We start from the raw sequence: 230,686 nt of genomic DNA, 5'->3' as shown, positions 1-230,686 counted from the left end.
GTGTCCGATGACAACCTGGATCTCCTGCGCTTCCGGCGGCTGCTCGCCGAGGCGACCGCCGCGCGGCAGAACGGGGATCAACGGACCGCGGCCGAACTGTCCGCCGGAGCGCTCGCGCAGTGGCAGGGCACGCCGCTGATGGATGTGCCGATGCTGGCCGGGCATCCCAAGGTCCTCGCCCTGATCGAGGAGCGGCGGGCCGCCCTGGGCCGCTACGGCGAACTCATGATCATGCTGGGCGCGGTGTCCGAGGCGCTGCCGGCGCTGGAGGAGGCCGCGGCGGCCCAGCCGCTGGACGAGGCCGGCCAGGCCCGGCTGATCCGCGCCTACGCGGCGGCCGGCCGCCGGGCCAAGGCGTTCGCGACGTTCCATGACACACGCCGCCTGCTCGCCGACGAACTGGGCGTCGATCCGGGCCCGGAGCTGTCCGCCGCGCACGCGTCCCTGCTGCGGGATCCCGACGAGGCCGTCGCGGCGCCGCGGATCAACATCACAAACCCCCTTCCGGTACGGCCGGCGCCCGCCCAGCTACCGGCGGACGTGCCGGGGTTCACCGGCCGCGCCGACGAACTCGCCGCACTGGACCGGCTGCTCACGGCCGGCGATCAGACCATCGTCACGGTGTCCGGCATGGCGGGCGTGGGCAAGACGGCGCTGGCGGTGCGATGGGCGCACCGGGCCCGATCCCGGTTCCCGGACGGCCAGCTGCACGTGAATCTGCGCGGCTACGACTCCGAACAGCCGATGACGCCCGAGGACGCGCTCGCCGGGTTCCTCCGGGCCCTGGGCATGGCCGGGAACGACATCCCGGCAGGACGGGACGAGCGGGCCGCCGCCTACCGGAGCCTGCTCGACGGCCGCCGCGTGCTCGTCGTGCTGGACAACGCGGTGTCGGTCGACCAGGTGTGGCCGCTGCTGCCCGGCACGACATCCTGCACGGTCGTGGTGACCAGCCGGGACATGCTGCCGGGACTGGTCGCCCGGCACGGCGCGGGCCGGCTCGTCGTGCCGCTGCTGCCCGCCGGGGAGGCGCTGACCCTGATCACCCGGCTGATCGGCGACCGGGTGCGCGACGATCCCGCGGCCGCGGCCGACCTGATCGAACGGTGTGCGCAGCTGCCGCTGGCGTTGCGGGTCGCCGCCGAACTCGCGATCGGGCGGCCCGGGGCGCCGTTGCGGGGACTGGTGACCGAACTCGCCGACGAGAGCCGCCGCCTGGAACTGCTGAACGCCGGCGGCGACCCGCAGACCGGGGTCCGTGCCGTGTTCTCCTGGTCCTACCGGCAGCTCGCACCGGCCGCGGCGCGCGCCTTCCGGCTGCTCGGCCTGGTTCCCGGCCCGGACGTGGCGGGCTACGCGGTCGCCGCGCTGCTGGGCACCGGCGTCGCCGAGGCCGGTGACGTGCTGGAGGTGCTGGCCCGGGCGCACCTGGTCCACCACGTGACGGCCGACCGCTACAGCCAGCATGACCTGCTCCGGGCGTACGCGATCGATCTCGGTCTGGAAGGGGGTGAGGGTGACCGGGCACTGGAGCGGCTCGCCGACGCCACCCTGTTCACCGCGACCGAGGCGATGGACACGCTCTATCCGGCGGAGCGGCACCGGCGGGTCCGCGCCGTCCGGCCGCGGTCGCCGATCCCGCCGGTCGGCGACGGCGCGGGCGCCCAGGCCTGGCTGGACCGGGAACGCGACAACCTGGTGGCGCTGGTCGCGCACGCGGCCGTCCACAACCGGCCCGCGCACGCCGTCGGTCTCACCCTCACGCTGCTGCGTTACCTGGAGAGCGGCGGCCACTACCCGGAGGCGGTTGTCATGCACGAGCACGCGGTGCGGGCGGCCCGGCTGACCGGGGACGCCGCCGCCGAGGCGCAACTGCTGACCAACCTCGCGGTCATGGACGTGCAGCAGGGGCACTACGAACGGGCGGACACCGTGCTGCGGCGCGCGGTCGAGCTGGCCCGGGCGTGCGGCGACCACGCCGTCCAGGCGCGGGCGCTCGGCAATCTCGGCCACGTCGACCAGTGGCAGGGACGCTACGACGAGGCGGCCGAGTCCCTGCGCAAGGCGCTGGAGCTGTGCCGGCTCACCGGTGACCGGGCGGCCGAGGCGCGGGCGCTCGGCAACCTGGGCCAGGTCCTGCGGCGGCAGGGCCTCGACGAGCAGGCGGCGGCGTACCTGAGCGAGTCGGTCCGGATCTGCCGTGACATCGGCGATCCGGTCGGCGAGGGGTACGCCCTGGTCAGCCTCGGCGACATCGCCGCCCGGCAGCGCGACAGCCGGCGCGCGGTCCGCTCCCACCGCGAGGCGCTGGACATCTTCCGGCGCACCAACGAACGCGCCGGCACCGCACTGGCGCTCGACGGGCTGGGCGCGGTCACCCACGACGTCGTCTTCCTGCGCGAGGCGCTGGAGATCTTCCAGCAGCTCGGCGAACGCGCCGGCGAGGCCCGGGTCACCAACAGCCTCGGCGAGGCGCTCACCACCACCGGCCGGCCGGCGGACGGCCGGGAACGGCATCTGGCGGCGCTCACCCTGGCGACCGGCACCGGCGACCGGTACGAGTCGGCGCGGGCGCACGCCGGTCTGGCCCGGGCGGCCGAGATGCTCGGCGACCCGGACACCGCCGAGCGGCACCGCAACCAGGCGTGGACCGGTTACACCGAGATCGGCGCCCCGGAGGCCGAGGACATCCGCCGCCTCATCGACCGCTGACTGTCCGGAGGTCCATTCCGCGTCCAGTCCGGGTCCATTCCGCATTCCTAACTTTCGATGCGCAAGCCGCTCGATGGAATCGGAGAGGAACGCTCATGAGGGCACGGATGAAGAAGTGGGCCGCGTCGGCGGCGGTTCTGGTGATCGCGACCACCACGCTGGTGGCGGCGCGGCCGGGCAGTGGTTCGGCCGCCGCCACCCCCGGCCTCCAGGCCTACGGCATCGCTCAGAACGGCACCCGGATGCTGGCTTTCAAGACCGACACCCCGGAACAGAACGACTGGGTACGCCGTATCACCGGCCTGGTCGGCGACACGTCCGTGATCGGGATCGACTTCCGGGTCCAGGACAACACCCTGTACGCCGTCGGCAACCAGGGCGGGATCTACACCATCGGCATCCCGAGCACGATCGCGACGAAGGTGTCCCAGTTGACGGAGACGCTGTACGGCACCAGGTTCGGCGTCGACTTCAACCCGGCCGCCGACCGGCTGCGCGTGATCAGCGACAACGGTCAGAACCTGCGGCACAACCTCGGCGACCACACCACCACCGCGGACACCACTCTGACCACCCCGCCGGCGACCGGCCCGGCCAAGGGGGTCACCGCGGCGGCGTACACGAACAACGACCTGGACGCCACGACCAACACCACGCTGTTCGACATCAACACGACGTCCGACCAGGTCGTCATCCAGTCCCCGGCGAACCAGGGTTTCCTGGTCGCCACCGGCAACCTGGGCGTCAACGCCGCGCCGGACGCCGGCTTCGACATCTACAGCGACCTGAGCGGCGGCAAGACGGTGTCGTCGACGGCGTTCGCCGTGCTCACTCCGGCGAGCGGCTACCAGACGCTGTACACGGTGGATCTGCTCACCGGGGCGGCCGCCGTGGTCGGCGAGTTCCCGCTGGACGTGTCCGACATCGCGGTGGCACTCGACACCACCTACTGATCACCTGAGCCGTCGCGCCGGTGGTGGGCCATGCGCCCACCACCGGCGCTGAGCCCCGCGAGGTAGAGGCGGGACAACTCGGTCAGCATCCGGCGCGGCTCGATCGACTGCTCCTCGGCGAGACGGTCACCCATTCCGTAGACCCGTTGGGCGAGACCCAGGTAGGCGTTGGTCAGCGTGGAAGCGGTCAGCTCCGGTGACGAGGTCAGGGTCAGGGTGCCGTCCCGGCCGCCGATATGGAGGATCTCCACGAACGGCGCGAGCAGATCGCGGATGGCGGCCCGGAACTGTGCGCCGAGATCGCTGTCGTCGTCGCCCGCCGGTCCGGCGTCGAACACGCGGGTGAAGCGGACCTCGTCGGCGGCGTCGTCGATGACCTGCTCGACGTCGGCGAGCGCGGCCCGGAGACGGTCGGCGCCGGTGCCCTCCCAGCCGGCGCTCAGGTCGTGCAGCAGGCGCGCCCATCGTTGGAGGATCTCCACCTCGACGGCGAGGGCGACCTGCTCCCGGGTGGCGAAGTACCGGTAGACGGTGCGCCGGGTGACGTCGCACCGATCGGCGATGTCGTCGATCGTGACGTGGTCGACGCCCCGGTCCAGGAAGAGCTCGTAGGCGGCGGCGATCAGCGCCGCGCGCCTTCTTTCCCGTACGCCCATCGCTCAGGCGCCCGCGGACTGTACTTCGAGCTCACGCACCAGTTCGGCGTGCCGGCGCTCGTCCAGCCGGTACCAGATCAGCGGGATCGCGGCGAGGGCTCCGATCACGCCGGGGACGATCGTCATCGTGGCGTGCAGGCCGTCGAGTGCGGCGGCGCTCTGCCGGGCTCCGGCCACGTACCCGAAGGCGGCCAGCAGCGCGAGCCCCAGCGAGGCGCCCAGCGCCGAGGCGACCTTGGTCTTGAAGATGTTGCTGGAGAAGACCAGCCCCTCGGTACGGCGGCCGGTCCGCCAGTGGCCGTACTCCACGGTGTCGGCGAGCATCGACAGCAGGGTGATGTTCGTGACGCCGTAGCCGATCCCGGTGAGCGCGATCCACCCCAGGATCGGTACGAGCGACTGGTAACCGGTGAGCCACGAGCCCACCGACGTGACCGTCGTGACGGCGAGCCCGGCCAGGGCCGCCCCGCGTTTGCCCCAGAGCCGTGCGGCGAGCGGGCTCAGCAGCGAACCGGTGATCGTGGTGATCGCGAAGACGCCGACGAACAGCGGCACCAGGGCCTCGGCGTCGAAGTTGTACCGCAGGTAGTAGGCCGGGATGATGCTGCGGACGGTGAAGGCGACCTCGGTCATCAGCATGGCGACCAGCAGCAGTTGCAGTGGCCGGTTGCGCGCGAACAGGCGCAGCATCTCCCCCGCCGCGTACCGCGGTGACGGCACGTAGTCGTCGCGCTCACGCACCCGGGCGAAGGTGATCCAGGTCAGCGCGACAGCGATCAGCGCGTAGAGGACGGCGACGTTGCGCCACCCCTGGACCGCGACGAGCGGCAACGTCACGATGTTCACGCCGATGAAGCCCACGCTGGCCAGGGTGCGGGGAACCATCACCAGCGACGTGCGCTCCCGGGCGTCCAGGGTCAGCGCGGCCGACATCGACCAGTACGGCACGTCCATCGCCGAGAACGCGATCCCCCAGAGCAGGTACGTCACGTACGCCAGCGCGAGCGTCGTGGAGGAGTCCAGCCGCGGCACCGAGAACGCGATCACCGTGAGCAGCGCCAGGGCCGGCGGCGCGAACAGCAGGTACGGCCGGAACCGGCCCCACCGCGACGTCGTGCGGTCCACGAGCATCCCCATGACCGGGTCGAACAGCGCGTCGACCACCCGCACGACGAGGAACAGCAGTGACGCGGAGGCGGCGGCGATGCCGAGCACGTCGGTGTAGAAGAGCGCGAGATAGGTCGCGACGAAGCCGTAGAGGATGTTGTTGCCCAGGCTTCCCCAGCCGTAGGCCAGCTTGCTCTGCCAGCTCAATGTCACGATCGCCTCCCTGACGCCGTCGCGCAGCGGGCAGAAAAATAACACACGTGTGACATTTTTGAGGGCTGAGAGCCCCCGCGACCTAGGATCAGGCCATGGAGTCCGCCGCCGAACTGTTCGCGTCCGCGCGGGTGGCCCGGCTCGCCACGGCCGGCGCCGACGGTGTCCCCCACCTGGTCCCGATCGTCTTCGCGGTCACCGGCGACCTCATCCACACCGCGGTCGACGCCAAACCCAAACGCACCCGCCACCTGCGCCGGCTCGCCGACATCGCGGCGAACCCGCGCGTGTGCGTGCTCGCCGACCACTACGACGACGACTGGTCGGCCCTGTGGTGGGTGCGCGCCGACGGCACCGCCCGCATCCTCGACTCCTGTCCCGCCGGCCTGGCCGCGCTGACCGCCCGCTATCCTCAGTACCGCGACACCCCACCGCCCGGCCCGTTCCTGGAGATCACCGTCACCCGCTGGTCAGCCTGGCGCCCCTGACCGGAACACGGACCTCGACCAGAGAGGTTCTCCGGCCGTCGTGGTCAGCCGCGAACCCACATCACGGCGCGGGTCTCGGTGCTGCCACCGGCTCGCAAGCCCAGAAGCCGCTGTCCTGTGCGTTCTCGGACAGCCGTGGTTCAGTGCGGGGCGTCGCCCGGGCTCACGCCGTAGACCAGGCGCAGGATCGCGTCGGTGAGGGTGTCGAGCAGGTCGTCCTCGTCGAAGGCGCCGGGGTTGGCGTAGACGTCGGCGAACATCGCGCTGCGCAGGTGCACCGCCATCCTGGCGAGCAGGTCGGGTGGGCCGCCGACGGTCAGGCCGGCGCGGGCGTCGCGCTCGATGCGCTTGCTGAACATCGTGCAGCCCTGGTCGACCAGCCGGTCGCGAACCTGCGCCACGTCGGGCCCTGGGTCGGGGGCGATGAACGCCTCACTCAGCCAGCGTCCGTCGATCTTCCACCGGTCCAGCCCGGCGGCCAGGCCCCGGCGCAGCGCGCCGCGGTCGAGCCCGTCGGAGTCGAGCCACTCGGCGATCTCCAGGTTGGCCTCGGCGATCCCCTGGTCGACGACCGCGGCGAGCAGCGCCTGCTTGGACTCGAAGTAGAAGTAGAACCCGGAGCGGGTGATGCCGGCCGCCCCGGCCAGCTCGTCGATCGTGACCTGGCTGATCGCCTTGTCCCGGAAGACCGCTCGGGCGGCGTCGACCAGGGCCCGCTCTCGCTGGTCGCCCTTCGTGGGGCCACGGCGGCTCTTGATGGCTGGCACGGCGACCACTCTACAGCCCATCAAATGTAATTGACGCTGCATCTCTAGTTTTTGACACGGCGTTGAAAATCCTTGCCGACGGGTCTACGTTCGGTCCATGCCCACACCAACGCGCCTGGCCCTGCCCGTCGCCTGCTACGTCGTACTCCTCGTCGCCGCTCTGCAGACCCTGGTCGTCCCGGTCGTCGCCAACATCCGAGCCGACCTGGGCGTCTCGACCAGCGCCGCCAGCTGGGTGGTCACCGCCAACCTGCTCGCCGCGGCGGTGCTCACCCCGATGCTCGGCCGGCTCGGCGACCTCTACGGCCGCCGCCCGGTGATGCTCGGGGTGCTGACCGTGGTGCTGCTCGGCTCGGTGCTCGCCGCCACCACCTCCAGCCTTCCCCTGCTGCTCGCCGGCCGGGTCGCCCAGGCGGCCAGCTTCGGGCTCTTCCCCCTCGCCATCGGCATGCTCCGGGAGGAGCTGCCGCCGCACCGCCTGACCGGCGCCATGGCCCTGGTCAGCGGGATGCTCTCGGTCGGCGCCGGGTTCGGCCTGGTCGTCACTGGACTGCTGATGCGCCACGGCGGCGACTACCACCAGCTGTTCTGGCTGGCCACCGTGATGACCGCGATCGGCCTCGCCGGGGCGTGGCTGCTGCCCCACCGCCCGGGCGCCGCCACCGGCACCCTCGACTGGGCGGGCGCCGCCCTGCTCGGGCTCGGCCTGGTGCTGCTGCTCCTGCCGCTGGAGGAGGGCAACGGCTGGGGCTGGGGCTCCGCCCGGGTGCTCGGCCTGCTGACCGCCGCCGTCGTGGTGCTGACCGCGTTCGTGCTGTTCGAGCGACGGGTCACCCACCCGCTGGTCAGCACGCGGATGCTCAGCCACCGCCCGATCGTGGTGGCCAACGCGGCCGGCCTGTTCTTCGGCTTCTCGATGTTCGCCGTCTTCCTGGCCGTCTCCGCGCTGGTCCAGACCCCGCCCGCGGTCGCCGGCTACGGCTTCGGCGCCTCCGTGCTCGCCGCCAGCCTCGTCTACCTGCTGCCCGGCACGGCCAGCGGCGTCATCACCGCACCGCTCGGCGGCCGGCTGGTCGCCCGCTTCGGCGCCAAGGCGACGCTGGTGATCGCGGCTGCGCTGGCCGGCGCCGGCTTCGCCATGCTCACGGTGCTGCACTCGGCCGCCTGGCAGGTCGTCCTCGGAGCGCTCGTCGTCAACACCGCGGTCACCTTCGGGTACGCCGCCCTGCCCGCGCTGCTGATCGCCCACGTCGAACCCGCCGAGACCGGCATCGCCAACAGCGTGAACTCGATCGCCCGCTCGGTCGGCATGTCACTGGGCACCGCGTTCGTGGTCACCATGATGACCCGCAACCCGGTCCCCGGCCCGCTGCCGCTGCCCCGCGAAGCACAATTCGTGACCGTCTTCGCGGTCGGCGCCGTCCTCGCCGTGATCGCCGCCGCCACCGTCGGCTGGCTCCTGCCCCGCACGGGACAACCACACCTCACCACGCCCGAAGTGGAGGCCGACGACGTCCTCGGCGCCCCGGCCCCTCGCTGATCCCGCCGGCCCCGGTCAGGATCCGGCGAGGTGATCCGTGATCGGGGCCTCCTTGTCCGTGGCGAGTTGCCGAAGGTACTCGATTGCGGCGCCGTGGTGCCCGCCCTCGGCCTGTGCCCACAGTTCGTCGATGCCGACGAGGTCGCCGGCGTAGGCACGCAGCCGTGCGTCGAACGCCGTCCAGTCGGCGGTGAAATACAGCGCCACGAGATCGGCTTCCGTGGTCGCACCCAGCTGGATGAGGTCGTCGACGAATTCGACCTCGAAGTCGTAGCGGCCGGACCGGTCGAAATCCGTACCGACGGCCTTTCGGGTCAGGTACTCGACGATCCCTTCGCTGAGGAAGTTCGTGGCCCGCTGGTCGAAGCCCGCGGCGCCGGCGGTGTGCAGGGCCTCGTGAACCTCGGTGCCGACGCCCTGCGCACCCGGTCGCAGCCAGATGGCGAACCGGTCGCCTACCCGGTCGGTGAACCCGTTGACCAGTTGGGCCGTCACGGCTGCGACCTGCGGCCGGTTCCGGAACTGCGGTGACCGGGACAGGTACCGAACGCATGCGGACTCGAACGCGGCGGACGTCTCCGCGACTTTCAGGTCCACCATCGCCGGATCGCCGAGGTGCCGGGCGACAACCGCCACCCGGGAAAGGATCTTGAACGCGTCGACGGCACTCATCAGCTCGAGACTCCGGCGAGACTCGAGCCGGGTGTCGCGCTCCTCGATCTCGGCCTCGGAGCGCTCGAAGGTGATATCGGAGAGCGAGAAGTCGGCGTACGCAACGACGACACGGTGACCGCCGTCCGTGCTGACGGTGAACGAGCTCGGACCGCCCTCGACCACGGTGACCTTCTGGTCGAGAGCCAGGCCGGAAGGGCAGTTGTCCGTCCAGCTCATCCGCACTTTCCGTTCCGCCCAGCCGTTCGCCGCTTCGGAAAGGACGTCGAGTTCGTTCTGCCGGTCGATCGCGATGATGCGCTTCCTGGCGTACGCGGCCCGTACATCGGTCAGCGACTCGTGCGGGACCTTGCCGACCCGGTAGACGTTCGGCGAGAAGATGATCCGGACCATCGCGTAGTACCTGTCGCGGAACGAGTCGTCGACCTCGACCAGGCATCCGGAATCGACGAACACCTCGTCCGCTCCGGACGGCGGCTCCGCGATCTCGACACCACGCTGGTCGGCGACCTTCATTTCCGTCAACAGGACACTGTCGACGGCGAATCCTCGCTGGAATGTCATGACTCCCATCCTCGGCCCACTACGCTGCGCGCCGGAAGCACCACAACGGGTTGACGTGGTGTCGGTTGCCCGATAGGTCGCCGCGCGCCGCGAGGCCCCTCTTGTTAACAGACATTCTCGGCATCGAACACCTCCCTACATCGACCACCCTCCTTTGACGACCATCCCTTTCCATCCCCTCCTATCAGGAAGTATGCCGACTTTCGGGTACGCCGAAAACGCGTCTCAACCATCGACTGAGGTCGCAGCCTTCCCAATAAGTTATTGCTGATTTACAGTGCCATGAAGCACCGCGACGCCGCCCACAAGTCCGGCCGCGGGCCGTTGCGCCCCACGCTCCTCCGGTACCGCCCGACCGGCAGCAGACCGGTCCGGCGGTGCGCCGCCATGGGCTCCCGCCGCACGCCGAACACGGCGACGTCTCCGCCGGCCCCTGCCCGACGGCCCGTTCACCGGCACGTCGCCGGGCCGGACATCGCTTCGAAATGAGAGAGCCATGCACAGACATCGGGTTGTCCTCCGTACCCTGGCCCTGTTCGCGGTCGCCCTGCTGCCCGCCGCCGGCTGCGGCAACGCCGCGGCCCCGGCCGGCCCGGCCGCCACCTCCACCCTGACCAGGCCACCGATCCGGGTGGGCTTCCTCAATCCGTCCGGCGGACCGGTCCCCCAGCCCGGCGCCGACACCGGAGCCCAGGCGGCGCTGTCCTATCTCAACGGCGAGTTCGGCGGCATCCACGGCCATCCGATCGAACTCGTGTCGTGCGACACCGACACCACCCCGGAACGGGCCCAGTCCTGCGCCAACACGTTCGTCGAGAAGAAGGTGGTGGCCGTCATGGACGGCTACAACCTGTCCTCCAGCGCGGCCCTGCCCGCGCTCACCGCGGCACAGATCCCGCTCGTCGGCATGATCCCGTTCGACTCGGTGACCGGCGCCAAGGCCGAGAACCGGGTGTTCTTCGCCGCGCCGCAGGCATCCTTCCTGGTCGGGGCCCTCCAGGCGTTCCAGAGCGCGGGCAAGAAGTCGGTCACGCTGGCGCTCGTCGACACCCCGTCGTCGCACCAGACCATCGACAAACTGCTGCCGGTGCTGGCCCAGACACTCGGCATCGACGCCAAGGGCATCTACTACTCCCCCACCAACCCGAACTTCACCGCGGTGGCCTCCGCGATCGCCCAGGACAACCCGGACGTGGGCGGGCTCGTCGCGGCGCCGAGCGAGGCGGTCTGCACCGCGCTGGTCAAGGCACTGCGGCAACTGCGCTACCAGGGCACGATCTTCACCGCCGCGTGCACCGACTACATCAAGGGGGCCCCGGAACAGGCGGCCGGCGGCGCGCTCTACTCGTCGAACTGGCTGCCCGCCGCCTCGCCATACGCGCCGCCGCAGGTGCAGAGCGACCTCGCGCTCGCCCAGCGGTACATCGCGGCCGTTCCCGACGGCACCCCCGGCTACTACGCGTTCGGCGAGTTCTCGCTCTTCGTCACCTTCGCGAAGGCCATGTCGACCGCGACCGAGACCGACCTGACCGGCCCGGGAGTGCTCAAGACCCTCAAGGCGCTCAAGGCCTTCCCCAGCTTCCTCGGCCCCGACCTCACCTGCGGCAGCCCCACCTCACCAAACTGCACCACGCAGATGCTGCTGTTCGGCGTGCAGTCCGACGGCTCCGTCAAACCCGTCACCGACACCTGGATCACACCGGTCCCCCAGGTTCTGGCCGCCATTCCCGGAGCGGTGTAGAGGGCCCCGGACCATGGATCAGGTCCTGCTGTTCATCACGCTCGGCTTCGCCGGCGGAGCGGTGTACGCCGTGATCGCCGCGTCCATCGTCTCCCTGCACGCCGCCACCGGAGTCCTCAACTTCGCCCAGGGATCACTGGCCCTGTGGGGCGTGTGGGTGGTGGCCGAACTGCGCGACAGCGCAACACTGGTGCTGCCGGTCGGCTCCGTCGTGCTCGGACCACAGCCACTGCCGGCATGGCCCGCCGTCGCCCTCGGCGTGCTGAGCGTGACCGGGCTGGCGTTCGCCGCACACCTGCTGGTGTTCCGGCCGCTGCGCACCGCGCCGCCACTGGCGCAGGTGGTCGCGTCGGTCGGCCTGATGCTGGCGATCGCCTCGCTCGTGCCACTGCGGTTCTCCACCGACGGGGTACTCGCCCCGCCGCTGCTCACCGAGCGGACCCTGTCGGTGGCCGGCACGGTGATCAACGTCAGCGATCTGATCCTGCTGGCCACGGTCCTGACAGTGGCCGTGGCGCTGTCGGCCTACTTCCGGTTCACCCGGTGGGGAGTGGCGACCCGGGCCGGCGCGGAGGACGAACTCGCCGCCCGGCTCACCGGCCTGTCCCCGGACCGGCTGGCCGGCGCCATGTGGCTGCTGACCGGAGCGGCGACATCGCTGGTGGCCGTCCTCGCCGCGCCGACGCTCGGCCTCGACCCGATCGGCTACATGTTCTACGTCCTGCCCGGCCTGGCCGCCGCCCTGCTGGCCCGCCTCACCTCGATCATGGTGGCCTGCGTGGCCGGGGTGGCCATCGGCGTCCTCCAGTCGATCCTCCTGCTGCTGAGCACCTCCGACGGCTGGCCGGTCTGGGCCCAGGCCGGCCTCGGCGACGCCGTGCCGTTCGTCATCGTGGTCGTCGCGCTGGTCGTGCTGGGCCGCGGCATCCCGGCCCGGGGCGCGCTCGGCACGGTCCGGATGCCGGCCGTCACGCTGCCCGGCCGGCCGTGGCGGGCGGCCGCGCCGCTGGTGGCGGCCGCCACCCTCGCCATCGGCCTGACCTCGGGCAGCTGGCGGTTCGGCGTCGTCACCTCGATCATCATGGCCCTCATCGCCCTGTCCCTGGTGGTCCTCACCGGCTACCTGGGACAGATCTCGCTCGCCTCGATGGCCTTCGCCGGCACCGGCGGCTTCGTCCTGTCCCGCGCCACGATGGCCTGGAACGTGCCGTTCCCGCTGTCGGTGCTGCTCTCGGCCGGTGTCGCGACGCTGGTCGGCGTGCTCGTCGGCCTGCCCGCACTGCGAGTCCGCGGCGCACAACTGGCGGTGGTGACCCTGGCCGGCGCGGTCGCCGTACAGCAGGCCGCCTTCGCCAACCCGGCACTGACCCCCTTCGAGGGCAACCTCATCAACGGGCCCACCCTGTTCGGCTGGGACCTCGCGGTACGCGACGGCACCGACCTGACCACGTCGGCGTTCGCCGCGACCGTCGTCATCACCGTCGGCGTGCTCGCCATGGCCGTGGTACGCCTGCTGGCCGGCTCCACCGGTCAGTCGTTCCTGGCGGTCCGCTCCAACGAACGCGCCGCGGCCGGCGTCGGCATCGACGTGGCCCGGGTCAAACTCGCCGGATTCGCGCTGTCGGCCTTCCTCGCCGGCGTCGGCGGATGCCTCATCGGCTACAGCCGCTCCCAGCTGTCGGTCGAATCATTCAACGTCATCGTCGGGCTCAGCGTCCTGTGCATGGCGTACGTCGGCGGCATCACCCGGGTCAGCGGCGCGCTCATCGCCGGACTGATCGCCCCGCTCGGGGTCCTCTACACACTGCTCAACACGACGCTCGGCCTCGGCCACTACTACACGCTGATCGCGGCCTGCGCCCTGGTCCTGACCGCCGTGCTCAACCCCGTCGGCATCGCCGGGGGAACCAGCGGACTGGTGCACCGCCGTACCCCTCGAAAGGTCGTCCTGTGAACCCACCACTGCTGGCCACCGAAGGGCTGACCGTCCACTACGGCGGCGTCCGGGCCAACACCGACATCGACCTGCACACCGGGGCGGGAGAGGTGGTCGGGCTGATCGGCCCCAACGGCGCCGGCAAGACCACCTTCGTCGACGCCGTCACCGGTTTCACCCCGTCCCGCGGCACGGTCAGCGTGGCCGGACGGCGCGTCGACCGGCTCGCCCCGCATCAGCGCCGGCGCGCCGGCCTGGCCCGGACCTGGCAGGCCGGCGAGCTGTTCACCGATCTGACGGTCCGGCAGAACGTCGCCGTCGCGGGCGGCCGGGGACCGCTGCGCAACCTCTGCAACGACCTGATCGGCCGCTCCGAACCCGGCGACGACGTCGACGCCGTACTGGAGACGTTCGGTTTGCTGCCGGTCGCCGACCGCTGGCCGGGCGAGCTGAGCCTCGGCCGGCAGAAGATCGTCGGAGTGGCCCGGGCCCTGGCCGGAGCGACCCGCGTGATCCTGCTCGACGAGCCGGCCGCCGGGCTCGACACCGACGAGAGCGCCGAATTCGGCACACACGTCCGGGCGGTCGCCGCAACGGGCCGGGCGGTGCTGCTCATCGACCACGACATGACGCTGGTGGCCGCGATCTGCGACCGGGTGTACGTGCTGGACTACGGGACGGTCATCGCGGCCGGGACGCCCGGCGAGGTCCTCGCCGATCCCGCGGTGCGGACCGCGTACCTCGGATCGGAACTCGTGCCTTGACTTCCTCCCCCTCCTGTAAGGAAGGGGGATTCCCTTCGGCCTTACGGCCGATCCGGCTTACGCCGGGCACCTCGCGGTGGGAGTTTCCTGCTTCACAGCCGATCGCGGAAGGGAGGACCCTTGCCGTCTGACATCAGCTCCACAGGCATTGCCGGAGGGTTCTCCGGCTACGGCTCGTCCAGCCGCAAGAATGTTCTTGGCCGCGTTGATGTCCCGATCGTGTCGGGTGCGGCAGGCCGGACACGTCCAATGGCGTGTCCCGAGGTCCAGCTCGGGCAGCAGGTGCCCACAGCAGGAGCAGGTCTTCGAACTGGGATACCAGCGGTCGATGACAATCAGACGCCGGCCGGCGCGGACGGCCTTGTATGCCAGCAGGCTGCGGAACTCGGCCCAGCCGACATCGGAGATGACCCGGGCCAGCCGCCGGTTACGGACCATGTTCGCCACGGCGAGGTCCTCGATCACGATGGTGTCAGCTTGTTCGATCAGTGTGGTGCTGGTCTGGTGCAGGAAGTCGCGGCGAGCGTTACGGACCTTGCGATGCGCGACCGCCACCCTGACCTTGGCTTTGCGTCGGTTGCCCGACCCGCGCTGCTTGCGGGCCATCCGCCGCTGGTAGCGGGCCAGGTTACGGGCCTTGCGTTCGAGATGGCGGGGGTTAGCGATCCGGTCGCCGTCGGAGGTCACCGCGAAGTCTTTGAGGCCGAGGTCGATACCGATTTGATGGCCGGTGGCGGGCAGCGGGTCCGGCTGGTCGACGTCTACAGCGAAGGTCGCATACCAGCGGCCGTCCGGTTCCCGGGAGACGATCACCATAGTCGGGTCCAAGGTGGCCAGGTTGACGTCCGGCCAGGACCAGGCCACCGCCAAAGGGCCGTCGGTTTTCGCGACGTGCAACGCGCCGTTCTTGATCCGGAACGCGGAGCGGGTGTAGTGCGCGGACTGTTTGCCGGTGCGGGATTTGAACCGGGGGTAGCGGGCGCGTTGGGCGAAGAAGTGACCGAACGCGGTGTGCTGGTGCCGCAGGGTCTGCTGCAACGGCACGCTGGAGACCTCGGCCAGGAAGGCGAGGTCGTCGGTCTTCTTCCAGGCGGTCAGCGCCGCGTCGGTCTGCTGATACGACGTCCTCTCGCCGTGCTGGAAGAACGCGGCGTGCCGTGCGGCGAGGGTCTTGTTCCAGACCAGGCGTACACACCCGAAGGTGCGGTTGAACACCGCAGCCTGGTCGGGGGTCGGGTATGCCCGACATTTGTACGCCGTACGCATGTTCGAAACCCTACACAAAGGATAGTCATGGGTAAAGTCCCGGTGGTCCCGCTTCCGGACTACGTCCTCAGACCGTCCCGGCTACGCCGGGCCACTCCTGACGGAGCCGCCATTCCTCCCCGCCCTGAAGGACGGGGCATCCTGGCGGTATCCCGGTGACCGAGATGCTGCGGCTGGACGCCGTCACCGCCGGCTATGCCGGCATCCCCGCCGTGCGCGACATCGGCCTGAGCGTCGCCTCCGGTGAGATCGTGGCGATGCTCGGCCCCAACGGCGCCGGCAAGACCACCACGTTACGGACCGCGGCCGGCATTCTCACGCCGATGACCGGTACGGTCGCCGCGTTCGGCCGGCCGCTGCGCAGACGGCTGGAGCAGAACGCGCGCGCCGGCCTGGTCCTGGTGCCCGACACGAGGGGCGTGTTCCACAGCCTGACGGTCCGCGAGAACCTGACCCTCGCCCGGCGGCGCCGCGGCGACAGCCTGGACGACGTCCTCGACCTGTTCCCCGCACTGCGTGAGCTGATGGGACGCCGGTGCGGCCAGCTGTCCGGCGGCGAACAGCAGATGCTCGCCATCGCCAAGGCGCTCGTGCACCGGCCGCGGGTGCTGCTGATCGACGAGATGAGCATGGGCCTGGCGCCGGTCGCGGTCCAGGCCCTGCTGCCCAGCATCCGGGCGCTGGCCGACCGGTTCGCCGTCGGCGTCCTGCTCGTGGAGCAGCACATCGATCTCGCCCTGTCGATCGCCGACCGCGCCGTCGTCCTGCACCACGGCCGCATCGTGCTGACCGGCCCGGCGGCCGAACTGCGCGCCGACCGCAACGCCGTCGCCGAGGCCTACTTCGGCGCCTCCTCCACACACGACAGCAGCCCGCCTGACAGCGGCCAGTCCGGCGTCGCTCAGTTCGAGGTGCAGGCGACCCCGCCGGGCTGTACCGGAAGTTCCTGAGCCAAACGCGCGGCGAGCCGGTGCAGCACCCGGGCAGCGAGCAACCGCAGACGGCCGGGCGGCTGGTACCGCACCGTGGGACTGCACGGCAGCGCCGAACGCATGAGCCGCGTGTTCGCACCCTTGACCAGCGGAATCATGGGGAGTTCCTGCATCAGAAGTCCTCTCTTCACCAGGTGAGCCGAACCAAAACTACTTGCACACGCGCCGTATTGCAATCGCTGTATACCCGCTCCAGCGGTGTAGTGTGGCGGCATGGCCGCTCCGGAACAGGGCATGGACGACGCCGTCGGGTGCGCGCAGAGCTGGCGCGCGCTCGCCGGGCTGCACGACCGGATCGAGCAACGGCTCGAGCGCGCTCTGCAGGCCGCACACCGGCTCAGCGTCGTGGAGTATTCGGTCCTCGAACTGCTGTCACGCCAGGAGCGCTGGCACATGCGGATGCAGCAGCTCGCCGCCGCGGTCGTGCTCAGTCAGAGCGCCACCACACGGCTGGTCGCCCGGCTGGAGGAGCAGGGCCTGCTGAGCCGCTACCTGTGCGAGAACGACCGCAGGGGGATCTTCACCGAGGTGACGGAGGCCGGCCTCAAACTGCTGGCGGAAGCCCGCCCGATCCACGATCAGGAACTGCGCCAGGCGATGCACGACGCCGAGCGGCTGCCCGAGTTCACCGGGCTGGTCCGGGCCCTGCGCAGCCAGACCGTGTAGACAGCCGCGTGCGGCCGGGACCGGCGGCAGACACCGGTGGCGGCGACCGGCGGGGCCTGCCCGGCCCCCGATCCGAGCCCGGCGGGCGCGGCACCCATATAGCTGAAGACGGTGCTGGGGCCGCTTCACCCCGTACCGATGAGTCGGGGTTTGGTCTGGAATAGGGTTCAGGCATGGAACGTGATCCGTCTGAGTCCGAAGAGGGTTTCGCCGGACTGGGGTTGCGGGCGGAACTGCTCCGTGCGTTGACCAATCTGGGCTATGAGGAACCGACACCGATCCAGCAGGGGGCGATCCCGCCGTTGATCGCCGGGGACGACCTGGTCGGGCAGGCCGCGACCGGCACGGGTAAGACCGCCGCCTTCGCGCTGCCGCTGTTGCAGGGGCTGGTGCCCGCCGGGCGGGACGCCGGGCCGTCGGCGCTGGTGCTGGTGCCGACCCGGGAGCTGGCTGAGCAGGTGTCGCAGGCGGTCCACCGGTACGGCCGTGACCTGGGTGTCCGGGTGTTGCCGGTGTACGGCGGACAGCCCATCGGCCGCCAGTTGCAGGTGCTGAACCGTGGGGTGGACGTGGTCGTCGGCACGCCGGGGCGGGTGCTGGACCACATCGAGCGGGGGACGCTGAAGCTGGGCGACATCCGGACCGTCGTGCTGGACGAGGCCGACGAGATGCTCGACATGGGGTTCGCCGAGGACATCGAGGCGATCCTGGCCGAGACGCCGGAGTCCCGCCAGACGGTGTTGTTCTCCGCGACGATGCCGCCCCGCATCGACGGGATCGCCCGCCGTCATCTGCGGAATCCGACGCGGATCACGATGGGCCGCAAGGCGGTCGAGCCCGGTGAGCTGCCGCTGGTCCGGCAGAGCGCCTATGTCGTGGCGCGGGCGCACCGGGCGGCCGCGCTGGGACGGATCCTGGATGTGGAGACGCCGACGGCGGCGATCGTCTTCTGCCGGACCCGGGAGGAGGTCGACCAGGTCACCGAGACGCTGAACGGGCGCGGCTACCGGGCGGAGGCGCTGCACGGCGGCATGAGCCAGGACCAGCGGGACCGGGTGATGGGCCGGCTGCGTGGCGGCAGCACCGAGTTGCTGGTGGCGACGGATGTGGCGGCGCGCGGGCTGGACGTGGAACAGCTGACCCACGTGATCAACTTCAACGTGCCGGTGGCGCCTGAGGCCTATGTGCACCGGATCGGCCGGGTGGGGCGCGCCGGGCGGGAGGGTTGCGCGATCACCTTCGCGGAGCCGCGTGAGCAGCGGATGCTCAAGGCGATCGAGCGGCTCACCGGGCAGCGGATCACTCTGGAGAAACTCCCGACGGTCACCGATCTGCGGGCGCGGCGGCTGGAGGTGACGCGTACGGCGTTGCAGGCCAGCCTGGAGACCGACGACCTGGAGCGGTTCCGGGTGGTGCTGGATTCACTGACCGACGAGTTCGACGTCGAGAACATCGCGCTGGCCGCGGTGAAGCTGCTGCACGAGGCGGCGGGCGGCGACCGTGACGAGGACGAGATCCCGACGCCGTCGCTGCCGCCGGAGGGTCGTAAGGCGCCGGCCCGCGACAACCGGGCGCCCGGCGGAAAGGTGGCCCGGTTGTTCTTCGGGGTCGGCCGCCGGGCGGGGGTTCGTCCGCAGGATCTGGTCGGGGCGATCGCCGGTGAGGCCGGGCTGAATTCCCGGGACATCGGCGCGATTCAGATCACCGACCGGTTCTCGCTGGTGGAGGTGCCGGAGCAGACCGCGGACCGGGTGATCGCGGCGATGCAGCGGGCCACCATCCGGGGCCGGCGCCCGACGGTCCGCCGGGAGCGGTTCGCCCGCTGAAATCAGGTGGCCGGCGCCTGCCATGGTGGCGGGGTGGCCAACGAGCACGAGATCGAGCGCTGGAACGGCGAGACGGCCCGGCGGTGGCTGGCCGAACGGGCCCGGCACGCCGCCGTCCGGGAGCGGCTGATCCCGCGTCTGCTGGACGCGGCGGCCGTCGCGCCCGGCGACCGGGTCCTGGACGTGGGTTGCGGCTGCGGCGACACGGCGCGGGCGCTGGCCGGGTCGGCCGGTCCGGACGGCACGGTGGTCGGCCTGGACGTGTCCGAACCGCTGCTGGCGGTGGCCCGCCGCGAGGTCGCCGGGGTTCGTTTCGTGCGTGGCGACGCGCAGGTCCATCCGCTGCCACCGGCCGGTTTCGACGTCGTCGTCAGCAGTTTCGGTGTGCTGTTCTTCGACGACCCGGTGGCGGCCTTCGGCAACCTCCGGGCCGCTTTGCGGCCGGGCGGCCGCCTGGCCTTCCTGAGCTGGCAGGATCCCCTGGCGAACGAGGTCTTCGCGATCCCGTTGCGGGTCTTTCAGGGGTACGGGTACGAGCTCGCCGACGTGGGCGGCGACCCGTTGTCCGACCCGGAGCGGATCGCCGCGATTCTCACCGGTGCGGGCTTCGGTGCGGTGCGGGTGCGGCCGGTCGATGAGCCGGCGCGGCTGGGTGCCGATGCGGCCGACGTGCTGGCGTACGCGACCGGCACCACCCAGGTTCGTGAGCTGCTCGCCGGTGACGACCGGGCCGGGCGGATCCGCGCCGCGATGGAGCGGGAGTTCGCCGCCCGGCAGCGTGCCGGCGGGGTGTGGGTGCGGGCCGCCGCGTACCTGGTCACGGCCACGGCGGCCGGCTGAGGGTCAGTCGAGGGTGCGGTCGTGGTTCAGTGACGTCCGGGCGGTCTCGCGGGCGGCCAGGACCGCCACGATGGTGAGCACCGACGCGATCGTCATGTAGACGGCCACGGCCGTGGTGTTCGGCTGGTCGACGTCGCCGAGCAGTTTGAGCGCGATGATCGGTGCGAGGGCGCCGGCCAGGATCGAGGCGAGCTGGTAGCCGACGGACGCGCCGGTGTAGCGGACCGAGGTGCCGAACAGTTCGGAGAAGAAGGCGGCCTGCGGGGCGTACATGAGGGTGTGCAGGAGGAGGCCGACCACGACGGCGATCGCGATCTTCCCGGAGTCGCGGCTGCCGATCAGGCCGAAGAAGACGTACATCCAGACGGCGAGGCCGACGGCGCCGATCAGGTAGAGGGGGCGGCGGCCGACCCGGTCGGAGAGGGCGCCGACCAGGGGGATGACGAAGAACTGCACACCCGAGCCGATGAGCAGGGCGGAAAGGATCATGCTCTTGTCGGCGGCGCTTCCGGCGTACGTCGTCAGGTAGGTGATGGAGATGACGGTGACCAGGTAGTAGCCGATGTTCTCGGCCAGCCGCATGCCCATCGCGATGAGGACCTCGCGCGGGTAGCGGCGGATCACTTCGAGCAGCGGCTGGTGGGTCCGGTCGCCGAGCTTCGCCTGTGCCTGCTTGAAGACCGGGGACTCCTCGACGCTGAGCCGCACCCACAGGCCGACCAGCACGAGGACCGCGCTGAGCAGGAACGGGATGCGCCAGCCCCACGCCTTGAACGCCTCGTCCGACTGGACCAGGGCGAGCACCCACAGGATGCCGGTGGCGAGCAGGTTTCCGAGGGCGACGCCGGCCTGCGGCCAGGAGGACCAGAATCCGCGGCGGGCGTCGTCGCCGTGTTCGGCGGCCATCAGCACGGCGCCGCCCCATTCGCCGCCTACGGCGAAACCCTGCGCGAGACGGCATGCGAGCAGCAGGATCGGGGCGGCGACACCGATCGAGGCGTACGTCGGCAGCAGGCCGATCGCCACGGTCGCCAGTCCCATCACGAACAGTGAGACGACGAGCATCTTCTTGCGGCCGACCCGGTCGCCGAAGTGGCCGAAGACGATGCCGCCGAGGGGCCGGGCGACGAAGCCGAGCGCGTAGGTGCCGAAGGACAGCAGGGTGCCGGTGACCGGGTCGGACGACGGGAAGAACAGGGCGCCGAAGACGAGGGCGGCCGCCGAGCCGTAGAGGAAGAAGTCGTACCACTCGACGGCGGTGCCGACCAGGGATGCGAAGACGACCTTGACGATGGGGGCACGGTCGGTTCCGGCCCGCGCCGCTGCGGTGGTGGGCATGGGGTGGTCCTTTCTCCAGCGGGGTATCGCCGACCGTAGGTCTTCCGGGGTCGGTAACCCATGGATCGGATCCACATATTGAGGTGCGTGCCGGTGTGGTCAGTCCACCGGCTCGAGTGGGCCGCGCAGCCGGTGCAGCCGTAGGGCCAGTTGCAGGTCGAGGACGCGGCGGGGTTCGTCCCAGTTCTCGCCGAGCAGTTGGGCGACCCGTTCCAGGCGCTGGGTGACCGTGTTGACGTGCACGTGCAGGGTTTCGGCGGCCCGGCCGAGGGCGCCGCCGGCGTCGAACCAGGCCTCCAGGGTGCGGATCAGGGCGGTGCCCCGGCGGGCGTCGTAGTCGATCACCGGTCCGGCGAGGGCGGTCACGAAGCCGGTGACGTCGCGGCGGTCGCCGAGCAGCAGGCCGACGTAGCCGAGTTCGGCGGTGCCCGCTCCGGCGCCGGCGCGGCCGAGGGTGACCAGCGCGCTCAGGCAGCGGCCGGCCTCCCGGTAGGCGGGGGCGACGGCGGCGGCGCCGCGGGACGGTCCGGCGCCGCCTGCCGTGACCGCGTGGCCGAGGGCCCGGCCGAGTTCGCGGGCGACCTGCCGGGCGATGTCCGCCGGGTCGTCGCCGGGTAGCAGTAGCGCCACCCGGTCGTCGCGGGTGAGGGCGAGCCCGTGCCGGGCGGCGGCGAAGGTCCGGGCCCAGGAGGTGGCGCGCTGGCCGGGGCCGTCTCCGGTGCCGTCGCCAGCGGCCACCAGGACGAAGGGTGCGTCCAGGTCGAGGCCGAGCCGGGCGGCGCGGGAGCGGGCGGCGGCCGGGTCGCGGACCGGGCGGCTGATCAGGTCGTCGAGCAGGTCGCCGCGGACCTGTGCCTCGGCGTCGGCGACGGTGCGCCGGAAGAGCAGCAGCAGGGCGGTCACCTGGGCGGCGCGTTCCAGGATGCGCTGGTCCATCTCGGACAGCGTTCGGTCGGGCCGGAAGACGAGGGCGCCGAGATTGTCGGCGCCGGCGACGACCGCCGCGATGATCAGCTCGCCGCGGCGCACGCTGCGTCCCTCGCCGCGGGAGGCGGCCACGGCCTCGCCCACCGTGGCGTCGCCGGGCCCGTCCAGGGTGGCGCAGCCGGGGCTGGTGGCGGTGGCCAGCGGCCGGCCTTCGGCGTCGATCACGAGCAGTGCTCCGTGCAGGACGTCGACCAGGTCGGCGGCGACGTCGCCGACCCCGCCGCCGCGCAGCACGACCGAGGTCATCCGCTCGTGTGCGGCGGCGGCCCGTTCCACCGACTCGCTGTGTGCCTGGATGACGGCGTTGGCGGCGGACAGTTCGGCCAGGGCGGTCTGTGTCTCGCTGAGCAGGCGGGCGGTGTCGAGCGCGACCGCGGCGTGCGCGGCCAGGGAGAGCAGCAGCGCGACCTCCTCGCGGGCGAACGGCCGTTCGGTGCGGTTGGCGGCCAGCAGCACGCCGATCACGGTCGATCCGAGCCGCATCGGTACGCCGAGGATCGCGACCAGGCCCTCCTCGCCGACTCCCTGATCGATCTCGGTCGTGTGCTGGAAACGTTCGTCGGTGGCGTAGTTGGCGGTGGCGTACGGGGTTCCGGTCAGCGCCACGAGCCCGCCGAGACCGTAGCCGTGCGGCAGCCGCAGTCGTTGAAAGCTGGCCGCCACCGAGCCGTCGGTGACCCGCATGTACGTGTCCCCGCGTTCCGGGTCGTTGAGGGTCATGTAGGACACGTCGACGTTGAGCAGTGTCCGGGCCCGGTGCACGATGGCCCGCAGCACGGCGTCGACGTCGCGCAGGCCGGCCAGGTCCCCGGCCGTCTCGTAGAGGGCGGACAGTTCCTCCTCGCGCCGCCGGCGGCGTTCCAGCAGCGCCCGTACCCGTAGGGCCATGGTCTTGGCCTGTTCGAGGTCGGCGAGTTCGGCCGCGGACAACCCGGCGGTGCGGGCGGCGACCAGCGGCCGTTCGAACTCGACGACCGCGGCCTCACGCGCGAGCAGATCGAGGTATTCCCATCCGTGCGGCATGGGCGACACCTTAGAGGCAGCCGGCCGATCCCGGTATGTGCTGCGGCTACATGCAGTGATGGGACCTGGTGGAGGCGGCCTACATAACCGGCAACCGTCTCGTATTTGGCCTTTCTTATTTGGATCTCCACGAGTAGAACGGGTGCCACGGTTTCGGCACACCAAGTGCAAATTGTTGATCTTGACGCGCCACGACGCCAGGAGACATATCGATGCCCGCACCAACCCGCTCTCGCTCCCGCCACTGGCGGTGGCTGCTGATAGTTCCGACGGCCGCGCCACTGCTCACCCCATATGCCAACCGCATCGAGCCCCGAGTGGCCGGTGTCCCGTTCTTCTTCTGGTACCAGTTCGCCTGCGCCCTGCTCGCCATGGTGGTCATCACCTTCGTCCACCTGGTCACCCGCGAGGACGACCATGAGTGACCGGACCATCGAGGTCGGCGTCTTCGTCGCCCTGATGGCCGTCGTCGTGCTGGCCGGCTTCGGCGCGGCCCGCTGGCGCGCCCCGGACAACCCGCACACCCTCGAGGAGTGGGGCGTCGGTGGCCGCGCGTTCGGCAACTGGACCATCTGGTTCCTGCTCGGCGGCAGCATGTACAGCGCGTACACGTTCATCGCCGTGCCGGCGCTCACCTACGGCGTCGGCGCGATCGGCTACTTCGCCGTCCCGTTCGCCGTCATCACCACCCCGTTCACCTTCATCTTCACGACGAAGGCCTGGTCGGTGGCCCGGCGGCACGGCTTTCTCACCCACAGCGAGTTCGCCACCGCCCGGTTCGGCTCGCCCGGCCTCGGCGCGCTGGTCGCGGTCACCGGCATTCTCGCCACCATCCCGTACGTCGCCGTACAGCTGGTGTCGTTGCAAGCGGTGCTGCGCACGGTCGGGTTCGGCGGGGAGTGGCCGCTGCTGGCCGCCGTGACCGTGGTGTCGATCTGCACGTTCCGGTCCGGGCTGCGCGCCCCGGCGCTGCTGTCCATCGTCAAGGACGTGCTGCTCGCCTGGATGCTGCTGACCGCCGTGCTGATGGTCGCCATGTACGGCGGCTGGGACAGCGCCTTCGACGGCGCCGCCACCCGGTTCGCGGCCACCCCGAACCCGGCCGACGGGCTGCTGCTGCCGGACACCGGCCACCTCGGGTTCCTCACCCTGATCATCGGCTCGGTGCTGGCGATCTTCGCGTACCCGCACGCGCTGCTCGGCATGCTGGCGGCCAAGGACCGGGCGACGATCCGCCGCAACGCCGCGGCCCTGCCGGTCTACTGCATGGCTCTGGGGATCATGGCGATGCTCGGGTTCTTCGCCCTGTCCCGCGGCGTCCGGCCGGCCGACGGCGATCTGAACACCGTGGTGCCGCAGATGATCCACGAGTTCTTCCCGCCCTGGTCGGCGGGGATCGCGTACGCCGCCCTGAGCGTCGCCGCCCTGATCCCGGCGTCCGTCATGTCGATCGCCGCGGCGACCACCTTCACCCGCAGCCTCTACCGCCCCTACCTGCGCCCGAACGCTTCCCAGGAGACCGAGGCGAAGGTCAGCCGGTGGGTGTCGCTGATCGTCAAGTTCGGTGCGGCCGCCCTGATCCTCGCCGTCGACCCGACCTTCTCGGTGGACCTGCAACTGATCGGCGGCGTCGTCATCCTCCAGACCATCCCGACCGTGTTCCTCGGGCTGATGACCCACTGGTTCCACCGCGCCGCCCTGATCAGCGGCCTGGTTACCGGGCTGGCCGTCGGCGTCGTGATGCTCTACCTGACCCCGAGGCTCGACGGCACCGGCCGGACCGTGGCGGAACACTTCGGCGGCTCCAGCTGGTCACTGGGTGACGGCCGCAGCATCTACATCGGCATCGTGGCGCTGGTGGTGAACCTGGCGGTCACCGTCGTGGTCACGCTGGTCCTGCGGGCCGCCAAGGTGCCGCCCGGCGTCGACCAGACCCGGCCGGACGACTACCTGGCCGACGCCGGCGACCCGTACCTCCAGCGCCTCGACCAACTGATCGACGGCCTGCCGCGGGCCGACGAGCACCCGGGGCGGCAGCGGGAGGGCGTCAGGTAGGCCGGCGGTGAGCAGGGTGTCCATCTGTACGCGACGGCCGAGCCGCTTGCGGCGGACGATCGCGAACTCCCACACGAACGCCCCGAGCGGCACGACGACGCTGAGGATGGCGACGGCTGACTGGAAATCCAGGGACACGAACGGTCAGGCTCGCAGGCCGGGGTGGTGATCGGCCAGGCCTTTCACCACCCCGGCGGCCCGAATTCACCCGCCGTCCACATTCGACCGGTGATCAGGGCTTGAGGACCACCTTGATGCAGCCGTCCTGCTTCTTCTTGAAGATCTCGTACGCGTGCGGCGCCTCCTCCAGCGGCAGCCGGTGGGTGACCAGATCGTCCACACCCAACGGATCCTCGTCACCGGTGAGCAGCGGCATCAGGTCGTCGACCCAGCGCTTCACGTGCGCCTGTCCCATCCGCAGCGTGACGCCCTTGTCGAACAGGTCCAGCATCGGGATCGGGTCGGCGTTGCCGCCGTACACGCCGATGATCGAGACGGTTCCGGCCCGGCGTACCGCCTCGAAGGCCGTCGTGAGCGCCGCCATTCGGTCGATGCCGGCCTTCTCGACCGCCTTGCGGGCCAGCGGATCGGGCAGCATCCCGGCCGCTTTCACGGCGGCCGCCTGGATCGGGGAGCCGTGCGCCTCCATGCCGACCGCCTCGATCACGCTGTCCGCGCCGCGGCCGCGCGTCAGCTCGCGCACCGCTTCGGCCACGTCGGTGTCGCCGGTGTCGAGGGCCTCGACGCCGTGCCTACGGGCCATCGCGAGCCGCTCCGGCACGTTGTCGGAGGCGATCACCCGCTCGGCCCCGAGGTGCCGGGCGATGCGGGCGCTCATCTGGCCGATCGGGCCGAGGCCGGTGACCAGAACCGTGTCGCCCGGGCGGATGTCGGCGTACTTGGCCGCCTGCCACGAGGTGGTCAGCACGTCGGAAAGGAACAGGAAACGCTCGTCGGGATGGCCGTCGGGGACCTTGATCGGGCCGAACTGGGCCTGCGGGACACGCAGGTACTCGGCCTGGCCGCCGGGCACCTGGCCGTACAGGCGGGTGTAGCCGAACAGGGCGGCGCCCTTGCCCTGGCCGGTGACCTGGGTGGTCTCGCACTGGGCGTACCAGCCGCGGGTGCACATCCAGCAGTGCCCGCAGGAGATGTTGAACGGGACGACCACGCGGTCGCCCGGCCTGATGTGGGTGACGTCGGCGCCGACCGCCTCGACGACGCCCATCGGCTCGTGCCCGAGGATGTCGCCCTTGTCGATGTACATGCCGAGCACGTCGTACAGGTGCAGGTCGGAGCCGCAGATGGCGGTCGAGGTGATGCGCACGACGGCGTCGGTCGGTTCCTGGATCCGGGGATCGGGCACCGTCTCCACCGAGACCCTGCCGGTGCCCTGCCATGTCAAAGCTCGCATGGTCGATGCATGCCCGCTCACATCGCGATCAACCACGTTCGAGGTCGGCGTCCGCCGTCCCCTCCAGCATCGCGAAGGCCGGCGTCACGATGCTGTCGCGGCCGGGGGTGGCGTCGGTCAGCGCCGCGAAGGCGGTACGCCGGGGCGGACAGAACCCGGCGAGGGCGGTGAAGCCCGGAGTCCCGCCGGAATGCCAGCGCAGGTCGCCGTCGCGTTCCCAGCCGATCCCGGCGGTGGTGGCCAGGCGCACGGCGGCCGCCAGCGGCGAGCCGTCCGGATCCAGCCACGCGGTCAGGTAACGGCCCAGGTCGGCGACCGTGCTGCGCAGGGCGCCGGCGGGCGCCAGGCCGGGAATGCGCAGCGGCGGCCGGACCCGCCCGCGCACGCTGTGCCCGGTGGCGTCCCGCTCCGGGCACTGTTCGCAGCCGGTGTCGGCCATCCCCAACGGAACGGTGACGCGGGCCGCGATCAGGTCCGCCCAGCCGGTGCCGGCCGCCCGGGACAGGGCTTCGCCGAGCAGCCCGATGCCGAACGTCGAGTATCCGGTCCGGCCGCCCGGCGCGTGGCGGATCCGGCACCGGCCGGCCGCTCTCAGCAGCAGCCTCCCGGGATAGCGGGCGTACGGGGCGGACAGCAGGGTGGGCAGCGCGCGCAGGTAGAGGTCGCGGGGCACTCGGGGAAGGCCGGAGGTGTGCGCGGCCAGCTGGCGCAGGGTCACCTCGGGACCGTGCGGTCCGGGTAGGCGGGCCGGTGGCGGCAGGTAGCGGTTCACCGGGTCGTCGAGGGTCACCAGGCCGGCGGCGGCCAGGTCGCAGAGCAGCAGCACGGTCAGGGTCTTGGTGATCGATCCGATCTCGTACCGGATGTGCACGTGTCCCGTACCCCGATGGGTGAAGGAAGCCCGACCGTCGCGGACGGTGACCGTGCTGAGCGCGGTGGCCCCGGCCGGGAGGCCGATCATGCGACGACGGCCGGCGCGTGCAGGCGGCGGGACAGGCCGAGAGTGCCGGCGACCGCGGCGACCACCGTCGGGTGGTGGTCGTGCAGGAAGGCCTCGCCGGGCTCGTCCGGGCCGGGCACGGCGTCGCGTGGCAGACGACCGTCGGGGCGCTGCACCTCGGCCAGCCCGTTCCAGGCCTCCGGTGGGCACACCGGCGCGGGCAGGCAGGCGTCGACGATCAGCAGCTCGCCGACCAGGTCCCACTCGGCGATCTCGGTCCACACGTCGAGCCACACCGGCAGCCAGAGTTCCAGGTAGCCGACCATCTCCGGGGTGAGGCCGCCGGGGTCCGCGCCCCAGTCGGTGAGATGGAAGACCGTGTGAGTCATGGAGTAGACGGTTGCGGTGTCGACGAGCCATGGCGCGGTGGCCGTACCCAGCCAGGTTCGCGCCGCGAGTGCCGTCATGTCGGCGGACGGCTCCAGGCCGATGGCCCGGGCGGCGTTCGCCACCGCGAGGCGCCGGTTCGGCAGCAGTTCCCTCGTGTGCTCGGGTCGTGTCCGCCGTAGATACCGCAGCAGTTCCTCGAGGGCCGGATGCCGTAGACCGGCCCGGGCGAAATGGGCGTAGATCTCCAGCGGGTCGATGGATGCCGGGTTCCCGGCCTGGCGGGCGTAGAGCACGTCGCCGCGGCCGAGTTCCCACCAGGCGTGCTCGAGCAGACCGTGGGCGGCCTGCTGCTGGCCCGCTCCGGCCACCCCTTCACGCAGGATGATCGCCGCGGCCAGCGCCGTCTCGCCGAGGGACTTGTACGTCTCGTCGTCGTCCGGATCCAGGCGCAGATGGTGGATTCCGCCGCTCAGCCAGCTGGTGGCAGACTCCGCCAGCCGGTGGGCGGCCACGGTGGCGGTCATCGCAGCATCCGATCGCAAACGGCCACGTCGAGGGCGGTCCGGGCATCGGTGCCGCCCAGCAACCGGAGGTGGTCGAGCAGGAGGCCGGTGTCCAGCGGCACGCGTACGCCGTACCACTGAAGGAGGACCAGCCAGCGGGTGAGCGCGGCCGCGGTCGGATGATCGCGCCGAATCGTCGCTCGCGCCGCCCCTCGGGCGATGTCCGCGGGCTGGCGCCGGACCGCGTCGTGCAGCGGACCGTCGAGTGTCGGCGTGGCCAGGGCGGAGAGCGCCACGAGCGCACCGGCGAAGGTCTTCCAGGAGTCGCCCGCGTGAAACGGCAGGCCGGCCGGAATCCGGTGGGCGACGCCCGCGGCGCGGTGCATCGCCCACTCCTGCCAGTCGGTCACCGGATCCGGGCCCGGCTGCGCGAACGTGCCGACGGCCTCGGCGAGGATCGCGCGGTCGTCCGGGCCCGGCAGCGTGGCGCCGGCCATGGTGTCGGCGCCGAGTATGCGGATCGCGGCGAGCGCGCGGGAACGGGACGGGCACACGGCCACGAACTTTGCGGGCGAACCCGTGTCGTGGCCGGATGCGAGTCCGTCCACGACACGGGTCGCCAACTCGTTGACCGCCTGCTCGTAGCCGGCGGTCAGCGGGCCCTCTTCGGCCGCGGCGCCGACAACAGGACGATCATCGTTTGCTCGACGTTCATCGTCGGGCCGGTCGGGGCGCCGCTCACCGGAGCCTCGGGCCGCCGCGACAGCTCGGTCACCGCCACCCGATCGACGGTCTCGTTCGCCCTGGTCAGGGTGTGGGTGCTCATCGTGCACTCCTTTCGAGGAGGTTCAACTCCGCGAATCACCCTATTAGATCAATCAGCTCAAGCCGCCGTAAATCTATTCATATCGTGCCCGACTCCAGCGGACTCGCGCCCATCGCAGCCGGTGGCGATCAGGTAGAGGGCCGCCATGTATGTCGCCATCACCAGCACGCCGTGGCCCGGCGGCTCGAACCCGGCCACGCCGAGGCCGATCAGCGCGTCCGAGACCAGGAAGCAGGCGCCACCGGCGGCGACCCGCCGGGAGACCCCTGCCGCTGCCGCCGCCATCGCGGTCAGCGCCAGGCTGTAGATCATCACCGGTACGCGCAGAGCGCCCAGCCTGCTCCACAACAGAACGTTCGCGCCCGCCCAGACCACCCCGTACCCGATCATCGCCGCGACCGGTGGCCGCGACCGGCGCAGAAACGCCACGATCAGAGTGATCTGCGTACCGAGGAAGAACAGCATTCCGATCAGGAACGCGGTCTGCCCCGGGATGAGCAGCGCGATGTCCCCGGCGGTGGCGAAGACCAGCGCCGGCGTGATCGGGCCCGGCCTGCGCAGGTGCGCGATGAGAAGCGGCGCCAGCAGCGGTTTCGCCACCCATTGCAGGGCGGTGACGTCCGCCGCGACCGCGACGAGTTCAACCGCCGCCGCGACGGCGAACAGGGTGAGCGGCAGGTCCAGGCGCCGCGCCGTCATCGTGCTCATGCCGCCGGCTGCCAGCCCGGGCGGCCGAACAGGAACCCGGCTCGGTGGCGCCAGCTCGTCGCGGCCCGCACGTCCCGCCAGATCGCCGCGTACTCATGGGTGGCGACCCTGAGCGGGTTGAACGTCTGGAGGTTGGTCGTCAGGCCGTAGCTGACCCGCTCCCCCTCCGGCTCGAAACTGCGGAACAGCCGGTCCCAGACGATCAGGATGCCGCCGTAGTTGCGGTCCAGGTAGGGGTCGTTGTTGCCGTGGTGCACCCGGTGGTGCGACGGGGTGTTGAAGAACCACTCGATCGGCCGGGGCAGCCGCTCGATCCGCTCGGTGTGCAGGAAGAACTGGTAGGCCAGGCTGATCGACTGCTGAAGGAAGATCATCCAGGGCGGGAATCCGAGGGCCGCCAGCCCCAGCCAGAACGGCAGCGAGGTCATCGGCGTCCAGCTCTGCCGCAGCGCCGTGGAGAAGTTGAAGTACTGGCTGGAATGGTGCACCACGTGCCCGGCCCAGAGCAGCCGCACCTCGTGGTGCAGCCGGTGGAACCAGTAGTAGGCGAAGTCGTCGGCGAAGAACAGCAGCACCCACACCCACCAGTCGTGCGGGTCCAGTTTGAACGGGCTGAGCACGTAGAGCCCGGCGAACAGCACCGCGGTGAACAGCTTCCACGGCACGCCGACGATCTGGCTGCCCACGCCCATGGACAGGCTGGTGGCGGTGTCACGGGCCTCGTAGCCGCGTTCCTCGTCGTCCGGCAGGAACCGGTACGACAGGACCTCCATGACTATCAGTAACAGGAACGCCGGAACGGCGTAGAGGACGGCGGGAATCATTCCGGGGCTTGTCCAATCTGTGGGGAGCCGGGGCGGCCTTCGGTGGTCACCGCCCCGACCAGAACAGGGGTCATCGCCGCGTCTCCGCCAAGGCGGTCACACGGTCTCGTCTTCGTTTCCGCACGGCGTTCACGGACGCCGCAGCCGTTCCTCCGCGGGTGGGCGCCGCCTCGCCTCGGGTGGCCTGTCGGCTTCGTCGTGGGCGCGACCGGCGCCGCCTGTCGTCAGCCGCGTTCGGAAGTGGTCTCACCGGCTTCGTCGTGGGCGGCGGTCGCGCCGATCGCGGTCAGCGCGAGCAGCTCACGGGCCGTGCGCTGCGCGCCGGCCGCGTCGCCCCGGGCGATCTGACCGGACAACCTACGGTGGGCGGCCACGTCCAGGAGCTCAGCGGTACGCCGGGGAGCGGGCACATGACCGACCGCGAGCGCCCCGGCGGTGAGGCTGTTGAAGGCGAGCAGGTAGGCGATGTTCCCGGAGCCCTCGATGATCCGCCGCCACAGCGCCAGGTCGGCCTCTCCCATCCTGGCCAGATCGGGGATCGCCGCCGCATACCGGTCGACGGCTTCGGTGATCGCCGCCCGCGCCCCGGGTTCGGCACGCTCGGCGCACAGCCGGGCGGCGTCGGCGCCGATGCAGGCACGCATCTCCAGAACATCCCGTTCGAGGGTGGCGACAGGCAGCACGTCCTCGGCGCCGGCGAGCGCCATCGTCAGGTCGAGACCCGCGGTGGCCCGCCAGTCCAGCACCCGGGTCGCCCCGCCCTGACTCACCTGCACCAGCCCGAGCTGCTGCAACCGCCGCAGTGCCTCGCGGACCGCATGCCGGTTGACCTCGAACGTCGCGGACAGCTCACGCTCACTGGGCAGTGCCTCGTCGGCGGCGTAGCGACCGCTGACGATGGCGTCACGCAGCCGCCCGAACACCTGATCCGACACGGACTGCCGGGAGATCGGCTCGAACGTCATGCCGGGAAGTGTGCCCGCCCTCACACCAACCCGTCAACTGGTTGGACCAGTTGACCTCCCCGGCCATGGTCCGGCGCTCGAAACGCGGTCAACCGCTTCGTGCGACGGTCCCGGCGAAGGCCCGCATCGGGGCCGACCAGCCGTTCGGATCGGCCCAGCAGAAGTCGTGCGCGCCGGGCAGCTCGACGTAGCCGCCGGGCGTTCATGCTGATGAACCCATGGTGGACGCTGCGCACCGGCAGCGTCCCGTACTGGGCGCTGTTCCCGGTGCGGCCGTCGCTCGACCGGCTGCACCGCTATCTGGACGGCGCGGACACGTACGATTTCATGCGCCTGGGCCTTTCCTGCCACGGCGTCGAGTCGCCGGGCTCGGTCAGCGCCGCCGAATGGCGCGATCTGCTGGGCCGCGCCAGCGTGAAAGGCGCATTCGCCGGAGTCTCGCCACGCCGCTATCCGGCCGGCCCCGGCACGTCCTTCGAGTTCCCGCGCGCTGCGGCCATCCCGCAACGGCATCTGCTTCCCGAGCCACTCAGCCTGGGTGAGGTCGAAGCCTACGTCGGCGGTCAGTGCTTCCACTGATGTGCGGGGACGGTAGCGGGCCGAACATCGTCGGTAAAGACCACCGGAGGTGACCGACGATGTACGCACGAATCCAGACCACCGCGGCCCGGCCCGACAACGCCGACAAGCTCGCCCGCGAGCTGGTCGAAATGATCTCCGGGCATCCGGGGTACGCGGGCCTGATCCTGCTCGAGGGCACGCTGATCACGCTGTGGACCAACCGGGAGGACACCGAACTGGCCTCGGAACGCTCGCGGGCCGGTCGCGGGCCACGCCCGGTGACGATCCAGACCGACGACATCTATCAGATCGAGGACGACCGGATCGGTACGGCGGCGGGCCGGACGGCCACCGCCGCATGGGTCGGCTACTTCGACGGGCCGTTGAACGCGGTCCGGCTCGCCGCCATCCGCCGCGCCGGCGCGGAACGGATCCGCCCGGCGCTGCAGAGCCTTCCCGGCCTGGTCCGGACGCTGACCCTGTGGCATCCCGGCGACACGAAGTTCGCCGTCGTCCACCTGGCCACCTCGGCGGACTCGCTGCGGGAGATCGGCGACGCGATCATGTCGACGCGGCTGCTCGACGGCGAGGACCCAGCGTTGCTGCCCGGTCCGGACCGGATGGCGACGAGCCCGGTGGTCGCCTACGAAACCGTGTGACGTGAACCGTCGGCGGTCCGGCGGTGTTCACCCCTGCGAAGACGACGCCCGGAAAAGTTGTCGTATCCCACGGCTACCTTGAGGGTCTACCGGTCGAAGTGTCGCGCGAAGGAGGAGAGCACCATGACTGCCGATTTGACCGCCGCCCGTGCGGAGGCACTGTTCACCACCGCTCTGGCCACCGGAAGCCGACCGGCCTACGAGATCGTCGACGAGGCGATCCGCGTCACGGTGCGCGCACACGGTGGCGTCCGCGGTTGCGCAGCCGACATGGCCGCCGAGTATGGCGACCACCCCGAGCTGGCCGTCCCCCGGATGCTGTGGGCGCTGAGCGTCGTCGAGTTGCTGTACCCGGCACGCCGGCCACGCCCACAGCATCGCTGGGCCCTCGTCGCCTGAGGGGTCGGGTCTCATGAGGCTCGGTGGACAGTCCCACTGCCGAGCCTTGCCCCAAGTGGCCGCTCCACCCCTTGGTCGGCAAACCGATCCTGACTGCCGGCCTCCCAGAGCAACTGTCCGGACGCTGATCTTGTCCAGCTGGTCGTCAGTGCTGTCTCAGCGCCGTTGAGACAGCACTCAGCGCCAGCCAGGTGGCTTCGGCTGGTCGTGAGCGCTGTCTCGCCCGCTTTGAAACAGCACCCACAACCAGCCGGGCAAGATCGACCACGGTGCCCAGACACTTGAGAACGGACACGCCTCGTTCGGATCCGGCCGGGCGATCTCGGTGGCGACGGCACTCGGATGCCGTACTCCTGAATGGGTTTCAGGCGACGCGGCGGCGGAGGTGGACGGGCAGGGCGACCAGCGACGTGGCCATGCCCGCGGCCGCGATGGCGGTGGCGGGTGAGGTCAGCTCGGCGAGCGCGCCGAAGACCAGCGGGCCTACGCCTTGCAGGGCCATCAGACCGGTGGAGAGCAGGGCGAACAGCTGGCCGAGACGATCAGCGGGAGCCGCTTCCAGGAACTCGCGTTGCAAGCCGAGGCCGTAGGCGAAGCCGGTTCCGGCGAATACCAGGACCACGGTGACCAGTGGAAGCGGCAGCGGTGCCAGCAGGGTGATCAGTGGGGCGCCGAGCAGGATGATCAGCGGGGCGGAGAGACGTTCGCGCACGCTCGGGCGCAGCAGCCGGCCGACGGCGAAGTTGCCGAGGAGCATGCCGACCGCGGGGGCCGCCATCAGGATCGCGCCGGCGCCGGGAGCGAAGCCGCGCCGGGCGGCGTAGGCGACGAGCAGAGCCTCGGAGCCGGCGACGAACGCGGACGGCAGCCATTGGGCGAGCAGCAGGCGCCGGATGGTGCGGTCGGTGAGCATGGAGATCGCGCCGGTCCAGCTGTCGCGGACCGCTCCCCCGGTCTTCGAAACGGCGCCGCGGTGGTCGGCGTGCAGTCCGCCGCGGGCGGCGTGCAGTCCGCCGCGGGCGGCGGGCAGTCCGATGCGGGCGGCGGGCAGTCCGATGCGGACGGCGGCCGCGGCGAGCAGGTGGCAGACGGCGGCGACGAGCAGGGCCGGGCGGGCACCGAGCGTCGCTACCGCGACGCCGCCGCCGGCCAGGCCGAGAAGCTGTGCGGCGGACGAGGACATGCTGGTCAACGAGCGGCCCAGGACGTACGCGTCGCCGGTGAGACGCTCGGCGATGACCTTCGACGCGGCGCCGGAGAAGACCGGGGTGAAGCAGGCGACCGCGGCCACGAGCAGCAGGTTGACCACGACCGGCAGGTCGGCCAGGCACAGGGTCGCCGCCAGCGCGGCCTCCACGGCGTAACCCGCGACGATCAGGGGACGGGCCGGGAGCCGGTCGGTGAGCGAGCCGAGCAACAGGCCGCCCGCGAACTGCGGCAGGAACCCGGCACCGAAGGCGAGCGCACTGAGCAGCGGGGAGCCGGTACTCGTGTAGACCAGGACCGACAGCGCGAAGATCTGAAGGGAGTTCGCGCTGATGGCGAGGGTGCGGGCGACGAAAAGCGTGCGGAACGTGGGTTCCGCGAACACCTCTCGATAGGTGGCCGGGCGATCGGTGACGGTCATGCCGTGAGCTTGCGGCCCGGGCACTGCGGCGAACCAATGTTTCGTCGTGTGGCGTAAGGTCGTGGGGTGTTGCGGTTCGTCGTCGGCACCGAGGACCTGTTGCGGACACGGTTCGCACTGTCGCCGGTGTTCGATCTGATCAACCTGATCCGCGCGGTGGCCGGTCCACACGGACGGGGTGTTCCAGCGTCGTGGCTGGCCCGGTTGCGCCCCCGGTTCGAGCCGTTGAAGGCCGATCCGGTGCTCGACGCGATTCACGCGTTGCACCTGGACACGTCGGGGGCGACCTTCATCTGTCCCCCACCGCAGCGGATCGGGCAGACCATCGAGGACGACCTGGCGGCGTTGCGAGCCGCCCCGCCCCCGCTCGTGCGGGAGGAGATCGACTACTACCTGGCACGGTCATCGTCGTCGGCGGCCGCCCGTGAGGTGCTGACCGCGCCAGACGTCCTGGACCGGCTGGCCGTCTTCCTGGCCGCCGCCTGGTCCGTCCTGCTCGCCCAGGACTGGCCGAAATTGCGCCTTCTCTGCGAACGAGACGTCGTCCACCGATCCGGCGAACTGAGCCGCGCCGGCTGGGAGGCGGCCCTGTCCGGCCTCCACCCGAAGCTGCGCTGGCAGGACGGCGGAATCGACCTGATCGGCCGGCGCGGCCACGCCACGGTGCTGGACGGTGCGGGCCTGTTGCTGGTGCCGTCGGTGTTCATCTGGCCGGAATTCGCCGTCTTCGCCGACGAGCCGTGGCCGAAGGCCATCGTCTATCCGGTACGTGGTGTGGCGACCCTGCTCGAACAGGGGCCGCCCGAGGCGCCGGAACATTTGGCCGCACTGATCGGACGCTCCCGCGCCCTGATCCTGATGATGCTGGCCGATCCCGCGAGCACGAGTCAGCTGGCCCGCGCCCTGGGAATGGCGGTCGGTGCGGTGGGCGATCATCTCGGCGTACTCCTCCGGTCCGGTGTGGTGGAGAGGGCCAGGGCTGGCCGATCCGTGCTCTACCGACGAACTCCCCTGGGCGACGCCCTGGTGGGGTGACATCGCGCCCCACCAGGGCAAACAGGCACGCTGCGGTGTCCGCTGGCACAGCCTCCCAGCCAAGGTCACCGCCCCAAGACCAGAGCCTTGCGAGCCCGCCGCTGACACCGGCTCCCCCAGCCGACATCACCGCCTGCCCGGGCACAGGACAGACGACGGAGCCGCCTCCCAGCCAACATCACCGCCTACCCGGCCGCCGGGCAGGCGGCGGGCCCGCCGCTGGCACCGGGTCTCACCGGTGTTCAAGGGCCAGGTGGGGTAGGCGGCGGGCCAGCGGGCTCGGGAGCCACCAGGCGCGGGGGCCGAACAGGTGCATGAGGGCGGGGAGGAGGAGGCAGCGGATGATCACGGCGTCGACCAGGACGGCCACTGCCAGGCCCAGGCCGAACTGCTGGAGCATGCGGTCGGGGGACATGAGGAAGGCGCCGAAGACGACGATCATGATGGCGGCCGCGGCGGTCACCACCCGGCCGGTGGTGGCCAGGCCTTCCCGGACCGCACCGGCGGCGTCGCGGGTGCGCTCCCACTCCTCGTGCATGCGGGCCAGCAGGAACACCTCGTAATCCATGGAGAGGCCGAAGATGATCGCGAAGATCATGACCGGGACATACGCCTCGATCGGGCCGGGCTGGACACCGAAGGCGCCCTCCTGGAACACGAGGATGATGACGCCGAGCGCGGCACTGACGCTGAGCAGGTTGAGCACGGCGGCCTTGAGCGGGATCAGCAGTGACCGGAACACCAGCAGCAGGAGCAGCGCGGAGAGGCCCACCACCACGGCCACGAACAGGGGCAGCCGGGCGGCGACAGCGTCGGAGAAGTCGATGACGGCAGCGGTGGGGCCGCCGACCAGGACGGTCACCCCACTGTCCCGTGCGACCGCCGGGAGCACGTCGTCGCGCAGTGTGCCGACCAGCTCGCCGGTGGCCTCATCCTGTGGAGCGGACGCCGGGTAGGCGATCACCGTGGCCACGTCACCGCCCGGTGCGGGAATCGGTGGCAGGGTGGCCGCGATCCCGGGCGTGGTGGTCACCGCACGCTGGACCGCTTGTGCCGCGGCTTCGGCCGGCTGACCGGCGGCGTCGACCACGATCACGAGCGGGCCGTTGAAGCCGGGACCGAACCCGTCGGCGAGCAGCTCATACGCCTTGGTGCTGGTCTTGCTCGCGGCGTCGCTGCCCGCGTCGGCGAAGCCGAGCCGCATGTCCAGCACAGGCGCGGACAGCACCAGCAGAACGCCCAGCGTGACGATCGCGATCGGCCAGGGGCGGCGGCCGACGGCGTCGCTCCACCTCCGCCAGATCCGCCCTTCCGGCCGACGCCGTTTACGCAGCGTGCGCTCCAGCCGTGCACCGAAGAGGCCGAGCAGGGCCGGCAGCAGGGTCAGCGCGGCCAGCATCGTGACCAGCACGGTGACGGCCAGGGCGACGGCGACGCCCTGGAGCGCGCCGATCCCGAGCGACACGAGGCCGAGCAGGGCGATGATCACCGTGGTGCCGGCGAAGAAGACGGTTCGCCCGGCCGTGTCGAGGGCGGTGCGCACCGCGGTCTCCCGGTCCGCTCCGGCGGTCAGCTCACCGCGGAAGCGGGAGAAGACCAGCAGCGCGTAGTCGATGCCGACGCCGAGGCCGACCAGGATCAGCAGCGGTGCCGTGAAGTCGGCGACCGTGGCCAGATGGGAGGCGAGGGTGACCAGGCCGATCGCCGAACCCACGGCGAAAACCGCGATCACGATCGGGAGGCTGGCGGCCAGCAACGAGCCGAACAGGAACACCAGGATGATCAGCGCGGCCAGCATGCCGGCACCCTCGGCGGCGCCGCCCTCGGCCTCCTCGGCGGCGCGGGCCGCTTCCCCGCCCACCTCGACGGTGAGGCCGGGGACCCGCGCCGCGTCGATGATCTTCCGGGTGTCCTCGGCCGGCATCGCCTCGGCCGTGACGTCGAGGGCGACCGTCGCATAGGTGATCGTGCCGTCCGCGGAGACCGCCTCCGGCTTCGCCGCGTCGGCGACGTGCGGCAGGCTCCGGATCCGGGCCAGCATGTCCTCGACGGCGGCCCGGGTGGCTGGCCGCTCCACTCCCGCCGGGTCCTGGACGACGATCTCGAGGGTGGCGCCGGCGCGGGTCGGCGCCCGGTCGGCCAGCACGTCCTGCGCCTGCTGCGATTGCGCCCCGGGCAGGCTGAAGTCGTTGTGGTAGTCGTCGCCGGCGATGCCCGCGCCGGCCGTGACGCCGGCCAGGACCAGCACCCAGAGCAACAGCGCCGGCCAGCGATGCCGATAGGACCATCCGGCCAGCCGTTCGAAGACGCTGGCTCTGCGCACCGATACCGAAGTCATGCGGCAGACGGTAGGGGCGGTGAACGCTCGGCCGAATCGCTCCGGAGAGGGCATGGTTCGTACCCCTCGAGGGGTACACCGGGTGCCCCTCGGGAAGGATCCGCCGGGCGGTTGGGCGGTCGTACGCTGGTCGCGTGACGATGAGGCGGTGGTTGGTCGACAGCACGGTGGCGTTGTTCGCCGCCGTGTTCACGCTGGTGATGCTCCAGCAGGGCGGTCTCGGCGCCCAGGAGGGCGTCTACCGGCAGCTGGACGTGCTCGGGGTGGTGCTGGCCCTCGCGTCGACGCTGCCCTTGATCTTCGCTCGCCGGGTCCCGGCCACGGTCTACGCGATCACCACGGTGGCCTCGCTGTGCCTGCTCGCCCTCGACTATCCGCTGGACGTTCCGCCGGGCGCGCTGATCGCGACCTATGCGATGGCCGAGAGGTTCGGTGGCGCGTCCCGCGGCCCCAGATATGCGGCGTGGGCAGCGGTCTTGTTGTTCCCCGCGCTGTCGATCGCCCTGATGGCCGTCAACCACCAGGCGCGGTCCATGCTGTCGATCGCTCCCGGTTTCGCGGCGTGGATCACGATGGTTCTGCTGGTGTGGGTCGCCGGTGACCGCAACCGGCTGCGGCAGGAGCGGATCGCCGAGTTGGAGGAGCACGCGCGGCTGCGTGAGCTGGACATCGCAGCGCAGCGGCGGCTGGCCGCGGCGCAGGAACGCACCCGGATCGCCCGGGAGTTGCACGACTCGGCCGGGCACGCGATCAACGTGATCCTGGTGCAGGCGGGTGCGGCGCGGCTGCTGCACGAGCGCGATCCGCAGCGGTCACGGCAGGCCATCGAAACCATCGAAGAGGTCGCGCAGAGCACCATCGCCGACATCGACCGGCTGGTCCGGGCGTTGCGGGAGGAGTCGGGGCCGGCCGATCCCGCGCCCGCCGACACGGCCGCGCTGGAGCAACTGGTGGATCGGCACCGGGCCGGTGGTTTGCAGGTGTCGACCACGTTCGACGGGGCGCCACGGGGCCTGCCGAGCGGGGTGGCCTGGGCGGCCTACCGGATTCTGCAGGAGGCGCTGACGAACGCGGCCCGGCACGGATCCGGGACCGCCGATGTTCGGATGGCCTACGGGAGTTCGGAGGTGGAGATCGAGGTGAGTAACCCGGTCGGCTCGGTCTCACAGCCAGGCGGCGGGATGGGCATCGTCGGCATGCGCGAGCGGGTCGCCCTGCTGGACGGCACCCTGGAGGCGGACACGACCGGACCGAACCTGTTCCGGCTGCACGCCCGACTTCCGATCGCGGCCACGGAGGCCGCTGTATAGGGCGAAAGTGGTGGTGCAGCCCGCTCAGAGTGGGTGCGGGGGTTTCGTGACGGGACGGGGGTGCAAGGGTGAGCGAGGTCCTTCGGGTGCTCGTCGTTGACGACGATGACCTGATGCGGGCCGGGCTGCGGGCCGTTCTCTCCAGCGACGACCGGATCGCGGTGGTCGGTGAGGCCGCCGACGGGCGGGAGGCGGTGACGCGGGCCCGGGCGCTCCTGCCCGACGTGGTGCTGATGGACGTGCGGATGCCGCACCAGGACGGGATAGCGGCCACCCGGGATCTGAGTTCGGTCGCACCCGAGGTTCGGGTGCTGATCCTCACCACGTTCGAGGACGATGACTACGTGTTCGGGGCGCTCAATGCGGGAGCGTCCGGGTTCCTGCTCAAGCGGACGCGGCCGGAGCAGCTGATCGAAGCCATTCACACGGTCGCGGCCGGGGAGTCGCTGCTGTCGCCGTCGGTGACGCGAACGGTCATCGACCGGATGACGACGGCCACTCCGCCGGATCCGGAGACAACGCGACGGCTGCGGGTGCTGACCGCCCGGGAGCGGGATGTGTTGACGCTGGTGGCGCGGGGTCTGTCGAATGCGGAGATCGCGACGGAGCTGTTCGTCGAGGAGTCGACGGTGAAGACCCATATGAAGCGGATCCTGCCCAAACTGAAGCTCCGCGACCGGGTGCAGGCGGTGATCCTCGCCTACGAGACCGGTATGGTCCGTCCCGGGGAGAACGCTCGATGAGGTGGGATCACACTGCGACTGTTGACGTTGAACACACTGTTCAAAGGGGATGTCCGGCCGCGGCTGCGGGTGCTCGGCGAGATCCTTGAAGAGTCCCGGTACGACGTCGTCTGCCTGCAGGAGGTCATGTACCGGCATCTGATCCCTCGGTATCCACATCGGGTCTCGGCCGGAACGGTCCTGCTCAAGGGTGGCCTGGTGGTGCTGTCCCGGTGGCCGGTGACGCGGTCACGGTTCGTCCGGTTCCCGTTGACGGCGCCGGCCCGGCCCGAGTATCTGATGCGCAAGGGCGCCCTGGTGGTGACCGTCGATACCGACGACGGCGAAGTGGTCGTGATCAACACCCATCTCTCGGCCAACCGGGACGACGACTGGTCGGCGGAGAACCGGTACACGGGTATCGCGCGGACGGAACTCGGGGTGCTGGCCCGGCAGGTCGCAGCGGTCGGCCCGGCGGCGCCGGTGGTGGTGACCGGTGACCTCAACGTGCCGCGTGACTCCGTCGTGCTGCGGGAGTTCCTGAACGGGACCGGGCTCCAGGATGTGCTGGCCGGTGACACCCGGCCGACCTATCGTCCGACGCCCGGGTGGCCGAACCCGCCCGCCTTCGACCACATCCTGGTACGCCCGCCGATGACCGGCAGCGCCCACCTCGTCTTTCAGGACGAGGTCACTCTCGCCGACGGACGGCGCGCCCACCTCTCCGACCACTACGGGGTGGAGGCCGACCTCATCCTGAGCCCGGCCGGCTGAACCCGCCGATCGGTCTCCGGCACCAGTGGAGCGTCGCCGCGGACCGGCGGGTGCCCGCCGACAGGTTCGGGTGCCGGTTCGATGGGGCCGAGCGGGCGACCTCGCGCACCGTGGCGGTTATGCGGACAGGGTCATGGACACAACACTCATACCCTTTACTATTCTCAGACATGATAACGATGTCAAAAATGAGAACGGTCTAGGAATGTGACCGGGATGACCACGGCGGGGCTGCTGCTGCACCCGGTCCGGTTGCGGATCGTGCAGGCCTTCCTCGGCGATCGCGCCCTCACCACGCTGCGGCTGCGCGAGCTGCTCCCCGACGTGGCGACGGCAACCCTCTATCGGCAGGTGGCCACCCTGGCTGAGGCCGGGGTCCTGGAGGTGGCCGAGGAGCGCCGGGTGCGCGGCGCGGCCGAGCGCACCTACCGGCTACACACCGGAAACGCGGTCGTCGACGCTGGGGCGGCCGCTCAACTGACCGTCGAACAGCACCGGGCCGCGTTCGCCGTGTTCGCCGCCGGCCTGCTCGCCGACTACGACCGCTGCCTCGCACGCGGCGACATCGACCTCGGCCGCGATCTGGTCGGCTACCGGCAGGCGGCGCTGCACCTCACCGACGACGAACTCGGCGAGCTGATGACCGAACTGGCCGGGGTGTTCGCCCGGCGCATGGCACTGCCACCCGAGGGCCGCACCCGCCGGCTGCTGACCACCATCCTGATGCCGGCGGATTAACCGCTCCGCGTGCCGAGGTGGGCCAGGAAGGTCCGGACGGCGCCGGCCGGCGGTGTTCGTGGCCCGTTCCAGATCGCGCGCAGCTCGCGGCGCAGATCGAGGTCGACGACCACGACATGGTGCAGCCGATCGCCGCGCAGGTCGTCGGCGACGGCCAGCCGGCTCAGGACGGCGGGACCGGCACCGGCGAGGACGGCGGCGCGCACCGACGCGGTGGTGGACAGTTCGAGCGCCGGTTTCGGCTGGCGGGTGCCGGCGCCCAGGCGGCTCCGGAGCGCGGTCGCCAGGAATTCGCGGGTCCCGGAGCCCGCCTCGCGGGTGACCAGGGGTGTGTCGTTGAGTTCCTCGGCGGTGACCCCGGAGCTCCGGCGTGCCCAGCGGTGATCGGGCAGGACGACGAGGACCAGCTCGTCGTGGGCGACGACACGACTGCGCAACCCGCGCGGCGTGCCGGATCCCTCGATGAAGCCGAGGTCGGCGTCCCCGGCCCGGATCTGATCGACGACGGTGTCGCTGTTGGTGGCCTGGAGCACCACCTCGATCGGCTCCTTCCCCTGATGACGGGCCTGCGCTCGCATCGTGACCAGCCAGGCCGGAAGCAGCTGCTCGGCGATGGTCAGGCTGGCCGCGATCCGCATCCGGCCCTGGGCGTCGGCGCGCAGCGACGCGATCCCGGTGTCGACCTCGTGAGCGGCCTGGAGAAGGCGGTCGGCCCAGCCGGCCAGCACGGTGCCGGCCGGGGTGAGGACGGCGCCGCGAGTGGTGCGCACGGCGAGGCGGATCCCGGTGCGGGCCTCCAGCCCGGCCAGACGAGCGGAAACGGCCTGCTGGGTAAGGCCGAGTTCACGTCCGGCGGCGCTCAGGCTCCCGGTGCGCGCGATCGCGAGCAGCAGCTCCAGTGATGAGAGATCCGGCATCCGCGCGCTCAAGGCCACAAGCCGGAATCGTACACAGCCACAAATCAGGCTTGTGACCTCACAAGGTTGTGGCAGCTACCGGCCGGTCCACCGGACCGGAATCGTGATTCCCATGAACACGACACTGGCGAATCTGACTCCGAACTGGTTTGCCTCGGTCATGGGAACCGGCATCGTGTCCACCGCCGCGCTCTCGCTGCCCCTCCGGTCCGCCGGACTGCGGATGTTCGCCACCGGTGTGTGGGCGCTCGCGGCGCTTCTGCTGATCGCGCTGACCGCGGCGACGGGGGCGCATTGGCGCCGTCATCCGCGGACTGCCCGGGGCCACCACCTCGACCCGGTCATGGCGCACTTCTACGGCGCCCCACCGATGGCGCTGATGACGGTCGGAGCGGGAACGCTACTGGCCGGCCCGGAGGTGATCGGGCCGCAGGCGGCCGTCGCGGTCGACTGGGCGCTGTGGTCCGCCGGGACGCTCGCCGGCCTGTTCACCGCGGTCGCGATCCCGTACCTGCAGTTCACCCGGCACGAGAACGTGGATCCGCGCAGCGCGTTCGGCGGCTGGCTGATGGCGATCGTGCCCCCGATGGTGTCGGCATCGACGGGCGCGATGCTCGTGCCGCACACGCCGGCGGGTCAGCCTCGCCTGACCATGATGCTGGTCTGCTACGCGATGTTCGGGATCAGCCTGCTCGCCTCACTGGTGGTCATCAGCATGATCTGGGCCCGGCTGGTTCATCACGAGATCGGGCGGCCCGGATGGTGCCGACCCTGTGGATCGTTCTCGGCCCGCTCGGCCAGTCGATCACCGCCGCGAACCTGCTCGGCGGTGTGGCCTCCACCGCTCTGCCCGCCCCGTACGCGGATGCGATGGCGTCGTTCGCGGTGCTGTACGGCGTACCGGTCTGGGGTTTCACGCTGCTGTGGGCGGCCCTGGCCGCGGCCGTCACGATCCGCACCGCCCGCCGCCACCTGCCCTTCTCGCTGACCTGGTGGTCGTTCACCTTCCCGGTCGGCACGGTGGTCACCGGTACGTCAGGACTGGCCCTGCACACCGGCGCCACCCTGTTCCGGGTCAGCGCCGTCGCCCTCTACGCCGCCCTGGTGGTCGCCTGGGCCGTGGTCGCGGCACGCACTGCCCGTGGAAGCATCCGCGGCACCCTGTTCGCCCCGGCACCGCGGCCACTGCCCGCCGGCGTGTGAACACGTGACGTCCGGTTCGGGACTTAGGACCCGGGGAAACGGGCGGACCGGTTCTCGGTGGGCCCGCGCCGCCGGCCGAAAGGGCTGACATGCAGCGTCCGACGGAGGTGCGGGAATGACGGCCCACAACGAGCCGGCTGTCGCGGGTGTCCGGGCGTCGTTGCTGCGCACGGCCGGCTTCGCGTCGGCGTTCCTGCTGGTGGAGGTCTTGAGCCGGGCGCCGTTCACCCACACCGACCTGTACGAGCTGTGGCCGTCGGTGGGCGTCGTGGTGATGTGGTTCGTCGCGCAGCTTCGGTCGCCGGTGCGGTGGGTCGACCCGGTGGTGCTGGTGGCGGTGACCGTGGGCGTCAACCTGGCCGCCGGCCAGACCGTGGCGGTCGCCGCGGTGTGCGCCCTGGTCGCACCGTTCCAGGTCGGCGTGTACTTGTGGTTGTCGGTCCGCGGGTGCTCGCAGCATCCCGGTGTGCCGGGCCGTCCCCGGCTGCGCCGCCCCGCGGACCTGTGGCCGAAACTGGCCGCCGCCGCCGGTGCCGCCACCGCCGGTGCGGTGGTCGGCTTCCCGGGCCTGTGGGCGGCCACCGGCACATTCTGGTGGAGCCAGGCCATGACCATGCTGATCAGTACGGCTGTCGGCATGGTGATCTGCGAGGCATTGGCCCAGCACGTCGCGGCGGTGCTGGCCGACCTGCGGGCCCGGCACGGAACGTTGTCGGCAGCGTGGCGGCAGGCGCTGCGCGAGGTGCCGGGCACCCGCGTCGGCGAGTACCTGGCCGTGATCGGATGCTCGGCGGCCGCCTACAGCGTCATGTTCTCCCTTCCCGGCGTCTCCATGGTGTTCCCGCTGCTCGCCCTGACCGTATGGGCCGCCGTCCGGCTGTGCACCACCTACGTCCTGGCATTCAGCGCGGCCGTCACCCTCGCCGCGGGCGTGGCCACGCTGTACCGGTCGGGGCCGTTCGTGACGCTCGGCTCCGCCCACACCGAGGTGCTGGTCGCGCACGTGTTCGCCGCGACATCCGCCCTCATCGGCCTGACCCTGGCTCTGATCCGCGACGAACGCGCCACGCTGACCCTCGAACTGACCGCCGAGAAGGAACAGGCATCCCGGCAGGCAGGGCTGATGAACGCGATCATCGACTCCATGTCCGACGGCATGGGCGTCCACGACCGCGACGGCCAACTGATCATGCACAATCCCGCCCTGGTGACCCTCCTGGGCCGGGTCCGCTCAACTGGGACACAAGACCCCGTCGCCTTTTACGGGCTCCATCACATCAACGGCACCCCGATACCCGAACACGACCTGCCCTGGCGCCGGGTCGCCGCGGACAGGCAGACCCACGTCCTGGACATGCTCGTGCGCAACCCGGACCTACCGCATGACCGGATCCTGCGCTGCACCGCCGCCCCCGTGATCCACCCGGACGGCTACATGCACCGCACGGTCGTACTGATTCACGACGTCACCGCCGAAACCCGCCACCGCGACGCATTGGCCAGCTTCGCCGGGGTGGTCGCCCACGACCTGCTCAACCCGCTGACCACCATCGAGGGCTGGACCGAGGCGGCCGACGACGCCCTGGAGGACGTCCCCGAGCACCCCTGCGTGGCCGCCGCCCACGGCGGCCTGGTCCGGGTCAAACGCGCCGCGGCCCGCATGCGCGGACTGGTCAACGACCTGCTCGCCTACACCACCACCCGCGACGCTGCCCTCACCCCGGCCGTCATCGACCTGAACCGGATGGTCACCGACGTCGCCGGCGCGCGCATCGACACCGCCGTCGCCGCCGGCACGCCCGTGCCCACCTTCACCGCCGGTGACCTGCACCCGATGCACGCCGACCCGGTACTGGTGCGGCAGCTGCTGGACAACCTCGTCAGCAACGCCGTCAAGTACACCGCCGCCGACGTGACCCCGCACATCACGATCTCCAGTTCCCGGATGGACGACACCGTCGCGGTCACCATCACCGACAACGGCATCGGCATCCCGGCCGGCCAGCACGACGCCGTCTTCGACACCTTCCACCGCGCCCACCGCGGCCAGGCCTACTCCGGCACCGGCCTCGGCCTGTCCATCTGCAAACGCACGGTCGAGCGCCACGGCGGCACCATCACCGCCAGCGACAACCCCGGCGGCGGCACCCGGTTCACCTTCACCCTGCCCGCCGTGGCTGAAGCCCTGCCCGCCGTGGCCTGAACCGGCTGATCCCCTACGGCAGGTCGGTGGCGCCGGACAGCGGGGCGGTCATCGCTGCGCCGGCCGGTGGAGACGGTGAAACCGCGGTGAAACCGCCGTGATCCGGGCCGCGCGCATGGTCCCCACCATGACTGACATCCCGGCGATCGAGGTGACCGGCCTGCGCCGTTCCTACGGCGATCAGGTGGTGCTCGACGCCATCGACCTGCACGTTCCCGAAGGGTCCGTGTTCTCGCTGCTCGGCCCGAACGGGGCCGGAAAGACCACCATGGTGCGGATTCTCGCCACCCTGATCCGCGCGGACGCGGGCGTGGCCCGGATCTGTGGGCACGACGTGGCCCGCGAGCCCGGCCGGGTGCGGGCCGTGATCGGCATGACCGGCCAGTTCTCGGCGCTCGACGACTATCTCACCGGCGAGGAGAACCTGCTGCTGATGGCCGGGCTGAACCATCTGCCCAGGAGCGAGCGCCGGCGGCGTACCGAAGAACTGCTGGACCGATTCGGGCTGGCCGAGGCGGCGCGGAAGCCTGCGGTGACCTATTCGGGTGGCATGCGGCGCCGCCTGGATCTGGCCATGGGGCTGATGGGCCGCCCGAAAGTGATCTTCCTGGACGAGCCGACGACCGGACTGGACCCGCGCAGCCGCAGGGACATGTGGCAGATCGTTCGCGAGCTGACCGGTCAGGGCGTGACGATCTTCCTCACCACGCAGTACCTGGAGGAGGCGGACCAGCTCGCCGATCGGATCGCACTGCTCGACCACGGGCGGCTGGTCGCCGAGGGCACCCCGGCCGAGCTCAAACGGCTGGTGCCGGGCGGGCATGTGGAACTCCGGTTCGCCGATCATCGAGCGTTGGCCGAGGCCGCCGCGGCCCTGGAGATGGAGTCCGGCGAGGAACTGGTGCTGCGGGTGCCGGGCGGCAACAGGACAAGAACGCTCAGGGAGCTGCTGGGCCGGCTCGACGCGGCGGCGGTCGAGGTGGAGACGCTGAGCGTGCACACGCCCGACCTGGATGACGTTTTCCTGGCGGTGACACGATGAGCGACTCCCTGATCATGCTGCGCCGCCAGTTCCGGCACATGGCACGGGACCTTTCGACGACGCTGCTGCTGCTCGCCGTACCGATCATCTTCCTGTTGCTGTTCGTCTATGTGCTCGGCGGGACGCTCGGCGACGGGCTGGGCGGCGAGGGTGGCCGGCAGGCGTACGTCAACTACGTCGTCCCCGGCATCCTGCTGATCACCGTGGCCAGCGCCGTCCAGGGCACCTCGATCGCGGTGGCGATCGACATGACCAGCGGCATCATGGACCGTTTCCGGACCATGGCGATCGCCCGGACGTCGGTGCTGACCGGCCATGTGCTGGGCAGTGTGCTCCAGATCCTGTGCCAGCTCCTGATCATTCTCGCGGTGGCGGTGCTCGTCGGTTTCCGGCCGGACGCGACCGTGACCGAGTGGCTGGCCACGGCGGCCCTGCTCACCGCCACGGCGTTCGCGCTGGTGTGGCTGGCCGTCGGGATGGGCCTGTCGGCGAAGTCGGTGAATGGGGCGAGCAACCTGCCGATGCCGTTGACCCTGCTCCCGTTCTTCGGCAGCGGGTTCGTGCCAACCGAGTCGATGCCGGCCGGGCTGAGCTGGTTCGCCGAACATCAGCCGTTCACGCCGATCATGGAGACGCTGCGCGGGCTGCTGCTCGGCACGCCGATCGGGAACAGCGGAGCGGTCGCGGTCGGCTGGTGCGGGGCGATCGCGGTGGCCGGTTACGTGTGGGCGAGGCGCAACTACGGTCGCGAGCGCAGCGCCTGAACCGCTGCCGCCCGTAGGAGTGAGCCGTCCAGGTGGGCGTAGGAGGAGACGGCCTCCTCGTACGCCCGCTGGTCGGCCTTCCCGGCGTCGGCCCGGGCGGCGGCCGTGGACATGGTCGGCTGGAAGTTGTGCAGTGTCCGGAACCGTTCGGCCAACGCGATCATCCGGGCCGCGCCGGTGGCCCGATCCGGGTGGGTGAGGTCGGCGGTGGCCACGGCCAGCAGCAGGGTTCCGCAGATCGTCTGCTCGACCAGGTACGGCGGCGGGTTGTCCAGCGGGTGGGTGAGCAGGTCGTGCAGCCGGGCGGGCAGGGCCGCCGCGACGTCGGCGACCAGGTCGAGCCGTCCGTGCCGGGCGTGCGCGATGACCGTCACCGACCGCGCCTCCATCACCCACGGGTCGATGACGCCGTAGGCCTCGTCGGCGTCACGCAACTGGTCGGCGACCCGCCGCCACAGCCGCAGCCCGCCGTCCACATCACCGCGGGCGAACGCCAACTCGGCACGGACGCCCAGGTCGTAGCCGATCGAGGAGGACTCCAGCTCCTCGGCGTACGCGATCGCGGCCACCCCCTCCAGCCAGCGTTCGGCCTCGTCGGCGTCCCCGATCTGGAGGTTCGCGAGCACCAGCCAGGTACGAGCTCCGGCCACCGTGGACTGCGCCCCGAGCCGTTCCATCACCGGCAGCGCCGCGAGCAGATGGTCCCGGGCGGCGGCGCCCTGTTCGAGGTGCAGGCAGAGTTCGGCGACCCGGCAGTGGTTGACCGACCGCAGCCACGGCAGGTCCGGTGCGGAGAAGCGGCCGAGCGCCTGCCGGGCGGCCGCCAGCGCCCCGTCGAGGTCGCCGGTGGCCTCCCGGTGGTAGCTGATCAGGATGCTCGCGGCGCCGGCGAGCAGCGGCTCGGGGCTCTCGCACAGCCGTTGGAGCCCGGCCGGGTCGCGGACCGCCGCGATCACCCGGTCGACCGCCGCTAGCACGGTGTCCGGGGCGGCCGGCCCGAGCCGGCGCAACGCGACGACGGCGCGGACCGGCCGGGCTCCCTCGGTGCCGAACGTGGCGGCCAGCGCCAGCACCAGGGCGCCCCGGGTGACCTCGGCGAACTCCGGTTCCGGCCGGTAGTGCGACAGCGCCCAGGAGGTCTGCCGGGTCAGGACGGTGAGCCGCGGATAGTCGGAGTCGAGCAGCCAGCGGCCGCCGAGGACCGCGGTGACCGCCGCGATGGTGGGCCGGTCGTCCCGGTCGACGGCGAGACGCAGGGCGTGCTGGAGATTCTCCTGCTCCGCCTTGATCGCGACGGCGGGGGCGTACGGCTCCGGCCCGAACAGGGGCGCGTGGTGAGCGAGCCCGAACTCCCGCGCCCAGTCCAGGAACGCACCGGTCGGATCGGCCCCCGGCCGGGCGGCGCTGAACTCGCGGATCGTCTCCAGCATCCGCATCCGCGTCCCGGACGGGGTGTCGTCCACGGTGAGCAGCGAATGGTCGACGAGGTGTTCGAGCAGCATGAGCGGGTCGCCGCCGAGGATCCGTTCGGCGGCCGCGACGGTGAATCCGCCGGGGAACACCGACAGCGCCCGCATCGCCTCCCGCCCCGCCGGATCGAGCAGATTCCAGCTCCAGTCGACGACGGCGTGCAGCGTGTGGTGGCGGGCCGGGGCGTCCCGGGCGCCGCCGCGCAGCAGCCCGAACCGGTCGCCGAGCCGCCCGGCCAGGTCGCTCACCGACATGATCCGCACCCGGGCGGCGGCGAGCTCCACGGCGAGCGGCAGCCCGTCCAGATGCCGGCACACCCGTTCCACCTCGCCGGCCGGCAGGTCGACGCCGGGCCGCTGCGCCCGCGCACGCTGCTCGAACAGGGCCACGCTGGCCGGCAGGCCGAGCTCCGGCAGCCGGTAGACCGTCTCCGACGACAGCCCGAGCGGGGTACGCCCGGTGGTGAGCACCCGCACGTCGGCGTTCGACGCCACCAGGTCACCGACCACGCCGGCGACGTCGGCGACCACGTGCTCGCAGTTGTCCAGCACCAGCAGGTGTGCTCCGGCGGCGGCCGCCACCTCGCCGGCGACCTGGCCGGGACCGATGGCGGCGAGCGGAACCACGGTCACGGTGGGCATCTCGGCGCGCCGGGCCACCGCGTTGGCGAGACGCGTCTTGCCGAGTCCGCCCGGCCCGACGATCGAGACGACCCGGGAGGTACGCAGCAGCGCCTCCACCGCGGCGACGTCCTCGTCCCGGCCGAGCAGCGGATTCGGCTCGTGGGCGACACCGTGCCGCACGGTCGGGGTGAGTCCTTGCAGCAGCCGCCGGTGCTCGGCCCGCACCGCCGCTCCCGGATCGGCGCCGAGCTCGTCCCGCAGCGCCCGCCGGTAGGTGTCGTAGCGGGCCAGCGCGGTCGCCGGCCCGGCCGTCGCCGCCTCACAGCGCAGCAGCTCGACCAGGATCTCCTCGTCGCGGGGCCGTTCCACGGCCAGTTCCGCGAGCGGTCCGGCGGCCTCGGCGTGCCGGTCCAGCCTCGCCAGGGCGAGCGCGCGGGCCCGGGTCAGGGCGCGATGCGCGGTCCGTCGTTCGGCCCGCAGCGCGGCGAGCCGGCTGTCGTCCTCCGGCTCCCCCGGCACGGTCCCCTGCCACAGCGCCAGTCCGGCGTCGGCGTGGGCGAGCGCGGCGGAATGGTCACCGTCGCGGGCACACCGGGCCGCCGCGGCGGCACGGATCAGCACGGCGGAGCTGTCCAGCTGGTCGTCGGCCAGCGCCAGGCGATAACCCGTCGGGGTACGCACGACGACGTCCCCGCCGAGCTGCGACCGTGCCCGGGACACCAGGATCTGCAACGCTTTCGGGGGATTCTCCGGCTGCTCGTCCGGCCACAGTGCCTCGATCAGCCGGCCGGTGCCGCAGCCGGTCCGCAGGTCCCCGGCGAGCAGGGCGAGCAGGTCCCGCAGGCGGGCGCCGGTGATCTCCCGGCCACGGTGGGCCACCCGGGTCAGCAGGACGAGGTCGGGTGTCACCGGGTCAGCGTATCGCCGCCCTCGGAGCCGCCTCCGGCGTACGATCACCGGGTTTTATCCTGATCGCCGACCACTCTCGCACGTCGCACCGGAGCCACGAGCATGAGTAACGCCAGGAGGGCGCGCGCCGAGCAGGTGGAGACGACCCGCGCGCGGATCCTGGCGACGGCGGAGCGGCTCTTCGCCGAGCACGGTGTCTTCACCGTGTCCAGCCGGCAGATCAGCGAGGCGGCCGGGCAGGGCAACAACGCGGCCGTCGGCTACCACTTCGGTGGCAAGAACGAGCTGGTCCGGGCGATCGTGCGGCGGCACGCGACGCCGACGGAGCGGATCCGGGAGCGGCTGCTGGCCGAGCACGGCGGCAGCGACCGGTTGCGCGACTGGGTGACCTGTGTGGTCCGGCCGATCACCGACCATCTCGCCACGCTGGGCGATCCGAGTTGGTACGCCCGGTTCGCGGCCCAGCTGATGACCGAACCGAACCTGCGGCAGCTGGCGGCGGCCGAGGTGGGTGCGGCGCCGACGCTGCACGCGGTCCTGGACGGCCTGCACGAGAGGCTGCCGCACCTGACCCCCGAGGTGTGGCAGGAGCGCGACGACATGGCGCACACCCTGATCATGCACTTCTGCGCGCAGCGGGAACGGGCCATGCCGCCCGGTGTGGACTCACGTTCCGTATGGGCGGCGACCGCGACGAGTTTGATCGACGCCCTCGAAGGGCTCTACGGGGCCCCGTGTCAGAACATTCAGGACCGCATTTAACGCGACAGGCGGCCCCGCTTCACCATCTACATCAGTCAGTTGCTTTAAATTGATCGCCTGGCTGTGCCGCACCGGAAGCTCCCCCGCGAAAGGTCCCACGCATGTCCCCCTCCAACATCCCCGCTACACCCCACCGGTTCACCCCCGAGGAACTCACCGCTCTGCGCGCCAGATATCGCGCCGAGCGGGACCGCCGCATACGGCCGGACGGGGCCACCCAGTACCAGCGGGCGGCCGGCGAGTTCGGCGACTACGCCAAGGATCCGTACACGCCGTTCGCGGAACGGGAGCCGAAGACCGACCGGGTCGAGGCGCTGGTGATCGGCGGCGGGTTCGGCGGCCTGCTCACCGGCGCGAGGCTGCGGCAGGCCGGCGTCCAGCAGCTCCGGATGATCGACGAGGGCGGCGACTTCGGCGGCACCTGGTACTGGAACCGCTACCCGGGCGTCCACTGTGACATCGAGGCGACCGTCTACATGCCGCTGTTGGAGGAGGTCGGCCACGTCCCGGAGTGGCGTTACGCCCCCGGTGAGGAGATCCGCCGGCACTGCGTCGCCATCGCCAAGCGGTTCGACCTGTACGACGACACCATGTTCCACACCCGCGTCACGTCGCTGACCTGGGACGACGCCGCCAACGAGTGGCAGGTCACCACCGACCGCGGTGACGAGTTCCGGGCCCGTTACGTGGCGATCTCGTCGGGCACCATGACCCAGCCGAAGCTGCCCGGCATCCCCGGCATCCAGGACTTCCAGGGCCGCACGTTCCACACCAGCCGGTGGGACTACGACTACACCGGCGACGACCTGTCGAAGCTGGCCGGCCTCCGCGTCGCCGTGGTCGGCACCGGCGCCACCGCCATCCAGGTCGTCCCGCACCTGGCCGAGTCGGCCCAGCAGCTGTACGTCTTCCAGCGCACCCCGTCCACCGTGGACTTCCGCGGCAACCGGCCCACCGACCCGGCGTGGGCCGCGTCGCTGCGGCCCGGATGGCAGCAGGAGCGGATGGACAACTTCCTGACCATCGTGACCGGCGGCCACGTCGACCAGGACCTGATCGGCGACCGCTGGACGGCGACCGCCAAGCTCCAGCGGCAGATGCTGACCGGCACGCTCGACCCGACCATCTCAGCGGAGGAGCGCGAGTACCTCGACGAGATCGCCGACTTCCGGACGATGGACGAGATCCGCGCCCGGGTCGACGAGGTGGTCGAGGACCCGGCCGTCGCCGAGATCCTCAAGCCCTGGTACCGGTACATGTGCAAGCGGCCCACGTTCAGCGACTTCTACCTGCCGGCGTTCAACCGGCCCAACGTGACCCTGGTCGACACGGCCGACCACGGCGGCATCACCCGGATGACCGAGAACTCCGTCGTCGTCGGCGACCAGGAGTACGAGGTGGACTGCGTCATCTTCGCCACCGGCTTCGAGGTCGGCATCTCCGGCGTGGTGTCCGGGACGCTGCCGGTCACCGGCCGGGGCGGGATGCCGCTGCTCGGGCACTGGCGCAACGGGCCGCGTACGCTGCACGGCTTCTACAGCCACGGCTTCCCGAACCTGTTCCACATGGGCGCGCTGCAGAACGCGGCGGCGGTCAACTTCGTCCACGTGCTCCAGGAGCAGGCCATCCACATCGGCGCGGTGGTCGCCGAGGCCACCAAGCGCGGCGCGATCCGGGTGGAGCCGACCGCGGAGGCGGAGGAGGGCTGGGTGCGGACCATCTTCGAGACCGCCCCGAACAACTTCAACTTCCAGGCCGAGTGCACGCCCGGCTACTACAACGGCGAGGGCAACCCGCGGCCGGTGAACTTCTCCTACGGTCCCGGCCCGGTCGTCTTCCACGAACTGCTGCGCACCTGGCGCACCGAGGGCATGGACGACGTCCTGGTCACGAACTGAGTTTGCGCAGCACCACGAGGAACGTCTCACGCTCGGGCGGCGTCAGCCGCCCGAGCGTGTTCTCTTGTGCAGTGCCCCGCCAACCTGCGGATTAACGCTGAACCAACGCTCACCCAACGTGCCGCTGGCAAGGTTCCGGCCAGCCAAGCATGTAGGGGTGAACGGGAATGACTACACGAGAGACCGGGCCGTCGTGGCGGTTCCGGATCCTGGGCCGCGTCACCGCGGCACACTGCCGTGAGGTCGTGCACTGCGGCGGCCCGAAACAGCGGGCGCTGCTGGCGATCCTTCTGCTGAACGCCAACCGGCCGGTGCCGATGACCCGGCTGACCGACCTCATCTGGTGGGAGGCGGGACCGAAGTCGGCGACCGCCAACGTCCGGACCTACGTCGCGGGCCTGCGCCAGGCACTCGGCGGCGACCGGATCCTCGCCCGACCGGCGGCGTACGAGATCATGGTACGGCCCGGCGAGTTCGATGCGCAGGACTTCGCCGACCTGGCAGCCCGGGGCCGTGCCGCGCTCGCTGCCGGTGAGCTCGGCACCGGCACGGACACGCTCGGCCGGGCGCTGGGGCTGTGGCGCGGCCGAGCCGGCGAGGACGTGCCCCGGGCCTTCGCCCTGGACAACCTGCTGACAGCCCTCGACGAGGAGCGCCTAGCCGTCTTCGAGGATTGGATAGCGGCGCTGATCGCCGGCGGTCGCGCGGCGTCGGCCGTGCCCGAGCTGGGCCGTTTCCTGTCCGAGCACCCGTTCCGGGAGCGGGCCTGGCGGCATTTGATGCTGGCCCGCTACCGGTGCGGTGACGCGGCCGGGGCGGTCGCCACGTTCCAGCGGGCCCGGTCGGTCCTGCTCGACGAGCTGGGCCTGGAACCCGGCGCCGAGATGGTGGACCTGCACCGGGCGATCCTGCGGCGCGATCCGCTGGTGACGGCGAGCGCCGCGTGACGCCGTACGTCGCCCTGGCCTGTCTGATCGCGGCCGGCCTAACCTTCGCCGTGTCGGCATGGAGCAAGGCCCGTGGCCGCGCGACCCGGGCCGCGGCGGCTGACCTCGTCCGTACCGTAACCGGGCTCTCCGGCAACCGGGCGCGGGCGGCCGCGGCGGCATTGATCGCCACCGAGGCGGCCGTGCCGATGATGCTCGCCGTTCCGGCGTTCCGGCCGGCCGGGATCTGGCTCACGGTCGGGCTGTCCGCCGCCCTGCTCGGCGGAGTGCTGCTGCTCGCCGGCCGGGACGTGCCGTGCGCCTGCTTCGGCGAGCCGTCGTCACGGCTGTCCGGGGTGCATGCGGTTCGGAACGCCGTGCTGCTCACGGTGGCAATCGGCGCGGCCTGCGCCACGCCATCCGCGGCGGACACACCGGCGGGTCTGGCCGCCGCCTGCGCCGGCACCGTCCTCTGTCTCTTCGTCATCCGATTCGAGGCCCTGCACCGGGCCTTCCGCTAGAAGGAGAAATCCATGCTGACCCAGGTTCTGCTGTTCGCCGGCACGCTGCTGCTGGCCCTCAACCTCGTGCTCACCTACGGCGCGCTGCGCCGACTGCGGGAGCACGACCGGCTTCTGAACCCGGAGCAGGGCGCGGCGATGAACGGCGTCGGGGAGACCGTCGCCGAGTTCACCGCGACCACCACCGACGGGCCGGCCCTGACCCGGTCCGGACTCGGCTCTGGCACGCTCGCCGGGTTCTTCACCCCCGGATGTGAGCCGTGCCGCGAGAAGCTCCCGGAGTTCGTCCGCGTCGCCGCCGTCCACTCCGCCGGCCGCGACGGCGTGCTGGCCGTCGTGGTGGGTGACCCGGAGTCGGCGGCCGCCGACGTGCGCCTGCTGGAGCCGGTCGCCCGGGTGGTGGTGGCGTCCCGCGGCGACGAGATCCTGACGGCGTTCGGTGTCCAGGCCTTCCCGTCGATCTGCACTCTCGGCGACCACAGCCGGATCGTCGCTCTCGGCCTGGCCGCGTCCGAGCCGACCCTGACCGGTGGCTCCCGGTGACAGCCGGCAACGTCCGGCCCGACCTGGACATCCCGGTGCGGGCGGCGGTGCGGGCGGCGGTCGCCTTCGCCGCCCGCACCACCCCCGCCCGGCTGCTGGCGCAAATCGTGCTGTCGGCTGTAGCCGGGCTCACCCCGATGGTCACCGCGCTGGCCGGCAAGCATCTGTTCGACCAGCTCGCCGCCGGCCGGAACGCGGCGGCGCTGACGGCCGGCGCCGTCCTGGCCGGGGCCATGCTGGTAGCCGCCTGTCTCCCGGCGGGGCAGCGCTATCTGGGCCGGGAGATGGAACGGCGGTTGAGCCTGCGCGCGTCCGACGAGCTGTACCGGGCCGTCACGTCGACGGTCGGGATCGCCCGGCTGGAGAACCCGGCGTTCCACGACCGGGTGCGGCTGGCCCGCCAGTCCGGCGGCGACACCCCGGCCGTCGTCACCGACGCGCTGATAGCAGTGGCCCGCTGTCTGATCACCATGTTCGGGCTGCTGACCGCGCTAGCCGCCCTCAGCCCGCTGCTCGCCGGCGCGTTGCTGGCCGTCTGCGTGCCGGTAGTGGTGTGCCACCTGGCGCTGTCCCGGCGGCGGGCGGCCGCGATGTGGACGGTGAGTCCGGCCGAACGGCGAGAGGTGTTCTTCAGCGGACTTCTGGTGGACCTTCAGGCGGCCAAGGAGATTCGACTGTTCGGGCTCGGCGGCTTCCTGCGCGGCCGGATCCTGGCCGGTCGCCGCTCCGCCGACCGGCAGTACCGGCGAATCGACCGGGGCGAACTCGGCGTGCAGATCCTGGCGTCGGCCCTGAGCGCGGGCGCGGCCGCCGCGGCCACCCTCTGGACGGTACAGTCGGTGGCGGCCGGAGGGCTCACCATCGGTGACGTCTCGCTGCTGCTGGTCTCGGTCAGTGGGCTGACCATGGTCGGCGGTGAGCTGGCGACCGCGCTGGCGCTGGCCAACCGGCACGCCCTTGTCTACCGGCACTACCTGGCCGTGGTCCGGGAGCCGGTCGATGTCCCCGAGGTGCGGGCACCGGCCGTGGCGGTGCCCGGCGCCGGGATCGAGCTGCGCGACGTCTGGTTCCGTTACACCGAGACCGGCCCGTGGATTCTGCGGGGAGTCGACCTGAACATCCCAGTCGGCCGGGCGACGGCCCTGGTCGGCGCGAACGGCGCGGGCAAGAGCACACTGGTGAAGCTCCTGTGCCGGTTCTACGACCCGACCCGCGGGTCGATCACCTGGGACGGTGTGGACCTACGCGCGATACCGCCCGCGGACCTGCGCGACCGGATCACCGCGGTCTTCCAGGACTACATGGAGTACGACCTGTCGGCGGGCGAGAACATCGGGATCGGCGACATCGGCTCGATCGGCGACACAGACCGGATTCGGACGGCCGCCGAAAACGCCGGTATCGGTGACACGGTCACCGGTCTGCCGGACAGCTACGACACGATCCTGAGCCGAGTGTTCGCCGCCGAACCGGGCAGCAACGGGGCTCAGCTCTCCGGCGGCCAGTGGCAGCGGCTCGCGGTGGCGCGCGGGATGTTCCGCGGCGACCGGGAGCTGATGATCCTCGACGAGCCGAGTTCCGGTCTGGACCCGGCGGCCGAACACGACCTGCACGAGCGGCTGCGCGGGCTGCGCCGGGGCCGGACCAGCCTGCTGATCTCGCACCGGCTCGGCGCGGTCCGCGACGCCGACCACATCGTCGTTCTGGCCGGCGGGCGGGTGGCCGAGCAGGGCGACCACGAGAGTCTGCTGGCCGCCGGCGGCCGGTACGCATCGCTCTTCCAGCTACAGGCCGGGCCGTATGCGACCGCCGGCTTGGGAGACGCCCCATGACCACGATCCTCGTCCTGGCGGCCGCGCTGAGCGTCCTGGCCCCGGCCGTCCTGCTCCGGCGCGGCCTGGCGGTCATCACCGTCACCGGTCACAGCATGAAGCCGGCCCTGTCCGATGGCGACCGGGTGCTGGTCCGCCGGGCCGGGCGGTCGCGGGTCCGGCCCGATGACCTGATCGTGCTGGAGATGCCCGGCGACGCCGGGGCCTGGCCGCGACCGCCACTCGGCACCGCCGCCCTCGATGACCGGTACCTGCTGGTCAAACGGGTGGTGGCGCTGGCCGGTGAGCCGACGCCGCCGGAGTCGGTGCCGGAACCGGCGCCCCGGGTGCCGTCCGGCGCGCTGGTAGTCGTCGGCGACAACCGGCGGTACAGCCTGGACTCGCGGCAGCTCGGCTACCTGCCCTACGACCGGGTGGTCGGTGTGGTGGTGCGGCGGTTCGCCGCGCGCGGCTGAGCGTTCAGCAGGGCCTCCAGGGCCTTGATCTCGGTGGTGTTGCCAATCCTGCGAAACAGGTCGCGGGCTTCCCGCCAGGCGGCGTGGGCGGCCTCGGGCCGGCCGTCGACTTCCTCGACGGCGCCGAGCGCCTTCCACGCCACCGCCACCGCGTGTCGGGCCCCGAGCTGGTCCATCCGGTCGCGCCCGTCGGCCAGCAGTTCGCGGGCCCGGTCCAGCTCGCCCGCCTCGGCGTCGATCTCGCCGAGCGCGATCAGCGCCTGTGCCTCGGTGAAGGCCAGCCCGACCGTACGGCTGGCCCGCAGCGCTTCCTCGGCTGCCGCCCGGGCGCCCACGAGGTCACCGCGGCGGTGCCGCACCGTCGCGAGCAGGTTGAGGATACTCGCGATGTCACCATTGATACGCTCCGCCGGGGCCACGTCCAGAGCCCGCCGCAAGTGGTGTTCGGCCGCCGGGAGGTCGGCCCGTTCCCGGTGCACGATGCCGACCGCGATCAGCAGCCAGATCCGCAGGCGCGTGTAGCCGCCGTCGTCGGCCAGCCGCAGGCCCTCCTCGAGCAGCGGCAGCGCGGTGTCCATGTCGCCTTTCATCCGGTGCGTCCAGCCCACCTGGTGCAGGAGGTTCGCCTGGTCGAACGGGTCGCCGGTGGCCCGGGCGATTCGCAGACCCTCCGTGCCCAGCGCCAAGGCCTCGTCCATCTCACCGAGCCGCGAATGGGCCGCGGACATGAGGAACAGCGCGTCCACCTCGCCGCGCGGTGCCCCGGACCGCCGGAACAGCGTCAGCGCCGTACCGGCTTCCTCGATGCCGCGCCGCCAGCCACCGGCGGGGCCGAACACCTCCAGATGGGCGAGATTGCGGCGCATCACGGCCTCGCCGAGGATGTCACCGGCCGCGACCGCCGCCGCCAGGCCGAGCCGGTGCGTCTCCCGCCAGTCCAGGAACAGGCCGCGGGTCTGCAGCCCGATCAGGCTTCCGGCCGGAATCTGCCAGGACAGGACGCCGGCCGGTGTGCCGGGCATCGAGGAAGCGGCCCAGATCAGCATGCCGCGCTCGGCGTCGTACCAGGCCGCCGGGTCGGGCAGCAGTTCCTCGATCCACCGGTCGGCCCCCGGCGCGGCCCCGATGATCGCGGATACCGCGGCCGTGATCCGCATCGGCGTCCGGCGGTCCGCCTCGATCGCCAGATCGGCCAGCGCCCGCCAGGTTCGCAGCAGCGCGGCATCGATCTCCGCCCGAGACTCCACTGCCTCGGCCTGTTCCCGGGCGTAGAGCCGGACCAGGTCGTGCAGCCGGTACCGCGGATGGCGGCCCGGCCCGGAGCCGGGCACCATCACCATTTGCGCGTCGACGAGCCGGTCAAGCAGCCGCTCACCGTCGGCGAGCGGGGCCGCGAGCAGCGTCCCGGCGACCCACGCGTTGAAGTCGGGACTGCCCAGTAGACCGAGCCGGCGGAACAGGCGCGCCGCGTCGCCGGGCAGGGCCTGGTAGCTGAGCTGCAGCGACCCGCGCACCGCCAGGTCACCGACCGCCAACTCATCCAGACGGCGCTGCTCGTCCCGCAACTCCTGGGCAAGGCGTTCGAGGGTCCAGTGCGGACGGCCGAAAACCCGGGCCCCGGCGATCCGGATCGCCAGCGGCAGCCGGCCGCACAGCGCCACGACCTCGGCGGCGGCCTCGGTCTCCCGGCCGTCGGTGCCGGCGACCGAGTGCAGCAACGCGGCGCCCTCGACCGGCGCCAGCAACCCCAGATCGGTCCATCGGACACCGTCGAGGACCGGCAGCCGGGCGCGGGAGGTAATCAGCGCGGCACAACCCGCGCCGGCCGGCAGCAGCGGCCGGACCTGCGCCTCGTTCGCCGCGTTGTCGAGCACGACCAGGACCCGCCGATCGGCCAGCTGGCTGCGGAACAGGGCTGCCCGGTCGTCGGTCTCCTTCGGGACGACGCTCGCCGCGATACCCAGAGCCTGGAGGAAGAAGCCGAGCACCCGGCCCGGGTCGGCCGGCTCCGGCTCGCAGCCGCGCAGATCCACGAACAGCTGACCGTCCGGGAACGCGGCGGCCACCCGCCGGCCCACCTTCACCGCCAGGGCGGTCTTGCCGATGCCGCCCATCCCCGCCAGACCCTGCAACGCCGGCCCGTCACCGGTGGTCCGCAGACCGGCGGACAGCCGGGCGACCTCTTCGTGCCGTGCGGTGAAATGTGCCGTTGCCGCGGGCAGCTGGGCGGGAGCGATGTGGCTCGCCACCCGTGTCCGGGTGTCGTCCAGTTCAGTGAGCAGGCTCGCGTGCAGCTCGCGCAGCCGGGCGTCGGGATCCGCGCCCAGCTCGTCGGCCAGCAGCCGGCGGGTGCGATCGAAGAGGCGCAGCGCCTCGGCGGCTCGCCCGCTGCCGGCCAGCGCCGTCATGGCCTGCGCCACCATCCGTTCCCGCAGCGGATGCTCGCGGGCCATCGCCTCCACGTCCGCGCAGACCTCACGGGCGAGGCCCAGGTCGATCTCCAATTCGAACAGGTCCTCGTATGCCGTGAGGCGCCGGTCCTCCATCTGTGCGGCGACCGCCCGGACCGGCTCACCGGAGTCGTCGTCCTGGAAGGCCGCGCCCCGCCACAGGCCGAGGGCCCGGCGCAGCGTGTGGCGTGCGGCGTCGAGGTCCCGGGCCGCGGCCAGCCTGCCGGCCCGGTCCACCAGGCTCGTGAACTCGTGTGCGTCGAACTCGCCGGGCGCCACGTGCAGTACGTATCCACCGGTCTCTCGGTCGATCCGGTCCGCGCCGATCGCCTTGCGCACGTGGTGGATCAACACCCGTAACGCCGCGGTCTCCCGCTGGCCGGCGCTCTCCCCCCACAGCGCGGTCGCGAGTGTGTCCGGCGAGACCGCCTGGTTGGCGCGGGCGAGCAGGACATGCAGGATCGCCCGTTGCTGCAGCGGGGCCACGACGACCGGCTGTCCCGCCGAGGTGGTGATCGAAAGCGGACCCAGCACCCCGAAGCGCACATCTTCTCCACAGGCCGGACGACAAGGGGGTCCACCGTACCTCGTTACAACAAGTTCAAGATCACGGCGTACGGCGACGGGCGCCTGTGCAGAACTTCGACGGTTCTCTGTATCTCGCATCCCTAACGTCATCGGTGTCAGAACGACCGAGACACCGGAGGACAGAGAGATGAAGACAATCGGCAAGTTCGCGGACCGCCTGCTGGGCGTGGTCGTTCCCCAGTCGAGCGCCGCCGCGGCGTGTGCCCCCGACAACGAGTGCTGGATGTGGAATCAGCCCGGCACGTGCAGGTGCATGCGGACCTTCATGTACAACGGCACCTGCCGCACCGAGATCTACTACACCCGCGGCTGCTACTGACATCAGCGGGTAACGGCGCGGACCTCCGGCACGGAGTTCCGCGCCGTCCCGGCTGGGATAGGGGACAACCCATGCGGCCACGTCTGAAGGACATCCTGTGGGAGCGGGACGACGCCGACCTGCGCCTGGTCTACGACCGGCGGTTCCAGTTGCTGATCACCGACCCGGACGGCGCCGCCGAACGACTGCTGCTCCTGCTCACCGAGGGTTGCCGCACGGTCGGGGAACTGTCCACGGCACTGGCCGTGCCGGTCGCCGACGTGCGGGCGGCGCTCACCACGCTGGACCGGCACGGCATGCTCCAGGACGGCGACCGGCTCGGCCGTTTCGCCCCGGGCACCGTCGAACGCCACCACAGCAACCTGGCCTACTTCGAATCGTTCGCCACGCTCGCCACCAGCAACGAAGACCTGCAAGAGCGCCTGTTCGACTCGCACGTGCTGGTACTCGGCACCGGCGGGCTGAACTCCAACGTCATCCCGCACCTGGCCGGGATGGGCGTCGGCCGGCTCACTTTACTCGACCGGGACAGCGTCGAGGCCCGCAACTTCGCCCGCCAGTACCTCTACCGCTGGCAGGACATCGGCGGCCGCAAGGCGGAACGGGCCGGCGCCTGGGTACGGGCCTTCAATCCGGCCGTCGAGGTGCACACCGTCGACGACGAGATCGACGACGCCGAACGGGTCGCTGAACTGCTCGACCGGTTCCGGCCCGACGTGGTCGCCTCCGGCGTGGACCGGCCCAACGACATCGACCGGTGGGTCAACGCCGCCTGCCTGCCACGCCGGGTGCCCTGGGTTCGCGGCGGAATGTGGGTGACCGAGGGGCTGGTCTACTCGGTCGACGCCGGCCGCGGCGCTTGCGTGGAGTGTTTCGTCCCGGCCGCCGACGGCTCGGTGCCGGGCGACGACGGCGACCCGGACGCCATGCACCTGCGGGCGGCCCGCCTGCTCTACCAGAGCCGCCCGTCGACCAACCGCGGCATCGGGCCGGTGGCCGGGTTGCTCGGCGCGTACGCCGCTTTCGAGGTGCTGCGCTATCTCACCGGTTACGAACCGCCGGCGTACGCGGGCCGCCCCCTCGTGCTCGATTTCGCCGACGGCTGCTCCACCCGCCGGATCGACTGGCCACGCGACCCCGCATGCCCGGTGTGCGGTCCGGCTCCCCACCGTGGCGCCGCCCCTGGCGACGCCGGCATCCCGCCGACCGCAGAGGAGGTGACCATATGATCATCGAAATCCGTCGTATCGAGGACGCACGAGTGACCAACCCTGCCAGCGACTCCTGACCGGAGCCCTGAGTGACGGCCGTCTTAGCAGTGAATCTGATCGGAGGTGACCGGTGCATGAGCACGACACAACGGGGGCTCGGTGGACCATCGACCAACTGGTGGTCACCGACGACGGAGATGAGCACGTGCTGGGGCGGCCGGACCTCGGCGCCTATGTGGCCGTTCCGGCGCCGGGTGCGGTGTTCGTCCGGGCGTTGCAGGCCGGGGCCTCCGTCGAGGAGGCCACCGCCCGGGCGTCCGAGACGGCCGGCGAACCCGTCGACGGCGCACAGTTCCTGGCCGGCCTGACCGCCGCCGGCCTGCTCGACCCGTCCGCGGAGCCGGAGAACCCCCGGGGCCGGCGGATCCGCTGGATCGAGGGCGTCCGCCCGGCCACCGCCCAGCGCCTGTTCGGCGCCCCGGCCTGGTGCCTCTACACCGTCGCGGCGCTGACCTCGGCCGGCCTGCTGATCGGCCGCCCGGACCTGCGCCCGTCCTTCCGGGACGCCTTCTTCCTGCCCGACCCGCTGCTGTCCACCCTGCTGTTCCTGGTGATGAGCCTGCTCGGCGGGGCCCTGCACGAGACGTGGCACTGGCTGGCCGGCCGGGCCGCGGGCGTTCCGGCCGCGTTCCGGGTCAGCTACCGCGGCTTCTACCTGGTCTTCGAAACCGATCTCACGCATCTGGTGGCCCTGCCGCGCCGCCGCCGGTACGGGCCGTTCCTGGCCGGAATGGCGATCGACAGTACCGTGCTGGCCGGCGCCCTGTTGCTGCGACTGGCCCTCCCGCCGTCCACGGTCGGCCGGGTGCTCGGCGCGCTCGTGCTCAGCACCACGTTCTCGCTGGTCTGGCAGTTCGCCGCGGTGTTCATGCGAAGCGACTGCTATGCCGTGCTCGCCAACTGGCTACGCTGCCACAACCTCTACCGGACCACCCAGCTTGTGACCCGGCAGCGGCTGTGGCGGCTGAGCCCGGCCGAGGCCGCCGAACTGGCCGCGACGAGCGACCACGACCGGCGGGTCGCCGGATGGTTCGGGATCGTCCACGTGGCCGGGGGCCTCCTGCTGGTCTGGGCGTTCCTGACGCTGGCCCTGCCGTACCTGATCACGATGGGCACCTGGATGCTGGCGAACCTGCGAACCCTGGAACCCTCCAGCGTCGCCTTCTGGGAGTCGGTCACCGTCCTGGTCGTGCTGATCCTGCAGTGGGCCGGGCCGCCGTTGCTCGCCGTCCGGGAACGACGCCTGCGCCGCGCCGGCCTGCTGCGCTGACCGCAGTACCTCGCGCACGGAAGCATGAACGACGTCCTGGTCACGAACTGAGTTTGCGCAGCACCGCAAGGAACGTCTCACGCTCGGGCGGCGTCAACCGCCCGAGCACTTCCTCTTCAGCCCGCTGAATCTCCGCCTGGGCGGCGTCGCGGCGCTGCCGGCCCTCCTCGGTGATGGCGAGCAACCGCACCCGGCGGTCCCCCGGATCGGCCTGGCGGCTGATCAGACCACGCGCCGCCAGATCGTCGAGCACCCCGATGATGCGCGTCTTGTCCGCCCCGATCGCCTCGGCCAGCGCCGCCTGCGTGCGCACCGGCTCCGGCCCGAGATGCAACAACACCGCGTACGCCCACATGGTCAGGCCATGCGCCCGGAGAGTCGGCTGCTCCAGGGCGATGAGCTCGCGCCCCAGCGGGCCGATCATCGCGGCGAGATCGGGACGTCGGGTCACGGTCGCGACCATACCGGGTTTGCCATTTCGTAAGCACATGCACATGATATGCGCATGCACATCGTTTTTGCGGAGCTGCTCGAACTCGACCGCGCGGCCGTCCAGCACAGCCTCGACCTGCTCACACCGGTGACCACCGCCGACCTCACCCGGCCCACCCCATGCGAGGGCTGGACGCTCGGCGACCTGATCGCCCACATGACCGCCCAGCACCACGGTTTCGCCGCCGCCGCGACCGGCCACGGCGCCGACCCCGCATCCTGGCGCGTCCAGCCACACGGCCCCGAGCCGGTCACCGCCTACCGCAAGGCCGCCGACGAGGTCCTGGCCGCCTTCCCTGCAGCTGAGCACATCCCGTTCGCCAACCCCGAATTCGGCGCGGGCACCTTCCCGGCCACCCTGGGCGTCGGCTTCCACCTGGTCGACTACCTGGTCCACTCCTGGGACGTGGCGATCTCCCTGAACGTGCCGTTTCACCCCGGCGACACCCTGGTGGCGGCCGCCCTGCCGATCGCCCTGGCCGTCCCGGACGGCGACCAGCGCCTCTCCCCCACGTACCCGTTCCGCCCCGCGATCCCGGGCTTCACTGACGCCGCCCCGTTCGACCAGCTTCTGGCCGCCCTGGGCCGCAACCCTTAAACCCATTTCCGGTACGCGTGTCGTCGCCCTCAACCGCGGATACGGCAATTCCCGTGAGTCCACGCGACCATCTGCCCGGTCAAGCCTGTGCCGCCCCCCGCCGGGCTGAGATCGATGCTCCCGCAGGCCAAGCCAGCCGTCCCCTCACCCACCTGCCGCCGCTCCCAGCCGCCCACCATTGCCCCGCTTCAGTCGCCCACCGTCGCCCACTACCGCCTCACTCCCAGCAAGCCCGCGCCCCCACCTCTGCCACCGCTTCCGGCACGCCCGCCTGCCCTGTTCCCGCCGCCGCTCCCGCTTCTGCCGCCGGTGACGCTCGGCCGTTGGTCACCGTTTGCTTCCCAGCACCGGGCCTGCCCACTCCCGGCCGTAGCGCCGCCACGGCGAGCATGGGGTCGCGGTCGACGCAGGACCGGGGCGCACAAGGTGACGAACACGGTGCGCCCCTACCCGAAAGGCGCGCCCGGCCTGAACTCCAGGTGACCGAGGATGCCGACCACCGGGCCCTTGCAGTAGATCGGGGTGGCAGGGGAGCCTGTTCCTCGGTTGCGGGTGGCCGCGATGTCAAGTCGCGCGTTCGGATGACTGCGGCGCCATCCCGACTCGCCGGCGATCTTGGCCGATTGTCGTTTCGGGCCAATCTTGATGCCTGGTTGCCATCCGGCGGCACATCATCGCCCATGATCTATTTTCCCTGGGAGACCTTGGGTCATCGGATACATCGGGGACGGCCGCGATCGCGCAAGATCGCGCTGCTCGACAACTCGACTTTCGTATTTTTGTGGGCCTTATGCGGCTTCTTCGGCCCAGGTGAGTCGGAGGGTGTGGAGTTTTTCGGCGGTGGGCTGAGCTGGGGATGCGCCAAGAACTCGGGCGGCGATGAGGGTGCGGCGGAGTTTGGTGATCATGTCTTGGTAGGACGGCTGGGTTTTGGTTGTGTACCAGGGTGCGGTGGATCTGCGGTTGGTGACGGTGGCTCGTGTGGCCGTGCAGGGTGTACCAGAGGATGACGATGCTTTGGGTGTAGAAGCCGAACGGGACGGTGCGTTCGACGGCCTGCCGGGTGCGGTTGCGGGCTTGGCCGACGCCGGTGATCTGTTTGGCGCCTTCGAAGGCGACTTCGATACTCCATCGGGTGGCGTAGCGGTTGATCAGGTCGGTGGTGTGGGTGTGTGGGTCGGTGGTGTGGGTGTGGGTCGGTGGTGATCAGGGCGAGGTGGTAGCCGGATCGGGTGGGCGGGCCGGGGTCGCGTAACAGGATCACGCGGACGGCGCGGCTGCGGTAGACGCCGTACCAGAGGACGGTGAAGTCGGCGAGGTCGACGGTGCTGGTGGTGGTGCCGTAGCGGTGGACCGTGGCGCTGTTCCAGGTGGCGGTGGGTGTTTCGGGGTGCCCAGGCGGGCGCCGATGCGGCGGGGGCGGCCGGCGGCGCCGGGTACGGGTTCAGCGATCGCGGTGAGTCCGGCGTTGGCGCGGAGCCGGGCGGTGACCGTGACGTTGGCGGGCGGGCCCCGGCTGGTGGCGGCTAGGGTGCGGGCGGCGCCGGCCGCGCCGTCCATGCCGGCGTACCAGCAGTCGGTGACCACGTGGAAGTGCCGGTGCGGCAGGGCCAGCGCCAGGCGGCTGACCAGCGCACAGGCCAGTACGTGTTTGCTGGCATCGCGGGGTGGATACAGGGCGGCCGCTACCGGCAAGGCGACCGGGCGGTGCAGCATCGGCAGGTTCACGACCACAGCGGCCACGACCCAGCAGTTGCCCCAGGCGGTCCGGGCCCGGCCTTTCTCGTCACGGCCCGCGGCGCCGTCGTAGTGCCACCCGGTCAGCGCCACCTTGCGGCCGCTACGGCGCAGCAGAGTGTCGTCAACGGCGATGGTGATCGGCGCGTCAGCCGCGAGGAGATGGGTGACGACCAGGCGAAACAGCACCAGACCGACCGCGTCGGCGTTCCAGCGGGCTCGGCTGAAGAACCAGTGCGCCCTGGCGTGGTGCCATACCGCGGACAGCCCGGCCCCGGTCAGCATCCCGCAGACCGTATGCCGGCCCGGCTGCGCGATCATCCCGGCCAGCAGCACACTGAACGTCCGCAACGACGGTGCGGTGAAACATGACCGGAACGAGCGAAACAGCCCGGCCAACGACGGCGGTAGGTCTCGCGCTGAAGCATCGGCGGTCCACACCTTCTGGCAGGAAGAGAGTGAACTGCCGATGCTTCGCCGCTTCTGAGATCGACTCACTTCACCACGCCGTCAACCAGGCGCGACCACCCAGAAGTGCGAAAGCCGAGTCGACAACGATCGGCCCGAGATTCACATCGACGCTCGCGGATGGCCCGAGCGGCCGGGGGCGACCGGCCGAATCTCGCGGCGAAGGCGTGGAACACGCGAACAAGCGACGTGACATCGACGCCAGGCGACAACCGAGAAATGGACTCAGGAACACACCGATCACCCACACGCTCACCGCGCCCGTCACGGTGAGTAATCATCGAGGCCATGCGTCGAGGACGTCTTCGAAGCAACCGGACCCTGACCGCGGCGACCACGCCCTGCTACCTGCTCATCCTGCTCGTCAGCCGCCGATGGTTCGACCACGACCCGGCCACCGCCCCTCTGGCCACGACCCGACTGCAGCCCCGGTCACGACCCGACTGCGGCCCCGGTCGCAACTCGGCTACCACCCCTGGCCACGGCCCTGCACCGGCACCAGCACCAGCACCAGCACGAGCACCGGCACCAGCACCGGCACCAGCACCAGCACCAGCACCAGCACCAGCACCAGCACCAGGCGAAGGGCTACCACCGTCCTGACGCCGGCAGCTGATGGGCCGACTACTTTCGGGCCGCTCGTTCCGCCAGGTACGACTTGAGCAGTACACCGCCGATCACCGCGACGACCACCACGGTCCCGGTGATGATCAGGGCGAACACGCCGTCACCCTGTTTCTCCCGGAGCATCAGGGCGCCGTTGATCATGAAATAGGCGCCGGCGATCAGTCCAGCCAGGGTGAAGACCCAACTGCTGTTCAGCGGCTTGCGGGCGGCCGGCTCCGGTTCGGCCGGCTCCGGCACGGTCTCGGCCCGGGTGTCCTGCGGCTTGGGAGAGTCGTCGTCGATCGAGGTCACGTCTGCAGTATCGGCCATGAGGTCCGGCGGACAAGTCATCAGGCCTCCGTCAGTGGAGACCCCCGCTTCGGCGAGCCGTCACAGCCTGGCGCCCGGCCGCGACGCCCGCTGCGTGACGGCGCCCCGGCCGAGAGCCCGATCCTGACCGTCGCCGATCCGAACCGGGGCCGGCTGGGCACCCACCGACACCAGGAGAGCCCGGGGCGTGGCTCTCCGGGCAGTTCCCGCCAGCGCCGCCACCCCCTTGCCGCCGCCGGTCCCGGGCGCCGCTCTTGACGGAGATCAACGATGATCATAATGTGTGCACGTTCACACATTGTCCTCCCTGGCGCTTCAGAGCCCGGTGAGGCATGCACGCGCATCGGAATGCAGGGAGTCATCCATGTCCATGGCAAGCGCCGTCCGACGCCCCCGGTTCCTCGTCTTCTGCCTGCTGACGGTGTCACTGCTCGCGGCGTCGATCGGGCCGCTGACGGCATTCGCGAGCGCGGCCATCCCGCAATGCGACCCCGCCAAGGGCGCCTACGTGTTCGTCCGGACCGCCGGGGCGAACGGCCTCGGGCACGTGGGCTGGGGCTACCGGCTCACCTGCGACGGCAGCTATGCCTTCGGCTCGGTGGAGAACCCCACCGGCAAGGCACACATCGACAAGGGCTTCGACAACGGCTTCTGGCGCGGAAGCGGCACCGAGCAGCAGATGCTGGCCGCGATGAGGTCCCATGGCTACAACGCCTACAAGACGATCACGGGTTCCCGGTCGACCTTCGACACCGGCCCCGCCGATGTGGTCGCGGCAGCCTCGGCCGGCCGGGGCTACGACGTCATCGGCAACAACTGCGCCGACAACGTGTGGGACGTGCTGCACGCTTACGGGGTCCCGGACCTGCCCTACCTCCAGCTGCACCCCGCTCCCAACAACTGGTACGCCACCCTGGGCCACACCGCGAACGCCGACTGGGCCACATCGACCGCCCTGTAGCCCACCCGACTCCACCGGCACCATCGCTGGACGGTGGCGCACCGAGGCCCTCGAAGCTGGGCACGACATCCATCGTCACCGATTTCCCCAGCGGGTCACCGCCGCCCCCGCGCAGTCACGACACTCCACCGGGCGAAACGGCCAAGGCGCCCGCTACCGATGAAACGTCACGGACCGAGTCCCAGCGCGCGATTCACCCGTCGCCTCGAGTGGGTCACCGATCTCCTCGCAACATTTTCCAGGCTTGTGAAGTTCGATTCATAGGCTGATCGCAAATAGGCGATGCCCGGGCGTTTTTCTTTTCGGGTTCCGCGCGCCGGCTCACGTGAATGCGACGGCGGCGGGCCGCGCCGCATGCCTCTCCGCCATCGGAGAGCCCTGGCCGGATTCCTTTTGCAAAGGCGCCACCCCGGCGAAGCGCTACCGTGACGACTTCGACGGGCACGCCCGAAACCCGGTCGCCGGTTCGCAACCGAAGCCGTCACCGGGCGCCGGGCCGCGGGGCGTGCCGACTGAGAGCGTGCCGGCACCGATGGTGGTCGTGGGCCTGGCGCCGGGGGTTGCGATGGATAACGTGACCGGAGTCTTGTCAGTGGAACCACGGTACGCAGGCCGGTGTCCGCGGCCGGGGGTTCCCGCGGTCCTGTGGCCAGATTTTCCGGCAGGGCGCCGGGGCTGAACCGACGACTCCGCTCGCCCCCGTCGGGCCTGTGTGGATCTCTTCGGCTGGCCGTGGGTGCTGACTCAGCTCGGCCGAGACAACCCTGACGACCAGCCGGAACCTCCTGACCGGCCGCTGACGGCTCGGCCGTCGGGCGCGGCTGCGAGATCCCAGCGTGCTGCCTGTGGGGCCCTTCGCACGGGCGTGGGGTGGGCGGTGCGGTTGCGGCGGTGTGGAGGGTGTCGGTGGCGGTGGATGGCCTGCGGCTGTCCGGTGCGCACCGCGCGGGAGGCTGCGGCCGTTCAGCGGGATCGACCGGCCGGGCGGCGGGCACGGCGGGACGCGCGGCGGGCACGGCGGGACGCGAGGCGGGCACGGCGGGACGCGAGGCGGGCACGGCGGGACGCACGGCGGGCACGGCGGGCGGGGCCGGTAGGGCGGCGGGGTTGTGGTGGAGGCGGCGAAGCTTTTCGGCGTGGCGGCGTTCAAGGCCGAAAGCGCGACGCCGCTGTTGCATGCGACGGAACTCCTCCCGCGCGGGAGAATGGTTGCGCGCCTTCGACGGGTCGCGCATCTCCGCGGTCTGCGCCCTGCTGAAAAGCGACCCCTGCCCCATGAATGAATTCTTCCGCGATCCGATCGCGAAGTGTAAGCGGATGATCATGCCATCCTGCTTTCAACCGACACCTCGGAGCCGATCAACCGCGGTTGCAGATTGAATTGTCTCAACGTGGCGAGGGCAAAATCACCTGACGCCGGCCCACGGCCGTGACGGCCTCCACCCGATGCCAGATAAAGAGGGTTCATCGACAATGCACCGGAAAGCGGCGCGGATTTGGAACCCAGGCTCACGGCGTACGATTCCCAGGGGCCCCGCGAGGGATCGGCGCGTCATGGTCCGGACCGCTGTCAGGGGCGGTTGTGCACGAACCACGCGTCGCCCGAGGGCAGGGCGACGGCGACCTCCCATCGGCTCAGTTCGAGGTTCGGGGCGAGCGCCTTGAGCTGGCCGGCCACGGTCCACGCCTCGTCGCCGGGGGCCGGGCGACGGCCCACCTGGAACTGCAGCATGGTGCCCCATGAGGCGACCAGGCGGGCGTCCCACCGGTGATGCCACCGCGCCAGCACCTCGGCGAGCTTCTGCTGGTCGTCTGGGGTGAGGGCGCCGTAGAAATCGATCCAGTACGCCGAAGTGCGCACGTCACCGGTGGGCATCAGCATGAGCATGACGCTGTCCGGCGTGTACCAGTATTCGGTCTGTGTCACGAGCCGCACGCGGTCGAGCACGCCGGCATGTAGGCCGGCGTCGGCGAGCAGCCGGTCGTACAGAATCCTCTCCAGCGCCGGAGGTGACGTCGGCAGCGGCACATCGGACAGTAGGGCCGTCACGTCGACGCCGGCCACTCCTCGTACGTCGAAGACCTGCTCGTCCTCGCTGTAGTGGCGGTAGGTGGCCCAGGGATCGGACGTCTCGGCCGCCCTCGCGAACGCGCGCAGCTCCGGCTCCGGCGGACCTGGCGCGGGCTGGGGCTGGATCCGCAGCGTGTCGTCGAAGTCGTCGGTGACCATGACGGGCCGGCATCCGAGGACCGGCGCCATTGTGTCGGCGGCCTGCCACACCTCGTACAGGTGATCGGGGTCGACGTCGGTGACCAGGACGGTGCCCGACGGCCCATGCCCGATCGGCAGGCCGGCCAGCGATGTGCCGGCGAAGGCGGCTTCGATCCGGTCCGGGTCGTATCCCACGACGAAAGTATCTCCACCCATCGATGTGATGCGCTCGGCGGCCCCGGAGGCGCCGGCGCCTTCACGTCAAGGGGATCGCCGGGCGGAGCCGCATCGTGCCGTAGTCGTCATCGCTCGCGACCTCGGCCGCGTAATCGTCGTCGCGGAATGCGGTGGCGATCGTCAGCCAGGAGAGGAAGCTGCCGGAGCCACCGCAGACGGCGGTCCCGCCGTCACGGGGTCCTGGCCCGGCGGGCCCGGTTGGCCGAGGAGGCGGGTTTCGAGTCGCTGTGGGTCGGCGACCACATCGCGCTTCCCGCCGGGGAGGGCAATCCGCCCCGCCTGGAGGCCATGGTCGCGTTGACCTACCTGGCGGCCGTGACCAGCCGGGTCCGCCTCGGCGTCGGCCTGATCGTGCTCCCGCAGCGCCAGCCGGTGCTGTTGGCCAAGCAGGTCTCCTCGCTGGATGTGCTGTCCGGTGGCCGGCTGACCGTCGCTGTCGGGGCCGGCTACGTCGAGCCGGAGCTTCACGCGATGGGCGTGTCGCTCGCCGAACGGGGTGCCCGCACCGACGAGTATCTGGCCGCGATGCGGGCGCTGTGGGAGGAGGCGCCTTCGTTCGACGGCCGGTTCGTGTCGTTCTCCGGTGTCGTTCAGCATCCGTCGCCGGTCCAGCGCCCACATCCGCCGATCGTGGTCGGCGGCCACTCGGCGGCCGCGTACCGCCGGGCTGTCCGGCACGGCAACGGCTGGTACGGCTGGGGCCTGGACCCCGGCGAGACCGGTCAGACGCTGCGTGTGCTGGGCGAGACCGCCCGCGCCGAACGGCGGCCGGCGGACCTCGGCGAACTGGAGATCACCATCACCCCACCCGGCCCGCCGGACCTCGACACCGTCCGCCGGTACGCCGACGTGGGCGTGGACCGGCTCATCATCGAACTGGAAGGCATCGACGACGACGCGGTCGACGGCGTGATCGAGTCCGTCGGGGAGATCGCCGGCCACGGAGTCAGCTGATGCGGATCGCCTCGACGAGCTGGTCGAACGTGCGCTCCAGTGCCGCTCGCCGCTGCGCCCGGTGCTCCGGGGCCGGCGACAATCCGTCGATGTTGGCGTTCCAGACGGCCAGGTAGGTCGCCTTCCACGCCTCGACGGTCGCGACCTCGGGCAGCACGACGCCGACCCAGCGCCGGCTCGCCAGGACGTGCAGGATCTCGAGATTGCAGGGTACGGCGACACCCCAGTACTCGTCGGGCTCCAGCTCGACCGGATCGCCGGACATGGCCTCCTCCACCTCGCTCACCAGCCGCTCGGTCAGGATCGACAGATGGTCAGCGGCCGTGTCGCTGTCGAAGTTTCCGGCTCCCCAGGTACCCATGTCCGCACCCTATCGACCCAGGCGGCGCCTGCAGGACCGCCTCGGTCGGTGGGTTGGCGTGGCGCGCTACGCTATTTTCGTACGCGTACAAAAACGGAGGGAGAGTGATGGTCGCCGACGTCTTGTGCCCCCATGGGCCGAAATTCGCTCTGGTCGCGGGTCTTCAGGTGGTGGGGGCCGTGGCCGGGCTCGCGCCGTTGCTCGCCGTCGCCGAGCTGGGCCGCGTCCTGCTGTCGCCCGGCCCGCCCGACCGCGCCCACGTCTGGACCGTCGTGCTGGCCGGCGCCGCCGGTCTGCTGGTGCGGCTCGCGTTCACCGGGGCGTCGGCCGGGCTCGGGCATGTTCTCGACGGTGAGGTGCAGCTCGGGCTGCGGCGCGAGCTGGCCGCCACGCTGGGACGGGCGCCGATCGGCTGGTTCGGGCGGCGCCGCAGCGGGGAGCTGGCCCGGGTCGCCGGCGAGGACGTGGACGCGGTGCACCCGTTCATCGCGCATGCGCCCGGTGAGCTGACCGCCGCGTTCGTCGTGCCGCTGGTGTCGCTGGTCTATCTGCTGGGCGTCGACTGGCGGCTCACCCTGATCACCCTGGTTCCGGTGCTGGTGGCGGTGGCGCTCGTGCCGCTGCTGATGCTGCCGGCCCGGGTGCGGGAGCAGCACGCCTACGACGCGGCGATGGGCCGGATCGCGGCCGCCGTTGTCGAGTTCGTGCAGGGCATCGCGGTGGTGAAGGCGTTCGGCGGGGCCGGGCGGGCGCACCGCCGGTTCGTGGCGGCGGCCGACGAGTTCACCGAGGTGTTCACCCGCTGGGTGCGCGGGGTGTCGGCGGTCGCGGCCGGGATGCAGCTGGCGCTGTCGCCGCCGGTGGTGCTGCTGGCCGTGCTGACCGGCGGCACGATCCTGATCACCTCGGGTGATCTGGCGCCCGCCGATCTACTGCCGTTCCTGCTGCTGGGGATGGGGTTGACCGCCCCGGTGGCGGCACTCGGGCACGGATTCGACGATCTGCAGGCGGCCGGGCGGGCGGTCGGCCGGATCCGGGCCGTGCTGGCGACGCCGCCGTTGCCCGAACCGGAACAGCCGGTGCTGCCGGACGGCGACCGGGTGGAGTTGCGTGGGGTGCGGTTCGCCTACGACGACGGGCCGGAGGTGCTGCGCGGCGTCGACCTGGTACTCGAACCGGGGACCGTCACGGCGCTGACCGGGCCGTCCGGTGGCGGGAAGTCGACGCTGGTGCGGTTGTTGCCGCGGTTCTTCGATCCGGCCGGCGGGACGGTGCTGCTCGGCGGGACGGACCTGCGCGACATCGGGTCCCGGGAGCTGTACCGGCGGATCGCGTTCGTCTTCCAGGACGTGCGGTTGCTGCGCACCTCGGTGGCCGACAACATCGCGCTCGCCGTTCCGCACGCGAGCTTCGACGACGTGGTGCGGGCCGCGCGGCTCGCGCACATCCATGACCGGATTCTGCGGCTTCCGCACGGGTACGACACGGTGCTCGGTGAGCAGGCCACCCTCTCCGGCGGGGAGGCGCAGCGGATCGCCCTGGCCCGGGCACTGATCGCGGACACCCCGGTGCTGGTGCTGGACGAGGCGACCGCCTTCGCCGATCCGGTGACCGACCGGGCGATCCGGGACACCCTCGCGGGCCTGCGGGGCCGGACGGTTCTGGTGATCGCCCACCGGCCGGAGACGATCGCGGCCGCCGACACCGTCGTACACCTGGAGAACGGGGTGATCCGGTGATCCGCACACTGCTCCGGGCGGGCGGCGCCGCGTACGCCGTACCCATCGCCTTGATGACCGCCGCCGCCTTCCTGGAAGGTCTGCTCTACGCCCTGATCGTGCCGATCCTGAAAGACCCGGCGGCCGCATGGCCGTGGCTGGCCGGTCTCGCGGCCGCCGTGGCCGGGCTCGGCGTGCTGCGCTACGCGGCCGACCTGTCCGGCATGCGGGTCGGCACCACCCTGCTGCGCGGCATGTACCACCGGCTCGGCGACCATCTGGCCCGGCTGCCGCTGGGCTGGTACGACAAGGCCCGCGTCGGCGAGGTGTCCGGCCTGGCCAGCCGGGGTCTGCTCGCCGCACTGGGCGTGTCGGCGCACCTGCTCGGCCCGTTCATCGCGGCGTGCGTGACCCCGCTGACGATCGTCGTGGTGATCACCGCCTACGACTGGCGGCTCGGCCTGGCCGCGCTCGCCGCCGCCCCGCTGGTGCTGCTGGCCGTCCGGAAGCGGCCGGCCGCCGACGGGCACGCCGAGGTCAGTGACGAGGCCGCCGCCCGGGTCGTCGAGTTCCTTCAGGCCCAGCCGGTGCTGCGCGCGGGCGGACGGACCGGCGAGCGGTTCGCGCTGCTCGACGATACGCTCCGGGATCTCGAACGGGCGTCACGCCGCCGGGCGCTGTCGGTGCTGCCCGGGGCGGTCGGCATGGCCTTCACCGTGCAGACGGCCTTCACCGCCGTGCTGGCCCTCGGCGCGTACCTGGCGCTCGGCGGCCACCTCGGCACGGCCGAACTGCTGGCGATCCTGGTGCTGGCGGCCCGCGCCGCCGACCCGCTGCTCTCGCTGACCGACATCGGCGGCAAGCTGCGGGCCGCGCGAACCGAACTGGAGCGGCTCGACCGGGTGCTGCGCACCGCGCCGCTGCCGGAGGTCGGGCATCCGGTCCGGCCGGACCGCGACGACCTGGAGTTCGACGGCGTCTCCTTCCGCGGCCTCACCGGGCTGTCGCTGTCGGTGCCGCAGGGTCAGCGCCTGGCCGTGGTCGGCCCGTCCGGCGCCGGGAAGACGACGTTGTTTCAGCTCATCGCCCGGTTCCACGACGTCGGGGACGGCACGGTACGCGTCGGCGGCGTGGACGTCCGCGACATCGCGCCGGACGAGCTGATGTCCCGGATCGCGATCGTCTTCCAGGACACCTACCTGTTCGACGGGACGATCGAGGACAACGTACGGCTGGGCCGCCCCGAAGCCACCGACGCCGAGGTGCGGGCCGTATTGACCGCCGCCCGGCTGCCGAGCGGCTGGGACACGACCGTCGGCGAGGGCGGCGCCCGGCTGTCCGGTGGTGAGCGCCAGCGGGTGTCGATCGCCCGCGCGCTGCTCAAGGACGCCCCGATCGTGCTGCTCGACGAGGTGACCTCGGCGCTGGATCCGGAGAACGAGGCGGCCGTGCACGACGGCATCGAACGCCTGATGGCCGGCCGGACCGTGGTGATGGTCGCGCACCGGATGGGCACGGTCCGCCGCGCCGACCGGATCGTCTTCCTCGACGAGGGCCGGATCGTCGAGGACGGCACCCACGAGGAGCTGCTGGCGCTCGGCGGCCGCTACGCCGAGTTCTGCGGGGTCACGCCGGCGAACCGGTAACAAAGGGTCACGCCCGCGAACCGGTAACAAAGGGTCACGCCGGCGAACCGGTAACAAAGCGTCACCCCAGCAAACCGTTGACGATCGCGGTGATGCCCCGGCGGTGGGTGTCGCGGGCGTTGAGCTCGGCCCAGCGCCCGGCGACCGCCGCGAGCCGGGGATGCGTGTCCACGGTCAGGGCGGCGACCGTCTCGTTCTCGCCGACCCGGCCGTGGCGGGCGACCCGGATCACCAGGTCGCCGACGATGTAGAACCAGATCGTCCGGTAGACGAAGACGGCGTCGTCGCCGGAGCACCCGTGGTCGGCGGCCGCGCCGATCATCGCCTCCACGATCCACAACGCGGACGGGCCGATCAGATCCTTGCCGGTCAGCACCTCGACGATCCACGGCCGTTCCGCGAGCAGCTCGTAGAGCAGCACCGACGCCTCGATCAGCCGCTCCCGCGGATCGTCCGGGAACGAGGGGCGCGGCATGGCCCGCGCCTGCGACTCCATCACGTGCACGAGCAGGTCGTCCTTGTCGCGCACGTGGTGGTAGACGGCCATCGGCGCGCTGCCCAGGTCGGTGGCGAGCCGCCGCATCGACAGCTTCTCCAGGCCCTCGGTCTCGAGGATGCGGGTGGCCGCGGCGACGATCGCGTCCAGGGACAGGCGCGCCGGCCGGCCGGCATTCGGGGGCATCGCCCCATCCTCGCGGATGGGGCGATGCGTCAGCCGTTCAGGGCCCGCTTGCGGTAAGTGCAGTCGTTCGTAGTTCGGCACGCCGACGAAGTCGTCGTCGGCGCCTACCTGGGTGACAGCGATCTGCGGCGGCGGCCGATGCGGGTGCTCTCCGACGACGCCGAGCGCCGCCACCGGGAGACCCTCGACGTCCGGGACCCGGACCGGCTGTTCACCGGCTACCTGGCGTGGCCTTCAACTCGGCGGCCAGCGCGTCGAACCGGGCGAACAGCCAGCGGTGCGCCGGGTCGGCCAGCCGGTCCCGGCCGTACCAGTAGCCCTCGGCCAGCAGCACCTCACCGAACGGCGGCTCGATCACCGTGATCGGGCCGCCCGGCGCCAGGTGCAGCCGGGCCAGCCGTTCCGGCACCACCGCCACCATCTCGGTGCCCTCGATGACGAACGCCAGCGGCAGGAACCCGGGCACCTGCAGGACGATCCGCCGGTCGATGCCGTGCTCGCCGAACACCCGGTCGACCGGGGTGAGGATGCCCGGCCCGAACGTCGCCACGGCGTGCGGCAGCTCGGCCAGATCGGCCAGGGTCAGGCCGCCGCCGGCCAGCCGGGGATGCCGCCGGTCGGCGATCAGCACCATCCGGTCGCGCCACAGCATCCGCCGCTGCCCGGGGAACCCGAAGCCGAGCGGCGCGACCAGGGCGTCGAACTCCAGCAGGGTCCGCGACGACGTACGCGCCTTCGGCCCGATCCGCTCGATCGACAGCCGCACCCCGGGAGCGGCAGCCCGCAGCAGCCGGACCAGCGGCTCGTGCAGCACGGCGATCGCGTAGTCGCTCATCGCCAGCCGGAACGTCCGCTCGCTGGTGGCGGCGTCGAAGTGGTCCTCCAGCTCCAGGGCGCGGGCGATCAGCCGGACCGCCCGCTGCACCTCCGGCAGCAGGTCACGGGCGAACGGCGTCAGCTCGTAGTCCCGGCCGGCCCGGACCAGCAACTCGTCGTCGAAGCGGCGGCGCAGCTTGGCCAGGGCGGCGCTCATCGCGGGCTGGCCCACCTCGAGGCGTGCCCCGGCCCGGGTCACGTTGCCCTCCTCCAGCAGGACACGCAGGAACAGCAGCAGGTTCAGATCGGTGCCGCCCAGCGTCATGGCCGGAGGTTACCCCGGCGGCTCGTCCACCAGCACCCGGTTCACCGGCCGGCGCGGGGTGTGCCCGGCGACGCCGCCGTAGCCGATACGCAGCACCATCTGCGCCGGCCGGCGGGTGAGCAGCGCGCGGATCTCCGGCACCTCGACCGGCTGGCTGATCGGGGTGGCGGCCAGGCCCAGCCAGGTGGCGGTCAGCAGCACCCGTTGCAGCGCCTGCCCGGCGCACAGCCGGTCCGCGTCGGTGTCGCCGTCGGTGGCCAGCACCAGCACGGTCGGGTGCGGCTCGAACGCCACGGGCGCCCGGGCCACCGCGAGGGTCCCGGCGCCGTCGCGGACCGGCATCACCCCGAGAGCATCGCCCGGCCCGTACGCCCACGCCGGCACCCCGTCGTGGCGGGCCGCCCGGCCGGTCCACCGGCTGATCTCGGCGGCGTAGTCGTCGCGTTCGCGCAGCCGCTGGTCGGCGACACGGGCCAGGCCCAGGATCGCGTCCCGGCCGGCGGGGTCGGCGACGGTCAGCACCGCGCCCTCCCGCTCGGCGGCGTCGCGCAGCTTCTCGATCGCGCCGGCCGGCACCGCGACCCGCGCGAACGGCCACCGGTTGGTGTGCCGGTACGGGATCGCCGCGGCCAGCGCCTCGGTCGTCGCGTCGACGGCCACCGGCCGGCCCGCGGTGACCCGGGCGGCCGGCGCCGGCTCGTCCGGGCCCGGCAGCAGCTCACAGCGCACCTGGTAGCCGGCCCGCCGGATCGCCAGGCGCAGCGTGAACACCGCGGCGCCGACGCTGATCAGCTGTTCGCGGCCGTCCGGGTCGGTGACCGGCAGGCGGCGGCCCGGGTCGGCGTACACCTCGACCGCCGGCGGCACGATCCGGAACCGCCAGGGCTGGCTGTTGTGCAGCGACGGCGCGGTGGTGGCCGACCGCACGCAATCGGTGAGAACCCTGCGCGACGGTGGGGCGAACGGCGTGGTCATCGGGCAACCCCCTTCCGACAGTGGCGGCCGGCCCGGCCGCGTCCCCTCCACGAGACCGCGAACCGGGTCCCGCCCACCAGGGCCGGAGGTCCCGGCACCGTCCCGGCCGGCCGGTACAGTGCGCTCGGGAGGGGATGTCCGGTGAAGGAGCGGTTGCGTGAGGTCGACGCGAACCTGCTGCTGTCGCTGCACGCCCTGATCGAGGAGCGCAACCTCACCCACGCCGGTGAGCGGACGACGATGAGCCAGTCGGCGATGAGCAGCGCGCTGACCCGGCTGCGCCGGCACTTCGGCGACGAGCTGCTGGTCCGGTCCGGCCGCGGCTTCGACCTGAGCCCGCTGGCGCAGCGTCTTCGGCCGGCCGTGGCCGAGGCGGTGGAGGCCGCCGAGGCGCTGCTCGGCACGCAGCGGGAGTTCGACGAGGCGTCCAGCACCCGCCGGTTCACCGTCAGCATGTCGGAGTACGCGATGACCGTCCTCGCCGAGCCGCTGATCCGCCTGGTGGCCGAGCAGGCGCCCGGCTGCTCGGTCGCGCTGGACACCCTGGAGGGCCCGCATCCGGGGACCCGGCTGATGCGCCGGGATCTGATCATCGGGCCGCTCGGGTTCGCGTTCCCCGGCCAGACCCAGCCGGTCTTCACCGATCACCTGGTGTGCATCGTGTCCCGCGACAACCCACGGCTCAAGGACGGCGAGCTGAGCGCCGCCGACCTGAGCGTGATGGCGCACGCGGTGGCCGAGTTCTCCGCCGCGGGCGAGCTCAAACGGCCACTGGAGATCATCCTGGAGCGGTCCGGGCTCGCCGGCCGGACCGTGCTGGTGCGGGTCACCAGTCTGCTGACGCTGCCGTACGCGGTGGCCGGCACCGAGATGTGCGCGTTCGTGCCGTCCCGGCTGGCCCACCGCTGCCTCGGCTTCCTGGACCTGGCGATCGCGTCGACGCCGCTGGACACCGTCCGGATCACCGAGGCCGCGCACTGGCACGCCGGCCGGGAGAAGGATCCCGGCGTGGCCTGGCTGCGCCGGCTGCTCTACGACGTGGCGGTCGCGGTCGAGACCGAACCGGCGGACCAGCCGGGCGAGCGGTGACGCCCCGTTTCCGGCATGGCAGGGATCGCTGCTCATGCGGACGCTGGCGCCCGAGGTGCTGGCGCCGGGGCACGGCGGCCGCTGAATCCCGGCTGGCTCTCAGCGCTTGATCAACGGCCTCGGGACAGCGCTGGGAGCCGGCCGGGAGCTACGGCAGTACGGGCGCGCGCAGGGTGCGGTCGAGGTGGGCGAGGGCGGCGGTCACCTCGGCCGGCAGGTCGGCGCCGGTCAGGCCGTGGTCGGCGCCCGTGACCAGGCGCAACGTGACGGGCGCGCCGGCCGCGTGGAGCCGGTCGTACAGTTCCCGGGTCTGTCCGGCGGGCACCACCCGGTCCTCGTCGCCGTGCACGAGCAGCATCGGCGGCGCGGCGGCGGACACGTAGCTGACCGGGCTGGCCGCGGCCGCCGCGGCTGGCAGTTGCTGGACCGGGCCGCCGATGAGCAGGCTCTCCGGCGAGTCGGCGGCGTCGTGGTCCTGGGTGCCGCGCGGGTGGTTCTGGGCGGCCATGCTGAGCAGGTTGCCGGGCCCGTACCAGATGATCGCGCTCTGGATCGCGTCGGAGACGCCGAGGATGCCGACGTCGCCGACCAGCGTGGGGTCGTCGCCGGTGAGCGCGAGCATCGAGGCGAGGTGGCCGCCGGCGGATTCGCCCCAGGCGCCGAAGCGGCCCTGGTCGAGGCCGAGCGCCGCGGCGTGGTGGCGCAGCCAGCGGACGGCCGCTTTGACGTCGTGCAGCTGGGCGGGCATCTTGGCTTCGGCGCTGAGCCGGTAGGTGACGCGCGCGACGGCGTACCCGTTCTCGAGGAGCCGTTCGGTGATGCGGCCGTGGGCGAGCATCGGCGCTTCGCCCTTGTTGCCGAGCAGCCAGGCGCCGCCGTGGATCCAGATGAGCAGCGGGTGCGGGCCGCCGCCGGAGGGCCGGTACAGGTCGAGGGTGAGCGCGCGGACGCCGGGCATCCAGCCGAATCCGGCGTCCCGCCAGATCAGGTGGCCGTTCTCGGTGACCGGTTCGGGTACGCCGTACATCCGTGGATCGTTCTGGTGCGGTGGGAACAAGAGATCGCCTCCTCTTCGGAGAAGGCGACGCTACCCCCGTGAGGCAAAAGAGCGGCGCCGCCCGGTCTGTCCACCGTGCGGCGCCGCAACCCCCTGAAAGGTCTTACTTGCCGCGCCGCTTGTTGAGGATGTCGAGCGCGACGGCGGCGATCAGGACGAGGCCCTTGATCACCTGCTGGTAGGCGGGGTCGGTGCCCATGATGGACAGGCCCATGTTGAGCACGCCCATGATCAGGGCACCGGTGATCGCGCCGGTGATCTTGCCGATGCCGCCGTTGACGGAGGTTCCGCCGATGAAGGCCGCGGCGATCGCGTCCAGCTCGTAGTTGGTACCGGCGGCGGCGATGCCGGCACCGGCCCGGGAGGTGGTGATGACCGCGGCGACGCCGGCGAGCAGGCCCATGTTCACGAAGATCAGGAAGTTGACCCGCTTGGTCTTCACACCGGAGAGCATCGCGGCGGGCAGGTTGCCGCCCATCGCGTAGATGTGCCGGCCGAAGATCGTGTTGTTCATCAGGAACGTGTAGATCAGCACCAGCACGCCGACGATGATCAGCACGATCGGGGTGCCGCCGGCGCTGGACGCGAGCAGGTAGGTGATCGCGCCGATGGCCAGGGCGGACAGCACGAGCTTGCCGGCGAACGCGGCGAACGGCTCGGTGCGCAGGTCCAGCTTGGTCAGCTCGCGGCGGGCCCGCAGCTGGGCGATGGTCAGGCCGGCGAAGGCGAACACGCCGATGAACACCGTGATGCCGTCGAGGTTGCCGAGGTAGCCCAGCGACGCCGGCAGCGAGCCGTTGCTGATGTCGTTGAAGCCGCTGGGCAGGCCGGCGACGGTCTGCTCGAGGATGACGATGGCCAGACCGCGGAACAGCAGCATGCCGCCGAGGGTGACGATGAAGGCCGGGATGCCCGCGTAGGCGACCCAGAAGCCCTGCCAGCAGCCGACCAGACCGCCGATCACGATCGAGATGGCGACCGCGAGGGGCCACGACAGCTCGAAGTCGGTGATCAGGACGGCGCAGATGCCGCCGACGAACGCGACCACGGAACCGACCGACAGGTCGATGTGCCCGGCCACGATGACCATGACCATGCCGATGGTCAGGACGAACACGTACGCGTTCTGCTGGATCAGCGCCGCGATGTTGTCCGGGTTGAGCATCAGCCCGTCGGTCGACCACTGGAAGTAGGCGACGATGACGAGCAGGGCCGCGATCATGCCGTACTGCTGGATGTTCTGACCGAGGTAGGCCTTGAGCGACCCACCGTCGTTCTTCTTGGGGGGCTCGGGCTGTGCCTTCGGCTGCTCGAGCGTGGTGGTGGCGCTCACCGCGTTGCTCCGCTCTTCTCCATGGTCATGTAGCGCATGAGGCTCTCCTGGCTGGCCTCGGCGCGGGGAAGTTGCCCGGTGATCCGGCCCTGGCTCATCGCGTAGATCCGGTCGCAGATGCCGAGCAGCTCGGGCAACTCCGAGGAGATCACGATGACGGCCTTACCGGAGTCCGCGAGCTTGTTGATGATCTCGTAGATCTCGTACTTGGCGCCGACGTCGATGCCGCGGGTGGGCTCGTCGAGGATCAGCACCTCGGGCTCGGCGAAGAGCCACTTGGCGAGCACGACCTTCTGCTGGTTGCCGCCGGACAGCTTGCCGACGACCACGTCCACGCTGTTGGCCTTGGTCTTCATGTCCTTGCGGAACTGCTCGGCCATGACGACCTCGCGGCCGGCGTCGACCACGCCACCGGAGGTGATGCGCTTGAGCTTGGCGGCCGAGGTGTTGCGCTTGATGTCGTCGATCAGGTTGAGGCCGTAGTGCTTGCGGTCCTCGGTGGCGTACGCGATGCCGTGCTCGATGGCCGCGTCCACGGTCTTGATCGACACCGGTTTGCCGTGCAGGAACAGCTTGCCGGAGATGTCGGCGCCCCAGCTGCGGCCGAAGATGCTCATGGCCAGCTCGGTGCGGCCGGCGCCCATCAGCCCGGCGATGCCGACGATCTCGCCGCCGCGCACGTTCAGGTCGGCGTTGTCGACGACGACCCGGCTGCGGTCGGCCGGGTGGTGCACGGTCCAGTTCTCGATCCGCAGCACCTCCTCGCCGATGGTCGGGGTGTGCGCCGGGTAGCGGTTCTCCAGGTCACGGCCGACCATGGCGCGGATGATGCGCTCCTCGGTGACCGGCTCGGCGCCGTGCATGGCCATGGTCTCGATGCTCTGGCCGTCGCGGATGATCGTCGTGCTGTCGGCGATCGCGGCGATCTCGTTGAGCTTGTGCGAGATGATGATCGACGTGATCCCCTGGCCCTTGAGGTGGCGGATCAGGTCGAGCAGGTGCGCGGAGTCCTCGTCGTTGAGCGCCGCGGTGGGCTCGTCGAGGATGAGCAGCTTGACCCGCTTGGAGAGCGCCTTGGCGATCTCCACGAGCTGCTGCTTGCCGACGCCGATGTCCTGGATCCTGGTGTCCGGGGATTCGTCCAGCCCGACCCGGGCGAGCAGGTCGGCGGCCTGCTTGTTGGTCTGCGCCCAGTTGACGACGCCACCGCGTGCCCGCTCGTTGCCGAGGAAGATGTTCTCGGCGATCGACAGGTACGGGCTGAGCGCCAGCTCCTGGTGGATGATGACGATGCCGCGCTCCTCGGAGTCACGGGTCGTCTTGAACCGGCAGGTCTCGCCCTCGAAGACGATGTCGCCGTCGTAGCTGCCGTGCGGGTAGACACCCGACAGCACCTTCATGAGGGTGGACTTGCCCGCGCCGTTCTCACCGCAAATGGCGTGGACCTCACCCCGGGCGACGCCGAGGGTGACGTCCGAGAGCGCCTTGACGCCCGGGAAGGTCTTGGTGATCCCCCGCATCTCCAGGATCGGGGTGGTGTCGTTGGCCATCGCACAACTCGCTTGCTCTCGAGTTCCAAAAGCCGGGCCCCTCGCGGGGCCCGGCTACGGGAGACTTACAGGCCGAGCTTGTCGGCGGTGTAGAAGCCGGAGTCGACCAGCTTGGTCTTGACGTCGTCCTTGGTGACGACGACCGGCGGGAGCAGGTAGGACGGGACGACCTTGACACCGTTGTTGTAGGTCTTCTCGTCGTTGACCTCGACGGTGCCGCCCTTGACGATCGCGTCGATCATCTTGGCGACCTGGTCACCCAGGGAGCGGGTGTCCTTCCAGACGGTCATCGCCTGCTTGTCGGCGAGAACGTTCTTGGTGTTCGCCAGGTCGGCGTCCTGACCGGTGATGATCGGGTAGTCGGCGCCGGTCTTGTAGCCCTTGCTCTCCAGCGACTGCGCGATGCCCAGCGCCAGCGAGTCGTTCGGGGACAGGACGACGTTGACCTTCTTGCCGCCGGTGTAGAACGAGTTCAGGCGGTTGTCCATCTCGGACTGCGCGGTCTCGGTCTTCCAACCCTGGACGGACACGGTGGTCCACTCCTCGTTGGTGGCCGGCTTCTTGCCCGACGGGACGACCAGCTTGCCGCTGTCGATGTACGGCTTGAGCACGTCCCACGCGCCGGAGAAGAAGAACTTGGCGTTGTTGTCGTCGGCGGAGCCGGCGAACGCCTCGAGGTTGAACGGGCCCTTGCCGTCCTTGAGGCCCAGCTTCTCCTCGATGAACTGGCCCTGGAGCTTGCCGACCAGGTAGTTGTCGAAGGTCGCGTAGAAGTCGACGTTCGGGGTCGAGTTGATCAGACGGTCATAGGCGATGACCTTGACCTTCTTCTCGGCGGCCTTCTCCAGCGCCGGCGCCAGCGCGGTGCCGTCGATGGAGGCGACGACCAGAACCTTCGGGTTCTGGTTGATCATGTTCTGGATCTGCGTGATCTGCTGCTCGACGCTGTCGGCGTGCTGCAGCGAGGTCTCGTAGCCCGCCTTCTTGAGGATCTCGTCGAGGTGCGAGCCGTCCTTGTTCCAGCGCTCGAGGCTCTTCTGCGGCATCGCGATGCCGATCAGGTTCGAGGTGGAGGCGGACGAGGCCTCCTCGTCGCGGGTGTTGCTGCAAGCGGAGGTCGCGGCCAGCGAAGCGGCGATCGCGACGGACGCGAGGACCCGGAAGTTCTTGGACACCTCGACGTCTCCTTTCTATAGGGCCCGCGACAACGGCGGGCCACTGAGGCTTCGATTTGTTGCTGGGCACAACATACGGGTAACGCGATCATCTTTCACGCGGGGGTTCGTAACGGCTGCGTAACACTCACCGTGATGAAAACGGGCTTAAGCGCCGTTAGAGCTAACCCAGAGTGACCATCGTATTTGTTGGGCCTGGTGACATAACCGCGCGGGTCCCGAATTACACGGACCGCTATGGTGTCTGCACGACGCGTGAGAGGAGCCGCGATGCATGCCGGAACCGTCCGACGGCGTCACGACACGACCGCGGTCAACCCGCGCGCCACCCACCTGTCACTGGCCCTGCGCCACGTCGCCGAGGCCTCCGGACAGATCTCCCGCGCCGACATCGCCGCCCGCACCGGCCTCAACCGGTCCACAGCTTCCAGCCTGATCGACGAGCTGATCACGGGTGGTCTCGTGAAAGAGACCGGCGCCACCCCGCGCGCCCGCGCCGGCCGCCCCGCCACCGCCCTCGCCCTGCGCGACGACGGCCCCGCCGGCCTCGGCGTCGACGTCAACGTCGACTACACCGCCGTCTGCGTCGTCGACCTCACCGGCGCCGTCCGCTACAAGCACGTCGTCGCCGAGGACCAGCGCGGCCACACCATGACCGAGATCCTCGACCGCATCAACACGCTCTCCCGCGCCGCCCACGCCGCCGCCCACGCCGACGAACTCACCCTCTGCGGCAGCGCCATCGCGGTCCCCGGCATCGTCGACCGCGACCGCGCCACCGTCACCCTCGCCCCCAACCTCGGCTGGCGCGACCTCGCCGTCACCGAGGTGCTCCCCGCCGACGTCCACGGCCTGCTCGACAACGAGGCCAACTTCGCCGCACTCTCCGAACCCGGCCTGCTGCACGCCCGCGCCAGCTACCTCTACGTCAGCGGCCAGATCGGCGTCGGCGCCGGCATCGTCCTGGACGGCCGCCTCTACCGCGGCACCCACGGATGGTCCGGCGAGATCGGCCACCTCACCGTCGACCGCAACGGCCCCCCATGCCCCTGCGGACGCCGCGGCTGCCTCGAACGCTATGCCGGCCAGGAAGCCATCCTGCGCGCCGCCGGCGTCCCCTCCGACCCCGGCACCGCCCTCGGCGTCCGCCCCACCGTCGCCCTCATCGCCGACCGCGCCCGCGCCGACGACCCGGCCACCCTCGCCGCCCTCACCCGCGCCGGCCAGGTCCTCGGCGCCACCCTCGCCGGCTGCCTCAACCTGCTCGACCTCGGCCACGTCGTCCTCGGCGGCATCTACCGCGACCTGGCCCCCTGGATCGCCCCCGAAGTCGAACGCGAGGTCGCCACCCAGTTCCTCGGCGCACCCTGGGCCCGCCCCACCGTCGAAGTCGCCACCTACGGCCCCGAAGCCCCCGCCATCGGCGCCGCCCGCTCGGTCATCCACGACGTCATCGGCGACCCACTGCGCTGGCTCAACCGCTGAAGACCCATTTCCTGTACGGCGTCCGCCGCCCCCGACCGCACCCCCGGCCGTCCCGCCGGCTCCACGCGAGCGCCTGCCCACGCACGCCCGTGCCGCGCCCACCGGGCGCAGATCGGTGGTCCAGCCCCCGGGAAACCCCGTTGAGCCGCCATCCCGGCCCCGCCTAGCGTGTGAACGTGCGCATCCTTCACCTGTCGGACACCCACCTCACCCGCGAGCCCGGCCCCAACCCCACCGGCGTCGACCCCCGCGAATCCCTGCGCCGCATCCTGCACGACTGCCGCCAGATCCCCGGCCTCGACGCCGTCGTGATCACCGGCGACATCGCCGACGACGGCACCCCCGAGGCCTACACCGACGCCCGCGCCATCATCACCGAGTTCACCGGCCCCCGCGGCATCCCCGCCCTGTTCACCACCGGCAACCACGACGAACGCGCCGCCTTCACCAAGATCCTCGGCACCGGCCACCTCGGCCCCGACGGTAACCCCCGGCCCGCCGGCCACCTCGACTCCCCCACCGGCGAACGCGCCGCCACCACCACCATCGCCGGCCACCGCATCGTCACCCTCGACTCGCTCATCCCCGGCAAGGGCTCCGGCCAGATCAGCACCACCCAGCTCGACTGGCTCGCCGGCCTGCTCGCCACCCCGGCCCCCAACGGCACCACCCTGGCCTTCCACCACCCGCCGATCGCCGTCCCCGGCGTCGCCGTCCAGCACCACCTCGGCCTGCGCGACCCCGCCGCACTGGCCGCCGTGATCACCGGCACCGACGTCCGCCTGATCCTCTGCGGCCACTTCCACCTGCAGATCTTCGGCCTGCTCGGCGGCGTACCCACCTGGGTCACCCCCGGCGTCGTCAACCGCATCGACCTGACCGCCGCCCCCGGCACCGAACGCGCCGTCAAGGGCGCCTCCGCCACCCTGGTCGACCTGTCCGTCCCGACCGCCCCGATCCTGCACACCCTGCACGCCCGCGACCCCCACCAGGGCGAGACCGCCTACGAGATGGACACGCCCGCCCTGTCCCGCATCATCGCCGACCTGGCCTGACCAGCCGATGAGTGATCGACCGCCCCGCCGGCAGTTCCTGTCCCACCTGCTCACCCGGGCGCACCCCGGCCACCCCTGGCTGACGACCCGGTGACCACCAGCGGCGCGACGCCAGTGCGGCCAGCCCGGCGCCCGCCGCGTTCAGCAGCACGTCGTCCACCGAGGACACCCGGTCCAGCCTCAGGACATACTGTGCCGCCTCCAGCAGGAACGATGCGGCCGCCGCCAGCGCCAGCACCCGCCACACCGACCGCAACGCCGGGAACAGCAGCGGCCCGAACGCCCCCAGCGCCGCGAACACCAGCATGTTCGCCACCACCTGAACGGTGATCGTCAGCCAGCCGCCCCCGAAGATCGTCACCAGGTCCCGCAGCGGCACCAGGCTCACCCGGCCGGAGACCTCACCGGCCCGGCCGCCCGGCGTCATGATCATCCACACCCACGGCACCGTCCCGTAGACGATCCCGACCTCGGCCAGCGACCGCCGCCACGGCCACACCACACCCGCCGCTCGGCGACGGCGCGCCAGCGACCACACCCCCAGCACCACCAGCGGCAGCACCGCCACCGTGATCGCCACCACCCCGGTGATCGTCCCGAACCAGTCCCCCGCGCTCATGACCGAAACCTAGGCGCGGCCCCGAACCCGGCGCGACCCGGCACACGGAACCTTCACGAAACCATCACGCCGGCCTCGGTCGGAGCCGGGAAGGTGAACTCCTCACTGTGCGGCCCGTCGGGGCGAAACGGCCGGGACCTCCGACCCTGCCCGCACCGCACCGGACGGCCCACCCTGAGACCATGACGTCCCGCACGGCAGTCCTCGCACACGCCGCCCGCCTCGCCCGGCACGCGCCGTCGATCCTCAACACCCAGCCCTGGCAGTGGCACATCGGCCGGCACACCGCCGAACTGCGCCCGGACACCACCAGGGCACTGCCGTACCTCGACCCCGACCACCACCTCATGCTGCTCAGCTGCGGCGCCGCACTGCACCACGCGACCGTCGCCATCCAGGCACAGGGCCGGCAGGTCACCGTCGAACACGGCACCGACCCCCTCGCCCGCCTCACCCTCGGGCCACCGGACACACCCCGCCACACCGACCTCGCCGCCGCCATCACCCACCGGCGCACCGACCGGCGAGCCTTCGGCTCACAGACCCCCGGCGACGAGATCATCGCCGACCTGTGCAAAGCCGTCGCCGCCCAAGGCCTCCACCTGCGCCCGGTACGCCGTGACGAGCTCCCCCTGCTGGCCACCGCCACCTCCCGCGCCGCCTCCGACGCCGCCCACCGCCCCGGACTGCGCGCCGAAGTCGCCACCTGGACCGACCGCCCCACCGGATACGGCGACGGCATCCCCACCGCGACCACCGCCACCGCCACCCTGCGCCGCGTCCCGATGCGCGACTTCGCACCCGGCTCAGGCGGCGGCTTCTCCGTCTCCGCCGCCGCCTCCGACATCGGCGCCCGCTACGTCGTCCTGCACAGCGACGACCCCGACGACTGGCTACGCGCCGGCGCCGCCCTCTCCGCCCTGCTGCTCACCGCCACCGTCCGCGGCGTCGCCTGCTCCCCGATGAGCGAACTCGTCGAAGCCCCCTGGCCCCGCTCCATCCTCGCCACCCTGATCGGCACCACCGGCCACCCCTACCTGGTCGTCCGCCTCGGCTACCCGGTCGACGACGGACCACCCCCGGCCGCCCCACGGCGACCGGAGACGGAGACCACCCACTACGGCTTCACAGACGCATCCCCGCACCCCCGCCTCACGGATGCATCACCGCGCCCTTGACCACCCGGTCCACCCCGTTGCGCGGCCCCGGCCAGGCCCACCAGATCCAGATCGGCGGTCCGCACCGCGCGGACCGCCGCCCGGTTCGCCGCGTCGTGGCCGGTCGTGAACAGATCCGAGGTGAACACCGACATCCGCACCCCGTCCCGGCCCAGCGCCCGGCCGTGCGCCGCCGCCAGCACCTCCTCACCACCCTGGAGCACCAGCCACCCACGGCACGTGGACGGTCCTGCTCGTCGACGACGGCGCAGTCCGCTACGACCTGGACCGCCACGAACGCGGCGCCTTCGGCGACCTGGTCACCGTCCCACCGCCCCGCGTCCTCTACCTGGACGCCGACCAGCTGCCCGCGCCGATCTTGGACGCTAAGCCACCGAATTCGGTGGCTTAGCGTCCAAGATCGGCGCAGAGATGCCCGCCTTCGTGCCCGGCCACCCGTCCCGGTGCCAGCAGGTGATCTCGCCATCCACCCGGCAGTCGACCGTCCGCACCTCGGTCACGAACGCCAGCCGTCCCCACCCGGTAGGCACGAACGCGCACACGATCACGCCCCCGTGGGCACCGGACCCGCTGAAACCGCTCCAGTCCGGCGCGCCGCCACTCCCCCTCTATCGCGGCACCATCCAATCGAGCACCGGAGTGCCCTGCAACGTCACCAGAACGCACATGAACACCAGCAGCACCAGACTCCAGCCGACCACCCGGCGGAAGATGTCACCCTCCTTACCGGCCATGCCGACCGCCGACGCCGCGATCGCCAGGTTCTGCGGACTGATCATCTTGCCGAGCACGCCACCGGACGAGTTCGCCGCCGCCAGCAGCACCGGATCCAGGCCCGCCTTCGTCGCCGTCTGCACCTGCAACGCGCCGAACAGCGCGTTAGACGAGGTGTCCGAACCGGTCACCGCCACACCGATCCACCCCAGAATCGACGACAGGAACACGAACACCACGCCGGCCTGGGCGAAAAGCTCACCCAACGTCGCGGTCTGGCCAGATTGATTCAGAACGTACGCGAGAGCCAGCACCGCCATCACGGTCACGATCGCCTGGCGCAACTCCACATAGGTACGTCCGTAGGCCCGGACCGCCGCACCCGGCCGAATCCGCAGCACCAGCGCCGTGAGGATGCCCGCCAGGATCATCAGAGTGCCGGCCGCGGGCAGCCACCCGAACGTGAAGTTCGTCGAGGACAGCGGCTTGCCGTCGGCGCCCAGCACGTCCAGCCCCGGCCACGGGAACACCACCGTCCACGGCTCCTGCGCCAGCGCCTCCTTGACCGGCCCCAGATTCGCGATCGAGAAGATCACGATGATGATCAGGTACGGCGCGTACGCGCGGAACACCTCCACGGGCGGATCCCGCCGCACCTCCGTCACCGTCGCCGCCCCGGCCGGCACCCGCTCGCCGCCCACCTCCGCCGGGTCGCCCCCGGCAGCCGGCCCACCGGCTGGGCCGTCCACGCCCACCGGACCACTCGTACCCGCGGAAACGCCGGCACCCGCCGGACCGCCCTCGCTCGGACCACCCGACGGGCCGGTACCGCTGGCCGCTGGCCCGCTGTCCCGGCCCGCACCGGACTCGGCGGGCCGGGACGGAGCGGCTTCCGGGGCGGTGGCGTGCAGGTCGGGCGACTCGGACGGCCGCCAGACGCGCAGCAGCAGGACCACCGCCGCGGCCGACACCAGTGCGGCGATGATGTCGGTGAGCGGCACCGAGACGTAGTTCGACGCCACGAACTGCCCGACACCGAACGTCAGACCCGCGACCAGGGCGACCGGCCAGGTCTGCCGCACGCCGCGGCGCCCGTCGACCACGGCCACCAGCACCAGGGGTACGACGACCGCCAGGATCGGGGTCTGCCGGCCGACCATCGCCCCGAGTGTGTCGGTGTTCAGCCGCGGATCGGCCACCGCCCCGGACGTCACCGTGCCGAGCGTGACGATCGGGGTGGCTAGCGCCCCGTACGCGACCGGCGCCGTGTTGGCGATCAGCGCCACGGCGGCGGCCCGCAACGGCCGGAACCCGAGCGCCATCAGCATCACCACGGTCACCGCCACCGGCGTACCGAATCCGGCAAGGGCTTCCAGGAGCGCCCCGAAGCAGAAGGCCACGATGATCGCCTGGATCCGCATGTCCGGGCTGACCCGTTCCATCGACCGGCGCAGCACGTCGAAGTGCCCGCTCACGACGGTCAGGTTGTACACCCAGATCGCGTTGATGACGATCCACAGGATCGGGAAGAAGCCGAACGCCGCCCCTTCACTGGCCGACAGCAGCGCCTGCCCGGCCGGCATCGAGTAGACGGCGACCGCCACCACGAGGGCCACACCGAGCGAGACGATCCCGGCCAGCCAGGCCCGCATCCGTACCACGCCGAGCAGTACGAACAGCGTCAGCAGTGGCAGCGAGGCGAAGATCGCGGAGAGCGCGACGGAGCCGGCCACCGGGTCGGTCACGATCTGGAACTGTTCGAACATGACAGCCATCCAGGGTCATCGATCACCTTGGCCGCAATCTAGCCCCCTCCCGGCAAACCGCAACACGAACCGGGCCAGCCCACACCCCCTACAGCATCCTAGGAGGCTAGTCTCATTGCCCGGCGCGGGAATCAGCTCCGCGCAACGAAGCGATGAAACGCGCCGCGGGCGAGCGTCAGAACGGCGGTTCGGAGAAACGTGGGTCGTACCGCGGTGGTTCCGGGCGTTCGCGGGCGCGGGCCACGGCGATCGCCTCCTCGGCGCGGCCCTGCCGGACCATCAGGCAGGCCAGCGCGATGCCTTCGTTCGCCTCTGTCCGGTACGGCCACAGCAACGCGACCGCATCGTCGAGCCGCCCCTCCTCCACCAGCAGCTCGGCGACCCACCCGCGGGCGAACCAGTCGTCGAGGGGAGCCTCCGCGATGGCCTGAGCCCGCCGCCCCTGTGCGGAGAGCATCGCCAACCGCTGCCCGATGAGGTCGTGGCCGGTTCCGCCGGTGCTTTCGAGCAGCGCGTCGACGATGGCGAGGGCCTCGTCGAAGCGGCCCCGGTCGGCGAGCAGCCCGCACAGCACCGGCAGGTGATCGGCGCCGCGAACCCCGCCCGGGTAGAGCACCTCGATCGCCTCGTCGACCCGACCGTGCCGGGCGAGGAACTCGCCCAGCAGCCACACATCGTCCACCCGGAGGATCTCCGCTGCCTCGTCGACGCGGCCCTGTCCCTCGAGGTGGACCGCCAGCCGGCGGGCGGCGAAGACGCCCCCGTCCCCGGCGATGAACTCGCGCAGACCGTCCGGGTCGTGCTCGAACAGCAGGTCGGCGAGCATCTCGATGAGACCGACGTGGTAGTTCTGCCCGTCGGAATACGCGGCCCGCAGCACGGCGATCGCCTCGTCGGCACGCCCCTGCCGGTGAAGCACCTCGGCCAGCGGTCCCGGCACGCCGAGTGGCAGCAGGGCCGCGACGACTCGTTCGTCCCACCCGCTGCCCGCGGTGATCTCGACCAGCGTGCGGACGTGCTTCCCCTCGGCGACCCGCGGCAGCAGCAGATCGATCGCCTCGGCGGTCCGGTCCAGCCCCGCCAACAGGGTGGCGACCCGCGCGACCGGTGCGTTCTCCGGGTTTCGGCGCACGACAGCGACCGCCTCGTCGACGCGGCCGCTGTCGGCGAGAAGCGTCACCAACCGGTCCGTCGCCGCGGGTTCTCCCGTCTCGGCGAACGAGCGGACGACGGCGACCGCCGCGTCGATGTCCCCGCTGCCGGCGAGGCGGTCGGCGATCCGGGCGTTCGGTTCCCACCGGCCGGCCGCCGCGAACGGCCGGTACAGCTCCAGCGCCTCGCCGACGTCCACGCGGGCGGCCAGCGCGTCGGCGCAGTGGAAGTCGCCGGCCGCCGCCTCGCGGCGCAGCTCGCCGAGGAATCCGTGGTCGGCGAGAGTGGACGCCAGCCGGGGCGGAAGGCTCAGGTCGGGGGCGTCCATGTCGTCTCCTCGCGCAGCGCCTGGACGGCCAGGTGCCAGGGGAAGTCGGTGAGGGCGCCGGGTTCGTGGGGTTCGAACTCGCCGGGGCCGAACAGGACGCGGACGCCTTCGGCGCGGAGCTGGTCCACGCTGGCGCGGAACGGGATCCGGGAGGCCAGGGCGGTCTGCACGCACGGCAGGACCACCACCGGGATGCCCAGGCCGGGCGCTTCGGCGAGCAGGCCGAGGGCGTAGTTGTCGGCGTGGCCCTGGGCGAACTTGTTGATCGTGTTGTAGGTGGCCGGCGCCACGACGATGGCGTTCGCCCGGGGTGGGCGCGGGTCGCCGGGCGCCCGGTAGCGGCTGCGGACCGGGCGCCCGGTCCGCGTCTCCAGCTCCTCGGTGTCGATGAACGCCAGCGCCGACGGGGTGGCGATCACCTGCACCGTCCACCCGTCGGCCCGGGCGAGCGTGACGAGGCGGCCGACGTCGGCGGCGACGCCGGCCGCGGAGACGATCACGTACAGGGTTCGACCCTCGTCAGTCACGATTCAAGATCTATCACCTGGTACGGAACAGGTCGATCAGCCCGGCGAGGAAGTGGCTCATGTCGGTGCCGAGGGCGTCGTCGTCGACCACATAGGTCCAGGTGGCGCTGGGGCGGTCGAGGCCCAGGCCGGCGGCGGTCCAGTCGGCGCCGGACGGGTCGAGGGCCGCGAACACGGCGGCCGCCCGTTCCTCGGCGTCGGGGATCAGGCGGCGGAACTCCGGTACGGCGGCGCGGTGGAACTCGTCGAGCGGATCCAGGTTGGCGACGGCCCGCAGGTGGATGCCCTCGCGCAGCTCGCCGATGAAGCCCAGGTAGTCGGCCCAGGCGGTGTCCAGATGGTGCAGCACGATGGTACGGGCGACCGCCGCGACCCGGTCGGCGCCGTGCAGGCGGACCAGCGCCGCGTGTTCGGCGGATCGCAGCCCGGCCAGGATCTCGCTGCCCCGGTCGGTGGTGAGCACCTGTTCGCGCCGGTCGGCCATCGCCACCCGGTGCTGTTCCAGCAGGTAGTGGTAGCGCCACGTGTTGCGGTGGATCTCCAGGTTGACCTGTTCGGCGATCCGCTGGGCGTCGGCGACCACCGGCGACTTGGCCGGCGCGTACCTCGTGATCAGGTCGTCGTCGAGGCTGACGAAGAAGACCGAGCCGCCGGGGTCGCCCTGCCGTCCGGCGCGGCCACGGATCTGGTCGTCGATCCGGGCGCTGTCGTGGCGGCCCACCCCGATCACGTAGAGGCCGCCGAGCGCCGCCACCCGGTCGTGATCGCGCTGGTCACTGCCGCCGAGCCGGATGTCGACGCCACGCCCGGTCATCTGGGTGGAGACGGTGACGGCCCCGATCGCGCCGGCCTCCGCGACGATCACGGCCTCCTCGGCGTCGTTCTTCGCGTTCAGTACGGTGCACGCGAACCCGGCCTCCCGCAGCCGCTCGCCGAGGGCCTCCGAGTCGGCGACCGCCGGGGTGGCCAGCAGGATCGGCCGGCCGGTCGCGTGGACGGCGGTGACCTCGGCGATCACCGCCTCGTCGCGCTGGCCGGCGGTGCGGTACGTCCGGTCCGGCTCGTCACGGCGAATGCACGGCCGGTGCGGCGGCAGGACGGCGATCTCCAGCCGGTAGTGCTCCCGCAGCTGTTCGCCGACGCCGAGGGCGGTGCCGGTCATGCCGGCGACCCGCGAGTACCGGTTGAGGAACGCCTGGAGCGTGATCGTCGCCAGGATGCTGCCGCCGCCGCTGCCGGTCAGGCCCTCCTTCGCCTCGACCGCCGACTGGAGGCCGTCCGGCCAGCGGCGCCGCTGGGCGACCCGGCCGCGGAAGCCGTCGACCAGCTCCACCCGGCCGTCCCGGACGATGTAGTCGACGTCCCGGGTGAGCAGCGCCTCGGCATGCAGGGCCAGGTTGGCGGCGGTGAGCAGGTCCAGGTTCTGCACGGCGTACAGCTCGACACCCAGCGCCTTCTCGACCGCGGCGATGCCGTCGGCGGTCAGGTGCACGGCCCGGTCCTGTTCGGCGAGCACGTAATGGTCACCGGGCCTGAGGTCACGGACCACCCCGGCCATCCCGAGCGCGAGATCCGGTCCGGCGAGCGTCGATCCAGCCAGAACGAGGGGTACGCGGGCCTCGTCCACCAGCACCGCGTCGGCCTCGTCGACGATCACCGCGCCGAGCGGGCCCTGCACCCGGTCGGCGACGTCGGTGCACAACCCGTCGCGCAGGAGGTCGAAGCCGGCCTCGTTCACCGACACGTAGGTGACGTCCCGCGCGTAGGCGGCCCGCCGCTGCGCGACCGTGGACTTCTCGGTGACCCAGCCGACCGAGACGCCGAGCCGCTGGTAGAGCGGCCACATCCATTCGGTGTCGCGCCGGGCCAGGTAGTCGTTGACGGTCAGCACGTGCACCGGCCCGTCGGCGCTGAGCGCGGCGGCGGCGATCGCGGCGGTCAGCGTCTTGCCCTCGCCGGTGGCCATCTGCGCCACCCGGCCGTCGATCAGCGCCAGGGCGCCGACGAGCTGTTCGTCGTACGCCCGCAGCCCCAGCTCCCGGCGCGCCGCCTCCCGGGCGACGGCGCAGAACTCCGCCCGCCCGCCCCGGGCCCTGCCCACCAGGGCGCTGTCGTCGAGCCGGGCGACCTCGGCCTCCAGGTCCCCGGCACGCGCCACCTCGGCCCACAGCGCACCGAGATCAACGGTGCTGCCCGGTGGCCGGACCACCCATCGACGTGCGGACTCCAACCATCCCGGAAGCGCCATCGTGTCCCCTCACCCGCCCGTGTCGACGCCCACTCTGCCCGACCCGCGCACCCCACCCCAAAAGTCGATCACCCCAGATGCCCCGGAAGTCAGCCCCCCAGCCCGCCCCTGGAAGCCGGCCTGACCCGGTGACCCGTGCGGCGCCACCGGGTCGGACCGTGCGGCGCCAGCCGCCCGGTCAGGCTCACGCCCGGCGGGCGCGTTGCGGCCGGGACGTCGCACCCGGCTCGCGGGGAGCGGCGGGACGGGGTGGATTCGGCGGGGGCGGCGTCAGGCGTACCGGAAAGGGGTTCAAGGGTTCAAAGCCTGCCAGATGCGGTCGGCGGTGTAGGGGAGGTCGGTCAGGCGGATGCCGAGGGCGTCCCGGAGGGCGTTGCCGAGGGCCGGGGAGACCGGGTTGTACGGGGACTCGCTCATCGACTTGGCGCCCAGCGGCCCGATCGTGTCCGTCGTCGTGGCGAAATGGACCTCGGTGGGCGGGATGTCGGCGACGGTGGGGAGGTGGTATTGGCGGAACGTGGTCGTGGTGACCTCGCCGGACGGGGAGATGTCGACGTGTTCGGCGAGGGTGGCGCCCAGCGCCTGGGCCACGCCGCCCTCGATCTGGCCACGGAGCTGGAGCGGGTTCATGACGGTTCCGGCGTCGGCGCTGTGGACGCTGCGGAGGATGCGCAGTTCGCCGGTGCCGGGGTCGACGGCGACGCGGAAGAACTGGGCGTTGAAGGCCACCGAGCGTGGGGTGCCGTCGAAGTGGCCGCTCGCGGAGATGGTGCCGGTCTCGGAGGGGGTGTGGCCGGTGCGGGCGAGGAGCTGGGCGCGCAGCGAGCGGCAGGCGCGGAGCACGGCCTGCCCGGCGACCACCACGCCGGTGGAGGCGAAGGCGCCGGTGTCGTGGCGGACCACGTCGGTGTCGGACTGTCTGATGAGGATGCGGTCGGGGGTGGTGTGCAGTTCGTCGGCGGCGATCTGGGCGTGGACCGTGGTGCTGCCGTTGCCGAACTCGGCGGTGCCGACCGACAGCTCGTAGCGGCCGCCGGGGAGCAGGGTGACGGTGGCGTCGGCGAAGTGGCCGCCGGGCGGGCCCGCGGCGATCATCGCGATGGCCATGCCCTGGCCGGTCAGCCAGCCGGGTGGGGCCTCGTCGACGGTGGCGGCGGCCTCCCGCATCTTCGCGAGGCACTGGTCCAGGCCGTAGCTGGCGATGCCGAGGTCGGGGACGTGGGCGCCGGGGGCGGTGAGGTCGTCGCCGGGGCGGACCACGTTGATCTCACGGAACGTCACCGGATCCATGTCGATCATGCGGGCCAGTTCGTCGAGGACCTGTTCGACGGCGAAGGTGACCTGACCGAGCCCGTAGCCGCGGAACGCTCCGGCGGGGACGGTGTTCGTGTAGACGGTGTAGGCATCTGTACGGATATTTCCGCACTTGTAGACTGCTACCGTCTCGTGGCAACCATGATGCATCACCGACGGGCCGTGGTTGCCGTAGGCGCCGGTGTCCACCAGGACGTTGAGCTGGAGGGCCGTGATCGTCCCGTCCCGCCGCGCCCCCGCCTTGACCGTGATCGTGAACGGATGCCGGGTGGTCGCCGCCGTGAACTGTTCGGAGCGGGTGAACTCCCACTTCACGGGGCGGCCGGTTCGCAACACGGCGAGCGCGACGAGATCCTCGACGAGCATCTCCTGCTTGCCGCCGAATCCACCGCCCACCCGCCCGGCGACCACGCGCACCTTTTCCGGATTCATGCTGAAAAGGCGGGAGAGGGCGCGCCGGGTGAGGAACGGCGTCTGCGTGCTGGTGCGGATCACCAACCGGTCGTCGTCGTCCAGCCAGCCGACGGCGCCGTGCGTCTCCAGGCTCGCGTGCTGCACGCGCGGCGTCCGGAATGTCGCCTCGTAGACGGCGTCGGCCGACGAGAAACCCGATTCCACGTCACCGATGCCGGCGTGCAGCTCCCCCACCACGTTGGCGTCGGCCCGCATGATCCCCTGCGCGATCCCCTTGTCCCCGTGCACCAGCGGCGCCCCGGGCAGCATGGCCCGAGCGGGATCGATCACCGCGGGCAGCACCTCGTACTCCACGTGCAGCCGCCGCACCCCCTCCTCGGCCGCCGCCTCGGAGCCGGCGACCACCGCCGCCACCCGCTGCCCCACGAACCGGACCACCTCGTCGAGGACCCGGGTGTCGTACGGATCCTCCGCCTCGTTCTCGTGCTGTCCCGTGGAGAACAGCCGCTCGGGGGCGTCCTTGTGGGTGAGCACCGCCTCCACCCCCGGCACGGCCAGCGCGGCGGTGGTGTCGATCGACAGGATCCGGGCGTGCGCGTGCGGCGACCGCAGCGCCTTGAGGTGCAGCAACCCCGGCACGTCCAGGTCGAACGTGTACCGGGCGGTCCCGTCGACCACCTGTGGGCCGGCCGGGGCGCCGAGGTTCGACCCGACCGCCGAGCCGGCCCGCGGCGTGACGGCGGCGGGGCGCCCTTCGATGGCGTCGGTGATGGCGCGATAGCCCGTACACCGGCAGAGGTTGCCTTTGAGGCTGCGTGGCAGGTCCTCGCGCTGCTCGTCGGTGAGCGCCGCCGCCGTCATGATCATGCCGGCGGTGCAGAAGCCGCACTGGAAGCCCTGCGCGTCGAGGAAGCACTGCTGCACCGGATGCCCGGCCAGGCCCTCGATCGTGGTGACACGGTGGCCCTGGGCGCGGAAGGCCGGGTAGACGCAACTGTGCACCGGCTTCCCGTCGACGTGCACCGTGCACGCTCCGCAGTCGCCGGCGTCGCAGCCCTTCTTGACGCCGAAGCAGCCCTCCTCCCGCAGATAGGTGCGCAGGCACTGCCCGGGCCGGGGTGCGCGGTCGTGCGGGGTTCCGTTGATCTCGATGCTCATGCGGCCAGCTCCGTGCGGATCTGCGCAGCGTAGTGCCGGGTCAGGTGGCGGCGCCAGACCGGGCGGCCGTGCACGTCGTCGACGTACTGGTCGGCCGGGATGGTGTCGAGCGCGGCCTCCACCTCGTCCGCCGAGGGCGGATCCGGGAAGCGGAAGACATACGGCCGCCGGGTCGCAGCCGTCACGGTGAGTGATATTCCTCCGGCGGGATCGGCCCGGCCGATCAGGAGCACGGCCGATCGGCCATGACGATGCAGAGACCCTCGACGGTACGCCGTACGCATGCTCAACAGTGATCCGGAAAGGTGGATCGCCCGCAGCAGCTCGCCGTCGCGCAGCACGGTCGTGCCCTCGCCGGTGACGAAGTCGGCGGCCGGCACCCGGCGCTCGCGGGAGTCCGGGCCGATCAGCACGCAGGTGCCGTCGAGCGCCGCGGTCAGCGAGATCATCGGCCCGGCCGGGAGGGCGGCGCAGAGGTTGCCGCCGACCGTGGCCACGTTCCAGATCTTGAACGAGGCGAGGAACGCGTGGCAGCACTGCCGGACGATGCCGTACCCCCGCAGGCCCTCGGCCAGTTCGGCGATGGTGCAGGTGGCGGCGATCTCGACACCGTCGTCGCGGACCGTCAGCGGCGGCCATCCGGCGGCCGTGAGATCAAGCAGGCGGCTGACGTGCGGCCGGGGCTCGCCGAACAGCGCGGTCCCACCGCCCAGCCAGGCGTCACCGGGCCGCCACTGACCGGGCGACGCGGGGCTGATCACTTCGGTGACGGTGTGCAGATCCACAGACGCACGCTACGCCCGCGACGTTTCCGATCATGGCCGTCGACGGAGGGCCGTTGTTACGTTCCGGTCACCCGGCCATCCACCGGACGAACTCTTCGTTATGGAGCCGTGACAAATCTGGCCTTGCGTACCCGGGGTAACGGGTAATTGCTCGGCCCCGATCTTAATATCCGAAATTTCGGATAGCTCCGTGGCGGAGGTCACCGTCAGTCATGTTGATCAAGTGATCTGGGTTACTGACGAGTAAAGAAGGCCTCTTGTAGTCGCGGCCCGCGAGCGGCAGCATTTCGGGCACATTACGACCGCGACCATCGACGTGTCTCGCTGCGAGTCGCCGGTCCACCATCGAAGAGGAGGTCCGCGTGGAGGAGGCGCAAAGCGCGCCGGCGTACGGGCGCACCAACTGGCGCCGGTTCGCGGTTGCGGTGGGCGTGCCGACCGTTGTCGCCGGTGGCCTGGTGCTGGCCCTCGCCGAGGGAGCCCTGGCGGCGAACTTCACCGTGTCCGGCAAACAGTTCAAGCTCACCGCCGACACGCTGGTCGGCACCGGCTTCACCCAGTACAGCGGCGAGTTGGACACCCAGGACCCGGACTACCCGGGCGGCAAGATCCCGGCGGCCATGTCCGGCATCAAGTCGGCCACGCTGGTCGGACTCTGCCAGTCCGTCGCGGTCGGGCCGGTGACCCTGCGTATCGAGGCCGGTAACGATGAGAACAACCCGGTGAAGGCGGAGAACCTGCTGATCGGCATGTCCGAGCTCGGCGGGAACGCGACCTTCGAGGACATCCAGATCGGCCTGGACGCCTCCACCATGACCCGCGACGGTGCGGAGAGCCACGGCGCTCCGGGCTCCTTCGGGCAGCAGTCCCGGACCGTCACGATCGAGAACCTGCGGCAGAAGGCGTACTACACCTCCGCCTCCACGTTCGTCCTCAACGGCATGAGCCTCAAGCTGCACATCGGCGGCTCGCACGAGTGCTACCAGGACTGACCCAGTCGCACCGGGCTCGCGGAGCGCACCTCCGCGAGCCCGTCCGCTGCCGAGAACCCGAGGAAAGGACCGCCGTGCCGACGGAGAACTTCTGGGACCGGTTCCGCCGGTGGCGGCGTGCCCGGCCGTTCTGGGGCGGGCTCGTGATGCTGCTGTCCGGGCTGGAGATGTTCGTCAGTGCCAACCTGGAGCTGGACAACATCAAGATTCACATCGGGCCTCAGGGGTTCTACTCGTACCTGCTGCCGGTGATCATGCTGACCTGCGGGGCGCTGGCCTGGTTCAGCCCGGCGCAGCGGCTGTTCTACGGGATCGTCGGGATCATCACGGCGCTGTACTCGTTCATCGGGCTGAACCTGGGCGGCTGGATCCTCGGCATGATGCTCGGGATCGTCGGCGGCGCCCTGGTGGTGGCGTGGGGAGCACCCCGCGCCGGGAGCGACGAGCGGCCCACCAGGGAGATCCCGCCGGCGCCGGTGGACCCGACCATCGTCCCCGGCATCGACCCGGAACCCGGGCGCAACTCGCTGCACCGCAAGGCTCTGCTCATCATGGCGCCGTTGCTGGTGGCCGCCACCGTGGCCGTCGCCGGGAACCGCCCGGCCGAGGCGGCGGAGTGCCCGGAAGGCCTGCCGTCCCGTAAAGCGAGCGCCTCCCCCAGCGTGAGCCCGAGCAGGACGACGGCGAAACCGACCGACTCGGCGACCGTCGTGCCGTCGACGAGCGCCAGCGCCGGCCCGACACCGACACCGACACCGACACCGACCGAGACCAGCGATCACCCGATCCTGGACGGCATCAACGACTTCTGGGAGGGCGTCGGCGACCTGATCGGCATCGGCGGGAACGACGACGAGCAGGAGGCGGAGCCCACCCCGTCGGCCACGCCCACCGCCACCACCGCCGCGCCGACCCCGGGGAGGACACCCACGACGACGCCCACGACGGCCACGCCGTCGAAGAAGGCCACCGCCGAGCCGGAGGAGATCCCGTGCCTCGGCGCCCGGCAGGTCGGCCTGCTCGCCGAGGACGGCGACATCCCGCTCGCCGCCGCGAAACCCGGCGTGGTCAAGGCCGCCTCGGTGACCATGTACAACTCGTCGTACGACGGGGTCGCCGAGGTGCCCACCGCCAACGGCCCGATCCGGTCGCTGAAGTTCACCATGGACAAGGTGGTGAACACGCCGTTCAGCCTCACCATCGACGAGCCGGGCGACGCCACCACGGTCATCGAGAGCGGCGAGCTGATCCTCGACGGCGACGTGGAGTTCTACAGCCCCACCTTCAAGGGCAAGCTGTTCGGGCTGATCCCGGTCACGTTCACCCCGGAGCAGCCGCCGCCGCTGACCCTGCCGGTGCTGTGGTTCACCGACGTGACGCTGGACCTGGCGTATGTCAAGTCGAACGCCCTCACCGCGGAGCCGCTCGACATCAACGAGAAGATCGGCTGACCGCGCATGGCATAGATTCGGGTGCACGACTGTCCCACGATTGGAGATCGCATCGTGTGCCGGAGCATCCATCAGCTGCACAATTTCGAGCCGCCCGCGACGCCGGACGAGATCCAGGCGGCCGCCCTGCAGTACGTCCGGAAGATCGCCGGGACGGCCCGGCCCTCGCAGGCCAACCAGGCGGCGTTCGACGAGGCCGTGGCAGCGGTGGCGGCGGCCACCGCGGAACTGCTGGCGAACCTGGTGACGAACGCGCCGCCGCGCAACCGGGAGGAGGAGGCGGCGAAGGCGCGGGCCCGGGCCGAGAAGCGCTACGCCTCCTGACCGTCCGTACGGGCAACCAGGCCCGTACGGCTCATTAATGATCATTTCGGGCAAAAACGACGAATGCCCTGAATAGCCTCGTCTGCGGACATGCGATCCGGCGCGTGACCGGGACAGACAGGGGGCAATCGTGGGCAAGGCACCAACGACCATGCCGATCCGGCGAGCGGAGTTCCGGACGACCGACATCGCCGAGACCCATGAGATCCTCCGCCGTACGTATGTCGACCACCGCCCGCGCATGAGCCGTCCCGGCGCCGACTTCCTGTTCCACTCGCGGACCGCGGCGGCCGGGGATCTCGCCCTCGACCGGTTGCGTTACCGGGGCGCGGTGGAGTCGGCCTCCGACCCGTTCGACTCGGTCATCACGGTCGTCATCTGCGACGGCTGGTACCGCGTCGACACGGGCGGCGGAGCCGTTCCGTTCGCGGCCGGGGACGCCTTCCTGGTGCCGCTCGGGACACCGTTCCAGGTCGCCTGGCAGGGCCTCGACCTGCAGAACGTCCGGTTCCCCCTGGAGACAGCGGCCCGGGCGGCGGGCCGGCTCGGAGTGGACACGGTGGATTTTCGATTCGACGCCCCGGCGCCGGTGTCGCAGCGGATGCGGCAGCACTGGATCGCCACGGTCAAGTACGTGACCGGGACCTTCGCCGGCCCGGAGCCCGCCGCGGCGCATCCGCTGGTGCACGCGGCGCTCCTCGACCTGGTGGGCGCCACCGCGGTGGCGGTGTTCCCGAACACCACGATGACGACGGACTACATCCCCGGTCCGGGGCGGGTGCCGCCGGCCGCGGTCCGCCGGGCGATGGCGTACATCGACGCGCACGCCGGCGAGCCGATCACCATCGAGGACATCGCCGGGGTCGCCAACCTCGGCGTACGGGGTCTCCAGGCCGCCTTCGCCCGGCACGGCGACACCACCCCGACCGGCTACCTGCGCCTGGCCCGCCTGCACGGCGCGCACCGCGACCTGCGCGACGGGGACCCGGCCCGCGGCGACACGGTCGGCGCGATCGCCCGCCGGTGGGGGTTCGCCGCGCAGGGCCGGTTCGCCGTCGAGTACCGCAAGCAGTTCGGCCGCTCCCCCAGCCACACGCTGCGCACCTGACCGGGCGCGTCCCGGTGAGCGGTACGGACGTGGCCTGTCCGGCGGAGGAGGGTACGCAGTTCGGCATGATTCGGGCGAGGTTTCGCGCGGACGAGAGGACCCACGACATGACCACGAATGCCGCTGCCCGCATCACGGTGCGCCGGGCCACGGTGGAGGATCTTCCGGAGGCGGCGGTCCTGTTCGGCGGCTACCTCGAGTTCTACGGCCGGCCCGCCGACCCGGAGAAGGTGCTGGCGTTCCTGCGGGAGCGGCACGAGCGCGGCGAGTCGGTGCTGCTGCTGGCCCGCGACGAGAACGGCGAGCCGGCCGGGTTCACGCACATCTACCCGACGTTCTCCTCGCTGTCGATGGCTCCGGTGTGGACGCTCAACGACCTGTTCGTGGCCCCCACCGCCCGGCGCACCGGCGCCGGGCGCGCTCTGGTGCGGGCCTGCGCGGCCGAGGCCGGGAAGGCCGGGGCGATCGGGGTGCAGCTCCAGACGGCGCCGGACAACCACACCGCGCAGGCGCTCTACCGGGCCGAGGGCTTCGTGCCGGACGAGTTCGCCGCCTACTGGCTGTCGCTGTCCCAGTGAACCCGGAACCCGTCGACGGCCAGCGCGGTGAGGAAATCGGCCGGGTCGACGAGGTTCTCGATGTGGTGGACACCGGGCCGCAGCACCGGTAGCCGGCGGATCACGTGGGCGGCGAACAGGCCGGTGCCACGGCTCTGCCCGCGCCCGGTGAACGACGCCCGCGCTCCCCCGGCCTCGGCGGTCACCGCGAAGCCGTCGCCGCCCAGGTGCAGGCCGCCGAAGATCCGCTCGGTGAGGCCCCGGACGGCCGGGCGGCGCAGCAGGTTCGCCACGGCCGGGCGGTTCGCGGCGCCGAGCAGGGCGGTCGCCGGGCGGGAGTCCAGGCACAACCCGGTACGGACGTCGCCGAACCCGAGGGTGTGCTGGTCGGAGAACGGGAACCGGTGCACGGCGCGCCGCCCGTACGGGGCCGGGAAGGTGGCGGTCCAGTTGCCCCGTTCCCGGCCGAGCCCGTCGACGGTCCAGCCGACCGCGGCCGCGCCGTGGCGTTCCCCGGAGCCGAGCAGCACCCCGATCCGCACCGGCCGCCCCGGCGCCCGGTCGGCCACCCATCTGGCGAGCAGGTTCGTCACCCCGGGGGCGACGCCGACGCTGAGCACCGCGGTGGCGCCGGTGCGCTCGGCGAGAGGGCCGAGGCTCTCGATCCCGGCCAGCACCTCTCGTGTGGCGGACACGTCGACGTAGTGGATGCCGCGTTCCAGGGCGGCCCGGGCCACCCGCGCGTTGCCGGTCTCGGCGCACATCAGGACGGCGCCGACACCGTCGAGGGCCGCCCGCACCTGGCCGGGCTCGGTCAGGTCGAGCCGGATCACGCCGGCCCCGGGCACCGGCCGGGCGCGCTCCGGCCGGCGGCCCGCGACCTGGACGACGGCGTGCGCGGCCAGGGCGGGGGCGGCCTCCCGGCCGACCGCGCCGTACCCGCCGAGGATCAGCACCCGCGATGTTTTCGTAGTCATGCTCTAAGAATGTTTTTGTAGTGCCGCTATAGTCAAGTCCCATGACCGGAAAAGTCGACGGCCGGGCCGAGCGGGCCCGTGCCACCCGCGCCCGCATCACGGCCGCGGCCACCACCACGTTCGCCGCGGCGGGCTATGCGACGACCAGCATCAGCGCGATCGCGGCCGCGGCCGGGGTGAGCGAGCAGACGGTCTACTACTCATTCGGCAACAAGCGGGCCGTCCTGGTCACCGCGCTGGACCAGGCGATCGCCGGCGACGACGAGCCGATCCCCACGCTCCAGCGGTCCTGGGTGCACGCGGCCCTCGCCGAGGCCGACCCGCGCCGCCAGATCGAGCGGCAGGTGGAGGGCGCCGGCGAGGTGCTGCGCCGGGCGGCGCGCCTGCTCGCCATGGTCCGCGGGGCGGCCGCCGATCCGGAGCTCGCCGAGGTGGCCGCCACCACCATCCGGCACCATCGCGAGGTCCAGCGCGTCTTCGCCGCCGCGCTCGCCTCCAAGACAATCTTGCGTACGGACGAGGCCGCCGCCGCCGACACCGCGGTGGCCCTGCTGTCGCCGGAGACCTACCTGCTGCTCACCGAGCAGCTGGGCTGGACCCACGACCGCTGGCGGGAGTGGGCCGCCGACTGCCTGGCCCGCGCAGTCATCGGCGAAGCCAGTCCTCCAGCCCGGTGAGCAGCCGGTCCGGGTCCTCACGGGGTGGTCTCCTCGAAGAGCAGCAGCGTACGGGTACTGACGACACCGGGCATGCCCTGGATCTCGTCGAGCACCAGATGCCGCAGCTCGGTGTTGTCGGCGACCCGGACCAGCAGGATCACGTCGAAGTCGCCGCCGACCAGCCCGATGTGCACCACCCCGGGCAGCACCCGCAGCCGGGCCAGGATCTCCCGCCAGTTGGCCTGCCGCAGGTTGAGCGTCACGTAGGCGGCCGTGGTGAGCCCGGCCGCGACCGGGTCGACGTCGGCGTGGAAGCCGCGGATCACCCCGTCCTGCCGCAGGCGGGCCACCCGGGCGTACGCGTTCGCCCGGGAGATGTGCAGCGTCTCGGCGAGGGTCCGCATCGACATCCGCCCGTCCTTGGCGAGCTCGGTGAGGATCCGCCGGTCGGTGTCGTCGAGCATCTGGCCACCTGTCTCGGCGGACCCTTTTCTGGCCGCCCGGTCCTGGACGTTCGGCTCCGAACCGCCCTCGAAGACGAAACATTATCTCGCGTTCGGCGCACCTGTGGTGATCGTTTGGCTTCCTGCACAGAATCCTCGCATGACACGTGACGCAGCTCTCCTGCTGCCGTCCACGGAGCCGGTGACGCTCATCGACCCGGACGGCAACCCCGTTCACGTCGGCCAGGACATGCCCGACCCGCAGGCACTGGTCCACGCGTACGCCGCACTGATCTCCGCGCGGCGCTTCAACGACCAGGCGAACGCCCTGGTCCGGCAGGGCCGCCTGGCGGTCTACCCCTCGTCGCATGGGCAGGAGGCCTGCCAGGTCGCCTGCGTACAGGTCCTCGACCCGGGCGACTGGCTGTTTCCCACCTACCGCGATTCGGCGGCCATCGTGGCTCGCGGCGTCGACCCGGTGCAGGCGCTCACCCTGCTGCGCGGCGACTGGCACAGCGGCTACGACCCGCTCACGACGAGGGTCGCGCCGCAGGCCACGCCGCTGGCCACCCACCTGCTGCACGCGGTCGGGGTGGCGCACGCGGCCCGGCTGCGCGGCGAGCCGACCGTCGTGATGGCGGTCTGCGGCGACGGCGCCACCAGCGAGGGCGACTTCCACGAGGCGCTCAACTTCGCCGCCGTCTTCCGTACCCCCGTGGTGTTCTTCATCCAGAACAACGAATACGCGATCTCCGTGCCGCTGGCCCGGCAGACCGCGGCGCCCTCCCTCGCGCACAAGGGCATCGGGTACGGCGTGCCCGGCGCCCGCGTCGACGGCAACGACGTGGCCGCGCTGCTCAGCGTGCTCGGCTCGGCCGTGGACCGGGCCCGTGCCGGAGAGGGCCCGCAGCTGGTGGAGGCGCACACCTATCGGGTGCAGCCGCACACCAACGCCGACGACCCGGGCCGCTACCGCTCCGCCGACGAGGTCACCCCCTGGCTGGCCCGCGACCCGATCACCCGGGTGGAGACCTATCTGCGGGGCCGCGGCCTTCTCGACGACGAGACGATCGCGGGGTACGGGGTGAGCGCCGAGAAACTGGCCGGGAACATGCGCGCCGGGCTCGGTGAGGACACCGTCGCCGACTACCGGGACCTGTTCGCCCACGTCTACGCCGAACCCACCCCGCAACTGCGCGAACAGCAGGCCCTCGTCGCCGACGAACTCTCCCGTGAGGAGGCACGCTGATGGCCGCCGAGAAGCTCACCATGGCGAACGCGCTCAACCGGGCACTGCGCGACGCCATGCGCGCCGACGACACGGTGCTCATGTTCGGCGAGGACGTCGGCCCGCTCGGCGGCGTCTTCCGGATCACCGACGGGCTCACCGCCGAGTTCGGGGAACAGCGCTGCTTCGACACCCCGCTCGCCGAGTCCGGGATCCTCGGCATGGCGATCGGGATGGCCATGAACGGGATGCGGCCGGTCGTCGAGATGCAGTTCGACGCGTTCGCCTACCCGGCGTTCGAGCAGCTCGTGAGCCACGCCGCGAAGATGCGCAACCGGACCCGGGGGCGGGTCGGGGTGCCGCTGGTCATCCGGGTGCCGTACGCCGGTGGCATCGGCGGCGTGGAACACCACTGTGACTCGTCCGAGGCGTACTACGCGCACACGCCGGGGCTGCACGTGGTCGCCCCCGCCGACCCGGCGGACGCCTACGGGCTGCTGCGCAAGGCCATCGAGTCGCCCGACCCGGTGATCTTCCTGGAGCCGAAGAAGCTGTACTTCTCCCGCTCCGAGGCCGACCTCACGCTCCCGGTGCCGCCGATCGGCAGGGCCGTGGTGCGCCGGCCCGGCACCGACGCCACCCTGATCGCGTACGGACCGGCCGTGCCGGTCGCCCTCGAAGCCGCCGAGGCGGCCGCCCAGGAGGGCCGCAGCCTCCAGGTCGTCGACCTGCGCTCGATCGTGCCGTTCGACGACGAGACCGTGTGCGCGGCCGTCCGGTCCACCGGCCGGGCCGTCGTGGTCGCCGAAGCGGCCGGGTTCGCCAGTGTGTCGTCCGAGGTGGTGGCGCGGGTGACCGAACGCTGCTTCCACTCGCTGCACGCCCCGATCCGGCGGGTCACCGGCTTCGACATCCCCTATCCGCCGCCGAAGCTGGAACACGTCCACCTGCCGTCGGTCGACCGCATCCTCGACACCGTCGACGACCTCCAGTGGGAGGACGCGTGAACACCCGGATCTCCCTACCCTCCCACCTCCGCGCGGGGCTGACCGGGACGGCGGTGGCGGCATGAGCCCCAAGACCTTCCTGCTGCCGGACCTCGGCGAGGGCCTGACCGAGGCGGAGATCGTGCGCTGGCTGGTCGCCGAGGGCGACGTGATCACCGTGGACCAGCCGGTGGCCGAGGTGGAGACCGCGAAAGCGGTGGTCGAGGTGCCGTCCCCGCACGCGGGGCGGGTGACCACCCGGCACGCGGCCGAGGGGACCACCCTCGACGTGGGCGCGCCGCTGATCACGGTGGCCGCACCGGACGCGGCCGACACCTACCGCGAGGAGGAACGCGCCGGCTCCGGCAACGTCCTCATCGGCTACGGAACCTCCCCCACCACGGCCTCGGGCAGGCGCCGTCGCCCTCGCGGCCACGACACCGCCGCCGCCCCCGCGCCGGCCGGCCGCCCGGCCACCGTGCCGGTTGCGCCGACACCGCCGAAGCGTCCGGCGGCCGCGCCTCTGGTGCTGTCACCGCTGGTCCGGCGCCTCGCCCGGGAGAACGGCGTCGACCTGTCCGTGCTGCACGGCACCGGACCGGGTGGCGTGATCACCCGCCGGGACGTGGAATCGGCCACCCGGACCCCCGAACCGGCGACACCGGCCGCCGGGGAGCGACGGGTTCCGCTGAGCGGATTCCGCAAGGCGGTGTCGGCGGTCCTCACCCGCAGCCGCGCCGAGATCCCCGAGGCGACCGTGTGGGTGGACGTCGACGCCACCGCCCTGTGGGAGCTGCGGGAACGCACCCGCGGCGACGCCGGATCGCCCGGGCTGATGGCCTACGTGGCCCGGTTCGTGGTGGCCGGGCTGCGCGAGTACCCGGTGTTCAACGCCCGGCTCGACACCGAACGGCAGGAGATCGTCGAGCTGCCCGACATCAACCTGGGCCTGGCCGTGCAGACCGGCCGCGGCCTGGTGGTCCCGGCCGTGATGGGCGCGCAGACGATGACGACCACCGGACTGGACGCGGCGATCCGGGACGTGACGGCCCGGGCCCGCCGTGGCGAGTCCACCCCGGCCGAGCTGACGGCGGGCACGTTCACGCTGAACAACTACGGCGCCTTCCGGGTCGACGGCAGCGCGGCGATCATCAACCATCCACAGGTCGCCATGCTCGGTCTGGGCCGGATCATCGATCGCCCCTGGGTGGTGTCGGGTGCTCTGGCCGTACGAAAGATCGCGCAGTTGTCCTTCGTCTTTGATCATCGGGTGTGTGACGGGGGCGCGGCCGCCGGTTTCATGCGCTCGGTGGCCGACGCCATCGAGGACCCGCCGTCGGCGCTGGCGCGCCTCTGAGACGCACTTCCGGGGAATGATCCGCCGGTGCCCGCCCGCAATGGTGGTTTGATAGTCGGGTCCGGAGTGGGCGGTCGCGGCGGTCCCCGGGGTCCGGTCGGATGGGGGGCGGGCGTGGTGACCGGTCTGGTGCTGGACGGCTCGGGCTTCGAGTTGCTGATCGGCGACGAACGGATCGGCACCCGGCGTGCGCTGACCGGCGACGACGAACGGTTGCTGACCGCCCTCTCGATCCGGTACGGCCGGGCGACCCAGACGAAGGCGCCCGACGAGGTGCTCCTCGGGATAGGACGTGATCTCTGGTCCTGGCTGGACGGTGATGCCGGTTCGTTGACCGACCTGCTCTCCCGGGCTCCGGCGCCGGTGCTGTTCGAGGTCCGTGGACCCCGGACGCCGTCGGATCGGGAGTGGGCGGTGTTGCATTCGCCGTTCGAGCTTCTCGCCCGGCCGGACGGGGGCTTCCTCGCCGCGGATGCTCTTTCGCGCTTCGGTGTGGTCCGCCGTCTGGGCCGCCCGGACAGCACCGTGCCGGAACCGGACGGCTTCCGGCTCGGCCTGGCATTCATGGCCTCCTCGCCCCGGTCGCAGTTCGAACTCGACTACGAGGCCGAGGAGGCCGCCATCCTGGCGGCGGTCGACCCGGTCCGTATCGACCTGCTCGTCGAGGACACCGGCGACCCCCGGCAGTTGGGGCGGCGCCTGGCCGACGTCGGCGGTATGCCGGTGGTACACCTGTCCTGCCACGCGGCGGCCTCCTACGCGCCCCGGCCCGGCGACGCCGGCGTACCGGTCCTGATGATGGAGGACGAGGTCGGCGACAACCTGCCGACCACGGCCGGCGACCTGGTCCGCCATCTGGTGCCGCCGCCGCGGCTGTTGTTCGTTTCCGGGTGCATGACCACGGCGTCGGACCAGGGCACGGAAGGCTCACCGGCGCACTCCATGGCCACCGCGCTGGTCACCAGCGGGCTGCCGGCGGTGCTGGGCTGGGACGGTCCGGTCTACGACCGCGCCGCGACGGTCTTCGCCAAGGAGCTTTACCGGCGACTGAGCGACCGTGCCGACCTCGCGCTGGCCGTCGGTGACGCCCGCCGCACATTGCTGAGTGATCCGGCGCCAGCGGTACGGGTCGACTGGCACCTGGCACGGCTCTGGCTAGGGCTGGCGGGCGGCGGTCCGCTGGTGAGCGGACGGAGGCGACGGACGACGGTGTCGGCCGTACGCGGCACCAAGGTGTTCCTCGACCGCAAGCATCATGTTCCGGTCGCCGCCCCGGAGATGTTCGTCGGCCGGAGGCCGGAGCTGCAGCGGGCTCTGCGTGCGCTGCGGTCCGGGGAGCACAGTGGCGTCCTGCTGCACGGCCTCGGACGGCTCGGGAAGTCGAGTCTGGCCGCGCGGATCGCCGACCGCTGCCCGGAGATGGCTCTCGCCGTCGTCTTCGGTGACTACAGCGCCCTCGCCATCCTGGACAACATCGGCGAGGCGGTCCGTTCCAACACGGCCGCCCGCGAACTGCTCGAGGAGCGGCGGGCCGTGGTCCGGGACCAGCCGGACGCCATCGGTGCCGTGCTCACCGACCTGCTGGCCGGCCCGTGCTCCCAGCCCGACGGCGACCGGCGCCCGCTCCTGCTGATCATCGACGACCTCGAACAGGTCCTGGAGCCGCGGCCATCAGGTTTGCACCGGGTGGACGCACGGGCGGCGCCGGTGCTCACCGCGCTCCTGCGGGCCTTCGATCCCGGGGAGACCGACAGCCGGCTGCTGGTGACGAGCCGCTTCCAGTTCGTACTGGACGGGCTGGAACAACGCCTCGAACCGGTGATGGTCCGGCCGCTGTCCCCGGTCGCTCAGCGCAAGCTGCTCCACCGGCAGACGCAGGTGGCCCCCGGCGAAGTGGCCGACCGCGCCGTCCTCGCCGAACGGGCCATGAACGTCAGCCGCGGCAACCCCGGCCTACAGGATCTCCTGGGCCTCCGTCTGGTCTACGCGCCGACGGTCGGAGCCTCCCGGGCCGAGGCCGCCGTGAACGACATGGAGTCCTTCCTGCAACAGGGTGATCTGCCCACCGATACGGATCTGCGCGCCTTCCTCGAGAACCTCGCTCTGGACGCGCTGTTGGAGCAGGCCGGGCCCGACCACCGGGACCTGCTGCGCGATCTCACCCTGTTCGACCTTCCCGCGCCGGCGCCCGTGGTGTCGGTACTGGCCCAGCGGACGAACGGGTCGCTGGCGCGCCTGGGCGGTCTGGGACTGATCGACGTCCACCCGGACAGCCACGACGGGCGCCGGTCGGCCTTCACGGCCAACGCCCTGGTCAGCGGCCGCCTCGCCCCGCTGCGCACCGACGAGATCGACACCCTGGCCGGGGCTGTCGTCGAGCCCCTGTTCAGCGCATGGGGCGGTGCCTCGGAGGATTCCCGCCGGCTGCCGACCCTGGACCTGCAACTGACCCGGCTCGCCCTGCGTGCCGACGACCCGCGGATCACCGCCGTCTGCGCCGCCGGGGCCGTACAGGCCCTGCGCGCGGGACCGGCCGTGGCCGCCTTCCACATCGGGGAGGAGTCGATCGCGCTGATCGACCGTCACCGGCACCCGGTACCGATCCTGCTGCTCCGGAGGGTCGCCGACGCCGCGCACACCGGCGGCTTCGGGGAAGCGGCCCACGAGTTGTTCGCCCGTGCGGTCGAATCGGCACAGACGGCCGAACCCGGACAGGCCGGTGTCCTCGACCGCGCCCGCGTCATCGCGGAGTACGCCAGACACCTCAGCAGCCGCGGTGATTCGCCCCGGGCCGAGGAGTTGCTCCGGCAAGCTCACCGGCTGTTCTCCGAAGCGGGATCCCGGCAGGAGGCGGCCGCCTGCCAGGGGGCCATCGCCGAGATCCTGTACCAGCGCGGCGACTACGACGAAGCCCTCCGCATCCACCACGAGGAACAACTCCCGGTCTACCGGCAACTCGCCGACGCCCGTTCGGAGGCGATCACGTGGAGCCGCATCGCCGACATCATGGATCAGCGCGGCGACTACGACGAGGCTCTCCGCATCCGGTTCGATGTCGAGCTTCCGGTCTACCAGCGGCTCGGCGACGAACGTTCGGCCGCCGTGGCGTGGGGAAAGATCGCGGACATCCACTTCCAGCGCGGCGAGTACGACGAGGCTCTCCGCATCCGGCTCGAGATCGAGCGTCCCGTCCACGAGCGCCTCGGTGACGCGCGGCAGACCGCCATGACGCTCGGCAAGATCGCCGACATCCTCCACCAGCGCGGTGACTACGACGAGGCTCTGCGTATCCGCAGGGAGGCGCAGTTGCCCGTCTTCGAGCGGCTGGGTGACATACGGGAGACGGCCGTCGCCTGGGGGCGGATCGCCGACATCCTGGAGCAGCGTGGCGACTACGACGAGGCCCTGCACATCCATCAGACCCAGCTGGCGGTCTACGAGCGACTCGGCGACACCCGGTCGAACGCCTTCACCTGGGGCAAGATCGCCGACATCCTTCATCAGTTCGGCGACTACGACGAGGCCCTGCGCCTGCGTCAATCCCAGTTGGCCGTTTACCAACGACTCGGCGATCCCCGCTCCTGCGCCGTCACGTCGGGCCGCATCGCCGACATCCTCGAACAGCGCGGTGACCACGACGAGGCCCTCCGCATCCATCAGGACCAATTGGCGGTCTACGAACGGCTCGGTGACATCCGGTCCCTGGCCGTCACCTGGGGCCGCCTCGCCGACATCCTCGTCCGGCAGCAGCGGCTCGACGAGGCCGCCGACCTACAGGGCCGGCGGCTGGCGGCAAACGAGAGACTGGGCGACCCGGACGGGATAGCGGCCGCCCATTGGGGCCTGGCGCAGGTCAATCTGGCACGTGCCGACTATGAGGCCGCTCTTCGGCATCTGACGGCGTCGTTCCAGTTGCTCCGGCAGCTCGGGCGGCCGGACGGCATCGCCGTCGTGGGCGGCGCCCTGGCGCAACTCCTCTTCGCCGCGGGCGCGACCGAGCAGGCGCAGAGCGTCCGGGACGAGAGTGTGGCGGCCGCGGAGAAGATCGGCGCGACCGAGTTGACACAACGGCTACGCGGGCTGGCCGTCGCGGCGGACTAGACCCGTCAGGCGGCGGGGTACGGATACATCGCGGCGATGAACGCCTTGTCCCCCGCGGACAGGTCGGTGTTCCAGCCGATCTCGGTGCCGTCACGGGTCAGCACCCCCGGCACCGCGTACTGCATGATCGAGTCCGGGTCGTGGTCGAGGGTGGCCTCCACCTCGTCGTCCGTGTACCGGTACAGGACGTTGTCGCGGATCTCCTCTTCCGTCCAGTTGTACTGCTGTTTGTAGTAGGCGTAGACCGCCGTCTCGTCCCACTGGATCTTCGCGACCGGGCTGGAGTGCTCGTGGACGCAGCCGATGGCGTGACCGAACTCGTGCAGCACCACACGCCGCACCTCATCCGGGTCGGTCACGGTGTCGAGGCCGCCGAGCCGGACGGTCGGCCTGTCCTGCGGGATGTCGTACGCCTCCTTTCCGACATAGGAGGAGTACTCGGACCCTGCGAACGTGACGCGCAACTCGGTGGTGTACTGGTCCGCGAACGTGAACCGCAGGTTGGCGTACTCGAGCCAGGTCCGTGCGATCGCCTCCACCCTCTCCTGGAACCCGGGATCGCCGTCGAGGAAGCGGACCCGCAGTTCCTGCCCGGTCTCCCAGCGCATGTCGTTGGCGAGCGCGAGCTCGTTGTTGCTGAGCCGGCTCCGATCGCGCGGCGGCACCGATGGGTAGACATCGCTCAGGCGGTAGACGGTGAGGCAGGGCTTGATCGTCGTCACTTGTCACTCCCGGGTCGGCCGTGCTCGGTCAGAACCCGCTCCAGTTCCGCCATGATCGGATTGACCAGGAGCCCCTGGTTGTGCCAGACGGTCTGCGTGCGGTCGTCGATCATCAGGCGTTCCGCCACGTCGCACTGGTGAATGGCGATCACCTCCATGCCCTCGTTGCACACCGGCGAGCCGGAGGAGCCGACCATCGTGTCTGCCAGGTACTGCACATAACGGTCGCCGACGTGGGCGACCGCCTGATGGTCGAAGGCGAAGCGCTTCTCGGCGCCACCGGGATGCTGGATGATCACCAAGGGGTTGCCGGGGAGCAGCATGAACCGGCTGCCCAACTTCAGTGGTTTCCGGCCGGTCGTCTCCCGGATCCGCAGCACTGCCCAGTCGGCGTCCGGATCACCCGCGACGGGCGCCGGGTCGACCTCGCAGACGAACTGTTCGGCGAGTTTCCTCCCGTCGTAGTCGAAATTCGCCGTAGCCCTGGTCGCGGTGCCTAGTTTCGCGTCGAGAAGGTTGTGGTAGGCCGTGAGCAACAGACGGTCGGCGATCAGGAAGCCGGTGCCGTGCACCGAGGTGGCCCCGAAGAGCACGGTCAACTGGGCCACGCTGCGGGCCGCCTCGCCTATCTCGCCGGCGAGCCGAACCGGGAACAGGCGGTCCCGGCCCACAAGGAGCCGTTGCCGCTGGATGACCACCAGATCGTCGGCGGTGGTCTGCCACACCGGCGGCGGGCCACCGGACGGCCGGCCGATCGGATCACCGTCGAGGAGTTCCCGCAGTCGATCGTGATAGTCGCGGATGGCCGGATCGTCCGCCGCGATCTGCACGAAGGCCCGCAGGAGCTTCTGTTTGGCGAGCACCTCGATCAGGTCGAAGGTGGTCGAGCGGACGTCACCGCGGCCCGGGAAGGTGCCGGGCACGATGCCCACCTGCTTGGCCACCCGCCGCAGCGCCTGCTCATCCTCATACGCCAGGACCAGAAGATCACGTAGCTGAAGCCACTGTGGCCGGCTCCAGTCCGGATAGCCGTCGAGCGGATGCATGGGATCGCCGTTCCTTTGTGTACGACGTGGCCTGCCTCGGCCGCCCATCGTAACCTTGTCTCGCCGCCGCCCCGCCGGCGTCACACCCCCGGTGCCGGATCGTCCAGGAGACATCACCCGAACGGAGCCAATCGATCTCGTGAGCGCCTCCCGTCTTTCCGCCGCACCGTCCACATGGTGAAGTCGACATGGTGAGGACGGGACGGGTCGTGGCGCGAGCGATCGGGGGCGTGCGCCGATGACCGATCCGGAGTGGGGTCAGGAGCGCAAGGATCTTCTGGTCGAAATCCTTGCCGAAGCGTGCGCCGACATCGACTCGTTGCAGCGTCTGGCCAAGCCTGCGCGCCTGATCCCCGGCACCTTCCCGCGGTCCAAGGACGTCCGATCCACCGCACAGGAACTGATCGACGTTCTGTGCGGCCAGAGGCTGCTCGACCGTTTCGTGCGTCTCGCGGCGAGGGAACCCACCATCTCGCACTGGCACGATCGACTCCTCGCCCTCGGCCCGGCGCCCGGCCTGCAGGAGGCCGGGGCTGCGACGTCGGTCCTGACGGACGACGAGCGTGCCGACGTCGCCCGGCTCCTCGATCAACTCGACGACGCGGACTGCCTGCCCGACGAGTCCGAGGTGGCGCTGATCGTCTGGTCCGCGCTGGGGCACGTCGGAAGGATGGAACTCGCCGCCTCACAGGATCTCCACACGATGATCGACCTGTTGGATCGGCGGATATGCCCCGGTGAATCGATGCCGGATGTGCTCACCTTCCTCGAGCATCTCGCCGTATACGAGGGACTTCAGGGGCGTGCGGAGCACGCGATCCTGCTACGCCTGCTGGACGACGTCGCGAAGCGAAGGAACGTGTCGGAGACAGACCGCCGGCGCGTCCAGGAACAGGCGGCGGCAGCGGAATCGGTGACCGGCCGGGTGCTGGCCTACATCGTCCTGTACGAGGAGGACAGCCTCATCCGGCCCAAGGCCCTGGTGTACCGGAAGGAGACCAAAACCTACTTCGTCTATCAGGCGGAGGCCGTCTACGAGGACTGGCGGGAGGCCGCCGAGGATGCCCTCGCCGCCGCTGCGCCGCTGCTCAGCCACATCGACCACAATGAACTTCGCTTCGAGATCGTGCTGTCGCTGAACCTGCTCTGTGAGCCGGTCGACGAGTGCCTTCTGTCGAGGGACGCGATCGGCGCCTACTGGGAGGTCACCATCCGCTTGGACGAGCGGGAACGAAGCGCGCTCTCCAAGCGGAAGTGGCAGCACCGCAGCGGCCTGCTGCACATGCAGGACAAGGCCCGACCCGAACAACTGGTACGGCTGGTCGACGCTACCGCCGTGCCAAGACGGGAGTGGCGGGATCCGGCGGACGAGAAGGTCGCGGTGGCGATCTTCGCCAGCCAGCATCGCCCGCCCAGCACCTGGCCCGCCCGGCACGTCATCCTGGACGCGATCCGGGAAGGCGTGCCGGTGCTTCTCTGGTTGCGCGACGACGGTGATGTCGGCCTTCTGCACGACCGGGTCCACGCCACGGTGAGCGCTGCGGAGCCGGATCGGTTACCCGCGGAAATCCGCGCGATGCGCACCGATGCCGCGAGCGTCTCCCTGGTCTACGACGACTCCCAGGTTCGTCCCATCCGGGGCCGATCCCTGCGCACGCCCCCACAACGTAGAGGTGCACGGTGACGGAGAATCCCCTGTGGATCTATCAGGGCAACGGCAAACCCCACACCTGGGAGATTCCGCCCGCTCCGCCGTGGCGCTCTTTCGGGGGCCGGGCGGTGGAGCGACCGCTGCCCACGGGGCAGGACGCCCGCGCCGAACGGCGGCGTCATCTCGCGTCGACATATCGGGCGGAACGCGACGAGGCACTCATCGTGAACACCGCAATCCACCTACGCCGCCCTCTGCTGGTCAGCGGACCGCCCGGCTGCGGAAAATCGACGCTGGCGCTGAGCATCGCGTACGAGCTCCAGCTCGGTGAGGTCCTCTACTGGCCGATCACCAGCCGGACGACGGTGCAGGACGGCCTGTACCGCTACGACGCGGTGGGCCGGCTGCACGCGGCCGGGCTGCAGGAACGGACGCGCCGGCCGGGCCGCTCCGGGGCGCCGATCGGCAAGTACCTGAGTCTCGGCCCGCTCGGCACCGCCCTGCTGCCGGGCAGCCGGCCACGGGTTCTGCTCGTCGACGAGTTCGACAAGGGCGACATCGATCTGGCCAACGATCTACTGACGGTGTTCGAGGAGGGCCGGTTCGCGATCCCGGAGCTGCAGCGGCTGTCCACCCGAACGGTGACGGTCCGCACCGACGACGGGCAGAGCGCCGACATCGAACGCGGTGCGGTCGAATGCGCGCAGTTCCCGATCGTCGTCATCACCAGCAACGGCGAGCGGCAGTTTCCGCCGGCGTTCCTGCGCCGGTGCGTCTCACTGCGCATCCCGCCGCCGTCGCGGACCAAGCTGCGCCGGATCGTGGAGGCTCATCTGGGCTCGGAGCTGCTGGCAGACCCGGTCGTGAATGACCTGGTCGGAGACTTCGCCGAGGCCCTCAAGAAGAAGGACGGGACGTACGCCACCGACCAGCTGCTGAACCTGCTGAGCCTGCGCACCGGTGTGAAGAAGACCGACGAGGACTGGACCATCCTCGCCGACCGCCTGCTCGGTCCTCTCGACGATCAGCCGTGACCCGGCCCGATCGTGACCTCGACGTCCAGAACCTCTTGGACCTGCTGTGGATGGCCCGGTTGATGCGTGGCGCCCCGGGGGATGCCGCCACCGTTCCGGCCGGCATCGACGGCGACGAGGACACGACGGCCCCGAACAGCGAAGCCGTCCCGGAACCCACTACCGGTGAGACCACACCGCCGCCTTCGGGTGGCGCCTCGCCTGTCCCGCCACGTCCTCCGGTGCCGGCACCGGCGACGATCACCGGCTCGGTCGTGATCCCCTCGCCCGCTGCGGCCGGAGGCGGCGTCGCGGGCGGCGGTCGGCGGGTCGGACTACGGCGACCTGCCCCCGCGACGGAGACCACGGTGACGAGCCGGTCGCTGCGGCCATTGCGGCGGCGTGTACCGCGCCCCGGCCGGATCGTCCTGGACGAGGAGGCCACCGCCCGCGCGTCGGCGGAGACGGGCTGGCCCATAGTCGTGACCCGGGCGCACACGGAACGCTGGCTGGACCTGGCGCTGGTCGTCGACGACTCGCCCTCCATGGTGCTCTGGCGGGAGACCGTCGACACCTTCCAGCGGGTGATGCGCCGTGCCGGTGTATTCCGCGACGTACGGGTGTGGCGGCTGACGGCCGACGGCCCTGACGGCTCGCCCACGCTGGTGACCGCCGCCGGCCGGGTCCACAAGCCGTCCGAACTGCACGACCCGGTCGGCCGCCGCCTGATCGCCCTGGTGACGGACGGCATCGACGACCGGTGGCGGCGCGGCGCCACGGCCGAGATGTTGCAGCGGTGGAGCGCCGACAACCCGGTCGTCACGTTCCAGGCACTGCCGAAATCGCTGTGGCGGCGCACCGCCCTGCCGCCGGAGAGCGCCCTGCCCCGGCAGCACCGGCCCGGCATCTGGCGGTCCGCCCCGCCCGACACCTCGGTCGACGGCGCCTGGGTGCCGGTTATCCCGATCGACGACGGTGACATCCGCCGGTGGATCACGACAATGGTGTCGCTCCGGCCGGCAGCGGCGCCGATGGACTTCCTCCCGGTCGGCTACCTGCCCCTGTCCGACGAAAGCGACGACGTGTACGGGGACTACGACCTCGTTCCGGAGTCGCCCGTCGAACGGGTCGCCGGCTTCCGGGCCGAAGTCACACCGACCGCCTTCGACCTGGCCCGCCATCTCGCGGCGGTTCCGGTGACCCTGCCGGTGGCCCGGGCCGTGCAGCGGGCCTGGCTCCCGGAATCCGATCGCGGTCACCTGGTCGAGGTCCTGTTCTCGGGACTCCTGGAGCGTGCCGCGCCACCGGTGGACGATCCCGACGAGGTGCTGTACGAGTTCCTCCCCGGCGTCCGCCACGAACTGCTCCGAACCAACGATCGCGAGCAGACGTTCAAAATCCTGGGACGACTCGCCGAAGACGCCGAGTCGCTACCTACCCGCCGGTTCGGCACGGTCGACCTGTTCGAACTCGCCGAGGCGCCGGGCGGGTACCTGGCGGAGTTCCCGGACAGCAGGCTGTTGGCCGAGGTGGCCGTGGCGGTTCTCGGCGGCTTCGGAGGCGTCCTTGCCGACGCGGCAACCCGGCTCGAGACCGTTCTGCACGACTCGGCCCCGGAGTTGCACCAGACGACAGTCGTCAACGAGCCGCTCCCCGACCTGCTCACCGAGGTCCCGCCGGCCCTGGTGGCCGGTATGGCCATCCTCGACCCGCTGGTGGCCGCACCGCTGTTCCAGGAGAGCCTGCCGTTCACGTTCAGCCGCACCTGGGACATGCCGCAGAACGCGTTCACCAGGTTGGTGATCGATGCTCCGGTCCTTCCGGAGCAGGACTCCGCCCGCCTGCGGGAGTCCGGAGCCCTACTGGCCCTGTCCGAGGTGAGGACGGCGAGGCCGGTGACCGGTTACCTGACGGTGGAGAGCCGGACGGAATGGCAACATCGTCACGGCGTGGCCGGCCAGGGTACGGCGTCCATGATCATACATTTCAAAGGCGTATATAAATATTGAAGGCCACCTTACTGCGGGGTTATGGTGACCGAACTGGACGGCGCGAAATAGATCACGGGGGAAAGGCCGTTCCGACAGACCGAAAATGATTCCCGGCGCGCCGCCGAAAGGAAGGTTCTCGTGAACCTGCGTCGCGCCATAACCGCATGCTGTCTATTAGCGGCCACAATCGCCGTCGGTGTGGAATCCCGGGCCACCGCGCATGATCATCAGGCGCACGGGCACGCCGAGGACGACCAGCAGCACCGGGAGCAGGACCTGGTCGGCACCCCGATGCGGGTCATCGAGCAGCGGACTAGAGAGAACGCCGACCGCATCCACCGCGAGACCGGCCGCCGACCCGGCACCGCGCAGAGCCGGGCGGCCGTCGCCGACCCCGGGACCGCCGGATCGTGGAGCCCGGTCGTGGACACGCCCGTGGTGCCGGTCTTCACCGCGGTGCTGCCCAACGGCAAGGTGCTGATCTGGGACTCGGTCGGCGACAACCCCACCGAGACCTATCCGGATCACAGCTTCACCCGGGCCATGGTGTTCAACCCGGCCGACGACACGTTCCGCCGGGTCGACCTCCAGGGCAGCAACATCTTCTGCGCCGGCTTCGCGCACCTGGCCAACGGCAACATCCTGGTCGCCGGCGGGAACGCCAACGCGCAGCTCGCCGGGACGGTGCGCACCTACGTGTTCAACTGGCAGACCGAGACGTGGACCCGCGGCAACGACATGGCCGCGGCCCGCTGGTACCCGTCGGTGGCCGAGACGGCGAACGGCGAAGAGGTCATCATCGGTGGCGGGCCGGCGACGGCCGAGGTCTACCAGACCGACGGCGCCATTCGGAAACTGACCAATTTCACCAAGTACAGTGCGCGGGTCTATCCGTTCATGGGGTCGCGGCCGGACACCCAGCTCGCGTTCTTCGGGCCCGGCACGACCGGATACACGATCACCACCTCCGGCGACGGGGTGATCACCGGAACCGCCACCCGGGATGCGATCAATCGTGATTACGGGAGCTTCTCCCCGTACGATATCGGTCTTTCTTTGATCGTCGGTGGCGGCAATGTCACCGAGGACGGCGTGGCGAAGGTGCCCACCCGCACCGCGGTCGTGCTGAACACGAGCAACGGCGCCAATCCGACGGTCACCGCGACCGGTGCGATGACGGCCGGGCGGCGTCAGCTCAACGCCACCGTCCTCGCCGACGGTTCGGTGCTGGCGACCGGCGGCATGACCAGCGCCGCCGTCAACGGCCTGGTCGACCTGGACCACGCGGTGACGACGGCCGAACGCTGGGATCCGGCGACCGGACAGTGGACGGTGCTGGCCGGTGCGAGCCGGATCCGCCAGTACCACTCGACGGCGGCGCTGCTGCCCGACGGGCGGGTCCTGACCGGCGGCGGCGGGATCTGCGCGGCCTGCGTGACGGTGGGCTACCTGGAGAAGAACATCGAATACTTCACCCCGCCGTACCTCTACCGGAAGGACGGCAGCGGCGAGCTCGCCGACCGGCCGGTGATCAGCGCCGCGCCGGCCGGTGTGAGCGTGAACGGCGTCTTCACCGTCACCAGCCCGCAGGCGGCCGGCATCCGCAAGGTCGCCCTGGTCGGCCTGGCCGACGTCACCCACGGCGTCGACCAGGGCCAGCGTTACGTGCCGCTCAAGTTCACCACCTCCGGTACGACGCTGACCGTCGCCGGCCCACTGACCGGCGGCGTCGCCCCGCCCGGCTACTACATGCTCTTCATCGTCGACGCCGACGGTGTCCCGTCGGTCGCGAAGATCGTCCAGGTGGCGAAGGGCCCGAACCCGCTGATGAGCCCGTTCCGGAACAGCACCGGCCGCTGCCTGGACGTGCCCGGCTCGGCGATCGCGGCCCGCACCTACCTCCAGGCCTACACCTGCAACAACACCAAGGCGCAGGCCCTGACCAGGATCAGCGACTGGACGTGGCGGATGCTCGGCAACTGCCTGGACGTCCCGAACAGCAACTTCGCGTCCGGCCAGCGGATCTGGATGTTCACCTGCAACAACACGGGCGCCCAGAAGTGGCGGTCCAACGCCGACGGCACGATCCGCCCGCTCAGCAACACGAACCTGTGCCTGGCCGCCGCCTCCACCGCCAACAACGCCCAGATCAACATCACCACCTGTACGGGCGCCGCCCTCCAGAAGTGGACCTGGTGACGGGTATTGACGTACGTCGCAGCGACGATCCAGGTTGGATGGATGCCGGATCCCGAGCGTCAGCGGTATCTCCGGAACCGTCTGCGTGCGGTCATGAACGGCCAGGCCTTCGCGTTACCGGACGAGATCATCGATCTGATGGCCGGCCTGGCCGTCACCTTGCCGGCTGACGACCCGTTCCGTCCCCTCCTGCTGACGAACCTCGGCGGCAGGCTCCGGGTCCGCTATCAGGAATCGGGCGACCGAGTCGACCTGGATCGGGCCTGCACGGAGACACGGACGGCGCTGGACATGATCGCCGATGACCATCCCGACCGGCCCGCCTGCCTCACCAACCTCGCGGCGGCCCTGCTGGTGCGGGCCGACGTCACGGGCGCCGAAGCAGACCAGGACGAAGCCATCGATGCGGCCAGAGAGGCGATCGGTGCCACGAACGCGAATACCCGCGAAGAAGCACTGTTACTGACCAGCCTCTCCAGCACGCTGAGGGAACGCTACCGGCGCACCGGTGTCCTGGCCGACCTCGACGAAGCCGTCGAGGCGGGCAGGAGGGCGGTGATCGCCGTGCCCGGCCAGGACCCGGCTCGAACCACCGTTCTGACCAACCTCTCCGGCGTCCTACGGGGACGGTACCGCCACACCGGCGCTGACACCGATCTCGCCGAGGCCATCGCATACGCCAGGGAGGCGGTGGCCCGGTCGGGCGGTCGCCCGGATCATCCCCGGAGCCTGAACGATCTCGGGCTGGCCCTGGTGGACCGCTTCGAGCGGGGAGGGGCCGACGCCGATCTGGAGGAGGCCGTCGACGCCACACGGCGGGCGACGGCGATGGTGGCCGCTGACGATCCCGATCGAGCCGCTCACCTGGCAGCCTTCGCCCGGGTGATGGCGGCGCGGTTCGCGCGTACGGGATCCGACGCCGATCTCGCCGCGGCCGTCACGGCCACCCGCCGAGAGGTCGCGGCCAGCCCCGACGGTCACCCCGATCAGGCCGCCGCCCTCTCCCGTCTCGCCGGCCTGCTTCGTGAACGGTTCCTGCGAACCGGCGATGGCGCCGACCTGGAGGACGCCATCAACGCCGCCGAGGGGGCGCTCGCGGTCACACCCGATCAACACATCGGCCGCGCCGGATGCTTGGAGCTGCTCGGCGCCGTTCTGCATGCCGGGTTCGGGCGCACTCGGGCCGAAGCCGATCTGGATCGGGCCGTGGACGTGATTCGCGCGGCGGTACGAATGACGCCCGCCGACCACCCGGAGGCCGCCGGCCGCCTCTCCAGCCTCGGGTTGGTGCTGCTGGAGCGGTTCGACCATGCGGGCGCCGGCGAGGATCTGCACGAGGCCGTCGGAGTCGGCCGACAGGCGGTGGCCCTGGTCCCGATCGGTCACCCGGACCGGCCGGTCTGTCAGTCGAACCTCAGCCGGGCACTACGGACCCGGTACGTCGCGTGGCGTCGTCTGGGCACACCTGCTCGATGCCCGTACCGACCTGACCGAACTGCGGAAGGTAGCGCCCGGGTTGGCCGCGCGGCTGGAGCGGTGCCGGGTCAGGCGGTGATCGGGTCGCCGAGGGTGTAGCGGAGCAGGACGGCGCCGCGGGCGGACGTGATCGGCGGCTCGGCCAACGTCAGCGAGGTGGGGACGGCGCCGCCGTCGAAGACCTTCTTGCCGACGCCCAGGACGAGCGGGTGGACCCACAGGTTGAGGCGGTCGAAGAGGCGTTCGCGCAGCAGGGTCTGCACCAGGTTGAGGCTGCCGATCACGTGCACCTCGTCGTGCTTGTCGCGCAGCTCGCGGACGGCGGCGGGCAGGTCCGGGCCGAGCTGGGAGGTGCCGGCCCAGTCGAGGGTGGGGCTGCCGTGCGAGGCGACGTACTTCGGGATGCTGTTGAACCGTTCGGCGATGACATCGTCCTGGTGCGGCCAGTACCCGGCGAAGATGTCGTAGGTGCGGCGGCCCAGCAGCAGGGCGTCCGTAGCCAGGATTCCGGCGACCACGTGCTCGCCGACGATCTCGTCCGGTTGCGAGAACTGCCATCCCCCGTACGGAAAGCCGTCGGGGTCCTCGTCGCGCCCACCCGGCGCCTGGCCGACCAGATCGAGGGTCGTGAAGAGGTCGATGTGGATCGTGCCCATTGGTCTTCTCCCTGCTTTTCGGGGTCGTCGCCATAGAAGACCGCACTCCGGCCCGAAATTCATCGCCGAACGTTGTCAATTATTTATTGACAAAATCGCCATTGACCCCGCCAAACCGGACACCTAGCGTTGAGCCCCGATGACTCAACCCAGGAGGAGTGTCAGGTGAGGTGGAGCCGGAGCGCGACGGCATATCTCGGAGCGGTTCTCGTCTCCAGCTTCGGCAGCAACGCGATGATGCTGGCCGCCGGCATCTGGGTCATGGCGCTGACCGGTGACAGCAGCCTGGCGGCCTGGGTCGGCTTCCTGGTCTGGGCGCCCACCCTCGCCGGGCCGGTGATCGGGGCGATCGTGGACCGCGCGCCCCGCCGGCAGCGGGTGATGATCGGCGCCAACGCGGTGATGGGCCTGCTGCTCCTGCTCCTGCTGCTGGTCGAGACCGAGGCCCAGGTGTGGCTGATCTTCGCGGTCATGCTCTGTTACGGCGTCAGTTTCGTGGTCCTCGACGCCGCCGAGAACGCGGTCCTGCCGGCCGCGGTCCCGGCGGATCAGCTCGGCGACCTCAACGGGCTGCGGATGTCCGCGTCCGAGGGCGTGAAACTGGCCGCCCCACTGCTCGGCGCGGGCCTGTTCACCTGGCTGGGCGGCGCGGGCGTCGCCGTGCTGGACGCGGTCACGTTCTTCGTGGCGGCCGCGTTGTGCCTGCTCATCCGTCCGGTTCGGATCGAGCGAACGCCGACGGCGGAGCCCTGGCGGCAGCGGATCGCCGAGGGCGCCCGTCAGCTGTGGCGGCAACCGGTCCTGCGGCGGATCGTGCTGTCGACGTCCTCGCTCATGTTCCTGGTCGGGATGGCCGGCACCACGGTCTTCGCGGTGGTCGACGAGGGCCTGCACCGGGCGCCGGCCTTCGCCGGTGTGCTTCTGACGGTGCAGGGCGCCGGATCGGTGGCCGCCGGCCTGCTGGCCGGACCGTTGCAGCGACGGATGCGGCCGCACGTGTTCGCCGGGACGGGCATCGCCCTCTTCGCGGCCGGTGCCGCGTTGCGCTGCCTGCCCTCGCTCACCCCGGTGCTCGTCGCCGCGCTGCTCGCGGGCCTGGCGGCGCCGTGGGTGCTGATCATCGGTGCGACCGTTCTCCAGCGGGATGTCCCGGCGGCCTGTCTCGGCCGTGTCTCGGGCACGGTCACGCTGCTCAGTTTCGCGCCGGGCGCGATCGGTCAGGCGACCGGCGCGAGCCTGCTGGCGGTCGCCGACTACCGGCTGCTGCTCGGCGGCGCGGCCGTCGCCGGCCTGGCGACGGCGGCGCTGTGCCTGCGGCCGGTGAGGGAGGACGCCCCGGCCCCGGTCCGGTGAATCACCGAGCCGGCCGTCCCGCGGCGTCGTCCGGGTCGCGGGCCCGTCGGCGGGGCAGGCGCACACGGTCGCGATGCCGTGCGATCCCATCCGCCCGATGGCCCTGGCCCCCGCACACACAGGCTGTCTCGTGTGCGGCCAACGGCTCGGCGACGGTTTCAAACCGTTGACCGGGCCTTGCCCTACCGCTCCCTCGGTCAGACTCGAACTGACACCGGTACGCATTAACAGTGCGCTGCCCTGCCGGTTGGGCGACGAGGGATGGAGTGGAGCCGACGGGATTCGAACCCGCACCTTCCGACTTGAAAGGACGGTGACCTGACCGCTTAGTCGACGGCTCCACGCGTGTCCGGCGCCGGAGTCGAACCGGCGGCCTCCGCCATGTCGGGACGGCACTCTTCCGTTGAGCTGGCCGGACGTGTGCTGGTGGACGGAATCGAACCGCCGGCCTTCGAGTTATCGGCTCGATGCTCTGACCGACTGAGCTACACCAGCCTCGCACCGACGACGGGATTCGAACCCGCGATCTTCACCTTGACGGGGTGACGGGGACTCCGGACTCCCCTGCGTCGGCATGTTCTCCTTTCGAGCCGAAGGGCGGACTCGAACCGCCTGCCTGCCGCTTACGAGGCGGCCGCTCTACCCGGTGAGCTACAACGGCGTGCTGCTTGCGCTCCGAGACGAGGATTCGAACCTCGAACCTCCCGGTCCAGAGCCGGGCGTGCTGCCTGTTGCACCATCTCGGAAAGTGACCGGCGGATGCCGGCCGTGTCGTGAACCAGGCGGGATTCGAACCCGCGACCTCCGGATTGAGAGACCGGTGAGCACTCCTGGCTGCTCCGCTGGTCCCTTGTCGTGCGCACCCACCCGCGGAATCGAACCGCGCACCTCCCGGGCTTCAACCGGATGCTCCGCCGTCTGAGCTTGATGGGCCTGTGAAAGCCACTGTTCAGTTGTCAGCTCCGCGAATTTCTCGCAGGGAAAGCAGGGGCGACAGGATTCGAACCTGCAACCTTCGGATTTGGAGGCCGCTGCGCTACCGAATTGCGCCACACCCCTATGTGAAAACAGTGAAGCCGCCTTCCCCGGGTCCGGGAGGCGGCTTCGGCGCTGGGCGCTTCCGCAGGCGCTAGCAGCGCCTCCCGGGCTGGGATTCGAAGTCGTTCACCTGCTCATCGAAGGCTTCGATGACGACGGCGACCGAGATCGTTTCGGTTTGCCAGCGGTTCATCGAAAGCTCCTTGATTCCGTTGCGGTGTGTTGTGAGGACGACGATAGCCAGCGGTCGCCGTACCGCGCAATTCTATTTTCCGAAAAGATCAGCGCGATTCGCGGAATGCCCGTTGAGCAGCAGATCGATGAGTTGCCGGCGGTCTGTCAAGGGTCAACGGCGCCAGGTCACTCGTAATCCTGGGTGGACGACCGCGGCCAGGTAGACCGCGCCGCACGCCCACAGGGCCGTGCCCAGGCCGGCGGTCAGCATGGCGGCGCCGGCCAGGCCGCCGAACGGGATCCCGGCCCACGCCCAGGCGACGATCAGGGTGCGGACCCGGCCGCGCATGTGGTCGGGGACCCGCTCGGCCTCGACCGCCTCGACGATCGGGCAGGCCGCGCCGCTGCCGAGCCCGGCCGCCGCGAAGACCAGCAGCACGACGGTGGGCGGCGCGTCGGCGGCCAGCACCACGTACCGGGACACCCCGGCCACGATGATCGCCGCCAGGAAGACGGTCCGGCGGGGGAAGCGGGCGCCGATCCAGGCGGCGATCGCGGCCGTGAACACCGCGCACGCCCCGAAGACGCCGCTGAGAAGGCCGACGAACGCGACCCCGTGGCCGTGCCCGTGCGCCCACACGGGCAGCAGCACCGTGAGGAACGCCTGGTCCAGGAAGTTCGTGATGACGTACATGAGCACGATGGCCCGCAGCGAGCGATCGCGGTGCAGGAAGCCCGCGCCGTCGCGCAGCTGCCGCACGTAGCCGCCCGGCCGGGTGGCATGGGAACGGCCCGCGGCCCGCGGCCCGGTGACGCCGATCAGGGCGGCGGCGGCGAAGAGCACGGCGACGGCCCAGAGGGTACGGGCGCCGAACGCCGCCACGAGCACTCCGGACGCCAGTGGCCCGGCGCTGGTGGCGGCCCGCTCGATCACCGTCGCCATGCCGGTGCCGCGCTCGATCGGCTGGCCGGCGTCCTCGGTCGCCCCCGGCAGCAGGGTGTGCTTGGCGGCGACGGCCGGCCCGTCGGCCGCCCCCACGCAGGCCATGCAGAGCATCACCATGAGCAGCGGCGGCCCGGGCGTCGCCGCGAGCAGGATCATGGCGACCGCGCTGATCGCGTCACCGGCGATGCTGATCCGCCGCGCGCCGAGCCGGTCGATCAGCGGCCCGACGACGACCTGCACGATGACGTACGGCAGTGCCTGGCAGAGCGTCACGAGCCCGGCCTTGGCCGGGTCACCGGTGCTGGTCAGCAGCAGCCACGGGATGGCGATCAGCAGCATGCGGTTGGCCGACAGCGCGCAGGCCTGGGAGCCCAGCACGACCGCGAGTCCCCGCCACCCGCGACCGGTGACCGCGGGGGCCGGTGAGGGTTCCGGCGCGACCACGACGCGCACCGCCTGATCGGTCACGACCCGGCTCCCGCGATCCACTTATCCCCGTCGATGCACATCCGCTTGATGTTAGTAGCGATGAGCACACTGTCAGTAGTGGCCGGCGACATCGGTGGCCTCCTTCGCTTCCCCCTCGACCGATCGGAACCGATTCGTGGGGCGGCGCCACCGCGGATGTCCGGCCGGTACACATGGGACCGGCGGACAATCGACCGGATACGCCGGTCTCAGTCGCCGAGGCCGCCGCCGTCCGTGGTGACGGCGCGGGCGACCCGCTCCAGGCGGGCCCGGACGGCCGCCGTCAGGTCGAGGGTCCCGCCGCCGAGCATGGCCGTCACCGTGGCGCAGCGCCCGGCCAGCGGACCGGATCGGTCCCGTTTGCGCTGGTGGCGGCCGGGTACCCGGCGCGCATGGGGCAAACTGACACGGCGGTGGTCGCGCGCCGTACGCTCGCCGTCATCGGGATCGTGCTGGCCACCGCGACGGTGCTGCTTCTGGCGTACCACACACGCCAGGTCCTGACCTGGATCCTGATCGCGGCGCTGTTCGCGGTGGCGCTGCACCCGGCGGTCGGCTGGGTGACCCGGCGCGGCGCGTTCGGCCGGCGCTGGCTGGCCACCCTGCTGGTGTTCCTCACGGCGTTCGCCCTGCTCGGCGGCCTGATCACGCTGTTCGTGGTGCCGCTGGCCCGGGAGGGCGCCCAGTTGATCTCGAACTTCCCGCAGATCATCGACGATCTGCGGGCGGGCCGCGGTCCGGTCGGCAGCCTGGCCGAGCGGTTCCATCTGTTGGAGTACGCCGAGAACAACGCCGACCGGATCCGTGGCTACGCCGCCGGCCTGGGCGCGCCGACCATCGCCCTTCTCGGTTCGGTGGCCACCGGGGTGGCCGGCGTCGTCACCATCTTCGTGCTGTCCTACCTCATGGTGCTGGAGGCGCCGAAGGTCGTCGACGGGTTCCTGGCCCTCTTCCCGGAGCGCCGGGCCGAGCACATCCGCCGGGTCGGGCACGACTGCGCCAAGACGGTCACCGGCTACCTCACCGGCAACCTGCTGATCAGTTTCGTCTGCGGCACGCTCACCTTCGTCACCCTGCTGATCATGGACGTGCCGTACGCCGGCCTGATCGCCCTGTTCGTCGGTGTCACCGACCTGATCCCGCTGGTCGGCGCCACCATCGGGGCCGTCGTGGCGAGCCTCGCCGCGTTCACCCAGTCGACCACCGCCGGGATCGTGGTGGTGGCGTTCTTCGTGCTGTACCAGCAACTGGAGAACCACCTGTTGCAGCCGGTCGTCTTCGCCCGGACGGTGCAGCTCAACCCGCTCACCGTGCTGGTGGCGATCCTCCTCGCGGTGGAGCTGGCCGGGATCCTCGGCGCGCTGCTGGCCATCCCGGTCGCCGGCATCCTGCAGATCCTGGCCCGGGACGTCTGGGACACCCGCCACGGGCGGCCCAAACCGGAGCCGACGGTCGGTGAGGAGCGCGTGCCGGTGACCGGCGGCGAGGCGGAGCGGGCCCACTCGGCGGGCGCGCACGCCGTACACGCCGCCTACTCCCCCGCCGAGACGCCCGTGACCCGGACCGGAACCAGCGCATAGCGGCCACCACCACCTCGCGGAGGCGAAGACCCCTTCACGGTACGCACGACGCGATCCGCCGAACGCGGCGGTGGATCGCGTGACCGGAACCACAGGCGAAGTTATTGATCTTTCAACATTCGGCGCGGATGCTCGAATGTGAAACTTCAACAACTTCGGAGGCGGGCATGACGGTGACGACGACGACCGCGGCGCGGATTCGTACGCGGGTGACGGTGCCCCTGCGGTTCCCGGACGGCTACGCCACCGCGGCCGAGGTGTTCACCTTCCACGGGCTGTCCGACGGCCGCGAGCACCTGGCGCTGGGCCTGGGCGACTGGCGCGCCGCGATCGCCGGCGGCGGGGCGCCCCTGGTCCGCCCGCACAGCGAGTGCCTGACCGGCGACGTCTTCGGCTCCGAACGCTGCGACTGCGGCCCACAGTTGCGCGAGGCCGCCGAGCGGATCAGCGAGGCCGGCGGCTTCCTGCTCTACCTGCGCCAGGAGGGCCGCGGCATCGGCCTGTACGCGAAGCTCGACGCCTACGCCCTCCAGGACACCGGCCTCGACACCTACCAGGCGAACCTGGCGCTGGGCCACGGCGAGGACGAGCGGGACTACACCCCGGCCGCGCAGATGCTGACCGTGCTGGGCGCCGGCCGGATCCGGCTGCTGAGCAACAATCCGGACAAGGCCGCTCAACTGGACGCCCTCGGTGTGGAGGTGGCCGACCGGATCCCGACCGGGGTGCACCTCTCCGAGGCCAACGCCCGCTACCTGTCGGCCAAGGTCGCGCACACCCACCACACCATCGACCTGCCGCTGGCCGGCTGATCCGGACCGGCCGGAATCGTCGATTCGGGCGGCGGCGTGCCGATGGGACGTCACCACCCCTCGCCGAAGGGACCCCCGCATGGCCTTCACGTACGACGTCGACCGGCGCTGGCTGACCACCGCGATCGACCTCTCCCGGCTCTCTCCCCCGTCGCCGAGCCACTACGCGGTCGGCGCCGTCGTCGTCGACCGGCACGGCACGGCGCTGGCCACCGGCTACACCGGCGAGTCGCACCCGGCCCACCACGCCGAGGAGGCGGCGCTCGCCAAACTGGCCGGCCACCGCGACCTCGATCTGGCCGGCGCCACCATGTACAGCTCGCTGGAGCCGTGCACGACCCGCCGGTCCCGGCCCACCTCGTGCACGCACCTGATCCTGACCGCCGGGATCGGCCGGGTCGTGCTGGCGTTGCGCGAGCCGTCGCTGTTCGCCGACTGCGAGGGTGTGCGCATCCTGGAGGACGGCGGAGTGACCGTGGTCGAGCACCCGGGCCTGGGCGATCTGGTCCGGGACGTCAACGCCCACCTGCTCGCGCCCGCCGTCTAGAAGGATCGAGGAGGATGAGCAGGTGACCGACGCTTCGCCCGTACGGTGGCTGACCGGCGCCGAGCCGGAGGCCTGGATCAACCTGGCGCAGGTGCTGATGATGCTGCCCACCGCCCTGGACCAGCAGTTGCGCCAGGACGCCGGCATTCCGCACGCCTACTACCAGATTCTGGCCACGCTCAGCGCCGAGCCGGGCCGGGCCATGCGGATGACCCGGCTGGCCCGGCTGACCGGGACCACCACGACCCGGCTGTCGCACGCGGTCAGCAATCTCGAACAGCGCGGCTGGGTGCTGCGGCAGGCCTGCCCGAGCGACAAGCGCGGCCAGATCGCGCAGCTCACCGAGGCCGGGATGGCGGCGTTGCGGGCGGCCGCGCCGGGCCATGTGGCCGAGGTGCGCCGCCTGGTCTTCGACCACCTGACCGCCGAGGACGTCGCCCGTCTGCGCGACATCACCGCCAAGCTGGTGCCGCCCCTCACAAACAGTAAATAAACTTTACCTATCGGGGTCGATCGAGTAAAGATCGGCGGATGTGGACCACTGGATTCATCCGGTACTTCGTGGCCCGGGCCGTCTCCGTCTTCGGCGACGCGATGCTCACGGTGGCGGCCGCGCTGGCGGTCGGGCGGATCCACGGCGCCACCGGGGTCGGGCTGGTGCTCGCCGCCTGGATGCTGCCGATGCTCGGGTGCATCCTGTTCGGCGGGGTGTTCGCGGACCGGTTCGGCGCCCGGCCGCTGATGCTCGGCGCCGACCTGGTGCGGCTCGTCGCCCAGGGCGTCGTCGCGGTCGCCTTCTTCACCGGCACCCCGTCGCTGGGCCTGCTGATCGTCTGCGCGGCGGTCAGCGGCGCGGCCGCCGCGATGTTCCAGCCCGGCGTCAACGGCATCGTGCCACTCGTCGCGAGCGATCCCCTCAAGGCCAATGCCGTCATCCGTACGGCGGTCGCGATCGCCGAGATGCTCGGCCCGGCCGCCGCGGGCCTGATCTTCGCGTTCCTCGGGCCCGGTCCGGTGTACGCGGTGGACGCCGCGACCTTCGCGATCAGCGCCCTCTGCCTGGCCGGCCTGCGACTGGACGAGGTCCCGCGCACCTCGTCGTCGACGATCCGCGACCTGAGGGACGGCTGGCACGAGTTCCGCGCCCGGCGGTGGATCTGGTCGGTGATCCTGGTCTGGGTCTTCTACGGGATCTTCCTGTTCGGCCCGCTCATCCCGCTCGGCGCCACCCTGGTCAGCGAGGATCTGGGCGCCACCGCGTACGGCTGGATGCACTCCGCCCTCGGCGCCGGAACCGTCTGCGGTGGCATCGCGGCCCTCCGGCTGCGGCCCGCGCGCCCGCTCGCCGCCGGAGCCGTGGCGATGTTCGCCTTCGTGCTGCTGCCGCTGGCCATCGCGCTGCACGCCGGTCTGCCGCTGCTGCTGGCCGCGGCCGCGGTCAACGGCCTGGTCTGGGCGTTCTGGTCGGTGCAGTGGCAGACCAGCGTGCAGACCCAGGTGCCGCCGGACATGCTCAACCGGATGACCTCGTACGAGGTGCTCGGCTCGACCGGCAGCCTCCCGATCGGTCAGGCGCTCGCCGGGCCGGTCGCCGCGGTCGTCGGCGCGGAACTGGTCCTCGGCTCGTCGGTGCTGGTCGGCGTCCTCGGTTGCGCGGCCCTGCTGCTCGTCCCGGCGGTCCGTGAGCTGGGTCGCGCCCCCGCACCGGAACCGGCGAAGGCCCGGACATAACATGCGGAAATGGCCTTCCAGATCAAGCGGGTGCAGGACGATCCCGATCCGGGCGACGGCTACCGGATCCTGGTGGACCGGCTCTGGCCGCGCGGCGTCTCCAAGGAGCGCGCGGCCCTCGGCGAGTGGGCCAAGGACGCCGCGCCGAGCACCGGGCTGCGGCAGTGGTTCCACCAGCACACCGGCGAGTTCGCCGAGTTCGCCCGGCGCTACCGGGCCGAGCTCGACGCCAACCCGGAGGCCGTCGCGGCGTTGCGCCGCAGGGGGCACGAGCACGGCACGGTGACCCTGCTCTACAGCGTCCGCGACACCGTGAACAATCATGCCCGCGTGCTCGCCGACCATCTGGAGTCCTGAACGTGTCACTGCTCTGGGAACAACACTGCTGCCTGCCGCTGACGAGCGCCGCCGACCTCGGTGAGCTGGACCGCTACCGCCGTCCGGGTGGCAGCTACGTCTCGGTCAACGTGGGGTACGCCCCGCACGGCTACGACGAGGTCATCGCGCTGCTGGCGGACTGGCGGCCGCGGATCGGGGCGGACGAGCGTTTCGTGCTCGCCGCCGGGCTCGGCGACCTGGACACGGCCCGCGACACCGGACGGGTGGCGGTCGCCTTCGACCTGGAGGACTCGGGCCCGCTGGACGGGCGGCTGGACCGGGTGCGCGAGTTCTACGACCTGGGCGTCCGTACCATGCTGCCGTCCTACAACAACCGCAACGCGGCCGGCGGCGGGTGCCTGGACGAGACCGACGAGGGGCTCACCGCGTACGGCCGGGATCTGATCCGCGAGATGAACGCGGTCGGCATGGTGGCCGACGGCTCGCACTGCGGCGCCCGGACCGCCCTCGACATCAGCGACGTCACCACGAAGCCGATGATCTACAGCCACTCCTGCATGCGGGCGCTGTGGGACCACCCGCGCAACATCACCGACGAGCAGGCACGGGCGTGCGCGGCCACCGGCGGCGTCGTCGGGATCACCGGCATCGGCATCTTCCTGGGCCCGAACGACGCGTCGGTGGACGCCTTCGTCCGGCACGTCGACTACGCGGTCGAGCTGGTCGGGCCGGAGCACGTCGGCCTGTCGACGGACTTCTCGTTCGACTTCGAGGACGCCAACGCGGCGATCCGCGACAACCCGGAGCTGTTCCCCGACTGGTTCACCCGCTGGGGCCCGATCAACTTCACCCCGCCGGAGGGGCTGTTCGCGGTGGAGGCCGCGCTGCGCGACCGCGGCTACCCGGCCGACGCGGTGGCGGCCATCCTGGGCGGCAACTTCCGCCGCGTCGCCGCTACCTGCTGGGCCTGATCAGGCGAAGTTCCAGTAGCGGTACTCGGTCACGATTCGGAAGCCCATCTCCTGGTAGATGGACAGTCCGGCGGGCGTGGCCTGGAGAACGGCGGTGCCCGCCCCGGGAACGGCCCGGACGGCCTGCGCGGTGACGGTCCGGCCGAAGCCGTGGCGGCGCTGCTCCGGGCGTACCCCGACGAAGTAGACGCCGACGGTGTCGGCATGGTGGACGCTGACGCTGACCGCCACCACCCGCCCGGCGTGGCGCCCGAGATGGAACCGGAACGCCGGGTCGTCGAAGGCGCGCGGGCTCACCAGCGGCCCCAGCACCGCCGGGTTTACCCCGTAGGCCTCTCCGGCGCAGTCGGCGAACTCGCGCAGGTCGTCCGAGCCGGCCGCGACCGAGGTCTCCAGGCCGTCGTCGCCCGAGCCGTCGAGCGGCCCGGCCGGGCGGTTGAGCACCGGATACAGCGGCTGCGCCGGGACGCCGTACCGGGCGGCGAACGCGTCCGCGGTCGGTGACTCCTGCTCGGCGTAGAGGCGCCAGGGCAGGCCGTGCCCGGCGAAGTACTCCGCGGCCCGGTTCAGGGCCGCCTCCTGCCGGCCGCCGGGATCCAGGTGCAGCTGGTTCCACGAGCCGCCCACGAGGCCGACCCGGACCAGAAGCCCACCCGGGATCTCGAGGCTCTCCCCACCGCACACGCGGGCCATATGCCGCCAGAACGAACGGTGGTTGGCGTGCGAGGCATCCCATGGCATCGGTCGATTCTCGAACATCGACGGATCTCGACAGCATGATCCCTACGGCACCGGGCGGGCCGAGGACGTACGCCCCGGGCGTCAGCTGAGGAGGGCGAGCAGCCGCGGGTCGATGGGCCAGGTGCAGCGCTCGACCTCCTCCTCGGTGCAGGTCAGCAGCGCGACGGTGACGTGGGTGTCGCTGCGCACGAGGACCCGCCACGTCCCGCCGCCGTCCCGCCATCGGGTCAGCACCTGGACAGCCGGTTCCGCGGGGGTGGAGTTGAGCATGCCCCATCATGCCCCCACGAGACAGTCAGCGTGGACCGCTATTGTCGGCGGATGACGCTTTCACCGGCACGGGGCCGCCCCCGGGCGGATCGCACCCGGGAGTCGCGGGCCCGGATCCTGGACGCCGCGGTCACCTGCCTGCTCCGCGACGGGTATGCGCGGACCAGCACCATCTCCATCCAGGCCGAGGCCGGGATGTCGCGGGGCCGGATGCTGCACCAGTTCCCGTCGAAGGAGGAGTTGCTGGTCGCGGCGGCGCACCACATCTTCGAGGCGCAGCTGGCCGAGCCGGTGCCGGGACCGTGGACCGAGCGGATCGCCGACGCGACCGGGCCGGGCGAGCGGATCGCCGTGGTGGTGGACTGCCTGTGGGCGACGTTCCAGGAGCCGAGCTTCTGGGCGGCGACCGAGCTGTGGGTGGCGTCGCGGACCGAGCCGGCGCTGGCCGGGGCGATCCGGCCGGCGGAGAAGCGCCTGGGCCGGGCCATCTGGGCGCGGATGGACCAGCTGTTCGGCCCGGACCTGGTGGGCCGCCCTCTCTACCTGCCGGTACGCCCGGTGCTGTTCACCAGCATGCGGGGCACGGCGCTCAGCTACGCCTTCGACGCCCGCGATCCGGCGTCCGAGCCGCTGCTGGAGCACTGGAAGGAGATCGCCCGGCATTCGCTGCTGACATGAAGACCATAAACAGACAGCCTTGACTGTTTCTGTCCAATGGGGTGAGACTCTGACGGTCCGGCAATGCTGCCTGAAGGAGTCCTTCGTGAGACTGTCCCAGCACGACGTCGCCCTCGTCACCGGCGGCGCATCCGGTCTCGGCCTGGCCACCGTGCAGGCCCTCGCCGCCGAGGGCGCGCACGTGGTGATCGTGGATCTGCCCTCCTCCGACGGCAAGGAGATCGCCGAGCACCTCGGTGACGCGGCCCGGTTCAGCCCCGGCGACGTCACCAGCGAGGAATCCGTGACGGCCGCCCTCGACATCGCCGCCGAACTGGGCGACCTGCGGGTGGTGGTGAACTGCGCCGGGATCGGCACGGCCGCCCGGGTCCTCGGCAAGAACGGCCCGTTTCCGCTGGACGTCTTCCGTCGTACCGTCGAAGTGAATCTGATCGGCAGTTTCAACGTGATCCGGTTGGCCGCCGAGCGCATCGCGGCGACCGAGCCGGTGGACGGCGAGCGGGGTGTCATCGTGAACACCGCGTCGGTGGCGGCGTTCGAGGGACAGATCGGCCAGGCGGCGTATTCGGCCTCCAAGGGCGGCGTGGCCGCGATGACCCTGCCGATCGCGCGGGAACTGGCGAAGTCGCTGATCCGGGTGATCACCATCGCGCCCGGCCTGTTCGAGACGCCGATGCTGGCCGGCCTGCCGGAGGAGGCCCGCGCCTCGCTCGGCGCGCAGGTGCCGCACCCGGCCCGGCTCGGTAGGCCGTCCGAGTTCGCCGACCTGGCCGTGAGCATCGTGCGCAACCCGATGCTGAACGGCGAGACGATCCGGCTGGACGGCGCGATCCGGATGGCCCCGCGATGACCGGGCCGCTGAGCACCCGGTTCACCGAGAACTTCGGCGTCCGGCACCCGATCGTGCAGGGCGGCATGCAGTGGGTGGGCCGCGCCGAGCTGGCGGCGGCGGTCTCCTCGGCCGGCGGCCTCGGCATGATCACGGCGCTGACCCAGCCCACCCCGAAGGACCTGGCCGCCGAGATCGAGCGCTGCCGGAAGCTGACCGACCAGCCGTTCGGCGTGAACCTGACGATCCTGCCGACGATCACGCCACCGCCGTACGACGAGTACCGCCGGGTGATCGTCGACTCCGGCGTGACCATCGTGGAGACGGCCGGGTCCAATCCGGAGCCGCACATGGCGATGTTCCGCGAGCACGGGGTGCGGATCATCCACAAGTGCACGAGCGTCCGGCACGCGCTGAAGGCCGAGAAGGTCGGTGTGGACGCGGTCAGCATCGACGGTTTCGAGTGCGCGGGCCATCCGGGCGAGGACGACATCCCCGGCCTCGTGCTGATCCCGGCGGCCACCGCCCGGCTGAGCATCCCGGTGCTCGCCTCCGGCGGGTTCGCCGACGGGCGCGGCCTGGTGGCGGCGCTGGCGCTGGGCGCGGACGGCGTCAACATGGGCACCCGGTTCATGTGCACCGCCGAGTCGCCGATCCACGACAGCGTCAAGCAGGCCATCGTGGCCGGTGACGAGCGCGGCACCGAGCTGATCTTCCGGCAGTTGCGCAACACGGCCCGGGTCGCCGGCAACACGGTCAGCCGGGAGGTGGTCGAGATCCTGCGCGGTGGCGGCACGTTCCCGGACATCGCCCAGCTGGTCGCCGGATCGCGTGGCCGGAAAGTGTTCGAGGACGGCGATCTGGACGCCGGGATCTGGTCGGTCGGCATGGCCCAGGGGCTGATCGACGACGTGCCCACCTGCGCCGAGCTGCTCGACCGCATCGTCACCGAGGCGGTCGACATCATCGAGAACCGCCTGCGCACCCGTACGGCGGTGGCGTGATGACGTTCATCGACTGCCATCGCGACGGGCCGGTCCTGCGGATCACCCTGAACCGGCCGCACGTCCTCAACGCCGTGACCGAGGGCGTGCTCGACGACCTGGCCGAGCTGATCACCGAGGCCGGCGACGATCCGGACGTACGCGTGCTGGTGCTCTCCGGCGCGGGCCGCGCCTTCAGCTCCGGGGCCGATCTGACGGTCGGCGACTTCTCCTCGCCGGCCGGCACGATCGAGGCCGCGAACCGCGTGGTCCGCGCCATCCGCGCCGTGCCCCGGCCGGTGGTCGCCGCGGTGCACGGCCCGGCCGCCGGGGTGGGCTGCTCGATCGCCCTGGCCTGCGATCTGGTGCTGACCTCGACGTCGGCGTTCTTCCAGCTGGCGTTCGTCAACGTGGGCCTCATGCCGGACGGCGGCGCGACCCTGCTGGTGCCGGCGAACATCGGCCGCGCCCGCGCCATGAGCCTGGCCCTGCTCGGCGAACGGCTGCCCGCGACCACCGCCGCGCAGTGGGGCCTGGTCTACCGCGTCGTCGAGCCCGAGCAGCTCCGGCCGGCTCTCGACGAGCTGACCACCCGGCTGTCGCGGGCCGCGCCGCTGGCCCTCACCCGGACCAAACACGCGGTCAACGCGGCCACCCTCGGCGACCTGGAGGACAGCCTGGCCCGCGAGCTGACCGGCCAGTCGGCGCTGCTGGAGAGCGCCGACTTCCACGCGGCGGTCGCCGCTTTCGCGGAGAAACGCACGCCCGACTTCGCCGGCCGCTGATACCGGCCGGGTCAAACCCGGAAGAGCGCCGGTGTACGGGGTGGACACGCCCAACCGCAGGCCGATCTCGTACACGGCGCCGACCGGGGCGCCCAGCTCCACGGCCCGCCGGGCCGGGACGGTGACGAGTTTCCCGCCGTCCTGACAGGCCGAACGTTGATTACCCATAGAAGCCCGCCGCGCACGGTGACCGAAACTCCAGCCTGCTCGGCATCCCCGCTGACCCAGGCCACGCCGTGCCCGAACCACGGCCTCGGAAACCGACCACCGATCCGACGGTGCGGTCAGCCCTCGCCTGCCTTGGCGCACGATTCGCAGCTTGACGGCCCCGAAATAGCGGCTTAACGTTCGCGCCACCGCTCGTTCCATTCACCCCCCGTCCCCCTGCGAGGCACGATGAAACGATTCACCCTGGCCGCTCTGGTAGCGATACCGGCCGCCATGCTGGCCGCGCTCCCCGCCGCGGCCGCCGCACCGACCGTCACCCACTCGTCGACCACGGTGCTGACCACGAGTGGCCGCACCGCGCTCACCTACACCGGCTACATGAACGGCGAGTCGTTCCAGCAGGACGGCATCGTCACCCACCGGGGCTGGCAGTACTCCGCCTTCTGGGACCAGAGCGGCTACGTGAACCTGTCCCGCCGCCAGGTGCCGTCCGGAGCCTGGTCGAATCTGCGGCTCACCGACTACGTCACCACGTCCACCGATTCGCACAACACGATCAGCATCGGGATCGCGCCGTCGGACGGGACGATCCACCTGGCGTTCGACACGCATTCGTCGCAGTTCCGCTATCGCAGATCGGTGGCCGGGCTGGCCACCGCGGCTTCGTGGTCGACCGCGAGCTTCGGGGCCGTACAGACGAAACTGACCAGCGCCAGCATGGACGTGGTCACCTATCCGCAGTTCTTCGCCCACCCGGACGGGACCCTGCAACTGGCGATCCGGACCGGGTACAGCGGCACCGGTGACGAGGTGCTCTACGAGTACAGATCGGGGGCGTGGAGCTACATCGGCGAGTTCATCGACGGGACGACCGCGGGGAACAACGCCTACCTGTTCGGCATCGAGTACGACAACTACGACCCGGCGGCGCCGCTGCTGCACGTCACGTGGACGGTGCGGGAGACGTCGAACGCGAGCACCAACCACGACCTGTACTACGCGTACAGCAAGGACAAGGGCCGCACCTGGCGCAACAACGCGGGCACCGTCATCGCCACCACCGGCTCCACGCCGCTGGCCTCGAACAACGCGGGACTGAAGGTGTGGGCCATCGGCCAGAACCGGGGCCTGATCAACCAGGAGTCGCAGGTCGTCGACGCGGCCGGCATCGTGCACGTGCTCGCCTCGCACCTGCCCGCCTCGGCCGCGAGCAACACCGATTTCACGGCCGCGCGCGAATCCGCCGTGCTCGTGCACTACTGGCGGGACAAGGCCAGCAAGGTGTGGCACCAGACCTACACGCCGTTCCTGGAACGGTCCGCCCGCGGTGACATCGCGGTCGACGCCAGGGACAACCTCTACGTCGTCAGCGGTGACTCCTCGACCCGGAAACTGCACATCCAGACCGCGTCGAAGGCGTCCGGCTGGACCGACTGGGTGATCCGCTACACGTCCTCGGCCATCTACTACTCCGACCCGCTGATCGACCATCAGCGCCTCAAGACGCTCGGCACCCTCAGCTTCTTCGCCCCGCGCTACGGCGGCAGTCAGATCGACGTCCAGGATTGGAGTGTCAGCGGCTGAAAACCTTCAAAATCGGGTTCGGGTACGCGTACCCGAACCCGATTTTGACGGTGTCACCGAGCCGGACGGAATCGCAGGCGCAGTTTCGACGGAGCCCTGGTGAACAGGCCCTGGAGCACCGGCGCCGCGGCGAGCTCGATGTCCTCCATGGCGTCGAGCAGATCGTTCGCGGCGATCTCGACCTCGGTTCTGGCGAGCATCGCGCCGACGCAGAAATGGCGGCCCAGCGCGAATCCGGTGTGGTTGGCGGCGGCCGTGTAGGCCTTGCTGAAATCGAGGTCGGCGCGGGAGACGTCGAACCGGTCGGGGTCGCTGTAACGGCGCGGATCCCGGTTGGCGGCGGCGATCAGGCAGATCACGGTGGCGCCCTTCGGAACGGTTCCGCCGGACAGCTCGACGTCCTCGGACGGCTGCCGCATGATCATCTGAACCGGCGGTGAGTGCCGCAGCGTCTCGGCGAGCGCGTTGCCGATGAGCGACCGGTCGGCGCGCACCTTCGCCATCTGATCGGGGTCGCGGACCAGGTTGAGCATCATGTTGGCGAGGGCCTTGTCGGTGGTCTCGCCGCCGGCGACCAGCAGCAGGCTGACGAACGCCTTCACCTCCAGGTCGGACATCCGCTCGCCGTCGATCTCCGCGGTGCCGAGCAGCGACAGCAGGTCGTCGCGGGGTTCGGCGCGGCGTTCGGCGATGCGCGGCAGCATGTACGCCTCGAGTTCGTCCCGGGTCCGCATCCCGTTCGCGGTGACCGTCTCGTCCTGGGTGAGGTTCGACAGGAACGCCATGATCGACGTGTACCAGCGGCGGAACAGCTCGTGGTCGGACTTCGGCAGGCCGAGCATGTCGACGATGACGTTGATCGGGTAGCGGGTGGTGAACGCGTCGACCAGCTCCACCTCGCCGTCGTCCCGGAAGGCGTCCAGCAGCTCGCGGCTGTTACGGCGGATCACCGGGACGAACTTGGTGGTCAGCTCGCTGCCCTTGAAGGCCGGGGTGACCAGGCGCCGGTGGATCGAGTGCTCCCGGCCGTCCATCTGCAGGATCGTGCGGCCGTGCACCGGCTCCAGCTGCCAGCCGTAGTTGTCGCTGGTGAACACCGGGTCCTTGAAGGCCCGCTCGACATCGTCGTAGCGGCTGATGACATAGGCGTTCATGCCCTCGTGGAAGCTGAGCGGGTCGGTCTCGCGCAGCGCCTCCCAGACCGGAACCGGGTCGGTCAGGCATTCGGGGGACAGGATGTCGGTGACGGTCATCGGAGCCCTCTCGCCGGTGCGAATTCTGATTAACTTTTCGTAGCCGATCAATCGAGGCCGGTCAACCCGATGTCGCCCATGCGACGGCCGGCCGGGCGGCGATCCGGCGCGGCCCGGCTACGCTCCGGTTGCGCCGCGTATAGCCTGGCTGCGGTAACCTGGCGCAGCGATTTATGTCAATGCGGTCAACCTTGGTATTGGGAGCGCTCCCGAACCGTCCTGAAAGGCTGTTCCCATTTCCGACGCCACCACGACCCGCGCAGAAGACACGGCGGCAGACGAGACCGCCCCGGCCGACCGGCTCGCCCGGCTGCGGACCGCGGCCCGCCACGCGGCCCCCGCGATCTACCTCTACCTGCTGCTGCGCACGGTCAGCCTCTGGGTCATGCACATCCTGGCGTCCCACGCCGCGGTCCGGTCCCCGGGGCGGCAGGTCTTCCCCGACGGTTCGATCAACAACCAGTGGCGAAGCTTCACCTCGATCCTAGACGCGCTGCTGTCCTGGGACGGCCGCTGGTACGCGAAAATCGCAGGTGGCGGACTGGGTGGCCCGGTCGGCGCGGTGGACGCCGACGGCATCCCGTACGAGATGCGCCTGGTCTTCTTCCCGCTCTACCCGTGGCTGGCCCGCCCACTGACCTTCTTGGGCATCTCCCCCGAGATCGCCTGCCTGATCGTCTCGTTCATCTCGGCGATCGCGGCCGCCTGGGGCCTGTACGCCATCGGCCGCCACGTCCGCGACCACCGCACCGGCGTCATGCTGGCCGCCGTCTGGGCCGTGGCCCCCGCCGCCATGACCCAGAACGGCGCCTTCACCGAATCACTGTTCACCGCACTCGCCGCCTGGGCGCTCTACGCCGTACTCAAGGAACGCTGGCTGATCGCCGGGGCGCTCGCCTGCGTGGCCGGGCTGAGCCGTCCCACCGCCGCCGTGCTGATCGGCACCGTGGGCCTGGCCGCGCTGGTCGCCGCCTTCTCCCGGCGCGGCGGCTGGCGCCCCTACGCGGCCATGGCCCTGGCCCCGGCCGGGCTGCTCGCCTACATCGCCTACGCCTCGGCCGAGCTCGGCGGTCACGAACGCTACTTCAGCATTCACGAGAACACGTTCGGCGCGCGCTGGGACTACTTCGAGAACACCTGGAACATGTCCACCGACATCCTCATCGGCGTGGACGACGACAACTCCCAGAAGCCCATCCGCGTCCTGTCCCTGCTGATCCTGGCCGGTTTCATCCTGCTGCTGGCCCTGCTGGTCAGCCGGGCCCCGTGGCAACTCACCGTCTTCGCGGCCGTCATGCTCATCATGGCCACCGGCTCCCGCACCCACATGTCGATGGTGGGCCGCCACCTGCTCCCCGCGTTCCCGGTCCTGCTGGTGCCGGCCCTGCTACTGGCCCGCCTCAGGAACCGGGACCTGATCATCGTGCTCGGCGCCCTGGCCCTGCTGTCCGGCTGGTATGCGGGCTGGCTCCCGTTCATCTCCGGCCAGGCGATCTGACCCTCCAGACCGGGCGAACCGAGAGGAGCCGCGCCATGATCCTGCGGAAGGTCCGGGATCCGCGTCTCATCACGCTGCGCCGGCCGGTCTTCGACTGCTGACGCGAGGTTTCGGCTGGCTCCGAGGGCTGTTTGAACGCGTTTCGAACAGCTCCCAGAGCCAGCTGGACCACCCACTCACGCCCGGCGCGCGCGGCACGGCCTGGAGTGGCAGCGCCTCGCGTGGAGCAGGCGGGACGGCCGGGATTCGGCGGGGGCGGGAATGCCCGTACCGGAAAGGGATTTCTCAGCAGGCGATGCGGGTGCGGCCCGACTTGTTGCCCCACTTGCAGGTGTCGTGGGTCTTGCCGGCCTTGGTGCGCAGCGTGGCGGTGTCGCCGGTGTTGTTCCAGACGTAGTTTCCGGAGCCCCAGTACAGGTGGGTCTTCGTGTTCGTGCCCTTGCCGGTGTGCAGGTAGACCTTGCCGCCGTTCGCGGCGATGGTGACGTTGCCGAGGGTGTACGTCTTTGACTTGTCGACAATCGACCAGCCGGACAGGTTGACGGCCTTGCCGCTCGTGTTGACGAGAGCGATCCACTCGGCATTGAGGGACGTGTTGGAGCGGGTGTCCTTGCCTGGGGAGTCGTACTGGGTGGAGTGGAACCGCAGGGCGGGCGCGGCGGCCTGGGCCGGAGTGGTGCTGACCAGGGTGGCGGCGACCGCGACGACGGCCGCCAGGATGGTACGGCGCATGAAAGGTGTATCTCCTCGTGTCCGAAACGGAAGACCGCATTCTCGCGCGTTCACCGGTGGACCGGCGACGGACGCCGGGTCCGCCGATCGACCACTTCTCCGCACCGAAAGTCGGCTGGAACCGAGGATTGGCGGACGCGGGGTCAGAGGATCTCGACGTAGCCGGCGGTTCCATGGACGCGGATGCGCTGACCGTCTTCGATCAGGGTGGTGGCGTTCTCCACACCGACGACCGCGGGCAGGCCGTATTCCCGGGCGATCACCGCGCCGTGGGTCATCAGGCCGCCGACCTCGGTGACCAGGCCGCTCACCGTGACGAAGGCGGGCGTCCAGCTCGGGTCGGTGAACGGGGTGACCAGGATGTCCCCGGGCGCCAGGTCGGCGTCGGCCAGGTCGTGCAGGACGCGGGCCCGGCCCTCGACGGTTCCGGCCGAGACGGCCAGCCCGGCCAGCGCCCCGGGCGGTAGGTCGTCACGCCGGTAGACGCCGGTGACGATCTCGCCGTCCGAGGTGAGGACCCGTGGTGGGGTGAGCGCCTGGTACGACCGGAACGCGTCCCGCCGGTCACGGACGAGCCGGGCGTCGGCGTGCTTCGTCCGTACGATGTCGTGAAGTTCGTCAAGGTTGACGAAATAGATGTCGTCAACCTTGACGAGAACCCCGGCATCGACCAGGCGTCGAGCCTCCTCCAGTAGCGCCATTTTGTAGACGTAATAGCGGCTGACCAGGTGATACTTCGGGTATTCGCGATAGCCGATGAAGGTGCGGACCCGGTCGATCATCCGTTTCGTCTCGGCGGCCTTCGCCTCCCCGTCCGGCAATTCCCGCAGCCGGGCGAGCACCTCCCGCTCCTTGCGGGCGGCCTCCCGGAGACCCTGTTCGACGCGACGGGCGTGGGCGCCGGGCTCGGCGTTGCGGATGTTGCTGAGGATCATCGGCACGATCGCGAGGGGGTGTTCACTCCACCGCGGCCGCGTGATGTCGATCTCGCCGACGCAGCGCATGCCGTACTCGTCGAGAAAACCCTGCATCGCGGCGCGCGCCGGCTCCGGGAGCCGGTCCAGGAAGCCGTCGTCCCCGGCTCGCGACAGAAGATCAACGACTTCGGGGTACGGGCGGAGCGCGTCCGCGACGTCCAGGAGCGCCATCCCCATCTCCGAGGTGACGTTGCCCGGGGCGGACAGGCTGAGCGTGTCGGCGGCGCTCTTCTCCCCCAGCCAGGTTTCCAGGTTCTCGTTGAGCCACCAGGTGGCGTCCATCCCGGCCATGATCGCCTGCATGTTCCGGGGCTCGAACAGCGTCCGCCGGATGCCCTGGATGTCGGCGATGACGAAGGCGATCAGCTCCGGCCCGGACTTCCCCGCGATGTCTCGCCTCAGCGTCTCCAGTTCGGCCCGCCGCAGCCGGATCAGGTCGGCGACGATCGCCGGGTCGGTCTCGATGGGTTCCGGCCGGTCCAGGCCGGGGGTGCTCGGGATCTCCTCCGGCGGTGGCGGGAGGAAGCCCTCCCGGTCGAGGACGGCCCGCAGGGCGTCACCGATCAGCGGATCCGACCTGGTCAGGGCCTCGGCTAGGGCCGCGCCGACGGCCGGTGACGCGAGCCGGCTCGTCACGTCGACGAACAGGCGGCCACCCGCGTCGACCATCTGGCCGGGCGAGGTCAGCTTCCACACCGACAGGCCGAGCGGGGCGATGGCCTCGGTCATCATCTGCTGGTGTCCGACCGAGACGTACACGTGATTGTCGTCGTCGGTGGTCTCCGGGACGGGGAAGAGCGTGGTGATCGGCCGGCTCTGCACGATCGCGAACCCGTCGGCGTCCAGGCACCACTCGATGTCCTGCGGGCCACCGAAGTGGGCCTCGATCCGCCGGCCGAGGTCCGCGAGGCGTAGTGCCTCGTCGCCGGAGAGGACCGGCGGCGGCCCGGCCTCGCGATGGTCGGCGCCACCGGAGCCGTCGGCGCCGCCGAAGCCGGCACCGATCGCCCGGGCCGTGACCGCGCCGTCGCGCACCCGGTAGACGTCCGCGTTCACCTGGCCGGAGACCAGCGCCTCACCGAGGCCGGGGGCCGCGTCGATGGAGGTGACCTTCCGGTCGCCGTTGACCGGATCGGCGGTGAACATGATTCCGGCGGCGCGCGGGGCGACCATCTCCTGGACCACGACGGCCATCCGCACCGTCCGGTGGTCGATGCCGTTGCGCAGCCGGTAGGCGACGGCCCGCTCGGCGAAGAGCGAGGCCCAGCAGCGGCGTACGTGTTCCGGCACCGCCCCGGCCGCGACGTTCAGGTAGGTGTCGTGCTGCCCGGCGAAGGAGGCGGCCGCCGAGTCCTCGCCGGTGGCGCTGGACCGTACGGCGTAGGTGATGTCCGCACGCAGCGGCAGGCGGATCTCCGGAGGCAGCGGGATCGACTCGACGGTGTGGCGCAGCTCCGCGCTGAGCACGCGGATCGTCTCCCGGTCCTCCGGGGCGACCGCGGACAGCCGGTCCAGCCGGTCTGCGATCCCGGGGGCGATCAGGTCGTACGCCTCGGTGGTGACGACGAACCCGGCGGGCACCCGAAGCCCGCCGATCCGGCCCAGTTCGCCGAGGTTGGCGCCCTTGCCCCCGGCGAGCGCGGTCGCCGTCCGATCGATCTCCTGCAACGTGACGATATAGCGGTTCACCAGGCGATTCTGGCCGATGACCCGGGCCTTGCGGCAAGCCCCGGTCAAAGCGATACGTTAGAGAGGGGAGGCGCTCTCCTCGGTGGTACCGGGGGTCCAGGCGAAGGCGAGCGCGCCGCCGATCAGGGTGAGCAGCAGGCCGATGACGAAGCCGCCCATGTTGGACGTGATCCACGTGGCGAGCGCCCCGACGACGCAGATCAGCGAGTAGAAGAGGCGCTGGGCCGGGTTGAACCAGAGCAGCAGCCCGCACAGGACGATCACGACCGGGATCAGGTAGCCGATGAAGCCCTGCATGCCGACGTGCAGGACGACACCGAGCGGGGCCCACACGGTGAACAGGATCTCCGTGCCGCCGAGCAGGACGAACAGGCCGGCCCAGAACGGGCGGGCGTGCCGCCACACGCCCCAGGCCCGCCAGGCGCGGGCGCCTGGCGAGACCCGGGTGTCATCGAGGTCCGGCATGCTCAGCAGCCGTCCGAGGTGAAGGCCATCCGGAGGTTGGGCAGGTAGAACGTGGCCGCGGTGGTGGCGTAGTTGTTCTGCCGCAGGTTGGTGAGGGTCACCTCTTCGGCCTGCTGGCCGAAGACCCCGATCGCGCCCTTCTTGCCGGGCACCCGGTCGAGGGTGCTGGCGTCCTGGCCGATGTCGATGGTCTTGAAGGTGGCGTTCGCGGTGATCACGTCGGAGTCGACGACGAGGGTGTCGGCGGTGACCTTGTTGGTGGGGCTCCCGGCGGTGATCTTGAGGTTGATGCCGCCGAGGGCGATGCTCTGGCACAGGCCGTCGAGCTCGGCGTCGCGGATGGCGGAGACGATGACGAGCACCTGGCCGCCGGTGTCACCCTCGTTGGGGCTGCCGGGCGCCATGTTGTCGATCTCGGCGTACTGGGCGAAGCCGTACCCGTGCAGTTTGGGCGAGGTGACGGTGAACGGCATGCCGGAGATGGAGAAGGAGGCCGCGAGCACCCCCTTGCCGGTGAGCAGGATCAGGCCGGCGGTGGCCGCGAGGCCGCCGAGCAGCATCGCGGTGAACCGGCGCCAGCGGGTCCGGCCGTACGTGGAGGACATGCACTCTCCCTGCGGAAAGACGCTGTGTGGGCACTGCGGATGCCGCACATTGGCGCTACTCGATGGATTTCGGCGAAGTTACGCCCCGGTAACCAGGGCCGTCAAGACGCATTCGGTCAGTGAAAAACCTCGTCGGTATCTGACGTGGCGCAGGGGGCCACCACCCGCTCCCCCACCGGTGGCGCGGCCAGCTCGGCGGCGGCCCCGTCCCGGCCCAGGAACGGGGCCATCATGAAGTAGCCGAGCATCGGCAGCAGGCCGGGCAGATCCGCGACCCGGCCGCCGGCGACGTGGCCGTAGATGGTCGCGTAGACGCCGCCGACCACGGTGTCGACCAGGCCGTCCGGGACCGGCGGGGCGTCGGCGAAGAAGTGCGCGAACCGGCCCAGCAGCTCGGCCCGCTCCCGTCGCGCCCCGGGACCGGCCGCGTCGATCTCCACGATCGCCATGGTGGCGAACGCGGGGACGCTGGCCAGCACGTCGAGCAGCACTTTCAGGGCGGCGCGGGCCCCGGTGCGCCAGTCGCCGGCCGCCGCGTACGAGGAGTCCATCAGCGACAGCAGCACCCCGGTGCCGTGCCGGTACGTGTCGAGGAACGCGTCCTCCTTGCCGGCGAACAGCGCGTAGAACGCCGGCCTGGTCACCCCGGCCGCCGTGCAGATGTCGCTGACCCGTGCGTTCGCGTAGCCCTTTTCGGCGACCGTGTGCACGAGCGCGTCGTAGAGCCGCTCACGCTGCCGGGCGGCCACCGCCTCGGGCGTCATGGACCGTGGACCACGCTTGATGGCCCGGGCCGGGTCACGTCCGGGCCGGGCGCCGGGAAGCGGGCTGACCACCGCATCGGTCATCGACATCTCCCAATGTCTTGACATCGGATACCGCGCAGGTTTCTCATACCGAAAGGTACGGACCTCGATGGTCGCCTTCAATCCCCGGAACGCTGCGGAAACGGCCGGGCCACGTCCTTCGACGAAAAAGAAGGGTGGCGCCATGCCCGCGTCACGGCTCACCTCCGTCCTCGCCTCGATCGCCGCCACGGTTCTGGTCCTCGGCGTCGGGTCCCCGGTACGCGCCGACCCGGGCGGCGCGTACACCGGCCTCGGCGCGTGCCCGCTCACCGCCGCGGCCATGAAGGATCCGGCGAACCTCCAGGTCGGCTGCGTCCACTCGGTAACCAACGGCGGCAGCATCACGATCGGCTCCACCACGGTGGCCTTCGAGGACCCGATCACCGTCCAGTTCGGGATCTACTGGCCGGCGAGCGCGCCGGTCCGCGAGTTCCCGGACGGCAGCGCCGCCAACGTCTACTCGACCGTCCCCGCGGCCAGGGGCCGCACCCTGATCGCCGAGCCGCTGGAGGTAACCCTGCCCGGCATCGCCAACCTGATCCCGGGCGTGACCAGCGTCTTCGCCCAGGTGGAGCTGGCCGGGCCGATCACCGAGTTCGTGCCGCTGGCCGCCGGCTCGAACACCCCGGTCTTCACGCTGCCGGTCAAGCTGCGCCTGCGCAACGCGCTCTTCGGCGGCCACTGCTACATCGGCTCGCAGACCGCCCCGATCCGGTTCCAGCCGACCACCGGCACCACCAGCCCGCCGGCGCCCAACGGGCCGGTCACCGGCGACCCGGGCACCCTGCACATCGTTCCCGACCCCAACGGATTCCAGACCCTCGGCGCCGGCTTCACCGGCGCGACCCTGGTCGACAACGCGTACGCCGTACCGAAGGCGAACGGCTGCGGCCTCATCCCCGGCACTCTCGACGCCATCATCAACCTGGCCTTCGGCCTGCCGTCGGCGGCCGGGAAGAACGCCGTCGTGTTCGGCGCCAACGACACGGCTCTCGCCATCTCCCCCAGCTTGGACGACCTGACCCAGGCACTAGCCGCCTCCTGATAGAGAAGGGTGCACCCCCATGCACAGCAAGCGCATCACCGTCGCCGTCCTGACCGGCGCGCTCGTCCCCCTGTTGATCGGCGCCGCACCGGCGCTGGCCGACGACGACACCGTGCTCACGGCCGGCGCACCGGCCGGCACCGCGGTCGCCGCCGGTGACACCATCGCGTCCGGCCTCGCCACCGGCAGCCAGGCGATCTTCGCCACCGCCGCGGGCGGCGCGAACGGCATGAAGTGCAACACCTCCAGCCTCAGCGCGGTGGTCGACGACAACCCCACCGCGCCCGGGGCGGCCTCGCTCGGCGCCACCCTCGGGCTCGCCAACTGCACCGTCACCGGGGTGATCGGGGTCCTCGGCGTCAACAGCGTGGCGGTCAACAACCAGCCCTACGCCACCACGGTCGCCAGCGACGGCACGGTCACGGTCAGCGGCACCGACACCGCGCCGATCTCCGCCACACTCGTGCTGCGCACTCTGCTCGGCACGGTGACCTGCGTCTTCACGGCCAACAACAACAGCATCACCGGTACGGCGGACAACGCCGACAACTCGATCAGCTTCGCCGACCAGCAGTTCAACAAGTCCACCGGACCGGCCGCCTGCGTGGCGAACGGCTACTTCACCGCGAAGTACACCCCGGTCGTCGACTCGGCGGGGTCGCCGGTCTTCGTCAACTGACAGCCGGAGAACCCGAAGTCAACTGACGGCCGGGACACCCGCCGGTAGTCGCCCCGGCGCCCGCTGGACGGTCGCGATCGCGCTTGCGATCCGGTCGTCCAGCGCGGCGCCCTGCTCCGTGTCGCCGGCCAGCCCGCCGAGGATCTCCCGGGCGAACCGGCTCGCGATCTCCTCCACCGACTGGCTGCCGTCCGGCTGATACCACGTCCACGCGTAGTTGCACATGCCGAAGACGTGGAACGCCGTCATCCGCGGGTCGCTGGTGTGCAGCACCCCCCGCCGGGCCCCGTCGGCGAGGATGTCCACCACGATCTGGGTGTAGCCGACCCGCTGCTGGCGCACGAAGTCGTTGAGCTCGCCCTCGAAGTAGCGGATCAGCTCCCGCAGGCAGGCCAGGCTCGCCGCCCGGTCGTCGCGGTGCGCCGCCAGCAGCGCGTAGATCATCGCCACGAGCCGGCCCACCGGGTCGTCCAGCTCGGCGAGAATGAACTCCGCCTCGGCGAACCGCCGGCCGAAATACGCCTCGTGCAGCTCTCCGAGCAGCGCCTCTTTGCTGCGGAAGTGATGAACGATGGTGCCCTTGCTCAGACCCAGCTCGGCGGCGATGTCCCCGAGGCTGGTGTCGGCGTAACCACGCCGTGCCACGTGCTCGGCGAACACCCGCAGGATGGCGTCACGGGAGCTGGCGCGTGCGGGCCGGACGGTCACCCGCCCACTATACGAAGATCCCTCCGGCGGCCGCTAGACGCTTGTTGACCGTACGTGCGGTCAGTTAAGGTCCGAACGAGCAAACCCAGGAGGTATCGCCGTGACCGCTTACGGCGTCACACCGTTGTCCGGGCTGCCGGCCCGCGTCACGATCTGCGAGGTCGGGCCCCGCGACGGACTGCAGAACGAGGCCCGGCCGCTGCCGGCCGTGGTCAAGGCCGAGTTCATCGAACGGCTCGTCGACGCCGGTCACACCGTGGTCGAGACGACCAGCTTCGTCCACCCGCGGTGGGTTCCGCAGCTCGCCGACGCCGAGGAGCTGCTCGGCCGGCTGACGTTCGCCGACGGTGTCCGCTATCCGGTGCTGGTGCCCAACGAGCGCGGCCTGGACCGGGCGCTCGCTCTCGGGGTCCGCGACATCGCGGTGTTCGCCAGCGCCACCGAAACGTTCGCCCGGCGCAACCTGAACCGCACCGTCGACGAGTCGCTGACCATGTTCGCGCCGGTCGTCGAGCGTGCCCGTCGTGAGGAGGTGCGCGTCCGCGCGTACCTCTCGATGTGTTTCGGTGATCCCTGGGAGGGTGAGGTGCCCGCCCAGCGGGTGGTCGACGTGGCGAAACGCCTGATGGCGATGGGGTGCACCGAGCTCAGCCTGGGCGACACCATCGGCGTGGCCACCCCCGGCCGGGTCGCCGCGCTGCTCGGCGCGCTGACTTCCGCCGGCATCGGGATCGAGACCGTCGCGGTGCACTTCCACGACACGTACGGGCAGGCGCTCGCCAACACCATGACCGCCCTCCAGCACGGCGTCACGATCGTGGACGCGTCGGCGGGCGGGCTCGGCGGCTGCCCGTACGCCAGGAGCGCCACCGGCAACCTGGCCACCGAGGACCTGCTCTGGCAGCTCACCGGGCTCGGCATCGAAACCGGCGTCGACCTGCGCAAACTGATCGACACGAGCGTCTGGATGGCGGAACACCTGGGCCGCCCCAGCCCATCACGAACCGTGACCGCCCTTGCTGAGGAGAACCGATGACCGCACATCCGGTCCTGGGCACACGCGTGGACCCGGGCGGTGACCAGTTCACCCGCAACGCCGAGGCGCACCGCGCGCTGGTCGCCGACCTGAACGCGACACTCGCGACGGCCCGGCTCGGCGGACCGGAGAAGTCCCGCGCCCGGCACGTCGAACGCGGCAAACTGCTGCCCCGCGACCGCGTCGACACCCTCGTCGACCCGTCGTCGCCGTTCCTGGAGCTGTCGCCGCTCGCCGCGCACGGCCTGTACGACGGGCAGGCGCCGGCCGCCGGGATGGTCACCGGCATCGGCCGGGTCGCCGGGCGCGAGTGCGTGATCGTGGCCAACGACGCCACGGTCAAGGGCGGCACCTACTACCCGATGACCGTGAAGAAGCACCTGCGCGCCCAGGAGGTGGCGCTGCACAACCGGCTGCCCTGCATCTATCTGGTCGACTCCGGCGGCGCGTTCCTGCCCAAGCAGGACGAGGTGTTCCCGGACCGCGACCACTTCGGGCGGATCTTCTACAACCAGGCGCAGCTGTCGGCGCGGCGGATCCCGCAGATCGCCGCCGTGCTGGGCTCGTGCACGGCCGGCGGGGCGTACGTGCCGGCCATGTCCGACGAGGCGGTCATCGTCCGCGACCAGGGCACCATCTTCCTGGGCGGGCCGCCGCTGGTGAAGGCGGCCACCGGCGAGGTCGTCACGGCCGAGGAGCTGGGTGGCGGTGACGTGCACGCCCGTACCTCCGGGGTGGTCGACCACCTGGCCGACGACGACGCCGACGCGCTGCGGATCGTCCGGTCCATCGTGTCCACGTTCGGCCCGCGGACGCCCGCGCCGTGGCAGCGGATCGGAGTCGAGGAGCCGGCCGTGGACCCGGCCGGTCTGTACGGCGCGGTGCCCACCGACCCGCGGATCCCCTACGACGTACGGGAGGTCATCGCCCGGATCGTCGACGGCTCCCGGTTCGGCGAGTTCAAACCGGACTACGGGACCACGCTGGTCACCGGATTCGCGCACATCCACGGCCACCCGGTCGGGATCGTCGCCAACAACGGGGTGCTGTTCTCCGAGTCGGCCATGAAGGGCGCGCACTTCATCGAACTGTGCGACCAGCGCGGCATCCCGCTGGTGTTCCTGCAGAACATCACCGGGTTCATGGTGGGCCGCGAGTACGAGGCGGGCGGCATCGCCAAGCACGGGGCGAAGCTGGTCACCGCGGTCGCCACCACCCGGGTCCCGAAGCTGACCGTGGTGATCGGCGGCTCGTTCGGGGCCGGGAACTACGCCATGTGCGGCCGCGCCTACTCGCCCCGGTTCCTGTTCATGTGGCCCAACGCGCGGATCTCGGTGATGGGCGGTGAACAGGCCGCCCTCGTGCTGGGGACGGTCGGGTCCGGCAACGACCCGGACGCCATCCGCGCCCAGTACGAGTCACAGGGCCACCCCTACTACTCGACCGCGCGGCTCTGGGACGACGGGGTCATCGACCCGGCCGACACCCGTACCGTCCTCGGTCTCTCCCTGTCCGTCGCCGCCAACGCGCCCCTCGCCGAACCGGCGTTCGGCGTCTTCCGGATGTGAGCGCCATGTTCTCGACAGTCCTCGTCGCCAACCGCGGTGAGATCGCCGTCCGCGTCATCCGCACGCTGCGGCGCCTCGGGATCCGCTCGGTCGCCGTCCACTCCGACGCCGACGCCGGCGCGCCGCACGTGACGGCCGCCGACCTCGCGGTCCGCATCGGCCCGGCCGCGGCCGCTTCGTCGTACCTCTCGATCGAGGCCATCGTCGCGGCGGCCCGGAACGCGGGCGCCGAGGCCGTCCACCCGGGCTACGGCTTCCTGTCCGAGAACACCGCCTTCGCGGCCGCGTGCGAGGCCGCCGGGCTGGTCTTCATCGGGCCGCCGGCCACGGCGATCGACGCGATGGGCGACAAGATCCGCGCCAAGCAGACCGTGGCGAAGGCCGGCGTGCCGGTCGTCCCCGGATCCGAGGGCGTCGGCCTGTCCGACGCGGAGCTGACCGCGGCGGTCACCGGGATCGGCTATCCGGTGCTGCTCAAACCGTCGGCCGGCGGCGGCGGCAAGGGCATGCGCGAGGTGCACCGGGCCGAGGACCTGGCGGCCGCGATCGCGAGCGCCCGGCGGGAGGCGCGGGGCTCGTTCGGCGACGACACGCTGCTGGTCGAACGGCTCGTCACCACGCCCCGGCACATCGAGATCCAGGTGCTCGCCGACCGGCACGGCAACGTCACCCACCTCGGCGAACGCGAGTGCTCGCTGCAACGCCGGCACCAGAAGATCGTCGAGGAGGCGCCGTCGCCGCTGCTCAGCGACGAGCAGCGGCAGGCCATGGGCGCGGCCGCCTGCGACGCGGCCCGAGCCTGCGGGTACGTGGGCGCCGGCACCGTCGAGTTCATCGTCGCCGGTGACCGGCCCGACCACTGGTACTTCATGGAGATGAACACCCGGCTCCAGGTCGAGCATCCGGTCACCGAGGAGGTGTACGGGGTGGATCTGGTCGAGGCGCAACTGCGCGTCGCGGCGGGCGAGGTCGCGCCGTGGCCGGCCTCGCCGCGGCCGCGCGGGCATGCGATCGAGGTTCGGGTGTACGCCGAGGACCCGGCCGCCGGATTCCTGCCGACCGGTGGCCGGATCCTGGCGCTGCGCGAACCCGCCGGTGTCCGGGTCGACTCCGGGGTGGCCGAGGGCGGGGTCGTCGGCTCCGACTACGACCCGATGCTTTCCAAGATCATTTCGTACGGGGCGGACCGTGCCGAGGCGCTGCACCGGCTCGACGCCGCCCTGGCCGAGACGGTGCTGCTCGGGCTCGGCACCAACATCGGGTTCCTGCGGGCGCTGCTCGCCGACCCCGACGTACGGGCCGGAAACCTCGACACCGGGCTCGTCGGCCGCCGCCTCGACACGCTCACCGGCCAGGACCTGCCCTCCGACGTGCTCGGCGCCGCCGTCGGGCTGGCCCTGCTCGACCTGGAACCGGCCGCGCCCGCCCTGGCCGACCCGTTCGACATCCCCGGCGGATGGCGGCTCGGCGACCGGGCCTGGACCACCCGGCGGATCGGCGCGGCCGGGCACGAGCCGGTCATGATCCGGTACCGGGGACGGGCCGCCGACGCCGAGATCAGCATCGACGGCGGGCCGCCCGTGCGGATCGCCACCCGGGCCGACGGACGGCACACGCAGGACGGGGTGACCCGCACCTACGCGTACGCCCGGGACGCGGCCGGGGTGCTGTGGATCGGGCGCGACGGGCGGGCCTGGGCACTGCACGACCACGAGGCGCTGGACGCCTCCGCCGACGGAACCGCCGGAGCGGGCGGGCCGATCCTGTCACCCATGCCCGGAACCGTCACCGTCGTCGCCGTCAGCGAGGGCGACCGGGTCACCGCCGGGCAGACCGTCGCCGTCGTCGAGGCCATGAAGATGGAACACGCCCTCACCGCCCCGGTCGACGGCACGGTCACCGAACTGCGTGCCCGGGCCGGCGCGACGGTCGCCAAGGACGCCGTCCTCCTGGTGATCGAGGCGGATTGATCCGGGCAGAACTCGTTGCCCTCGGACCGTATCGGCGCGGGCCGAGACAGCGACGCTGTCTCGGCCCAGTAGATCTTGGCGCGACACGTTTGTGACCTCCACCCCGTTGGCGGCTCACACCCTATCGCCGCCCTGCGCAATGGTCGCGCCTGACCAGGATCGGGCCGGATCAGCACCTCTGCGAATGCATCGTCCCCGCCACGGCAAGACGCCGGTCCACCGCTGCCGACCGCTGGTCGTGACGGCGGCGGTCGGCCCGAGCGCGGACAGCAGCAAATGAGGATGCCGTCGGGCCTGATGGCGACCTCCGCACCACGCTGAAAGACCACGGCGGACTCATGTCTCGTAGGCGAGCGCCTTCTGGAGGTGGAAGTCCGCAACGCCGAGCATCCACTCCCGGTTCGGGAAGTCGCCCTCGGCGATACGGAGCGGGCCGCCGACCAGGTCCAGGTGCATGACGTACTGGTAGTACTTGACGCGTTGCGGGTCGAGGTCCGGGTTGCGGAGCGCCTCGTAGTGTGGGCCGAAGCGCATCCGCATCCAACAGTGTTCCACTTCGATGTCGGTGTACATCAGGCCCTCGATGTCGATGATGACGGGTTCCCCGTCCGGCCCGACGAGCGTGTGTTCCGCGCAGAGTTCGCCGTGGACCACGCCGTGTTCCACGCGCGGGCCGAGCGCGGCGTGCAGAGTGCGGAGTTTCCCCTCCAGCATTGCCTCGCCTTCGGCCGCGCGGGAATCCGCGCCGGACCACGTGTGCCTGGCGGTCTGCCTCTCGTTTGAGCGCAGGGCGGTTCGTGCACGTCGCCTAGCATGTCCGGCGTGCCGGAGATCGAGAAGACATCGCCGAAGGAACGCATCAGGGCCGCGCGCACCACGCGGTCACCGGTCCTGGACCTGTCCCGGTGTGGTCTTGATGAGCTGCCGAACGCCGTACGCGAGCTGACCCACCTGAGGTCTCTCACGCTGCGGTTCAACAACATCGAGGACCTGCCGCACTGGCTGACCGAACTCGATCAGCTGGTCGAGCTCGACGTCCAGGCGAACGACCTGGCCGGGGTGCCCGAGGTCATCGGCGACCTGACCGGCCTCCGCGTGCTCCGGCTGGACGAGAACAACCTGGAGGACGAGCCGCTGGATCTTCTCGGCGGGCTGACGAACCTCACCCACCTCTCGCTGATCGACACGCGCTCGGACCGGCTGCCGGAGAGCATCGGCAACCTGACCCAGCTGACCGACCTGGACCTGTACCTCGACTGGTTCAACTGCACACCGGAGAGCCTGCCGGACACCCTCGGACAGCTCACCAACCTGACCCGGCTGGAACTGTCCCGCAACGGCCTGTCGACGGTGCCGGAGTGGATTCGCCGCCTGACGAACCTGCGGGTCCTCGGGCTGTGGATGAACGAGATCGACGAGTACCCGCATTGGCTCGGTGAACTGACCGCGCTCACCGAGCTCACGCTGCCCGACGAACCCGACGACGCGCTGCTCGCCATTCTTCGCCAGCTGCCTCACCTGCGGAAACTCAACGACGAAGAGGTGGATCTTCGATGACGGCCGGCGCCTTCGCCTACGTGACGTACGGGACTGAGTGCGACCCTGACGAGCTCGTGCGATTCCTCGACCACGCGATGACCGTCAACGACCGGCTGACCACCGAAGGCCGGCACCAGACTCCGGTGTGTGTATGGGGCCGGCACGGGATCGGGAAGACCGAGATCGTCGAATCCGTGGCCGCCGCCCGCCGGGTGCCGCTGGTGTCGATCGCGCCGGCGCAGTTCGAGGAGATGGGCGACCTGCTCGGCATGCCGGTGGTGGTCGACGGCGGCACGGCGACCCGCATGGCGCCGCCGGAATGGGTGCCCCGGCAGGACGGGCCGGGCATCCTGCTGATCGACGACGTCAACCGCGCCGACGACCGGATCCTGCGCGGCATGATGCAGTTGCTGCAACGGTCCGCCCTGACCTCGTGGCGACTGCCGGCACGTTGGCAGATCGTGCTCACCGCCAATCCGGACGGCGGTGACTACTCGGTGACGCCGATGGACGACGCGATGCTCACCCGGATGCTGCACGTGACGTTGCGCTTCGACGTGAAACGGTGGGCGGGCTGGGCCGAGGCGCACGACGTCGACCCGCGCGGCATCGCGTTCGTGCTGGCGTACCCCGAGACGGTGACCGGTTCACGCACCACGCCGCGCACGCTCGTACAGTTCTTCGACCGGATCCGCGACATCACCGACCTGCGGGCGAATCTCGGCCTGGTCACCATGCTCGGCGAGGCCTGTCTGGACAGTGCCACCGTGTCGGCCTTCGTCGCCTTCGTCAACCGCGGCCTCGACGTGCTGGTGACCCCCGAGGAGATCCTCGGGGCCAAACAGTTCGGCCCCGTCGCCGCACGGCTGACCGAACTGGCCGACCAGGGCGCCGAACGCCGGGTCGACATCCTCGCCGCGGTCTGTACCCGGCTGGTCAACGTCCTGGCGGCTCGCCGGACGAAGCTGACCGCGACCGAGGTGAACAACCTGCGGTCGATGCTGCGGCTCGACGCGCTGCCCGAGGACATGCGGCTGGCGCTGGCCCAGGACCTGGCCATGCTGGACGGTACGGTCGGCGCGTCGCGGGTGCTCAGCGACCCGGCCACGGCACAGATGCTGCTGATGGCGGGAACGATGCGGTGAACGAGCCGCCCAGCGTGCGGTCGGTCCGTGCCGGCGTCGACGCGGCCGCCCGGGATCTCCTGATCCGCGAGCCGTTCTTCGGGCACCTGCTGGTCGGCACGATCCGGTCGGTCGGGGCCGGCGGCTCGGCGGTCCGGCTGGCACCGACCCCGGTGGCGCCCGGCCTGGAGATCGGGACGAGCGAGTGGTCGACCCTGGCGCCCGCGGCCCGGACCGCCTCGCTCAAGCACGAACTGCTGCACCTGGCGCTCAAGCATCCGCTGCGCGGCCGGACGTACGCGTCGCGGCAGCTCTGGGACCTGGCCTGTGATCTGGTGGTCAACGAGCTGATGGACGTTTCCGACCTCCCCGGCGCGATCACCGCCGGGCAGCTTCGGCTGTCGCCGGACCGTTCCGCTGACGAGTACTACGAGCTGCTGCGGGAGCCGTTCCGGGCGGCCTGCCACGCCGACGGGGCCTGCGACAGCGGCGCGGAGGGCGCCGTGGAGGTCATCCGGCGCTGGCTGGCGGGTCCCGGGGCGGCCCGGCATCACGGGTGGCCCGAGTTCAACGCGCTGCCGTCGGCGACGCTGTCGACGTACACGCACAGCGTCGACAGCCTGGTCGCTTCGACCGTACGCCGGGCCCGGCGCCGGGGCTGGGGTTCCCTGCCCGCCGCATTGGTCGCCCAGTTGGAGTCCGTCGGCATGCCTCCGGAGATCCCGTGGCAGCGGGTGTTACGGCTGTTCGGCGCGACCAGCGAGCGGACCTTCGTGCGTAACGTGCTGTCCCGGCCGTCGAAGCGGTACGGCACCGCGCCGGGCACCCGGGTTCGCCGGCGGACCCGGCTGGTGGTCGCGGTCGACACCTCGGGCAGCGTCTCCACCGCCGACATCGCCGCGTTCTTCGCCGAGATCCACGGGATGTGGCGGCGCGGGGCGGACATCACCGTGCTGGAAGCCGACGCCGAGGTGCACCGCGAGTACCAGTACCGGGGGCGGGCACCGGCGGCGGTGACCGGGCGGGGTGGCACCTGCCTACGGCCGGTGCTGGTGCGGGCCAACGAACTCGCCGCCGACGGGTTGGTCTATCTCACCGACGGTCACGCGCCGAGCCCGTGCGAGCTGTGTGTCCGGCCCCGCATGCCGGTGCTGTGGGTGCTGACGGCCGACGGCGTGGCGCCGGGCGCCTCCCGCCTGCCCGGGCGCAGAACCCGCCTGACCCGCCCGGCCCGCACCTGACCGTTGGTCCGCGCCGTACCGGCAGGACGCCCGCGGACTCCGGACGGTGCGATGGCGTCAAGCGTTCGCCAGATCGGTCCGGACGGTGATGCCGCGTCCCCGCAGCCGGGCGATCAGGTCCCGGTTGGCAGCGTCGTCGTCGAGCGACGCACCCTCCAGCAGCAGCTGGCGCAGCTCCGGTAGGTCGACCATCCACTCCGGGAGCCGGCGCAGCCGGGTTCCGCGCAGGTTCAGCCCCACCAGGTTCGGCATCGCGCGCATGGAGTTCGGCAGCGCGGCGATGTGCTGGTGGCTGAGATCCAGATGGGCCAGCCCGATGAGCCCGTCGAACAGATCCGGCAGCGTGGTCAGGTGGGCGGGCCAGGGCGGCTTCCAGTTGGACAGGCCCAGGCTGAGCCGCACCAGATCGCCCATCGCGAACAGGACCGTCGGGACCTGTACGAGGTGATTGTTGGACAGATCCAGATGACGCAGGTTGCGCAGTTCCGCGATCCCGGCCGGCAGCGAGGTGAGCCGGTTGTGTCCCAGGTCGAGGGTGTGCAGCCCGGTGAGGCGTCCGATGTCGTCGGGCAGTTCCACAAGGTCGGCCTGCTCGACCCGGAGGTGGCCCAGGTCGGTCAGTTCCAGGACGTACGGCGGCAGGTGCGTGAACGTCATCCATCCACCACGGATGTCCAGCATCCGCCCGAACCGGTCGGGGTCCCGCCGGGCGATGAGCAGGGTGAGCAGCCGGACGCCGTCGATCGTGCCGGGGCACAGCTCGGCCAGATCGTGTGCGGCGGACATCACGTCCCATGAGGTGGCCGAGTCGCGGAACACGTTCGTCCGGGCGAACGCGCCGGCCATCGCGTCCCGCAACGCCGCCGGGGCGTGTTCGGCGAGCAGTTTCTGGGCACCGCCGCGGACCGGCCGGCCCAGCCGGGTGTCCTTCCAGACGACGATCAGCTCCTCCAGCAGCCCCGGCGGCAGGCCACCCTGCCGGGCCAGGTCCACCGCCAGCTTGATGTTGGCCTCGTCCGGCGACGTCAGCAGCGCCCGCAGCCGGGCGGCCAGTTCCTCCCCCTCGCCGGCGGCACCGGACAGCGGCTGCGGTGCGGCCCGGTCGAGCAGGTCACGCAGCTGGGACTCCAGGATCAGCGGGACGCCGGCATCCAGGTGTGCCAGCGCCCGGCCCTTGTGCTGCTCACCGGCGACGGCCAGCCGGGTCGCCGGGCCAGGCCGGCGTTGCAGGGTGGCGCCCACCTCCGCGAGCCGGTCGGCCAGCACCGCCTGGTCGGAATTGATCTTCCCTGCCAGCAGTACCCCGTCACCCGGGCGCAGGCCACCCTCCGGGGCGGTGAGCCGGTCGGCCAGCAGCCGTTTCGCGGCCTGCCGGACCGCCGGCACGCCCGAGTCCATCGCCGCCACCAGGTCGCGTACGCCGGACTGTTCCGCCGTGCCGTCGCCGGTGCCGAACAACAGCGCCACGTGCAACAGCCGCTCCGGCGCCGGCAGGTCCCGGCGCGCGAAGTCGGTTCGCAACGCCCGTACCTGACCGGGCCGGACGGCCTCGCCGCTGCGCTCGAAGGTGAACTCCTCCAGGGTCGGCACCTGGACCAGCCGAGTCAATGTGCCGGTGGGCAGCGGCCCGCGGAAGTGGGCACCCAGCTCCAGCCGGGCCAGCCTCGGCAGGTCCGCGAGCGCCGCCAGCGTTTCCTCGTCGTCGCCCCAGACGTCCACCCACTCCAGGTTGACGAACTCCCGCAGCCGGTGGCCAGGTCTCCCTCCGGCCCTGAGACGGCGTACAGCCGCGGGGCCGGCCGCGCGTGCGGCTTCCATGCCGCGGAACAGTGGCGGATCCAGGTGGGCGAACAACTCCGCGTACCCCGGATGAGGCCACATGGGGGCCAGCGCCATGTCGTCGCGGATCAACCAGAGGGAACCGTCGTTACGCTTTCCGGCGGCTACCATCTGCACCACCCGGTCCCGGTCACCCAGTTCGAAGTACACCCGGGCCGCGCAGTGGAAGATCTTCGGATACGCCGGTCCGTGCGGCAGCGCCGCGGCCAGGTAGATGCGCGCCCGTTCCGGGTCGATCGGGCCGGCATACTCGTGGTACAGCGTCTCCAGCGCCGCGCAGTAGGTCTTGGCCTGCAGATCCGGCAGGGTCACCAGGTCGTCGAAGAGAACAGGCGCCTCGGCGACACGGCCGGCGGACGCGAACCCGGCGACCTCCTCGCGCTTGCTCGCCGAGCAGGCTGCCAGGATCTCCCGCCGCTCCACGGGCTCCAGCGCCCGCCATGTCGCCGCGTGTTCCCGCTTGAGCGACCTCGCGAGCGCGGTCACCCGGCCCGTACGCAGGAATTCCCGCACCGCCGCCACGTCATGCCACATCCGTCGTACGCTCCCTGTCCGGCCTTCCGGTCGCCGAGTGTGGCACCCCGGAACAATCCTCGACATCAGGCGATCGAGCAGGATCGCCATCGTGGCCGATCTGCTCGTCAAACAGGCGTGGAAGTCGGTTACAGGCGTGCCGGAACCGCACGTGGTCAAGCATTCCGGTACCCGGCGCGACGCGTTCATAGCCGATGAGCGCGCCAGATTCGGCCGCGGACGACCTGCGCGATCAGCCGTTGTCCTGCTACGGCGAGGACATCTCCGGTGCGCTCATCGACATGATGGAGGAATAGGGCGCCGGCGTTCGGGTGCACCCGAAAGTGGATGGTCTCCTGGTGGGCTACCGGGACCTTTTCGACAGGTTCGCTGCTAGCAGCGACCGGACCAACCCTTCGAGGACCAGGCTCGCGAGCGGGTCGGCCGATTGCCGCGCTGCCAGCCGACCGTGCCGCTGAAGAAGTGAAGGATTCGTGGAGCACGCGACGCCCAGCGGGAGCCGGATTCCGTCATCGCCGGTTCGCCCGAACCGTCAGTCGAGACAGAATTCGTTGCCCTCGACGTCCTGCATCACGAGGCACGATTCGTTGAAGCCATCAGCGGTCAGTAGTCGCACGCGTACCGCGCCGAGCGCGAGCAGCCGGGCGCATTCGGCCTCAAGGGCCGCCAGGCGCTCCTCACCCACGAGCCCGGTACCGACCCGCACGTCGAGGTGCAACCGATTCTTTATGACCTTGTCTTCCGGGACGCGCTGGAAATACAGGCGCGGGCCCGCCCCGGTGGGATCGCCGCACGCGAACCAGGCGCCGCGCTTCTCCTCCGGGCGTGACTGCCAGTAGGCGTCCCAGGTGCCGAAACCGCCGGGTGGTGATGGTGGCTCATACCCGAGCACCGCACACCAGAAGCGGGCGACCCGCTCGGGATCCGCGCAGTCGAACGTGACCTGGAACTGCCTCACCGATGCCATTCGATCACCATAAAGGCCCGGCCCCGGGCGCCTTTGCGGGTCTCGCTCCGGGTGGGTGGTTGCGGTGGTGCTTGCTCGGTGCTGTTCTGGAGTCTCTTTCCCGGTTGTGGCCTGGCGTCGATGTCAGGTCGCCTGTTCGCGTGTTTCCCCGCCTTCGCCGCGAGATTCGCCCGGTCACCGCCAACCGCTCGATCCATCCGCAAACGTCGATGTAAATCTTGGGCAATCGTCGCCGACCGGCGCGATCTTGCGCGATCGTGGCCGTCCGGATGCATCCGATCACCCAAGGTCCTCCAGGGAAAATAGATCATGGGCGATGATCTACCGCCGGATGACAACCAGGAATCAAGATCGGCCCGAACGACGACCCGCCCAACGTGACCAGCGCGACGGCCGAGAGCGGGCAACCCCGGTGCCTGGCCGGCAACACCGCAACCACCCGCCCAGCGTTACCGAAAGGCGGGACGGCCGCGACCGGCGGCATGTGAGGAAGTGGCGGCCGGGCCCGGCCTGCCCGGCCACCGATCTCCGCCCGGCGGGCGCGGCACAGGCCGGAGCAGGCAGTGAGCACGCGCCGACCGGACAGGACGGCCCTGATCAGACGGGACGAGGACACGCGTACAAGAAGAAAGAGCTGGAAGTGAAACGCGGACCTCGACCACGATGGATCTCTAGCCTCGGGCGATATCGGCTACCGGCATCTTCCAGCCGGTGGCCAGACGGGACGGGTGCACGTTCGTGCCGCCGCCGAAGAAGTCGCAGAACTTCATGATCAGCGGGTCCCAGCGGTGCGGGTCGACGTAGGCGGTCCCGGGGATCAGCAGATCCTGCTCGACGTGGGTGCGCAGGACGTCCACGTGGAAGGCGGTCCCCCACGGATCCGGTGTGCCGATCGGGTGGGCGGCCGTCACCCGGCACTCCAGCTGGATCGGGCACTCCGCCACCCGCGGTGGTCTCACCAGATCCGACGGCTGCCCGGTCAGGCCCGCCTCGGCGAACTTGTCGGCCACGTGCCGGTATCCCTGGGTCAGCTTGCGGGGCGGCACCTGTGGGGCGCCGGTGGTGAGGGCGATCCGGTCCACCTCGGCGACCAGGCCGGACGGCACGAGGTTCAGCACGCATTCGCCGTACCGTCGAAGGTTTTCGGTGGTCTGGGAGGTGTTGCCGAGGCCGAGCACGGCGGTCTGGCCCAGCCACCAGGCGGACGACATCGGGGCCAGGTTCGCCGAGCCGTCCGGGTTGCGGGAGCTGATCAGCACGACCGGTGTGCCGAAGTAGAGGACCTTGAGTCCCGGAACCACATGCATGCGCTCCACCCTGTCCGCCGGCGTTCGGGGACGCTGGCGGGGATCGGACCTGGCGTTCCGGGTGGACGAGAATCTCCGGTATGCGCGCCGCCCGGCTGATCAATCTGGTTCTGCTGCTCCAGTCGCGGGGCACGATGACCGCCACCGAACTGGCGGCCGAGCTGGAGGTGTCCGAGCGGACCGTCTACCGGGACGTGCTGGCGCTGTCGGCGGCCGGGGTGCCGGTCTACGCCGAGCAGGGACGATCCGGTGGGTACCGGCTGGTCGGCGGCTACCGGACCCGGCTCACCGGGCTGAACCGGGACGAGGCGGAGGCGCTGTTCCTGGCCGGGCTGCCCGGACCGGCCCGGGACATGGGACTTGGCGAGCCGGTGCGGTCGGTGCGCCGCAAGATGCTGGCCGCGCTTCCGGCCGGACTGCGGGAGGCCTCGGAACGGGCCGGGCAACGGTTCCACCTCGACGCCCCGGGCTGGTTCGACGACACCGAACCGCCGGAGCATCTCGCCGCGCTGGCCCGGGCCGTGTGGCAGGACCGGGTGCTGACCATGCGCTACCGGCGGGACGGGGAGGTCACCCGGACGGTCTCGCCGTACGGGCTCGTGCTGAAGAACGGGGTCTGGTATCTGGTCGGCAGGGTCGGGGACGATCTGCGGTCCTACCGGGTGGACCGGATCACCGGGGTGGAGGAGGACGGCGCTTCGTTCGTACGCGAAACGGATTTTGATCTGCCGTCGTTCTGGGCGGAACGGGCGGCCGAGTTCGTGCGGCGGATGCTGCGGGAGACGATCACGATCCGGCTCAGCCCGCACGGGCAGCGGATCCTGCGGCACGTCGTCGAGCCGCCCGCCGCGCGGGAGGCCCTCGACGCGGCCGGGGAGCCGGATCCGGACGGATGGGTGCGGACCCGGCTGCCGGTCGAGTCGATCGACGTCGCCTACACGTACCTGCTGCGGTTCGGCCCGGAGGCCGAGGTGCTGGAGCCGCCCGCCCTGCGTGCCCGGCTCGCCGAGGCCGCGCGGCGCCTGAGCGATCTCTACCGGTAGCCGGTGACGTCGGCGGGCTTGCCTGGATCCTGCACCTCGACGAGATAGCGCCAGGCGTCCGGCCGGCTCCCGTCGACGTCGGTGAAGCCGTAGACCTTGGCGAGTTCGCCGCTGGACACCGACTTCCCGTTCCAGCGGGCGCGATCCGGGTCGGCCGCCAGTGCGGCGACGGCGCGGCCCACGTACGCCGGCGTCTCGGAGATCGCGAAGTGCGGCTCCTTGGCGCAGCCGTCCCGCCAGTTCTCCTCGGTGACGCCGTAGTTCTCCAGCATCATCTCCGAGCGCAGCCAGCCCGGGGTGAGCGCCACCGCGGTCGCCTGATGCCCGGCCAGTTCCCGGGACCAGCTGAAGGCGAGCCGGTTCACCGACCATTTCGCCAGGTCGTAGAAGACCGACAACCGGTAGTTCACGGCGTTGTAATCGGTGGTGCCGTCGCCGACCTCGACCACCAGGCCGCCCGGGTTGCGGATCAGCAGCGGCAGCGCGAAATGGCTTGTCACGATGTGCGAGTCGACGGCCTGGCGGAGCAGCCGGAACCCCTGGTCGAGGTCCTGCTCCCAGACCGGCTCGTTCCATGTGGTCAACGGATCCCCGCCCCAGACGTCGTTGACCAGCACGTCGAGGCGGCCCTGCTCGTCGTCGATCCGTTTCACCAGCGCGGCGACCCGGTCCTGGTCGAGATGGTCGACGGCCACCGCGATGCCGGTGCCGCCGGCAGCGGTGACCAGTTCGGCGGTCTCCTCGATCGTCTCCGGCCGGTTCATCGGCGAACGGCTCTCACGGGTGGTGCGGCCGGTCGCGTAGACGGTCGCCCCGGCCGCGCCGAGCTGCACCGCGATCTGCCGCCCGGCGCCGCGCGTCGCCCCGGCCACGAGGGCCACCTTCCCGGCCAATGCTTTCTGCGTCATGCCACCCAGGCTTCCGCCGAAACCTGACAACGGACGTCCGATTTAAAACCCGTCATCGGTACGGCGACATGCGCTCAGGCGATGTGGACGGCATCTACCTGTTCGAAGGCACCGGGTTCGTGGGTGCTTCCTGTCGACGCTGATTCAGACCGGTTCCAGGAGGATCGCGGAACCCTGGCCGCCTCCTCCACAGATGGCGGCGGCGCCCAGGCCGGTGGTGCCCGGCTCGTGGAGTTGGCGGGCCAGGGTGCCCACGATGCGGGCGCCGGAGGCGCCGATCGGGTGGCCCAGGGCGATGGCTCCGCCGTGGACGTTGACGATGCCGGGGTCGATGCCGAGGGCGTCTACCGAGGCCAGGGCCACCGACGCGAACGCCTCGTTGATCTCCACGCGGCCCAGGACGGACGGGTCGGCGCCGAGGTCCTTCACAGCCGCCTGGATGGCGGCGGCGGGTTGCAGGTGCAGGCGTACGTCCGGGCCGGCGACCATGGACGACGCCAGCACCCGGGCCAGCGGGCGGGCGCCGTGGGCGGCCGCCGCGGTCGCGCTCATCAGGACCAGTGCGGCGGCGCCGTCGGTGAGCGGGGAGGCGTTGCCCGCGGTGATCGTGCCGTCGGCCGCGAACGCGGGGCGCAGTTTCGCGAGGGTCTCCCCGGTGGTGCCGGGGCGGATGCCGTCGTCGGCGTCCAGGAGGCGGTCGCCGACGCGGCGGTCACGGACCGGGAACGGCTCGATCTCGCCGGTCAGGAAGGCGTGTGAGGCCTCGGCCCGCTGGTGGGAGCGGGCGGCCCAGGCGTCCTGTGCGGGGCGGTCCAGGCCCAGGTCGCTGTTGCCGGCCTCGGTGGACGCGCCCATCGAACGCTGCTCGAACGCGTCGGTGAGCCCGTCCTGTTCCAGGGTGTCGAGGACCTCGATCGCGCCGTAGCGGGTGCCGGCCCGGCCGCCCCGCCAGGCGTGCGGGGCCAGCGACATCGACTCCATGCCGACGGCGACGACCACGTCGGCGCGGCCGGACTCGATGGCGGCGACCCCGGCTGCGACGGCCTCCAGGCCGGACAGGCAGACGGCGTTGAGGGTGGTGGCGGGGGCGGCCAGCGGGATGCCGGCGGTCACCGCGGCCTGGCGGGCCGGGTTCTGCCCGGCCAGGCCCTGCAACACCTGGCCGGCGAAGACGCGCTGCACGGCCGCGGCCGGCACGCCGGCGCGGGACAGGGCCGCGCGGATGGCGTGGGCGCCGAGTTCGGCGGCCGGCACGGTGGCGAGAGATCCGGAGAAACGAACGAACGGGGTACGGGCATAGCCCGCGATCACGATGCTCATGTCAGCTCCATGGCGAGACCGGCTGGAGGGGTGAAGGCGGTCACGTCAACTCGACGGTGAAGTCGGCGCCGGTCACGTCGCGTAGGTCGTCGATGGACTGGTCGTCGGCGAGGCGGCGCAGGATCAGCCTGTCGCCGGCCACGTCGAGGACGGCGCGGTCGGAGATGATGCGGTCGACGACGCCGGCGCCGGTCAGCGGCAACGTGCACCTCTCGACGATCTTCGGGCTGCCGTCCTTCGCCACGTGCTCGGTGACGACGATGACGCGCGGGGTGCCGGCGACCAGGTCCATCGCGCCGCCCATGCCCTTGACGAGCTTGCCGGGAATGGTCCAGTTGGCCAGGTCGCCGTTGGCCGCCACCTGGAGCGCGCCGAGGATGGCGGTCTGCACGTGACCGCCGCGGATCATGCCGAACGAGGTGGCCGAGTCGAACACCGACGCCCCGGCCAGCAGGGTGACGGTCTGCTTGCCGGCGTTGATCAGGTCCGGGTCCTCGTCACCCTCGTACGGGAACGGCCCCATGCCGAGGATGCCGTTCTCACTCTGCAACGTCACCCGTACCCCGGCGGGCAGGTGGTTGGCGACCAGGGTGGGGATGCCGATGCCGAGGTTGACGTACTGGCCGTCGGTCAGCTCGGAGGCCGCGATCGCCGCCATGTCGTCACGCGTCCACACGGGGGCGCACCGTCCTCTGCTCGATGTCCTTGTCACGGATCTCGGTCGCCACCAGGTGCCGCACGAAGATGCCGGGGGTGTGCACGTCGTCCGGGTGCAGGTGGACGTCCTCGACGATCTCGGCCTCGGCGATGGTGGTCCGGCCGGCGGCGGCGACCAGCGGGTTGAAGTTGCGGGCGGTCAACCGGAACCGCAGGTTGCCCTCGAGGTCGGCACGATGGGCGCGCACCAGGGCCAGGTCCGCCACGATCGCGCGCTCGAGGACCGTACGCATGCCGTCGAAGTCTTTGTGGGGTTTGCCGTCGGCGACCGGGGTGCCGGCGCCGGTCGGGGTGTAGAAGGCGGGGATGCCGGCGCCGCCGGCGCGGAGGCGTTCGGCGAGGGTGCCCTGGGGGACGAACTCGACGTCCAGCTCACCGTCGAGGTACTGCTTGGCGAAGAGCCTGTTCTCGCCGACGTAGGAGGCGAGGACCCTGCGGACCTGGCGGTTCTCCAGCAGCAGGCCGAGGCCCTTGCCGTCGACGCCCATGTTGTTGCTGACGATGGTGAGGTCTCTGACGCCGCTGTCCCGCAGCGCGGTGATCAGCGAGGTGGGGATGCCGGACAGGCCGAAGCCGCCGACCGCCACGGTCATGCCGTCCCGGGCGACGGCGGCGACGGCTTTCGCCGCGCTGTCGACGAGTTTGCTCATGGCCGGGCACGCTAGGCACACCGGCCGCGCGGACCGTCACATTGATCGCTGCGTGATCGCCGTGAGCGAAGGATGCTCATAATGTGAGCATGCAGGGGTCGCAGTTGGTGGCGCGGGTGGCGGCGGTGCTGCGCCGGGTGGGTTCCGGCGCGGCGCAGGGGGTGACCACCGCGGAGGTGGCGTCGGCGACCGGGCTGCCGCGGTCGACGGCGCAGCGGGTGCTCGCGGCGCTGGCCGAGGAGGGGTTCGTCGACCGGGACGCCCGGCGTGGCCGCTGGTATCCGGGGCCCGAGTTGTTCCTGCTCGGGTCGGTGGCGGCGGAACGGTACGACGTGACGTCCACAGCCCGGGAGGTGCTGCGCTCGCTGGCCGAACGGACCGGGGAGAGCGCCTTCTTCTCGGCCCGGCGCGGCGGGGAGACGGTGTGCCTGGCCGAGGTGGAGGGCAGTTTCCCGCTGCGGTCGCACGTGCTGTACGAGGGTCTGCGGCTGCCGCTGGGGGTGGCGTCGGCGGGGCTGGCGATCCTGGCGTACCTGCCCCTGGAGGAGGCCGCGCCCCACATCGGCACGCCGGAGCTGGCGAAACGGGTGGCGGCCACCCGGCGGCGGGGGTACGCGGTGAACCCCGGCCTGATCGTCCCGGGCAGCTGGGGCGTGGGGGCGGTGGTGTTCGACCGGACCGGCGCCCCGGCCTGGGCACTGAGCCTGACCGGTGTGGAGTCCCGGTTCAACGGCGACCGGACCGCCCAGCTCGGCGCCCTGCTGCTGGAGGCGGCGCACACGCTGACCCGGCGGATCGCCCACCGGCCCTGATCCCCTATCGTTTCGCATCGATGAGGCAGCCCACCAGAGAGCCCGGACGCGGGCTGCGCGCCGAGCGGGTCGAGCACACCCGCGCCCGGATCCTCGTCGCGGCCGAGCGGCTCTTCGCCGAGCACGGCGTCTTCAACGTCTCCAACCGGCAGATCAGCGAGGCGGCCGGGCAGGGCAACAACACGGCGGTGAGCTACCACTTCGGCAGCAAGAACGACCTGGTGCGGGCGATCATCGCGCGGCACGCGGTGCCGGTGGAGGAGATCCGGCGGCAGCTGCACGACCGGTACGCGGACAGCGCCACCCTGCGGGACTGGGTCACCTGCACGGTCCGGCCGATCACCGACCACCTGGCCGCGCTGGGCAGCCCGAGCTGGTACGCCCGGTTCGCCGCCCAGCTGATGACCGAGCCGGCACTGCGACAGTTGGCGGCCGCCGAGTTCGAGGGGGTGGAGATGCTGCACCGGGTCACCGCGCGGCTGCACGACTGCCTGCCGGATCTGCCGCCGCGGGTCCGCCTGGAACGGGACGACATGGCCCGTACCCTGATCGTGCATTTCTGCGCGGAGCGGGAGCGCACCGCCGACCCGGCGTGGCAGTCGATCGCGGGCGGTCTGATCAATGCGATCGAGGGACTCTACCGAGCGCCGAACCTCTGATCACCCAGCGTCCACATCGTCCGGTGCGCCCCGGGGCCCACACTTTAAGTCAATCAGCTGATTTAAAATCCCCCTCATGTCTCACATCCCCCACCGCTACCGGCCCGCGGAACTCGACGCGCTGCGGGCGCGCTACCGGGCCGAACGCGACCGCCGGATCCGCCCGGACGCAGCGACCCGGTACCGGCGGGCGGCCGGCGAGTTCGGCTACTACGCCAAGGACCCCTACACGCCGTTCGCGGTGCGGGAGCCGAAGAACGACCGGGTGGATGCCGTGGTCGTCGGCGGCGGCTTCGGGGGTCTGCTCACCGGCGCGAAGCTGCGCGAGGCCGGCGTCCAGCGGATCCGGATGATCGACGAGGCCGGGGACTTCGGCGGAACCTGGTACTGGAACCGGTATCCCGGCGTCCACTGCGACATCGAGTCCACGGTCTACATGCCGCTGCTCGAGGAGGTCGGCTACGTCCCGAAGTGGCGGTACGCCCCGGGCGAGGAGATCCGGCGGCACTGTGTCGCCATCGCGCAACGGTACGACCTGTACGACGACACGCTGTTCCACACCCGCGTGACCGGGCTGCGGTGGGACGACGGCACATGCGAGTGGACGGTGACGACCGACCGCGGCGACGAGTTCCGTTCCCGCTACGTGGTCGTCTCCTCCGGCACCCTGACGCAGCCGAAACTCCCCGGCATCCCGGGCATCGAGACGTTCGCCGGGCACACCTTCCACACCAGCCGCTGGGACTACGGCTACACCGGCGACGACCTGTCTAAGCTGGCCGGCCTCCGCGTCGCCGTGGTCGGCACCGGCGCCACCGCCATCCAGGTGGTCCCGCACGTGGCCGAGGCGGCCGGCCGGCTGTACGTCTTCCAGCGCACCCCGTCGTCGGTCGACGTCCGCGACAACCGGCCGACCGACCCGGAGTGGGCCGCCACGCTGAAGCCGGGCTGGCAGCGGGAGCGGATGGAGAACTTCCTGACCATCGTCACCGGCGGCCACACCGGACAGGACCTGGTCGGCGACGGCTGGACCGCCACGGCCCGTCTCCAGCGGCAGATGCTGACCGGATCGCTGGACCCGAACATCTCCGCCGAGGAACGCGACCACCTCGACGAACTGGCCGACTTCCGCAAGATGGACGAGATCCGGGCCCGCGTCGAGGAGGTGGTCGACGACCCGGTGACCGCCGCGGTCCTCCAGCCCTGGTACCGGTACATGTGCAAGCGGCCCGGCTTCAGTGACCACTACCTCCAGGCGTTCAATCGGCCGAACGTCACCCTGGTCGACACCGCCGACCACGGCGGCATCACCGCGATGACGCCGTCCGCGGTCGTCGTCGGCGACCGGGAGTACGAGGTGGACTGCGTCGTCTTCGCCACCGGCTTCGAGGTCGGCGTCTCCGGCGTCGTCTCCGGAACCCTGCCGGTGTTCGGGCGCGGTGGTCTGCCGCTGCTCGGGCACTGGCGCAACGGCCCGCGTACGCTGCACGGCTTCTACAGCCACGGCTTCCCGAACCTGTTCCACCTCGGGTCGCTGCAGAACGCGGCCGCGGTCAACTTCGTCCACGTGCTCCAGGAGCAGGCCACCCACATCGGCGCGGTGGTCGCCGAGGCCACCGAGCGCGGCGTGAAGCGGATCGAGCCGACCGCCGAGGCGGAGGAACGGTGGGCCGCCACGATCCGGGAGCACGCACTGGACAACTACCGGTTCCAGGCCGAGTGCACGCCCGGCTACTACAACGGCGAGGGCAACCCTCGGCCGGTCAACCACTCCTTCGGGCCGGGCCCGGTCGTCTTCCACGAGCTGCTGCGCACCTGGCGCGGCGACGGCATGGACGAGGTGCTGGCCGGCTGACGGCGCCTACCGGGGCACCGCCCGGAACCACTCCCGCCGGTCGGCCGGATCGGGGCCACGCCGGGGCAGGACCGGCGGATCCTCACCGGTGACCGGCGCGTAGTGGTCGAAGTGGGCGGTCAGCACGGCCTCGCCGCCGGTCAGGTCGGGCAGCGCCGCCGCGATCCGCGGCACCCGGGACGACGGCAGGGTGCCGCTGACCTCCAGGTAGCCGCCGGCGTCCGCGGTGCCGTCGATGGCCGCCCCCAGCCGGCCGAGCAGGGCGGTCACCGCGTCGGCCTGCTCGTGCGGCAGGTTGACGTCGAACCGTTCGACCGGCTGGCACACCCGGGTGCCGGCCTCGCGCAGCGCGGCGGTCACCACCACCGGGGCGAGGTTGCGGAAGTCCGCCGCCACCGAGGAGATCGACTTGTCGAACTTCTGGTGCGGCCGGCTCTGCCGGGGACAGTACTGCGACGACGTCATGGTGATCACGCAGTCGGTGACCGGCCAGCCGAACCGGCCGTACCGCAGCGCGGCCCGCACGCCCTCCTCGGTGGCCGCGACGAAAGCCGGTGGCAGCCGACCCGGCTCGATGCCCGGGCGGAACTCGATGCCGTGCCCCACCGGCGCGGCCTCGACCCGCAACCCCACCCCGGCGAGGTACGGGTTGCCGCGCTCCCGGACCCGGTCCTCGGCGCCGCCGGTGCCCACCACCCGTTCGATGCAGGCGGTCAGCGTGCCGGAGAAGCGTACGCGGACGCCGTACCGTTCCTCGAGAAGCGACGCGATCACCTCCTTCTGCACCTCGCCGTGCAGCCGGATGACCGCCTCCGACCGGTGCTCGTCGAGCCGCAGGTCGACCAGCGGATCCTCGTCGGCCATGTCGGCGAGCCCGGCGAACAGCGCCAGCCGCTGCGCCGGGTCGACCGGCTCGACCAGGGCCTGCCGGGTCGGCGGTGGGAACCGGTAGAGGTGGCGGCGCGGCGGATCGCCGACGTGCTGGCCGATCCGCGCCGACAGCCCGCGCACCGCCGCGATCTGGCCGGCCGACGCCGACGCGCGGACCAGGATCCCGTCCGGCTCGCTCACCGCGATCTCGGTCACCGTCTGCGGCCGGTCACCGTTCAGAGCGACCCGATCGCGTACGCGCAGACGACCCGACCACAACCGCAGCCAGGCCCGCCGCCCGTGGCCGTCGCGGTCGACGGCGAACACGGTGCCCGCCACCGGGCCGTCCCGCTCGTCGCAGCGGGGCAGCAGGCCGGCCAGGATGTGACGCAGTTGCGGCACGCCGGCGCCGGTGATCGCCGAGCCGCACGCCACCGGCGCCAGTTCGGTGCGGCGGACCGCCCGCCGGATGGCGCGGCGCACGTCGCGGGCCCGGACCGGCTCGCCGGACAGCCACCGCCCGGCGATCGCGTCGTCGGCCTCGGCGACCGCCGCCACGACCGGTTCGGCGTCGAGGGACAGCGCCCGCACCCGGGCGTCGCGGCCGCCCTGCCCGGTGACCGTGGTGAGCATGACCGGGCAGGTGGTGAGCCGTCGCCGGATCTGGCCGAGCACCCGGTCCACGTCGGCGCCGCGCCGGTCGACCTTGTTGACGAAGAACAGCGTGGGCACGCCGATGCGGCGCAGCGCCCGCCAGATGGCGACGGTCTGCGGCTGCACGCCCTCCACGCCGGACACCACGAGCACGGCGGCGTCGAGCACCGCGAGCGAGCGCTCGACCTCGGCGATGAAGTCGGGGTGGCCCGGGGTGTCGAGCAGGTTGACGGTCAGGTCGCCGAGGTGGATCGAGGTGACGGCCGCCCGGATGGTGATGCCGCGGCGGCGCTCCAGCTCCATCGAGTCGGTGCGGGTGGTGCCGTCGTCGACGCTCCCCGGCCGGGACACCGCCCCGGCCTCGAACAGCAGCCGCTCGGTCAGGCTGGTCTTGCCGGCATCAACATGGGCGACGATCCCGAGGTTCAGCAATGGCAAAGCAGATCTCCACGGTAGGACGGGTCGGGGTCCGGAGCGTGGAAGCTGCTCGCATCGGTTTACTCCTCGGTTCGACGATGACGAAGTCGGGGTGGTCGGATGCCGTTACGGTTCCCACCCTGGCACGGGGCCTGCGGCTCCACCACCGATTTAGCCCGCCGACCCGCTCCGGCGGGCCTAGCCTGGGAGGCATGTCGTACGTCGCCGCCCGGGACGGACGCAAGAACCGCAGCGCCGCAAGCCGGGCTCCCGCTGTCCCTGACCGGATCGACGACCTGCACGGCAGCAGCCTCGGGGTGCTGGAGTTGCCGCACCACATGGCCTGTGGGCACGCCAGCCGCCGCCGCTACGACCTGGACGACCCGGTCCAGGTGCGGCACGCCTACGAGAAGGTGTTGTGCGAGGCCGCCGAGTGCAACGAGGTCGAGGATCTGATCAATCCGATGATGCTGCGCCGTGTGTGGCGCGACCTGCATCTGCCGCCCCGGATACGGGCGGCGTGGGAGATTCGGCATCCGGGCCTGCGCCGGACCGTCAACCGCCGGATCTCCGCCGACGAGGTGGTCGCCGTCCGCGGCGGATCCACCCGGCCGCCCACCATGGGGTTCGCCCGCCGGGGCCGGACCCCGGTCAACCGGACCGTCATCGCCCGCTGACCATCGGGGCTCAGGGCCTGCCCGGCTCTGAGCCCCGGTCGTTCAGTGCCGGTAGACGTCCGGGATGTCGTCGCCGTCGGAGTCGACGCGCTCCTCTGCCTGGAGGCGGCGGTAGGTGCGGTTACGCACCCGCAGCAGCACCCCGGCCACCAGGGCCGCCGCCAGCGACCCGGCCAGCACGGCGATCTTGGCGTGGCCGTCGCGGACACTGCCGGCGCCGAACGCCAGCTCCGCGATCAGCAGCGAGACGGTGAAGCCGATGCCGGCGAGCACGGCCAGGCCGGCCATGTCGATCCAGTGCAGGCCGGCGTCGATCCGGGCCCGGGTGAACCGGGCGGTCAGCCAGGTGGCGCCGAGGATTCCGATCGGCTTGCCGGCGAGCAGGCCCAGAATGATGCCGATCGCGGCCGGGTCGGACAGCGCCGAGCGCAGCCCCTCCAGCCCGCCGATGGCCACCCCGGCCGACATGAGCGCGAAGATCGGCACCGCGACGCCGGCCGAGATGGGCCGGAACCGGTGCTCGAAATGCTCGGCCAGACCGTGCTCGCCGGCGGCCGGGAGCACCGGGACGGCGAAGCCGAGCAGCACACCGGCCACCGTGGCGTGCACCCCGGAGGCGTGCACCAGCGCCCAGGCGGCGAACGCCAGCGGCAGCAGCAGCCACCAGCTCCGGACACGGCGCTGCACCAGCCAGGTGAACAGCCCGAGCGGCACCAGCGCGCCGAGCAGCGGCAGGATCGCCAGGTCATCGGTGTAGAAGACCGCGATGATCATGATGGCGAGCAGGTCGTCGACCACCGCGAGGGTGAGCAGGAAGGTGCGCATCGCGGCGGGCAGGCTGCGGCCGACGACGGCGAGCACGGCGAGCGCGAAGGCGATGTCGGTGGCGGTCGGGACGGCCCAGCCCTCGGTCGCGCCTCCCCGGTTGACGGCCAGGTAGATGATCGCGGGCGCGATCACCCCGCCGACGGCCGCGGCGACCGGCACCGCCGCCCGGCGCGGATCCCGCAGGTCGCCGGCCACGAACTCGCGTTTGAGTTCGAGGCCGGCGACGAAGAAGAAGATCGCCAGAAGGCCGTCGGCCGCCCAGGTGGCCAGTGTGAGGTCGAGGTGCAGGGCGTGCGGGCCGACGGTGAACCCGATCAGCGCCTCGTACGAGGCGGACCACGGCGAGTTCGCCCAGAGCAGGGCGATCAGCGCGCCGGCCAGCAGCAGCACGCCGCCGACGGTCTCCTTGCGGAGCACGTCGGCGATCCGGCGGGCCTCGGCCCAGGACCCGCGGCTGAGCACGATCGGGGACGGGCGGGAGTCGTCGGGCACGGGGCCTCCAGATTGAGGGTCGGTGAATCTCCCGCCGACCAGACTTCCCGGCACACCTCCGGACAGCCTAACCGGTCAGCCTCCGCCTCAGCCTCAATCGGCGTCGGCCTGCCACAGGTCGGGACCGAACACCTCGTACTGGATGTCGCGGGGTGGGACGCCACGGTCGATCAGCGCGCTGCGGATCGACTGGAGGAACGGCAGCGGCCCGCACAGGTAGTGGACGGCGCCCTCCGGCAGGTCCGCCTGCTCCAGGTTCATGGCGCCGGAGAAGACGCGGGTCACCGGCAGGTCGGTGCGCTGGTCCTGCTCGTACCAGACGTACAGGGCGGACTTGGGCAGCCGGGCCAGGTCGTCGGCGATCTGCGCGCGCAGCGGGAAGGTGGACTCGGCGGCGTCGGCGTGCAGCATCGTGACGTGCAGGTGGGAGCCGGCGGCGACCAGGTGGGACAGCATCCCGGCCATCGGCGTCACCCCGATGCCGGCGCTGGCGAACACGACCGGCCGGCCGGAGTCGTCCAGCACCACGTCGCCGTACGGGACGCTCATGGTCAGTTCGTCGCCGACCTTGACCGAGTCGTGCAGCAGGTTGGAGACCTCGCCGTCGGGTCTGCCGCCGCCGTGCACCCGTTTCACCGCGAAGTAGCGGTGCTCGCCGTCGTCGGCGCGGGTCAGGCTGTACTGCCGGGGCTGGCGTACGCCGTCCGGCATCGTCGCGAGGAGGGTGACGTACTGGCCCGGCAGGGACGTCTTGACCGGCCGGTCGTCGACGCGCCGCATCACGAAGGACACGACGTCGTCGGTCTCCCACTCCTTGGCGGCGACCCGCCACTGCCGCCACACCCGTTCCGGGGTGACGCCGCGGGCGCTGTAGAGGCCGCGTTCCTGGTGGATCAACGCGTACGCCATCAGCCAGTACACCTCGTCCCAGGCGGCCGCGACGTCCGGTGTGACGGCGTCGCCGAGCACGTCGCCGATGGCCCACATGAGGTGCTCACGGACGATGTCGTACTGGTCGGGCCGGATGCCGAGCGAGGCGTGCTTGTGCGCGATCCGGGTGAGCAGCCGCTCCGGGATCCGCGGCGGATGCGACAGCAGCCTGGTGGCGAAGACGGCGACCGATCCGGCCAGCGCCTTCGACTGCGAGCCCTCGGCCTGGTTGCCGCGGTTGAACATCCCGTCCTGGAACTCCGGGTGCTCGGCGAACATGTGCGCGTAGAACCGGTTGGCGATCTCCGCGATATGGTCGGCGACGACCGGCAGCGTGTTCTGCACGATCGGCCGTGCTTTGTCCGACAACACGGTTATACCCCCTTTGCCGATGTGCTGAGCCTAGTCACGAGCCGCCGCACGGGACTCGGAAACGGTCGCGAGCGGCACGGCCGGAAACACCGACGAGTACGGTGCCCACGCCGATGCCGGGCAGCAGCGCCAGCGCGAACCAGCAGCGCGGCGAGGATGAGGATCGCGCCCAGCCCGGTGTCGACGGTCCCCGGAGCAACCCCGCGATCGCGGCGGCCAGCAGGCCGGCCTGCTCCGCTCACACCACACCCGCGATGCCTCCCTCATCGACGTCCGCGCCTGTACCGGCGGGGAAAGTTGCCATCCGGGTTCACCTCGGTGGCCGATCGGTTCTCCGGCTCAGTGGTCATCCGGACGGGGCGATACGTCAAGCGTTTGTGCCTCGTCCCGATGGGAGTTCGAATTTTGCTCACCGCTGTTCTCGGCTGGTCCGCCGCGGCTCTGACCATCTCCCTGATGTGGCCGCAGATCTGGACGTCGTGCGTGCGGCGCCGTACCGCGGGCCTCTCACCGACCGCCACCTGGCTGGGTGTGGCGCTGCCGGCGGGCTGGATCGAGTACGGCCTGCTGATCGGCGACCCGGTGCAGATCGCCACCAACGCGGTGGGCACGGGCGCCGGGATCGCGGTCCTGGTCGCGCTGCTGGCCGCCCGGCCGGAGCTGCGGACCCGCCGGGCCGGCCTGGGCGCGGCCTCCGGCGCCGTGGCGCTGCTGCTCGCCACCGCCGCGACCGCGGGCCTGTCGAACCTGCCGGGCGCCGACCACCGGGCGCTGAGTTCGGCGCTCGGTGTGGTGCTGACCGGCGCCGTGCTGCTGGCCAACGTTCCGCAGCCCCTGGCCCTGCTGCGCGACCGCGGTCAGGACCTGTCCGGTGTCTCCGGGTCGCGCTGGGTGCTGGGGGCCGCCTCGAACCTGAGCTGGGCCGTCTACGCGGCCGCACTCGGTCAGCCGGCCGTGGTGGTGTGCTCGGTCACCGGCCTGCTCTGCTCGCTGGTGGTGTGCTTCGTCCTCGCCACGGCCCGCCGTCCGCGCGCCGCCGCCCTGGCCGCCGCCTGACACGATTCCTCCGGCAGGTCGGTGTAAGGAACCGGCTCCCCGGCGCATTACCAGGTGACAGGACCCCTTCCCTAAGGACGGCCCATCAGTGGCAGACCCTGAGAATGCGCAGGAGTTCACCGCGCTGTATGCCGAGTACCATCCCCGCGTCTACGCGTACGCGGTCGCCCGCGCCGGGCGGCCGCTCGCGGACGAGGTCGTGGCGGACACGTTCCTCGTGGCGTGGCGGCGGTTCGCACAGATGCCGGGCGGTGCGGCGCTGCCGTGGCTGCTCGGCGTCGCGCGCAACGTGATCCGCGAGCGCTACCGCGACGAGGAACGGCAGCGCGCCCTCGCCGCCGAGATGCTGGCGTGGGCGGACGACACCCCCGACGTCGCCGACGGCGTCGCCGAACGCTCGGCGATCCTGGCGGCGCTCGCCCGGCTCTCCGAGAACGACCGGGAGGTGCTGACCCTCACCGCCTGGGACGGGCTGTCCGCCCGTGCCGCGGCCCGAGTCGTGAACTGCTCCACCGCGACGTTCCTCGTACGCCTGCACCGTGCCCGCACCCGCCTCGAGCGCGCCGTCGCGGCCGCCGGCGAACCGACCACCCCCCAGCCGGCGCTCGTCAAGCCGGTCGTCATCAAGGAGCCGAGCCGATGAGCAAGCACACCGACGTCATGAAGACCCTCGCCGACGCCCGGCCGGCACGGCTGGACCCGGCCGGTACGCCGCCGCTCCCCTTCGCCCCGCGGGCCGTACCGGTGACCGGGGCCCGTCCCCGCCGGTTCCGGGCCGCCGCGCTGATCCCGGCCGGGGCGCTGGCCGCCGCCGCGGTCGCCGCCGTGGCCGTGGCCGTGGTGAACGGCGGCGCGCCGCCCGCACCGCCCGGAACCGGGTCCTCGGTCGAGGCGACCGGCCGGCTGACCGGGTCGCAGATCCTGCTGGCCGCCGCCGAGCGCAGCAGCCAGGAGGCCCCCGGCGCCGGGAGATACCTGCTGTTCCGGCACGAGAACGGGTCGGTGCTCACGGTGGGCGCCGGCACCGCGACCTTCCGGATGACGGCGAAGTCGTCGTCCGAGATCTGGCTGGCCCGCGCGGGCGACGGGCCCACCCGGGTGGTCTCCCAGCCGCTCGGCCTGACCCCGCTGACGCCCGCCGACGAGGCCGCCTGGCAGGCCGCCGGCTCCCCCGCGACGGTGCTGGTCGGCAAGCCGCTGCCGAACGGCGAGGTGGGCCCGGGGTCACCGGTCGCCACCGGCGCCGGACCGCGGACGGTGTCGACGAGCGACGCGGACGTGTACGCCTTCCTGCCCGTCCGCGACCTGGAGAAGCTGCCGACCGAGCCGGCCGCGCTGCGGGCCGCGCTGCTGAAGCACTTCGACGGCGGTGGCGGCGACATGCCCACCGACCGCGAGCAGTGGCTGCTGAACGTCGCCTCCGGCCTGATCACCGAGGTCCCGGTCAGCGGACCGGTCCGGGCGGCGGCCTTCCGCCTGATCGCCGACCTGCCCGGCACCCGTTCCCTGGGGGTGGTGACCGACCGGCACGGCCGTTCCGGTGAGGGCTTCGCGTTCACCGCCGAGAGCGCGTTCACCGGCGCGATCGAGCGCCGCTTCATCATCGACAGCGCCACCGGCCGGGCGCTCGGCCAGGAGTCCCGGGTGGTGCGGCCGGGCGGCACGACCTCGCGGCTGCGGCCCGGCGACCTCATCGGCTACAGCGTCGTGCTGGAGCAGAGCACCACCGACGCGGCGCCGCCGAAGAGGTAGGTCACCAGGTCCGCAGGCCCGGCAGCGCGGTGTTCAGCAGGTGCCGCAGCTCGGCGAGGCGCATCAGCCGCCCGGCGAGCAGGTAGCCGGCGCCGCCCGCGGCCACCGCGCCCAGCAGGGTGAACAGGGCGCCCGTCCAGGAGGCCGGGCCGGTGACCCAGACGACCAGGCCGGCGCATCCCGCGCCGGCCGCGGTCGCCACGAAGACCCGCAGATGGGTACGGACGAGGCGCCGCCCGTCGATGTGGCCGAGCCGCCGGCGCAGCACGAGGGCGGTCACGGTGAGCCCGGCCAGGTAGGCGACCGCGTACGCCACCGGGATGCCGATGACGATGTCCCGCTTCGGCAGCAGTGCCCCGGCGACGGCGCATCCGGCCACCCCGACCGCGGCGACCAGCACCGTGATCAGCGCCGACGTCCGGGTGTCCTGGAGGGCGTACAGGCCGCGCTGGAGGATCATGTAGCTGGTGAACGGCACCAGGGTGAGCCCGAACGCGGTCAGGACCAGGCCGAGCACCCGGACGGTCGCCGGATCGCTGTTGCCGTGGTCGAACAGCACCACCGCGACGGTCGGGCCGAGCAGCATGAGTGCGGCCGCGATCGGCGCCATCACCACCAGGGCGGTGCGCACCGCCCGGGACAGCCCGACGGTGACCCGCTGGTGTTCGCCGCGGGCCGCGTACTCGCTGAGCCGGGGCAGCATGGCGGTCATCACCGACACCGCGATGACCGCGAACGGCACGAGGTAGACGGCACTCGCGTTCTGGAAGGCGGTGATGCCGCCCGCCCCGCCCCAGGACGCGGCCCGGGTCGCCGCCGCGGTGAGCGTCTGCGAGGCGACGACCGCCACCAGCACCCACACGCCGAGCCTGCCGATCCGCCGGATGGCGATGCCGCGCGGATCCAGGTGCAGCCGGATCGGGAAGCCGCTGCGGCGCAGCGCCCACACCACGAGCAGCGCCTGCGCGAACACCCCGGCCGTCGTGCCGACCGCGAGCAGCAGCAGTTCCCCGGTGCTCAGGTCGGTGCCGGTGCCGCCGCCGATCGCCAGGTAGACGAGCCCCACCGCGATGACGATGACGCTGTTCACCAGGGGCGCCCACGCCTGGGTGGCGAACCGGCCGCGGATGTTGAGGATGGCGCCGGCGGTCGCGCTGACGCCGTAGAAGAGGATCTGCGGGAGGAAGAACCGGCTGAACACGATGGCCAGGTCCCGCTGGTCGCGGGTGAAGCCGGGGGCGTACAGGTCGATCAGCAGCGGCGCGACGACCACGGCCAGTACGGTGACCGCGCCGAGCACGTACACGATCAGGGACAGCAACCGCTGCGCGTAGAGCACCCCGCCGTCGGGTTCGCGCAGCGCCGCCCGGGTGAGCAGCGGCACCACGATGCTGGCCATGGTGCCGCCGACGATCAGCTCGTAGACGGCGTTCGGCACCGTGTTGGCCAGGTTGTACGTGTCGAGCAACCGGCCGCCCAGCCCCAGCGCGGCGGCGAGCACCAGGATCCGCAGGAACCCGGCGACCCGCGAGGCGAGGGTGGCGACGGCCATCCGCTGCCCGGCGCGCCCGATCGAAGATCCGTCTGTCACGTGACGTGCATACCGTCTCCCCTGCCCGCGGAGCGAATCGGGCCGCCGCGCAGGGTGCGCAGCAGGTCGGCGATGGCGAACGGCTTCTCCAGCAGCGGGGTGGCCGTGGGGCCGGCGGGCGCGATGTCGAGCAGTGGTTCGGCGTACCCGGACATGTAGATCACCCGGATGTCCGGGATCAGCTCGGCCACCCGCTGGGCCAGCTCACCGCCGTGCATCCTCGGCATCATCACATCGGTGAGCAGCACCTCGATCTCGTCGCGGTGCCGGTGCGCCAGGGTCAGGGCGGCCGGGCCGTCGGGGGCGGTCAGGACACGGTAGCCGTGGCGGGTGAGTGCCCGGGCGGTGGACTCGCGGACGCCCTCCTCGTCGTCGGCGAGCAGGATGACGTGGTGCCGTCCCGGCTCGCCGGCATCCGGGCCGCCCTCGTCCGGGACGATCTCGTCCTCCGGGTCGGTGTACGCCTCGTCGGTGGCCGGCAGCAGGACCGTCATGGTGGTGCCGGCGCCGGGACTCGACGTGACGGACAGGCAGCCGCCGGCCTGCCCGACGATCCCGTAGACGGCGGCCAGCCCGAGCCCCGTACCCGGGCTCTTGTCCTTGGTCGTGAAGAACGGCTCGAAGGCGCGCGCCGCCACGTCGGCGGACATGCCGACGCCGGTGTCGGTGACCCGCAGGCGCAGGTAGCGGCGCCCGCTTTCCGGCGGCGGCTGAAAGCCGGGGTCGTCACCGTCGGACTGGAAGTTGTCGACGGCGATGGCCACCGGGCCGCCGTCGGGCATCGCGTCCCTGGCGTTGACCGCCAGGTTGACCAGCAGCTGGTCGAGCTGCCCGGGATCGAGCAGGACCGGCCACAACCCCGGTACGGCGGTCAGCCGCAGTTCGTGGCCCGCACCGACCGCGGTGCGCAATGACGGCAGCAGCCGGTCCAGGGCGGCGCCGGGCTCCAGCACCCGTGGCCGGTTGAGGTCCCGCCGGCTGAAGGTGAGCAGCCGCTGGGTGAGCCCGGCGCCCCGCTCGGCGGCCTTCCGGATCCGGTCGAGGTCGTCGGCGAACGGCTGCCACTGCCCCGGATCGGTCCGGGCCAGGTCGGCGACCTCGTCCCCGAGCAGGTCGGTGTAGTTGGAGATGACGGCGAGCAGGTTGTTGAAGTCGTGGGCGACACCGCCGGCCAGCTGTCCGAGGGCCTCCAGCCGCTGGGTCCGCTGCCGCTGCACCTGTTCGGCGAGGCGGGCCCGTTCCTGTTCGGCGGCCACCCGCTCGGTGATGTCGCGGCCGGCGACCAGCAGCATGTGCTCGCCGGCGCTGTCGAACCGGGACACCGTGCTCTCGGTGGGCACCAGGGTCCCGTCGGCGCGGATGATGTCGACGTAGACCACGGTCGACGGCAGGTCGGACTCGAACAGCCCGGCCACCATCCGGGCGACGCGCTCCCGCTCGTACCCGGGCAGGAGCCGGTCGTAGGGCTCGTTGAGCAGCTCCTCCCGGGAGTAGCCGAGCAGCCGTTCGGTGCCCCGGTTGGCCATCACGATCCGGCCGTCGAGCGAGATCCCGGTGATCGCCTCCGGCACCGCCTCGAGCAGCGCCCGCAGCTTGTCCTCCGCCCGGTACTGCTCGGTCAGGTCGCGGGTCGCCGCGATGAGCAGCGACCCGCCGGGTTCCTCCCGCCAGCTCAGCGTCGTCTCACCGGGCAGCTCGGTGCCGTCCCGGCGCCGCAGCCGGGTCGTCAGTGTCCGGGTGCGGTCGCGCAGCCGGGGATCGGCGAGCAGGCGCGCATGCAGCTCGATCATGTCGGTGCGGGTCTCCTGGGCGAAGAGCGTCCGCGCCTGCCGGCCGGTCAGCTCCTCCGGCTGGTAACCCAGCAGCCGTTCGCAGGACCGGTTGGCGAACACGATCCGCCCTTCCCGGTCGATGCCGACGATCGCGTCCGGGGTGGCCTCCAGCAGCGCCGTCATCCGGGCCTCCGACCGGATCTCGTCGGTCAGCTCGTGGGCGACGCTGACCACGCCGCGTATCGATCCGTCGGTGCCCTCGATCGGCGAGAACGACATCCGGACCGGTACGCGCGTGCCGTCCTTGCGCAGCCGCACGGTCCGCAGTTGCCCCGTGGGAATGCCCCGGAGGGCCTTCTGAAAGATCTGCCAGTCACGCTCGGCGACGTCGGCCGGGTACAGCATCGTCACCGGCCGGCGCCGCACCTCGTCGCAGAGGTAGCCGTAGGTCCGCTCGGCCGCCGGATTCCAGGCGGTGATCAGCCCCTGCGTGTCGCAGCCGATGATGGCGTCCGCGGTGGAACTCACGACCGACGACAGGAAGCCCTCGTCATGCCTCTTCCCGGTTCGTTTCCTGCCCTGCATGACCATGAGGATCACCGTCCGTAGCGAGATCTCCGCCTGGAGCACGGACGCCCGCCGGATCGCGCCGCGACGAGTGATGTTCCCAGTCTCCCCCGGCGCAATCCGGCCGGCCCGCGTTTCGCCGGAAACGTCTGCCGGAACGTGGCCGGACGCCGCCCACCGGGGGCATGATCGACGGATGCGAATATGGGGACGGTACGGCGTGCGGGCCGTCCAGGTGCTCGGCCTCACCCCGCCGAGGGGATGAGGGCCTCGCTGAACGGGCCGGGCACGACCGGGATCTCGAGGGTGGTGGCGCCGGACCCGACCGTGATGACGTGCACGTGCTGGTAGCGCTCGTGCGGCCGGGCCCGGAGGTTGCCGATCCGGGCCCGCGGCAGGACGGTGCGGGCCAGCGAGAGGTCGTCGCCGGGGCCGGTGAACCAGTCCCGGCGGTGGATGATCTGCCACTCTCGGTCGTCGCCGACGATGATCGAGGCGGGCATGACCACCAGCCGCATCCGGTGGCGCAGATGCTGCCGGTAGGAGACGTTGAGCAGCCGCATCCCCGGTTCCCGGTCGATCAGCCGCCGGTAGTCGGTGAGCAGTCCGATGTCCTCCGGGCCGACGTGCGGATCGACGCGGTACGGGTCGGCCGGCCCCGGCGGCGCGGCCGGCAGGTACACCTCGCGGAGCACCCGGATCAGGTCGCGGACCGGGGCGCCGGCCGAGCCGTTGTACGGGATGGTCAGCGCCGGCCCGTCCAGCGTGTGGATCGTCAACTGGCCGTTGAGCAGGCGCACGCTGTCCCGGATGGCGGCGATCCGGTCGAACGGGATGCGGGCGGTGCCGTAGGTGTCCTCGTGCCGGATGAGCACGGTGAGAATCTCGTCGCCGACCGCGATCAGGTAGTCGTACAGATGCATGTGCGGGTTGGCGTTGCGGCGCTCGATGTCGCGCGGCACTTTCAGGACCAGCCGGTGGGCCAGCGGATCGAGGCCGGCGTCCCGGTAGAGGCGGGGCAGGCCGTCGACGTCGGTGACCTCGTCGATCCAGGGGCCGAAGGCGTCGAACTCGGCGGTGCTGCGCATGGTGATCAGCAAATCAGACGCCTCGTGAACGGCGGCATCGGGCGGCCCCAACGTTCGGATCATGACCAATATCGATGGACGGGACGTCAAGGACATCGGATCCGGGTACGACGCCGATCCGGGACTGTCCATGTCGCTGCGGGCGGAGGCGTACCTCGACCCGAAGTGGCTGGATCTCGAACAACGCGCCGCTGGCCGAGCAGGCGTCGTGCTCCGGCGGTGAGGGCCACGATCGTCTTCGATATCCTTCCCCGTCGTGCGCATGTTGTTCGTGACCGCGGTCGCCGTGATCGCCGCATTTCTGATCAGCCCACTGGTACGCGCCGACGAGAACTGCGCGCCCACCCCCACACCGTCGGCGCCCGGCCGTTGGACCGACGAGCAGATCGCCAACGCGCGCCTCATCGTCACCATCGGCAGCGAGCGGCGGATGCCGGAGGAGGCGCTGGTCATCGCGGTGGCGACCGCGTTGCAGGAGTCCCGGCTGCGCAATCTGCCGGGCGGCGACCGGGACTCGATCGGCCTGTTCCAGCAGCGGCCCAGCCAGGGGTGGGGCACGCCGCGGCAGCTCACCGACCCGGCGTACCAGACCGGGAAGTTCTACGACCGCCTGCTCACCGTCGACGGCTGGCAGGAGATGCGGCTCACCGAGGCCGCCCAGGCGGTGCAGGTGTCGGCGTTCCCGGAGGCCTACGCGAAACACGCGAAGACCGCGGCCCAGCTGGTGGGCGCGCTGGGCGGTCCGGGCTCCTGCTAGCGGGCGGGCCCCCGCGGTCCGTTCTGTCGCGCCCGGAATCGGCGCGGACTCCGCTGCCGATAGCATCGCCACGTGACATCGGATGACATTCCACGCCGTGAGGCGGAGCGCCTGCGCGAGCTGGACGAGACGGCCCGGGTGGCCCGGACGTTCGAGGCCATCGCGGACCGGGGCGCCCTGTGGGTGTGGGGCGACGAGGGCGACGTCCTGTTCACCGAGGACGCCCGGCGGCGCAACCTGCTGCCGATCTGGCCGTACGCGACGGTCGCCCGGCTGGAGAACGAGGGCGACGTCGACGGCGAGCACGCCATCCGCATCCCGGCCGACGTGTTCCTGCGCGAATGGCTGCCGCAGCTGGAGGAGGACGACGCCGACATCGCGGTCTTCCCGGTGGAGGAGCGGAACGCGGCGGTGCTGACGCTCGCCGAGTTCCGCTCCCGGTTGCGCTGACCTACAGCGTCACGAGCGCCGGGCTGGTCCGCGGCGTGGTGGTGCCGTCGCCGAGCTGTCCGGAGCCGTTGCCGCCCCAGCACCACAGGCTGTCATCGGTACGCATTCCGCACCCGTGGTAGTTGACGGCGGCGTCGCTGCTCCAGGTGATGGCGGTGCCGACCCGGACGGGCGCGGACCGGTGCGTGGTGGTGCCGTCGCCCAGCTGGCCGTTCGCGTTGTTGCCCCAGCACCACAGGCTGCCGTCGGCACGGGCCGCGCAGGCGGAACTGTCACCGGCGGCGACCCGTGCCCAGGTGGTGCCGGTGCCGACCCGGGTCGGGGTGGTCTGGTAGGTGCCGGTGTTGCCGAGCTGGCCGTACCCGTTCTCGCCCCAGCACCACAGCGTCCCGTCGGTACGCGTCCCGCAGGTGAAGCCGTACCCCGCGGTCACCCCGTTCCAGCTGGTCTCGGTGCCGACCCGCTCCGGGGTGGTGCGGTAGCTGAGGACGCCGATACCCAGCTGGCCGGTCGTGCCGTCGCCCCAGCACCACAGGCTGCCATCGGTGCGGGTGGCGCAGCTGTGGCCGTACCCGGTGGTGACGTCTGCCCAGGTGGTGGCGGTGCCGACCTGCACCGGGGCGGTCTCGTAGTAGTTGCTTCCGGTGCCGAGCTGGCCGAGCCGGTTGAAGCCCCAGCACCAGAGGGTGCCGCCGGTCCGGACGCCGCACGTGTGGCTGTCGCCGGCGCTCACGGTGCTCCAGGCGGCGGTGCCGACCCGTACCGGGGTGGCGCGGTTGGTGGTGGTGCCGTCGCCGAGCTGGCCGCGCAGGTTGTTGCCCCAGCACCACAGGCCGCCGTCGGCGCGAAGGCCGCAGTTGAACGAGGGCCCGGCGTCGATGGCGGTCCAGTCGGTGGCGGTGCCGACGCGTCCCGGGGTGGTGCGGGCCGTGGTGGTGCCGTCGCCGAGCTGGCCGCGCCCGTTGCCACCCCAGCACCAGAGGCTGCCGTCGGCCGGGACGGCGCAGGTGTGCGAGTAGCCGGTGGCGACTCCCACGTTCCCGGCGGCGTCCGCCGCGGCGGGGCCGGCCGTCGCGCCGAGTGCCGTCATGACGGCCGCGACAGCCGTCACGATGCCGGTTGCCCAGCGGCGCCGATGTTCACGCATGTAACGTCTCCTCACTCTGGGAGCGCTCCCACAGCGCCCCTAGAGTTCATATCATCGACACACGACGATGACCAGACCGTTACGACCGCAACCAGACCGCGCGTACCCGATCGGCCTCCGCGGCGGCCTGCGCACGACCCGCCTCGGCCGCCGGGCGACGCCGGGCCGGATCCAGGACGTTGGCGCCGATGGCGGCACGGGCCGCGGCATCCGGTGACACCACGATCGAACGCACGTCCGGCCCCAGCCCCGCCACCTGCGCCGACGGGCGGCCGAAGGACCGCACCGACTGGGTGGACGGCGCCAGCACCACGACCCGGCGGCTGCCCTCGGCCAAGTCCGCGTTGGCGACCGAACGCACCCCGCCGTCCACGTAGCGGGCCCCGTCGATCGTCACCGGCGGCCACACCAGGGGTACGGCACAGCTGGCGGCCACCGCGTCCACCAGGGAGACACCACTGTCGGCCTCGAAGATCCGCACCCGCCCGGTCTCCGCCTCCACCGCCGGAATCCGCAGCCGGACCGCCTCGGGCCACCCGGCGTCACCGATGCGCCCGGCGATCACCGCACGCCGCTCCGCCTCCGGAACGGTCCGGGCCCGCAGCGCCCGGCGGCCCAGCCAGGCGCGACCCCGAGCCGGATCGCCCGGCCACAGCCCGGCGACCAGAAACCCGAACAACACCCCCGGGCCGAGCCGTGCGGCGATCTCACCGGAGGCGTCGGCGAGCTGCGCTTCGAAAAGACCTTCCAGGGGTACGCCGGAGAGCACCTGCGCGGCCACGGACGAACCCGCCGACGTCCCGACGAACAACCCGGCGTCGGTGAGGTCGACGCCGTGTTCGGCCAGCCCGTGGAGCAGCCCGATCTCCCAGGCGACCCCGGTCACCCCGCCGCCGCCGAGCACGAGCGCCTTCCCATCGACATCCATACCCGGATCCAACCACGGGCACCGGCCGAGCCTCGCCTCCGATTGCTCGCCAGCCTGGCCGCCCCATCGAGTTCTCGCCCTCAACCCGGACCGCGCCGCCGAGTTTCTCGCGCAAGTCGGACCCCGCCTCCCGTGGCCCCTCCGCCCGGGCCGCCCGGGTCTCCGCGCTCAGGGGCCGCGCTCTTCGTAGCGCCTCAGGCCGAGCCGCGGATCAGCAACCGGGTCGGGGCCACCACGGTGGGCGGGGTGTCGCCGGCCAGGAGTCGTTCGGCCTGGGCCACGGCCAGTTCGCCCAACCCCCGCTTGTCGATGCCGACCGTGGTCAGCGGCGGTTCGAGCAGTTCACCGAAGCCGAGGCCGTCGAAGCCGATCAGCGCGATGTCGCCAGGCAGGGACAGGCCGAGACGGCGCGCGGCGCGGTGTGCGCCCATCGCGACCATGTCGTTGAAGGCCATCACCGCCGTGACGTCGGGGCGGATCTCGCGCAGCCGGGCGAGACCGGCCTCCCCGCCGGCCTGGGACTGCTCGACCTCGACGATCGCGTCCGCGGCGACGGGAGCGCCGTGCGCGGCTGCCGCGGCCAGGAGGACGTCACGCCGGGCCGGGTCGCTGGCAGCCGGGCAGTCGATCATGCCGATCCGGCGGTGCCCCCGGGCGATCAGGTGCTCCACGGCCGCCTCCACCCCGGCGCGCACGTCCACCTCGACGGCGCTGAACGCCGGATGCCGGGCGGGCCGGTTGATGACCACGAGCGGCAGGCCCTCCACCGCGCCGGCAATCACGTCCGCCGACTGGAACAGGTAGCCGATCAGGGCGTCGACCTGACCGGCGAGTGAGCGCAGCAGCTCCGGCTCGCGGCCCGGGTCGTCCTGCGTCGTGCTGATCAGCACCTTCCAGCCGCGTTGCTCGGCGGCGCTGATCACCCCGGCGATCAGCTCGGGGAAGAACGGGTTCACCACATCGGCGACGATCAACCCGATGGTGGTCGTGTCCGGCCGGACCAGCCCACGAGCGTGACGCGACGGCCGGTAACGCAGTCGCTGGACCACGTCGAGCACCCGGCGGCGGGTCTCGGGGTCGATCTCGCCCTTGTCGTTGATCGCCCGGGACACGGTCTGGTGTGACACGCCGGCGACCCGGGCGACGTCACGCAGGGTCACCCGTCGGCTGGTCTCGGGCGAACCGCCCCGGCTGTCCTTTTCCACGGTGACCGCATCGTATCCCGCCGTCACCGCCCGCGGAATGTGGATGCCGCTCGATCCCGTTACCGTTAACGTGAGCGGTAACGGCATCGATGAGGAGGCTTCATGGACATGTCAGCGGTAGTGATGAGCATTCAGATCGCGCGGCGTGACGTCGGCTCGGCGCTGCCCCACGCCCCGGTGCTGCCCCATCGGCCCCGCCGCAACCCGATCCGGTCAGCGGCCCAGCACATCAGGCGCCTGCTGAGAAGAAACGGATGATGCTCGAAGTGGGCGGGGATCGGTCAGGCGAGGAGGGCGCGGGCCACGGCGCGGCCGGAGAGCCAGGCGGTCTGGACCCGGGGGCGGCCAAAGGCGTCGCCGCAGAGCCAGACGCGGCCGTCGACGGCGTACGGGGCGTCGACGGCCTCCGGCTGGGCGCAGGGCCATCGGTGTACGTGCACCGAGGGCCGGGCGGAGAGGCCGAGCAGCTCGCCGACCGCGCCGGCGAGGACCGGGCCCGCGATGTCCGGATCATCCTGGTACCGGGCGGCCAGCGCGGCCGTCGAGTGCGCCACCAGGACGGGCGCGCCGTCGCCACGCCGGTCGCCGTCGTCGCAGACGGTGGCGAGCAGTGGGTGGTCGTTGACGAAAGCGCCACGCAGGTCGCCCCACTCCCGGGCCGGGTAGGTGAGGACGGCCGTGATCACCGGCTTCCAGATCTGTGCCCGTGCGGCGCCGGCGATCGCCGGTGGCGGTGACAGGCGCAGCGCCTGCGGGCCGGGCATGGCCAGTACGACGGCGTCCGCGTCCGCCGGGATCGTGTCCAGATCGGTCGACAACCGCACATCGAGGCCGGCGGCCAGGTCGGCGGCGAGCGAGCGCAGTCCGCCCGGCGCCGCCCATCGCACCGGGCCGGTGGTCCGCTCCCCGCCGGGGTAGACGCTGAGCGTGTCGGTCCACGGCCGGGCGAGGCCACGGGTCCGCCACGAGTGGACCTGCGCGGTGAAGCCCGGGTCGTCGGCGACCAGATAGGCGGCGCCGATGTCCACGAACCGGTCGTCGAAGCGCCTACTGGCGAGCCGGCCGCCGGCCACGCGGCTCCGCTCGACGACACGGACCCGGGCGCCGCCGTCGGTCAGCGCCCGCGCGCAGGACAGCCCGGCGACCCCGGCGCCCACCACGACGACGTCCACGGTCGCCTCACTGCTCCGCCGGCACGCGGCAGCGGGAGACCGGCGTCCACGATCGCGTCACTGCTCCGCCAGCAGGCGATAGAGGGCCCGGCGGGCGTTCTTCACGATGGCGACGGCCTGGTCGACGGTTTCCGGGGAGGCGATGGCGGACACCTGCTGGGCTGCGGCCCGCAGTTGGTGCATCTCGGTCCGCAATGGGGAATGCTCCTGCGGATCGCTCGGGAAGCCTGCCCCGAACGCGTCGACCCGCCGCTCCGCCGCCCGTTCCCGGCCGTCGCCGGTCAGATCGAAGACCTTGCGGCCAGTCGGTCTCGCTGCTGCTGACGAGCCCGGTGTCCTGGAACATCTGCAACAGCGGGTAGATCGATCCGGGGCCGGGCCGCCAGCCGCCGCCACTGAATCGCTCCAGCCGGTCCATCAGCTCGTAACCGTGGGCGGGACCGTCGAGCAGCGCGGTGAGCACCAGGTCGGGCACCGTGCCCCGGCGCATCCGGCCGCCCTCGCCGCCGCCGAACCCGCGCCGGCCTCCGTGTGGTCCCATGGTCGTCGCGCCGCCTCACCCGCCGATGTATCGCGACACTATCCCGATCCCCCGCCCTGGTCGTGGCCCGGGTGGCCGGCTCAGTTCAGCAGTCGCTGCGCCCAGTAGACCTGCCCCTCGGGCCCCACACAGATCAGGGCGACCAGCAGATCCGGCACGGCCACCGGCGCCGTGGCGATCATCGACTCCGGTGGCGTCTCCGGGTTTCTGGCATGGAGCACGGTCTGGAACGTCACCGGCGACGCGTCCAGCGAGGAGACGTGGACGACAACGCCCGAACTCCGGAAGGATCCGCCGATCTCCTGGGTCCCGGCGCCTTTCAGCCAGCGGTAACGCCGCTCGGCGGTGTCCACCGCCCCGTCCAGCCCGCTGCTGACCTGATCGGGGTTCGGCGAGGTCACGGCGATGAAGCCCGGCAGCAGATGGCGGCGCTTGTCCAGCAGCACGACCCGCAGGGAGCTGCCGTCCCGTGCCGAGGGTGGTCGTTTCCAGGCGACCCGGCCCAGCAGGATCTGGTCGCCGTCGCCGTCGGCGAACTCCGCGTTGACCGGAGCGAGGGCGGCGTTCGCGGTCGCCTGGTCGACGAGCCGCAGCGTGGCCTGGGCGCCCAGCGCCTTCGGCCCGAAGGGTGGCCGTTCATACCACCGGTGGACGGCCAGGCCGCCGACGCCCGCGACCAGCAGCGCCGCGCTCAGGATCAGACCCATCCGCCGTTTCATGGCCGACAGTAGAACACAAGGCCGCGAGCTATGCACCCGGTTTATACATCGTGTGTATAGTGGCCGGCATGTCAGTCGGTTTCGCCCTCCTGGGGCTCCTGGAGAACGGCCCACGCCACGGTTACGACCTGAAGCGCTCCTATGACGAGGCGTTCGGCCGGGACCGTGCGCTGCACTACGGCCAGGTCTATTCGACGATGGCGCGCCTGCTGAAGAACGGCCTCGTCGAGGTGGAGTCCGAGCCGGGCGACGGGCCGGAGCGCAAGATGTATGCGATCACCCACGCCGGGATCACCGACGTCGCCGAGTGGATCTCCCGGCCCGAGAAGCCCGAGCCGTACCTCCAGAGCACCCTTTACACCAAGGTCGTGCTGGCCCTGATGACCGGCCGCGACGCCACCGAGGTGCTGGATGCTCAGCGCGCCGAGCACCTACGGCTGATGCGGGTGCTCACCCGGCGCAAGAACGACGGCGACCTGGCCGACGAGCTGATCTGCGATCACGCCCTGTTCCACCTGGAGGCCGATCTGCGCTGGCTGGAGCTGACCGCGGCCCGCCTGGACCGTCTCGCCGCCCGGATCCGCCCGTGACCACCACCGTTGGGAGAGGCATGCCGCTGCTCACCGCCGACGACGTCCACCTGAGCTTCGGTGAGACCACCGCGCTGCGCGGCGCTTCGCTGCATGTGTATGCCGGTGAGGTCCTCGCCCTGATGGGCCCGTCCGGCTCCGGCAAGTCGACGCTGCTGCACTGCCTCGCCGGCATCCTGACGCCCGGCTCGGGCAGCATCCGCTACGGCGACCGCGACCTGGCGCGGATGTCCGACGCGGAACGCAGCACACTGCGGCGCGGCGAGTTCGGGTTCGTGTTCCAGTTCGGGCAGTTGGTGCCGGAGCTGACCTGCCTGGAGAACGTGGCTCTGCCCCTGCGGCTGGCCGGCGCCGGCCGGCGGGAGGCACAGCGGCGGGCGGCCACGTGGCTGGAGCGGCTGGAGGTCGCCGACCTGGCCGGAAAACGCCCCGGCCAGGTGTCCGGCGGTCAGGGCCAGCGGGTCGCGGTGGCCCGGGCGCTGGTCGCCGAGCCCGCGGTGATCTTCGCGGACGAGCCGACCGGCGCGCTGGACTCGCTCAACGGCGAGCTGGTGATGAAGCTGTTCATCGCGGCGGCCCGGGACACCGGAGCCGCCGTCGTGCTGGTCACGCACGAGCCGCGGGTGGCCGCCTGGTCCGACCGCGAGGCCGTCGTGCGGGACGGCCGGGTTCGTGAGCAGGAGCCGGCCCGGTGAGGGCCCGCAACTGGCTCTTCGAGCTCGCTCTCGGCGTCCGGATGAGTGTCGCCGGAGGCCGGGCCGGCTGGTTCCGTCTCGGCCTGATCGCGGTCGGGGTCGGTCTGGGGGTGGCGGTGCTGCTCGGCGCGGCCACCGTGCCGGCCGCCATGGCCGCGAGCAACGCGCGCACCGACGCTCGCGCCATCGACGGCTACCAGGATCTGCCGCGCGCCGACGACACCATGCTGACCAGCCATTTCACCACCCGGTTCGAGGGTTGGTCGATCAGCGGCGAGCTGTTGCGGCCGGAGGGTTCGCACCCGCCCGTGCCGCCCGGGGTGTCGTCGATCCCCGGTCCTGGCCGGATGGTGGTCTCCCCCGCGCTCGCCCGGCTGCTGGACGATCCGGCGAATGGTCTGTTGCGTGACCGCTGGGACGCCGAGGTGGTCGGGGTGATCGGTGCGGAGGGCCTGTCCGGTCCGGCCGAGCTCTTCTTCTACCTGGGCACCGACACGCTGTCCGCGGAGCACGACGGCCGGATCCGCGAGTTCGGCACCCCGGGCGCGATCGTGCGCGACCCGGTCCCGATGTTCGTGCTGTTGACCCTGGTCGGCATGGTGGTGCTGCTGATCCCGGTGATGGTGTTCATGGCCACCGCCGTCCGTTTCGGCGACGAGGCACGCGACCGCCGGCTGGCCGCGCTGCGGCTGGTCGGCGCCGACGCCGCGACGACCCGCCGGATCGCCGCCGGGGAGACCCTGGCCGGTGCCGTGCTGGGCCTGCTGATCGGCGCCGCACTGTGGGTGGGCGAGATCCTGCTGGCCCACCGGTGGGGCACCGGCGCCCTCTCCTTCTACCTGGCCGATCTGCGCCCGGTGCCGTCGCTGGTGGTCCTGATCGTGATCGCGGTGCCGGTCGTCGCCGTCGCGGTGACACTGTCGGCGATGCGCCGGGTCGTCGTCGAGCCGCTCGGCGTGACCCGGATGAGCACCCCGGTCCGCCGCCGCCTGTGGTGGCGGCTCCTCCTGCCGACCGTCGGCGTGGTGCTGCTGTGGCCGCTCTACCGGGGCATCGACGAGCACTCGGCCGGCTACGAGATCCAGGTCGTCGCCGGGATGGCCGCGCTGCTGACCGGCATCGCGCTGCTGCTGCCGTGGCAGGTCGAGGCGGTCGTGGGGCGCCTCGGCGCCGGCGGGTCCCCGGCGTGGCAACTGGCCGTGCGCCGCCTCCAGTTCGACAGCGGCACCGCGATCCGCGCCGTCTCCGGCATCGCCGTCTCGGTGGCCGGGGTGATCGCCATGCAGGGCATCGTGACCGGCATCGAGTCCCTCTACACCCGAAGTTCGGCAAGCGCGCCGGTCCGGTACGGCGTCGCCGTCCTGCCCGGCAGCAGCTTGCCCGACCGCAGCTGGACGGCGGCGCTCGACGCCACCCCGGGTGTCCACGAGTACCTGCCACTGCGGATCGTCCGCCTCGACGGGGCCACACTGCGGATCGGCGACTGCGCCCTGCTGAGCCAGCTGGCCCAGGTGGGCGGGTGCCGCGACGGCGACGTGTTCGGGCTGGACGGGGCCGTCGCCGGGACGACGTACCGGCTGGGTGACACGTCCTGGACGTCGCCGGCCACCACCCGGGCGGTGTCGCGGGCGGAGGCGGAGCCCACCTCCGGCGAGACGCTGCTGATCACCCCGGGCGCGTGGGCCGGGGTCGCCGTCCAGCCGGACGACACCACCTTCTACGTGGCCCTCGACCCCGGTGTGCCGCACGCCATGGAGCATCTGCGCAACAGCGTGGCCCGGCTGGACCTTCAGGCGTACCTGTACTCGTACGGCAACGACACGGTTCGCGCGGCCCTGGCCGGGATGCGGGACGCCCTGCTCGCCGGTGCGATCGTCCTGCTCGTCCTGATCGGCGCCAGCATGGTCGTCAACGTGGTCGAGCAACTGCGCGAACGCCGCCGGGTGCTGGCGGTCCTGGTCGCCTTCGGCACCCGCCGGCGCACCCTCGGCGGTTCGGTGTTGTTTCAGGTGGCCGTCCCCGTCGTACTGGGCATGGTTCTGGCCGTGGCCGTCGGCAGCGTGCTGGCCGGCGTCCTGATGACGGCCGTCGGCGCGCCGTTGACCGTCGACTGGTTCGGCATCGGCGCCACCTCCGGCATCGCCGCCGTGGTGGTCCTGGGCACGACGGCCGCCGGCCTGCCGATCCTGTGGCGGCTCACCCGCCCGGGAAACCTGCGCAGCGAATAGAGGGCTATCATCGCGGCATGACCTCGACGCCGCCGTAGGAACGGGCCACTCCCCCGGTTCCTGTCGCTTCGTTCGAGGAGTCTCCCTCATGCCCCGCGCCGTCGGCGTGGGAGGTTACCGTGCCGTCCTCGGCCTGCCGTTCGCGTCGCGCACCTTCGTGCCCGCGATCGGCGGGCGGCTGGCCTACGGCATCCTCCCGCTCGCCATCCTGTTCACCGTCCAGCAGGCCACCGGCTCGTATGCCGTCGCCGGTCTCGCGGCCGCCGGTTTCGGCATCACCGCCATCACCCTGCCCGTCAAAACCCGCCTCGCCGAGCGGCACGGCCAGCATGCCGTCCTGCCGCCGCTCGCGCTGGCGTGCGCCGTCGCCCTGACCGTCGCCTCCGTGGTGCGCGATCCCGCCGTACTCATCGTGGTGATCACTCTGGCCGGCTTCGCCGCGCCGCCTCTCGGTCCGTCGATGCGGGCGAGCTGGCGCCGGCTCACCGCGGGCACCTCTCTCAAACCGCGGGCGTACGGGCTGGACGCCGTCGTCGAGGAGACGCTGTACCTGGTCGGGCCGCTTGTCGCCGGTCTGCTCGTGGCGGCGGGCCCGGCCTACCGGGCGCTGCTGCTCACCGCGTTCCTGCTGCTCACCGGCACTCTCGGCATGGCCACCGCACCACCGGCCCGGCATCGGGAACCCGCGGCCCCGGGACGGCTGTTCGACCCGGGGCCGCTGCGGTCACCCGGGGTCCGCGGGCTGCTCGCCGCGGTCCTGGGGGTCGGCGCCGGGACGAGTGTGGCGTACACCTGTATCGCCGCCACCGCCCAGAACCACGGCCGTCCCGGCGCCGCCGGCCTGCTGGAGGCGGCCCTCGCCGCGGGCAGCGTCGCCGGTGGCCTGCTGTGGGCCCGCCGGGAACCCGGCCGCCACCATCTGCGGCAGCTCGCGGCGCTGGCCGGGGTTCTGGCGGCCGGTTTGACCGCCGCCTCGGCGGCGCCCGGCCTGGTCACGCTCGGTCTGGTGCTGTGCGCGACCGGGACGGCGCTGGCCCCGGTCTACGTGGTCGCCTATCTGGCCGCCGACGACCTGGCCGGCGACGGCGCGGCCGCCGAGGCGGGCACCTGGGTGAACGTCGCCACCAATGCGGGCAGCTCGGCCGGTGCCGCGCTCGCCGGCGTCATCGCCGAGTCCCGCGGCCCGGGCCCCGGCTTCCTGACCGGCGCGGCGCTGCTGGCGGTGACGGCCGCGGCGGTCGCGTTCACCGGCCGGCGTGACCGAAGCCGGCCGGAACCCGCTCGGCCATCGCTCTGAAACCCGCTCGGTGGGGCGGGCAGGCGCACACGTTGCCGGCATCGTGTGCGCCTGCCCGCCATACAGCCTTGGCCGCCGCACACGCAGGGCCTACTGTGCGCGGCCACCCGGCCAAGCGCGGCCACCCGGCCAAAGACCACCCCACCAGCCATGGCCACCCGGCCAAAGACCACCCGGCCAGGCGCGGCGAGCGCCGGTCAGTAGTGGCTGTTCATGGCGGCGCGCACCTCGGCGAGGGTGGTGTCGGCCACCGCCCGGGCCCGCTCGTTGCCCTCCCGCAGGACCGTACGAAGGTGGGCGCGGTCGCGGGCGTACTCGGCACGGCGGGCCCTGATCGGTGCCAGGTACTCGTTGACCGCCTCGGTCACCACCTTCTTCAGCGCCGCGGAGCCCGCCGCGCCGATGCCGTCGGCGACCTGCGAGGGAGTGCGGTCCAGGCAGAGGGCGGCCAGCAGGAGCAGCGACGACACCTCGGGCCGGCCGGCCGGGTCGTACGAGATGTGCCGGTCGGTGTCGGTCTTGGCCCGCTTGATCAGCCGGGCGGTCTCGTCGGCGCCGGCGGCCAGCGTGATGGCGTTGCCGCGGCTCTTGCTCATCTTGGTGCCGTCCGTGCCGAGCAGCAGCGGCGCCTTCGACAGCAGGGCCTCGGGCTCGGGGAAGACGCCGGCGCCGTACCGGTCGTTGAAGCGGCGGGCGATGGTCCGGGTGAGTTCCAGGTGCGGCAGCTGGTCCTGGCCGACCGGCACCAGGTTGGCCTTGCAGAAGAGGATGTCGGCGGCCTGGTGCACGGGGTAGGTGAACATCAGCCCGCTGACCGCGGACTGCCGCGAGTGGGCGATCTCGTCCTTGACCGTGGGGTTGCGGCCGAGTTCGGCGACCGAGACGAGGCTCAGGAAGGGCAGCAGCAGCTGGTTGAGGGCGGGGACGGCGCTGTGCGTGAAGATCGTGGCGCGGGCCGGGTCCACCCCGGCGGCCAGGTAGTCGAGCACGAGTTCCTCGACGTGCCCGGTGAGGTCGTCGGCCACGTCCCGGTCGGTCAGGACCTGGTAGTCGGCGATGACGACGTACAGTTCCACGCCGATGCCCTGGAGCCGGACCCGGTTCTGGAGGGTGCCGAAGTAGTGGCCCAGGTGCAGGCGCCCGGTGGGCCGGTCGCCGGTCAGGATCCGGTGGCGGGTGGGGTCGGTGACGGTGTCCATGGGTGTCTCCTCGGTGGGGGTCGTCGCAACTGCCGAGGACGACCGGCCCCCGTCTCCGGGACACGAAAAAGGCCGTTCGTCCGAACGGCCGCTTCATGACTGAGAGGTGCCGCTCCTAGGAGGAGCGCCACCAGCTCAGGCATGAGGAGAGATGCACGACCCCAGCATAGCCGGGTCCGCCCATCGGATCAGTTCAGGAAGGACCTGATCTGGGTGAGGGTGATGGTGTCGGTCAGGAAGCCGATGTGGGTCTGGCAGGCCACGTAGTTGTTGGTGGCCCCGCTCAGGATGGTGCTGGTGTAGGGGATGATGACGCCGTCGCACGGGGAGTACCAGGTCCCGTAGGTGGTGCTGCCCGGGGTCTCGTCGCCGGAGCTGAGCGTGTTGATGAACGACGAGCCGGGATACATCTGCTGACAGGTGACGTAGATCAGGCAGGCGCTCGCGAAGGTGGTGCCGTGGTTGGCGCCGGCGATCGACGCGAGCCGCCGGACGTACTGGGCGCCACCCAGCTGCTTGACGTACCACTGGCTGACCAGGCCACCCATCGAGTGGTTCACGATGTCGACCTTCGACGCGCCGGTGCGGGCCCGGACCTGGCTGACGTAGGTGGCCAGGCCCTGGGCGTTGGTGATGTTGTTGCCGTAGGAGTTGTACTCGTACGCGAACAGTTCGCTGCTCGAGTAGCCGCCGGAACGGAACAGCGACATCGCGGTGGTCCAGTTGGACGCGCTGCCGGTGTAGCCGTGCACGAAGACCACCGGCGTGCCCGGGGCGGCGGCCGCGGGCAGGGCCGGGCTCAGCGCGAGCGCGGCCACCACGGCGGTGACGAGGACGAGAAGACGGCGCATGAGACCTCCAGGGGAAGTTCAGGGGGGTCTCTGCATCCTTTGTGCAATAAGTTCGCCACACATCCGTGAAATCGCCAGTGATCAATGAGGGTCAGCCTCCGCTGTTGGCGGCCTCGACCGACTTCTTCAAGGCGGGCGCGACCGGCCCGCTGAGCTCGGTCAGCTCGTGGATCCGCCGCTTGTGGGTGCGCCGCGTCCGCCGGTCGAGGACGAGGCCGAGGTCGCCCGCCGCGATGACGGCCACCAGTGCGGCGTCGGCCGCGTCGACCCGGCCGACCGGCTTCTTCAGCGCGTTGCCGACCCGGCCGAGAATCTCCTTGCGGACCCGGGGATCACGCAGGGTCACCCTGGTCGCCGGGAACATCCCGAGGATCCGGTACGGCTGGAGGCGCGCCCAGCCGCCGTCGCCGAGCTGCTGCCGGACCGTCCTGGTGGCGGCGCCCTGGTGGCGGCCGACCCAGTGCTGCCACTTGCGCGGCTTGGCGGCGGCGATCTCGGCGCGGACCGCCTCCAGGAAGGGGTCGTCACTGGGGCGATGGCCACCGGCGACGACGGCGCGGCCTTTCTCGTCGGTCAGGTGGCCGCTGCCGTACAGGTCGGCGAGGGCCGCGGCGCGCAGCATGGCGCCGAGCTGGGTGGTGAACCGGACCCGGCCCTTGCCGGGGTCGTAGGCCAGCAGGTAGACACGCTGGGGAAGACTTCCGGGCACTGTCATGTCACTCCTCTTCCCGCTCGGACGACTCGAACGACTCGAACGGCTCGGACGGCTCGGACGGCTCGAACGGCTCGGACGGCTCGGACGGCTCGGACGGCTCGGACGGCTCAGGCGCGGCGGACGGCCGGCCCGGCCCCCGCATCCGGCCGACGCCACCGGGAAGGCGGCCGGCGTCGGCGAGGGCCTTGCGCAGCAGGTACTCGATCTGCGCGTTGGTGCTGCGCAGCTCGTCCCCGGCCCAGCGGGCGAGTGCGTCGTGCACCGCGGGGTCGAGCCTCAGCAGCAGCTTCTTGCGCTCGGTGGCCATCCGACTAGGAGTAGAGCGTTCCCGCGTTGACCACGGGCTGCGCGTCCCGGTCGCCGCACAGGACCACCAGCAGGTTGCTGACCATCGCGGCCTTGCGCTCCTCGTCGAGGTCGACGACGTCGTGCTCGGCGAGGCGGAGCAGGGCCATCTCCACCATGCCGACGGCGCCCTCGACGATCCGGGTCCGGGCCGCGACGATGGCGTTCGCCTGCTGCCGGCGGAGCATGGCGTGGGCGATCTCGGGCGAGTAGGCGAGGCGGGTCAGCCGGGACTCGATGATCGACACTCCGGCGGCCGCCACCCGTACCCCGATCTCCTCGGACAGCCGCGCGGTGATCTCGTCGGCGTTGTCGCGCAGCGACATCCGGGCGGTGTCGTGGGAGTCGTAGGAGTAGCTGTTGGCGATGTGCCGCACCGCGGTCTCGGTCTGGATGGCGACGAACTCGATGAAGTCGTCGACCTCGAAGACGGCGCGGGCGGTGTCCTCCACCTGCCAGACGACGACGGCGGCGATCTCGATCGGGTTGCCGTCGGCGTCGTTGACCTTGAGGACGTCGGTCTCGTGGTTGCGGATCCGGGTGGAGATCTTGTGCCGGGCGGTGAGCGGGTTGACCCAGCGGAGCCCGTCGTTGCGCACCGTTCCGGTGTACCGCCCGAGCAGTTGCAGGACGCGGGCCTCACCGGGCGCGACCGGAGTGAGACCGACCAGGGTGATCAGGGCGCCGAGCAGGAGCAGGACGCAGAAGCCACCGACAATCCCGGCCACCGCGTCGTCCCGCGGGACGACGATGAAGAAGACCACGATGCTGAGGACCACCACCACCAGGCCGACGATCATGAAAGGCCAGCCCGAGACGTCCCGGGCGGCGCGCTCGCGGACCTGCGGGGCGGGCAGGTCGAGGTGTTCGGTCATGTGGGGCTCCTTCCCAGGTTCGAAGGCTCAACAATAGCAATGTGATATCAGTTTTTTCAAACCCCTCCCCGGTACGCACAAAGCGCCGTTCCGCCCTGGCCGGGCGAAACGGCGCTGACAAGGACTAAACGGGCGTCGCCCGTACCGGAGATCTAACCGGCCGGGAGGGTGAGGGAGGCGAGGACCGCGCGGTGGTCGGAGCCGCGCACGGTGTGCACCTCGACGTCGCGCACCCCGATCCGTTCGTCGGCCAGCACGTGGTCGATGGTCACCAGCCCACGGGATCCGTCGAAGGACGGCCAGGTGGTGGTCAGGCCCCGCCCCACGGCGTCGGCCGCGTCGCGGTAGCCGGTGTCGATGAGGTCGCGCAGCTCCGCGTGGTCGAGGGTGGCGTTGAAGTCGCCGAGCAGGATGGGCGGCGGGCCATCCGTCCCGGCATGTGGCTGTTCCCGCAGGTCGGCGCTCCAGCGGGGGTACATCTCCGGGCCGACCGGCGCCAGCGGATGCACCGATTCGACGTGCACGGCGACAGCGCCGGGTGGCTGGATCGTCGCGTACGCCTGCTGGAAGCCACCGTCGTTGCGGCGGGTCGCCCGGGTGAGCATCGGGTGGCGGGAGTAGAGGCCGGAGCCGCCCGCGTCGTACGCCGGGGAAAGCTGCTGGTGGGGCAGCAGCTCGCCGATGCCGGCCGCTTTCAGGGCCGCCTCGCCGTCCGGGGTGAACTCCTGTACCGCCAGCACGGCCACGTCGTTGTCGCGGACCAGTTGGACGACCTGCGCCGGGTCGGCCTCGCCGTACAGGGTGTTGAGGGTGAGCACCCGCAGCGCCACCCCGCCGTCCGGGCCCTTGTCGAGGTCCGGCACGGCCCGGGGCAGCACGCAGGCGCCCATCCCGGCGGCGACGAGCCCGGCGACCGCGGCGGCCCGCCACCGTTTGGCGGCAAGCGCGGCGAGCAGCGGGATCAGGGTCGCGGCGGCGACGTACGGCGTGGCGGCGAACAACGTGATCAGCGGACCGCGTTCGAGCCCGAGGGCCCGGCCCACCAGCCAGAGGGCGCCGGGCGTCAGGAGCAGCCAGATCGCCACGGACAGAACGGTCCGGCCGCGGCTCGGGCGTTTCCCGGGCGGCGCATCGGTGACGGTCATGGCCGCGAAACTACCGAGCAAGCCTTACAGGAGCCTGTGACAGCGGCCGAAGTCACAACGCTCGTTGCCTCCCGGGGCCAATCCGGGCACCGGGGTTCAGCGCTCCGGGCGACCGTGCCGAAGTGATTCCTCGGGGGTGCGGCATGTCTCTGCTCCGGACCGGACTGTTCGCGCTGGCGTACGCCGTGGCCACGGTGGCCGGCCGGCTGACCGTCATGGACGACACCAACCTGAGCATGGTGTGGCCCGCGGCCGGGGTGATGTTGCTGTGGCTCTGCGCGCAACGGCACTCGCGCACTCTCGCGGTGGACGTCGCCGCGCTGGTCGCGGTCACGGTCACGGTCAACCTGGCCACCGGCGCGAGCGGCCGCTTCGTGGTGGTCGTCGTGGTCGCCAATCTCTGCCAGGTCGCGCTCACGCTTCTGCTGCTGCGCCGATGGCAGCCGGCGCAGTGGCGCGCGGACGGTCAACTGGTCCTCGCCCGGCCCCGTGACCTGTGGATCCTGATGGCCGCCACGATCGCCGGCACCGGTCTGGGCGCCGTCATGGGCGCCGCGGGGATGTGGCTGATCAACGGGAACGTCTCGGCGGCCAGTGGCGCGGTGTGGCTGATCCGCAACGCCGCCGGTGTGCTGCTGATCGTCCCGGCCGGGCTGCGGTTGTGCCGCCTCCCGGGCTGGACGCCGTGGTGGCGGGCGGTCCCCTGGTGGCGCTCGGCGGAGTGCGCGGCCCTGATCGCCGGCTCGGTGCTGGCGTACTGGTTCACGTTCGTCGTCCTGAACGGCCTGCCGGTGGCCTTCACCCTGATCGCGATCACGATCTGGGCCGGGCTGCGGATGCCGACCACCTTCGTGGCCCTGCACGGCCTGGTGGCGGGCACCGTGGCCGTGCTGTTCACCCTCGTCGGCCCCGGGCCGTTCGCCGACATCGTCGAGCACGCTCCACGGGCGCTGGTGGCACAGCTGTTCGTCAGCATGATCGCGGTGATCGGCCTGGTCCTCGCGCTGGGCCGGGACGAACGGCAGGCGCTGCTGCGGCAGCTCACCGAGGACAAGGCGGACCTGGCCCGGCAGAAGGACCAGGCTCAGCGGCACGGCCAGTTGCTGAGCGCGATCATCGACTCGATGACCGACGGCGTCACGGTGGTCGAGGCCGACGGCCGGGTGGTGCTGCGCAACGCGGCCCTGGCCCGGCTGCTGGGTGGCCGGATCACCCCGAACGACCGGGTCGCCGGCGCCTCCTTCTACGGGCTGTACCACCTCGACGGCCGGCCGATGGCCGACCACGAGACGGTGAACGCGCGCGTGCTGGCCGGCGAGGACCGGGCCTGGATCGAGATGCTGCTGCGCAACCCGGAGGTGCCGGAGGGCCGGATCGTCACCGCCACCGGCACCCGCCTGTTCGACGAGCAGGGCGCTCCGCTCGCCGTCGTGGTGCTGCACGACGCGACCGCCGAACGGCGGCACCGGGACGAGCTCACCGCGTTCGCCGGGGTGGTCGCCCACGATCTCCAGAACCCGCTGATGGCCATGCGTGCCTGGACCGAGGCGGCCGCCGACGCGCTCCAGGACGTGCCGCCGCACCCGATGGTCAGCGAGGCGGAGAGCAGCCTGCTGCGCGCGCAGCGGGCCGGCGCCCGGATGCGGGCCCTGATCGACGATCTGCTCGCCTACACCACGGCCCGGGACGCCACCGTCCGGCCGGTCGCGCTCGACCTGGAACGCCTGGTCACCGACATCGCCTCGGCGCGGGTCGATGCCGCGAGCGCCGCCGGCGGCCTGGTGCCGCGCTTCACGATCAACACCCCACATCAGGTGTACGGGGACCCGCCCCTGATCCGGCAGTTGCTGGACAACCTGATCGGCAACGCGATCAAGTACACGGCCGGGGACGTCGTACCGGCCGTCACCGTCACGTCGGCCGTGCGCGACGACCGCATCGCGGTGACGGTGGCCGACAACGGTGTCGGCATCCCGGCCGGCCAGCACGAGGCGATCTTCGGCAATTTCCACCGGGCGCACACCGGCTCCTCGTTCGCCGGCACCGGGCTCGGGCTGAGCATCTGCCAGCGGATCGTCCACCGGCACGGTGGCGTGATCAGCGCGGCCGACGACCCCGGTGGCGGCTCCCGGTTCACCTTCACGCTGCCGCCGGTTCCGCCCGGGAGCACCGGACCGGTTCACCCGGCGGAGACCCGGCACGGGCTGCCCGGCCGCCCGCATTCACCCGATCCACACCCCTGACGTGTTTCCGGTCCGTCAGTACCCGGCGTCCGACGACACGGCGCGAGAGGGACACGGATGCCGGAGAACGACGCGAACACCGCCCTGGCCGTCCTGCGCGGTTGGTGGCAACGGGTCACGGACGGCGAGACCGTCTCCGGCCCCGAACTCGACGCGGTTATCAGCCGGGGACGGCCCGCCCTGGCGGCGGACGGCGACGGTGAGGCGCACCGGCTGCTCGCGATCGCTCTCCACGAACGGTGGAACGGCGACCGTACCGGCTTCGACGACGCCGGGCGGGCCATCGCCCTCTGGCGGCACGTCCTCGACCGCACGCCGGAGGACCCGGTCGCCGCCTACCTCTGCGGCACCCTCGTCACCTTCCTGGCCGAGCGCACCCGCGACCGGGCCGACATCGCGCGGGCCGTGCACCTCGCGGACATCGCCACCCGGACCCTCGACAACGACGCCGCCTGGCACCTGTCCGGCCGGGCCCACCTGGTGCGGGCCTTCTCCGGTGGGCAGCGGGACGGTCTCGCCGTGGCGCTCGACCGGTTCGCCGAGGCGCTGCGGCGCGATCCCGGCGATCAACTGCGCTGCGAGATCGCCCGCGAACAGCTACGGGCCGCGTTCATCCGGTACGGCCGCGACGAACTCGACCGCGACGAGTTCCACGGCTACGTCGACCTCGGACACGCCGTGCTCGACGCCCCCGGCGACGCCGCCCTGGGCGACCAGGCGCTGCTGGCCGGAACCCTGGCCATGGTGGAGATCGGCACCGCCGTGCGGGAGGGCCGCGCCCACGACTTCACCCGGGTCCGGGCCCTGCTCGCCCGGTACCGCGACGTGGACCTGCCCGACCCGCACCTGCGTGCCGAGCTCGACGCCGCCCAGGCGACCCTCGACCAGATCGCCGGAACTCCCGGCGATCTCGACCGGGGCGTCGGCATCCTCGCCCGCCTCACCGGAAACGACCGCTATCCGGAGAAGAACCGCGCCGACTTCGCCGACATGCTCGCCCTCGCGCGCGGCGGCCGGGCCCTGCAAGAGGGTGATCTCGCCGCCTTCGAGAACGTCCTCACCGAGTTCGAGGACGCGTCCGACCCGGCCCTGCGGGCCCTCGCCACGGTCTTCACCGCCCGCCGCGAGGCGCTACGGCTGGCCGAGGAGGGTGACGAACTGGAGGCCGCCGCCGTGCTGCACGCGGCCGGAGAGGCGCTGCCCACCGGCAATCCCGCGACCGACCTGCTGCGCGGCATCCTCAGCGGCGCCGTGACCGGGGATCCCGCCGGCACCCCGATCACGGCTGCCGCCCGCGTCTACGCGCTGGCCAGAGCGGTGTACACCGCGGCGGTCGACGACGACACGGCTGCTCTGCGCCGGCTCGCCGCGGAGGTGGGCGGGTTGCTCGGCCACATCCCGGACGACTACGCGATGCTCAAGATCCCGGCGTACCAGACCGCGGGCTCCGCCGAACGGGAGCTGGCCCGCCGCGACCCGTCCGGTGGCGCGGCGGCGCGGGCGGCCGCCCACTACGCCGCCGCGTGCGCGCTCGCCGGTGGCCCGCACCACGCGCTCTGGCCGCAGCTGGCCGTGGCGCATGGGCAGAGCCTGCGTCTCGGTGACCGTCCGGACCAGGCCCGCGGCCGGGAACTAGGCCGGTCCGCCCTGGTCGCGCTCACCTGGCAGGCACTGATCCAGGCGGACACCGGCCGGGCCCTGGAGTCGGCGGCCGCCGCCGCCCGCCACGTGCGGACCGTCGCCGCCTGGTGTGCCGAGGACAACGCCGCCGATGAGCTGGTGGCGGTCCTCGACGCCGGTCGAGGGCTCGCCCTGCACGCCGCCACGGCGTCCCGCTCGATGCCCGAGCGGCTGATCGCCGCCGGGCACCCCGATCTCGCCACCGCCTGGCGGGAGACGAGCGGTGCCGGTGACTCACCCGACGACAATCTGCGGGTACGCGCGATGCACGCCCTCACCGCGGACTCGGACGTGCTCGCCACCGCGGATCCGGCCGGGATCCGGCAGTCGCTGACCGCGGTCGGCGCGGACGCGCTGGTCTACCTGGTCGCGGCCGACGACGACCGGCCCGGCCTGGCGGTGATCGTGCCGGTGACCGGCCCGGTCCATGTGCTGCCGCTGCCGGATCTGGCCACCGGGCGGGCCGTCGGCGGATGGATCGAGTCCGGCCGGGACCTGGTGCCGGAGGACGACGACGATCAGGACTCGTTCGACGACGTCTGCCGGTGGGCGTGGACGGCGTGCATGGGGCCGCTCACCGCGTTCACCGACCGGTGGCGGCTGGACCGGCCGGCCCGGCTGGTGCTGATCCCGACCGGCGCGCTGACCCTGGTGCCGTGGCACGCCGCCCGGTACGACGACGGCACCGGCCGGCACCACGCGATCGAGCGGCTGGTCGTCTCGTACAGCGTCTCGGCCCGGATGTTCCGGGACACCGCCGGGATGCCGCTGCGGTCCCCGGAGTCGGCGCTGATCGTCGGCGACCCCCGCGGCGACCTGCGGTACGCCGCCGAGGAGGCGCGCGACGTGCACCGCGACTTCCATCCCGGCGGCACGCTGTTGCACACGGCCACCCGGGACGACGTGCTCGACTGGATCGCCAAGCCGGGCCGCGGCCCGTCACTGCTGCACCTGGCCTGCCACGGCCACGTCGACCAGGACCGTCCGGCGGAGGCGAGCCTGGCCCTGGCCGACGGTGACCTGCCGGTGCTGGAGTTGCTCGCCCGGGCCCGCTCGGCCGGGCTCGACCTGGACCGGGTGGTGTTGTCCGCCTGCTCCACCGGGGCGGTCGGTTCGCTGCACGACGAGGCGGTCAGCCTGGCGACGGCGTTCCTGGCCGGCGGCGCGCACACCGTCTTCGGCTCGCTGTGGCCGGTGCCGGACGCCGGCACGGCACGGTTGATGCACGACATGCACCACCACCTGTCGGTGGGCGGCCACACGCCGGTGGACGCGCTGCGGCTGGCCCAGCTCGCCGCGCTGGAGGAACTGGACGAGGACGACGACGATCACGGGTGGGCGGCCTTCGTGCATCTCGGCCGTTGACGCACCCGGATCGCTCCCGGGCGGGACGGCCGGCGACACCCGGCGAGCGGAACCGTGAACGCCATGACCGCTCCGTCGCCTGCCGTTGACCTCACCGCTCTCGGTGTCGTGCCGAGCTTCACCGACGCGTTCGGTGTCGAGCGGATGCCGGCCGAGCCGACCCGCCTGGCCCTCGCCGAGCGGTTCCGGCGCAGCAGCCTGCTGGCGGCGGAGCCGCTCGTGGCGACCCCGGGCCGCCACCATCCGGCCCTGTACGGCACGCTGCGCCACGAGGACGGCACGACGACCCGGGTCACCGGCACCGTGGACCGGGCCGGCTACCACACGCTGACCGCCGACGACGGCACGGTACGCCAGGTGCTCGCCGCCGAGGAGTACCTGCCGCAGCCGCCGCGGACCGCCGGCCTGGCCGTGCAGCTTTACGCCGCCCGGACCCGCGACTCGTGGGGCATCGGCGACTTCCGGGACCTGGCGTACCTCGCCCGGTCGGTGGCGGCGCGCGGCGCGGGCGTGCTGCTGGTCAGCCCGGTGCACGCGATGGCCCCGGTCCGGCCGGCGCCGAACTCGCCGTACAGCCCGGCCAGCCGGCAGTGGCTGAACGTGCTGCACATCGCCCCCGGTGACGCTCCCGGCGCCGAGCGGGCCGACCTGGCCGACCTGGCCGCGGCGGGCCGGGCGCTGAACGCCGGCCGGCGCATCGACCGGGACGCGGTGTCACGGATCAAGCAGGAGGCGCTGGCCCGGATCTGGGCGGTGGTCCGCGACAGCGAGCCGGCCGAGTTCCGGGACTGGGCGGCCGGCCACGGCGACGACCTGCGCGCGTTCGCGACGTGGACGGTGCTGGCCGAGACCCACGGCGGCGACTGGCGCGCGTGGCCCGAGCGGTACGCGCACCCGCTGGCCCCGGCGGTGGCCGCGTTCGCCGACCAGCACGCCGACCGGGTGCGTTTCCACATGTGGTGCCAGTGGGTCGCGGACCGGCAGCTCGCGGTGGCCTGCCACAGCGGGGTGACGATCTGCCTGGACGCCGCCGTCGGTTTCGACTTCGGTTCGGCGGACGCCTGGCTCTTTCAGGATCTGCTGGCCCTGGACTTCGAGGTGGGCTGCCCGGCCGACCCGTGGAACCGGGAGGGCCAGCGCTGGGGACTGCCGCCGTTCGACCCGCACGCGCTGACGGCGGCCGGGTTCGCGCCGCTGCGGAACCTGGTCCGGTCGGCGCTGCGGCACGCCGGCGCGCTGCGCATCGACCATGTCATGCAGCTGTGGCGGCTGTTCTGGGTGCCGGCCGGCGGCCGGGTCGCCGACGGCGCCTACGTGCGGTACCCGGTGGACGCGCTGCTCGCCGTGGTGCGCATCGAGGCGTGCCGGGCCGGCGCGTGGATCGTCGGCGAGGACATCGGCACGGTCGCCGGGGAGGTCCGCGAGACGATGGCGGCGATCGGCATGCTCGGCTACCGCACCGAGACCGGTGACCGCTGCGCGTGGAACCCGGAGAACACGGTCGGCGCGACCGGCACCCACGACCAGGCCACCATCGCCGGCATCCTGACCCGCTCCGACCAGCGGGACATGGCCGGCATCGGCAAGGACTTCGACGCCGCCGACATCGAGCGGACCCGCGACGAGCTGCGCCGGGACGCAGGCATCGATCCGGCGGCGCCGGTCGGGCCGGAGCAGATCCGTGCGGCGGTGCTGGCCCAGCACCGCCGGCTGGCGGCCTGCCCGTCCCGGATCGCGCTGGCCACCCTGGACGACGCCGCCGGGGTCGCCGAGCGGCCCAACATGCCGGGCACCATCGACGAGTACCCGAACTGGCGGATCGCCCTGCCCGCTCCGGTCGAGGATCTGCTGGCCGCCCCGCTGGCCCGCGATCTGCTCGCCGAGCTGGCCGGGAGGTGAGAACCCGCCGCCCTGACCGAGGCGGACGTCGACGTTGGCATCGGAGCGCGTCCAAGAGCGGCGACCGGCTGACCCGGCCCCTCGTGCGGGAGAACGGCCGGCTGACCGAGACCGGCTGGGACACCGCGATGGGTACTCACCAGCGACGACGGCGGCGGGCATCGACGGCCGCGGCCGTGGCGGCGAGCGCGACCACCGCGAGGGTGAGCAGCACCCCGGCGGTCCCCCAGGCGACCATCGCCACCGACAGCAGCGCCCACACCACGCCGCCGACCACCGCGACGACGGCGCGGGTGGCGGGTGTCCAGCCGCGCCGGCCCGCCAGGGAGGGATAGTCGGCGGTCAGGCCCGCCACGATCTGGTCGAACTCGCGTTGCCTGTCACCGGTTCCCATGGCGTCACCTTCCCGTGCTAGACCGGCCCACCAGCGACCATTGTCCCCCTCCGGCGGGACATGTGTGCGGCCGCGGTCAGCCGGACCACTCGCCGGCCTCGCGATAGTGCCGGACCAGCAGCGGGGCCAGCAGGTACTCCTCCTCGCCGGGGAGCATGACCGGGGCGTCGCGCCAGGCCGGCCCGGCGAAGGCGGCGAGCGCTTCCTCGTCGCGCCAGCGGGACAGGTAGACCAGCTCGCCGGCCTCGTCGTCGACGAGCACCCGATGGCTCAGCAGGCCCGGGTTCTCGCCGGGGAAGGCACTCACAGCGGCCAGGATGTAGTCGGTGAACGCGGCCATCCTGCCGGGCACCACCCGGGCGGTCGAGGTGCGGACGATGACGCTCACCGGATCGGGTCCTTCGAGTGCGGGCTCGGACATCCGCCGATCCTCGCCGATCCACCGGCGCGGCGCGACCCCGGTCAGCCCGGGTCGCACCGGTGAACAGGGCATCGATCCGTCAGCGACGGTGACACCCGGGTGGTGATGCTGGTTCCGGTTCGCAGCCCGCTGACCTCCTCGACCGCGAGACCGTCCATTTCGACCGCTTGTTCCGTGCCTGGAACGCGGCTCGACTCCGAAGTCCGGCCGGCACTCCGCGTGAGCGAGGAACCCCGTCCACCGGCTCGCGTGGAAGATCGAGGTAGCCGGAGAGCCTGTTTCCTGGTTGTAGGTGGCCGCGATGTCGAGTCGCGCATTCGGGTGGCCGCGGCGTCATCCCGACTCGCCGGCGATCGTGGGTGACTGTAGTTTCGGGCCGATCTTGATTCCTGGTTGTCATCCGGACGACCACGATCGCCCAGGATCGCGCCGCTCGGCAACGATTACCCAAGATCCACATCGACGCTCGCGGACGGCTCGACCAGCCGGCGGGGACCGGCCGGGAGCGGCGTCCCGGGTGCCTGGCGAGCACCACCGCGACCACCCACCCGGAGCGAGCGGCAGCACATGCTGGGGTGTCCAACCGATCTCAGCCCGGCGGGCGCGGCACAGGCCGGAGCGGTCAGCGAGCCGCGCGGAACGGACGGGACGGTCCGAACGCGAACGGGACGAGGTCACGCGTACCGGGAAGAAGCCGGAAGCGACACGCGGAGCGAAGGGTCACCCCACCGGCGCGAGCGGGCGGCGTTTGCGGCCCAGCCCGTAGCCGATGATGCCGATGCCGATGCCGATGCCGATGCCGATGCCGATGAAGAATGGTGTCATGACGAAAGGGTCGAGGTAGCCGAGGCTCAGCGGCTGTCGCGCCGGCACGGCGATGAGCTGGAGGATCCGATCGGCGCCGGCCACGATCACGCGGCCGGCGCCGACGATATGGCCGTCATCCTGACGACCGCCGATGGGATCAGAGGGTCAGGGTCCAGCTGTTGATGTATCCGGTGTCGATGGTGGCGGCGTCCTGGACCCGCAGGGTCCAGGTGCCGTTGGCCGCCTCGGAGGACACGTTCGCCGTGTAGGTGGTGTCGATGTTGTCGGCGCTGCCACCGCTGCGGTTACGCAGGGTGTAGGCGCTGCCGTCCGGTGCGACCAGGGCCACCACCAGGTCACCGACGTACGTGTGGACGATGTGGATCTCGACGGTGCTGGTCGACGACGCGTTGCGGGCGCAGCCGCTGATCGCGATCGTGGAGGTGACGGTGGTGTTGTCCGGGATCGTCACGTCGGTGGCGTTGGTGCCGGAGCAGGTGCCGCCCGCGCCGTTGACGGTGAGGGTGAAGGACGCGGTCCGGGTCGCCGAGGTGCCGGCGCCGCTCAGGGTGACCGTGTAGGTGCCGGGCGCGGTGGCCGCCGTGGTGGCGATGGTGAGCGTCGAGGTGCCGCCCGCGGTGACCGAGGCCGGGCTGAACGAGGCGGTCGCGCCGGTCGGCAGGCCGCTCGCGCTGAACGTCACGGTCTGCGCGGAGCCGCTGGTGACGGCGGTGCCGACGGTGGCGGTGGCGGACGAGCCGGGGTTGACCGAGGCGGAGGTGGGCGACACGGTCACCGAGAAGTCGTTGCCGGTGGAGCAGGTGGCGTCGCTGCCGGCCACGTTCACGGCGGTCCAGGCGGCCTGTACGGCGCGGTACTCGGTGGAGCAGGAGCCGTACAGGTCGGTGGCGGCCCGCAGGGTGTAGGCGCGGGAGGTGTTCGCCGGGGTGGACGAGTTGACGTAGCGGGTGTTGGAGGTGAAGTAGGCGTCCAGCGCCCGGTACCAGATGGCGGCCGCCTTGTCCCGGCCGATGCCGGTCACCGCGGGCGCCGAGCCGCACACCGGCGAGGTGCCGTAGGAGGTCGCCCCGGTGCCCTCGGCCAGGTTGAAGAAGAAGTGGTTGCCCGGGCCCGACGAGTAGTGCACGTTGACGCTGTTCGTGCTGGTGGACCAGCAGCCGTGCGAGGACCCGTCCAGCGTCGGGTTGTACATGTACCGCAGCGGCGTACCGTTGCCGTTGATGTTGATCTTCTCGCCGACCTGGTAGTCACCGGGGTCGGCGCTGGTGTTGGCGTAGAACTCGACCATCGCGCCGAAGATGTCGCTGGTGGCCTCGTTCAGGCCGCCGGACTCGCCGGAGTAGGTGAGACCGCCGGAGACGACGTTCTCGGTCACGCCGTGCGACATCTCGTGGCCGGCCACGTCCAGGGAGACCAGCGGGCGGGAGTTGCCGGAGCCGTCGCCGTAGGTCATCTGGGAGCCGTCCCAGAACGCGTTGACGTACGCGTTGCCGTAGTGGACGCGGGACGGGACGCCGGTGCCGTTGCCGAAGATGCCGTTGCGGCCGTGCACGTTCTTGAAGTAGTCGAAGGTCTTGGCGGCGCCGAAGTGGGCGTCGACCGCGGCGGACTGCCGGTTCGAGGTGGCCCCGGTGCCCCACGCGTTGTCGGCGTCGGTGAAGGTCGTGCAGGTGCTGGTGCCGTTGTTCATGTCGCAGGTCCGGCCGTTGCCGTGCGACGGGTCGATCATGCTGTAGGTGGAGCCGGAGAGCGTGGTGTCGACGGCGACGCTGCCCGAGTAGATGCTCGCGCCGGTGCCGGCGACCGTCTCGATGTCGTCGAATTCACCGATGTGCGCGCCGGTGACCGCGTCGCTGATGACGTGCAGCTTCGACGGGGTCTGCCCGTCCGGCGCCCAGCCGCTGACCACGGTCTCCCAGGCCAGCACGCCGGTGCCGGTGCTCGCGTCGACGAACAGCTCGGGGGCCTGCGTACCGGTGATCCGGCCCTCGAAGTGGGCCTTGGCCGCCTTCTGCGCCTTGGCCGCGCTGACCTTCGCGGTGGTGCTCAGGCTGAGCGGGCTGTCCAGGCCGACCGAGGTGCCGTCGAAGGCGCCGCCCGGCTTGGAGTGCACGACGAAGTCGCCGCCGTAGACCCTCAGTCCCTGGTACTCGCGGTTGTACCGGACGTGCGCCGCGCCGTCGTCGTCCACGGTGGTGCGGTAGACGGAGTAGGTCTCGCCGGGCGCCGCCTCGATGGCGGCCGGGCGGGCGTCGATGTGGTCCTCGGCCGTACGGACCGCCTGTGCTTCCGAGGGCGGCGTGACGGGGGGCGTGGGCGCCGCTGAGGTGCTCGTGGCGGTGGCCACGAGGACGCTGCCGGCCAGCAGGGTGACGCCGGCCAGCGCAAGGGGTCTCTTCACTTGGTTCCTCCCCGAACCCGATATCCACGTCGAACGACGTGTCGGCCCAGTATGGAGAACATTAAGCGAAGGGCATCTATATCTTCCGAGTCATACCAGCAGCCCTGAACAGCACTTATAAGACTCAATCGATATATTCACCGCCGACGCCCCACAACGGGCGCCGGCGGTGGGCGCTATCGGTCAGCCGTCGAGGCCGTGCACCGGCGGAACGGTCAGCGTCCGCGCCTCCGGCGTGCCGCCGAGGATGATCTGGCGCAGCGCCGTGTTGTTGGTGGTGCTCAGCTCGGCGAGCTTCTTCTCCGGGTTGGCCAGCACCTGGATGTAGTAGGTGCCGTTCGGCAGATCGGTGATCTCGAACGACTGGCCGGGCCGGCTCTGGCTGTACGTGTCACCGTTGCCGATGTCCAGCACCTCACGCACCGCCACCACGGTGTCCGCCCCGCACGAGGTCTCCAGCGAGGTGTTCTCCGGCCGCCACTCGGCGCCCGCGATGGTGTAGTCGACCGCGTCCGTGTTGGCCAGGCAGAACGCCTCCTTGCCGCTGCGCACCGCCAGTTTCTGGTCGGACGAGAGCAGGTTGTACTGGGCGAAGTCGGTGAAGTGCCAGTGCTTGTGCCCCTCCCGCGGGTCCCACTCCATGGTCCCGGCCTCCTTCGACCCGACCTGGTTGCCCTTGGCGTCGAAGAAGTACTGGTAGGCGTCCATCAGATCCGTTCCGGTACGCCGGAAGCCGTCCACCAGCAGCGGAGACGTGCCGGCGTTCCAGACCGTGGCGCCGAAGTTGACGTACCACTTGCCGTCCTCGTCACTGAGGGAGATCCCCCAGGCCGGGAGCGACTTGAGGTCCGGCTTGGGCCCACCGGCCGGCACCGCCTTCAGCGTGGCCGGGCGCTTGGCCGGGGCACGGAACTCCGGCAGGTACGACGACACCTGCCGGCTCGCGTCACCCTCACCGGAGTGCAGGGCGTGCTCGCCCTCGGCCGGCGGCGCGGCGGCCGGTTCCGCCTTCCTGGCCTTGGCCATCGCGGCCTCGCCACCGGCGGACTCGTTGACCACGGTCACGCCGACCGTGGCGGTCGCCGATCCCGCCGGGATGCCGAACATCTCGCGGTAGACCGGGTTCACCGTGGCGGTGGCCGTGTACTTCCCGGGCGCCAGGTCGAACGAGGGCTTGCCCGGCGCGTAGTTCGGCTGGTCCGGCACCTGCGCGTTCCACCCGGCCTGCACGCCCCAGACGGCGCCCAGCGTGAACGGGTTGTAGCCGTTGCAGCCCGTCGGGTACGGGTTGGTCGCCGGCGCGTCCGGCCGGGTCCGCGCCGAGCCCCAGCTGTTGCCGCAGAACGCCGTCTTGTACTCGGCGATCTTCGCCCCGGACTCGTCGGCGAAACTGATCGTGGTGAAGTCCTTGAGACCGTAGAAGTCGGTGACGGTCCCGGCCGGCAGGGCCACCTTCTTCTTCTTGCCGTTCTGCACCACCAGCCGCTCGGCGGTGATCGGCTTGTCGTACCCGGCACGCTTGGCCCAGATCTCGAACGGGTCCTTGCCGGCGATCACGTGCAGGCCGAGGTCGAGCGAGAGATAGATCTCGCCGTCGTAGTCGTACCGTTCGGCGGTCACCGTGTTGCTGGCGGCCACGAAGGAGAGCGGTGGCGGCGTGGCCGCGGCCTGCGCCACCCCCACTCCGGCGGCGGTGAGCGCGAGGGCGCCGGTGACGGCACCGAGGGTCAGCAGGCGGGAACGGCGACGACGGTTCGTCGGATCGGTCATGCTGTCCTTCCGGTCGGGCGGCCGAGGGACGACCGCGGCCGGATCATCCGAATAGGACGGCTATGAAGTTCCTGTGAGGAAGATGCCGGTTGGCACGAACCCGGGAGGAAGCTAACGTGAGCTGGGAGCGCTCCCACAATCCCCTGAAGGAGCTTCCATGGCCCGTTCCCTCCGTGCCCTGTTCGCCGCCGGCCTGCTGGCCGCGACCGGGCTGACCGCCCTCACCCTGGCCACCCCCGCCCAGGCCGACACCCTCATCTGCGATCAGTACGGTTCCACCACGATCGGTGGCCGCTACATCGCGATGAACAACCGCTGGGGCACCAGCGCCGAGCAGTGCATCAACGTCACCGCCTCCGGCTTCACCATCACCAGCCAGCAGGGCACCGGCAACACCAGCGGCGCCCCGGTGTCCTACCCGGCCGTCTACTTCGGCTGCCACTACACGAAGTGCTCCCCCGGCACGAACCTGCCGATCCGGGTCGACGCGATCAGCAGCGCCACGAGCAGCATCAGCTACAACTTCGTCTCCGGCGCCACCTACAACGCCTCCTACGACATCTGGCTCGACCCGGCGCCGAGGACCGACGGGGTCAACGCGCAGGAGATCATGATCTGGTTCAACCGGCAGGGCAGCATCCAGCCGATCGGCTCCCGGATCGGCACGGCCACCGTCGGCGGCCGCACCTGGGAGGTGTGGCAGGGCAGCAACGGCGCCAACGCCGTCGTCTCCTACGTGGCGCCCTCCCCCGTCACCAGCTGGAGCTTCAGCGTCCTGGACTTCATCACCGACGTGAAGAACCGCGGCGCCATCACCGGATCGTGGTATCTGACCAGCGTCCAGGCCGGCTTCGAACCCTGGATCGGCGGCGCCGGCCTCGCGGTCAACAACTTCGCCGCGACGGTCAACGGCGGCGGCACCGTGCCGTCACCGTCCACATCGTCCACACCGTCGAGCCCGCCCACCACCGGCACGCCGGCCTGCCGGGTCACCTACGCCACCAACGTCTGGAACACCGGCTTCACCGCGAACGTCACCCTCGCCAACACCGGAGCCAGTGCCGTCAACGGCTGGGCGCTCAACTTCACGCTGCCGTCCGGCCAGTCCGTCACCGGCTCGTGGAACGCCGCCCTCAGCGGCACGTCCGGCGCGATCACCGCCCGCAACGCCGGCCACAACGGCGGCATCCCGGCCGGCGGCAGCACATCCTTCGGCTTCCAGGGCACCTACGGCGGCACGTTCACCTCACCCACCACGTTCACCCTGAACGGAACCGCCTGCACCCGGGCCTGATCACCTCCGGAGAGGCCGTCACGGCCCGGCGGTCTCTCCGAACCCCTCTCCGGTACGCACGTCGCCGCCCCCGACCGCACATCGCCGCCCCGCCGGCGCCACGCGAGCCAGGCGACCCCTCCCGGCCGTGCCGCGCCCGCCGGGCGTGAGCGCAACCCAACCCTCACCCCAGCCGAGATGTTCCGGCTGGCCGTCAGGGCTGTCTCGACCGCGCCGAGACAGCCCTCACGACCAGCTGGACAAGATCAACCACGACGCACGGCCGCCTGAAACGGACACGCCCCGTGACCGGACGTCGCGCGCCGCTCACGACCTTCCGAAGGAGAACGATGCGCAAGCTCATCGCCGCGTGCGCCGCGGCCCTGGTGGCCGGCGTCGCGGCCGGCAGCGTCCCGTCCAGCCCGGCGGGCGCCACCCACCGCGGCTCATGCACCCGCGACCTGCTCTTCTGCGAGGACTTCGACCGCCTGCCGTCCGGCGGCCCGAACACCCTGAACTGGGGCGTCGACACCCGTGACGGCACCCTCACCGTCGAACGCGCCCGCCACGGCAAGCACCTGCACATCCACACGGTCGACAACGGCCGCGCCTTCCTGCGCGTCGATGACTTCACCGCGCCCGGCACCCGCTTCTTCGGCCGGATGCGGCTGCGGGTGGACGCCTTCCCCACCGCCCCCGACTGGGCACACTTCACCCTGGTGGAGGCCACCGGAACCGGCAGCCCCGAGGTGGTCCGCCCGATCGGCGGCCAGTACGCCCCCACCGTCCCCGGCACGTTCTGGGGCATCGGCGCCGACGGGGGCCCCACCGGCGACTGGACCGAATGGCGCGAATCCGCCCCGGTGACCGAGGACTCCTGGCAGTGCTTCGAATGGTCCCTGGACCGCGCCGGCAACCGGATCACCGTCTGGATCGACGGCGTGGCCAACCCCGAACTGACCGCCTCCACCACCGACCACGGCGGCAGCGACGTCCCGTTCCTCCTGCCCACGGTCGACACCGTGAAGATCGGCTGGCAGCTCTACCAGCCGAACACCACCCCCACCGAGTTCAACCTCTGGATCGACGACATAGCCCTCTCCTCCACCCGGCTGGGCTGCTAGAGATCTTCGGTCCGTCTGTCGCTTCCGGCACTCCTGCCGGTATGCGTGCTCTCCTCGTCCTAGCTGACCTGGGCCGTCCCGGCCGTGCGCGGGATCTTCACGGCCGGCTCCCGGTGCTGACCCCGCTGGTCGATTGCCCCACTGCCATCCGCCGCCCGCGCTGTCCGGCCCGGCGGGCGCTCACGTCGCGCCGTCCGTGTGCCCGGCCTGCCGCTATGACGCGGGCGGGCGACCACGGGAACCGTTACGTGTGCGCTGGCCGGCGCAAACGAGCCGGGGGGGGGGGAACGGACAGAGGACCAACTGACCAGCAGGGTCAGCGCTGTCTCGGAGGGTGAAACCGCTCTGAGAACCAGCCGAACCCGGTGGCCCGTGCGGCGCCGGCCGCCCGGTCAGGCTCAGCCCGGCGGGCGCGGCAAAGGCTGGAGTGGCAGTCGCGGCGAAAGGGCGGAACTGTCCTGAAAGGAACCGGGCGGCGTCACGCGTACCGGGAAAGGGGCGGAAGCGAAACACGGACCTGGACCACGCGGAGCACGGCTAGCGGGCGGCGCGGCGGCGGGCGGGCGCCGGGACGGCCTCGCGGACCCGGGCGAACAGGTCGGCGACGCGCGGGTCGTCGAGGGCGCCCGGCCGGTGGATCGCGTGGAAGGTGACGCGCGGCAGGTCGGTGATCGGGCGGGCGACCAGGCCGGGTGGCGGCTCGACGCAGCCGGCGACGACGGCGAGGCCGACGCCGAGGGACGCGAAGTCGAGGGTCATCGGCAGGCCCTCGGCCTCGACCGCGATCGTCCAGCCGACGCCGGCGTCGGTGAGGGCGCGTTCCAGGTTGATCCGGTGCGGCCGGGCCGGCGGTGGGACGACGAGTTCGGCGCCGGCCAGGTCGCGCAGGCGCAGGGAGCGGCGGGACGCCAGCGGGTGTTCGGCGGGCATGAGCAGCATCTGCGGGTAGCGGGCGATCGGCACGGTGACCAGGTCGGCGGGCAGGACGTGCAGGCTGAACACACCGAGGTGGGCCTGCCCGCTCCGGACGGCCGCCTGCATCTCCTGCCGGTTGGTGTGCAGTGGCCGCAGGCTGCCGGGGCGGTCCGACAGCATGCCGCGGATCACGTCGCCGAGCAGGTAGAGGTATGCCGTGTGACCGGACGCGATGACCAGTGGCCGGGTGACCGGCACGCCGCGCAGGTCGGCGAGGAACAGTTCGAGGCGTTCCTGGTGGTCGCGGGCGAACCGGGCGACCCGCTCGCCGTCGGCGGTGAGCCGTAACCGGTTGCCGGCCCGCAGGTAGAGCGGCCGCCCCAGCTCGCGGGCCAGCGTCGCCAGTTTGGAGTGCAGCGACGGTTGGCTGATGTGCAGCTCCTTGGCCGCGCGGGTCATGTTGAGGTGGTCGGCGAAGACCGCGAAGGCGGCCAGCGCGTCGGACGAGACCCGTGGATTGGCCATAGAACGATTCTATGAGCACTCGGGCAGAACATAGTTCTACTGATGATCGGCATCCACGATCATGAACGCATGACCACATCGGACGCACAGTTGACCGTGATGCCGCTCCACGCCGTGACCGAGGTGTACGGCGAGGCCGGGCTTCGGCGCCGGCTCGACCTGGAACTGGGCCGGCTTCCACCGGAGGGCCGGACCGCCGTCGCGAGCGCCGCCGGCTGGGCGGCCCACCTGCACGCGGGGCAGCGCCGCACCCGGGAGCCGTACGTGAACCATCCGCTGCGGGTCACCCTGCGGATGCTCGTCCACTACCGGGTCACCGATCCGGACGTGCTGGTGGCGGGCCTGCTCCACGACGTCGTGGAGGACCAGCCGTGGGCCGTCACCGGCGCTGAGCGGGCCGGGCCACCACCGGTCGGGGAGGCGCTCGCGGTCATCGCGCGGCGGCACGATCCGCGGGTGGCCGCCCTGGTCGCGGCCGTGACGACGCCGCCGCGACCGGCCGGGGCCGACCGCATCCGCCACTACCTGGACCATCTCACCGCGTCGCTGGCCGGGGACCCGTGGGCGCGGGTGATCAAGTTGTCCGACTTCACCGACAACGGCGTCGGCATCATCCACTCGTCGGGGCCGATCGTGGCGCGGTCCGCCCGCAAGTACGACCCGGCCGTACCGATCCTGCGGGCACACCTCGACCGCCCGGACACCCCGCTGGCCGCCGACGTGAAGGACCACATCCGCGGGCAGCTGGACCTCGGCCGTCGCCGTTTCGCCGCGATCCTGGCGGCTTGCGCCCGTTTCCCAGACTGTGCCGTGTAACCGCGTCGTCCCACGGGGGGCCGAGCGCGCCGCGCAGTGGACGGAGTACAGCATGTGGTCTGGGCCCTTCGAGGACCCGCCGGTGATCAGCCAGGATCTCCGGCTCGCCTGGCGGGTTACCGAGCGGATCGTGGCCGATGCCCGGCTCGCGGGTGAGCCGATCGGCGTGGTGGCGCAGAACCGGGTCGTCACGCTGACCGGCGTGGTCGGCTCGGTTCGGGCGCGGGCCGTCGCGGGTGAGGTCGCCGGCGGCTTCCCGGGGGTCGCCGATGTCTGCAACCGTCTGGAGACGGCCTGCCCCGCCGGCGCCACCACGGATCCGTTCGAGCAGCTGGTGGCCCAGTGGGCGGGTGAGCGGCCGGACCCGGCCCGGCTGATCCGGGCCCGGCTGCGCAGGGAGCGGCTGCTCAAGGCGGCCGTCGTGCTGGCGGCCCTCTCGGTGGTGCTGCTGGTGCTGCTGCCCCGTCTCACCACGGGTTGAGCATCGGTCCACATCGGATACAGACCTCCGGTAACATCCCGAGATGTCTATACGGGGTGAAAGGTGCAGCGGTGACGGAACCGATCGATTCGAGCAGGCCGCATCCGGCCCGCCGGTACAACTACTGGCTGGGCGGGAAGGACAATTTCGCCGCCGACCGGGAGTCCGGTGACCAGATCGCCGCGGTGACGCCGTCGATCCGCACGGCCGCGCTGGAGAACCGGGCCTTCCTCGGCCGGGCGGCCCGGCACATCGCCGAGCAGGGGGTGCGGCAGTTCCTCGACATCGGCACCGGCATCCCGGCGCCGGGTAACACCCACGAGGTCGTCCAGGCCATCGACCCGGCGACCCGGGTGGTCTATGTCGACAACGATCCGCTGGTGCTGGCGCACGCCCGCGCGCTGCTGTCCGGGACGCCCGGCACGATCGCGTACCTGGACGCCGACCTGCGGGATCCGGCCGCCATCCTGGATCACGACGACCTGCGCGCACTGATCGACTTCTCCCGGCCGGTCGGGTTGCTGCTGATCGCGGTGCTGCATTTCGTCCGGGACGACGAGGACGTCGAGGGGGTCGTCACCAAGCTGCTCGACCGGCTCCCGGCCGGCAGCTGGGTCGCGGCCAGTCACGCGACGTACGAGTTCATGCCCGCCGAGGTGGTCGCCGGCCTGGCGAAGGCCAACCGGGACGGCCGGTTCGTCCCGCGTGACGGCGGGCGGCTGCGTGAGCTGTTCGGCGACCGGGTGGAGATCGTCGAGCCGGGTGTCGTCTCGGTGGCCCACTGGCACAACGACGACCCGGCCCGGGCGTCCGCCGCCGACGTCATGTGCAACGCGCTGGTCGCCCGTAAGCACTGAATCACGCGCTCCGGAGGGGCCTGTGGCTGACGCCACAGGCCCCTCCGCGTTCAGACAATTGAATGATCTCTATTTAGGGTAGGCTTACCTCACCCCAGATGATCTAGGAGATCCCCATGACGTTCGATCGCTTCACCGGCCCGGTCTGGTCGCTGTTCCGCATGGTCGTCGGCCTGCTCTTCGCCTGCCACGGCCTGGCCAGCCTGTTCGGCCTGCTCGGCGGCAGCAAGGGCACCGGCGAGGCCGTCCCGCTCGGCACCTGGCCCGGCTGGTATGCGGCAGTCATCCAGCTGGTCTGCGGCGGCCTGGTCCTGATCGGCCTGTTCACCCGCCCGGCGGCGATCGTGGCGTCCGGTTCGATGGCGTACGCCTACTTCGTCGTCCACCAGAAGACCGGCCTGATGCCCATCGAGAACGGCGGCGTCACCTCGGCGCTCTACGCGTGGTCGTTCCTGGCCGTGGCCGCCATCGGCGCCGGTCCCTGGTCGGTGGAGGCGCTGCTGTCCCGGCGGAAGGCAGACGCCACCGCCGAGCCGGTCACCGCCTGAGAACAGCGAGAGCCCCGCCGAAGTGATCGGCGGGGCTCTCGGCGTTCGCTGTCAGCGACCGTACCTGTCGAAGGGGACGGTCCAGTCGCCGAGGCCGTTCCAGATCGCCAGCTCACGAGGACTGTTCTTGACGTCGACGATGTCGCCGATCAGGAAGTTCTCGTACACCCACTTGGCGTCGGCGGTGCTCAGGTTGATGCAGCCGTGCGACAGGTTCGCCCGGCCCAGCGAGCCGTTCCACGGGGCGGCGTGCAGGTACTCGCCGGAGTAGGTGATCCGGGTGCAGTACTCGATGTCCTCGGAGACGTAGTAGTTCGGGTCCTTCGGGTCGCTGACGCCGTAGCTCGCCGAGGTCATCGTGTGCGTCCGCAGCCGGCCGAGCACGACGTGCGGGCCGCCGGTCGTCCAGTAGTTGATGCGCTCGCCGTTGGCCCCGGTGGTGCCGCCGCCCTTGCCGAGGCTGCTCTTCATGCTGCGGACGAGCTTGCCGTTGATGTAGACCTTCGTCATGTGCGTCCGGTTGTCACTGATCGCGATCAGCTGACGACCGATCTCGAAGTTCGTGGAGGCGTTCTTCGCGCCGTACACCGTCTTGCCGAGTTTGACGCCGAAGGCGTTGACCTTGACCTTGATCCGCGTGCCGGCGGCCCAGTACTTCGCGGGCCGCCAGTGCACGGTCTTGTCGTCTTTCCAGTAGAACTTTCCGTCGACGGACGGCGAGGTGGTGATCTCGATGGCCTTCTCGGCCGCGGCCTTGTTGACGGCGCGGCTGAACGCGACGATCACCGGCTGGCCCGCGCCGTAGGTCTGCCCGCTCTTGAGCGACGCCATGGCGTTGGCCTGGAAGGTGATCTTCGCGACGTTCTTCGGGTTCACCGTGGCGAAGCTGGAGGTGTGCTCGCTGGTCACACCCTTGCTGTCGGCGGCCGTCGCGACCACCTTGTAGGTCTTGCCGTAGTCCAGGTCCTCGGTCGACTTCCACGTGCCGTCGGCCTGGAGCGCGCCCTCGACCTTGGCCTTGCCGACCGTGACGGTGACCGACTGGAGCGTGCCCTCCTCGGCGGCCACGGTGATCGGCGTCACCGGCGACACGTCCTTGGTGCCGCTCACGGGCGTCACGTTCAGCTTGACCGGCGCGACCGGGGGCTCGATGTTGGCCACCGGCTCGACCCAGTCGGTGCCGCCTTTGTCACGCGAGGTGCACCCGGCCGCCGTGGCGGCCGCGGCCACGCCCAGTGTGCCGATGATGACCTTACGTCGCTGAATCATGGCTCTCACAATCGAGGGGGTCCCGTCGGCGCCATCCGTGGCCGCACATCCTGATGCCTTACATCTGGATGACGTGGCCGAGGCTCGGAACGTTGCCTGTCGAGTCGATCGAACTATGCAGGTGTGTTTCTGGAGAGGACATCCTGACAGATCTTGAGCCCGCCCGATACACCGCATCGGCCTTCGATCGCTCCGGAACCCCGATTCGGTGAGGAGACCTGCGTCACCCGACCTGCCGCCGGCGCCATGACGAGAGCCCGATCACCGCAAGGAACAGGGCAAACATGACAAAGGACGCAATCATCGTACGGTCGGAAGCACCGCCGCAATCGGACAGTGGATCGTCGTGGGTCAGCGCGCACACCATCACCGACGCGCGCCGCTCGCCGTACTCGTCACGCAGCGCGTCCCGCAGTTCCCGCCACTGGTGACGGCTCTCCACGACGGCGCCGGTCACCGCCTTCGCGAAGTTGGTCCCCACCCGGCCACGCGGCGTGCCCGCCTCGGTCGCCTCACCGGTGGCCGCGTCGATCAGGCCGTTGTCCTTGTTGAGGGCGGCATGGGTGATCCGCCGCTCGCAGACGCCCACCCCGGGGACCGCGTCGTGCAGGACGAAGCAGCCGGTCGCCAGGTCCGGCGGCACGCCGGGCGCCCCGGTGCCACGCAGATCGAGCACCGGACTGGGCGCGGGCAGGTTCAGGCCCGGCGGGTTGTCCGGGCCGATCGGCCGGGCCGGGTCGGCCTCGTCGGCCCAGGAGCTGTGCGCGTAGAAGTCCTGTACGCCGTGCAGCGCCCGCCCGAACTCCTCCAGGGCCGTGCACTTGGCGCGCCGCTCGCCCTGCTCGGCCAGCATGCAGCCGCCGTCCAGGAACACCTCCTCCGGCAGGATCCGGCCGTACTCGTCGAGCAGTCCCGCGGCGTCGCGCACCGCCGCCCGGAAACGGCCGCGCAGATGTTCCACGCAGGCGGTGACGGCCGCGGTGGCCTGGCCCCGGGTGCGCGGATATCCGCCGGCCAGGAAGTCGGCGTCGTCGCAGTGGGCGGCCGGGACGTTCACCTCGGTGAGGTCCGGTGACCCGACCGCGCCGAACCCCCGGCCGTCCCCGGCGAGCCGGCCGAGCGTGCCGGGTTCGAAACAGTCACGACCGGGGCAGGCCAGCGCGGCACGCGTGATGTGCTCGTGCTCGCGATGTTGCCCGCCGCCCTCGATCGTCCCGAAGCCGGCGACCGGCGCCGGGCTCACCAGGGCGGTGGCCGCCAGCAGGCACACGAGCACCACCGCCCCGGCTCTCCGCCTCATCGCCGCAGCATCTCCCGGTGCGCCCGTTCGGCGCCTCCTCCCGTACGGATGGGCCGTCGCCCTGTCGTGTTTATTAGATTATTAATCTAACATTGACACTGTTGTATGGACGGTCGCATGCTGAGCCACGTCCCTTCCCCCAAGGAGGCTCTGAATGCGACGAATCCGTCCGATGTGGGCTGTCGGCGCCGCTCTGGTGCTGCTCGGCGCGGGCCTGGCCCACCACCCCACCAAGGCCGAGGCGTTCCCGGCCACCGCGAGGACCGTGGTGATCGACTACCTCCGGTCGATCACCGGCACGTCGGTCGTCTCCGGGCAGCACAACAAGGAACCCGCGAGCAGCCCCGCCCAGTACACCCAGCAGGCGCGCAACGTCACCGGCCAGTTCCCGGGGCTGTGGGGCGGCGACATGATGTTCCGGGCCGGCGACCAGGCCGACCGGCAGCGCGTGATCGACGAGGCCAAGGCGCAGTGGGCCGCCGGCTCGCTGGTGGCGCTCACCTGGCACGCCTGCTCACCGACCGTCGGCGTCACCTGCGAGTTCGACGGCGGCGTGAAGACGCAGATCACGAACGCGCAGTTCCAGGAGATCGTCACCGGCGGCACCGCGCTCAACACCACCTGGCGCAACCGGATGGCCACCGTCGTGCCCTACCTGAGGCAGCTGAGGGACGCCGGAGTCCCGGTGCTGTGGCGGCCCTTCCACGAGATGAACGAGACCTGGAACTGGTGGGGTGGCCGCCCCGGGGCCAACGGCGGCGCCAAGATCTTCCAGCAGATGCGGGACTACTTCGACGGTCAGGGCCTGGACAACCTGATCTGGGTGTGGAACGTCCAGGACAATCCGGCCGCGAACTGGTCGCAGTACTACCCGGGCGCGAACTACGCCGACGTGGTGAGCCTCGACGTCTGGTGGAAGAGCCACCCCTCGGCCGCCGACTACCAGCAGATCCAGACGGTCGCCGCCGGTAAGCCGATCGCCGTCGCCGAGATCGGGAAGATGCCGACCGCGGCGCTGCTGACCGCCCAGCCCCGGTGGGCGTACTTCATGATGTGGTCCGAGCATCTGCTCGGGAACAACACGACCGCCGAGATCCAGGCGGCGTACAACATCCCGCGGGTGCTCAGCCGTGGCGAGATCAGTCTGTCCGGCGGCGGGAAGATCCGCGCGGTCGCCTCGGGCAGGTGCGTCGACGTCGCCGGCGCGGGTACGGCGAACGGCACCCGGGTACAGATCTACACGTGCGACTCCGGCGGCTCCGCTCAACAGTGGACGGCCGGGTCCGACGGCACCCTCCGGGCTCTCGGCAAGTGCCTGGACGTGGCGGCGAACGGCACGGCCGACGGTACGCGGATCCAGATCTGGACGTGCGACGGCGGCGACGCCCAGCGGTTCACCTACAACGCGGCCGGGCGGGACATCGTGCACGCCGGATCGGGCAAATGCCTCGACGTACGGGCGGAGGCCACCGCCGACGCCACCCCGTTGCAGCTGTGGACCTGCAACGGCAAGACGAACCAGGACTTCCTGCTGCCGTCCTGAGCCACGGGGTGGGAGGCGCGGTCAGCGCCTCCCACCCCCTTGAGAACCCGCGCCCGAAGCGCGCGGTCCCGGGACTGCTCCCCGGCGAGCAGAGCGGTCACGTCGTACCAGCCGGGCACGGTGGCCGCGATCGTGCGCCCGTCACCGTGCGGCTCCCAGGAGCCGGAGAGTTCTTGCACAGCGGTCATTTGGTAGCCCCCGCGGTGATGCCGTTGTAGATGAACCGTTGCAGCAGCAGGAAGATCACCACGGTCGGGATGATGACGATCATGGTGCAGGCGGCGATGGTCTCCCACTGCGCTCCGTACGGTCCCTTGAACCGGAACAGCGCGGTGGAGATGACGTTGAGGTCGGGCGATCGCATGTAGAGGAAGGGGATGTAGAACTCGTTGTAGATCGCGATGCCCTTGATGATCACGACGGTGGCGATGGCCGGTTTCATCAGCGGCAGGATGATCCGGCGGTAGACGGTGAACCGGGAAGCGCCGTCGATCATGGCCGCCTGGTCGAGGCTGGGCGGTATCGACTGCATGAACTGGATGAAGATGTAGATCGAGATGATGTCGGTACCCATGAACAGCGCGATCGCCGACCACGGTGTGTTGACCAGACCCATCGACTTGACGATCTGATAGGTCGCGACCTGTGTGGTGACGCCGGGAACCAGTGCCGCGACCAGGAACAGCCCCAGGATCAGGCGCTTGAACGGAAAGACGAAACGACTGATCGCGTACGCCGCGAGCGTCCCCACCAGCACGGTGCCGGCCAGCGACACCAGCAGGATCAGCGTGGTGTTCCCGAAGCCCCGCAACATGTCGCCCCCGGTCCAGGCGGTGGCGAAGTTGTCCAGGTGGAACCAGTTGTCCGGTGGCGTCAGGGGACCGCTCGTCGCGTACTCCTCATGGGTCTTGAAAGCGGCGAACAGCACCACCACCAGCGGTATGAGCACGATCATCGAGGCCAGCGCCAGCGAGCCGTACTTGGCGAGGCGCGCCACGTTTCTCATGAGAGGGTCACCTCCTCGTCGGGCAGGATCCGCCGCTGGACCCAGGTGATGAGCAGGACGAGCAGCAGCAGCACGACCGCCATCGCCGAGGCCAGACCGATCTGCCGGAACTGGAAGGCCGTCTCGTAGGCCTGGACGACGAACGTGCGGGTGCCGTTCGCGCCGCCGGTCATGATGAACGGGATCTCGAAGACCGAGAGGCTGCCGGAGATCGCCAGGATGAAGGAGAGGCTGATGATCCGGCGGATGCCCGGCACGATGATGTGCCGGAACTGGTGCCACCGGTTCGCCCCGTCGATCTCGGCGGCCTCGTAGACGTCGCCGGGGATCGACTGGATCGCGCCGAGGAACAGCACGAAGTTGAGCCCGGTGAACCGCCACACCGAGGTGCCGGCCAGCGAGAGGTTGGCGATGTCCGGATCGCCGAGCCACTGCCGGGTGTGGTCGCCGAGGCCGATCAGCCGCAGCACGGTGTCGAGGGTGCCGTCGGGCTGGAACAGGTAGAGGAAGACGAAGCCGACGGCGACCCCGTTGAGCAGGTACGGGAAGAACAGGATGCCCTTGAACAGGTTCCGGAAGCGGGTCTGGAAGGACAGGACGACCGCGAAGTAGAGGGCGATCGCGATCTGCGCGAACGAGGCGGCCAGGTAGTAGAGGCTGACCAGGAAGACCCGCCAGTACCGTTCGTCGGTGAGGACCCGCGCGTAGTTGTCCAGGCCGGCCGGCTCCATGGTGACGTCCAGGCCGTCCCATTTGTGGAAGCTGTAGAACACCATGTTGCCGACCGGGACGTAGGTGAAGGTGATCAGCAGGATCAGGGCCGGCGCCAGGTACAGCCAGGGCCGACGGGTCACTTCATGACCCGCGACTGGGCGGCGCCCCACCGCTTGTTCAGTTCGGCGAAGTAGGAGTCCTTGTCACCCTTGGCCGCGCCGCGGGCGATGTCGACCAGCTTCTGCCGGTAGATCGGGCCGGCCAGGTCGATCTCGGACTCTTTGATGATCTGGTCCTCCCGACCGGTGTTGGTGGTCGCGGCGGGAAGTTCCAGCAGTTCGACGCCGGTGGCGGTGAAGTCCTCGAGGGCCTTGGGCAGCGGCTGGCCGACCGGGGTGGGGATGGCCTGCTGGTCGGCGGCGAAGCCGGACTCGGTGACGAACCATTCCAGCCACGCCTTCGCGGTGGCCTTGTTCTCCGAGCTCTTGCTGACCGCGCCCTTGTAGTCGCCCTCGATGCGGGCGTGGAACTTCCCGCCGGTCTGGTACGGGAACGGCCAGAAGGCGATGTCCTCCGGGTTCGCGCCGGCCGCGGTGGCGGCGTCGCGCATCTGCGGGACCGCCCACGAGCCGAGCAGCATGCTGGCGACCTTGCCGGTGCCGAGCATCGGCTTGGAACCCTCCCAGTTGGTGGTGAGCGGGTCCTTCTCGCTGAGCCCCCGGTTCACGATGTCGAAGAGCAGGCCGTCGGTGAGGTGCTGGAGCTTGCCGGGCTGCCAGGGCTGCGGGTCGGCCGGGAAGGTCTCGTTGACCTGCGGGTCGGCGAGGATGGCGCGCTGGCTGTTGAAGAAGCTCAGCGGCCAGCCGTCCTTGTAGTTGGTGTAGAACGGGGTGGCGCCGGTCCTGTCCGCGACCGCCTCGAGCCCGGCCAGGAACTCTTCCGGCGTCTTCGGCGGCGCGGTGATCCCGGCTTCGGCCCAGACCCGCTTGTTGACCACGAAGCCGTTGGCGACGCCGCCCAGCGACAGGCCGTAGACCTTGCCGTCGTAGGCCTTCTCGTCGGTGAACCGGTACCTGGCCTTCATCTCGCCGACGGTGCCGAGCGGCTCGAAGAACTGGCCGAGCTGGTCGACGGCGACGGTGTTCGGGATGAGGAGCACGTCGCCGTACTCGCCGCCGCTGAGCTGGGTGGTGACGTCCTGCTCGTAGTTGGTCACGCCCTCGAACGTGACCTTCGTGCCGGGGTACTTCGCCTCGAACCTCTTGGCGTACCCGGGCAGCTTGGTGGTGACCAGGTCGGTGCGGTTGGTGAGAACCGTGATGTCGCCCTTGATCTCTCCGGAGAAGTCGGCCGGCTCGTCGCCGCCCGCGCCTCCGGTGCATCCGGCCAGCAGGACGAGGGCCGTTGCGGCCCCGGCGACGATCGCGTTCCTTCTATTGATCATGACAGCTCCCCATCTGCGCATCTCGCTTCGTTGCGTGCAGAGCATGGTGCCGCCGTTACGGCCCTGTCAAGGTTAGATTACTAATTTAAGTTGCACCTTCGCTGGTCGCGGGCTTGTGACCACGAAGGACGGGCGGCCGGGTACGGTAACGGCGAGCGAAGTGAGCAGGAGCGGAGACCCATCGGCATGGCACGTCGAGAAACGCCCGCGGCCGGCCCCGGCAGCCGCGCCCTGATCGTCGATGTGGTCCGTTCCGCGGTCACCATCAGCCGTGGCGAACTGGCCGACAAGACCGGCCTCACCCAGCCGTCCATCTCGATCATCGTGCGCGACCTGATCGCCGACGGGATCATCCACGAGATCGGCTCGACCGGCTCCACCTCCGGCCGGCCCCGCAAGCTCATCGCCATCGACCCGGCCAACCGTTTCGGCGTCGGCTTCCACCTCGGCCCGGACACGCTGACCTGCGTCGCCATCGACCTCACCGGCGGTGTCGTCGGCCGCGAGGTGGTCCCGCGCGTCCCGCACGAGATCTGGCCGGCCGACCGGCTGGCCCGGCGGTTCGACGACTTCACCGAGTGCCTCGACCTGCCGCGCGGCCGCATCGAGGGCCTCGCCGTCGTGGCGCCCGCCGCGGTCCCCGGCCAGCCCGACACCGCCCACGAACTGGGCCTGCTGCGCGCCGAGCTCACCGACCGCATCGGCGTGCCGGTCCTGGTCGAGAACGACGCCGCGGCCGCCGCCCTCGGCGAGTTCTGGAGCCGCCGGGTCTCCCGCGACCAGACCTTCGGCTGCGTCTACCTGTCCACCGGCATCGGCGCCGGGCTGGTCTTCGGCGGCGCCCTGCACCGGGGCGCCGGCTTCGACGCCGGCGAGCTCGGTCACGTGTCCATCTCGTACGACGGCCGGCCCTGCCCGTGCGGCAACCTCGGCTGCGTGGAGCAGTACGCGTCCACCTCGGCCACCGTGCGGACGGCCCGCGAGGATCCGGGACTGCGCGCCCGGCTGCCCCTGGACGGCAGCGAGCCCAGCGCCTACGACGCCATCGCCCGGGCCGCGGTCAACGGCGACCCGGCGGCGTACGCGGTGCTCGACCAGGCCGCCGTCTTCCTCAGCATGGCCGCCACCTCGATGGTCAACCTGCTGGACCTGGGCCGGCTGGTGCTCACCGGGCCGGGCGTCGCGCTGGCCGGCTCCATCTACGCCCGCCGGCTGCGCACCCACCTCGGCCGGACCGCGCACGCCCGGCACCGGCACAGTCTCACCGTCGAGCTCTCCACCCAGCCCCGCGACGCGGCCGGCATCGGCGCCGCCGCCCTGGTCGTCCAGGCGGCCATCGCCCCCGGTCACACCGCCGGTGCGGCCGCGTAGAAGGAGGAGATCGGTGTCCCAGGAACCACAGCGGGTCGGTCTGGTACTGGCACGCGCCTCGCAGGTCCTCGGGGAGGAGCCGTTCTACCACGAGTTCATCGAGGGACTGGAGCGCGTGCTCACCCCCGCCGGGGTGTCGCTGCTGGTCAAGGTGGTCACCGACCGGGCCGCGGAGACCGCCA

At 71.3% G+C, this 230,686-nt stretch carries 199 protein-coding genes, 10 tRNA genes and 5 pseudogenes (2 of these 214 only partly in view); 110 read left to right on the top strand and 104 right to left on the bottom strand.

Going from position 1 to position 230,686, the window contains the following annotated elements; translation table 11 throughout:
• Together KZ829_RS26515 and KZ829_RS26510 are read left to right on the top strand one after the other, a co-directional pair.
• On the top strand, positions 1-2,712 hold the 3' portion of the coding sequence (locus KZ829_RS26515; protein ID WP_308285668.1) for an AfsR/SARP family transcriptional regulator. 288 nt of this gene lie to the left of the window's left edge; the window shows 2,712 of its 3,000 coding nt (coding positions 289-3,000); its start codon lies off the left edge, out of view; it ends in the stop codon at positions 2,710-2,712.
• A gap of 95 nt (positions 2,713-2,807) precedes the next feature.
• Positions 2,808-3,665: a DUF4394 domain-containing protein gene (locus KZ829_RS26510; RefSeq protein WP_220146623.1), complete on the top strand. Its 858-nt coding sequence runs from the start codon at positions 2,808-2,810 to the stop codon at positions 3,663-3,665.
• On the opposite strand, the gene KZ829_RS26505 is transcribed toward KZ829_RS26510, so the two are convergent.
• Positions 3,659-4,321, bottom strand: coding sequence for a TetR/AcrR family transcriptional regulator (locus tag KZ829_RS26505; RefSeq protein WP_220146622.1), 663 nt, complete (start codon positions 4,319-4,321; stop codon positions 3,659-3,661). The two genes, KZ829_RS26510 and KZ829_RS26505, sit on opposite strands and share 7 nt — an antisense overlap.
• Before the next feature lie 3 nt (positions 4,322-4,324).
• On the bottom strand, positions 4,325-5,641 hold the full coding sequence (locus tag KZ829_RS26500) for a glycoside-pentoside-hexuronide (GPH):cation symporter (protein ID WP_220146621.1): 1,317 nt from the start codon (positions 5,639-5,641) through the stop codon (positions 4,325-4,327).
• A gap of 95 nt (positions 5,642-5,736) precedes the next feature.
• Between KZ829_RS26500 and KZ829_RS26495 the strand changes: the two genes are divergently transcribed.
• Positions 5,737-6,129: a TIGR03668 family PPOX class F420-dependent oxidoreductase gene (locus KZ829_RS26495; RefSeq protein ID WP_220146620.1), complete on the top strand. Its 393-nt coding sequence runs from the start codon at positions 5,737-5,739 to the stop codon at positions 6,127-6,129.
• Between the two features lie 140 nt (positions 6,130-6,269).
• Here the strand turns inward: KZ829_RS26495 and KZ829_RS26490 are convergent, their stop codons facing one another.
• Complete coding sequence (locus tag KZ829_RS26490; RefSeq protein WP_220146619.1) at positions 6,270-6,896, bottom strand: TetR/AcrR family transcriptional regulator; 627 nt, start codon at positions 6,894-6,896, stop codon at positions 6,270-6,272.
• A gap of 97 nt (positions 6,897-6,993) precedes the next feature.
• Between KZ829_RS26490 and KZ829_RS26485 the strand changes: the two genes are divergently transcribed.
• Positions 6,994-8,436, top strand: coding sequence for an MFS transporter (locus KZ829_RS26485; RefSeq protein ID WP_220146618.1), 1,443 nt, complete (start codon positions 6,994-6,996; stop codon positions 8,434-8,436).
• Positions 8,437-8,451: 15 nt separating this feature from the next.
• On the opposite strand, the gene KZ829_RS26480 is transcribed toward KZ829_RS26485, so the two are convergent.
• Positions 8,452-9,672, bottom strand: a complete 1,221-nt coding sequence (locus KZ829_RS26480; RefSeq protein ID WP_220146617.1) for a hypothetical protein — start codon at positions 9,670-9,672, stop codon at positions 8,452-8,454.
• A 496-nt stretch (positions 9,673-10,168) separates the two neighbouring features.
• Here KZ829_RS26480 and KZ829_RS26475 point away from each other — a divergent pair, with 496 nt between their 5' ends.
• Genes KZ829_RS26475 through KZ829_RS26465 form a run of 3 tightly spaced genes read left to right on the top strand, consistent with a single transcriptional unit; the run spans position 10,169 to position 14,113 of the window.
• The gene (locus KZ829_RS26475) at positions 10,169-11,413 is read left to right on the top strand and encodes an ABC transporter substrate-binding protein (protein ID WP_220146616.1); all 1,245 of its coding nucleotides are present in this window, start codon (positions 10,169-10,171) and stop codon (positions 11,411-11,413) included.
• A 13-nt stretch (positions 11,414-11,426) separates the two neighbouring features.
• On the top strand, positions 11,427-13,367 hold the full coding sequence (locus KZ829_RS26470) for an ABC transporter permease (protein ID WP_220146615.1): 1,941 nt from the start codon (positions 11,427-11,429) through the stop codon (positions 13,365-13,367).
• Positions 13,364-14,113, top strand: coding sequence for an ABC transporter ATP-binding protein (locus KZ829_RS26465; protein ID WP_220146614.1), 750 nt, complete (start codon positions 13,364-13,366; stop codon positions 14,111-14,113). The genes KZ829_RS26470 and KZ829_RS26465 overlap by 4 nt, the downstream gene beginning before the upstream one ends.
• Before the next feature lie 57 nt (positions 14,114-14,170).
• Here KZ829_RS26465 and KZ829_RS26460 read toward each other — a convergent pair whose 3' ends face one another.
• A complete protein-coding gene (locus KZ829_RS26460; RefSeq protein WP_220146613.1) occupies positions 14,171-15,379 on the bottom strand; it encodes an RNA-guided endonuclease InsQ/TnpB family protein in 1,209 nt (402 codons plus the stop codon).
• Positions 15,380-15,543: 164 nt separating this feature from the next.
• Here KZ829_RS26460 and KZ829_RS26455 point away from each other — a divergent pair, with 164 nt between their 5' ends.
• The 4 genes from KZ829_RS26455 to KZ829_RS26440 all read left to right on the top strand — a co-directional run bounded on the left by KZ829_RS26455 (position 15,544) and on the right by KZ829_RS26440 (position 19,703).
• Positions 15,544-16,329, top strand: coding sequence for an ABC transporter ATP-binding protein (locus KZ829_RS26455; protein ID WP_246636315.1), 786 nt, complete (start codon positions 15,544-15,546; stop codon positions 16,327-16,329).
• A gap of 255 nt (positions 16,330-16,584) precedes the next feature.
• Positions 16,585-17,037, top strand: coding sequence for a MarR family winged helix-turn-helix transcriptional regulator (locus tag KZ829_RS26450; protein WP_220146611.1), 453 nt, complete (start codon positions 16,585-16,587; stop codon positions 17,035-17,037).
• A 173-nt stretch (positions 17,038-17,210) separates the two neighbouring features.
• Positions 17,211-18,863: a DEAD/DEAH box helicase gene (locus tag KZ829_RS26445; RefSeq protein WP_220146610.1), complete on the top strand. Its 1,653-nt coding sequence runs from the start codon at positions 17,211-17,213 to the stop codon at positions 18,861-18,863.
• A gap of 33 nt (positions 18,864-18,896) precedes the next feature.
• Positions 18,897-19,703 carry a class I SAM-dependent methyltransferase gene (locus KZ829_RS26440; RefSeq protein WP_220146609.1) on the top strand — a complete coding sequence of 269 codons (807 nt, stop codon included), beginning with the start codon at positions 18,897-18,899 and terminating at the stop codon, positions 19,701-19,703.
• Positions 19,704-19,706: 3 nt separating this feature from the next.
• On the opposite strand, the gene KZ829_RS26435 is transcribed toward KZ829_RS26440, so the two are convergent.
• Entirely contained in the window at positions 19,707-21,041 is a 1,335-nt protein-coding gene (locus KZ829_RS26435; protein ID WP_220146608.1) for an MFS transporter, read from the bottom strand.
• Between the two features lie 99 nt (positions 21,042-21,140).
• Positions 21,141-23,051 carry a helix-turn-helix domain-containing protein gene (locus KZ829_RS26430; protein WP_220146607.1) on the bottom strand — a complete coding sequence of 637 codons (1,911 nt, stop codon included), beginning with the start codon at positions 23,049-23,051 and terminating at the stop codon, positions 21,141-21,143.
• 212 nt (positions 23,052-23,263) lie between these two features.
• Here KZ829_RS26430 and KZ829_RS26425 point away from each other — a divergent pair, with 212 nt between their 5' ends.
• Positions 23,264-23,476 carry a DUF3311 domain-containing protein gene (locus tag KZ829_RS26425; RefSeq protein ID WP_220146606.1) on the top strand — a complete coding sequence of 71 codons (213 nt, stop codon included), beginning with the start codon at positions 23,264-23,266 and terminating at the stop codon, positions 23,474-23,476.
• Positions 23,469-25,106, top strand: a complete 1,638-nt coding sequence (locus KZ829_RS26420; RefSeq protein ID WP_220146605.1) for a sodium:solute symporter family protein — start codon at positions 23,469-23,471, stop codon at positions 25,104-25,106. Before KZ829_RS26425 ends, KZ829_RS26420 begins: the two co-directional genes overlap by 8 nt.
• Positions 25,107-25,338: 232 nt before the next feature.
• Here the strand turns inward: KZ829_RS26420 and KZ829_RS26415 are convergent, their stop codons facing one another.
• The 8 genes from KZ829_RS26415 to KZ829_RS26380 all read right to left on the bottom strand — a co-directional run bounded on the left by KZ829_RS26415 (position 25,339) and on the right by KZ829_RS26380 (position 31,676).
• Positions 25,339-26,520: a zinc-dependent alcohol dehydrogenase gene (locus KZ829_RS26415; protein WP_220146604.1), complete on the bottom strand. Its 1,182-nt coding sequence runs from the start codon at positions 26,518-26,520 to the stop codon at positions 25,339-25,341.
• Positions 26,521-26,548: 28 nt separating this feature from the next.
• Positions 26,549-27,481 (bottom strand): serine hydrolase domain-containing protein, encoded by a 933-nt coding sequence (locus KZ829_RS26410; RefSeq protein ID WP_220146603.1) that lies wholly within the window; start codon positions 27,479-27,481, stop codon positions 26,549-26,551.
• On the bottom strand, positions 27,478-28,374 hold the full coding sequence (locus tag KZ829_RS26405; RefSeq protein WP_220146602.1) for a DUF6895 family protein: 897 nt from the start codon (positions 28,372-28,374) through the stop codon (positions 27,478-27,480). The genes KZ829_RS26410 and KZ829_RS26405 overlap by 4 nt, the downstream gene beginning before the upstream one ends.
• Positions 28,371-28,907, bottom strand: a complete 537-nt coding sequence (locus tag KZ829_RS26400; protein ID WP_220146601.1) for a hypothetical protein — start codon at positions 28,905-28,907, stop codon at positions 28,371-28,373. The genes KZ829_RS26405 and KZ829_RS26400 overlap by 4 nt, the downstream gene beginning before the upstream one ends.
• Before the next feature lie 98 nt (positions 28,908-29,005).
• Complete coding sequence (locus tag KZ829_RS26395) at positions 29,006-29,179, bottom strand: hypothetical protein (RefSeq protein ID WP_220146600.1); 174 nt, start codon at positions 29,177-29,179, stop codon at positions 29,006-29,008.
• 57 nt (positions 29,180-29,236) lie between these two features.
• Entirely contained in the window at positions 29,237-29,887 is a 651-nt protein-coding gene (locus KZ829_RS26390) for a lysoplasmalogenase (protein ID WP_246636265.1), read from the bottom strand.
• On the bottom strand, positions 29,884-30,711 hold the full coding sequence (locus KZ829_RS26385) for a sterol desaturase family protein (protein ID WP_220146599.1): 828 nt from the start codon (positions 30,709-30,711) through the stop codon (positions 29,884-29,886). The genes KZ829_RS26390 and KZ829_RS26385 overlap by 4 nt, the downstream gene beginning before the upstream one ends.
• Before the next feature lie 224 nt (positions 30,712-30,935).
• Positions 30,936-31,676, bottom strand: coding sequence for a FadR/GntR family transcriptional regulator (locus tag KZ829_RS26380; protein ID WP_220146598.1), 741 nt, complete (start codon positions 31,674-31,676; stop codon positions 30,936-30,938).
• A 210-nt stretch (positions 31,677-31,886) separates the two neighbouring features.
• Between KZ829_RS26380 and KZ829_RS26375 the strand changes: the two genes are divergently transcribed.
• The 3 genes from KZ829_RS26375 to KZ829_RS26365 all read left to right on the top strand — a co-directional run bounded on the left by KZ829_RS26375 (position 31,887) and on the right by KZ829_RS26365 (position 33,295).
• Positions 31,887-32,255, top strand: a complete 369-nt coding sequence (locus KZ829_RS26375; protein ID WP_220146597.1) for a hypothetical protein — start codon at positions 31,887-31,889, stop codon at positions 32,253-32,255.
• 59 nt (positions 32,256-32,314) lie between these two features.
• Complete coding sequence (locus KZ829_RS26370; protein WP_220146596.1) at positions 32,315-32,896, top strand: hypothetical protein; 582 nt, start codon at positions 32,315-32,317, stop codon at positions 32,894-32,896.
• A 123-nt stretch (positions 32,897-33,019) separates the two neighbouring features.
• Positions 33,020-33,295, top strand: coding sequence for a hypothetical protein (locus KZ829_RS26365; RefSeq protein ID WP_220146595.1), 276 nt, complete (start codon positions 33,020-33,022; stop codon positions 33,293-33,295).
• Between the two features lie 364 nt (positions 33,296-33,659).
• On the opposite strand, the gene KZ829_RS26360 is transcribed toward KZ829_RS26365, so the two are convergent.
• Positions 33,660-34,922, bottom strand: a complete 1,263-nt coding sequence (locus tag KZ829_RS26360; protein WP_220146594.1) for an MFS transporter — start codon at positions 34,920-34,922, stop codon at positions 33,660-33,662.
• 66 nt (positions 34,923-34,988) lie between these two features.
• Between KZ829_RS26360 and KZ829_RS26355 the strand changes: the two genes are divergently transcribed.
• Positions 34,989-35,957: a DUF5937 family protein gene (locus tag KZ829_RS26355; RefSeq protein WP_220146593.1), complete on the top strand. Its 969-nt coding sequence runs from the start codon at positions 34,989-34,991 to the stop codon at positions 35,955-35,957.
• A 232-nt stretch (positions 35,958-36,189) separates the two neighbouring features.
• Here the strand turns inward: KZ829_RS26355 and KZ829_RS26350 are convergent, their stop codons facing one another.
• The gene (locus KZ829_RS26350; RefSeq protein WP_220146592.1) at positions 36,190-38,295 is read right to left on the bottom strand and encodes an MMPL family transporter; all 2,106 of its coding nucleotides are present in this window, start codon (positions 38,293-38,295) and stop codon (positions 36,190-36,192) included.
• Between the two features lie 140 nt (positions 38,296-38,435).
• Between KZ829_RS26350 and KZ829_RS26345 the strand changes: the two genes are divergently transcribed.
• From KZ829_RS26345 to KZ829_RS26330, 4 genes are all read left to right on the top strand, one after another.
• Positions 38,436-39,605 carry a sensor histidine kinase gene (locus KZ829_RS26345; protein WP_246636312.1) on the top strand — a complete coding sequence of 390 codons (1,170 nt, stop codon included), beginning with the start codon at positions 38,436-38,438 and terminating at the stop codon, positions 39,603-39,605.
• Between the two features lie 68 nt (positions 39,606-39,673).
• Positions 39,674-40,348, top strand: coding sequence for a response regulator (locus KZ829_RS26340; RefSeq protein ID WP_220146590.1), 675 nt, complete (start codon positions 39,674-39,676; stop codon positions 40,346-40,348).
• Positions 40,349-40,369: 21 nt separating this feature from the next.
• Positions 40,370-41,101 (top strand): endonuclease/exonuclease/phosphatase family protein, encoded by a 732-nt coding sequence (locus KZ829_RS26335; RefSeq protein WP_220146589.1) that lies wholly within the window; start codon positions 40,370-40,372, stop codon positions 41,099-41,101.
• 216 nt (positions 41,102-41,317) lie between these two features.
• Positions 41,318-41,839 (top strand): helix-turn-helix domain-containing protein, encoded by a 522-nt coding sequence (locus KZ829_RS26330; RefSeq protein ID WP_220146588.1) that lies wholly within the window; start codon positions 41,318-41,320, stop codon positions 41,837-41,839.
• Here the strand turns inward: KZ829_RS26330 and KZ829_RS26325 are convergent.
• Positions 41,836-42,756 carry a LysR family transcriptional regulator gene (locus KZ829_RS26325; protein WP_246636264.1) on the bottom strand — a complete coding sequence of 307 codons (921 nt, stop codon included), beginning with the start codon at positions 42,754-42,756 and terminating at the stop codon, positions 41,836-41,838. The genes KZ829_RS26330 and KZ829_RS26325 overlap by 4 nt on opposite strands.
• 112 nt (positions 42,757-42,868) lie before the next feature.
• Here KZ829_RS26325 and KZ829_RS43305 point away from each other — a divergent pair.
• The 4 genes and pseudogenes from KZ829_RS43305 (at position 42,869) to KZ829_RS26300 (ending at position 47,968) form a co-directional block, all read left to right on the top strand.
• Positions 42,869-43,959: pseudogene (locus KZ829_RS43305) on the top strand (TDT family transporter).
• 115 nt (positions 43,960-44,074) lie between these two features.
• The gene (locus tag KZ829_RS26310) at positions 44,075-46,162 is read left to right on the top strand and encodes a sensor histidine kinase (RefSeq protein ID WP_220146585.1); all 2,088 of its coding nucleotides are present in this window, start codon (positions 44,075-44,077) and stop codon (positions 46,160-46,162) included.
• 127 nt (positions 46,163-46,289) lie between these two features.
• Complete coding sequence (locus KZ829_RS26305; protein WP_220146584.1) at positions 46,290-47,204, top strand: ATP-binding cassette domain-containing protein; 915 nt, start codon at positions 46,290-46,292, stop codon at positions 47,202-47,204.
• Positions 47,201-47,968: an ABC transporter permease gene (locus KZ829_RS26300; protein ID WP_220146583.1), complete on the top strand. Its 768-nt coding sequence runs from the start codon at positions 47,201-47,203 to the stop codon at positions 47,966-47,968. Before KZ829_RS26305 ends, KZ829_RS26300 begins: the two co-directional genes overlap by 4 nt.
• Here KZ829_RS26300 and KZ829_RS26295 read toward each other — a convergent pair.
• A complete protein-coding gene (locus KZ829_RS26295) occupies positions 47,944-50,970 on the bottom strand; it encodes an ATP-binding protein (RefSeq protein ID WP_220146582.1) in 3,027 nt (1,008 codons plus the stop codon). The genes KZ829_RS26300 and KZ829_RS26295 overlap by 25 nt on opposite strands.
• A gap of 102 nt (positions 50,971-51,072) precedes the next feature.
• Here KZ829_RS26295 and KZ829_RS26290 point away from each other — a divergent pair, with 102 nt between their 5' ends.
• The 7 genes from KZ829_RS26290 (at position 51,073) to KZ829_RS26260 (ending at position 57,907) form a co-directional block, all read left to right on the top strand.
• Complete coding sequence (locus tag KZ829_RS26290; RefSeq protein ID WP_220146581.1) at positions 51,073-51,732, top strand: TetR/AcrR family transcriptional regulator; 660 nt, start codon at positions 51,073-51,075, stop codon at positions 51,730-51,732.
• Between the two features lie 101 nt (positions 51,733-51,833).
• Positions 51,834-53,630, top strand: a complete 1,797-nt coding sequence (locus KZ829_RS26285; protein WP_220146580.1) for a flavin-containing monooxygenase — start codon at positions 51,834-51,836, stop codon at positions 53,628-53,630.
• Positions 53,631-53,797: 167 nt separating this feature from the next.
• Positions 53,798-54,577, top strand: a complete 780-nt coding sequence (locus KZ829_RS26280; protein ID WP_220146579.1) for an AfsR/SARP family transcriptional regulator — start codon at positions 53,798-53,800, stop codon at positions 54,575-54,577.
• The gene (locus KZ829_RS26275) at positions 54,574-55,077 is read left to right on the top strand and encodes a MauE/DoxX family redox-associated membrane protein (RefSeq protein ID WP_220146578.1); all 504 of its coding nucleotides are present in this window, start codon (positions 54,574-54,576) and stop codon (positions 55,075-55,077) included. Before KZ829_RS26280 ends, KZ829_RS26275 begins: the two co-directional genes overlap by 4 nt.
• Before the next feature lie 12 nt (positions 55,078-55,089).
• Positions 55,090-55,620 carry a redoxin family protein gene (locus KZ829_RS26270; protein WP_220146577.1) on the top strand — a complete coding sequence of 177 codons (531 nt, stop codon included), beginning with the start codon at positions 55,090-55,092 and terminating at the stop codon, positions 55,618-55,620.
• On the top strand, positions 55,617-57,452 hold the full coding sequence (locus tag KZ829_RS44645) for an ABC transporter ATP-binding protein (RefSeq protein ID WP_220146576.1): 1,836 nt from the start codon (positions 55,617-55,619) through the stop codon (positions 57,450-57,452). The genes KZ829_RS26270 and KZ829_RS44645 overlap by 4 nt, the downstream gene beginning before the upstream one ends.
• Positions 57,449-57,907, top strand: coding sequence for a S26 family signal peptidase (locus tag KZ829_RS26260; RefSeq protein ID WP_220146575.1), 459 nt, complete (start codon positions 57,449-57,451; stop codon positions 57,905-57,907). Before KZ829_RS44645 ends, KZ829_RS26260 begins: the two co-directional genes overlap by 4 nt.
• On the opposite strand, the gene KZ829_RS26255 is transcribed toward KZ829_RS26260, so the two are convergent.
• Positions 57,856-60,891, bottom strand: coding sequence for an AfsR/SARP family transcriptional regulator (locus KZ829_RS26255; RefSeq protein ID WP_220146574.1), 3,036 nt, complete (start codon positions 60,889-60,891; stop codon positions 57,856-57,858). The genes KZ829_RS26260 and KZ829_RS26255 overlap by 52 nt on opposite strands.
• A 181-nt stretch (positions 60,892-61,072) precedes the next feature.
• On the opposite strand from KZ829_RS26255, the gene KZ829_RS26250 reads away from it, so the two are divergent.
• From KZ829_RS26250 to KZ829_RS26240, 3 genes are all read left to right on the top strand, one after another.
• Positions 61,073-61,264 (top strand): hypothetical protein, encoded by a 192-nt coding sequence (locus tag KZ829_RS26250; protein WP_220146573.1) that lies wholly within the window; start codon positions 61,073-61,075, stop codon positions 61,262-61,264.
• A 71-nt stretch (positions 61,265-61,335) separates the two neighbouring features.
• Positions 61,336-62,493 (top strand): HesA/MoeB/ThiF family protein, encoded by a 1,158-nt coding sequence (locus tag KZ829_RS26245; RefSeq protein ID WP_220146572.1) that lies wholly within the window; start codon positions 61,336-61,338, stop codon positions 62,491-62,493.
• 112 nt (positions 62,494-62,605) lie between these two features.
• Positions 62,606-63,805, top strand: coding sequence for a hypothetical protein (locus KZ829_RS26240; RefSeq protein ID WP_220146571.1), 1,200 nt, complete (start codon positions 62,606-62,608; stop codon positions 63,803-63,805).
• Positions 63,806-63,845: 40 nt separating this feature from the next.
• Here KZ829_RS26240 and KZ829_RS26235 read toward each other — a convergent pair whose 3' ends face one another.
• Positions 63,846-64,256: a MarR family winged helix-turn-helix transcriptional regulator gene (locus KZ829_RS26235; RefSeq protein WP_308285667.1), complete on the bottom strand. Its 411-nt coding sequence runs from the start codon at positions 64,254-64,256 to the stop codon at positions 63,846-63,848.
• A gap of 54 nt (positions 64,257-64,310) precedes the next feature.
• On the opposite strand from KZ829_RS26235, the gene KZ829_RS26230 reads away from it, so the two are divergent.
• On the top strand, positions 64,311-64,895 hold the full coding sequence (locus KZ829_RS26230; RefSeq protein WP_220146569.1) for a TIGR03086 family metal-binding protein: 585 nt from the start codon (positions 64,311-64,313) through the stop codon (positions 64,893-64,895).
• A 951-nt stretch (positions 64,896-65,846) separates the two neighbouring features.
• On the top strand, positions 65,847-66,101 hold the full coding sequence (locus KZ829_RS26225; protein ID WP_220146568.1) for a hypothetical protein: 255 nt from the start codon (positions 65,847-65,849) through the stop codon (positions 66,099-66,101).
• Positions 66,102-66,155: 54 nt separating this feature from the next.
• Here the strand turns inward: KZ829_RS26225 and KZ829_RS26220 are convergent, their stop codons facing one another.
• The 3 genes from KZ829_RS26220 to KZ829_RS26215 all read right to left on the bottom strand — a co-directional run bounded on the left by KZ829_RS26220 (position 66,156) and on the right by KZ829_RS26215 (position 68,018).
• Positions 66,156-67,073 carry a transposase gene (locus KZ829_RS26220; protein WP_308285666.1) on the bottom strand — a complete coding sequence of 306 codons (918 nt, stop codon included), beginning with the start codon at positions 67,071-67,073 and terminating at the stop codon, positions 66,156-66,158.
• A 493-nt stretch (positions 67,074-67,566) separates the two neighbouring features.
• On the bottom strand, positions 67,567-67,695 hold the full coding sequence (locus KZ829_RS44155) for a hypothetical protein (protein WP_281428230.1): 129 nt from the start codon (positions 67,693-67,695) through the stop codon (positions 67,567-67,569).
• 29 nt (positions 67,696-67,724) lie between these two features.
• Positions 67,725-68,018: a hypothetical protein gene (locus KZ829_RS26215; RefSeq protein WP_220146566.1), complete on the bottom strand. Its 294-nt coding sequence runs from the start codon at positions 68,016-68,018 to the stop codon at positions 67,725-67,727.
• 382 nt (positions 68,019-68,400) lie between these two features.
• Here KZ829_RS26215 and KZ829_RS26210 point away from each other — a divergent pair, with 382 nt between their 5' ends.
• On the top strand, positions 68,401-68,997 hold the full coding sequence (locus KZ829_RS26210; protein WP_220146565.1) for a hypothetical protein: 597 nt from the start codon (positions 68,401-68,403) through the stop codon (positions 68,995-68,997).
• Positions 68,998-70,567: 1,570 nt separating this feature from the next.
• On the opposite strand, the gene KZ829_RS44640 is transcribed toward KZ829_RS26210, so the two are convergent.
• Positions 70,568-71,404 (bottom strand): DUF4253 domain-containing protein, encoded by an 837-nt coding sequence (locus KZ829_RS44640; protein WP_220146564.1) that lies wholly within the window; start codon positions 71,402-71,404, stop codon positions 70,568-70,570.
• Here KZ829_RS44640 and KZ829_RS26200 point away from each other — a divergent pair.
• Positions 71,333-72,400 carry an LLM class F420-dependent oxidoreductase gene (locus KZ829_RS26200; RefSeq protein ID WP_308285665.1) on the top strand — a complete coding sequence of 356 codons (1,068 nt, stop codon included), beginning with the start codon at positions 71,333-71,335 and terminating at the stop codon, positions 72,398-72,400. The two genes, KZ829_RS44640 and KZ829_RS26200, sit on opposite strands and share 72 nt — an antisense overlap.
• Here the strand turns inward: KZ829_RS26200 and KZ829_RS26195 are convergent.
• Positions 72,393-72,761, bottom strand: coding sequence for a DUF4259 domain-containing protein (locus KZ829_RS26195; protein ID WP_220146562.1), 369 nt, complete (start codon positions 72,759-72,761; stop codon positions 72,393-72,395). The genes KZ829_RS26200 and KZ829_RS26195 overlap by 8 nt on opposite strands.
• Before the next feature lie 179 nt (positions 72,762-72,940).
• Between KZ829_RS26195 and KZ829_RS26190 the strand changes: the two genes are divergently transcribed.
• Together KZ829_RS26190 and KZ829_RS26185 are read left to right on the top strand one after the other, a co-directional pair.
• Positions 72,941-74,500: an ABC transporter ATP-binding protein gene (locus KZ829_RS26190; protein ID WP_220146561.1), complete on the top strand. Its 1,560-nt coding sequence runs from the start codon at positions 72,941-72,943 to the stop codon at positions 74,498-74,500.
• Positions 74,497-76,125 carry an ABC transporter ATP-binding protein gene (locus KZ829_RS26185; protein WP_308285664.1) on the top strand — a complete coding sequence of 543 codons (1,629 nt, stop codon included), beginning with the start codon at positions 74,497-74,499 and terminating at the stop codon, positions 76,123-76,125. Before KZ829_RS26190 ends, KZ829_RS26185 begins: the two co-directional genes overlap by 4 nt.
• Positions 76,126-76,186: 61 nt before the next feature.
• Here KZ829_RS26185 and KZ829_RS26180 read toward each other — a convergent pair whose 3' ends face one another.
• From KZ829_RS26180 to KZ829_RS26170, 3 genes are all read right to left on the bottom strand, one after another.
• Entirely contained in the window at positions 76,187-76,807 is a 621-nt protein-coding gene (locus tag KZ829_RS26180; protein WP_220146560.1) for a TetR/AcrR family transcriptional regulator, read from the bottom strand.
• A gap of 211 nt (positions 76,808-77,018) precedes the next feature.
• Positions 77,019-77,948 carry a LysR family transcriptional regulator gene (locus KZ829_RS26175; RefSeq protein WP_220146559.1) on the bottom strand — a complete coding sequence of 310 codons (930 nt, stop codon included), beginning with the start codon at positions 77,946-77,948 and terminating at the stop codon, positions 77,019-77,021.
• Between the two features lie 9 nt (positions 77,949-77,957).
• Positions 77,958-78,923 (bottom strand): Acg family FMN-binding oxidoreductase, encoded by a 966-nt coding sequence (locus tag KZ829_RS26170; RefSeq protein ID WP_220146558.1) that lies wholly within the window; start codon positions 78,921-78,923, stop codon positions 77,958-77,960.
• 141 nt (positions 78,924-79,064) lie between these two features.
• Between KZ829_RS26170 and KZ829_RS26165 the strand changes: the two genes are divergently transcribed.
• Positions 79,065-80,012 (top strand): LysR family transcriptional regulator, encoded by a 948-nt coding sequence (locus KZ829_RS26165; protein ID WP_220146557.1) that lies wholly within the window; start codon positions 79,065-79,067, stop codon positions 80,010-80,012.
• A 148-nt stretch (positions 80,013-80,160) separates the two neighbouring features.
• Here the strand turns inward: KZ829_RS26165 and KZ829_RS26160 are convergent, their stop codons facing one another.
• The 4 genes from KZ829_RS26160 to chvE all read right to left on the bottom strand — a co-directional run bounded on the left by KZ829_RS26160 (position 80,161) and on the right by chvE (position 85,127).
• Positions 80,161-81,069 carry an alpha/beta hydrolase gene (locus KZ829_RS26160; RefSeq protein ID WP_220146556.1) on the bottom strand — a complete coding sequence of 303 codons (909 nt, stop codon included), beginning with the start codon at positions 81,067-81,069 and terminating at the stop codon, positions 80,161-80,163.
• 103 nt (positions 81,070-81,172) lie between these two features.
• Positions 81,173-82,402: a multiple monosaccharide ABC transporter permease gene (gene mmsB, locus KZ829_RS26155; RefSeq protein WP_220146555.1), complete on the bottom strand. Its 1,230-nt coding sequence runs from the start codon at positions 82,400-82,402 to the stop codon at positions 81,173-81,175.
• Positions 82,399-83,952, bottom strand: a complete 1,554-nt coding sequence (gene mmsA, locus KZ829_RS26150; protein ID WP_220146554.1) for a multiple monosaccharide ABC transporter ATP-binding protein — start codon at positions 83,950-83,952, stop codon at positions 82,399-82,401. Before mmsA ends, mmsB begins: the two co-directional genes overlap by 4 nt.
• A 65-nt stretch (positions 83,953-84,017) precedes the next feature.
• The gene (chvE, locus tag KZ829_RS26145; protein ID WP_220146553.1) at positions 84,018-85,127 is read right to left on the bottom strand and encodes a multiple monosaccharide ABC transporter substrate-binding protein; all 1,110 of its coding nucleotides are present in this window, start codon (positions 85,125-85,127) and stop codon (positions 84,018-84,020) included.
• Positions 85,128-85,397: 270 nt separating this feature from the next.
• Between chvE and KZ829_RS26140 the strand changes: the two genes are divergently transcribed.
• Both KZ829_RS26140 and KZ829_RS26135 read left to right on the top strand, forming a co-directional pair.
• Positions 85,398-86,612, top strand: coding sequence for an ROK family transcriptional regulator (locus KZ829_RS26140; protein WP_246636262.1), 1,215 nt, complete (start codon positions 85,398-85,400; stop codon positions 86,610-86,612).
• Between the two features lie 176 nt (positions 86,613-86,788).
• Positions 86,789-87,667: a metallophosphoesterase gene (locus tag KZ829_RS26135; RefSeq protein WP_220146551.1), complete on the top strand. Its 879-nt coding sequence runs from the start codon at positions 86,789-86,791 to the stop codon at positions 87,665-87,667.
• Here the strand turns inward: KZ829_RS26135 and KZ829_RS26130 are convergent.
• Positions 87,648-88,286, bottom strand: a complete 639-nt coding sequence (locus KZ829_RS26130) for a VanZ family protein (RefSeq protein ID WP_220146550.1) — start codon at positions 88,284-88,286, stop codon at positions 87,648-87,650. The two genes, KZ829_RS26135 and KZ829_RS26130, sit on opposite strands and share 20 nt — an antisense overlap.
• A 182-nt stretch (positions 88,287-88,468) precedes the next feature.
• On the opposite strand from KZ829_RS26130, the gene KZ829_RS26125 reads away from it, so the two are divergent.
• Positions 88,469-89,464, top strand: a complete 996-nt coding sequence (locus tag KZ829_RS26125; protein WP_220146549.1) for an Acg family FMN-binding oxidoreductase — start codon at positions 88,469-88,471, stop codon at positions 89,462-89,464.
• Here KZ829_RS26125 and KZ829_RS26120 read toward each other — a convergent pair.
• On the bottom strand, positions 89,404-89,646 hold the full coding sequence (locus tag KZ829_RS26120) for a DUF2000 family protein (RefSeq protein WP_372453898.1): 243 nt from the start codon (positions 89,644-89,646) through the stop codon (positions 89,404-89,406). The two genes, KZ829_RS26125 and KZ829_RS26120, sit on opposite strands and share 61 nt — an antisense overlap.
• Before the next feature lie 29 nt (positions 89,647-89,675).
• Between KZ829_RS26120 and KZ829_RS44635 the strand changes: the two are divergent.
• Positions 89,676-89,846 (top strand): annotated as a pseudogene (locus tag KZ829_RS44635) (AraC family transcriptional regulator); the annotation flags it as partial.
• 226 nt (positions 89,847-90,072) lie between these two features.
• On the opposite strand, the gene KZ829_RS26115 reads toward KZ829_RS44635, so the two are convergent.
• From KZ829_RS26115 to KZ829_RS26090, 6 genes are all read right to left on the bottom strand, one after another.
• Entirely contained in the window at positions 90,073-91,953 is a 1,881-nt protein-coding gene (locus KZ829_RS26115; RefSeq protein ID WP_220146548.1) for an L-lactate permease, read from the bottom strand.
• Between the two features lie 166 nt (positions 91,954-92,119).
• Positions 92,120-93,424, bottom strand: coding sequence for a tetratricopeptide repeat protein (locus KZ829_RS26110; protein ID WP_220146547.1), 1,305 nt, complete (start codon positions 93,422-93,424; stop codon positions 92,120-92,122).
• Positions 93,406-93,954 carry a flavoprotein gene (locus KZ829_RS26105; RefSeq protein WP_372453897.1) on the bottom strand — a complete coding sequence of 183 codons (549 nt, stop codon included), beginning with the start codon at positions 93,952-93,954 and terminating at the stop codon, positions 93,406-93,408. The genes KZ829_RS26110 and KZ829_RS26105 overlap by 19 nt, the downstream gene beginning before the upstream one ends.
• A 10-nt stretch (positions 93,955-93,964) precedes the next feature.
• Positions 93,965-96,199 carry an accessory Sec system translocase SecA2 gene (secA2, locus tag KZ829_RS26100; RefSeq protein ID WP_220146545.1) on the bottom strand — a complete coding sequence of 745 codons (2,235 nt, stop codon included), beginning with the start codon at positions 96,197-96,199 and terminating at the stop codon, positions 93,965-93,967.
• Positions 96,200-96,490: 291 nt separating this feature from the next.
• Positions 96,491-99,085: a molybdopterin-dependent oxidoreductase gene (locus KZ829_RS26095; RefSeq protein WP_220146544.1), complete on the bottom strand. Its 2,595-nt coding sequence runs from the start codon at positions 99,083-99,085 to the stop codon at positions 96,491-96,493.
• Positions 99,082-99,870 carry an FAD binding domain-containing protein gene (locus KZ829_RS26090; protein WP_220146543.1) on the bottom strand — a complete coding sequence of 263 codons (789 nt, stop codon included), beginning with the start codon at positions 99,868-99,870 and terminating at the stop codon, positions 99,082-99,084. The genes KZ829_RS26095 and KZ829_RS26090 overlap by 4 nt, the downstream gene beginning before the upstream one ends.
• A 362-nt stretch (positions 99,871-100,232) precedes the next feature.
• On the opposite strand from KZ829_RS26090, the gene KZ829_RS26085 reads away from it, so the two are divergent.
• The 5 genes from KZ829_RS26085 to KZ829_RS26065 all read left to right on the top strand — a co-directional run bounded on the left by KZ829_RS26085 (position 100,233) and on the right by KZ829_RS26065 (position 104,323).
• On the top strand, positions 100,233-100,862 hold the full coding sequence (locus KZ829_RS26085) for a DUF6230 family protein (protein ID WP_220146542.1): 630 nt from the start codon (positions 100,233-100,235) through the stop codon (positions 100,860-100,862).
• A gap of 74 nt (positions 100,863-100,936) precedes the next feature.
• Positions 100,937-102,313, top strand: a complete 1,377-nt coding sequence (locus tag KZ829_RS26080) for a DUF6114 domain-containing protein (RefSeq protein ID WP_220146541.1) — start codon at positions 100,937-100,939, stop codon at positions 102,311-102,313.
• Between the two features lie 54 nt (positions 102,314-102,367).
• A complete protein-coding gene (locus KZ829_RS26075; protein WP_220146540.1) occupies positions 102,368-102,637 on the top strand; it encodes a DUF2277 domain-containing protein in 270 nt (89 codons plus the stop codon).
• Between the two features lie 130 nt (positions 102,638-102,767).
• Positions 102,768-103,745, top strand: coding sequence for an AraC family transcriptional regulator (locus KZ829_RS26070; protein WP_220146539.1), 978 nt, complete (start codon positions 102,768-102,770; stop codon positions 103,743-103,745).
• A gap of 107 nt (positions 103,746-103,852) precedes the next feature.
• Complete coding sequence (locus tag KZ829_RS26065; RefSeq protein WP_220146538.1) at positions 103,853-104,323, top strand: GNAT family N-acetyltransferase; 471 nt, start codon at positions 103,853-103,855, stop codon at positions 104,321-104,323.
• Here KZ829_RS26065 and KZ829_RS26060 read toward each other — a convergent pair.
• Positions 104,299-105,279: a saccharopine dehydrogenase family protein gene (locus tag KZ829_RS26060; protein WP_220146537.1), complete on the bottom strand. Its 981-nt coding sequence runs from the start codon at positions 105,277-105,279 to the stop codon at positions 104,299-104,301. The genes KZ829_RS26065 and KZ829_RS26060 overlap by 25 nt on opposite strands.
• A gap of 41 nt (positions 105,280-105,320) precedes the next feature.
• Here KZ829_RS26060 and KZ829_RS26055 point away from each other — a divergent pair, with 41 nt between their 5' ends.
• Positions 105,321-105,956: a TetR family transcriptional regulator gene (locus KZ829_RS26055; RefSeq protein ID WP_220146536.1), complete on the top strand. Its 636-nt coding sequence runs from the start codon at positions 105,321-105,323 to the stop codon at positions 105,954-105,956.
• Positions 105,957-105,973: 17 nt separating this feature from the next.
• Here KZ829_RS26055 and KZ829_RS26050 read toward each other — a convergent pair whose 3' ends face one another.
• On the bottom strand, positions 105,974-106,402 hold the full coding sequence (locus KZ829_RS26050) for an Lrp/AsnC family transcriptional regulator (protein WP_204297970.1): 429 nt from the start codon (positions 106,400-106,402) through the stop codon (positions 105,974-105,976).
• Positions 106,403-106,541: 139 nt separating this feature from the next.
• On the opposite strand from KZ829_RS26050, the gene KZ829_RS26045 reads away from it, so the two are divergent.
• From KZ829_RS26045 to KZ829_RS26030, 4 genes are all read left to right on the top strand, one after another.
• Positions 106,542-107,630, top strand: a complete 1,089-nt coding sequence (locus KZ829_RS26045; protein WP_220146535.1) for a thiamine pyrophosphate-dependent dehydrogenase E1 component subunit alpha — start codon at positions 106,542-106,544, stop codon at positions 107,628-107,630.
• Positions 107,630-108,616, top strand: coding sequence for an alpha-ketoacid dehydrogenase subunit beta (locus KZ829_RS26040; protein WP_220146534.1), 987 nt, complete (start codon positions 107,630-107,632; stop codon positions 108,614-108,616). The genes KZ829_RS26045 and KZ829_RS26040 overlap by 1 nt, the downstream gene beginning before the upstream one ends.
• A 61-nt stretch (positions 108,617-108,677) precedes the next feature.
• A complete protein-coding gene (locus tag KZ829_RS26035) occupies positions 108,678-109,952 on the top strand; it encodes a dihydrolipoamide acetyltransferase family protein (protein WP_220146533.1) in 1,275 nt (424 codons plus the stop codon).
• 114 nt (positions 109,953-110,066) lie between these two features.
• A complete protein-coding gene (locus KZ829_RS26030; protein WP_220146532.1) occupies positions 110,067-114,053 on the top strand; it encodes a tetratricopeptide repeat protein in 3,987 nt (1,328 codons plus the stop codon).
• 5 nt (positions 114,054-114,058) lie between these two features.
• On the opposite strand, the gene KZ829_RS26025 is transcribed toward KZ829_RS26030, so the two are convergent.
• Positions 114,059-114,775: a zinc metalloprotease gene (locus KZ829_RS26025; protein WP_308285663.1), complete on the bottom strand. Its 717-nt coding sequence runs from the start codon at positions 114,773-114,775 to the stop codon at positions 114,059-114,061.
• Complete coding sequence (locus KZ829_RS26020) at positions 114,772-115,821, bottom strand: S1 family peptidase (protein WP_220146531.1); 1,050 nt, start codon at positions 115,819-115,821, stop codon at positions 114,772-114,774. The genes KZ829_RS26025 and KZ829_RS26020 overlap by 4 nt, the downstream gene beginning before the upstream one ends.
• Before the next feature lie 238 nt (positions 115,822-116,059).
• Between KZ829_RS26020 and KZ829_RS26015 the strand changes: the two genes are divergently transcribed.
• The 5 genes from KZ829_RS26015 to KZ829_RS25995 all read left to right on the top strand — a co-directional run bounded on the left by KZ829_RS26015 (position 116,060) and on the right by KZ829_RS25995 (position 124,250).
• Entirely contained in the window at positions 116,060-117,505 is a 1,446-nt protein-coding gene (locus KZ829_RS26015) for a VMAP-C domain-containing protein (protein WP_220146530.1), read from the top strand.
• Positions 117,502-118,506: an AAA family ATPase gene (locus KZ829_RS26010; protein ID WP_308285662.1), complete on the top strand. Its 1,005-nt coding sequence runs from the start codon at positions 117,502-117,504 to the stop codon at positions 118,504-118,506. The genes KZ829_RS26015 and KZ829_RS26010 overlap by 4 nt, the downstream gene beginning before the upstream one ends.
• On the top strand, positions 118,503-120,494 hold the full coding sequence (locus KZ829_RS26005; protein ID WP_220146529.1) for an SAV_2336 N-terminal domain-related protein: 1,992 nt from the start codon (positions 118,503-118,505) through the stop codon (positions 120,492-120,494). Before KZ829_RS26010 ends, KZ829_RS26005 begins: the two co-directional genes overlap by 4 nt.
• Positions 120,495-120,674: 180 nt before the next feature.
• Entirely contained in the window at positions 120,675-122,675 is a 2,001-nt protein-coding gene (locus tag KZ829_RS26000) for a galactose oxidase-like domain-containing protein (RefSeq protein ID WP_308285661.1), read from the top strand.
• Between the two features lie 42 nt (positions 122,676-122,717).
• A complete protein-coding gene (locus tag KZ829_RS25995) occupies positions 122,718-124,250 on the top strand; it encodes a tetratricopeptide repeat protein (protein WP_220146528.1) in 1,533 nt (510 codons plus the stop codon).
• On the opposite strand, the gene KZ829_RS25990 is transcribed toward KZ829_RS25995, so the two are convergent.
• Positions 124,220-124,807 (bottom strand): dihydrofolate reductase family protein, encoded by a 588-nt coding sequence (locus KZ829_RS25990; protein WP_220146527.1) that lies wholly within the window; start codon positions 124,805-124,807, stop codon positions 124,220-124,222. The two genes, KZ829_RS25995 and KZ829_RS25990, sit on opposite strands and share 31 nt — an antisense overlap.
• A 165-nt stretch (positions 124,808-124,972) precedes the next feature.
• Here KZ829_RS25990 and KZ829_RS25985 point away from each other — a divergent pair, with 165 nt between their 5' ends.
• On the top strand, positions 124,973-126,160 hold the full coding sequence (locus tag KZ829_RS25985; protein ID WP_220146526.1) for an MFS transporter: 1,188 nt from the start codon (positions 124,973-124,975) through the stop codon (positions 126,158-126,160).
• A gap of 188 nt (positions 126,161-126,348) precedes the next feature.
• Here the strand turns inward: KZ829_RS25985 and KZ829_RS25980 are convergent.
• The 11 genes from KZ829_RS25980 to KZ829_RS25930 form a co-directional block, all read right to left on the bottom strand.
• A tRNA-Asn gene (locus tag KZ829_RS25980) sits at positions 126,349-126,422 on the bottom strand.
• Positions 126,423-126,427: 5 nt separating this feature from the next.
• Positions 126,428-126,501 (bottom strand) — tRNA-Glu (locus tag KZ829_RS25975).
• A 5-nt stretch (positions 126,502-126,506) separates the two neighbouring features.
• A tRNA-Val gene (locus KZ829_RS25970) sits at positions 126,507-126,578 on the bottom strand.
• A 3-nt stretch (positions 126,579-126,581) separates the two neighbouring features.
• Positions 126,582-126,655 (bottom strand) — tRNA-Ile (locus KZ829_RS25965).
• Positions 126,656-126,659: 4 nt separating this feature from the next.
• Positions 126,660-126,734, bottom strand: a tRNA-Asp gene (locus KZ829_RS25960).
• Between the two features lie 14 nt (positions 126,735-126,748).
• Positions 126,749-126,821: transfer RNA gene (locus KZ829_RS25955), tRNA-Thr, on the bottom strand.
• 12 nt (positions 126,822-126,833) lie between these two features.
• Positions 126,834-126,906: transfer RNA gene (locus tag KZ829_RS25950), tRNA-Gln, on the bottom strand.
• A gap of 28 nt (positions 126,907-126,934) precedes the next feature.
• Positions 126,935-127,009: transfer RNA gene (locus KZ829_RS25945), tRNA-Glu, on the bottom strand.
• A gap of 11 nt (positions 127,010-127,020) precedes the next feature.
• A tRNA-Phe gene (locus tag KZ829_RS25940) sits at positions 127,021-127,093 on the bottom strand.
• A 52-nt stretch (positions 127,094-127,145) separates the two neighbouring features.
• Positions 127,146-127,219, bottom strand: a tRNA-Trp gene (locus KZ829_RS25935).
• Positions 127,220-127,544: 325 nt separating this feature from the next.
• A complete protein-coding gene (locus KZ829_RS25930) occupies positions 127,545-128,786 on the bottom strand; it encodes an MFS transporter (RefSeq protein WP_308285660.1) in 1,242 nt (413 codons plus the stop codon).
• A gap of 392 nt (positions 128,787-129,178) precedes the next feature.
• On the opposite strand from KZ829_RS25930, the gene KZ829_RS25925 reads away from it, so the two are divergent.
• The 7 genes from KZ829_RS25925 (at position 129,179) to KZ829_RS25895 (ending at position 134,766) form a co-directional block, all read left to right on the top strand.
• The gene (locus tag KZ829_RS25925) at positions 129,179-130,366 is read left to right on the top strand and encodes an AI-2E family transporter (protein WP_220146525.1); all 1,188 of its coding nucleotides are present in this window, start codon (positions 129,179-129,181) and stop codon (positions 130,364-130,366) included.
• 167 nt (positions 130,367-130,533) lie between these two features.
• Positions 130,534-131,178 carry a GTP cyclohydrolase II gene (locus KZ829_RS25920; RefSeq protein WP_220146524.1) on the top strand — a complete coding sequence of 215 codons (645 nt, stop codon included), beginning with the start codon at positions 130,534-130,536 and terminating at the stop codon, positions 131,176-131,178.
• A 79-nt stretch (positions 131,179-131,257) separates the two neighbouring features.
• On the top strand, positions 131,258-131,725 hold the full coding sequence (locus tag KZ829_RS25915) for a cytidine/deoxycytidylate deaminase family protein (RefSeq protein WP_220146523.1): 468 nt from the start codon (positions 131,258-131,260) through the stop codon (positions 131,723-131,725).
• Positions 131,726-131,747: 22 nt separating this feature from the next.
• The gene (locus KZ829_RS25910; protein WP_229795038.1) at positions 131,748-132,218 is read left to right on the top strand and encodes a MarR family winged helix-turn-helix transcriptional regulator; all 471 of its coding nucleotides are present in this window, start codon (positions 131,748-131,750) and stop codon (positions 132,216-132,218) included.
• Between the two features lie 38 nt (positions 132,219-132,256).
• Complete coding sequence (locus tag KZ829_RS25905; RefSeq protein ID WP_220146522.1) at positions 132,257-133,456, top strand: MFS transporter; 1,200 nt, start codon at positions 132,257-132,259, stop codon at positions 133,454-133,456.
• 9 nt (positions 133,457-133,465) lie between these two features.
• Positions 133,466-133,813, top strand: coding sequence for a DUF488 domain-containing protein (locus KZ829_RS25900; RefSeq protein WP_220146521.1), 348 nt, complete (start codon positions 133,466-133,468; stop codon positions 133,811-133,813).
• Between the two features lie 2 nt (positions 133,814-133,815).
• Complete coding sequence (locus KZ829_RS25895; RefSeq protein ID WP_220146520.1) at positions 133,816-134,766, top strand: dipeptidase; 951 nt, start codon at positions 133,816-133,818, stop codon at positions 134,764-134,766.
• Here the strand turns inward: KZ829_RS25895 and KZ829_RS25890 are convergent, their stop codons facing one another.
• On the bottom strand, positions 134,767-135,507 hold the full coding sequence (locus KZ829_RS25890; protein WP_220146519.1) for a GNAT family N-acetyltransferase: 741 nt from the start codon (positions 135,505-135,507) through the stop codon (positions 134,767-134,769). It lies immediately after the preceding gene.
• A gap of 81 nt (positions 135,508-135,588) precedes the next feature.
• Positions 135,589-135,777: a hypothetical protein gene (locus KZ829_RS25885; RefSeq protein WP_220146518.1), complete on the bottom strand. Its 189-nt coding sequence runs from the start codon at positions 135,775-135,777 to the stop codon at positions 135,589-135,591.
• Positions 135,778-135,828: 51 nt separating this feature from the next.
• On the opposite strand from KZ829_RS25885, the gene KZ829_RS25880 reads away from it, so the two are divergent.
• The 5 genes from KZ829_RS25880 (at position 135,829) to KZ829_RS25860 (ending at position 140,804) form a co-directional block, all read left to right on the top strand.
• On the top strand, positions 135,829-136,455 hold the full coding sequence (locus tag KZ829_RS25880) for a TetR/AcrR family transcriptional regulator (protein WP_220146517.1): 627 nt from the start codon (positions 135,829-135,831) through the stop codon (positions 136,453-136,455).
• An 85-nt stretch (positions 136,456-136,540) separates the two neighbouring features.
• The gene (locus tag KZ829_RS25875) at positions 136,541-137,305 is read left to right on the top strand and encodes a 3-hydroxyacyl-CoA dehydrogenase (protein ID WP_220146516.1); all 765 of its coding nucleotides are present in this window, start codon (positions 136,541-136,543) and stop codon (positions 137,303-137,305) included.
• A complete protein-coding gene (locus tag KZ829_RS25870; RefSeq protein WP_220146515.1) occupies positions 137,302-138,288 on the top strand; it encodes an NAD(P)H-dependent flavin oxidoreductase in 987 nt (328 codons plus the stop codon). The genes KZ829_RS25875 and KZ829_RS25870 overlap by 4 nt, the downstream gene beginning before the upstream one ends.
• Positions 138,288-139,052: an enoyl-CoA hydratase gene (locus tag KZ829_RS25865; protein ID WP_220146514.1), complete on the top strand. Its 765-nt coding sequence runs from the start codon at positions 138,288-138,290 to the stop codon at positions 139,050-139,052. The genes KZ829_RS25870 and KZ829_RS25865 overlap by 1 nt, the downstream gene beginning before the upstream one ends.
• A 396-nt stretch (positions 139,053-139,448) precedes the next feature.
• Positions 139,449-140,804, top strand: a complete 1,356-nt coding sequence (locus KZ829_RS25860; protein WP_220146513.1) for a BNR repeat-containing protein — start codon at positions 139,449-139,451, stop codon at positions 140,802-140,804.
• 53 nt (positions 140,805-140,857) lie between these two features.
• Here KZ829_RS25860 and KZ829_RS25855 read toward each other — a convergent pair whose 3' ends face one another.
• A complete protein-coding gene (locus KZ829_RS25855; protein ID WP_220146512.1) occupies positions 140,858-142,057 on the bottom strand; it encodes a cytochrome P450 in 1,200 nt (399 codons plus the stop codon).
• Positions 142,058-142,442: 385 nt separating this feature from the next.
• Between KZ829_RS25855 and KZ829_RS25850 the strand changes: the two genes are divergently transcribed.
• A complete protein-coding gene (locus KZ829_RS25850; protein WP_220146511.1) occupies positions 142,443-143,555 on the top strand; it encodes a glycosyltransferase family 39 protein in 1,113 nt (370 codons plus the stop codon).
• A 285-nt stretch (positions 143,556-143,840) separates the two neighbouring features.
• Here the strand turns inward: KZ829_RS25850 and KZ829_RS25845 are convergent, their stop codons facing one another.
• The 5 genes from KZ829_RS25845 to KZ829_RS25825 form a co-directional block, all read right to left on the bottom strand.
• A complete protein-coding gene (locus tag KZ829_RS25845; RefSeq protein ID WP_220146510.1) occupies positions 143,841-144,287 on the bottom strand; it encodes a lamin tail domain-containing protein in 447 nt (148 codons plus the stop codon).
• Positions 144,288-144,430: 143 nt separating this feature from the next.
• Positions 144,431-146,953, bottom strand: coding sequence for a rifamycin-inactivating phosphotransferase (rph, locus tag KZ829_RS25840; protein WP_308285659.1), 2,523 nt, complete (start codon positions 146,951-146,953; stop codon positions 144,431-144,433).
• A gap of 57 nt (positions 146,954-147,010) precedes the next feature.
• Positions 147,011-147,418: a DUF6114 domain-containing protein gene (locus KZ829_RS25835; protein ID WP_220146509.1), complete on the bottom strand. Its 408-nt coding sequence runs from the start codon at positions 147,416-147,418 to the stop codon at positions 147,011-147,013.
• A 2-nt stretch (positions 147,419-147,420) separates the two neighbouring features.
• Positions 147,421-148,023, bottom strand: a complete 603-nt coding sequence (locus KZ829_RS25830) for a DUF6230 family protein (RefSeq protein ID WP_204297933.1) — start codon at positions 148,021-148,023, stop codon at positions 147,421-147,423.
• A gap of 116 nt (positions 148,024-148,139) precedes the next feature.
• Positions 148,140-148,871 (bottom strand): TetR/AcrR family transcriptional regulator, encoded by a 732-nt coding sequence (locus KZ829_RS25825; RefSeq protein WP_220146508.1) that lies wholly within the window; start codon positions 148,869-148,871, stop codon positions 148,140-148,142.
• Between the two features lie 142 nt (positions 148,872-149,013).
• On the opposite strand from KZ829_RS25825, the gene KZ829_RS25820 reads away from it, so the two are divergent.
• Positions 149,014-149,916 carry a hypothetical protein gene (locus KZ829_RS25820; protein ID WP_220146507.1) on the top strand — a complete coding sequence of 301 codons (903 nt, stop codon included), beginning with the start codon at positions 149,014-149,016 and terminating at the stop codon, positions 149,914-149,916.
• Positions 149,917-149,935: 19 nt separating this feature from the next.
• Positions 149,936-150,595, top strand: a complete 660-nt coding sequence (locus KZ829_RS25815) for a Tat pathway signal sequence domain protein (RefSeq protein WP_220146506.1) — start codon at positions 149,936-149,938, stop codon at positions 150,593-150,595.
• An 18-nt stretch (positions 150,596-150,613) separates the two neighbouring features.
• Here KZ829_RS25815 and KZ829_RS25810 read toward each other — a convergent pair whose 3' ends face one another.
• Positions 150,614-151,303 (bottom strand): TetR/AcrR family transcriptional regulator, encoded by a 690-nt coding sequence (locus KZ829_RS25810; protein WP_220146505.1) that lies wholly within the window; start codon positions 151,301-151,303, stop codon positions 150,614-150,616.
• 100 nt (positions 151,304-151,403) lie between these two features.
• On the opposite strand from KZ829_RS25810, the gene KZ829_RS25805 reads away from it, so the two are divergent.
• The 3 genes from KZ829_RS25805 to KZ829_RS25795 are packed head-to-tail and all read left to right on the top strand — an operon-like array spanning position 151,404 to position 155,877.
• Complete coding sequence (locus tag KZ829_RS25805; protein ID WP_220146504.1) at positions 151,404-152,339, top strand: hydroxymethylglutaryl-CoA lyase; 936 nt, start codon at positions 151,404-151,406, stop codon at positions 152,337-152,339.
• A complete protein-coding gene (locus KZ829_RS25800) occupies positions 152,336-153,907 on the top strand; it encodes a carboxyl transferase domain-containing protein (protein WP_220146503.1) in 1,572 nt (523 codons plus the stop codon). The genes KZ829_RS25805 and KZ829_RS25800 overlap by 4 nt, the downstream gene beginning before the upstream one ends.
• Positions 153,908-153,912: 5 nt before the next feature.
• A complete protein-coding gene (locus KZ829_RS25795; protein WP_220146502.1) occupies positions 153,913-155,877 on the top strand; it encodes an acetyl/propionyl/methylcrotonyl-CoA carboxylase subunit alpha in 1,965 nt (654 codons plus the stop codon).
• Between the two features lie 336 nt (positions 155,878-156,213).
• Here the strand turns inward: KZ829_RS25795 and KZ829_RS25790 are convergent.
• Positions 156,214-156,684, bottom strand: a pseudogene (locus KZ829_RS25790) (phosphotransferase); the annotation flags it as partial.
• Between the two features lie 15 nt (positions 156,685-156,699).
• On the opposite strand from KZ829_RS25790, the gene KZ829_RS25785 reads away from it, so the two are divergent.
• Genes KZ829_RS25785 through KZ829_RS25775 form a run of 3 tightly spaced genes read left to right on the top strand, consistent with a single transcriptional unit; the run spans position 156,700 to position 159,781 of the window.
• Positions 156,700-157,434 (top strand): leucine-rich repeat domain-containing protein, encoded by a 735-nt coding sequence (locus KZ829_RS25785; RefSeq protein WP_220146501.1) that lies wholly within the window; start codon positions 156,700-156,702, stop codon positions 157,432-157,434.
• Entirely contained in the window at positions 157,431-158,561 is a 1,131-nt protein-coding gene (locus KZ829_RS25780) for an AAA family ATPase (RefSeq protein WP_220146500.1), read from the top strand. Before KZ829_RS25785 ends, KZ829_RS25780 begins: the two co-directional genes overlap by 4 nt.
• Positions 158,558-159,781 (top strand): vWA domain-containing protein, encoded by a 1,224-nt coding sequence (locus KZ829_RS25775; protein ID WP_220146499.1) that lies wholly within the window; start codon positions 158,558-158,560, stop codon positions 159,779-159,781. Before KZ829_RS25780 ends, KZ829_RS25775 begins: the two co-directional genes overlap by 4 nt.
• Positions 159,782-159,838: 57 nt before the next feature.
• Here the strand turns inward: KZ829_RS25775 and KZ829_RS25770 are convergent, their stop codons facing one another.
• The 3 genes from KZ829_RS25770 to KZ829_RS25760 all read right to left on the bottom strand — a co-directional run bounded on the left by KZ829_RS25770 (position 159,839) and on the right by KZ829_RS25760 (position 164,428).
• The gene (locus KZ829_RS25770; RefSeq protein WP_220146498.1) at positions 159,839-162,154 is read right to left on the bottom strand and encodes a leucine-rich repeat domain-containing protein; all 2,316 of its coding nucleotides are present in this window, start codon (positions 162,152-162,154) and stop codon (positions 159,839-159,841) included.
• A gap of 532 nt (positions 162,155-162,686) precedes the next feature.
• Entirely contained in the window at positions 162,687-163,121 is a 435-nt protein-coding gene (locus tag KZ829_RS25765) for a VOC family protein (RefSeq protein WP_220146497.1), read from the bottom strand.
• Between the two features lie 671 nt (positions 163,122-163,792).
• The gene (locus KZ829_RS25760) at positions 163,793-164,428 is read right to left on the bottom strand and encodes a flavin reductase family protein (protein WP_220146496.1); all 636 of its coding nucleotides are present in this window, start codon (positions 164,426-164,428) and stop codon (positions 163,793-163,795) included.
• A gap of 80 nt (positions 164,429-164,508) precedes the next feature.
• On the opposite strand from KZ829_RS25760, the gene KZ829_RS25755 reads away from it, so the two are divergent.
• The gene (locus KZ829_RS25755; protein ID WP_220146495.1) at positions 164,509-165,471 is read left to right on the top strand and encodes a helix-turn-helix transcriptional regulator; all 963 of its coding nucleotides are present in this window, start codon (positions 164,509-164,511) and stop codon (positions 165,469-165,471) included.
• On the opposite strand, the gene KZ829_RS25750 is transcribed toward KZ829_RS25755, so the two are convergent.
• From KZ829_RS25750 to KZ829_RS25735, 4 genes are all read right to left on the bottom strand, one after another.
• A complete protein-coding gene (locus KZ829_RS25750) occupies positions 165,462-166,379 on the bottom strand; it encodes an SDR family oxidoreductase (RefSeq protein ID WP_220146494.1) in 918 nt (305 codons plus the stop codon). The genes KZ829_RS25755 and KZ829_RS25750 overlap by 10 nt on opposite strands.
• 144 nt (positions 166,380-166,523) lie before the next feature.
• Positions 166,524-167,699, bottom strand: coding sequence for an acetyl-CoA C-acyltransferase (locus tag KZ829_RS25745; RefSeq protein WP_220146493.1), 1,176 nt, complete (start codon positions 167,697-167,699; stop codon positions 166,524-166,526).
• Between the two features lie 40 nt (positions 167,700-167,739).
• Positions 167,740-168,375, bottom strand: a complete 636-nt coding sequence (locus tag KZ829_RS25740; RefSeq protein WP_220146492.1) for a CoA transferase subunit B — start codon at positions 168,373-168,375, stop codon at positions 167,740-167,742.
• Positions 168,362-169,066, bottom strand: a complete 705-nt coding sequence (locus tag KZ829_RS25735; protein WP_220146491.1) for a CoA transferase subunit A — start codon at positions 169,064-169,066, stop codon at positions 168,362-168,364. The genes KZ829_RS25740 and KZ829_RS25735 overlap by 14 nt, the downstream gene beginning before the upstream one ends.
• A gap of 89 nt (positions 169,067-169,155) precedes the next feature.
• Between KZ829_RS25735 and KZ829_RS25730 the strand changes: the two genes are divergently transcribed.
• The 3 genes from KZ829_RS25730 (at position 169,156) to KZ829_RS25720 (ending at position 172,392) form a co-directional block, all read left to right on the top strand.
• Positions 169,156-169,878, top strand: coding sequence for an IclR family transcriptional regulator (locus KZ829_RS25730; RefSeq protein ID WP_220146490.1), 723 nt, complete (start codon positions 169,156-169,158; stop codon positions 169,876-169,878).
• Positions 169,879-169,898: 20 nt separating this feature from the next.
• Entirely contained in the window at positions 169,899-170,537 is a 639-nt protein-coding gene (locus KZ829_RS25725) for a TetR/AcrR family transcriptional regulator (protein WP_220146489.1), read from the top strand.
• A gap of 76 nt (positions 170,538-170,613) precedes the next feature.
• Entirely contained in the window at positions 170,614-172,392 is a 1,779-nt protein-coding gene (locus KZ829_RS25720) for a flavin-containing monooxygenase (protein WP_220146488.1), read from the top strand.
• Positions 172,393-172,398: 6 nt separating this feature from the next.
• Here KZ829_RS25720 and KZ829_RS25715 read toward each other — a convergent pair whose 3' ends face one another.
• Positions 172,399-174,354: an elongation factor G gene (locus KZ829_RS25715; RefSeq protein ID WP_220146487.1), complete on the bottom strand. Its 1,956-nt coding sequence runs from the start codon at positions 174,352-174,354 to the stop codon at positions 172,399-172,401.
• A 191-nt stretch (positions 174,355-174,545) separates the two neighbouring features.
• Between KZ829_RS25715 and KZ829_RS25710 the strand changes: the two genes are divergently transcribed.
• Positions 174,546-175,010: a hypothetical protein gene (locus KZ829_RS25710; RefSeq protein WP_220146486.1), complete on the top strand. Its 465-nt coding sequence runs from the start codon at positions 174,546-174,548 to the stop codon at positions 175,008-175,010.
• A gap of 42 nt (positions 175,011-175,052) precedes the next feature.
• Here KZ829_RS25710 and nhaA read toward each other — a convergent pair whose 3' ends face one another.
• Positions 175,053-176,330 (bottom strand): Na+/H+ antiporter NhaA, encoded by a 1,278-nt coding sequence (gene nhaA / locus KZ829_RS25705; RefSeq protein WP_220146485.1) that lies wholly within the window; start codon positions 176,328-176,330, stop codon positions 175,053-175,055.
• A gap of 93 nt (positions 176,331-176,423) precedes the next feature.
• Entirely contained in the window at positions 176,424-177,632 is a 1,209-nt protein-coding gene (locus KZ829_RS25700; RefSeq protein WP_220146484.1) for a globin domain-containing protein, read from the bottom strand.
• Between the two features lie 390 nt (positions 177,633-178,022).
• On the opposite strand from KZ829_RS25700, the gene KZ829_RS25695 reads away from it, so the two are divergent.
• The 3 genes from KZ829_RS25695 (at position 178,023) to KZ829_RS25685 (ending at position 180,440) form a co-directional block, all read left to right on the top strand.
• Entirely contained in the window at positions 178,023-178,688 is a 666-nt protein-coding gene (locus KZ829_RS25695; RefSeq protein ID WP_220146483.1) for a SemiSWEET transporter, read from the top strand.
• An 88-nt stretch (positions 178,689-178,776) separates the two neighbouring features.
• Positions 178,777-179,331: an RNA polymerase sigma factor gene (locus KZ829_RS25690; RefSeq protein ID WP_220146482.1), complete on the top strand. Its 555-nt coding sequence runs from the start codon at positions 178,777-178,779 to the stop codon at positions 179,329-179,331.
• On the top strand, positions 179,328-180,440 hold the full coding sequence (locus tag KZ829_RS25685; protein WP_220146481.1) for a CU044_5270 family protein: 1,113 nt from the start codon (positions 179,328-179,330) through the stop codon (positions 180,438-180,440). The genes KZ829_RS25690 and KZ829_RS25685 overlap by 4 nt, the downstream gene beginning before the upstream one ends.
• Position 180,441: 1 nt before the next feature.
• Here KZ829_RS25685 and murJ read toward each other — a convergent pair whose 3' ends face one another.
• From murJ to KZ829_RS25670, 3 genes are all read right to left on the bottom strand, one after another.
• On the bottom strand, positions 180,442-181,992 hold the full coding sequence (murJ, locus tag KZ829_RS25680) for a murein biosynthesis integral membrane protein MurJ (RefSeq protein WP_220146641.1): 1,551 nt from the start codon (positions 181,990-181,992) through the stop codon (positions 180,442-180,444).
• A 35-nt stretch (positions 181,993-182,027) separates the two neighbouring features.
• Positions 182,028-184,433 (bottom strand): PAS domain-containing hybrid sensor histidine kinase/response regulator, encoded by a 2,406-nt coding sequence (locus KZ829_RS25675; protein ID WP_220146480.1) that lies wholly within the window; start codon positions 184,431-184,433, stop codon positions 182,028-182,030.
• 182 nt (positions 184,434-184,615) lie between these two features.
• Positions 184,616-185,458 carry a hypothetical protein gene (locus tag KZ829_RS25670; protein WP_220146479.1) on the bottom strand — a complete coding sequence of 281 codons (843 nt, stop codon included), beginning with the start codon at positions 185,456-185,458 and terminating at the stop codon, positions 184,616-184,618.
• Between the two features lie 61 nt (positions 185,459-185,519).
• Here KZ829_RS25670 and KZ829_RS25665 point away from each other — a divergent pair, with 61 nt between their 5' ends.
• The 3 genes and pseudogenes from KZ829_RS25665 to KZ829_RS25655 all read left to right on the top strand — a co-directional run bounded on the left by KZ829_RS25665 (position 185,520) and on the right by KZ829_RS25655 (position 186,665).
• Complete coding sequence (locus KZ829_RS25665) at positions 185,520-185,681, top strand: hypothetical protein (RefSeq protein ID WP_220146478.1); 162 nt, start codon at positions 185,520-185,522, stop codon at positions 185,679-185,681.
• Between the two features lie 126 nt (positions 185,682-185,807).
• A pseudogene (locus KZ829_RS25660) lies at positions 185,808-186,200 on the top strand (peptidase M23); the annotation flags it as partial.
• A gap of 87 nt (positions 186,201-186,287) precedes the next feature.
• A complete protein-coding gene (locus KZ829_RS25655) occupies positions 186,288-186,665 on the top strand; it encodes a DUF2750 domain-containing protein (RefSeq protein ID WP_220146476.1) in 378 nt (125 codons plus the stop codon).
• A gap of 1 nt (position 186,666) precedes the next feature.
• Here KZ829_RS25655 and KZ829_RS25650 read toward each other — a convergent pair whose 3' ends face one another.
• From KZ829_RS25650 to KZ829_RS25625, 7 genes and pseudogenes are all read right to left on the bottom strand, one after another.
• On the bottom strand, positions 186,667-187,812 hold the full coding sequence (locus KZ829_RS25650; RefSeq protein ID WP_372453896.1) for an RCC1 domain-containing protein: 1,146 nt from the start codon (positions 187,810-187,812) through the stop codon (positions 186,667-186,669).
• 79 nt (positions 187,813-187,891) lie between these two features.
• Positions 187,892-188,740 carry a patatin-like phospholipase family protein gene (locus tag KZ829_RS25645; protein WP_220146475.1) on the bottom strand — a complete coding sequence of 283 codons (849 nt, stop codon included), beginning with the start codon at positions 188,738-188,740 and terminating at the stop codon, positions 187,892-187,894.
• A 194-nt stretch (positions 188,741-188,934) separates the two neighbouring features.
• On the bottom strand, positions 188,935-189,945 hold the full coding sequence (locus KZ829_RS25640) for a LacI family DNA-binding transcriptional regulator (RefSeq protein WP_308285658.1): 1,011 nt from the start codon (positions 189,943-189,945) through the stop codon (positions 188,935-188,937).
• 281 nt (positions 189,946-190,226) lie between these two features.
• Positions 190,227-191,117: an NAD(P)/FAD-dependent oxidoreductase gene (locus KZ829_RS25635; protein ID WP_220146473.1), complete on the bottom strand. Its 891-nt coding sequence runs from the start codon at positions 191,115-191,117 to the stop codon at positions 190,227-190,229.
• Between the two features lie 57 nt (positions 191,118-191,174).
• Entirely contained in the window at positions 191,175-191,312 is a 138-nt protein-coding gene (locus tag KZ829_RS43290) for a hypothetical protein (RefSeq protein WP_246636260.1), read from the bottom strand.
• 112 nt (positions 191,313-191,424) lie between these two features.
• Positions 191,425-191,607, bottom strand: a pseudogene (locus KZ829_RS44915) (PadR family transcriptional regulator); the annotation flags it as partial.
• Between the two features lie 131 nt (positions 191,608-191,738).
• Positions 191,739-192,377: a hypothetical protein gene (locus tag KZ829_RS25625; protein ID WP_220146471.1), complete on the bottom strand. Its 639-nt coding sequence runs from the start codon at positions 192,375-192,377 to the stop codon at positions 191,739-191,741.
• 68 nt (positions 192,378-192,445) lie between these two features.
• Between KZ829_RS25625 and KZ829_RS25620 the strand changes: the two genes are divergently transcribed.
• The 4 genes from KZ829_RS25620 to KZ829_RS25605 all read left to right on the top strand — a co-directional run bounded on the left by KZ829_RS25620 (position 192,446) and on the right by KZ829_RS25605 (position 197,187).
• Positions 192,446-192,967: a PadR family transcriptional regulator gene (locus tag KZ829_RS25620; RefSeq protein ID WP_220146470.1), complete on the top strand. Its 522-nt coding sequence runs from the start codon at positions 192,446-192,448 to the stop codon at positions 192,965-192,967.
• A gap of 20 nt (positions 192,968-192,987) precedes the next feature.
• Complete coding sequence (locus tag KZ829_RS25615; RefSeq protein ID WP_220146639.1) at positions 192,988-193,662, top strand: ABC transporter ATP-binding protein; 675 nt, start codon at positions 192,988-192,990, stop codon at positions 193,660-193,662.
• On the top strand, positions 193,659-195,890 hold the full coding sequence (locus tag KZ829_RS25610; RefSeq protein ID WP_220146469.1) for an ABC transporter permease: 2,232 nt from the start codon (positions 193,659-193,661) through the stop codon (positions 195,888-195,890). The genes KZ829_RS25615 and KZ829_RS25610 overlap by 4 nt, the downstream gene beginning before the upstream one ends.
• Positions 195,891-195,978: 88 nt before the next feature.
• A complete protein-coding gene (locus tag KZ829_RS25605; protein WP_220146468.1) occupies positions 195,979-197,187 on the top strand; it encodes an MFS transporter in 1,209 nt (402 codons plus the stop codon).
• Positions 197,188-197,384: 197 nt separating this feature from the next.
• On the opposite strand, the gene trpS is transcribed toward KZ829_RS25605, so the two are convergent.
• The 6 genes from trpS to KZ829_RS25575 all read right to left on the bottom strand — a co-directional run bounded on the left by trpS (position 197,385) and on the right by KZ829_RS25575 (position 202,317).
• Positions 197,385-198,386 carry a tryptophan--tRNA ligase gene (gene trpS, locus KZ829_RS25600; RefSeq protein WP_220146467.1) on the bottom strand — a complete coding sequence of 334 codons (1,002 nt, stop codon included), beginning with the start codon at positions 198,384-198,386 and terminating at the stop codon, positions 197,385-197,387.
• Between the two features lie 188 nt (positions 198,387-198,574).
• Positions 198,575-199,237: an esterase/lipase family protein gene (locus KZ829_RS25595; protein WP_220146466.1), complete on the bottom strand. Its 663-nt coding sequence runs from the start codon at positions 199,235-199,237 to the stop codon at positions 198,575-198,577.
• A 91-nt stretch (positions 199,238-199,328) separates the two neighbouring features.
• Positions 199,329-199,952, bottom strand: coding sequence for a GOLPH3/VPS74 family protein (locus KZ829_RS25590; protein ID WP_220146465.1), 624 nt, complete (start codon positions 199,950-199,952; stop codon positions 199,329-199,331).
• A gap of 1 nt (position 199,953) precedes the next feature.
• Positions 199,954-200,259, bottom strand: coding sequence for a type II toxin-antitoxin system antitoxin (locus KZ829_RS43285; protein ID WP_246636259.1), 306 nt, complete (start codon positions 200,257-200,259; stop codon positions 199,954-199,956).
• 4 nt (positions 200,260-200,263) lie between these two features.
• Positions 200,264-201,172, bottom strand: a complete 909-nt coding sequence (locus KZ829_RS25580; RefSeq protein ID WP_220146464.1) for an SPFH domain-containing protein — start codon at positions 201,170-201,172, stop codon at positions 200,264-200,266.
• A gap of 152 nt (positions 201,173-201,324) precedes the next feature.
• Positions 201,325-202,317: an endonuclease/exonuclease/phosphatase family protein gene (locus tag KZ829_RS25575; protein WP_220146463.1), complete on the bottom strand. Its 993-nt coding sequence runs from the start codon at positions 202,315-202,317 to the stop codon at positions 201,325-201,327.
• A gap of 143 nt (positions 202,318-202,460) precedes the next feature.
• Between KZ829_RS25575 and KZ829_RS25570 the strand changes: the two genes are divergently transcribed.
• From KZ829_RS25570 to malQ, 3 genes are all read left to right on the top strand, one after another.
• Positions 202,461-204,560 (top strand): sensor histidine kinase, encoded by a 2,100-nt coding sequence (locus tag KZ829_RS25570; RefSeq protein ID WP_220146462.1) that lies wholly within the window; start codon positions 202,461-202,463, stop codon positions 204,558-204,560.
• 57 nt (positions 204,561-204,617) lie between these two features.
• Positions 204,618-207,605, top strand: coding sequence for a CHAT domain-containing protein (locus tag KZ829_RS25565; RefSeq protein WP_220146461.1), 2,988 nt, complete (start codon positions 204,618-204,620; stop codon positions 207,603-207,605).
• Positions 207,606-207,668: 63 nt separating this feature from the next.
• Complete coding sequence (malQ, locus tag KZ829_RS25560) at positions 207,669-209,504, top strand: 4-alpha-glucanotransferase (RefSeq protein WP_220146460.1); 1,836 nt, start codon at positions 207,669-207,671, stop codon at positions 209,502-209,504.
• A 136-nt stretch (positions 209,505-209,640) separates the two neighbouring features.
• Here the strand turns inward: malQ and KZ829_RS25555 are convergent, their stop codons facing one another.
• The 5 genes from KZ829_RS25555 to KZ829_RS25535 form a co-directional block, all read right to left on the bottom strand.
• A complete protein-coding gene (locus KZ829_RS25555) occupies positions 209,641-209,898 on the bottom strand; it encodes a hypothetical protein (RefSeq protein ID WP_220146459.1) in 258 nt (85 codons plus the stop codon).
• Positions 209,899-209,974: 76 nt separating this feature from the next.
• A complete protein-coding gene (locus KZ829_RS25550; RefSeq protein ID WP_220146458.1) occupies positions 209,975-210,319 on the bottom strand; it encodes an antibiotic biosynthesis monooxygenase in 345 nt (114 codons plus the stop codon).
• A gap of 720 nt (positions 210,320-211,039) precedes the next feature.
• A complete protein-coding gene (locus tag KZ829_RS25545) occupies positions 211,040-211,234 on the bottom strand; it encodes a hypothetical protein (protein ID WP_220146457.1) in 195 nt (64 codons plus the stop codon).
• 49 nt (positions 211,235-211,283) lie between these two features.
• A complete protein-coding gene (locus KZ829_RS25540) occupies positions 211,284-213,548 on the bottom strand; it encodes a M4 family metallopeptidase (protein ID WP_220146456.1) in 2,265 nt (754 codons plus the stop codon).
• A 183-nt stretch (positions 213,549-213,731) separates the two neighbouring features.
• Positions 213,732-215,318: a lysyl oxidase family protein gene (locus tag KZ829_RS25535; RefSeq protein ID WP_220146455.1), complete on the bottom strand. Its 1,587-nt coding sequence runs from the start codon at positions 215,316-215,318 to the stop codon at positions 213,732-213,734.
• 157 nt (positions 215,319-215,475) lie between these two features.
• Here KZ829_RS25535 and KZ829_RS25530 point away from each other — a divergent pair, with 157 nt between their 5' ends.
• The gene (locus tag KZ829_RS25530; RefSeq protein ID WP_220146454.1) at positions 215,476-216,612 is read left to right on the top strand and encodes a glycoside hydrolase family 12 protein; all 1,137 of its coding nucleotides are present in this window, start codon (positions 215,476-215,478) and stop codon (positions 216,610-216,612) included.
• A 329-nt stretch (positions 216,613-216,941) separates the two neighbouring features.
• A complete protein-coding gene (locus KZ829_RS25525) occupies positions 216,942-217,715 on the top strand; it encodes a hypothetical protein (RefSeq protein ID WP_220146453.1) in 774 nt (257 codons plus the stop codon).
• 537 nt (positions 217,716-218,252) lie between these two features.
• Here KZ829_RS25525 and KZ829_RS25520 read toward each other — a convergent pair.
• Positions 218,253-219,155, bottom strand: coding sequence for a LysR family transcriptional regulator (locus KZ829_RS25520; protein WP_220146452.1), 903 nt, complete (start codon positions 219,153-219,155; stop codon positions 218,253-218,255).
• Between the two features lie 69 nt (positions 219,156-219,224).
• On the opposite strand from KZ829_RS25520, the gene KZ829_RS25515 reads away from it, so the two are divergent.
• The 4 genes from KZ829_RS25515 to KZ829_RS25500 all read left to right on the top strand — a co-directional run bounded on the left by KZ829_RS25515 (position 219,225) and on the right by KZ829_RS25500 (position 221,857).
• Positions 219,225-219,971 carry an HD domain-containing protein gene (locus KZ829_RS25515; RefSeq protein ID WP_246636258.1) on the top strand — a complete coding sequence of 249 codons (747 nt, stop codon included), beginning with the start codon at positions 219,225-219,227 and terminating at the stop codon, positions 219,969-219,971.
• 52 nt (positions 219,972-220,023) lie between these two features.
• Positions 220,024-220,452 carry a BON domain-containing protein gene (locus tag KZ829_RS25510; protein WP_220146451.1) on the top strand — a complete coding sequence of 143 codons (429 nt, stop codon included), beginning with the start codon at positions 220,024-220,026 and terminating at the stop codon, positions 220,450-220,452.
• Between the two features lie 71 nt (positions 220,453-220,523).
• Complete coding sequence (locus tag KZ829_RS25505) at positions 220,524-221,309, top strand: SAM-dependent methyltransferase (RefSeq protein WP_308285657.1); 786 nt, start codon at positions 220,524-220,526, stop codon at positions 221,307-221,309.
• 116 nt (positions 221,310-221,425) lie between these two features.
• Positions 221,426-221,857 carry a DoxX family protein gene (locus KZ829_RS25500; RefSeq protein WP_220146449.1) on the top strand — a complete coding sequence of 144 codons (432 nt, stop codon included), beginning with the start codon at positions 221,426-221,428 and terminating at the stop codon, positions 221,855-221,857.
• A 51-nt stretch (positions 221,858-221,908) separates the two neighbouring features.
• Here the strand turns inward: KZ829_RS25500 and KZ829_RS25495 are convergent, their stop codons facing one another.
• Positions 221,909-223,126, bottom strand: a complete 1,218-nt coding sequence (locus tag KZ829_RS25495) for a L,D-transpeptidase (RefSeq protein ID WP_220146448.1) — start codon at positions 223,124-223,126, stop codon at positions 221,909-221,911.
• A 223-nt stretch (positions 223,127-223,349) separates the two neighbouring features.
• Entirely contained in the window at positions 223,350-224,426 is a 1,077-nt protein-coding gene (locus KZ829_RS25490; RefSeq protein ID WP_220146447.1) for a CinY protein, read from the bottom strand.
• Between the two features lie 154 nt (positions 224,427-224,580).
• Between KZ829_RS25490 and KZ829_RS25485 the strand changes: the two genes are divergently transcribed.
• Entirely contained in the window at positions 224,581-225,969 is a 1,389-nt protein-coding gene (locus tag KZ829_RS25485) for a glycosyl hydrolase (protein WP_220146446.1), read from the top strand.
• A 184-nt stretch (positions 225,970-226,153) separates the two neighbouring features.
• On the opposite strand, the gene KZ829_RS25480 is transcribed toward KZ829_RS25485, so the two are convergent.
• From KZ829_RS25480 to KZ829_RS25470, 3 genes are read right to left on the bottom strand one after another with little or no spacing between them, the layout of a single operon-like run.
• Positions 226,154-226,975, bottom strand: a complete 822-nt coding sequence (locus KZ829_RS25480; protein WP_220146445.1) for a carbohydrate ABC transporter permease — start codon at positions 226,973-226,975, stop codon at positions 226,154-226,156.
• Entirely contained in the window at positions 226,972-227,829 is an 858-nt protein-coding gene (locus tag KZ829_RS25475) for a carbohydrate ABC transporter permease (protein ID WP_308285656.1), read from the bottom strand. The genes KZ829_RS25480 and KZ829_RS25475 overlap by 4 nt, the downstream gene beginning before the upstream one ends.
• Positions 227,826-229,133 (bottom strand): ABC transporter substrate-binding protein, encoded by a 1,308-nt coding sequence (locus KZ829_RS25470; protein ID WP_220146443.1) that lies wholly within the window; start codon positions 229,131-229,133, stop codon positions 227,826-227,828. Before KZ829_RS25470 ends, KZ829_RS25475 begins: the two co-directional genes overlap by 4 nt.
• A 186-nt stretch (positions 229,134-229,319) precedes the next feature.
• Here KZ829_RS25470 and KZ829_RS25465 point away from each other — a divergent pair, with 186 nt between their 5' ends.
• Positions 229,320-230,504: an ROK family transcriptional regulator gene (locus tag KZ829_RS25465; RefSeq protein WP_220146442.1), complete on the top strand. Its 1,185-nt coding sequence runs from the start codon at positions 229,320-229,322 to the stop codon at positions 230,502-230,504.
• A gap of 13 nt (positions 230,505-230,517) precedes the next feature.
• A protein-coding gene (locus tag KZ829_RS25460; RefSeq protein WP_220146441.1) for a LacI family DNA-binding transcriptional regulator crosses the window boundary here: on the top strand, positions 230,518-230,686 show its beginning. 671 nt of this gene lie beyond the right edge of the window; only the first 169 of its 840 coding nucleotides appear in the window; its start codon is at positions 230,518-230,520; its stop codon lies off the right edge, out of view.

The organism is Actinoplanes hulinensis (assembly GCF_019429605.1).
In the GTDB taxonomy this organism is placed as follows: Bacteria; Actinomycetota; Actinomycetes; order Mycobacteriales; family Micromonosporaceae; genus Actinoplanes; species Actinoplanes campanulatus.
Note: the sequence above shows the minus strand (reverse complement) of the source record. Positions and strands in the feature narration are given on the sequence as shown.

Bases quoted from the DNA above. Each gene is read 5' to 3' on its own strand.
- KZ829_RS25580 (WP_220146464.1), bottom strand. From the start codon at position 201,172: ATGACCGAACACCTCGACCTGCCCGCCCCGCAGGTCCGCGAGCGCGCC.
- KZ829_RS26485 (WP_220146618.1), top strand. From the start codon at position 6,994: ATGCCCACACCAACGCGCCTGGCCCTGCCCGTCGCCTGCTACGTCGTA.
- KZ829_RS26270 (WP_220146577.1), top strand. From the start codon at position 55,090: ATGCTGACCCAGGTTCTGCTGTTCGCCGGCACGCTGCTGCTGGCCCTC.
- KZ829_RS25750 (WP_220146494.1), bottom strand. From the start codon at position 166,379: ATGACGCAGAAAGCATTGGCCGGGAAGGTGGCCCTCGTGGCCGGGGCG.
- KZ829_RS25845 (WP_220146510.1), bottom strand. From the start codon at position 144,287: ATGCGCCGTACCATCCTGGCGGCCGTCGTCGCGGTCGCCGCCACCCTG.
- KZ829_RS25535 (WP_220146455.1), bottom strand. From the start codon at position 215,318: ATGACCGATCCGACGAACCGTCGTCGCCGTTCCCGCCTGCTGACCCTC.
- KZ829_RS26125 (WP_220146549.1), top strand. From the start codon at position 88,469: ATGACGTCCCGCACGGCAGTCCTCGCACACGCCGCCCGCCTCGCCCGG.
- KZ829_RS26310 (WP_220146585.1), top strand. From the start codon at position 44,075: ATGACGGCCCACAACGAGCCGGCTGTCGCGGGTGTCCGGGCGTCGTTG.
- KZ829_RS25890 (WP_220146519.1), bottom strand. From the start codon at position 135,507: ATGCCATGGGATGCCTCGCACGCCAACCACCGTTCGTTCTGGCGGCAT.
- KZ829_RS26280 (WP_220146579.1), top strand. From the start codon at position 53,798: ATGACTACACGAGAGACCGGGCCGTCGTGGCGGTTCCGGATCCTGGGC.
- KZ829_RS25495 (WP_220146448.1), bottom strand. From the start codon at position 223,126: ATGATTCAGCGACGTAAGGTCATCATCGGCACACTGGGCGTGGCCGCG.
- KZ829_RS25470 (WP_220146443.1), bottom strand. From the start codon at position 229,133: ATGATCAATAGAAGGAACGCGATCGTCGCCGGGGCCGCAACGGCCCTC.
- KZ829_RS25780 (WP_220146500.1), top strand. From the start codon at position 157,431: ATGACGGCCGGCGCCTTCGCCTACGTGACGTACGGGACTGAGTGCGAC.
- KZ829_RS26020 (WP_220146531.1), bottom strand. From the start codon at position 115,821: ATGCATCCGCTCGACGGCTATCCGGACTGGAGCCGGCCACAGTGGCTT.
- KZ829_RS25815 (WP_220146506.1), top strand. From the start codon at position 149,936: ATGCACAGCAAGCGCATCACCGTCGCCGTCCTGACCGGCGCGCTCGTC.
- KZ829_RS25760 (WP_220146496.1), bottom strand. From the start codon at position 164,428: ATGCATGTGGTTCCGGGACTCAAGGTCCTCTACTTCGGCACACCGGTC.
- KZ829_RS26445 (WP_220146610.1), top strand. From the start codon at position 17,211: ATGGAACGTGATCCGTCTGAGTCCGAAGAGGGTTTCGCCGGACTGGGG.
- KZ829_RS26110 (WP_220146547.1), bottom strand. From the start codon at position 93,424: ATGGACGCCCCCGACCTGAGCCTTCCGCCCCGGCTGGCGTCCACTCTC.
- KZ829_RS26505 (WP_220146622.1), bottom strand. From the start codon at position 4,321: ATGGGCGTACGGGAAAGAAGGCGCGCGGCGCTGATCGCCGCCGCCTAC.
- KZ829_RS25550 (WP_220146458.1), bottom strand. From the start codon at position 210,319: ATGTCCGAGCCCGCACTCGAAGGACCCGATCCGGTGAGCGTCATCGTC.
- KZ829_RS25625 (WP_220146471.1), bottom strand. From the start codon at position 192,377: ATGAAACGGCGGATGGGTCTGATCCTGAGCGCGGCGCTGCTGGTCGCG.
- KZ829_RS25870 (WP_220146515.1), top strand. From the start codon at position 137,302: ATGACCGGGCCGCTGAGCACCCGGTTCACCGAGAACTTCGGCGTCCGG.
- KZ829_RS25510 (WP_220146451.1), top strand. From the start codon at position 220,024: ATGTGGTCTGGGCCCTTCGAGGACCCGCCGGTGATCAGCCAGGATCTC.
- KZ829_RS26345 (WP_246636312.1), top strand. From the start codon at position 38,436: ATGAGGCGGTGGTTGGTCGACAGCACGGTGGCGTTGTTCGCCGCCGTG.
- KZ829_RS26115 (WP_220146548.1), bottom strand. From the start codon at position 91,953: ATGGCTGTCATGTTCGAACAGTTCCAGATCGTGACCGACCCGGTGGCC.
- KZ829_RS25595 (WP_220146466.1), bottom strand. From the start codon at position 199,237: ATGCGCCGTCTTCTCGTCCTCGTCACCGCCGTGGTGGCCGCGCTCGCG.
- KZ829_RS26290 (WP_220146581.1), top strand. From the start codon at position 51,073: ATGAGTAACGCCAGGAGGGCGCGCGCCGAGCAGGTGGAGACGACCCGC.
- murJ (WP_220146641.1), bottom strand. From the start codon at position 181,992: ATGGCCGTCGCCACCCTCGCCTCGCGGGTCGCCGGGTTCCTGCGGATC.
- KZ829_RS25915 (WP_220146523.1), top strand. From the start codon at position 131,258: ATGGCCTTCACGTACGACGTCGACCGGCGCTGGCTGACCACCGCGATC.
- KZ829_RS25755 (WP_220146495.1), top strand. From the start codon at position 164,509: ATGCGCGCCGCCCGGCTGATCAATCTGGTTCTGCTGCTCCAGTCGCGG.
- KZ829_RS26300 (WP_220146583.1), top strand. From the start codon at position 47,201: ATGAGCGACTCCCTGATCATGCTGCGCCGCCAGTTCCGGCACATGGCA.
- KZ829_RS26365 (WP_220146595.1), top strand. From the start codon at position 33,020: ATGACTGCCGATTTGACCGCCGCCCGTGCGGAGGCACTGTTCACCACC.
- KZ829_RS26385 (WP_220146599.1), bottom strand. From the start codon at position 30,711: ATGATTCCCGCCGTCCTCTACGCCGTTCCGGCGTTCCTGTTACTGATA.
- KZ829_RS25920 (WP_220146524.1), top strand. From the start codon at position 130,534: ATGACGGTGACGACGACGACCGCGGCGCGGATTCGTACGCGGGTGACG.
- mmsA (WP_220146554.1), bottom strand. From the start codon at position 83,952: ATGGCCAACGACACCACCCCGATCCTGGAGATGCGGGGGATCACCAAG.
- KZ829_RS25485 (WP_220146446.1), top strand. From the start codon at position 224,581: ATGCGACGAATCCGTCCGATGTGGGCTGTCGGCGCCGCTCTGGTGCTG.
- KZ829_RS26495 (WP_220146620.1), top strand. From the start codon at position 5,737: ATGGAGTCCGCCGCCGAACTGTTCGCGTCCGCGCGGGTGGCCCGGCTC.
- KZ829_RS26325 (WP_246636264.1), bottom strand. From the start codon at position 42,756: ATGCCGGATCTCTCATCACTGGAGCTGCTGCTCGCGATCGCGCGCACC.
- KZ829_RS26375 (WP_220146597.1), top strand. From the start codon at position 31,887: ATGAACCCATGGTGGACGCTGCGCACCGGCAGCGTCCCGTACTGGGCG.
- KZ829_RS26045 (WP_220146535.1), top strand. From the start codon at position 106,542: ATGACACGTGACGCAGCTCTCCTGCTGCCGTCCACGGAGCCGGTGACG.
- KZ829_RS25990 (WP_220146527.1), bottom strand. From the start codon at position 124,807: ATGGGCACGATCCACATCGACCTCTTCACGACCCTCGATCTGGTCGGC.
- KZ829_RS25565 (WP_220146461.1), top strand. From the start codon at position 204,618: ATGCCGGAGAACGACGCGAACACCGCCCTGGCCGTCCTGCGCGGTTGG.
- KZ829_RS26015 (WP_220146530.1), top strand. From the start codon at position 116,060: ATGACCGATCCGGAGTGGGGTCAGGAGCGCAAGGATCTTCTGGTCGAA.
- KZ829_RS43285 (WP_246636259.1), bottom strand. From the start codon at position 200,259: ATGGCCACCGAGCGCAAGAAGCTGCTGCTGAGGCTCGACCCCGCGGTG.
- KZ829_RS26350 (WP_220146592.1), bottom strand. From the start codon at position 38,295: ATGACTTCGGTATCGGTGCGCAGAGCCAGCGTCTTCGAACGGCTGGCC.
- KZ829_RS25905 (WP_220146522.1), top strand. From the start codon at position 132,257: ATGTGGACCACTGGATTCATCCGGTACTTCGTGGCCCGGGCCGTCTCC.
- KZ829_RS25500 (WP_220146449.1), top strand. From the start codon at position 221,426: ATGACGTTCGATCGCTTCACCGGCCCGGTCTGGTCGCTGTTCCGCATG.
- KZ829_RS26180 (WP_220146560.1), bottom strand. From the start codon at position 76,807: ATGCCCCCGAATGCCGGCCGGCCGGCGCGCCTGTCCCTGGACGCGATC.
- KZ829_RS25925 (WP_220146525.1), top strand. From the start codon at position 129,179: ATGGGGCAAACTGACACGGCGGTGGTCGCGCGCCGTACGCTCGCCGTC.
- KZ829_RS26435 (WP_220146608.1), bottom strand. From the start codon at position 21,041: ATGCCCACCACCGCAGCGGCGCGGGCCGGAACCGACCGTGCCCCCATC.
- KZ829_RS26395 (WP_220146600.1), bottom strand. From the start codon at position 29,179: ATGAGCACCCACACCCTGACCAGGGCGAACGAGACCGTCGATCGGGTG.
- KZ829_RS26475 (WP_220146616.1), top strand. From the start codon at position 10,169: ATGCACAGACATCGGGTTGTCCTCCGTACCCTGGCCCTGTTCGCGGTC.
- KZ829_RS25825 (WP_220146508.1), bottom strand. From the start codon at position 148,871: ATGACCGATGCGGTGGTCAGCCCGCTTCCCGGCGCCCGGCCCGGACGT.
- KZ829_RS25570 (WP_220146462.1), top strand. From the start codon at position 202,461: ATGTCTCTGCTCCGGACCGGACTGTTCGCGCTGGCGTACGCCGTGGCC.
- KZ829_RS25605 (WP_220146468.1), top strand. From the start codon at position 195,979: ATGCCCCGCGCCGTCGGCGTGGGAGGTTACCGTGCCGTCCTCGGCCTG.
- KZ829_RS26405 (WP_220146602.1), bottom strand. From the start codon at position 28,374: ATGACCGCCACCGTGGCCGCCCACCGGCTGGCGGAGTCTGCCACCAGC.
- KZ829_RS25880 (WP_220146517.1), top strand. From the start codon at position 135,829: ATGACGCTTTCACCGGCACGGGGCCGCCCCCGGGCGGATCGCACCCGG.
- KZ829_RS25650 (WP_372453896.1), bottom strand. From the start codon at position 187,812: ATGCGTGAACATCGGCGCCGCTGGGCAACCGGCATCGTGACGGCTGTC.
- KZ829_RS25735 (WP_220146491.1), bottom strand. From the start codon at position 169,066: ATGAGCAAACTCGTCGACAGCGCGGCGAAAGCCGTCGCCGCCGTCGCC.
- KZ829_RS25855 (WP_220146512.1), bottom strand. From the start codon at position 142,057: ATGACCGTCACCGACATCCTGTCCCCCGAATGCCTGACCGACCCGGTT.
- KZ829_RS25885 (WP_220146518.1), bottom strand. From the start codon at position 135,777: ATGCTCAACTCCACCCCCGCGGAACCGGCTGTCCAGGTGCTGACCCGA.
- KZ829_RS25765 (WP_220146497.1), bottom strand. From the start codon at position 163,121: ATGGCATCGGTGAGGCAGTTCCAGGTCACGTTCGACTGCGCGGATCCC.
- KZ829_RS26250 (WP_220146573.1), top strand. From the start codon at position 61,073: ATGAAGACAATCGGCAAGTTCGCGGACCGCCTGCTGGGCGTGGTCGTT.
- KZ829_RS25770 (WP_220146498.1), bottom strand. From the start codon at position 162,154: ATGTGGCATGACGTGGCGGCGGTGCGGGAATTCCTGCGTACGGGCCGG.
- KZ829_RS26035 (WP_220146533.1), top strand. From the start codon at position 108,678: ATGAGCCCCAAGACCTTCCTGCTGCCGGACCTCGGCGAGGGCCTGACC.
- KZ829_RS26455 (WP_246636315.1), top strand. From the start codon at position 15,544: ATGCTGCGGCTGGACGCCGTCACCGCCGGCTATGCCGGCATCCCCGCC.
- KZ829_RS26230 (WP_220146569.1), top strand. From the start codon at position 64,311: ATGCACATCGTTTTTGCGGAGCTGCTCGAACTCGACCGCGCGGCCGTC.
- KZ829_RS26050 (WP_204297970.1), bottom strand. From the start codon at position 106,402: ATGCTCGACGACACCGACCGGCGGATCCTCACCGAGCTCGCCAAGGAC.
- KZ829_RS25520 (WP_220146452.1), bottom strand. From the start codon at position 219,155: ATGGCCAATCCACGGGTCTCGTCCGACGCGCTGGCCGCCTTCGCGGTC.
- KZ829_RS25725 (WP_220146489.1), top strand. From the start codon at position 169,899: ATGAGGCAGCCCACCAGAGAGCCCGGACGCGGGCTGCGCGCCGAGCGG.
- KZ829_RS26425 (WP_220146606.1), top strand. From the start codon at position 23,264: ATGCCCGCACCAACCCGCTCTCGCTCCCGCCACTGGCGGTGGCTGCTG.
- KZ829_RS26285 (WP_220146580.1), top strand. From the start codon at position 51,834: ATGTCCCCCTCCAACATCCCCGCTACACCCCACCGGTTCACCCCCGAG.
- KZ829_RS25665 (WP_220146478.1), top strand. From the start codon at position 185,520: ATGACCAATATCGATGGACGGGACGTCAAGGACATCGGATCCGGGTAC.
- KZ829_RS26470 (WP_220146615.1), top strand. From the start codon at position 11,427: ATGGATCAGGTCCTGCTGTTCATCACGCTCGGCTTCGCCGGCGGAGCG.
- secA2 (WP_220146545.1), bottom strand. From the start codon at position 96,199: ATGGCGCTTCCGGGATGGTTGGAGTCCGCACGTCGATGGGTGGTCCGG.
- KZ829_RS25465 (WP_220146442.1), top strand. From the start codon at position 229,320: ATGGCACGTCGAGAAACGCCCGCGGCCGGCCCCGGCAGCCGCGCCCTG.
- KZ829_RS25745 (WP_220146493.1), bottom strand. From the start codon at position 167,699: ATGAGCATCGTGATCGCGGGCTATGCCCGTACCCCGTTCGTTCGTTTC.
- KZ829_RS26060 (WP_220146537.1), bottom strand. From the start codon at position 105,279: ATGACTACGAAAACATCGCGGGTGCTGATCCTCGGCGGGTACGGCGCG.
- KZ829_RS25730 (WP_220146490.1), top strand. From the start codon at position 169,156: ATGCAGGGGTCGCAGTTGGTGGCGCGGGTGGCGGCGGTGCTGCGCCGG.
- KZ829_RS25575 (WP_220146463.1), bottom strand. From the start codon at position 202,317: ATGACCGTCACCGATGCGCCGCCCGGGAAACGCCCGAGCCGCGGCCGG.
- KZ829_RS26510 (WP_220146623.1), top strand. From the start codon at position 2,808: ATGAGGGCACGGATGAAGAAGTGGGCCGCGTCGGCGGCGGTTCTGGTG.
- KZ829_RS26245 (WP_220146572.1), top strand. From the start codon at position 61,336: ATGCGGCCACGTCTGAAGGACATCCTGTGGGAGCGGGACGACGCCGAC.
- KZ829_RS26140 (WP_246636262.1), top strand. From the start codon at position 85,398: ATGCATGCCGGAACCGTCCGACGGCGTCACGACACGACCGCGGTCAAC.
- KZ829_RS25645 (WP_220146475.1), bottom strand. From the start codon at position 188,740: ATGGATGTCGATGGGAAGGCGCTCGTGCTCGGCGGCGGCGGGGTGACC.
- KZ829_RS26175 (WP_220146559.1), bottom strand. From the start codon at position 77,948: ATGACGCTGGGCGGCACCGATCTGAACCTGCTGCTGTTCCTGCGTGTC.
- KZ829_RS26305 (WP_220146584.1), top strand. From the start codon at position 46,290: ATGACTGACATCCCGGCGATCGAGGTGACCGGCCTGCGCCGTTCCTAC.
- KZ829_RS25835 (WP_220146509.1), bottom strand. From the start codon at position 147,418: ATGCCGGACCTCGATGACACCCGGGTCTCGCCAGGCGCCCGCGCCTGG.
- KZ829_RS26330 (WP_220146588.1), top strand. From the start codon at position 41,318: ATGACCACGGCGGGGCTGCTGCTGCACCCGGTCCGGTTGCGGATCGTG.
- KZ829_RS26460 (WP_220146613.1), bottom strand. From the start codon at position 15,379: ATGCGTACGGCGTACAAATGTCGGGCATACCCGACCCCCGACCAGGCT.
- KZ829_RS25620 (WP_220146470.1), top strand. From the start codon at position 192,446: ATGTCAGTCGGTTTCGCCCTCCTGGGGCTCCTGGAGAACGGCCCACGC.
- KZ829_RS25850 (WP_220146511.1), top strand. From the start codon at position 142,443: ATGCACATCCTGGCGTCCCACGCCGCGGTCCGGTCCCCGGGGCGGCAG.
- KZ829_RS26095 (WP_220146544.1), bottom strand. From the start codon at position 99,085: ATGAGCATCGAGATCAACGGAACCCCGCACGACCGCGCACCCCGGCCC.
- trpS (WP_220146467.1), bottom strand. From the start codon at position 198,386: ATGGACACCGTCACCGACCCCACCCGCCACCGGATCCTGACCGGCGAC.
- KZ829_RS25795 (WP_220146502.1), top strand. From the start codon at position 153,913: ATGTTCTCGACAGTCCTCGTCGCCAACCGCGGTGAGATCGCCGTCCGC.
- KZ829_RS25530 (WP_220146454.1), top strand. From the start codon at position 215,476: ATGGCCCGTTCCCTCCGTGCCCTGTTCGCCGCCGGCCTGCTGGCCGCG.
- KZ829_RS25615 (WP_220146639.1), top strand. From the start codon at position 192,988: ATGCCGCTGCTCACCGCCGACGACGTCCACCTGAGCTTCGGTGAGACC.
- malQ (WP_220146460.1), top strand. From the start codon at position 207,669: ATGACCGCTCCGTCGCCTGCCGTTGACCTCACCGCTCTCGGTGTCGTG.
- KZ829_RS26055 (WP_220146536.1), top strand. From the start codon at position 105,321: ATGACCGGAAAAGTCGACGGCCGGGCCGAGCGGGCCCGTGCCACCCGC.
- KZ829_RS25695 (WP_220146483.1), top strand. From the start codon at position 178,023: ATGGGAGTTCGAATTTTGCTCACCGCTGTTCTCGGCTGGTCCGCCGCG.
- KZ829_RS26130 (WP_220146550.1), bottom strand. From the start codon at position 88,286: ATGAGCGCGGGGGACTGGTTCGGGACGATCACCGGGGTGGTGGCGATC.
- KZ829_RS26200 (WP_308285665.1), top strand. From the start codon at position 71,333: ATGCCCGATCGGCAGGCCGGCCAGCGATGTGCCGGCGAAGGCGGCTTC.
- KZ829_RS25670 (WP_220146479.1), bottom strand. From the start codon at position 185,458: ATGCGCAGCACCGCCGAGTTCGACGCCTTCGGCCCCTGGATCGACGAG.
- KZ829_RS25555 (WP_220146459.1), bottom strand. From the start codon at position 209,898: ATGGGAACCGGTGACAGGCAACGCGAGTTCGACCAGATCGTGGCGGGC.
- KZ829_RS25830 (WP_204297933.1), bottom strand. From the start codon at position 148,023: ATGTCCTCCACGTACGGCCGGACCCGCTGGCGCCGGTTCACCGCGATG.
- KZ829_RS25480 (WP_220146445.1), bottom strand. From the start codon at position 226,975: ATGAGAAACGTGGCGCGCCTCGCCAAGTACGGCTCGCTGGCGCTGGCC.
- KZ829_RS25490 (WP_220146447.1), bottom strand. From the start codon at position 224,426: ATGAGGCGGAGAGCCGGGGCGGTGGTGCTCGTGTGCCTGCTGGCGGCC.
- KZ829_RS26480 (WP_220146617.1), bottom strand. From the start codon at position 9,672: ATGACATTCCAGCGAGGATTCGCCGTCGACAGTGTCCTGTTGACGGAA.
- KZ829_RS25820 (WP_220146507.1), top strand. From the start codon at position 149,014: ATGCCCGCGTCACGGCTCACCTCCGTCCTCGCCTCGATCGCCGCCACG.
- KZ829_RS26040 (WP_220146534.1), top strand. From the start codon at position 107,630: ATGGCCGCCGAGAAGCTCACCATGGCGAACGCGCTCAACCGGGCACTG.
- KZ829_RS25995 (WP_220146528.1), top strand. From the start codon at position 122,718: ATGCCGGATCCCGAGCGTCAGCGGTATCTCCGGAACCGTCTGCGTGCG.
- KZ829_RS26380 (WP_220146598.1), bottom strand. From the start codon at position 31,676: ATGACGTTCGAGCCGATCTCCCGGCAGTCCGTGTCGGATCAGGTGTTC.
- KZ829_RS26450 (WP_220146611.1), top strand. From the start codon at position 16,585: ATGGCCGCTCCGGAACAGGGCATGGACGACGCCGTCGGGTGCGCGCAG.
- KZ829_RS25865 (WP_220146514.1), top strand. From the start codon at position 138,288: ATGACGTTCATCGACTGCCATCGCGACGGGCCGGTCCTGCGGATCACC.
- KZ829_RS26410 (WP_220146603.1), bottom strand. From the start codon at position 27,481: ATGATCGGCCTCCCGGCCGGGGCCACCGCGCTCAGCACGGTCACCGTC.
- KZ829_RS26415 (WP_220146604.1), bottom strand. From the start codon at position 26,520: ATGCGAGCTTTGACATGGCAGGGCACCGGCAGGGTCTCGGTGGAGACG.
- KZ829_RS26370 (WP_220146596.1), top strand. From the start codon at position 32,315: ATGTACGCACGAATCCAGACCACCGCGGCCCGGCCCGACAACGCCGAC.
- KZ829_RS25515 (WP_246636258.1), top strand. From the start codon at position 219,225: ATGACCACATCGGACGCACAGTTGACCGTGATGCCGCTCCACGCCGTG.
- KZ829_RS25525 (WP_220146453.1), top strand. From the start codon at position 216,942: ATGCGCAAGCTCATCGCCGCGTGCGCCGCGGCCCTGGTGGCCGGCGTC.
- KZ829_RS25860 (WP_220146513.1), top strand. From the start codon at position 139,449: ATGAAACGATTCACCCTGGCCGCTCTGGTAGCGATACCGGCCGCCATG.
- KZ829_RS26420 (WP_220146605.1), top strand. From the start codon at position 23,469: ATGAGTGACCGGACCATCGAGGTCGGCGTCTTCGTCGCCCTGATGGCC.
- KZ829_RS26430 (WP_220146607.1), bottom strand. From the start codon at position 23,051: ATGCCGCACGGATGGGAATACCTCGATCTGCTCGCGCGTGAGGCCGCG.
- KZ829_RS25710 (WP_220146486.1), top strand. From the start codon at position 174,546: ATGTCGTACGTCGCCGCCCGGGACGGACGCAAGAACCGCAGCGCCGCA.
- KZ829_RS25720 (WP_220146488.1), top strand. From the start codon at position 170,614: ATGTCTCACATCCCCCACCGCTACCGGCCCGCGGAACTCGACGCGCTG.
- KZ829_RS26195 (WP_220146562.1), bottom strand. From the start codon at position 72,761: ATGGGTACCTGGGGAGCCGGAAACTTCGACAGCGACACGGCCGCTGAC.
- KZ829_RS25685 (WP_220146481.1), top strand. From the start codon at position 179,328: ATGAGCAAGCACACCGACGTCATGAAGACCCTCGCCGACGCCCGGCCG.
- KZ829_RS25590 (WP_220146465.1), bottom strand. From the start codon at position 199,952: ATGACAGTGCCCGGAAGTCTTCCCCAGCGTGTCTACCTGCTGGCCTAC.
- KZ829_RS25800 (WP_220146503.1), top strand. From the start codon at position 152,336: ATGACCGCACATCCGGTCCTGGGCACACGCGTGGACCCGGGCGGTGAC.
- KZ829_RS26210 (WP_220146565.1), top strand. From the start codon at position 68,401: ATGTCCATGGCAAGCGCCGTCCGACGCCCCCGGTTCCTCGTCTTCTGC.
- KZ829_RS25900 (WP_220146521.1), top strand. From the start codon at position 133,466: ATGGCCTTCCAGATCAAGCGGGTGCAGGACGATCCCGATCCGGGCGAC.
- KZ829_RS26360 (WP_220146594.1), bottom strand. From the start codon at position 34,922: ATGACCGTCACCGATCGCCCGGCCACCTATCGAGAGGTGTTCGCGGAA.
- KZ829_RS26065 (WP_220146538.1), top strand. From the start codon at position 103,853: ATGACCACGAATGCCGCTGCCCGCATCACGGTGCGCCGGGCCACGGTG.
- KZ829_RS26260 (WP_220146575.1), top strand. From the start codon at position 57,449: ATGACCACGATCCTCGTCCTGGCGGCCGCGCTGAGCGTCCTGGCCCCG.
- KZ829_RS26390 (WP_246636265.1), bottom strand. From the start codon at position 29,887: ATGAGCACGATGACGGCGCGGCGCCTGGACCTGCCGCTCACCCTGTTC.
- KZ829_RS26170 (WP_220146558.1), bottom strand. From the start codon at position 78,923: ATGACCACGCCGTTCGCCCCACCGTCGCGCAGGGTTCTCACCGATTGC.